Genomic DNA, 230,686 nt, shown 5'->3' with positions numbered 1-230,686 from the left:
ATACAAATTTCTGTAAAAGGTATTGACACTTTGTCAATTGTGTGCTAATATTGGAAGTGATTGATTGACTCGGAAGAGAGAAATCAAGTACCTTATACCCCCTATTCTAATAACAGAATTCGCCATTATGGTGGATTCTCTGTTAGGTAGCGCATAAAGTGCGGCCATTAGTAACCTACCCTCCACTATGACCGCCGCTATAGACAGCTTTGTGCGTTTACTAACCCCTTTGTCCAGCGGATCACCAGTATGTGTGAGGTGGATCACGTATACCCAAGACGGGTGGGACGAAGGGCAGTATGGCGCCAGGTGATGCCCACCCTTACCTGGCGCTTTTTTGTTGGCTTGATTTTTTGGCAATTGCAACATAAATTGCAACAAATTTGCAGTAATTGTACAGACAGTGCATACTGGCTGCGTATGGATACAGTAATTAAACAAGTGATGGGATTACCGCAGTTAGCGCCATCGCCAGAAGTTAATCAAGCATTCTCAAAGCTCGTTGAAGCGGTTATTATGCATCCGCAGTGGCACGTTGACGATGCGGCATTGCTGCATGATTTGCAGTGCCGCTGTTCGGAGGCTGAGGGAAAACTGGAGCGGTTTTGGGCGCAAAAAATCATTCAAGCGGACGATTCATCGGCGGCAGTAAACGAATTCCCTTATCAAGATAACTATCGCGCATTGACGTCGCGCGAGATTCAATTGATTGAACGGTCTGGTGCGCATCTCGGTAAACAATCCCGTGTTGCAATTATCGGCAGCGGTTCGTTACCGTTGACGGCATGGTGGCTATACCGGATAACAGGTGCTAAGATTACCCACATTGATTCATGCAAGGTAGCGGTAGATCTAGCAAAACAGCTAGCGCAGGCGCTCCAGTGGCCGTGCAGCTTCGTATGCGGTGATGGGCGGTCGGTTGATCTACCGGTTGACTTCTATGATGTGGTGTATATAGCTGGTCTAGCCGGACAGTCGGTTGCTGATAAGCAGCGTATTGTTGATCATATTTTACCAAGTCTTACGCCTAATGGTCGGGTGGTAGTGCGGAGCGCGCGCGGTTCGCGGGAGCTGCTTTATCCGGCGTTTGCCGCAAGTGAAATTACGCATGTTGTATTGCAGGAAGAATACCATCCAACAGACGAAGTCATTAATTCGGTGTTCGTGTACAGAAAGGAATGCGATGAAGAATAGCAGAGCGCTGTATTTAGTTAATGGCTCGCTCGGTGCAGGTAAGACAACATTATTGCAATACTTGCTGCAACAAGAGCAATATTCTGGCGCGCGCGTGATTGAAAATGAGTTTGCCGCTGAAAGCGTTGATTCGGCGCTTGTTGCAAGGCATGCTGACGAGGTGGCAACAATTGCAGGTTCATGTATTTGCTGCAGTAGCAGCGATGAACTTATTTCTTTGCTGCGCGCATTCTCCTCTTCAACTGCGCCGGTGATCATTGAGTCGACGGGTGTAGCGAATTCGTTAAAGCTTATTGAACAGCTCATTGTAGCAGACATGATTAAGCATTATGAGCTTAAGCAGTCGTTTTATGTGCTTGATGCGCTTGAGTGTGATGTTGAGCGTGTGCCTGAGGCAATGCTGCGAGAAGCGCAGGCGGCAGATATCGTACTATTGAGTAAGATTGATAGATTACCTAGCGAGGTAGCACGCGACCTGCAGACACTGCTGCGTAACCGTGGTCTTACGAATGTTGCTCCTATGCATTTTGGCAAGTTTGATATGACGAAGCTGCGATCGCCGTCGCGTGCGCTAGAGCGTGCTATGCTATATGGCGAAGACGCGCAAAGAGCGGATACTTCAACATATAGCGTTATCGACGTGGCGGCGGCTGACATAACGCCGAATTTGCTTGAGGATGTATGGCGAAAACTGCAATGCGCGTATGGCCTACGACGGCTTAAGGGCGATATTCATAACAAGATACAGTCCTGGCATATTGAGGCAACGCCGCACCAATTCCGCAGCAATGAAACTGATGATCAGCAAAACAAGATTGTTATTATTGGCGAACGAGCGCATGAGATTACACATGATATATTTTTTGCGGAGATGCAACAATGACGGCGCGACAGGCAGTTGATGTATTGCTAGAGCAATACGATGCTTATAAAGAATATAGCGACAAGATTCGCGCGTGCAGCCATCAGCTTGCGAAGCAAAAGCTGCAAGGGATGCCAGTAGACAAATTGACGCGCCGGTTAAGCGAGCTTACAAAGGCGCAAGCTGAATTGTCGGATGCAATGACGTTTGCAACGCCGCTGATATGGTTAATGTATAAATTTGAGGCGTATGCAGACGAACCGCAGCCAATTCGAACGCTACATGACCTGCGGATGCACTGTGCGCGGCCGGGTTATATCTGCACGAAGCGCTTTCGATTTCTTAACGACTATTTGCGAGACAAAGGCGAGCCAACCCTTGATGACCGCACTCAGTATCCTGACGGTATGCTTATTAGCCAAGTCTTCTCTCAAATTGGAGCGATTGAAGACGATTCGGCATTCATGCAGGAATGGCGGCAGCATGAGTACTGCTGCGAGAATGGCATCGTAAAAAAGTGGCACGACGTTGACTGAATTATTCCCGTTTTTTCTAGGGTATAATGAGGTTCATGGCAAAACGCGACAACGACCTGGAATTTAGTATCAACGCGGCGTTTGATGACGAGCGTGCGGCTAACGATACATTGCCGCTTTATCTAGTGAATGGTTCGCTGGGCGCGGGCAAGACGAGCGTCTTAGAGTTTTTGCTGCGATTGGATGAGTTTGCAGGTTCGCGCGTAATTGAAAATGAGTTTGCGAACGAAAACATCGATGGCTACCGGCTGGAAGGCTTAGCAGACATTGTTACGACGCTGGCGGGCGACTGCGTCTGTTGTTCGTCGGCGCATGCGCTCACGCGGATGCTGTATGATTTTAGCCGCTCCTCGCCTGCCCCGGTGTTTATTGAGGCAACAGGCGTAGCGCGGACGATGAATCTAGTCGAGCGATTGGTAAGTGCTGGTGTGTTTAAGCGGTATGAGCTGGCGCATAGTTTTTATATTATTGACGCGCATGAGATTTTGCGTGGTGTTAGCGCGGCGCAGGCACTTGAGATGCAGGCTGCCGATACCGTGCTAGTGACAAAGGAAGATCTACTGACAGAAGCGGAGGCACGAGATTATTGCAAAGAGCGTGCTGCCCTGCCCTACGCGCGCGTCCTCAGTGCGCCGCACGGACGATTTGACGCGAAAGGTTTATCGACGCCGTCTGGGTTATTGACGTTTTTTGATGAGTATGACGGCGAGCTGGCTATTCCAGACAATCCAACCTATAGCGTTATTTATACGTCATGCCTGCAAGCGGACGGTAAGGCATACGAAACGCTGTGGCCTGAGCTGGTTCAAGCGTATGGACTGCGCCGACTTAAAGGCGCGTTTGCCGATCGCCGCGGTGCGCGTCGGCATATTGAGGCAACGCCAACCCATGTAGAGCTGCGCACGGCGCACGCTGATGAACCGTTAAAAATCGTACTCATTGGCGATCGCGCCGAAGAAATGACGTACGACGTATTTGCGTCGCAGTTGATGATGTTTGGCGAGTAATGATAGATTTCTTCTTGTATTACTTACGGTAGCCGGTAGCTTGTTGCGCTGATTGCGCCTGCGATAAACTGGTCAATGATACGAGCGACAGTTGGCGCGGTCCACTCTGCTAGTATCTGCGCTTCGTTGCGGTTAAATTCACTCAAAACAAAATCAATATCGCCAATTTGCCGCCGGCGCGGGTTGTCAGCGCCAATACGAATGTGCCAAAACGCTTGCCCAATATACCGATGGAGAGACTTTAAGCCGTTGTTGCCAGCGTCTTGTCCGCCCCGCCGAATGCGCACTTTGCCGAAGTCAAGTACGATGTCATCGTGAATAACCAGCAGATCGTCGTGCGATAGCTTGTAGAAATCTATTAGTGCGCGTGCGGCGATACCGCAATCATTGTAGTATGTTGTCGGCTTAGCAAGTATGATTGTTTCATTGCCGATTATCGTATGAGCAGTGATAGCGTGAAATTTCACTTGCTCGCGCCATGTAATTTTCTGTGCCGCTATGTATTGATCAAGCATTGCGAACCCAACATTGTGACGCGTGTTGTCGTAGCGCGACTCAGGATTGCCTAAACCGACGATTAGTTTCATAAATTTTACTATAACAGAACTGTGTGATTGGCGTAAGGTATATGACTATAATATTGACTTTTAGTCACTAAAATAGTATAGTGTAAGCATGATGCAGCACGAAGATGAGTACAACCAGTTCCGCCGCCAAGAATGTAAAGGAATTACGACAGAAATGTTTCATGTTGACTTGCCGGTTGATGAGTTTTTGTGCGACGATGTTGAGACAGGGACTGGATCGTATGCGACGCTTTTTCGCAGCGGCAAAGAGGTGTATGCATTGCTTGTGGCACAGCCGAGCGCGATGCAGACGATGGCTGACGTGCAGCGGATTCTGAAAGGCATGGGTCTAACAGTTGATAAATATATGCCGCCGTACGCCGATCCGACGTATTTTTATCGCCAGGCGGCGGCGTTGATTAAACGGCGCTACCCGGCTAGACGGCGCTGGACAGTTGAAGATTTGCGGTACTATAGCCGCCAAACGGCGTACAGCCCGGCGCTTGTCCGCGTGGTTGCGATTGACGGTGCCGTTCGCCGTTACAATGCGGCTGGTAAATCGTGGCAGGATGTGATGGAGTGCTCATTCCGAAAGGTGCGGGTCGCGTATGCCTGAGTTCTGTGATGTGTATGCGGTACAGCTGCGCGAGCTTGATAAGCGCGCCGAAGTGCGTCCATTTTTGTTTCGGGCTGAGGCGCGCCGGGCGTATGCAAATTATGCGCGGCAGCAGCGCCGAATTGCTAAGCGGCTTAAAACGCCCGAAGCGACGGCGCTTGATTTTTATACAGCGTGGCGCGACCAGTATATGGCGCGTATGCAGCGCATAGTAGCGGCAGTTCAGACGGGTAAGCTTGATAAGATGCTGACGCGCGTGTTGCTCTTGCCGGATGATGCAAGCGTAAAGCAGCTCACGCAGGCGCTGATTGAAATTCGCACGGTATGCGAACGCCAGGCGCTAGTTAACGCGGTATATAATAGCCGCCGCAAACGCGCGCGCCGGACAGCGCAAGCGTTGGTTGACACGGGCGATCAAGCGGTGGCGCATACGATTGATAAGTTTGTGAGTTATTATTTATACCGTACGGTAGCGCGGCAGCGGAATATCGCCGTAGTGGATCGGCATGCAAATGTATTTGTTCGTGTAGCTCAGTATATATGTGCGCACTGGCAAATCCGTCAACTGGCGCGTGCGGCACGGCGGCGGCTGGCGAGCATTGATACTGAATTGTTTGCAACTGAGCAGCTGCACGACGGCCTAGTGGCACGCTTGTTTAGTCTTGGGATTGATTTGATTGAGGTGTTGGCGGCGCGGCATGAATACGAGAAAGCGCTCGAAAAGATGAGCGCAGCAGCACGTAGGAGCCCGACGAAGAAGCTGGAACTATATGAGAAAAAAACAGCCAGTATTCGCAGTGCTTATCTTGATTCTGTGCCGGGATTAGCGGGGCTAAAAGATGTGCAGAAGGCAGCAAAAGAGATCGACGACGCGCTTTTGAAAGTATTTGATTTTGATATGCAGCAATGCAATGATTTGATGCGTGCTCTGAAGCGCTACCGCGCGCTAACGCGCGAGCGCAAAGAGCTAGAGCTGCGATTGTCGCGCGATTAAGTTACGGATAAGCTGAGTACAGGTGTAATAAGATTGGGCTCATGTCTTATGGTATCTATCTTTTGGTAATGAGCAAATAGTGATAGCGACGATATTCTCTACTCTATGAAAGAGTTTTTTGTGGTGTGGTATTGCGTTAGAAACCGTGTTACAATACGAGTGTTCTAAATCATTAAAACGCAGTCGCACTTCGGTCGGCAACGCATTTTATTATGCTTTTGCGCGATTAAACCTAAAAGTTAGGGCATCGCGCGAAACATCAGGGCTTAATCGCCCGAAGTGCGGACAAACGATTTAGAACACCGTCGCGGTGTCCTATTTTATTTTGGGACACTTGCAGAAGAGTGTTCTATGAATAGCAGTAACCTATCGATAAATAATTACATAAAACCGTATAACACCATTGCTATTGGTGATAACTTAAGTTATTTAAGATATTTATCGACCAATTTTGTGACCTTTGACGTAGTTTATATTGATCCACCGTACAATACAGGTAAAAACTTTTCTTATAATGATAAGCGTAGTTCGGGCGAATGGATTAGCTTCATGAAAAAACGGCTAGAATTAACAAAACAGATTCTGAAAGATGATGGAGTTATTTTTATTTCGATAGATGATAGTTCGCTCTGCGAGCTGAAGATGGTGTGTGATGATATATTTGGTAAAGATAATTTTATTGGTATTTTTATAACGAAACAAGCCGTACGAAGTAATTCTAAGCATATAAATACAATTCATGAGTATGTTGTGTCTTACGCTAGGAACAAGAAACATCTCGGCAAATTTCAAATTAAAAGAGCTGACAGTCCGAATGAAGCACCTATGATCGAGTATATCTCAAAAAGAGTTCGCAAAGAGTTTATGACTTCGGGGAAAAAGGCTGCCGAAAAATTACTTGCAAAGCTTAATTCTAATTATATGGCGAAGAAAGATATAACTTGGCTTCGTAACTATTCGCAAGTTGATGATAAGGGAGATATATTCTTTCCAAAAGACCTATCCGTGCCAGGCACGCCTGCTGATCTGTTTATTGACGAGATAGATTTAAGGCTGCCGGCTTTAGAGACGAGAAAGTGGTCTTCTAAAAAGAAAATTATCCGGCTTCATGAAGAAAATAAACTTTATTTTAAAGGCGATCGTCCATACGAAATGCATTATTTAAAAGATGCTTGCGATAATGTGTTGTCCATTCTTGATTTTTACTCGCGACAAGGAACGAACGACCTGAAGAAACTTGGTTTATATAATCTATTTGATACGCCAAAACCTGTTGAGTTAATAAAATATCTTATTCGTATAGCCACCTATGAGAAAGATAATGCTTTGATTTTAGATTATTTTGCCGGTTCTGGCACTACAGGTCAGGCTGTCATGGAAATTAATACCGAGGACAAGAAAAACCATATATTTCACCTAGTTCAATTAGACGAGAAGGTTGCAAGAGGCACGGCTCAGTATAAGTTCGCTATCTCAAATAATATTACACCAAGTGTTGACCAACTTATGATACACCGCTTAAACACAGTGAAATACAGGTTGGGATATTCCTCGGACTTTAATGTTGAAAGAATCCACTAATATGAACATGCTATTGAACAGGGGAAACTTTCAGCCGATAGACGAAACATTCTTGACAAAAAGCTTAGATGTTTTTCAGAGAGTTAGTAATATTCAAGAAGAATACGACAGAGGTGACACGGATACTTTTATGAATGAAGTTCGTGATAGTATGGCTGCTAAGTACTTGCATTTTACACACATAAATGTTGATAAACACGGTTTTGATGCGCGACGAACGTTAGTGAATGGTTCTTTTGAGTTTTTAGAGGTTAAGACCGCAAGTTTCGATGCAAGTACCTGGGGAGCTACTTTTAATGACACTAATCAAGAAAAAGCAAACGCTTTTAAGGAGCAGAACGTATACCTTTGTCTGTCTTTATGGCGATATGCGTCTGATCCGTTATTTTTTGCTTTTGGAAAAAATCCTGCTATTGGAAGTTTTCTTGAAGATAAAATGAAAAATCGTCCAGCAGGTTCAAGAAGTACCCAGTCGATTTCACTGCAGAATCTTATAAATCAATACGGCTTTACTATATACTCAGTAGGTAAGACGCCGTTACAATTATTTAATATCTTGCAAATGAAGAGGGGCTGTAAAAATATACCACTTTCAGCTATAAAGATGGTAAACGAGGTCTGACCATTAGATCCCTACTAAGGTTATTTTAGCAACTATGCCTTTTTGTTTCTTTCGTTCGCTTATATGCCTTGGTGACTGGCTCTAAGCCTTTGGCAACACGTTCGCGATTAGATTTGATCTGCTTTTCGTCGCGGAAGCTGAGTTTGATTGGTGTACCGGTGTAGTTGTAGGTGTCGCGGAGCTGTCGCTCTAGATAGCGTTTGTAGCTCCAGTGGACAAATTTTAGGTTGCTGCCGTAAACGACAAACCACGGCGGATTGGTATCAGTATGAACAATGTAACGTAGCTTCGGATGTGAATTTTTAAGCCCGGCAGGCGGGTGTGCTTGAATAGCGCGCTGCAGCATATCGTTGAGAACGCGCGTTTTGGTGGATTGCTGGCGGCGCGCTTGAATATCAAGTGCGAGGTCGAATAATTTCGTGACATTCTGCCCTGTCGCGCTGCTTGTGAAAATCAATGGCGCCCATGGTACGAAATCGAAAGTGTTGGCAATTCGTGGCGCAAGCGCGTCGCGCGTGTAGGCATCCTTACCCATTGCGGCGTCCCACTTACTTACGACGAGCACTAGCCCCTTGCCGGCATCGTTAATAAGTCCGGCAAGGCGTTGGTCAAGCTGGGTGTTGAGTTCGTTAACGTCCATTAATAGGAAGCAGATGTCGGCTTCTTCAATGGCTTGTAAACTGCGTAAAACGCTGAACTTTTCGATGCCGACCGCTTGTTTACCCTGGCGGCGGATGCCTGCCGTATCAATCAGTTCAATTTTATGTCCGTGATAACCGAGCGTAACACGCCCAAGGTCGCGCGTCGTACCAGCGACATTAGCGACGATAGCCTGCTGTTTGCCGGCGAGTGTGTTAAATAAACTGGACTTGCCGACGTTCGGGCGACCAATGAGTGCAACTTTTATGCTATCGCTTGCGGACTTGTCATGAACGATTGGGATTTCAGTACAAACGGCGTCAAGTAATTCGTGGATACCGGTGTTATGTTCGGCGCTGGTGCGGATGATTGTTTTGATACCGAGACGGCGGAATTCGTTGTCCGGCAGGCTGCCGCGCAGGTCGGTTTTATTTAGTAATAATATGACGGGTTTGCGGCTTTTAAGGGCAGTTTTGGCGACGCGGCGGTCTTCGTCGTTCGGATATTCAGTACTATCGGTGGCGACGAGGATGACGTCGGCAGCATCGGCGGCTTCGGCGATTTGTTCTTGGATTGTGGCTTCAAACTCGTCTTCAGCAGGCTTAAGCCCGGCGGTATCAACTAGCCAGAATGTGTGTTGTCCGTGGCGCGCTTTACCAATGACGTTATCGCGCGTTGTTCCTGCTTCGCGTGCAACAATTGCCTGCTGCGCGCGCATAATGCGGTTAAATAGCGAGCTTTTACCAGCATTCGCCCGTCCGATGATTGCAACTGTTGGAAGTTTCGTTGCCATAGTACGGTATATTATAACAGAGGCAACAAGAACGTGCGAATGTAAGTATGGAGGTTATAGCAGTTAGTCTCTTGGGGAGATCAGTGAATTGTAGAAATTTTATGGTGAGCAATGTTGGAGCTAGACTGTTATAAACAAAGTGTAAGCTTATCGTTATCAGGATTGTCTATTTTCCCTTACCGTCTACGGATTATATGAGATAAGTTAATACCAGTTTTTTCGTAGAATATTTCGATAGAACCTTAGTAGTAATCGCTCAGCAAGCGATCGCCATACGCTATATTTTCGTGCATTAATAACGAGATCAAACGCTCCAACGTAATCAGTGACCTTTTTTGAAAAGCTCGTTTTGAATTGACCAACACCATGCAGGAAGTGCGTTTTGTCGTGGATACGGTCGCTTGGCGGCGCTCCGCATAGGTCATGCGTTGTGACTCCTCTCTTACGCGCCCACTGAATAACACGCCACTGTAAAAGGTGTGATGCGCCATAAGCTTTGCGGACACGGACGCTAGCACCGTCTTTGTAAGTTGATTTTTTCTCAAGACAGAGTGCAAAGGCGCCTGCGACAATCTGACCTTGAAACTTGGCGAAGAATAGCTGTCCCATATTGTTTTCGCAAAAAGTCTTCCAGAATTCATAGTGATACGTAAAATCATGGATATAAAAGCCGGCGCTCTGTGCCGTTTCGACCCATAAGTCGTAAAAGGCATGCGCATTTTGGCTGGTGCAAGGGACTTCTTCTACGGTGACGCCATCGCGGAGAGCGCGGTTGATAGCGTACTTTGCTCCCTTCTTTGGCATGGCGCGTAAGAGCTCTTCTTCGCTTTTTGTCGGTGAAATATCAAGCACAACCGTTGAATAATTCGGCTGAATTGGGCGAACAATTTCAAGTCCGAGCTGTTTCATCTCTGCGATAGTCTCCGGCGACTTAAGGATTTCACTTTCCATCTTGACTGCAAAGACGCCATGACGGCTTGCAAAAGCCTGTAAGGGTTTGACAATCTTCTCTAATTGCGCCACGTTAGTAATCCCGGGACCTTTACACGCATACCAAAGCGTGCCGAGACCAAAGATTCGTTTCTCCTGGATCGCGATTGCAAGTGACTTGTTTTTATCAAAATTCTCAATGATAAGGAAACGCGGCGTCCAGCCGGATCGCTGTTTAAATTCTGTTAGCTCTTTGGACTGAAATATATTTCCGCCATCTGGATTTCTGCTGAGTAACGCGTCCCAATTATTTCGCTCTTTATCGGTTGCAAATCTTACGTTCATAGCTATAGTTTATCATTTTTTAGCGGAAGGACGTAGAATTGACTATTCGTGGTATAGTATTAAGAAATAGGTAAAGTGGCGAGTAAGGAGTCAGCTATGAGTGGACGATTAGATATAACGAGAAGAGTTGCTTGTGGTGCTGTGTATGCGGTTATAGCGGCGGTTGCAGGCGCAGTGTTTACGTCAACAATATCGCATGCATACGGACCTGAGCGTGCAACGTTTACTCGCCAGAATGCTGCACCGTATGTTACGCTGAATGCTATTACAGACAGCGATCCTTATGGATATGAGCCGCGCTTCGTACGGGTGCGAGATGTATCGGATAATGCGCCATTTAGTGCAGATTCAGTGAAAATTACAAGCGGTCATACGTATGAAGTATTTCTCTACTACCATAACAACGCAAAATCCAGTCTTAATCTAACTGCTGAAAATACCTATGCGCGCGTCAATATACCTGCCGAAATTCGCAAAGGCGAAAAAGCGCACGTTATTGGGTATGTCGGTGCTTCAAACGCAAACCCAAAAGAGGTTTGGGATGAAGTTGAAATTATTGGTGAAGACGATGTAACGATCAGGGCGATAGGCGATAGTGGAAAAATTGTCGGTTCTAAAGATAATCCGATCAATGGTATGGCAATAGATATCGGCAAGCTTTTATCAAAAGAAGGTCATCCGCTTGGGTATTATGCGCTTGACGGCAAGCTGCCTGGCTGTTCTGAGTATTCGGGCCATCTGTTGATGCGATTTACAGCTGTTCGTGCGGACTTTGATCTAAAGAATAGGGTTTCTGAAGCCGGTAAAAATAATTGGCAAAAGTCGATAAACGTTAAACATGGCGACACTGTTGATATTGCTCTGTCTTATAGGAATACAGGTTCGGTTATCCAGCAAAATGTTAGTTTTCATGACATTTTGCCAAAAGGACTTTCAATCGTTCCTGGGTCTGTAGAGTGGTATAGTGGGCACACTAACGGCAAATGGAAGAAGATTGATACTGAGGATCATCTTACGACTGCTCCCGGTCTCAACGTTGGCGATTATGCGCCACAAGGTAATGCTTACGTTCAATTTAAAGCGACGGTAGATGTAGCGTCATGCGGTTCGCACGTATTAGAGAATAAGCTGAAAATTTATACGGAAAATGGTACGCGTGGAGACACGGCGACTATACGCGTGGAGAATGCGGCGTGTCATGGTGAAACTAACAGTAAGGTCGTCGTTGCTGTGGCCGGTGGTGGTGCGCTGATTGTCGTTATGGGCGTTGTGTGGTTTGTAGTGCGGCGAAAGTCTCATAAGCCTCGTGCGACCGGCAGGCGCAAGAAATAAGCAGCGAGAGGCAGCGCGTGGATGCTGCATGATTTAGTCTTCTATTCTTACGGTATCCGTATTATACTAAGACACGTACATTAGTGAGTATAAGAGAGGTTACATGTCAATACGCATTACGTTTACGCTAACACAAATTACACCTATTGCTCATTTTGATTATGACAATGAATGCGTTACTCCGACGATAAGAGTGACTGAGGTGAAGCCTAAGCTAGACCGATTCCTTAAGAAGATGTATAGCCGTAGTCATACGGATGAATCAATGCCGGAAGACTGGTTTATTATTGATAGCTCGGGAGAGCGTACTGAGGCGCTGGACTATAAAATGCAGATCACGCCGCAAGCTAACAGTTCTCAGCAATTTGAAATCAGAAAGAATGATTATTCAAACAAATATAATTTTTTGGCAAACATGGGCGGTGATGAGGCGCGGAGAGACGGTACACGTGGAGGTGCGGCAAAATTTGTCATGGAAAATCATCCGCTTTCGGGGCAGATTGTATCGTTTCACGAGAGCTTGCTTGCGTTCATGAATAAGCCTATCGTAGAAAACTTGACTCCAATTGACATGTTCTTCGCCTGTACAAATTTTGGTATGCGCCAAGATAAGGGATTCGGTGAGTTCGTGACCGACCCGTTCCTAGATGACTCCGCGAACGGTCTGTTTAAGGAAGTTCTTCGCTACGTGTATGGCGACTATTATGTGTACAGTACCAAACTGAAAGAAGGGAGAAAAGGAGTGCTCCGAAAGGAGTATAATAATGATTTGGAGTCTGCCTGTAGAACTATAGGGGAGGTATATGGGTGTCTCAAGTCTGGCGAAGAGAATTTTGTTCATATGTATTTTTCTCAGAATAGTAATAGCAGGGTGAAGGGCTATACCGTATCAAATCTTTATAAAAGAAGCTTCGAAAACGAGAAGGATGTCTGTAAGCGTGGTGGGGCGAATGCTGATGGCGCAGTGTATGGAAAGGCGCTATTTGGATTGGCAAATGAAATAAAAATCAAAGAAGGTGCGTGGACGATTGGATCTCGCGACGAGCAGAATGCAATTTCGCGTATCAAGTCCCCTATTACATTTCGTGTGCTATACGATACGGTGTATGTGTTTTTAGACTTTGACTATTGTGACGAGCAGCGCATGGCAAGCTACGCTATGTTAGCTGGTAAACCTATCACGTTTACTGCTAAAAATGGACAAAAGGAGTTCTCTATCCCGCTACCGCCGAATCCTCCGGAAGGCACACTAATTGATGTCTATCATGACATCTTTAAGAAGTTTATTCATTTTTTTGAAAAAAGAAATAATGTCAAGAGAGGGAGAAAGTAATAACTATGAGCTGCTATCGCGTAGGGTTCACTATAGGACCAATCTATAAAGTTTTTCAACAGGCTACGGCGCCGGTGTCTAGTTGGGCTGCCAGCTATATTTTCTCGTATACAATGAAGCAGTTGGCGACCCATGTTATGCAGACATACGGCGAGGGAGATGGAGACCTTCTTATACTTCCCTATCTCGGCTTTGATGAGACAGGCAGAAGTATCGCGAAAGAGAGCTCAAATCTTGCCGGTATTGGGCGTTATCCTGATCGCGCATTCTTTCAGATTACAACCGATTTAACTGCAAATGAGCTTAAAACAGAGATAGCGCATTGTATTCATGAGACCAAAGAGGATATTCGCCAGGCATTGCCTGGCGAATATCTGGGGCGTGATGAGTTTGTAGACAACGAGCTATATATAGAGTTTGTCATTCAGCCTTCCGTTATAAGAGGAGAACCAACTGTAAAAAGGTTGAACCGTTTGCTTGATGTTGCTGAAGAAAATGCTGGTACTCAGTTGGAGTTTGCGCATGATTATATCAATGAGATCTTCAATGAGCGTCGTAACGAGCCGTTCCAGGAGAGGTTCATGGATGTCGAGCAGCGTCATAACCCGCTTGCGCTTAGTAAAGACGAAAATCGGGGATATGCTGATATTAGCAGTATTGCACGGCGCATCAATCACTGCGACCGCAAAGCGAGCCGTTATTATGCTGTTGTTTCATTTGATGGCGACAGTACGGGTAAAGCGGTTGAGGGCAAAGAAGAAAGTGAGGTAATGGAGTTCTCTGAACGGATTTACACTTTTGTTGGGGATGCAGTAGATTTGATAACCTCCTTCGGCGGCGTTGTACTGTTTGCTGGCGGCGAGGATTTTAAGTGCTTGATGCCGCTCGCAAACGCAGGTCATGATAGAACGTTTATTGATGTATGCAGGGACATTAATAAGAAGTTTAATGAAGTGGTTGGCGCTGGTAGTGATACCAAGCTATCGGTTTCATTTGGCGTAGCGATTGCCTATTACAAGTACCCGTTAGCAGAAGCATTCCAGCGGTCGCTCGACTTGCTTGATGGTGTCGCGAAGCGGCAAAAGGGTAAAAACACAATGGCAATTCACCTGGAAAAAGCAAGCGGGCAGTCGCTGACGATTGGCTTTAAGAACGACAGTCCCCTCCTAGGGAAAATTAGCAAGGAAATCTGTTCCCTGTTGCGCGATGACGAGAAGGCGGCGGAAGGCAGCGAAAAACTATTGCATTCATTTGTATACCGTTTTAACGAGTTAAAGCATCTGTTTGCGATTGAGCATGCATCTGAGGAGCACGCATGTAACTTAATTCAAAATACTTTTGACACGTCAGAGCATCACGGAAACAAGGTAGAAGACCACTTAGAGCTTGTGAAAGATCTGTATCGTCATAGAACAGAGATTCGTGATATATTAACTAATGAAGGGGCGGTTGATAGCGCGGCGAGTACCAATGGCTCTTCCGCAGTTACTATGCGCCAGGAGCGTGAACGTTACGTTGATCGCATCAGTCATGTATTGAGATTCATTAAATTCTTCGCAGAAAAAGGAGTTAATTCATGAAAACATGCGTCGTTACTTTGGTGCCGCTAGAACCTTACTTTTTTGGGAGTGACAAAACATTCTCATTCAATAAGAGCGATCGTACGCGCAATAATTATTATATTCGCTCTCTTGAGTCGCCTTCGCCAACGACTATTCTTGGTATGGTTCGTCATGAATTGCTGAAGCAGGCTGGGCACTACAGCCCGTCGTTTCAATACACGGAGTCGCAGCTAGCTGATAATGCCAGACTGATCGGCAAAGAGTCTTTTTCGCTTGCTCAGAGCGATATGCAGTCGTTCGGCGTAATTCAATCAATTAGTGCTGTTCATCTCATGCATGATGGCAGTATATACTGGCCAATTCCGGGCGACCATAACAAATCGGATGATTCGTATGCGCCTATAAAGCTTACGAATGATAATTCGGTGACATTTAGCAGCGCGGCCTGTCTCGTACCGGATGACGTTAATGCCGTTGATCACAAGAAATATAGCGGCAAAGCGCTATTGTGCGTCGATAATAACAGCACATCGCTTGTCCCTGCTCCGTTTCGTCGTTCGGTGAAGATTGGGATTGGAAAGAATACGTACGCTAATGGCCGCGCATCGGTTGATATAGAGCGCAAGGAAATGTTCTTTAAGAAAGAATATTGCACCCTTAGAGAAGGTTGGAAATTTATCTTTATGCTTACGCTTAACGACGACGCGATTGAGCTGCAAGACTCAATCGTCACGATGGGACAAGGTAAATCAGCGTTCGCCTTTTGCGTTAATGAAATATCACCGCAGGTCTACGAGGAGCAAACCACAGCGCTGGCGACGACGCTTACTGATATTGTGCGAAGTAATTTACCGGATGGCTACGAATGGTATTATGTGCATTCAGATACACTGGCAGATCAGCGAGTCTTTTCGGAGGCTGTTTACACTGCCGCCTATACGATGCCGATTAATCAGCTCGTGACCGACTATCGTGCATCGGATTATCGACATAGGCTTAGTAAAAACCACCGCGGACGACGTAATGTCGTTTGTGCAGGCGGCTGTTTTTACACTACATCGTCTAATTGCTCTTTTGCGCAATACCTTTCTAATGCTAATGCACAGCATATCGGATTTAATGCTTATATAACCACCAGGGAGGATTAAGTATGAAGGCATATCTTTATAATATTCACTGTATTACCAACCTGCACGTCGGCAGCGGCGAGTCTCAATCGGGTTTGATTGATAAAGAGGTTCAGCGCGACCCCGTTCTTGGCATGCCCTGTATACCGGGGTCGGCAATAAAAGGAGCTCTGCGGGAATACCTGACGAATCGTTCGGCTGACCGTCTAGATGATCGGGCTTTGCTGCGTGCGTTTGGCGCGTCGCCGCAGGACGATGATATGAATGCCGGCGAGCTGAAATTTATAGGCGCTACCCTATTGGCGTATCCGGTGCAGCGCAAAGGAGCCCATGGAGATAAAACAGGTTCGTATATTATGAGAGCGAGCCGTGCGTGCGTTGATCATATCAATCAGATTGCGGCTTCTTTTGGCCTGCAGCCGGTAGATTCGCATGCTGATGATAGTAAAAATCTTGATTCGGTTCAGCTGCCTGTTGTTGCACGCAATTCAATTGGCGGTCCGGATAAAACCGGCAGCAACTTGTGGTATGAGGAGTTTGTCCCCCATCAAGCAGAGTTTGTTTGTGCGATTGCTGGCGATGACGCTATGCTGCTTGACGAGATTGATAAGCATCTTGATGGCCACGTTGTTCAGTTCGGTGCTAATTCATCTGTCGGCTATGGATTATGCCGGCTAACCAACCTTACTAAGGAGGCGCAGTAATGAATGGAGCGGTAGATCAGCGGTATTTTGACGCTGCATACGATCTATTGTCTAAGAATGGCAAAGATAGCGCTTTTTTTGAACGGTTACGCGGATATGCATCGTCGATGGCTGTTATGATGCGACATACATCATTACCGGCGGCAGTCTTAGTGTATGGTTCTGATGGCGATACGAAAGACCGCAAAGCGACCCTTGAAACTGTCAGGGCTATATTAGAGCAGCTTGGCGAGTCGTCTATATCTAAAAATGACTTGCGCGGGTATTACGATGAGGATAAAGCTAAGCAAGCCGTGATTTGCAGCAATGTCCTGTCGAGTTTATTGGCGATACGACAAGTTTGTCTTATGTTGATTGGCAAGGAGGCGTACTATTATGGCGAAAACTAAGAAGCGTAACAAGCAACACAAGTTTGTGCAAAAAGATCAGCAGCATAACCAGAGCCAGGCGCGCAGCGAGTCGTTTGATATTTGTAACTTCGCCTACTTCTTTTACGATCAGTACCCTGATAGTATTGCCCGGATGGTGGCTGCAGGTAAGACCGTTGATATGCATGTCCCAAAAGGCTTAAATGATGCAATAAAAGCATATCGACCAACGTCAGATGGCAGGTCTCAAACGGTACATTCGTTATATCAGCGCGGGTTACTTAGTCGGATTGGCTCTCATGAGGTTCGTCATATTGCGCTGCAGGTAGCTCATCCGGGGCTTATTGCCGGTACGGGAACTGCACGCGCAATCCCTGATATTGAGGGTTGTATTCAAAACGGAATTAGCCTTGACTATACAACAGGGCTGCCATATATCCCGGGCTCTTCTATTAAGGGGTCGCTGCGAAGCGCTCTTGAGCCGTCGCGAAATGGTGAGTCTGAGTCTGCCTGCGCTCATCTTGAATTATTCCGCGAATTGTTTGGTGACGATAGCCTTGACATGGAGACGCTGCGCGACATCATTGTTGCACTCTTTGATAATGAGACGGAATTTGGTCAGGCGAGCCAACCGATATTCTTTGATGCCCTAGCCGAACCGAACGACAAGTCGCTGTTTACGTTTGATTTTATTACGCCGCACCGTGCTGATGAGGATCCGTTTAAAGATCCGGTGCCACTACAGATTCTTAAGGTGACTCCAGGTACGTTATTCAATTTTTATATTGCGTTGCCGAGCGAATTTCGAGTTAACGATAGGTTAACGCTTACGTGTGCGCAGGTACAGGACGTATTTAAGCAGCTACTGATGACGTTTGGCGTCGGGGCGAAGACGAATCTGGGCTACGGTCTCTTTTGCGAGGTCTAAGCATGGCTGATACTGGCGGACACTCGCTAACAATAACGTTTGCAGTGCGAGCCTGTTTCTCTGTTAAACTGGCATATTCATATAGTTTAATGAGTTTCATCTACCGCTTGATTGAGATCGGCAATCCGATATTGAGCGATCAGATTCACAACTACCAGCGGCACCATCGTCGCGATTATGATGCGCCGCCGCCATTTAAATTTTTCACGTTTGGGCGTTTGAATGGTCGAGCAATTATTAACCGTGGTCAGATTCGTTTTATTAAGCAGGCAGCATTTGAGGTACGCTCGCCAGATAAAGCGATTATTGATGCAATTATTGCCGGTCTCGTTAAGCGGCAGCGCTTTACGTTTATGGATAATACCGTTGATGTTATCGGGTTTTCCTACCAAAAAACTGATCTGCAGCATGTGCACCGCTTGGTGACGAGAACGTTATCGCCGATTACTGTTTATCGGACAGAGTCTGCCGGTAAAACAATCTATTTTCACCCGCAGCAGCCAGAGTTTATTGAGCTTATTGTGCGCAATATGACGTTGAAATATCGGTCGTTCTATGGATTCTCTCCAAAGCCCGCCCTTGATGTTCATCTCGTTCCTGATGGGATTATTAAAAAAACGGTGACAACATTTAAGCGCGTTCTCGTAACGGCTTATGACTGCGAACTTGAGCTAGTTGGTGCGCCAGATCTTTTGCAATTCGCATACGATACAGGGCTTGGTGCAAAAAACTCTAATGGATTTGGTATGTTTAAGATTATTCATAGCGTATGAAGTTTGAGGATATATTTACGCCGGAGCGTGAGAAGTACATTCTGGCAGAGATGAAAGAAAAGCAGAATAACGAAAGCGGATATGGCTCTGACTTTATGCGCTTTGATGAATTTGAAGTATTTTTACCGCAGAATCGGAAGACGCTGCTAAATAACTTAGCAGCAGGACGCTACTCCCCTCACCCTGTTCTGCTTTTCGAAAGATTAAAATCAACGGGTAAGTTACGAGTTCTCGCAAAATACACTAACATTGATATTTTTATCTTAAAGAATATCGCAGATGCATTATATGATTTTGTGTCGCCTCAATTTTCTGAAGCATGTCACGCTTATCGTAGGGATCACGGTACACTGACCGCTATCGATCGCATACGTTATTTTGCTGAGCAAGGATGTGAGTTTTTAGTTGAGTGTGATGTGCGTAATTATTTCGATTCAATTAATCACGGGATACTTATTAAACAGCTAAATGCGCTTATTCCCGATCGTCGGATTGTTAACATAATTAAAAAATACCTTGTTGCACCACGTGAGTATGATGATCGTATAGAGAAACCGAATAAAGGCATTGTACAGGGGTCGCCGTTATCGCCGCTCCTTAGCAATATCTACCTTTCGGGGTTAGATAATTTCTGTACTGAGAAGTCGTGGCAATATGTCCGGTACGCTGATAATATGTATTTCGTGACGAATAACCGTGCTGATGCCGAGGTGATCCTACGGACGGTTCGCGATCGCCTGCGTACTGAGTATAAGCTGCAGCTTAATTACCAGAAGAGCGGAATTTACGACATAACGAAGCGAAAGATGCTCGGTTATTGCTTGAAGAGGCTTCCAAACGGACAGATAGATTGCATTCGCCAGCAACGCCAAGTTGCGAAAGCATATCCTAGCTGGCAGCATCACGCTATCGGTAAGAAAAACGACGTATACTATTTGTTTGAGGATGGTATCCTGACGAAACGCGACTATACTTTATTCTTTGAAAATGATACGTTTGTCTCGCCGATTCCTTTGCATACAGTAGAATCACTGAATGTATTTGCTAATATTACATTTAATAGCCGATTCTTTGAGAATATCCTCAAATGCAACATTCCCCTACACTTTCATAATAAATTTGGAGATTGCCTCGGGCATCTTGTACCGACACAGCATGTCGCTCGGAGCGAAACGATGTTGCGCCAGACGAGCATCTATGAAAACTTACCTGAACGCCGGCGCTATGCGCTTGCTATAGAGAAAGCTTCGTTGCATAATATGACGTCAGTATTGCTCTACTATCTTTATCGTAAACATGACACTCGTCTTGATACTGCTGTTACGCGAATGAGGGCGTATACAAAACGGCTCAGTGCATGCAAGACTCCTGCTGACATGCTGCTCATAGAAGCGCGTGCTCGTAAGTTATATTATAATACGCTTAATTTTGTTATCGGTCAGCCTGGTTTTTGCTTTATCCAGCGTAGTCGCCGTCCTCCCGAAGACCCGATAAACGCATTAATTAGTTTTGGCAATACAGTTTTGTATAATCGGTGTAGCGACCTTATTCATAAGACAAGTTTAGATTGTCGTATAGCATTTGTGCATGCGTCAAATCATCGCGATGAGAGTCTGAACCTAGATATCGCAGATATATTTAAGCCAATTATCGTTGATCGTGTTATTCTGTCGTTAATTAATAGGCAGCAAATCAATGCGAACGATCATTTCGAGGAGATGCCGGAAGGTGGAATTTACTTATCGAAAGAAGGTAAAAAGATTTTTATTCAGGAGTTTCAATACAAATTAAATAGCCTCATTTCCTACAAAGGCAATCGTATTAGCTACGAGTATCTCATCACACTTGAAATTCGTAGTTTGTTGCGCTCAATTATCGGTAAGAAATTTAGTTATAAACCATATAAAGGGCGCTGACGATGTATATTATCTGTTGCTATGATGTTGCCTCAAGGCGTAATAAGCCGGTAAATAAATTGTGTGCTGCCTACTTGCAGCCGTTGCAGCGATCTGTTTTTGCCGGACATATTACCGAGCGCCAGTTAATGAAGTTTCAGATCGCTCTCGCCGAAGTTATTGATACCGAAGAAGACACGATTACGATTTTTGTCGCTGCCAATGCTATACATCTGGCGCGGTGGCAGATCGGCGTCGTTGCCAGAGGCGGCACGATTATATAAATTGAGCGAACGTTTTCATATTCAACACAAAATCACCCTACGCGTAAGAGAGGGTGATTTTAGTAGGGCGCGACAAGAAATGGTCTTTCAGGTGTCTGTTTAGGCGTAACGAAAAGTATCTATTAGGTAAGGTATCTACAAGGAAAACAAAAATGTTAAACATTCCGTCAAAAAATGTATCAATATCTATTAGGTAAGGTATCTACTGGTAAGGTCGCGTAATCTCCCAAAAACCAATAAGTATCAATATCTATTAGGTAAGGTATCTACGCCTTTTGGTGCTGAACAGGCAGGTTTTCTCGTACGTATCAATATCTATTAGGTAAGGTATCTACTATAAACAAATGAATTTACTAGCACAATTAGCTTATACAACAACGTATCAATATCTATTAGGTAAGGTATCTACAGACAAATAAAAAACGTGCTAAAAGGCGAGTGTATCGCCCGTATCAATATCTATTAGGTAAGGTATCTACGAAAGTTGCTAAAAAAGAGATCATTAAAATTAAAGTATCAATATCTATTAGGTAAGGTATCTACGCCTTTTGGTGCTGAACAGGCAGGTTTTCTCGTACGTATCAATATCTATTAGGTAAGGTATCTACTTGCCGGTAGTAGAGACAAGTTATCTCTAAGATGGTATCAATATCTATTAGGTAAGGTATCTACTAGGCAATTGGGATATTCGAGACAGTAAGAAGAAGTATCAATATCTATTAGGTAAGGTATCTACTAAAAATTATCGTAGACATCTTGGAGAGAAACAACGTATCAATATCTATTAGGTAAGGTATCTACTGTATTGTAAGGAAGGAGGAGCACTAGAAGCGTATGTATCAATATCTATTAGGTAAGGTATCTACGAGAAAACGTTGCATGGGATATTAAAGTCCTTTGGTATCAATATCTATTAGGTAAGGTATCTACATCTAGATTTGTCGTCCGTTATACTGTTAGCTTTGAGAGGTATCAATATCTATTAGGTAAGGTATCTACAATTACCTAAAACAAAATTAAAAAAAATAAATCAGTTAGGTATCAATATCTATTAGGTAAGGTATCTACAATTTCTTCGGGTGTCAGAAAGTTATTAAGAAACGTATCAATATCTATTAGGTAAGGTATCTACAATTGTTAGCTTGGTGAGAGGAGGAGCGGAAGAGAGGTATCAATATCTATTAGGTAAGGTATCTACCTGGATGTATTAAAAAGAAACAATAAACAATATGCAGCATGTATCAATATCTATTAGGTAAGGTATCTACACGGCCGCAAGGCTAAAACATAAAGGAATTGTGTGCGTATCAATATCTATTAGGTAAGGTATCTACCGATAGTTCGCTACCTTCATACCCGCATCCGTTAGGGTGCGTATCAATATCTATTAGGTAAGGTATCTACAGTACTATACTTGGTCAGTAATGATGGATTATCTAGTATCAATATCTATTAGGTAAGGTATCTACAATGCTATCGTCAATAATTATTAAACTAGTAAGAGGGTATCAATATCTATTAGGTAAGGTATCTACGATAGTCTTGTTTGACGATGACGATCAATTTTCTCGTATCAATATCTATTAGGTAAGGTATCTACCAAAATAAAAAAGAGATAGGAAAATTAACAGTGATCATATCAATATCTATTAGGTAAGGTATCTACCTTAAAGTATCGCTATTGCTATAACGATACGTGGACGGTATCAATATCTATTAGGTAAGGTATCTACCTAAAAATTGAAACATCGTCGGAAACGGCGATAGAGTATCAATATCTATTAGGTAAGGTATCTACTAGCGGTAAAAAATAAAAAAGTTCTCAACTTATACGTATCAATATCTATTAGGTAAGGTATCTACATTAGAACAAAAAGAAAAAGACAACCTAAAAGAAAAAGTTGAGCTGTATCAATATCTATTAGGTAAGGTATCTACCCACGGGGGCGACGTGAAAGTCGCCTCCCCGTGGAACGGGTATCAATATCTATTAGGTAAGGTATCTACGTGGAGCTACAAGGAAAAGCCCCGGAAGGGGCGGTGGTATCAATATCTATTAGGTAAGGTATCTACGTTGCACCTATTGCAGACCTGATGGAGGGTGATGTGTGTGTATCAATATCTATTAGGTAAGGTATCTACAGGAGGCAAAATGCGGAGACCAATTCTCCTGATCACCGTTGTATCAATATCTATTAGGTAAGGTATCTACAAATATCTCTCTTCGGAGGGTCAAGAGGCTCTCCGAGTATCAATATCTATTAGGTAAGGTATCTACTAGAACGTTTTACCGCGACTAGCAGAGGCGCTGATTGTCACGTGCAACTGATTCTTATCTGTTGCAGACCAGCTTCGCGCGCTTCTGTAAGGTTGAAGCAACTAGTGTTAGTATAGCAGCTCACGATTGATTTGTATATAAAATTGCCAAAAAATGTCTATTTTATGCGTCGACCTATAAATTTTTTGTAACAGATGAGAAACAGATTAGATGATATCCTGTCGTATCGTTCATTCGTTGGTCGACGCGGATTTTGCAGCCATGGTGCTATAATACTTGAATGAAACCTTATATTTCCGTTGTAATATTTACGTTTTCCCTCTATAAACTACGAAATATGGGTCGACGCAGTTTTTTCTTCAAAATATAAGCTGACAACACAAGAAATAGCTTCGTGTAGCATTTTTTCGGATGCTATTATGATCGGCGTAACGGTGAAAAGCTGATGACCGCTTGAACTATTCGCGGGTTGTCATAGATGAGTGATACGGCTGTATCCTTTTTGATATGGAAACTATCCACTAAGTGGCAATGGTGCAATTTGCATTTTCTAGCAAGACTTGGGTCGTCGGCTAGCTCCACGAGGACAGGGACGCAATCAAGCGGAGTAAGAATTTGGCTCACGGCGACAACCTCAAGCATGTCGGCGACGCAGGTTTGCCGCAACCCTGACTTACATGATATGAAATAGAATGTGAAGCCGCGTCGAGCAATAACATCAATTTCATGAAAAGCTCGCAATGCTGTTTTTGTATGCGTTGCATTGTTTGGGTTGTGCTCAAGTAGTATCGCTGAGTGGACGACCTCATCAAATTCACCGGACTGCAGGAGCGTTTTGTACATAAAATACTCAAGCGCTAGTCCTACATTATGCAGAAAAGGAGTAATATATTGATGCTGCGGGCTGACTCCCCAGTGTCCGCCGCCAGTCATTGTGACGAGTCCTTGGCTATGCAGCCAGTTAATAAACCTTACATAAGGCTTTTTGCCTATTGCAACCGACTGATTTATTGAGGCTGCTTCAATGATGCGCGGCCACGTGTAGCGGTGTGTCAGAAAATACCGAACCAGTTGTTCTAGAGTAGCCTCTTCGTCAAATGAATAGGCGGCAGTTGTCTCGTTGTATTTGAATTTACGCCCGCAAAGCTCAAATGCTTGCTGGATAGATAATTCGCCTGTATTTCCTTCTAACGTTTTTTTAGTAGAGATGTTACTGCTCGTTTGGTAAACAGTTTTCAATGTCGGGTCAATAGTTTGGCAACGGATGTTTGGCGTTTGCTTTGATGCCATCGTTGCTGCAAGTACAAGGAATGCTTCCCCGCCTGATATATCAATAGTGACATCGCCGGTCTTTGCAAGGTAAAGAAAATATGCAACCGCTTTGTTTGACTCGTCCTGTGAGAATTGCTTCCGAATGAGCGATTTTGGATGAGCGGTTGTGCGTATATAGGTTTCAAGCCGATTGAGCGGTCCAACAAGATTGTGCGCTTCGCTTGATACGAGGATAACTTTATCGTACTCATCAGCAACGGCTGCGATGACATTGTCTGCCGTGCGTGAGATTTCGTATATATCGACGAGGAGTTTAGGTTTCATGATTGTGGTTAGTATTTCTTTTTAGTGGTGATATATCGTGATATGAGATAAACTATTAGTATGACTAGTATGATGGATACTTTAATAGTTTCATTAGGCCAAAGCTTGTCTATATCTATTTCTATGATGAGCGCATCGACAGCAACAATAAGCGCAGCTGCGTTATATACCGATGATCGAATTGCTTGTGCAGCATCGCTGAGTTCTTCCACTTGCTCTTTCACATTGTGCGATAGCGTGTTGACGCCAAGATTTTCGCGTATTTTTGTATAGGTTTCGTCGCCTTGCTCTTGTTCGGTTATATCCAGTAGATTAATATTCGCAGTAAATATGGCAATGTCCTGTCTGATTTTAGCTACCCTACTTGTTGCCTGCAGCTCAGGAAAGTGAACGCTTTTGATATTGCGGGAAGCCTCAGACGTATTGTGTAGAATGTTGAGCAAGGCAGTGCGCTGTGCAACAACTAAGCTAACCATTTCGGCGTATAGATCTAAGAAGTTGTCAAAAAGAAAGGCATTGTCATCGCGCGGTGGTTTTATCATCACGAACGCGTGGTGGCTCACGCCTGTGTATGATTTGTATTCATTCCAGCGGTCAAGCGAGAACTTTTGCATAAGTTTCTGAAGCATACTGGCATCGCGTACAGTATAATCGTTATGAGAGTCGCACGATATGATACCGTAAAGTTGACGAGCATCTTTATATGCGGTCATATCATTAGGACATGGTGCTTTGTCGGGTTCCGTTTCATAGATTGATATCCGGGAAAGCGTTTTCTCGTCGAGGCTCTTAAATTCGGTGTAGCTAGGAATAAGGTTTGCCGCTTCATCAGAAGAGATAATGCTCGCAAGTATCATGCGGTCGTCATAAGCAGGTATTATCGTTTCATGGTATTTGTCTTCTTTGATAGTGCTATTGAATATAATGCCAACTGCATGTTTTGCGATGGTGTGGTGAGCATTCTCTTGATATGTATGTGCTGTAGAGCCGGCTGGAACTATACTTTTTGCCATCTGATCAAAATCGGTTTTATACGAAGTAGTGTTATGAGACGATTCAGTATTTATTGATATGCTAATCTCTGCTGCAACCGCAGTCGCAGTAAGCTGATCGGCGTAGCTGCCCTGTTTCGGTTGTGGCACAAAAGGCAGAGATACGCGACGTCCACAGCTGTTGATATCTTCAACAGCGTTAAGATAGCTATAGTTCTCTACTGTTTTTCGTTCTTTATCTTTTTGAAAAAGAACTTCGTTATAGTAAGTTGTGTATATTATCTGTCCAATGTTGTGGCTGTATAGTTTGACGCGCACCGATTGTAGCTGTAAGCGGGCAGAAAAATGATTGAGATCAAGACGATAATAACTCCGGGTTGGATCAAGGTCTTTTAACTCAAACTCTTCCAAAAATTCGTCGTCTTTATGTTGTCTACGCCAAGATTTGTGTAGTGGCTTTGTTGTCTGGTGAAGCGCCTCAAAAGCTGCTTTATTAAAGTATTTGCTTGCATTGTAGGCTTTTCTTGCCTCCTCTTCATCCGACAATACTTTGTCGCATACATGAATCCATTTGGTGGTATCATAAACGCTTAGCCGTTCTTCAAGGTGCTTAGGACTTACATCTTCTTTGACGATGAAAGGCAGCATGAAAACATGGTACGATTGCTCCATGCGAGGGTTTGGTGCTATTTGAGACGTAACTCGTGTTGTATTAGCGGTTTTGGACTGTTTCATAGTTATGTATTGTTAAATGTTTCGCTGCTCGCAAGCTGCCCGAGCTTAAAAAAAGCGTGCGCTGTTGCCTTGCAGTCTTCAATATGATTGTGTTGAACAGAAGTAGCCTGTTCGCGGTAATATTCTTGTGTGAGCTCCCCCAGAAGCTCGCTTTGTGCCATTGAAGCGAGGTCGTAGAGCGGGTATGGCCCCTGGAATCGACGCTCTTCAAGGTTTTTCTCAACGCACCGCTGAAATAGCCGACATTCAACCGGGTAAATTGTGTAGCCAATCGTGCGGCACGTTTCGCGGTGTTGACTGTAGAAATCCCAGAAGGCATCCATGAGGTCTTTTTCATTGTTGTAGGTGGTAAGACTATCTTTAGCGTCGAGCAGAATAGGTTTCACATGCTCGTCCGCCCAAGAGTCGCTGAAGGTCTCTTTCATCCAAACGCCATTAAACATAGTAGTAACGAGTTGATCATCATATACGACGGCACCAATGCTTACAAAATCGCCATACAGACCGTCTGTTTCGGCATCAACGACCATAATTTTTTCATTTGATGATATAGGCAGTTCCATGGACTTTATTGTAGCACACCAAACAGGTTTACGGCGTAACCAGTAATCATATGATTTCTCTTCTCGCGGCATAGGTATCAACCAGCAAATATTTATAATATCTCATAGTATTCTACTTATTCGCTCTAAGCCTTAGCCTTTAGCACGTTCAGTGCGCGCCCGTTCCATCGCTTCAATCGACTCTCTTGCTACTTTGCTTAAATCGTCCATATGATTTAGGAAGAATGCTCGCGTTAGTTCGTATACATACCACAGCTCCGCTTGTTTCTCTGGCGTATCGGCGGCTGGCAGACAATGTTTTGCGAGATGCTCAGCACTAAGCGATACATCGTGCAGCTGCTCGGCTGTTAATATCGAATCGTCATGCTCTAGGTGATGTCTCATTTCATCAAGCATTGTCGGCATTACGTCGTCGTGCCACTCGGCGATCCAGTCGGTCATTGGCGGGTCGTCAAGCATGAGGGCGAGGTATTCACCGAGGTTTGTATTATATTCCGCCTCTTTTCGCGCATCATGATGCCATATACTTGTGGATGCAAACATCAATGGTCGACCACGATAGTCATATAATTCGCGCGGTTCGCCATAATAATATTTATCGGTTAAGTACTGTAATGAATCAACAAAAGGTACGAGTTCGTGTGATTTGATCATAATACTATAATACCTATTTTCAAACGAGGAAAGTAAGGCAGTTTATAGACGTGCCTCAGGTCTTTAAGAGGGTTACTTCACGCGGTCAGAGACCGGTGTACCAGCCGCGCTCCGTACCGTTGTTTATACTAAATCACACGTGTTACACGAATGAAACACTTCTTGCTTTATTCTCTCTAAAAATAGCGGGGCAAATTACTCCGCCCCGTTCTTCTGTTTTCGCTTCCTACGTTGCTTCTTACGCAAAGCTTTCTTCGCCGTAAGCGTAATAAAAAAGACAGTTAAACTTTACTTTATCTGTCTTTAAGCTCTGCGTGCTGCAGCTTAATGCCTTAATGCTACTTCTCTATTCACTTTCTTCTTCTACAATTTCTGCATACTCTTTTAGCTTTCTCTGTAGCAGACTCTTATCTATAAGTTTTAAAGTATATTCAGACACCATCGCAGGAGACAAACTTCTGCTTAGTGTATATTCTACAACTTTATCATCTTTTGAAGTACAAAGAATAACACCAACACTTGGATTTTCAGCTTTCTTTTTCACTTCTCTATCCAGTGCTTCTAAATATAAGTTCATTTTTCCGATATATTCCGGCTTAAATTCTCCTAACTTTAGTTCAAATGCGGCTAAGCAAGACAATCCCCTATGATAAAACAACAAATCTATATAGTAATCATGATTGCCAACCTGCACTCTGTACTCGTTTCCTATAAACGTGAAGTCTTTTCCTATCTCTAAAATGAAATTCTTTAGATTTTCAAGAATTGATTTTTGAAAATCTCTATCACTTCCAATCTTTGGTGTATCAAGGAATTCCAACATGTAACTGTCCATGAACAAATTATATGTTTCTTGCTTTGTCTTTTGCGTAGCAGGCAGCCCTTCGCCGTTAGAGAGTGTGAATCTCTCATAATAGCCGCTATCCATCTGTCTCATTAACTCACGATGTGTTAAATTTTCTTTTATCGCTAAGTTAAGATAAAATTCTCTTTCTTCCTTGCTTTTTGAGCCGGATATTATTTTTAAATGATTAGACCAGCTCAATTGTGTCAACAGTGTTGACACTTTTTCATCGTCTTTATATAGTTCATAGAATTGTTTCATTCTATAAAGTCCTCTGCGGGTAAATCCTTTTAAGTCAGGGTAGTTTTCGGAGAAAAAATCAGCAACATTTTCCACAAAATTCGATCCGTAACTTGCTTCTTTGCTTTTCTCACTTATGTACTTTCCTACTTCCTGATGCATCAAAATCAGCTCTTCATTGACTTTCCTGTAAGCACGATACTTTGCGCTTTCGACAATCTTAACAATATCATCAAACTGGTGAGGATCTTTTCCCGTATCCGTGTTCTGCAATGCTATCTCACCTTTGTTCATTATTTTTTTCCTACATCTAAATATACAGTTGTTATTTACTAGCATTTTCTTTGATAAAAGCCTTAGAATTTTGAATTTGCACTTTATCTTTGTCGACTACAAAAATAACATGATCTCCATTTTGTAGATTTAAAAGCTTTCTTATCCTCTTCGGAATAGTAACTTGCCCCTTTGACATAACTTTTGCAATATCCATAAATGTATCTTCCATGTTCGGCTCCTTTCGCCCTACTTTTCATACAAAAGATTATGGCATTTTCTGTCTTGAAATTAGCGCTATCGTACTCGCTATAAGCTTAAACTGCTTCTTTTGCCTCATTTTCAATCACTTCTAAAAAATTCTTTGAAGATCCCCCGTGCAATATCCGATAGCTCCATTTCCCACTTTGCTGTTGTTTTTTTGCTGATTTAAAGCCGCCGGCCGCAGTCAATGCAAGACCGATTCTGTTATGCGCGGCAATAAGGCTTCTCTCATATAAGACCCGTAGTTCGGCTAAACTGTTTCATTAGAATAACCTTTTTCTTCTAACATTAGACTTTGTCTGTGTATTGCTTGCCTAGTCTAGTCTAAAGAGACTGTTATCTTGTTCCATTGAGCCGGTTATGGGGTTTGTGATGGAGCCGATCTAGACGATTATTAAGATATGTGATATGGTTAGATACCGAAAAATAATTAACAAAGGCTATAGGATTTCTGTGAAAAAATCTATCGATACAGAGGGTGGTTTATTAACAAAGAAGATGCCGAAGAAATGGTTGGAATCTTGGCATAGCACAAGTGGAGGCGAGAAAATTGCGCGCGTTATGGGCGGAACTGCGGCTGCAAGTCTTGCGGCGTCGGCATTCGGCCTGCACATGCCGTGGACGGTTACGGTAGGAGAAAGAGATTATACAGCAAAGGCAGTAACCGCTGCGGAAGCCCCTAGACAACAAGAAGAAGTTGAGGTTCATTCTACGACCATCCCCGAGACAAGTGAGGATGTTCAAAGCCAATTGCTGCAGATGCCGTGGTCGCCAGAATTTAATTTGGAAGATGCGCCTGCTTATACGCGAGAAATTATAAGCGGCTATACGGTAGACCACCTAGCTAATGAATTGCGCGAAAAGGTAGACAGCGGTTATGAGATACGCGATATTGCTATTCTTTCATTTTCTTCGGATGAGGCGCGTATAGCGCCAGAATATGATGGCTTAGGAGAAAGCAACCAAGGTAATATTGATTTAGCCTACGATCGTGGAGAGGTTGTTCTTGAACGCTTACAGCAAGCCGGCATAGATACAACCGGTGCGACGGTTACTGCCGCGGAGAACGTACTAAGCGCTGATGATGTGACCGCTGTGAAAAATATTGCGGCAGTGCATGATGTAACGACCGCAGAACTGCTTGATGCGTACAATATGGGCGGAGATGTGTCATTATCGCCAGAGGAATTAGAGACGATGAATACTGTGCTCGGGCGTAGGCGCGGAGCGATTGTGTCGTACCGCGCTGTGAAGCCGGAGGAAACGATTGACGAAAAGACGGTTAAGCCAGTTTGCGTGTATAAGCGTACATTGACTGAGCGGCAAGGACATATAAACGGTCTGCCAATAACAATAATTCCTGCGGTCATTCCTCGTTTTACCCGCAAGAATAAGTCGCGGCAAGAAGATGATAAAGAACAGGAAGATGATAGCAAGGGTGATAGCGATGTAGTTGATGTTGCTAATAATGCTAATAATGCTAATAATGCTAATAATGCTAATAATGCTAATAATGCTAATAATGCTAATAATGCTAATAATGCTAATAATGCTAATGCCTTTTCTTATGAGACAGAAAAGCCTGCTAGGCATGATGTTTCCGGTGTATCGGCAATATTGAAAGATAAAGAAGCAGCAGTAGAAGAGGCGCTTGCGGCGTATCGGGCTGCACATTCTGCGTGGCTTGCTTTACAATCTGACCAATCGTGTCCAATCGAGGAAGTTTCAAAAGCACGTTATGAATACGACAAAGCGGGCGAAGCACATTATCTGGCATGCCGTGACCTTGATAGGTATATAGAAGAAACTCAAGAAAAAGCACGGCGAAGCGAGTCCTTGCGATTGCTTGGTAGAACGGGCTTGAGAATTGCTGCTATAGTTGCTATCATTGCGATCCCGCGGCTGCATTTTGGGTACTGCCCAGATCGACACGACACAACGCTTAATCCATTTCGCGCTGAATTTCCTGACCGTGTAGCTGTTTCTTTCAGCATACCGTTTACGGATCTTAGCACCGGCGAATTGACAGTGCTCGATTCTGGCGGTTGTCCGAAAAATACGTCTGGAGATGATAGTAAACCTTGCGACCCTGATCGTATTGATACGACAATCGTTCACGCTGATGGTAGCACAGAAGAAGTATCTCAAGCTGTCCGTAAGCGCTAAATAAGTAAGATTGATTCTGCTGGTGCCGATATCGCCCCTGCCCTCTTTTTGGTAGAGATATTGGGTGTCTGCTGGCTTGTACTAAAGTGCTGTGCTATGTAAGTATCGTTTGCCACTTCCCCTGCCGTATGCCGTTTAGCGTATAGTTCCCGAAGTTCGTGCGGTGCAACCGGGTAACAGTGTAACCGAGCGCTGCAAATGTGCGGCGGATTTGCCGATTGCGTCCCTCGCTCATAGTGATGTGCCATTCGCGGCGATTGTCGTCGAGACGTGCGAGTATAAGCTGGCTGCGCCCGTCGTCAAGCTCTATGCCGAAGTCGCTGATCATTTGTTGATGGAGCGGTTCAAGGTCGCGGTCAAGGCGGACGCGATATTGTTTCGTCTTAGCGAATTTAGGGTGCGTCATACGATGCGCGAAGTCGCCGTCATTGGTGAGAAGCAATAATCCGGAACTGTCTTTGTCAAGGCGTCCGACAGGCTTAAGCATATGAAGCTCAGGCGGCAGCAATGAGTAAATTGTTGGCGCATTGCCTTGCATGCGGCGCGAACAAACGTAGCCGATGGGTTTATTGAGCGCGATATAGCGTAGCGCGGCGGGTCTACGGGCAACTGGTGTTCCTGCGACGTCAATGCTGTCGCTTGGCGTAATGCGCGTACCAAGCGTAGCGAGCGTATGATTAACCATGACGGTTTCGTTTTCAATTAAAACATCAGCCTCGCGGCGCGAGATACCGAGCTGCCGCGCGAGGAACTTATTGAGCCGTTCCGGCGACTTGCCGGTATCGTGCGGAGTGTTCATAGTAGTAAGCCCGCGTTTCTTGAGGGTTATAGCGTAGTTCTTTGTGATGCTGGCACGTCTGTTCGCAGGGTTTCTTCAAACTGCATGCCAGATAGTGTATTGTCTGCTGGTGCTGGTGCGGACGCTGCTGGCGAAGAAATGCTGGCGGACGTTGCCGGCTGTGCGGACGGAACTGCTGGCTGCTGCGATAGCGTGGACGGTGATGAGGCGGCTGGGGTTGGCGGCGTTCCGGTTGGCGGGATTGGCTGAACTGGAATGCTCAGCGCTTGAGCTGTGGCTGCTGCGGTCGTTTGTGCTGCTGGTACCGGCTGTGCGGGTGCGACTGGGCGGACGCTAGGCGCTGGCTGCGGCGCCTGAGGTATTTGAGGCGCTGACGGCGGCTGTTCTTGCGCTAACGGATGCGGAGGCTGTACTGGCGCTGAAACAACAGTTGGCTGCATTGGTGCCACTGAAGGGCTGGACGATATGGCTGGCGGCGTTGGCGGAAGCTTTGGCTCTGAGTTGGGGGCGCTCGCCGGCGCTGCAGTTGGTGCTGGCGCTGGCTGCGGCGGCTCAGGAGCAGCTGTGGCTACCGGTTGTGCGGCGGCGTGTGGTTGAGGCGCCGGAATGTTGCTGATCGCTTGCACGCCTGCGAGTTCCTGGCTCATGCGTGCGGTAATATCGGCGATAGCTTGTGAATCGTCGTGTTCAATTGGCTGGATGATGCGACCAGATGAACCTGGACGCGGCGTTGAAAACGGTGCGATAGGCTGTGGCAGCGCTGATGGCTGCAATGACGGTGCAGTTGGCGCGGGCGCAGGCGCGGTTGCGAGCATTGGGTTTGCAGGGGCGCTCGCCGGCGCTGCAGTTGGTGCTGGCGCTGGCTGCGGCGGCTCAGGAGCAGCTGTGGCTACCGGTTGTGCGGCGGCGTGTGGTTGAGGCACTTGGAGCGTGGCCGAGCGTGGTGGCGGTAATGGTATTGATGATGCCGGATTTGGGCGGGGTGCAACCGTGGGTGCGGCAACGGGGCTAGATTCGGGCGATACGGGTGCTGCAGGAGCAGTATCTATTTCCTGGCCGCTCGTGTCGGTAGGTGTCTCGCTTAAAGAATCTGATGATACAAGTGGCGCTGGTCCGGTCGCAACCGATGAATCGTCCTCAAGTACTTCGTGCACGGTACGGACGACGTCTTCAATGCCAACCTGCGATTTGACGAGGTAGCGGTCGGCACCAAGTGCTAGTCCGCGCTGGCGTTGTTCTTCGTTTGACAGGGCGGTCATCATAATCACTTTGACATTTTTGGTTTCGGTGGTGCTGCGTAGAATGTCAAGCATATCAAAACCGCTGATTTTTGGCATCATCACATCGCTAACGATGAGATCGGGGCGTTCTTTGATTGCTAATGCAAGCGCCTCTTCACCGTCGCCGGCAGACACAATGTCATATCCTTCGGCGCCGAGCCGAACGTTATAGATTTCGCGCAGGCTCTTGTCGTCTTCTACTAATAATATTTTTGTCATCTTACCCCCTATTGTACCGATATTGTTGTGAAAAAGCCATAGCCCTTACGGTTATTTTGGCGGATCGCGCGGCGGAACTGATAGCGAAACCTGTTGGCGCAATTGTTTGATGTACTGTTCGGGATTAGCTTCAATTGACGATAACGGTGTGTTGGCGTAGGGGGTTTGTGCGTCTGGCGTGGCGGGCGGTGTGTCGATTGGCTGTGGTTCTGGATTGGGCGAGGACTGTACTGCCGGTGCTGCTTGCGCTGTGTTTTGGGCTAGCGGCTGGTTTTGTTGCTGTGCTTTTGTAGCAGCAATTGATGCTTTAAAGGCGGATTCTTTAATTAAGCGCTGCGCGGTTACATTATCGGCGCGCGGAATTGATACGAAAAATGTACTTCCCTTTTTATATTCGCTTTCAACCCACAAGCGCCCGCCGATCGTTTCGGTGAGGCGGCGGCACAGGTATAGTCCAAGACCGGTGCCGTTGATTTCGCGCGTGTCGCTGTTGTCGACGCGGTAGAACTTTTGGAATAGGTGCGCTTGGTCTTCGCGCGGAATACCGATACCGGTGTCGGATACACTGATAGTGATACGCTTCTCGTCGCCAGTGACGTCGACGGCGACCGATCCGGCAGGCGTATACTTGATAGCGTTTTCGATCAGATTTTGGACGATTTCGCGCAAATGATCGTTATCGACATTAGCATAAAAAATTGGACTGACTTGTTTAGCGCCGTCTTCGTTCTCTTCATTGTGCGTTGGGCGATATATGAAAGTTAACCCTTTTTCGTCAGCGCGCGGCTTAAGTCCTTCAACGATGTCGCCGACGAACGATATAACGTCAACAATGTGCGGGTCGTTCTTTAGGCGGTGGTCGTCGGCCTTACTGATGTCAAGTAGATCGGAGAATAGCCGCCCCAAGTGCTGTGCTGACTCATGCGCCTTAGCGATATAGTTGCGTGCGCGATCATCAACCGAGGCTGTTTGCGGGTTAAGCGCTAATCCTAAATAGCCCTCAATGCTTGCGACAGGTGTGCGCATTTCATGGCTGGCGGTGCTAATAAACTCGGCGCGTTGGCGTTCGTCGTGGCGCTCAGCAGTGATATCGCGAAATACGACAATGACGCCGTCGTGCGTGTCATCTGTACTGATCGGACTGACAGAAATGTATGCCAAGAACGATTTGTCAGATTGCGTCTGTATGCTCAGTGTATCGTCTTTTACCGGCTTATTGCTGCTGAGCGCAATCATGACCGGATCGGTGCTGTCTGAAATATCCGTGCCGGTTGATGTTTGCAGCTTGAGCACAGTCTTGTAATTAAGTCCGGCGGCGTCTTGCTCGCCCCAGCCAATCATTTGTTGTGCGGCAGGATTGATGAGCCTTACTGCACCATTGTTGTCGAGTGCAAGCACGCCGTCGCCGATTGCGTTGATAACAACCTCTGACGTGCTTGCTGCTTTGTCAAGCTTAGTAGCGAGCTCTTGGTATGAGCGGTCTTTTGCGGTGTCGTGTGCCGCAGCGGACTGGCGCAGCCAAAATGGTAAGCCGGCGCAGAAGCCAATAGTAAGTATAGCGATGATTGGCAGCGATTGCGCGACAGGCGTGCTTTCCATAATAATTTGCTGTGCGGCAAATGCAACGGCGAGCACGCCGAAGAGCGCGACCATTTGCCTGCCAAGCACGCCGGCAATCGGCGCAAGCATGACGAGCAAACTCATAAACGGCGAATGAACGCCGCCTGTTGCGACGACGAGCACAGCTGTCGTTACGCAGCAGAGCGCGTAATTTAGCCAGCACGACATAGCGAGCTTATGGTATGGCGCTATGGCGTAGGATACTGCAGCAGCAATAAATGTTGCTGCTGCGAAAATACCTGGTATTATTGGTACAAATAACCGCTCGTTTGTAGCGTCTGCCCCGGTAATATAAGACCACGCGCATAGCCCGGCGATAGCGGCACTTACAATCATAATCGCTTCGCTCAGCCGACGATGCCAGAACCGGTTAATGGATTGAGTCGTAGCGCCCCCTCGTTTTGTTAGTGCTTATGTCTTTATTAGCAGTATATCGGGTTGCTGTAGAGGATTCAAGGTTGGGCAGTTGTTGTGCTGGCATTGGCTGGTCGCTGGGAGTGCCTAGTCTATAGGTTTATATAGATGAATAAATAGGTTCAATCAACAAACACAAACAACCCTACTCATAATCGCCATAACCATCATCGCCATCGTACCCATCATCGCCACAGCCATCATCATCGTCATCACCATAGCCACTATAGTTATTGCAGCCACTATTATCGCTATCACTACTACTACCCTCCCCGCCAAGGAATGATGAATCAACCACTGAAACTGCCGTATTGCCTTTATCCTCAAATACTGCAATAACAACATCGCCATTTCTACTAACGCCAACTGCTTCGCTGCCTGTATCATCAGGGAGCCTACGGTACTCTGTCCATGATACTGCGAGGCTCCCTAAGGCACCTGCAATCTTTGATAGCATAGCTTCTTTATCCAATAGTTCTATAGGCTCTATAAGATCTGACGGTGTATCTTCTTTAGCTACTAGCTCTATAGACTCTATAGAGCCTATAGAATCAATAGAATCTGATAGTATAGCCTTTCTACCTGATAACTCTATAGAATCGAATACCTTTGTATACTTTCCCGTACCAATACTATCAACAACCCCCATGAGGATACTAAAGCTTTCAGAGTTGGGTATTGATATGGTACTAGGGTTAAGGTATTTCTCGTTTGGCATAATCCAGCTATCCTACCACACCAAGGATTAGCTCGTCTAGATTACGCCGCTATTTCTTAGAGATTGTTCAACCCGAAGCGCAACTGCTTCTGGATCCTGCAGTATGAGCATTGTCTTACCTGTTTTTGGATCAACGAAGTCCTCTGGCCTAATGTCTGGACAGACGGCTACTTTGCTGCGACCATAGAGATTATTATAGTACTGGGCTTCTTGGGCGCTGGAGTAGGATCGCTTCAGATCTATCGGCACCCCATTAACAATGTAATCAACACCTTTGGCATCCTGTATAGGTGTCGCGGAGTACCAACTTATGTCAGTCCTGTCGATGGCAAGCTCAAAACCCATCTCAATTTTTACGCCTTCAATATCCGCCTTCGTAGTTTCTAGCCATTCACGTCTTGCAGTTGGATTTTTCTGCAGCAAGGCGCGCCGAGGATGGTAACTGAACATGTACTGTATTAGTTCATCTTGAGTAAGCTTGCTTCCCCAGTCGTTAATGAACTCTCGAAGTGCATGGTTGTACCTGGCATACCTCTCACGTGTCGCGAGAGACTTTCTGCCTTTTACTCCCCTCTTTTTACGATCTCTTTCTTTAATATCCTCTACCATCTTATACTCATAGGTACTGATGAATTCCGCAATGCGAGCGCGCCTATCGTCCAAGCTGGATCCACTGGTTTCAGCACGCTGTTCATAGATCTGGGCAATTTCAAGCGCGGCTTTTCCTAATATGCACATAGAATCTTTTGTAATGGTTTCCTGCGTTTTCTGCGGTGCACGCGCTCTAAGATCATTAACGTCTTTGATATAGCCTTTTGAGTTTCCGATATCATGCCCGACTTGAGCTGCTACGGTACTAAAACTAAATCTACCCAATTTTTGTCTCGTCGCAGATGAGGGTTTCGAGGGTTGATCTGTTTTTTTCAGGGTTCCTTACAAGCGTCTGTGTCATGAGTAATAATAGTAGCATATTATGTTGGTAATGTCAATACTTTGTACGCGTCAGTACAGTCAACTAACCTGGAGCAAGACCACATAGATCCCCAGATTCAACCAACCGCCATAAACTGAGAAGATTAAGATTAAGGCTAAAGATAAAGATAAAGATAAAAAAGTTAAGGCTAAGATTAAAGCTTAGCCAACCCTAACTCCAGTAATCATGTTTAGTCTTAGTCTTACGCCGCCACCTCTCGCAAGTCCACGCCTGTCTGTTTGGCAATGTACTCAATTTGGCGTGTTTGGCGGTTGTCGGAAGATGTAAGGGCAGCGTTTTCAGCTGTCAAATCCTCAAGCATAGCAGTGTGCTGGTCAAGGATATCATATACTTTTGATATATCGTCTTTTGTTGCCATGGTGTCAAACTTTTCATTCATTTCAGCACGCATCTCCTGAACGTACTTAAACAATTTTGTAAATTGATCATCCTTCATGCTTTTTAGTATACTAAACAATGGTTTAGCGACCTAAAATAAAACAACCCTAAGTAGATATGTTAACGTATCTTTAAACAGCTCTGAATGGTTGGCTCTAGCCATCCATTCTTTGCATATATCCTGTAATTAATGTGTTAGTATACGTTGTCCATAGAGCTTTCTCATGGTGTCGTTTTAGGTTGCTGAGCCCAAAGACCAATTAATGTGGTTGTGTTTTGGCTGAGGAGCTGAACCGACAGTGCGCATTTTTAGTTATTTTTAAGGTTGTCGGATATAATAAGAGATATGCGACAGATTTTCAAAACAACTCTTTTGATGACAGTGCTGACGGTCTTATTTATGGCGGTCGGCTATATGATCGGCGGGCGATCCGGTATGCTGCTGGCGCTTGGGTTCGCAGCGGTTTCTAACGTTGTGACGTATTTCTTCAGCGACTCAATTGTACTGAAGATGCAAGGCGCCCAGCCGCTTGGCGATCGGTATCCGCAGGTTGAGCGGATTGTGCAGCGCCTCACTGCTCTTGATAACCTGCCAATGCCGAAACTATATTATGTCGACACACCGATTCCAAATGCCTTCGCAACAGGACGCTCGCCGAAGCATGCGGCAGTGGCGGTAACGTCGGGTATTATGGAGATTCTAGAAGACGACGAGCTTGAGGCGGTGTTAGCGCATGAACTGGGACATGTAAAGAACCGCGATATGCTCGTGTCGACAGTTGTCGCAACAGTAGCGGGTGCAATTAGTTACTTGGCGCAATTTGCATTTTTCTTTGGCGGCTCGGACGATGAGGACGCAAACCCGCTTGCGATGATTTTAATGGCGATACTGGCGCCGATTGCCGCGATGATGATTCAGATGGCGGTATCGCGCAGCCGCGAGTATCTGGCGGATGAGCATAGCCACGACGTACTTGGCACGGGCGAGCCGCTTGCACGAGCGCTCCGCAAGCTTGAAGATTGGAAATATTCGCAGCCGCCTATTGGTGCGTCGCCTGCGCAGGAAACATCGGCACACCTCATGTTTGCGAATATATTCTCAATGCAAGGACTGGCGGCACTCTTTTCGACGCATCCGTCGACTGAAGATCGCGTTGAACGGCTGAAAGAACTTGACGAAGGTAACTAGTGGCGTGTAACGGCTGGCGGGATAGGATTGTTCACCGGTGGCTGCGTATTCCCTATCGCCTATCGGTGCGATACAAGCGATTGCGGCGTCCGTTTACGACAACGTACGTATTGATCCACGGGCTAGCGGATACGGGCGCGCTGTGGCAGCCGTTACTTGCGCAATTGCCGAAACAGAGTAACTATATTGTGGTAGATCTGCTCGGGCATGGTGAATCACCGCAGCCGCATGACGAATCAATTTATCGCGCATCGGAACAGGCGCGGCATGTGCTTGCAACTTGTGTAGCAACGGGATTGTCTGGCCCGGTCGTACTGATTGGGCATTCGTTTGGCGCATTGGTAGCAACAGAGTTTTCGCATATGTACCGCGGGATTGTGCGCCGAGCAGTGCTTGTGTCGCCGCCGATTTACCGTGATGAAACGGGTAATCGGCGCGATTGGCTGCGTCAAGATAAATTATTGCGTAGCGTTTACCGCCAAGTATTGAAAACGCCCGACTTGGTAGTAGCAGGCTATGAGCTGGGCGACAGATTAGGCGCACTCGGTTTTTCGCGCACGCAGTTATCGAAGAGTACGTTTACAGGATTTGAGAATACGCTGCGTGCAGGTATTATTAGCCAACGGACGGGACAACTGTTGCGGCGCACAACGATTCCGACAACAATCATCTACGGACGACTTGACCCGCTATTAGTGGCGCGCAATTTTACTGCTCTTGCGCGGGTGAACTCGTGTATTAACGTGTGTCCGCTCTCAACTGGACACGCGATCCGCGGGCGCACGCTGCGCGAGATTATGACGGTAATACAATCTTGCTAGCATATGTATGCTTAGAAGCAGTTCTTTTAACTGCTGCGGTGTTTGTATTTGGCTGTTACGCTCTGTTGCAGGTAAGGGCTGTTAACTTTAATACCGCGGTGGCAGTTCAACTGTGTAATCTGTTGTGATGTTACCCGTCGTGTTGGAGATATAGTTTGCCGCCCATAAGTATGCGTCGGCGCGCATATTGATAATTTCAGCAGGGTCATTGAAACCGTCAATGTCACCTGCGCCGCGCCTGTCGCTACCGAACGTCCGACGCAATTGAAGCTCGCGCGCAAGGACGGAGCCGTTAATGCGCAGCTGCCGATTACATGTGTTGGCATTGAGCCCGTTTGCGTAATTAACGCCGCGTGCGCGAATTGCCGTGAGGTTTGGTGTTTCGTCGATTTCGCATGTCGAGACAATGCCGTCTTGCGTGTTGTCTTTGTTTGGCGTCGCCGCGAGCCACGCATCTACCTGGGTAACGTTATCTCGTATGATAATATTGCTTGCAACGATGACGAGCTGCGTGATGTCGCTTGACGTATGGTAGCGCGACGGCGCGTAGGTGATGTTGCCGTCAATAATAACGGTTCCTGCACTTTTAATGATAATTGATTTGCCTGCACCAACTTCGCCGCTGATTTTTACAACGTGTGCTGTTGCGTTATAAACGCCGGGCGCCATGCTGCTAAGCGATACATTACCGGCGTGATTGCGCACGTTTGACGTAAACTGCCCGCCAATGTTTGGTTGTGCTGAGATTGTTCCCCATTTTCCGTAACCGCCGCCTGGTATATTGGCGTTTGCAAATGATAAATTGTTGCGGGTTGCTTCAGCTGACGTACTCGCGTTTGCTGCGCCCACGCCAACGCCCGATAGTCCACCGGCTGACGCCGATCGGATGACGCCATTCTGTGGCGTCGTCATGCCGTATTCGCCCCAGCTGCCGAAGAGTTGTCCGCTATCGGCGAGAGAACTCATTGCAGTAATAATGGACGACCGTGTGTACTGCGTGGCGGGTAGTCCGGCGACAACACCGGAGTTTGATCCGACGCGAACACCATTACCCCAGACGTGTACGGATGGTTTTTTCGCAATACGGTAACACTTTGGATATGCAACTCGGCGGTGCGTATCGCCGCCTGCACGCGTGTCCCAGTTGTAGTGGCGGATAGTCATGGTGCGGCATACGAGATCGCCGACTTGCGCGCCCGCTGTTTTTAGCTTTTCATTGTTTACTTGGTTGCTGCCGCTGTTTAGGGCAGAGATGACGGCGCTTGCGAGAGTGTTGCAATCTGATGCATAATTATGCAAGCTTGGATTATCTTTCATCCACTCGCAGGCGTGAGCGGTTGAGCTAAAGTCAGCTTCAGCATAGCGCAATGATCCGGAACTTGTTTTATTAAATATTTGATTAAAGACAGTTGTTACAGCGCTCTCTCCGCCGGCTGATTGGATAACCGAGTTCGGTATTCTAAAGTCATATGTCCCCCAATCTACGCCGATATTGCGCAAGATGCCTCCTTCGTTTTGGATGATACTCGGCAGATCAACCTGTGTGTCTTGATTAGTAGCGCCAATTGATGTGCTGCCGTCGCCGATTTTTGGAATGAGGTTAAAAGTTGATTTGACGACGAAGCAAGCCGGTGTTGTGTTTGTCCATGCAATATTGATTGAATTAGCGTAGTACCACCAAGTCTTTTGGCAGACGTACCAGCCAATTTTACTGCCGTCGCTTGGTACGCGCGCTGCGGTGCAATCATCGGTGTGGCTGAACTGATGAGTACTGTCCGGGGCTAGGATGATGCCTCGGGCTTCCCGATGTCCGGAATCCATACACTGCGTGTTCGCAAGCGGTCGATTTCGTGAGATGACGGTTGTTGTGTCATGTCCAAAACTATTCCAGCTTGCTGCTGCGTAGTGCGCGACGTCTTGATATGTTGGAAAATATGAATTCTGAACTTCAACCCACATGTCTGCATTTTCTCGGCCATAGCCGGCGAGCGGAACGTTCTTGAGCGTGCTTGAAAAACGCGCAAGTTCGCCAGGCTTGACGGTTGGGCTTTCTGAGTCGTGGTTAATTGCGCCATTGAGACCGTTTGGCTGAGAGTTATTGTAGTTTTTGTATGTTGTATAGCCGCTTCCTGCCGATCCGGCAACGGCGTACGACTGACCGTCTATATCGTGGCCTTTTGGTACAGACAAATCTAACACCAAATCTTCGGAGAACGTGTCGCATATGCTAAAGTTATCGAAACCGTGAGGATCGATAGCTCGGTCGTCCATCGTAAAGCAGCGGTTGGTATTATGCCTGTATTGATTGATCGCCTTATAATACAGCCTCACGGTAAGTCGCGTTGATTCCGTGATAGGATTTGTTGCAGTGTAGGTGATCCTTAGATTATTCGCAAACCAGTAGCGTGAATAATCATCCCTCACCTTTTTTAGCGGTACGCCGTACTGTCCTGCATCTACTGTGACGCTCCCGGCCGGGCCGTTTACTATCGACATACCAACGATTTGCGTGTTGATCCCGGTTAACGCTGGACTCATGTCGTGCCCTGTTGTCGGGTTTGGGTAACGATCTCTAGCGTCGGTTGGCGTTACCCATCGGCTAGAGTCGTTGAGGATCTGAGAGTATAGACTGTCCTTGCCGCCGTAAAATTTAGGAGATACTAATGGCGCACAAACGAATGTTACTGAGTTAAGCTGCAGGGGTATAGATGTAGTGGCTGATGCGATTGTGATTGGATTAGATATATTCGGACGTCCGCGTGGCGAGATCCAGGTAGTATGCGCATAGGATGCTCTCTTGTTGATTCCAGGACGGATGCCAAGCCCTGCGTTCCAGTTTTCTCGCAGGCTTTCTTTACAAAAATTATCCCACTGAGCTGCACCGGCGACGCCGTTTGGTGTAAGCCAATTTATTTGATCTGTTGAATATGCATTTGCCGGTTGTGCAATGATTATGAAAGCAGTTTGTACCGTAAGCACTCCCAGTAATATCGCCCCAATGATATGTTTTTTCATCATTTGGGCTCCGCTGGAATGTCATATTTTGTGACGCTATTTTTCTGTAAGGAGTCAACCCATGCGGACAGCTCTTTTATGGTTACCGGGGAAGGTGAGAATGACTTATCATACGTTGCCCCGGCTTCAGATAACTTCTTCATGGTAGCTAACGTTGCCTCTGCTTTGTTTTTATCTCCGGTAGCTAGGTAATACCGAATTAACATATAGCTGCAGCTTAAATCGTCATTGTAACCATTACGGCTTGTAATCTTAGACGCGATGACCGGATATTTATTTAGGTCGTTGCTTGATATTGTTGCGGAAGCTTCTTGTATGAGGTTTTTGCATACTTCTGTCTTTACTGCTACAGGAGCCTTTTGCTGTTTGACGGTATTCTTTTGCAGCGAAAAAATAACGATCGTTACTATACAAATTACGGCAGCGATAGCAATGCTTGATAGTATGCATAGATTCTTTTTACTCATTGTCACTCTTCATAGTATACATGAGCAAATAACCGTAAGCAACTATTTGTTTCGTAGGAGTTCTAACCCTTAAAATACAAACGCCTTCTTAGCGACGTGAAAGCTTATAGCAATCATAAATAACTTGCATAAGAAAGCTATTGATTTGACTGAATTCTACCCAACCCCCCCACCCCATTGACAATTAACGTAATGCGTTATAGTATAATAGTATATCCATCCACCATACAGGCATCATAGCCTTTCGGATCGATATGCAAGTTAACAACTTTTGTAGTAGTGAATTAATTAGAGAAACCTTGTAACAAACATACATGTCAATGTATGTTTGTTCTTCTTTTTGCCATGAGCAATAACCATAACCTCTTATACTCAAGCTCTCTCAAAGCTGCGTTAAATAAAATAGTAAGACTCTGGCTATAACCCTATAGCTCCTAATCTTTAGGAAACAGCCTATCTTCAATTCTTTAACGCATCATGAGAGAGCTTGATAAAGGATATCAAGCTCCACTACCGTGGCGCACTGCCACAGAGAGGAGCCTATCATGGCTCAGAAGATTATTATCAATAGGCTCGCCGACGACATCCGCGCCGGCGTCCCTCTCGCTTGCCTTATGGGTAAGGAGGTTGCCAAAATTGTCAAGGTTAGGGAGGCCAATAAGACCTTCCTGATTATGCTTGACCCCAGTATCTATCTCTGGCTCTCGGGGGTAAATTACTATAACCACTCGGCCTATTGTCCTCTCAAGGGAGTAAAGGGTGGGCTCCTTAGGGAGTCTCCTGAGTCTCTTGAGAGAGCGAGTATCAGGTCTCTCATCCTCACTATTGAGTGGTTTAGACGATGTGATATGCGAGAAAAGATTATTGCAACTACCCCAGACGGTAACGCTGTCCTCTTAGAGCGTTACCTCTATGAATACAGGCACGGAGAAAACGAACTCCAGCTCGCCTCCTTCGTACCGGCTCCCGATACTACCGAAGATGACATCCTCTCCGCTCTCCAGGAGATCCTGGATAGCGGCGATAGCAGGTCTTCCCTCTTTGTTGAGAGCGACGCCTAGTCGCTCTCAACATCACCCCATGCACTCGGGTCTTCACTATTACAATCCTGATTGCAAGGCCAGTGCAGCCTTGCAATCACCCGGCAAATCTTGTGCGCCGGGTTACAATCAAGAACTCAAGACCGGGCAATGAGATGATTGCCCGAGTAAGCGGCAATGATGCCGTAAGAACATCTCGCTACCCCGCACCCCAGAGCGGAGCGCTTCGTCCAACGATGGACTCTTCTAGCGCTTCGCTCTGGGGTCGGGAACACTCACTATAGTTATGATCTATGTATTAATCTAATCTATTCGTTCCGCTTTTTCTTAGAGCGGATATTTTTGTTTTGCGCTACCGTATCACCGCAGCAACTGCCGGTACCACGCGTTCATCGAATGGCGATGGAATAACTTCATCGGCAGTTGGGCTGCCGACAAGCGCTGCAAGCGCTTCGGCGGCAGCAACCTTGTGCTGGTCGGTAATCTGTGCAACCTTGCGGTCAAGGGCGCCGCGGAAGATGCCGGGGAATGCCAGGGCATTGTTGATTTGGTTTGGGAAGTCGCTGCGCCCCGTTGCGATGACGGCTACGCCGGCACGCTTTGCCTGATCTGGCATAATCTCAGGAATTGGATTTGCAAGAGCAAAGACAATAGGGCTAGCTGCCATGCTCTGTATGTGCTCCCGTGTGAGCAGTCCGCCTTTTGATACGCCGATAAAGATATCGGCACCGGCGATTGCATCTTCCATTGTTCCAGCTTTGCTCCGGTCTACGAACTCAAGGAGAGCTTTCTTCTCATCGTTGAGGTCGGTACGGCTATCGCCGATAATGCCGCGGCTATCGACAGCGATAATCTCACGAACGCCGTATAAGCGCAATAGCTTTATGATAGCCGTACCGGCTGCTCCTGCTCCAACAGTGACTATCCTGCAGCCTGCTAGCGCCTTATGAACAACCTTCATCGCATTGATAAGCCCTGCTAATACAACAATAGCCGTACCATGCTGATCATCGTGAAAGACGGGAATAGATAACTCGGCCTTTAAGCGCTCTTCAATCTCAAAGCACTTTGGTGCCGCGATGTCTTCAAGGTTAATGGCGCCAAAGCTTGGCGCAATCGCCTTTACTGCTGCTACGATCTCATCTGGCGTATGGACGTCAAGGACGATCGGTACGCTATCGACACCGGCAAAGTGCTTGAACAATAATGCCTTGCCTTCCATTACCGGCATAGCAGCCTTTGAACCAAGATCGCCGAGTCCAAGGATTGCTGAACCATCGGAGACAACAGCTACAAGATTATTCGTCCACGTATACCGTGATAGGTTTGCTGGGTTATCGGCAATAGCCCGGCTAACTGCTGCAACGCCTGGGCTGTAGTAGGCGCTGAGTTCATCGCGTCCGAGCTCCCTTTTGTCTCTTAGCGCTATTGTTATCTTGCCGTTATACTTTTCGTGTAGAGTGAGTGCTAATTTATCGTAGTCCATATACTGATCTATTATACGCTTGTTTAGTATACTAAAAAGCATGAAGGATGATCAATTTACAAAATTGTTTAAGTACGTTCAGGAGATGCGTGCTGAAATGAATGAAAAGTTTGACACCATGGCAACAAAAGACGATATATCAAAAGTATATGATATCCTTGACCAGCACACTGCTATGCTTGAGGATTTGACAGCTGAAAACGCTGCCCTTACATCTTCCGACAACCGCCAAACACGCCAAATTGAGTACATTGCCAAACAGACAGGCGTGGACTTGCGAGAGGTGGCGGCGTAAGACTAAGACTAAACATGATTACTGGAGTTAGGGTTGGCTAAGCTTTAATCTTAGCCTTAACTTTTTTATCTTTATCTTTATCTTTAGCCTTAATCTTAATCTTCTCAGTTTATGGCGGTTGGTTGAATCTGGGGATCTATGTGGTCTTGCTCCAGGTTAAGCTCAATAGTACGGACTTTATACTTGCTAGTGTCAATGACATGGACATTGCTGCGGTACTCGAGGTGTTATTGCTGTCTGCTTTGTCGTTTCTTACCTTCTCTCTCATGTTCTTGATGACCTCGTTAATTAGGTTTCGGCTATAGAGTTTTGTAATACTTAGGTATAATGCCGTGGCAGTACGCTACTAGATGTCTAACCGATGTTCTTAGGGGGGGAGAAATTAGGATATCTGTCTTAGTTAAGTTTGATGTTATCTGCTTGGTTGGGGTTAGGCTATCTATCATAGAATAGCTCCTAATACATTTCCAGAGCGTAGCCCCAACCAGCTAAGGTATGGTTTTTGTGCTATATAACTATGAGTAAAACAATACCATCAGTGATAGAGTATGAAAATACTCTAGATTATGTCGCACACGGAACGGGTGCTCTAGTTAGTCTATGTAGCTTGTCCTCGCTATCAGAGAAAAGAGAGGAATAGGCTCTTCAAAAAGAAGGTACCTCAACAAATTCCTCGTCCTGATAGTTGCGTCTACATTGATGATAGATTTATGACTGATGAGGAAGCTCGTAGAGAAAGGCTCGTTAGCTCTTGCTATGCTGCGTCTATGATTTAGAAGCGCGACGATAAGGTTTATGATACGCAAATATACCTGTTTGTTGATGTTTAATAAAAGACTTGCTCGGTTCCTAGCTGGAAAAATTGCAGGTGCTGTAATTTTAATACAGTAGTATGAGTGCTTTCATAACGGTTCATTCTTGAGCTAGTTTTCTGCTCCTGCGATGCGTTGCTAGAGCTGTTTTCGTACCAGAGTGTCGTTTCACACGCAGGCTATAAGATGGGCATAGACTATAACGATAACTTCTCTCTTACGCCATGGCCTATCTTAAACGAGGAGACACTATGGCTTGTGGTTGTGCGAGAGATTTTTGCGGAGTGTCCTAACTCACCACATCGCGTACAAAGTAGTCTCTTTGTAAAACAGTTATGCCAATTGTATCACAGTATTCAGCTGGGGTTAGGCAGTTAAGTGCCTGGTGAGGTCTGTAGAAATGCCAGTCGCTTAGCCATTTGTCGGCTTCTAGCTGGCGTTCTTTGACGCTGTATTGCCTATTGTCGGATTCATTAAGGCATTCTTTCTGGTATTTGCCAATGAAGTTTTCAATGTGAGGCTTATCCTTTGGCGTATTAGGCCTAGCGAATAGTTGGCGGACATTGCTGCGAGCCAGCAAATCAAAGGTTGCGCCAAAGTTTTCGCTGCCGTTATCGCAGACTATGGTGATGTTGGCGCCGAAGCGATCAAGTACTTTCTGCATGGCAATGCTGGCTTGCCGCGCCGTGCAAGAGGAGCTGATGTGAATAAGCGCTTCTTTGGTGTAAGTATCTATAGCGCAAAGAGCATACTGGTTAACGCCGCCGTTCTTGATGTGTTTCATATCGAATTCAATGATGTGCCGGGGACGATCCGGTTTGAGATAATGCCGCAAGCGCTCTTTCGCTTTACGCGTCTGCCAGCCTTTGGCGGCGGCTTTAGATAAGTTTCTATGCAGCGCCATAGTTTTAGAGAAGAACAGGTTAAACCTCCGAATAATTCTGCCCACCGTAGCCGAGGAAAGCTTTATGGCATAGTCTCTCAGCAAAATAACAGATACTTTCACTGCAGAGAAGCTGGGATATTCCCGCCTAATCTTCCGGATGGTATTCACCGCATGCGTATCGTACTGAACCGTACGTACGCGTTTTGGTCTTCGGCTTCTGCTTTCTAGCGCGGCTAAATCCCATCGGTTATACCTTTTTATCCATTTATATACATACGTTCGAGACACGCCAAAATATCTAGCGGTTACGCTTACCTTTTTATGAGCTTTGTTATAGAAATAATCCAGTACCCTAAGCCTTTGCTTTGCCTCTCTCGAAAGCTTCTTAGGATAAATCCTGTATAGCTCTTTAAAGTTTGGTATGATTGAATTACAGGTCGTGAACGTGCCGATTTTACCGCGCATCATCTCTTCCTTTCTAATAGTTACGTTGGTTTATATAACTATTCTACAAAAGGCTAGAGTGTTCACGATCTGTTTGAGGGGGGACATTTCTTACGTGAATTGCTTGCAGTCTCTGATGTATCCACTCTCGGGTATAGCCTTTTTTCAAATAAGTTTCCAGGGCTCTATCAATGGTAAGCTCTGGATCAATGGTTTCGTCAATTCGTTCTTTTCCTACCTGAGCTAACCATTGTTTAAATGGTTCCGCTTTGGGGGGATGGGATGGATTGGATAATACGAAGGATATCCTTCGTATTCCCTGCTAATATTTTTCTTTTTTTACCATTTGAGGATTTCATTGCTACCTGGGGACAATTTGTCCCTATGTATAAAGCTAGTTGCTCGTCACGTTTTCTCATCTTCTTGAGATAATCCGTAGGATTTTTACTCTCTGAGAGCACACCTACTACGTCCACTACTGAAAAATACCACTCCTCTTGCTCTTCATCCCAAATAGAACGTACTTCTTTGTTTTCGTATAATCTTATTTCATCCATTATAGCGCTCGCCCCTTACGCATCATTTTATTAAAGACCTCTTTACCTTAGTATAACCTAGATCGTTAAAAGTTAAGCTGTAAGCACAATAGGGCATTAAGATCTTTTGCAGCTGCTTATCAAAGAGCGTACTCCCTCCTCTAATACTTGCTCAACGCCGACCGTGTGCTCTATCGTATAGATTGCATAGCGTGTGTAAATATTATTACTGATTATTATGTAACGATTCGTGTATGCATGGTTGTTCACGCCGTTGTTTTTTTATATTGTTATTCATTATGTTCGGGTTGAGCGGCTTTCTCTTGTTTTGCAGCGAATGCCGCTCGGGAGTTGTTAATAACCGCTTTTGCTACCGCGTCGCTTCCTTCATCTTCCAGCAGTATTGTTTGCCCGGACAGCGGTTCTTGTGCATGAACAGCTGATAATTTAGCGTAAAAATTAAAGGCTGGTAAGTTACTTATTTCGCCTTGCTCTATGAATGGACTAAATAGCGGCAGTAATATACGTTCATCTTGCGGACTGCCTGTTCTGAAGCAGATAACTGTACCGACGTTCGCCATGATAATATTAATCATCTGCTGACTATCTTGCTGGCTGGTGGATTGTTCGGCGATCGTAAGGAATAAGCGATATTTACGCGCTTCGCTTAGGAGCTGTACGAACGATGGCGTTGCGAAGTTCTGAAACTCATCAACATAGAGGTAGAACGGCCGGCGCTCTAACTGATTCAGCCGGGCGCGCCGCAGGCTTGCAAGCTGAAGCTTCGCGAGAATGGCGATACCGAACAGCTCAGATACGTCTTCGCCAAGTAGACCTTTCGAGAAGTTGCAGATTAATATTTTGCTATTATTCATGATGGCTTCGAAATCTATCGTAGACGTTATTTGACCCAAAACGAGTCGCGCTGAAGCGTTAGCTCTGAAGCGCCCAATCTTTGCCGTGATACCGGCTGCCATTTTAACTCGCTGCATATCGCCTGCCTTACCAAGCTCATTTTTCCAGAAGTCTATTAAGTCTTCATCGTCGAGTTTCTTGATAACTTCCTTGCAGAATTTATTATTTTGTAAAAGTTTAAGAATAGTAAATAACGTTGCACCTTCAACGGTTAACGCAGTGTGAACGGCATTTCTTAGCACATACTCAACACGATGTCCGCCCGAATTGTCCTCTGAGAATATCTTACGGAATATTGACACGATGCTCTCAGTGATGATATCTTTTTCGCGCAGCAGTTCATTTCCTTCAAGACCGGGCGTAAGCTCAAGGAGGTTTAGTCCGATTGGATATTCGAGGTCATCGGGGTTGAAGTAGATAACATCTTTAATACGTTCTGGCGGTACGTAACGCAATAACGTTTCCGCCATATCGCCATGAGGATCAATAACCGCGACACCCTTGTCATTCTTCATGTCTTGCACGATTTGATATTGCAGCATGGTTGTTTTACCGTTGCCTGTGCCGCCAATAATATACTGATGCCGCTCCCGCTCTAATGCAGTTAAGCCTATAGGAATTTTGGTATTGTGATGCACGTTCATACCGATGGTAACGTCAAATGTATCAGTTTGCTTGAGCGATACCGGCGCCGGCAGCGTGCGGCTCAGCGAAGTTATTAGATTGTCGGTTCTGCTATAGTGGCTTGAGGGAACATGATAGAGGCTGGCAAGTTCCGAGGCGGCTAGAATGATTGCTGAACGTCGTAGCAGAGATGGCATACGACGAATAGCCGCCTTTTGGCGCGCGGCGCTAATGACCGGTACGGTTATTTTAGCCTTCAGCGCTTGATATGGCGGCACGCTATAGCCGTCGAGGGCTGACTTTATTGCTGTAATATGGCTGTTAGCTTGGCGGCTTTTTATTAGTATGCGTAGATTAACCTGAAAGAGCGGTTGCGTTACTTTTCGATGCATTGTTTCCATGAGCTCGCGTTCAAATGAGCTCAGTACGCGCGATGGACGATCGTGTGCTGTGCTATGTGCCTGTTGTGCAGCTCTCTCAGATGGCTCCCTGTGCCGCCGGGCGCTCATATAGACATCGCCGGCAGCATCAATGATATTTGCGGCGATTGAGTTTGTCATGCTTGTAAACATGCCAAGTAGCGAGAATCGTTTATTGCTAACCTGCTGCAAAATATTCTCATTGCTAAGAATTTTATGCGAAAGTATATGGGCTTCATGAAGTTTTATCGGCGTTACTATGAGCTGCAGAGTTAGTTCTTCGTTATCTGCTAGCTGCGTCATCGCGCCGGTTATATAGCTTAGCGGATCGTGCTGTTTGAACATTGAAGCGAGCATAAGGGGCAGTATGTAATGGTTGGTTTCCCGGAACTCTATTGCCTTGTCGATGCCCATATCCTGATGTGTAATTTTTGTGACTTTTGACTCTGGAATATACGAAGTTATAGCTTTCTGTACAGTTTTTGAGTATTTTTTCTCAACTTGAATGATATATCGAATACCATCTTTGCGGGTTGATGTAATTTCAAAACTCATTGTTGGCGAGTACCCAAGGAGTTTCTCTCTCAAACTTCGCGCCGCATGCATGCCATGAAGCACTGAGAACAACTGCTCGGTCGCCTGTGGCGTTTTGGCGACATTAGACGGCGGTGTAATTTCTAGCCATACCATATCACGGTGTAATAAATGATGGCGGTTGAATGCGAGTTTTATTATCAGTAACAGCCCTATTATACTAGCGGTAGCGATGATAAATATTACAGCCGCAGGCCAGTATTGTATGGCGGTAGCGAAGTAATTGGGTTGGGTGTCCATGGCTGTTCTCCTATTTTGTTATGGATAAACGTATACGATTTAGCCGCTGCTTTAGAAAATGTACGCTGCGATACGACATTTAGCGTCGGTGCATTCATTTCTGAAATTGTCCATTCACCGGTTAGATTATTAACAGCAATAACGTAGGCGACGTGTCCATAGTCACCGGCATCGGTTTGGTAAATAGCGCCAATGGCTGGCGTGTGGTTAACGATATAGCCTTGCCTGCGGGAGTTATCGTCCCAGGTATTAGCATTACCCCAGTTGTTTGGAATTGGGCTGCCAGCCCATTTTCGCATAGCATATGCCCACCATGTGCAATTACCCCACGCGTAGGTATTGTCGGGCATGATTGGCCCGGAATAGAATCCGTGCGTTTCGGCGGTTTTTGCATCAGGCTTTTTAGCGAGCCAATCTAACGTTGGTGTTCCGATCGATAGCATGACAGCAATAGGCATAAGTAGCAGGGCGAATAGTAGAATAGCCAATAGCGCCATTAGTTTCTTAATGCTGCACCTGGGGATACTTAGAAAGAGTATTGCCGGACTCATGGCGCGTATATCTCTGCCGGGTTTGTCGTAATAAGTGGATGCTCTTTGTCGCTTGCAACGATGCTCGCTGCTACGTGATTTTGATCGGCAATTAGCAGCGCATCACCGCGTCCACAGGTTAATAGGAAGGTGCGTTCATACTCAGACAAGCCAAACTCAGCCGCTACTTGTTTGACAGTTGTCGTATCCTGCTTGAGAAGAATGCGCAGTGCGCTTTGCGATGCGATAACACGGCCATATTCGCTTTTGAGAAAGTCATCGACATCCTGTGAAATGATTGATACGCCGAGATAGTACTTCCGTGCTCGGCGTACTAGGCTAGTGACGAAACGCGCTGATTCGTCATGTTGGAGCAGTAGCCATGCTTCGTCAATTACCAGCAGGCGTTTTTGCGGATCAACCATGACCTGATTCTTGACGAAATTAGAAATAATCATCATCATGATGGGTCGTAGAGACTTTGCCATATCTCTAATGTCAAATACAACAAGTCGGCTATCAAGTTTGATGTTTGTATATGAATTAAAGACGCCAGCCAGTGATCCGGAGATGTATTTTTCAAGTCGTTCGCAAAGCTGCAGCTGCCCAAGTTTGTGCAGCTCGGCATATAAATCTTGCAACCGCGGCTGCATGCTTTCTTTAGTTTCTTTGTATATCTGGAGAATGGCGCGGTCTACTGCTGCCTCTTCGGATTTATCAAGATCTTTTGCCATAAGCCTGATGACGTCAGTGAGGTCTTGGACGTGTTCTGATAGCGTGTCGTTGTCGTGCAAAGTTGCGGCGAGATCAAAAGGATTTATTTTATCGCGGCTATTTGTAGATAATTTAATGTACGTGCCATCAACTGACTGCGCAAGATTCTTGTACTCGCGTTCCGGGTCAATAACAATCACTTTCGTGCCCTGCATAAGCTGGCGTAGTATCTCAACCTTTGTCGTATAGCTTTTACCGGCACCTGACTGCGCAAATGTGATTGAGTTAGCATTATGCAGACTGAAGCGATCAAGAATAACGAGTGAGTTATTTGATTTATTGACGCCGTATAGAATGCCGGATTCTTGCACAAGCTCAGATGACACGAACGGAAATGTTAGCGCCGCCGAGGAGCTGTCCAGGTTGCGCATTTGTTTTAACTGGTCTTTGCCGCGAGGTAAAATAGATTGCAGTGCTTCTAGTTGTTGGTAGCGTGCGACTTTTGTGTAAAACAAACGCGCTGAAAAAGAAGCCTCCAATAACTTCGTTATTTTGTTAAGCCCCTCAAGGCTCGTGGCGCGAACGCAAACGTAAATTGAAACTTGGAACAGTTTTTCCTGACCGCGTTGGATCTTATCGCGTAGCTCAATTGCCGATTCAAGCGGGTCGGTAATCTCTGAGCTGACGATTTTACCCTCGCTGATCATCGCACGCTTAGTGCTTTCAAGTTCGGTAATCTTGCGGTTAAGTTTTGGCAGTGCCGACAGCGCGCTCATTTCATGGAGATGTATGCTAATGTCGTTATTGTAATTAAAGTTGATAAGATTATCTAGCCATCCAGAATGAGCAACGAATGGGTAACCGGATACATGAAGTGTGCGGATGTACTCACCGTCAATACAGAGGTAGTCGGCATTCTCCTCTAACCCGGCATATGACAAAGTATCGATTGCGTCTTGCTCGCCAAACAAAATCTCTAATTCGTTCGCTTGTTCAACGCGCATTTGTTGCCGTTTGCGAATCGGAGCGACTATCTTTTCGGTAAATTTATGCTTTGCGCGTATAACCTTTTGCAACTGGTTTTTCATGCTCTCTTCCTTTCTGTACGAGCGTTGTGTGAACTTTCTGCAGGACATGCTCAGTTAACGGCTGTATCTTAGCTTGCGCTGGACTGTAAAAACTATAAAATAGATCAAGTATTTTAAGGTTATCGAGCCGAAAGGCGTGCATGCCGAGTCTTGCTATGCCTTTTGAAACAATATCTACGCGTAATCTTAACTGCTCTATAATAAACTCAAAATCGCCCCGCCCCTCCCTGTCGGTTGGATGGTATGGCACAACAATATAGAAATGTCTCGTTAGGATTTTGTTATCTGTGATAAGAGAGCGGATGAACGTATCGTAATCTTTGAGCTGTTTCCGATAAGCTTCATTGTTTTCTCCTTTTGATCGTTGCTGTATATCGTTAAGGTACTTATTCATGTCAATTTCGCGTGTTCGTATTAAGATTTGCAATGGTATGCCGATTGAATTTAGGACACTCTCGTAGGTGTCGATAATTGCGTCTTGCTCTTCGTCGCTTCGCAGCTCAAAGTTGAGCGCTGTTACCTCTAAAATGGCGCGATATTCATCATGCGGCAGTATGAGGATATCGCTATGTACGCCTCTTATAGCAATTTGGTTGCGTGCGCTACTTTTATTTTTTAATTTCAATGAACCGAACACGAAAACCTCCTTTCTTTCTGGTTTCAAAACGGAATTTGGCCTCAGGGTTTTCTATTATTGCCAGAACTTTGACGGCAGCAGGAACACTTAAAGGCTGTTCGGGGATTTTTACCTCTTCTTTCTGCTCTGAATGTATCACTCTCTTGACTATGTGCGTGTTTCGTAGTGTTGTTACATTTTTGTCGTATACATAATATTTTGGTCGCAAACTATACGTCATAATGACCGCTAACCATAATCCGATAATCGTACCTTTTACTCGGATTGCCAGAATACCGCAAATTGCCCCGATAATTGCTATGATGCTGTATTTATAGAATGCGCCCTCCATTGCTGGCTCGGCAAATAAAAACACGCCGCCAGATACGAAAATGACGATAAATAAAAGGATAACTTGCGACAGAGAGAGGTTGGCAAAGATTCGGTCTTCGACGGTTGTAACTTGAGCTGGTACAATGGTTGTTCTCATCTCTTTCTGTCCTTACTTGGTGCGCGGCTTGGCGTACGAATTATTTGTATCGTTGGTTCCTTGCTCTTTGGAGCTGTCTTTCTCTTGTTGTCATAGGTGGTATTTTGTATTTTGCTAGCGCGAACGGCTTGTGTCCTCGTGTTTGTTGGCATGTGAGTTTTCTTAATAGCATCGGTTCTTGAGCGGATAGTGTTTACAGCGCTGCGTGTGTTTGCCGTAAGGTGGCTGACGCCGTTAATGAATGTGCCGCTGAGCTTCTTAATGTTGCGAGATCCAATGCTGACATAGCTAAACTGCATCATCGTGCTTTGCGCTTTGAGGATCATAACAATCGTTGCGATACCTGTTACCATCGCCATGAGTGTGTCTGGTTTATTGCCGCCGGAAACAACTGCCATGCCGGCAAATAACGATGCCGATAATTGAAGTATGACAACATGAACGAATAACACGAAAATCGTCGTTAAATAGGTTTTGAACGATGTCTCGGCAAAATCGCGAAAACCGGGCAGTAGCCATAATAATATAACGACCGGCGATAGCACTGCGCCAAGATAAAGCGTAACAAGGCGCATAACGTAATATACGAGCAATACTACCGCGAAGAAAACAAACGTGATCATAATAACAAGCGCGGCCAGTCCTAACCCGGAGGTATTCTCAACCACACCGGTTAGTGTCATCCAAACAGAATCAGTTCCGGATATTTGCCCAACAGCCTTAACGAGTACGTTAGAAAGTGCGATAATACCGTCGATTAAAAATATCGACGAGTTCATAAGGGCGAATATTAGGAGAAGGCGTGGTGATATAGTTTTAAGATTGATTTCGGCAAATCCAAGTGCTGATGCGCTCATGATATGAAAACCAATCAGTGCAAGTATGAGAATAAATAACACATCAGCGATGCCTATAATTGCTAACCAGAAATTGAAAACACTTTTGTTGTTTGCCATGGTTGGTGTCGACCTTGTAAAGAAATCAAGTGCGCCGAGAAATGGCGACGCTAAGTCATTAACGATCTTCAGCAAAAATCCCGTAACTGTCGTTATTACTATTTCGATCAAACCGTTATTCGCATTCTTTTGTTTGATAGCCTGCAATTTCGGCATTGCCGCATCGGCCGGGTTCTGTGGTGCGCTGTAGGCATTTGAAATGAGAGAAGCGAGCGTTATCGCAGAAAGTATAATTACGAGTCCAATCGCTGCCTTTTTTGCAATATTCTTAGCTAATTCAATACGTTTAGGGTTTCCAGTGCTCGTCATGTAAATATAGCCTGCGTAGGTAAGTATCAAGACAGCAGCGATAGATGCAAGGCTCGCAATACTCTGTACGGTTGGAATGACCCACTCCCGCACTGTTTTGATTGCGTCGGATATGTCTGCGAATATCATTAAATTTGCGCCTAGAGCGCCTAGTGTATCTCTCATGCTAGTGCCATTTAACTTCCGAATGATTGCTTGGAGATTGATACGATGATATTAGCGAGTGCGATTGCGCCAATGACGATCACCATACCGAATGCCGCCCATTTCATAGTGTTCTTTGCTTTGTCAAGTTTTTCGGGGCTGCCTGAAGCTGTCATATACATATAACCGCCGATGATTAAAATGATAACGCCGACTGATCCGACGAAGCTGGCGAGCGTTCCGGATACGTTTTTAAAAAAGTTTTCAACTTGCGCAATTCCGGAAGATGCTGCGAATGCTGTTTCAGGCAACAAGAAGGGCAACTCAATTGCGATAAGTCCTGTCGCAAAATAGTATATCTTTTTCATGCTATGCTATTCTCCCAGAATTATTAAAAAGTGTTATATTTGCATGTGGTGGTAGAAATGATGTACCGAGCAACATCTCCACATTCACTTACTACAAACTATTTACGATACATAAAGAAAATACAAGAACCGAAAATTGATATACTTATGACACTCTTTGTAGGTAACTATACAAAAGTACCGTGCTGTTACTAGAGGTCAGTGCTGCATGAATGCTTAGCATACGCGTATATTTTGAAACTTAAAAAATAAAAAATAAGTGCCTGAAAAGATGCCTTTGCTATCAAGCGGTATATCGCTCATTGTGATCCGTGCCGCTTCCCTGTACTATTCGCTCAACTAGTGTCGACTATTCAAGAGGTTCCATGTTTCCTATAAGCAGAACGAATGCACGTCCTGCCTATAGTCCTGGGGCGATACGCATAGTGCTAGTGCTAAGTCACTTGCGTACGGTTTTAGTGTAGTTTCCGTGATTTCGTGATAGACATTTAGCAATTTGGAATACGATATTCCAACGATATATAACTGGATGTTAAAAAAACTTTGAGGTAAGTTTTTTGAGAGGAATAGTGCCAACGAGTGCAACGGCATAGTATCATAAGGAGCGACAGGTTGTCCTTGCCTTGCTGGAGATATTCTAGAAGATTGCCGGTTATCTTATTTTGCGATTGACCTTATTGCGACGATCGTACAATCTTTGTGCGCGTTTAATTTCTTGCTTATGCGTATCTGCCCATTCTAATATAGCCGCTGATAATTCTAAAAGATCAAGTCCAAGCGGAGTCAGCTTATATTCTACTTGTGGCGGTATAACTGGGTGGACATGGCGGTAGATAAAGCCATCTCGCTCAAGCCTTCTCAATGTTAACGTCAATGCTCTTTGTGTGATGGAAGGTAATGCTTTTTCAATTGCGCTATAGCGTAGTATGTTGTTTTGAAGCGCATTCACAACCGGCAACGTCCACTTATGAGCCAAAAGGCTTACTATGTCGCTTTCCAAGCTTAGTCTTATATATTCGGGTGTGCGCATAAGGCTTTCTCTTCAGAAAGATAGCTTAGGCTATTATGCTCGTAGTGATTAATTGCCTACTATCGAAAACACTCCAAGGATTACCCTCGGAGTGTCTGTAGCTGACTCTAAACAGCTCCCTCTGGGCGGAATAATAGCATGAATTACATGGATAGTCAATGTTATGTATGTTTCCATAACATTCTGACTTATTTATCAAGACGTATCGCTCCTAGTTGTCGTGATGAAACAGCGAGATGAATACAACTATAATTGCATAAGGTAGTGCACTGCTTATCGCCGATGCGCTACCCATGTGGTATGGTATGCCGAAGGGTGCGGATAGGTATATACACGTAACGTGTTCTCCAAAGAAAGTACCCCGTACTGGTTGTGCGGGGTTGTAGGGCAAGAATATTTAATCCTTGCCAGAGGAGGCCTCCTCCCTTTCTTTCTGCCTTAGTGCCTCCATTTCCTCATGCAGGTTTGAAGCGGCTCGTAGCGTAACGATGATGTACACTACGACTACAAGAATACTGAGGATATCCAAGTCCTCCTCCTTCTTTTGAGCCTCAAGACGCCAACTCTTGACGTCTTGATCTCTCGGGAGCATCTGACACTCAACCGAAAGAAGTCTTATGCGGGTAGCTGAACTACTTCTCAGACTGTTTGTATATTACCATACCTGTCTAAAGGAGCAAATGGGATCATATTTACGGTTCAGTCACCCAACCTAAAACAGTCCTAACCCGTAGATATGTTAATAAATCTTTAAATAACTCTGAATGGATGGCTGGGAGCCAACCATTCTGAACTATTCAAAGGCCCGCTAACATACCTAAAGTTTACGCTCGTTCCATTTTAGCTGACTGTACCGAATGTCGTTTGTCATTGCGATTAAAGTCAACATATGCTAACGCTGATAGATTTAGATACTCTATGTCCTTCATCAGTCTTACCCCCCTACCTGTCTGTTAAGTCTTTATTCTTTATACACACATATATATCATCAATATTCGTCATCTTTATCTCCGTAGAGCTGCAATATCCACCCCACTTTGACCCATCCTTTCTTACTTCTGCGTAATAGATCATCATATCCCCCATCCCTCTCTCACGCGCTAACGTAACAAGATGAAAGGCTTCTTCTGCTACTGCTCTCATGTCTTTCTGTTCGCCATCGTAGGAGATGTAGATATAGTACTTTAGGTCTTGCGGGCGATTGTTGTAGAAATCAAGGTAGCTATCCGGGGTTGGCTGTGCAGTGGAATATGCTTTATCGTCGGGAGTGGCTCTGACATGTACTGCTCCAACGGAATGGTTCTGAATCATTGGCTGGATCTGCCTGGTTGCAGCTTTAGACCAGACAATAGTAATGTAGTTATCGTACGGCTTTGAGTCTTCAGAGTCACCTTTCTCTACGGTGATGACGTATTCCTTGTTTTTCGTAGGGTAAGCAGTAGCTTCCCATACGCCACGCGTATCTATGCTTGCTCCTTTTAGTTTCGGTTTCTCGACAATGAACTCTTCATGATAACGTTCCTGCAGAGACTGTACCATTTGTTCTTGTACGCCTTTTGATTGGCTTTGTTCGGTTATATTAAAGATGACGCTCAGGGTTAATGGTATTCCTACCCAGGGTATAATGATTATTAATAAGCCTATAAGGATAACTTTAACAAGAGCAGCGATGAATGGATGCTTTGTTGTTGTCTTTTTCTGCTGTGATTGCTTGGCGGGTGATTTCTTGGCGTTGCTTTGTTTTGCTCTGCTTGCAGATTGTTTAGATACCATCTGCCTATCCCCCCCGCTTATGGTTGTTAGGGTTAGTTTACTGTATTTGGCGTATGATAGCAACCCCCCAAATAATACCAGCAATTCTTAGGTGTTAGCTTAACAAACATATGAGAATGTCTCGTATAAAATGAATAGACGTAAAAATGTCCCCTGTATAGTTAAAGTTGTAAAACCAATTAACAAAAGGGGGCATTTTTTTGAGTATAACTCTAGGAAATGCGTTATCGCTTGTCGGCGGTTAGATACGCCGAGCGTTTTGGCGTGCAAAGAGCGGCAGCTAATTGCCATGTTTCTCCTTCTAGCATCTATCGTTAGCGGAAAGCATATATAGAAAGTAATGGAGATATTAGAGCTTTAGGCAGTAAAGCTAGACGTCCTAAATCCCATCCAAACTCTCATATGCAAGAAGAGATAAAGCTAATAAGAGATATGAGAAGAAGAAACCCTAATTCTAGAGTCTACAGGACCTCTGGATTAGACTCTGAGAGTCGAGGCTATACTCGTACTCAACCAACCCTCCTCAAGGTTCTAAAGGCCTTAAAGCATAAAAGATACCTACAAATCCAAGTTCAATTCAAACCCAAACCCTAAAGCTTCTCCGATGTTTGTAAGAGAAATTAAGCCGTATGAAAAAGTATGAGAGTATGGACTATCCAGGCTGAGCAGGTTCGAGATAGACGTCAAGTATGTACCAAAGGAATACTTATCTCCAGAGTCTATAGTAAAGTATCAAAGAACCGAGTTACCGAGTTGTATCAATATTACAGTTGTGTATGCAGCCATAATATATACAGCCATAGATGAATACTCACGGTACCGCATATTATGCGGTTACCGTGAGCATAATACCTATACATCAAGCTTATTCTTATGCCAGGTAGTCTCCCGGGTTTAAAGCGCTGGGAATAGAGATAAAATGCGTCCAAACCGACAACGGTACAGAATTTACTAAAGGATTTATTGCCGGCAAGAAAGATAACCACAGCATGTTCGAAATAACTGCTCGGCGCCTAAACGTAAAGCTAAAACGCATCAAGCCGCACACCCCAAAACACAACGGCAAAGCCGAAAGATCACACCGCGAAGACCAGAAACTCTTCTACTCTGAAATCATCAGACTAAACCGCCTCATAACAGATGAAGAAAGCCTCAGAAAGCGACTCAAAAGACACCAGGACAAAACCAACAACCGAGCTATGAGACCACTTAATTATCTATCTCCTAAGCAATACTTGAAGCAATATCTAAAGCAATACAGTATTAAGAATATGGTTCAAGACTACTTTAACCCCATCATCTATACTAAATAACAGATGAGGAATAGGTATCTAAAACGTTCACATATTTCAGAGGCTAAAACCAGGCAGATTGTTAGGCTATTTTGTGAAGATATCACGGCTACTCAAATAGCCTCTTTAACCGGCGTGAACCGCAATACAATCAATCGCATTCTGACGCATATTCGAACCGTTATCGCCAAGCGCTGCGAGGCCACCTCGCCACTCTCTGGCGAAGTTGAGATTGATGAAAGTTATTTTGGACCACGTAGAGTACGTAGCGCACATGATATACATAGTCTCCGTAGAGCTAGTAACAAAGACTAAGATTATTGTCTTTGGTCTATTAAAGCGTCATGGTAAGGTATATACCCAAATAGTACTTAGTACCTATACCTCATGTTAGCCTAAGAGACTCTAAAGCAGATTGTACGAATGAAAGTACAGCTAGAATAGTACTATCTACAGTGATGGTTGGCGTAGTTATGACGGGTTAGTTGACTGGGGATATAAGCGTCACTACCCGTGTAAATCATGGTAATAATGAATTCGTTAATAAAAACAATCCTAAAAGAACCATATCAATGGCATAGAGAACTTTTGGGGCTTAGCAAAGGTGCGTCTAACCAAGCTACGAGGCTTAAGAAAAGACTATTTCAACTTACATCTCAAAGAGTGTGAATTTAGGTATAATATGAGACATAAAGATATGTACCATGAGCTACTTAAGATGCTACGAAAGGAAGCGAGTGACTAGGCTAAAGTAGGCTTGAACCATTTCTTATTTTCCTCGTCGACTCGGTTAAACGCATACCCGAGCAGGAGGTTAACTGTCATATTGAGACTTAAGCCTTGCTCTTGTGTCCAATTTACAATTCTTTAGTCTGCGATTTGTTCTTCCTTGGTTTGTTGGTTTTGGCGGTATTTCTTGGAGCAACTCCACTGGAACCTTCTCGTATAGAAGCCTCTTTTCTCTTCCGGGCAACCTCTTTCGTGAATGTTTAACAATATCATTTTGCACCGTTCAACAACAGAGTCTGCTCAGATAGTGGCTCATACAGGTGCCCTAATCTAGCCCAGAACACCCTAGTAAATTAGATATAGCACTAACTAATCAACTCGCTCCACCCACCACCTCACTCACCTCCAATCCCCTCCAAAGAAAGAAGCTCGCCAGAACCGCCAGAACCGCCAGAACCATCAGGCTCGCTAGTCTCATCAATACTCAACCAAATAGCAGTATCTCCATTTAGTAAATCCTCAGCCATTGCAATGTATATCTCTATTTCATCATCTAGGTCAAACCGGCTCCGTATAGCGCGGGCAATACGCTCTAGGCGCCTCTTCATGGCTGTATCTTCAAGTAGCAATAGAAGCTTTGGCATATCGCTGTTTGCTTCATTCCAGCCTCCGCTATCAAAAAAGCTCATATACCCTACTATACGGCGGTTGATAGTGCTAGGTAGCATATCTTTAGATACAACATCAAAGAAAAACTGCCGTATCCCATCATTTACTCTAAGCAACAAGAAAGCATCAGGCGGATTAGCTGGAACATAGCTATAGAGCATCATTTCGCGCCGTAACAATACTTCTAATAGCGGATACCTATGCTGCAATTGATTGATATATGCGCATACTCTAACCGTATGATTAACAAACGCCTGGCTAACAACCCTATCCCGGTAGCCCGCTTTAACGATAGCGTCGGTAACGCGTTCTCTGCCATGAATTAGCTGCAGCTGTCTAAGCCCTTTTGGCGTTACATAATACGCTGCTGGCATACCCCGCAATCTAAAGCTCTTATCATACCGCCTATCTACAAACCCATGCTTCATTAGTACATTCAACTTTTCATGCAAACTTGAGCCCGACGTAATACCAAGCCTATCTGCCAATAACCTGCAACTGCAAAACCTACACTCATACAACGCCTCAAGTATAGCTATCTGCCCTTTCTTAAGTACTAAACGTTTATTGTTCGTCTGCTTATGTGCCTGTTTACCCATTTACTTACTCACCTGCTCGCTCATTCGCTTACATTCACGTACTCACGTACGGTATGTACTTACTCATTCATCCATCTGCTTATCTACTAACTAGCCTGCTATCTATCTATCTATCTATCTATCTATCTATCTATCTATCTATCTATCTATCTATCTATCTATCTATCTATCTATCTATCTATCTATCTATCTATCTATCTATCTATCTATCTATCTATCTTACTAGCTTACTAGCTTACCAACTTACCTTTCGCTCACTTATTCGCGTACGTATGTATGTATATATACTTACTAACTTTCACATTCCTATCATATCTAAACTTCTTATCTAAACTCTTCTTTTTTATAATTCTTAGTTATTTAATAATTTAGTTATTCTTCTTATTTATTCTTTAATTAATAATTTAATTCTTCACTTACTTCATACTTATTCTTTTATTTCTTTATTTATTTACTCACTTCATATTTATTCTTTACTCTTTACTCTTTATTTTTTTATTTTTTCTTTACTTACTTACTCCATACTTATTCATTATTCCTTTCTTATATATTATATATAAGAAAGGAGAGAAAAAGTAACAACACACAACAGAGATAAAATAGACAAACTATACCGGATATCGATATACGGTGTTTTTAGGCTAAGAGAATAGCCAGATTCAGTAAGTTAAAACGGGGCGTTCAGTAAAATTTAGGTATGTAAATATCCGTTTGATGGTATATAATTTAGCTATATGACAACAACTATTCGTACGCGATTTGCACCGAGCCCGACGGGCTATATCCATGTCGGCAATGTCCGCGCAGCATTGTTTCCGTGGCTTTTGGCACGGAAACAGGGCGGTAAGTTTATTTTGCGCATTGAGGATACTGACCGTGCGCGTTTCGTGCCGGGTGCGGAAGATCTAATTTTAGATACACTTGAGTGGCTAGGGCTTGACTGGGACGAAGGGCCGCGGCGCGGCGGCGAGTACGGTCCCTATCACCAGTCCGAGCGACTCGAAATCTATCGTACGTGGGCGCAAACGTTAATCGACAAGGGGCTGGCATATGCAGATCCATACACCCCGGAGCAAGTGCAGGCTTTCCGCGACAAAGCGCGTGCCGCCAAAAAAGCGTTTTTATATCGCGATTACCGCCCTGAAAATCCGCCAGCATGGGACGGTACACAGCCACTACGATTCAAGGTCACACATCCTAAGCGCTACGTTTGGCACGATCCGGTAATGGGTGAATTATCTGCTGGATCAGAAGCACTTGATGATTTCATTCTTATCAAAGCCGACGGCTACCCAACGTACAATTTTGCACACATCGTAGATGACGCTGAAATGCGCATCACACACGTCATTCGCGGTTTGGAGTATATATCGTCGATTCCACGCTATTTAAGCTTATATGAAGCGTTTGAGTTGACGCCGCCGGTTTTAGCGTGTCTACCGCACATCATGGCTCCCGACGGCAAAAAAAAGCTCGGTAAACGCGACGGTGCAAAAAGCGTCACCGACTATCGCACTGATGGGATTTTGCCCGAAGCGATGCTGAATTTTCTCGCAAGCATGGGCTGGAATGATGGCACTGAGCAAGAAATCTTCAGTCGCGACGAGCTAATTGAAAAATTCAGCCTCAGCCGCGTGCAAAAATCCGGCGCGCGCTTCGACGAAAAGCGGTTGCTTTGGGTGAACGGACAGTGGATCCGGCGCTTGAGTTTGGATGATTTGTATACGCGAGTGAGCAATCCTGTCGGTAACGAATCGTCAAAACAACCTGCGGCTGCTCTCGCCTACTGGCCACCCGCTGCAGCGCAGGCTAGTGAAGATTATAAAAAGCGCGTCCTTGCTCTGGCGCAAGACCGCTTAAAAACGCTTACCGACTTGCCTCGGCTCACCAGCTACTTTTTTGAAGAACCTGCGCGTGACGACTCGCTCATCGAGACAAATAAGCAACTTAAAAAACTTTCGTCTGGCGAGCGCCAAACCCTCGTACGCGCTGCCTATGACGCACTCATTGCACTCGCCGATTGGACACCGGAATCAATCCAGCAGTGTCTCAATGATTTACTAGAAAAAACTGGTCAAAAACCTGGTATCTTGTTTAGTCTCGTCCGTATTGCTACTACATGGGCGCCATTCAGCCCGCAGCTAAACGACACCCTCGCGCTACTCGGTAAAGAGACAACGCTCAGGAGACTAGCGTCATTCTAACGTGAATGATATATGTATATCTGTCTTTGTTGATGGGCATTCGGGCGGATAGTGGTAAGGAAGTTCTCTTTTGTTAACGAAACAATAAAACCGTCTCCAACGCAAATATTTAAATTCCAGTTAATTGCCGTTTTGGCAAAATAGTCTTTGCCAGTCTCTGAATTAAACGTGACGCGTGGGTGGGCTTAAGCGTTCAATATGACCACTATCATCCGATAGCGCGTTTAGCTTTTAACGCTATATAGATCGGTGCTCAGTTGCGTTTTTTATCAGTTATATGAAATTAGCAATAGTTTTGTTATCTTTTTCCGACCTAAAGATATCAAGCCGCAAGTATTACAATTAAAACACCACGGTACTGTACGCAATCTGTTATAATAACCATAAGCATGGACGCAAAAAAATCAACCGAACTCAGCCGCAAGCTGCTTGCTAAGCAACAGCCAGGCAAGATCAAACGGTTTCGTGCGTTTATTGAACGCCACCGCTTGGTGACGATATTGATTTGCGGTGTGCTTCTAATTTTTATTGGCAGTGCGACGGCATTTTATTTAACCTATCAGCCGCCTGTCGTACAAGCCGACCACACGCCAATTATACGTAAAAAGAAAACTAAGCCGACAAAATTTTACTCGCAGCTCAATGGAATAGAGGTTGCCGACGAAGCCGCTGCCGCCAAACCGGTCACTGCGGTGATGATTGAAAATTCACCGGACTCACGTCCGCAATCCGGGCTAAAGCAGGCAGAGGTCGTATATGAAGCGATCGCCGAAGGGGGTATCACGCGATTTTTATGTTTATACCAACAGCACAAACCGGGTTTAGTTGGACCGGTTCGCAGCCTGCGCATGTATTATGTTGATTGGCTTGCACCATACCAAGCGAGCGTCGCCCATGTCGGCGGCAGCGCAGCGGCACTCGCAGAAATTCGCAACGGCAGCTACCGCGATATCGACCAGTTCTTCAACGGTGGCAGTTATTGGCGTGCTCGCGATCGCTATGCACCGCATAACGTCTACACGAACTTTGAAAAACTTGATGCACTCAACACCGCAAAAGGCTACAAAAACTCGCAGTTTTCCGGCCAAATGCGCGCCGACGGTACGGCTAGCGAACAACCAAATGCCGCAAGTATTGATATCAACTTCAGCGGCCCGCTTTACAACACGCACTACGATTACGATAAAGCAAGCAATTCCTACCTGCGTAGCATTGGCGGCGCGGTTAGCAACGACCGTGAAGAAGGTCGCATTGCGCCGAGCGTTGTCATTGCTATGCGCGTCAATGAGACCACTGTGTATGAAGACGGTTGGCGGCAAAGTATCGTCACGATCGGGAGCGGCGTAGCGCATGTTTTCCAAAATGGAACAGTCGCTGAAGCAACATGGCGCAAAGGCAGCCGCGCTGAACCACTCCGCTTTTTTGACGCCAGCGGCAAAGAGATTGCGCTTAACCGCGGGCAAACCTGGATAGGCGCGGTGGCAAATAGTGGAGGAGGCGTCGCGTGGCATTAGAAAAAAATGTACATCATGCGCCGAAACGTGTCGCCGAGATGCGCGATTATTGGGGAATCTACCGCCGGAATGCAATTTTGCTTTCGATCCTCGCACAGTTACTCGTCGTGCTAGTAGTCGGCGGAGCGCTTGTTGTGGCGGGTGCGCACATTGACACGCTACCGTTTGCCATCACGATGGGCGCGACAATTATAACGTCAGTGGCCCTGAACATTTATTTAGTATTGTTTTTGCTGACACCCTTGCGCGACTTAGCGACTGCAATTGCGCGCGCCGCCGGACAGACCGTTAACCAGCCGCTCGGTAATCCAAACTTGCCGCGTTACGCTAAAGACGGCTTTCATGATATGCTCCTTTATATTTACGAGAACAACTCTGCCGACAACGCTAATGCTGACAATTCACGCATGTCGCAGCGCTATAAAATGTTACTTACTGCACTTAACCAAATAAACGCCGGCATCGTCGTTATGAATACTGCCGGCGAGATTTCGTTCGCTAATCGCGCAGCGCCCGTTAAGCAAACAAAAGAGGGCGCTCTCAGATTAGAATTATTATTTGACGAACCAGATGATTTCACAAACTGGCTTACCGCTTGCGAGACTAATACAGTACATGCCCAGCAAACTTGGCTGCGCGTACCAAATAAAATCATTGGTGACGAAGCCCGGCGAATCTTCAATGTAACTGCCAACTTTGAGCAAGGGAGTGCTGCTGAAGTTGTCCTAGTGGCATACGACGAATCGGACATTTACCAGCCGGAAGACGACGGGCTAGATTTTATCTCGTTTGCAGCGCATGAATTACGCGGTCCAATTACAGTCATCCGCGGCTATTTAGACGTACTATCGCTCGAACTTGAAGATACGCTTACCGCTGAACAGAAAGAGCTATTCCAGCGCCTCATTGTTAGCGGCAACCGCCTATCCGGCTACATCAACAATATTCTGAACACAAGTAAATACGACCGACGGCACCTAAAGATCCACCTTAACGAAGAATCGCTCGCGCGCATTTACCAAACAATTCGCGACGACATGAACTTACGCGCTTCATCACAACGCCGTCAACTTGTTGTTGATATCCCCGAAGATTTACCGACTGTCGCTGCTGACCCGTCAAGTATTAGCGAAGTTTTATCAAATCTAATTGATAATGGTATAAAATATTCAAATAACGGTGGTATCGTGCGTGTTAACGCTGCTGTTGAGGGTATGTTCGTAAAAGTTTCAGTCGTAGATAACGGTATCGGCATGCCAGCAAACGTTGTTAATAATCTATTTCACAAGTTCTATCGTTCACACCGTTCGCGTGAAACCGTTGCAGGCACAGGGATTGGATTGTACATTTGTAAAGCAATTATCGAAAGCCATGGCGGTACGATTGGCGTATCAAGCACCGAAGGTGTTGGTTCAACGTTCTCGTTTACGTTACCGATTTATGCCAGCGTTGCCGAGACTTTGCGGGCAAACGGACAAGTTAATACGGCACTCGTTATGCGACATGGCGAATCAATTACTAATCATGCAACCTATTCGGGGTAAAAGGAGCTACGATATGGCGATCAAAACAATTTTAATGATTGAAGATGACAGATTCATCGGCGAGATGTATGTGCGCAGTCTGCGTCAAGCGGGTTACGACGTCGAGTGGGCAATTGACGGGCGTGACGGGCTAGTGATGGCAACCAACAAGGCGTACGACTTAATACTACTTGACATCATGTTACCAGAACTACGCGGACAGGAAATCTTGCGCGAGGTTAAGAAGCACCCGGTTGCAAAGCATTCGCATGTCGCCGTCATGACAAACTTTGACCAAGATGAAGAAACGCGCCAAGAAATAGAACATAATGTTGACGCATATTTTGTAAAGGCAGAAATTACACCGCGACGTTTGCTTGAGATCGTCCAGCAAATTGGCAATTCATTGGTAGACACAAGCGAGTAGTTTTGGTATAGTAGGTAGCGCTAGGTCGTATCGTCTAACGGTTAGGACATCAGGTTCTCATCCTGACAATCCGGGTTCGATTCCCGGTACGATCACCAATTCAGAGTAGAAATCTAAATCGTCGCCCAAATGAGCGATTTTTTTGATTGGTTTTTAATTCCTGCCAAAGGCAAAAACCACTTCCCTTTTTTGGAAAATGGTTTTTTGAGCCCGCGCTAGTGGGTGTTTGGATGGGGTTTTGTTATACAAAAATAGGTTCAAGCTGAATATTTCTTGCAAGATTGCTTTTTGTCCAGTAAAAAAGTACATATAACTTTTTGTTGCCCCGCTGCTGTAGCCGCCCAACAGAAAGTAGTTCTTACCCTCCTCTTGTGCGATGATAGTTCGGTAGCTACACCAACTGCTGTGTCCGTATTTTTTGCCGCAGATTACAATAACTAAGTCCGAGTGACGAATGCGCGTTCGCACCTCATCGCGCCAAGTTGAGCTTTTACTAATCTGCAATCTCAAATGGTGAACCCTCATACTTTGCCTGACCGATTAAAAGGTTTTTAAGTGTAGCATCGTTATCGTAATCAAGGCTTACAAAACATCTTATTTTCCCATATTTATCTCCTCTGCAGCTATTATAGAGACTAGAGCTGCTTAACTTAACACCCTAACCACAACAATTTGCCTTAAAGACTTCAAGCGGGGTTAAGTAGCCTAGACGCTTTCTGGGTCTGTTGTTCAATAGATTTTCTAAGTCTAATATACATTAGAGCCGTAAGCTTTTTGAAGTCAGTGCCTTTAGGATAAAAATCTCTAATTAGCCCATTAAAGTTTTCATTCCTGCCGCGCTGGCTGGATTTATACGGGTTAGCAAAGTAAATATCTGCAGCCAGTGTTTTCTCAAGTGGCACGGCCAGCTGCTAAACTCAGCCCCCATTGCCGTAAGTAATGGTGGCAACATTACTTTTGCTAAAGACTCTTTCAATATCCACCTTGGTTTGTTTGGTAATACTGGCGGCATTGCAGCCAATAGCTAAACTAATAGAGCCTAATCCGGACTTGCGCTCGGTATGGGTTAATAGCTATACATCTTGCTATGTAGCCTCTGCCGTGCCTTTTAACGCCCTCTTTAGCCTTACGAATGGTACTAACCATAACTTGGGCCCGCGGTACTTGCGGGCTATCTAGGCTGGCAATGGCCGGTATAGTAACGCGGCTGTCTATTCTTATTCCGTTTTCGACCCGGGCAGCCTTTGTATTTGCTCCTCAATAAAGCTATTAACCTCACGGAGAGATAGTACTGGTTGAGCGTCCAAGCGGCTTGGCAATGGCAGCGTATGATTCGCCATTCTTTAACCTATTCTCGATAACTATACGTTCATCGTAGCAAAGTTGCATATGCTTGTTGTTAGACGCGTTTCTAACGCCCTTTCCGGTTATATTAGACTTTCCAAAAATCCATTAAACCACGGGGCTAAAATTGAAACGTGTCTTTATTGAGCTTATCCTTTGCGGTTGAGGGGTTAATGGAGGATAATCATTGACAGTATTAACAATATAGTGTATAATGTTGTTACTAATGAGTGAGCGACGTCCTGATGGTATGACGCCCTCGCGGCGCGCCCCCTTCTCCATCTTGTCCTCGCTGCCATAAGGGTCTTCATGAAAACTATTGCAACAAATATCTGTGGTGTAAACTGTGCCGCAAGAAATACCGGCCTACCAGCTACCAGCTAACAGCTACCAGCTAACAGCTACCAGGCTAGTTGGTTATACGGCATGAAGCTAAGTCCCCGGCAGCTCTGTTCATCCTGCTCTACTGCTAGCAAACAAAACGCTCAACGGAAACGTCATACCTATTAGCTAGCGTAAGCTATACTACTGTTCGGCGCTAGTTTACCCGATTCCGCAAGCAACTGCCTGGCAGCAGCAAGCTCACCACCATGCTGGAGAGTGTGGTACAAGTAGATGAAAGCTACTTTGGCAAGAGGCGATCCAAACAGCCTCAGCACATCGTAGTTGGCGCTAAAGATACTACGACTGGGCGCATTGCCCTACGCATTACCGGCAGCCGGGGATAGACAATCGCTTGAACAATTTGTTCAGGATTACATCGTAGCAGGCAGCCTAGTGGCGAGTGACAAATGGTGGGGCGTATGACGAGCTAAGAACTACTTGGCTACGCTCATGAGAGTTGGAATCATAGCAAAGGGTGCTTTGCCAGTACCAACCAAGGAGAGAATGTCTGGAGCGTGACAAAGCGGTATGCTCGGGAAGCTGTTCGGCGGAAGAATCCTGACGAGACAGCTAGACTCTCTTTGCCAAGAATGGATGGCAAGAGCTAACCAGCCAGAACTGCTCGCCAGCCCAATAGCATTCCTACGGTTTACTATGGCTTTACGGGTTGGTTGGGTGAACCCTGGTTCAACACTCCGTGGTATAACTAGAAAAAAAGATTTGAGTGTAAGCTGACCTTCGCTTAAACGTCTGCTGAACTCACCGCACAATAGGATTGGCCGAGACAGATTGTTGACTTGTTTTAGACACTCTGCTACCATTCATAACGTACTATAAAGCGTCTGAGTTCCAGTCACGCCGGAACGAGCTGGGTGTCAAAATACACCACGGGAGTGAAGCCGTAAAGTTACACAACCGAAATCGCGATCCATTCGTAGAGCCGGTACTGAGCGCTATAATTCAGTAATGAATCATAGAATAAGGATGGGACCGCGGGAGGTCTCTTTTTTGATCTCTCGTTCCTTGGGTAAATAATATAGATTTATTGTGCCTGAGGAGGTTTTTATCATGGATAAGAAATTAAACAAAGAAAACTTAAAAATTGCTATCCAAAAAGATGGACGGCTTACCGAAGATTCTCTGAGAACGCTAAGGATGATGGGTCTTGAGTTCGAGGTGTATGGCCGTAGACTTTTTGCTGCATGCCGCAATTATCCAGTTGAAATCTTGTTTTGCCGCGACGATGATATACCTGGCTATATAGAGCGCGGCGTTGTAGACATTGGCATTGTTGGCCAAAATGTTTTGCGTGAAGCTGGAGCTACTGCTACGCGTGAAGTTCTGTGTCCGGGATTTGGCTATTGTAAGCTTGTTGCCGCTGTTCCTAAAGAATCAAATATTACTACGATTAAAGATTTGCAAGGAAAAATAATTGCTACAACTTTCCCAAACACGACTAGAAAATATTTTGCGAAATGCGGTATTGACATTAAAACTACTGTGATAGCTGGATCGGTTGAAATTACACCTGCACTTGGGGTGGCAGATGCGATTGTTGATATAATGGCTAGCGGTAGCACTCTTTTATTAAATGACCTACGCCCCATAGAAACAATTCTAGAAACCGAAGCCGTTCTTATTAGAAACGAAAAGACGCTTTCAAAAGACAAGGAAGATCTAATTGCTCAGATGCTAGTTCGTCTTGAGTCGGCACTTGCTGCAAAGAATTTGAAGTATATTATGATGAACGCACCCAAAGAGAATATCGATAAAATTAAAAATATCGCCCCTGGACTTGATGCTCCAACCGTAGTGGAATTAACGAAGCCTGGTTGGCTGGCAGTACACGCAGTCATGAATGAAGATGATTTTTGGAAGGTGGCTAACAAATTGAAAAGTCTTGGCGCGCGCGGGATTCTCGTGTCATCGATTGAAAAAATCATAGCATAAGGAGGATGTATGACAATTAGAGAATTATACAAAATCATAGAGAGCAGGCGTAATAGCGATGAAAGCACGTCCTGCACAAAACAATTACTCGACAGAGGTCTAGATAGGGTTATCCAAAAAGTTGGCGAAGAATCAGTTGAAGTTGTAATCGCTGCAAAGAATGATGAAAACGATGAATTTATTGGCGAGGTTGCCGATTTGGTTTATCATCTCTTAGTTTTGTTAGTTGCAAAAGACATTAAGATTACCGATATAGAGAGGCGTCTTCAAGAACGTCACGATAATAAGTTAATAAAGTAAAGGAGATAAGGAAACATGGCAAGAAAATTTCAAATCGGTGTAATGGGTTCGGCGGCCGATCTAAAATATAGCAAAGAAGTTGAAAGAGTGGCATACGAAGCCGGCAGGTTAATAGCCGAAGAAGGCGGGATCTTGTTTTTTGGAGCCGAAAAAGATAGCGATTCCCTGTCAACGGCGGCATGTCGCGGTGCAAAAGATGCTGGCGGATTAACGGTTGGCATCACATATGGCAAAGGAAAAGACGTTTGGGAGAAAGATGCTGACATTATCATCCCCTGCGGACTGGAACGCGGCGGCGGTCGAGAAACCGTACTGGTAACTGGTTGCGATGCGGTGATCGCGATAAGCGGTGGTTCAGGCACACTCACCGAATTAGCTATCGCCTATCAGGCCGATATCCCGATGGTAGCACTAGCAGGCTACGGGGGCTGGGCCGATAAACTTGCTGATGAATACCTCGACACTCGTAATCGAATATTAACAATCGGTGCAGCGTCGCCAGAAGAAGCGGTCAAAAAAGCCTTTGAGGCAGCTGCTGAATATAGGAGGCGATATGCGTAAAATTCTATTTATCGCTGCTACTCATGGTAATGAACGAGATAGCGTTAAGGTGATGCGGCAACTTGAGAAAGAATTACCTAAGGAAAAATACGACTATGATTGGATTATAGGAAACGAAAAGGCTTTTGCGGCCAACACGCGTTTCGTCGAACAGGATCTTAATCGCAGTGCTCCAGGCGATATTAATAGTCCCGTATATGAAGCTTGCCGCGCAGCAGAGCTAATTGAATACAGTAAAAAGTTTGATGTCGTGATTGATCTTCACGGGACAAAAACAGACAGCGGCATCGTTACAATCATACCTTACCCTACAGAAGAAAATATTAGATTAGCAAAATCGGCGGGATTGAGCCGTAATGTTGTGTGGTATTCGGAAAAGTCAAAAATTGCCGGACCGTTAGCTCAGCACATGCCTGTGCCGGCTATAGAATTTGAATGCGGGCCGAAAGGTACTAAAAGGACATTTGATCTAACATACGCTGCGGTGCGTCGATTTATAGAAGCGAATCGGAACGGTCAGGAAGTTTGCGGCGATAAAAATGTTGAGTTCTACAATGTCTATGGCAAATTGTATGGCGAACACGACCCAGCTCTTAGAGATTTTGTGCTAACAGAAAAAGGCGGCGAATCGTTTTATCCGTTCCTGTCTAACGAATATAGCGGTATTGTTTGCTATAAGATGGAGAAAACCGAGAACGATAAAATGTCTATATAACGCAGAGACGTACCGAAAAGTCTTCGTTGTATATCCTTAATCTGTTGCTAAACACTCTTGCAGTATAGTATCCTTATTTTCGTTAAGGATTGCAAGAGAATAGTCTAAGTAGTCAGCCAAAGACACATCATAAGTTGGCATACACATGGTATCATTGAGACATCTTAGAGTTGTGTATGGTATTCCTGTATTTTTGTCTATAAGGTCTCCTATGCGAAGAACGGCTTCAGAATATTCTTCAATTGTATTCACAATTACCTTGCTAAATTCAAGTAACTTTTGCGAAGCCTCAATCTGATACTCGGGCCGAATGATGCTCGGCATAGGTTTAGAGAATGGTAACATGTAAGGGTGGATTAACTGAAGTCCACCTTTTAGGTTTGTTACACGTCCGCCAAATAAGGTTAGATCTCGTGATACAGGTAGTGCCATACCTAAGGATTTTCCAGGTATTTCGGGACTTGCATTAACTTTTGTAAGATATCCTACTTCAATTCCTGTTTTCTCGTAGGTCTTTTCAATACCTTCCCATACTCCTCCACTAGCTGCTATACCAACTGCTGCGCGTAATTTTATATCTTTAGGGCGAGACTCACCCGACAAGTTGGTATATTGAGCGAGATATGCTTGGTCGTTTGACGCTTGCTGCGATTGCTTGGTCTGGTACGCTAGAAGAAATAGCTAATGAGCGTTATAGTGACAACTCTGCAATGCTTCATTGGCTCAATAATAGTCGGCCTCAGCTACAAGCATCAGGTCTCGTTTGGCTGGACGACATATTTGCAAATCGTACTAATTTACCAAAAGGTAATCTGTCGAATTTTGGATCAATGGTAAGCGGAATAGCACTTAGGCTTCATGAAAAAAACGTAGCGTATCGTACTATAGCGACAGCTATGACCCATGTTGCGCTTAGGGATTTTGGACGATCAGCTGTAATTGGCAGGGCGAGAATTGAAGTTCCAGATCGTCGTGGAGGAATTGATTCTTATGTTGATATTGCAATTCAACGTATCAAAAAAGGGAAATGATTCCTTATATATTTTGGCGTTTTTTGAGAACTTACTTGTTTAGGTATAGGCGATATTAGGAGTGCTGTGAAAATTTGCGGAAACTCAAGCATTATTGTAATGTAGGTAATACGCCACGTAATTTTAGCTATAGACTCGCTGCCAGCCGTTCTATTTGATCTGGTGCGAGCTGTGCGCTACCCTGCACAGTGTATAATATGCCGCCATTTACCCATGCGGCGTTGCTGTTGTAAGTATAAATCGTTAAGCCGTTGATAGTGGCGGTGCTGTACTTGCGACCAGCGGTCGGTTTGACGTAATTTTCGAGTACAGCACTTGAGTCCCAGTTTGATTTAGTCTGTGCGAGCGTAAATGTCTCACTGCTACCGTTTGACGCAAACTTCATTGTAACGCTGCCTTTGTCATATGCAACTGGTCCGTTTAACGTATAGCCTGCTGGTTGATAACCTGGGTATGTTGCGTTAATCCCTGCTTGCGCAGCAGCAACGCGCGTGCTAAGCGCTGGCATATTCAAGTACGTAAAATACGCGCCAAGCAACATGACGGCGAATGCGACGCTTGCCGTGCTAACAAATTGGCGAAATTTTGAATATTTTTTTGGCTGCTTGATTTCTTTGCGTTCTGAGCGCGGTTTCATCTGCTTAGTGGCAGACTCAATCGCTTGCTGCTTGATTACGTGGGACGGCAGTACGATACGCGCTTGTTCGGCGGCGTTCATTTGGCGTTTTTGCTCGACTGCTTGTATCATCGCGTGCCGCATCGGTGCAACGTCTGGTGTAGTTTGCTGTGTCAACGCTTGAACCTGTGCGTGTGCGGGTGTCGCTTTCGCGAAGTGTGTAACGTGTGGGTGTGTGATCGCTTGCGGTGTGCGTTTCACGGTGCGATGTTTCTGGATTGTTGGGTGTGATTGAGCTCGCGGCTGTGCTGTTATACGTGGCGCAGTTTCTTGTACTGTCGGGAACGTAGTACGTGCGGCGGGTTTAGCGCACGCTTTTATACCGTTGATCGATTTAGCCTTACTAACATAGCGGCGTTGTAACGTTTGCGAGCGCTGAGGGCGAACATGAATATCAATCGCACGGCGTGACGTTATACTCTGTACGTTTGTGTTGCGTTCAACGTGCAGAATTTTGCCAGTTTCGGCGTCGTAGATTGTTCCATTAATACTTACTTTTTTGTTCATACCCTATCCTCTATCGCTATATGCTTATACTTATCATACCACGCGGTGCGCTATACACAAATGGCGAAAGTAATAATGATATAATAAATGAAAGCTATGTATGAATACGATTCTAAGCGTAAATTGCGTCTGAGGCTAACATTCACTTACGCAGTGATGATATTGACGACGCTTGGACTTGTTGTAGTAGCGTTGTTTATCGCGCTTGGATATCGTTACAATCAGTTTGACGGACGGTTTGAACAAGGCGGTATGATTCAGTTTAATTCGCGTCCGAGCGGTGCCGAAATCCAGTTGGACACAGCTAAGCTGTCGAACCGCACGGCGACACGGATCACTGCGACAGCTGGTAATCACGCTGTTACGGTATCGCGCGACGGCTATAAGCCCTGGCAAAAGCAAGCTACAGTTAAGCCGGGCGCGGTTCTGTGGCTTAACTACGTACGGCTCGTGCCGACCGACCCGAAGATCGAAACTGCGGCGACATATGGCAGTATTGCGAGCGCCATGGCGAGCTTCGACCGCTCGCGTTTCGCGGTGATTGAAAACGATACGCAGCCGACAGTCACTTTCTCGCGCGTACATGATACCGGTGTTGAGCACAGCTCAGTAGCGGTGCCGGCTGATAAAATTACTGTATCGAGCACTGCCGGTTCAGATCGCTTCTCGCTTGCCGGCTGGGACTATGTAAACAAGCGAGTGCTCGTGCTGCATACGTACGATGCTGACAAGGCTGAATACCTGCTTGTATCAAAAGATAGCGGCGATCCTGCGCGTAACTTATCTACCGAATTTGGCATTTCTATCGCTGAGTTTCAATACGACCCGACCGACAGTGACGTCGCTTACGTTCTCACGATGAATCACGATATTCGCCGCTTGAACTTATCGACATCTACGTTGTCTGGCCCGCTCGTTACAAATGCAAGCTCGCTTGTCGTGGCGTACAATGGTTGGATTGGCTATGCTACGTACGCCGACTCTAGTGGCATACGCACTGTTGGCTATGTGTCGAAAGATAAACTCACTGCTAAAACAGTGCAAACATTTACAAATATGTCCGGTCGCAGTCTTAGCTATACGATTGCGAGCTATTATAATGAACTTTATCAGCTGGTTGTGGCGGGTGATAGCGCGACCGTATATCGCGCTGAATTGCCAAGCAGCGATTCTATGGATACTGTCAAGAGTAAGATGATTGCAAAACTGTCACTTGCAAAAGATGTCGCGTTCGCTGGCTTCTCGCCGCGTGAACAGCGTTTTGTCTACATTCAAAACGGACGCGACATTGTGACGTACGATCTAGAACTATCGTCGATTGCTACTGTAGCTCCGTCCGCGGCGCTAAATGCTAAAATTGGTTGGCTTGACGATTTTCATTTGCTGAGTACGGCGGATGGTACGGTTGAATTTATGGATTACGACGGTACGAACATGCAGACGCTTGCCCGCAACGCAAGCTATGCCGCGACATTGCTTGCCGGCAATGATAAATTTTTCTACTATTTCACGCGCGACGAAGCTGCCGGTACGGTGCGTTTGATGCGATTGTCCCTGACGACGGAATAGTAGTTTAGCTTACGCGTTAGCCGTACGGTATCTTAGACGTGTACTGTGTGATTTTTCGCTAGCGACAGATCATCTGTGTTTGCTATCGACATCAAGCATGGCTGCGTCACTAACAAATACATTATTGCGCGTAACTAACTTTTGTAAAGCCTGTTTGCTTCATGGTCTTTCTTTATTTCGTCGCCTACCGCGCGCCAATGCCAAATAGCCGTTCAATGAATGTTGGCGAATTCGCGGGCATCTTCTTAGCGGAGTTAGTATTATTAGCCGCAGGTTTGTTTGTCGCCGTGGACGTTGCTGTCTCGTCTGGATTTGGACTAATTTGCTCGCCAAATACTAGCAACCGATTGAGTGCCGTGCCAAGCGGTACGCATGTGATGAGTGTGATATACGGCTTGTCGCTACCGATTTGGAGCGCACTCACGTCAGTTGGTTTGACGACCTGCGTGCGTGTGATCTTGTATGTGTAGCGTTTGCTGTTGTAATTAACGTAGACAACATCGCCGGCCGCCATTCTCTCAAGCCGCGCAAAGACAAACTTGTGATTACCGCTATCAAGCCAGTCGTTTGAAGAGTGACCTGATACGACGAAATTGCCTCGTTCGCCTGGGCGAGCGTTTGCACCTTGTATATTAAACCACACTACACCACGCGCCATAGCGGCATTGAGGGAGCTTTGGCTGGATGCATCGGCATCCCAGACAATTGGTTCATCTACGGCAATTTTTGGGATAATAAGCTTTGGATCGGCGGATACAGGCGTCTCTGCGTTTGATGACACAATAATTGATTCTGGATCCATCGCCCCTGGCGCAACATACGCTTCAACATATGCAAATAAGACACGGTTGTATTGCAAAAACAAAAATACGAGCAGCACGCCGAGGGCTGCCATAATTGGTACGAAATTACGACTCTTGCGCACTTTTGCCGCACGTTTTCTGATTTTGTGTCGTAATGAATCACGCAAGTCATTGATTGCTTCATGTGGTGTAAGTGCTTCCGTGTTTTCAATCGCGCGAAGCTCCTCGGCAGCGGTGCGATGGATTTTTGCTTGGTCGTTAAGTGATTTTTTAGCGGCTGCTACTTGCGAGATGTAGTACCGTTCATAGTATTGCTGATAATACGATTGCCAGGCGGTGTGATATTTTTGCCATGAGTTGTCCTGGGTCTTGAGTGGTGAATCGTGGCTGAGTGTTCGGCTGTATGGATTATCCTCGTGCGTGTTGACTGCGCCTGGCCCTGGCATGACGCGTTGCTGTGAAAGTGCTTGCGTTTGCGCGACGGTGCCGGTTGGCTGGGCATAGCCATGTGTAGATTGGTTTGTTGATTTTGATGTTGCCGGAGCGGTCTTACTCGGTATTGTGCCGGTTGCGTACGGATCATTTTGATAGATTGCATTGATTTGTTCGCGAACAATGTCTGCTGCTTGTTTTTGCGCAGGATTATCAGAAATATCGGCGTCTGTAGACTGCCGTGACGGCACCGATAACGAGGATCGATCATCGTTCATATATGTGTCATAGTATAGCGTATTTGGGGCATGAACACAAAAGTGATTGGTTGCTAACGATACACCATTGAATACACGTACAGCACGGGCTAGACCGCTTATTCTTAGGTAAAAATAAAAACTTCGCCTTAGGTAAAATTTATCGCTACGTTCGCGGTATTTTACATTGACCTGTCGTGGAGCTGTTCGGTAAGAGCGCCCTTTTCAGTCAGGGCACGTTTTAATGGCATTCTATGTGCAGCTTGATGAATAGTAAGAATGAAGAGCGATTATTGAAAGATCTTTTATCACTGAAAAGAGGATGAAAATACTTCTATCCGTTTTTTGCCAAACTACACTATCACGGCGTGGAAGTTGTCATAAATACCCGAAACCCTAATGAATATGACAGTAATTACTACAATCAAGTATTAGATGCAATTGGCAATATGCAAAATTCGGTAATCACGTAGCGGCATTAAGCGCAGTTCACACAAAATCAACGCTCATACTATCGTAATTGCCTCCAGCTCTTTGTTTTGTTGGATAGTTTTTTGTTTCTCTGTATTTTTAGTAACTCTAGGCTACTTGAGTTGGTTAATAAGTAGGCCTTTTAGTTTTTGTTCGGACTGGGTTGTCTCTATGCGAGATTTTAATTGTTCGCCTATAGCTTTAGAAAACTTCCTTGGTTATAAAGCAATAATCAAGGAAGTTATAGGCTATCCGGCATCGCTGATTTTGATTGTCTTGATAACTCTCCGCTGATATGGGTTTTCGCCAGGAAACATATCGATGATAGTTAGCGCGTTAAATATCACTTCATCACCTTTATTTAAGCGGGTGTGTTTTTGTACGGTTGAGTGTGGCAAGAATCCTTCTTTCGCAAACTGCGGGTCATTTGGTTTCCAGCCACCCCGTTCAAGTACCTTGATGACATCTTGGTGAAGTTTTACTAAATCGTCAGTTTTCTTGAGTAAGGCTACCCGCACCTGTCTTTGATCGCCAAAGAATCTATCATTTTCAACGACTGAGGTTGCTGATGTACGAGAGCTTAATAATTGGGTAAGCTTTTCTACCATGGTTGGCACATCCCAATCAATCGCAAAGGTATCCGCTATGGTTACATGGAGTGGCCAATTGCTTGCTGAAAATTGCGTACCTTCAGGTATATCTTTAAAGAGTTGAATGATGGTATATTTTTGGGTGAATTGCTGCATTAGTTAGACACTTTTGTTAACTTCATTCATTTCTTATTGTACTTTATCTATCTCTGTTAAGCAGCCTCAAATTCTATTTTTTTAGAGAAAATAAGCAATTTTTGCTTACGATTCCACGCTAAATCTTGATCAACCGCAAAAAACTCAGTAAGGTTAGTCAGCATCGCATTGAGCGATACTAAAAGATTGTGGATCTACTTCCTGTTACTGCGCTAATTCAATATCCTGTTAAGTGTTCGCGGTAATCAGCCGGACGCCACGGTGCATAGCGTTAGGAACGAAGGGATTGCAGCTTGCGCAAGGTTGCAAGGTTACGCTCGGTGTACGGGTGCCCTTTCTCTTGGAAGAAGCACTCTAGCTTTTGAATACGCATGGAGGGTGATTCATTGAAGTTGGAGCAACAAACTAAATTTATATACTCGTAAAAACGACCAAAAACGAAAGGAAGCGTTGATATGCTAATAATCTTGAAATACATAGTATAGAATATTTTGTGAAATATGTAAAAATGAAAAAATTCCAGAGGTCAACGAGCTTTTAAGATCGTACTGTCTGGAACATCTTCATTGGTACCGCGGGCCGGACTTGAACCGGCACGTCCATACGGACATCAGATTTTGAGTCTAACGTGTCTACCAATTCCACCACCGCGGCGTAGAAATTGTCTACGTAAGTATAGCATATGCCATCTTTTTTGGCGAATTTTTACCGAAAGTCTTGCCTAAAGTTGCCTAAGAAAGCTAAAAGTTATTGAATTCCGCTTATTTTTATGTATTATTATTGACAATAAATAAAGATTGTGCTATTATGGAACCATAAGCTAATGTGAGGTACAGAGGCGTAAAAGGAGGAAGTAATGATAAGCCTAAAGAAAATTGTTATCGGAGCGGTCGCGAGCGTCGCGGTTGCTGCCGGTATCTGGTATGCGTTGCCGGCACATGCTGTCTGTGATGGATACATTAACGTTGTAGAGTGTGGTACGCCAACGCATCAGTCGTTGAAAGACACGTACTATGGCAGTAGCCACATGAAGACGCTTTACAACCGATACTATATCAATGATTCTATGATAAACGGTACCGGTATGAAAACAGGTACGGTCTATAGGGATGGCCGTGTCGTCGTTGACGGTCAAACGGTTGCAACAGGCGCTCGTACAATCCAGCGTAATACGCGTTACCCAGGTGCATCGCGTGGTCCAGACACGGTTGACGGCCATACGTACTATATGTTTGAGGTTGGCAACAGCTTCCTCTATGATCACTTTGAAGCATTCGTCTGGTTTGACAGCTATGGCAAGTTTATCGCTGCGGTGATTAAGGACTGTGGTAATCCGGTCTGGGGTTTTGCAACCTATCAGTACAAGAACATCCAAGTCTGTGACCTAACAACAAATAAAATTGTTACGATTAAAGAGAACGAGTTTGACAGTAACCGCTACTCGAAAGACATAAACGACTGTAAACAAATCCAAGTCTGTGACCTAACGAGCTACAAAATCGTTACGATCAAAGAAAAAGAGTTTGATAGCAAGAAATACTCGAAAGACGTAAACGACTGTAAACAAATCCAAGTCTGCGAGCTTGAAAGCAGCACGATTGTCACGATCCGCGAAAGCGAATTCGACAGCAAAAAGCATTCAAAGAACTTGTCGGACTGTGAAAAGATGCAAGTCTGTGAACTGAAAACTGGTAACATCGTTACTATCAAACAAAGCGAGTTTAACCAAGAGAAGCATTCAAAGAACTTGTCGGACTGTGAAAATGTGAAGGTTTGCCGCATCAAGGATAAGTCAATCGTGACAGTCAAGAAGAGTGATCTGAACGACGAGTACACAACTGACATGTCGAAGTGCGAAACACCAACAACTCCGCCGAATGAATTGCCGCACACTGGTCTGGGCAGCATGGTCGCTCCGCTGGTTGGCCTAGGCAGCTTAGCCGCCGTCGCTACCGCATACGTCATGAGTCGCCGCCAACTACAATAAACAAATCTGTACCAAACGAAATACCCGGGGATATATCTCCCCGGGTATTTTTGTTGGAATGATGCGTGAAGTAAGTGTAACTACTTTCTCCCTTTACGGTCGGTGCTTATCGTTTTAGTCTGCTCTGTTTGGAGATACTATAATACGGATTGTGCGGCGACACTTGTTGTGATAGCTTCAAGTGGCTGACTCGGCGTCCACAATAGATAGGTCGCAGCGCGCGCAGCGGTTTCGCCCCGCCATACGCGCATCGGGTCGTGCCAATCGGTCGTTACAACTTCGCCGCCATGCGCAATGATGAGCGTATCGCGGTGCAATGTTACGATCGTCAGTGGGTATGTGATGGTAAATTTATGCAGCGTTTCAACCAGTTGCAGCAGAGGCATGCTAAATGTCAGAATTTTAGGATAATACAATTCGCGGAATAATTTTTGTAGCTGCGCAAAGCTTAGTACGAGCACTGTACGCGGGCGGGTGGCGATTGCCTCAGCATCGTTGCGTACTAGGTCAACTGCGTCGCGCGTGACAACAAGCGAACCATCGTATTTACTAAGCAGATCGCTATAGACGATGGCGGTTTCACTATTGCGCCCAGCATCGCCTGCGAGTAGTAATCCTGTGCTCCAGCTGCCAAGCGCGCGTAGTTCGTTGATAGCGCCGCGAGCCAAACTGCCGCTTGGATTGCTTGGCGCAAAGATAACATTAGCCATGGTGGAAGGAATTGAACGTTTCAGCGCGTCTGGCAGTACGACATGAACCTCTCCCGCTCCGGTGTTCAGCGCAGTTTGATATGCCTCGGCGACGCCTGCGAAACCGAGTTTATTGCCGCCAACAAGCCCTAGGCGTCCGCGTTGCGCTCGCTGCTCTGGTTTCGCCCATTCAATATCGGGAAATAACGGTTTAGTTTTTTCCTGTTTGCGCCAATACGATACAGTAGTTTTCTGATTTGTCATATGATAATTATCGCACGCTGCCGTACAGATAGGCAACGTGCCACACTCCTTAATAGAATAATTCTTACGACATTAATCTCGCTAAGCTTGGCCTACGCAGCATTAAACATTATGAAGGATAAGTAACAGCACTGATTGAATTGCTAGGTGAGGCAGTCGTTTATAGCGGTTAGCTCTATCGGGTTTTGAGGAGATTGTGTGATTCTTCCTATTTTCTATCTAATACGACGAGATGCTCGATATGCGGCGTGCGTGGAAAAAAGTTGTAACCCTGGTGGGTGTGGATGCTATATTCCTTAGCAAGAAGGGCGATGTCGCGAGCTTGAGTGATAGGGTTGCAGCTAAGATAGATAATACGCGGTGGTGTAGCTTCAAGCAATTTGGCGACAACGTCAGCGTGTAATCCGGCGCGCGGTGGGTCGACGATGACAATGTGGTTAGGGGTGATGAAGTCGAGAGCTTTTTCGCTGGGGGCGAGGATGGCGCGGGCATTGGCGCGCCCGAGGGCGGCGATGTTGCGTTGCATTTCAGCGACAGCGAACTCGTTGATTTCAATGAGCGTGACGTTATCGCCGCCAACGGTCAGTCCGATTGTGCCGACGCCGGCGTAGAGGTCAATCACCGAGGGGCTCTTTCTGTTGAAATTATTGCCAGCAAGTGTTGTATATTTTGGATAGGAAACCCACTCTTGTATATCACGCAAAGCTTGCTCGTATGTAGGTATATTTACCTGAAAAAATCCCTCGCAAGCATAGCGAAATGGCGTGCCAAGAATTGTATCGGTGAGTGTGGTAACGCCAAATTTTGCGAGGCGTGCGGTGATGCGGCTAGCTGGACTGCGTGGGTCAGAATAGATGATTTCCCCGCCCTGCGCGGATAGTGCCTCTGCCTCTTCGTGCGTAATGGCGTCTGCTAGTCTATCTTTTATGTACAGCTGCCAAACGCAGCTTCCCTGTTGATTGCTACGAATGAGTAATGTTTTTAATTGGCGAGCAGATATATGTTTGCGGCGTAGTATATCGCGGACACTATGCGCGAGCGCTATGACTTCGGGCGGCAATAAACTACATTCATTGACGATGATTTTGCCTTTGCTGCCACGACGGAAGAATGCGAGGTCAAGCGTATCGGGGTACGATTCGCCTGCTCTCTCGCTAAACCAGCTAAATTCTACCTTATTGCGGTATTGAAATTCGCGTCCATCAGTATACACGTTGATTTTGTGCGGCAATACAATAGTATGCAGCTTAAAGGCTTCTTCAATCAGCGCTGCCTTGTAGCGCTGTTCGGCGCTAAACGTCATGATTTGCCACGGGCTTGTACTCAGGTAGCTATCGGCGTCGCGCGGTGCGATGCGCTCGGGCGAGGCGTGTAGGACTTCGGTGACGCTACCTTCAACAAAATGCGCTTTCTTTTTTGTTACGCGAAATGTCACGGTCTCGTCTGGCAATCCACCCCACACGAAGCATTTGCGTCCATCGCTTAGCGTTCCGAGTGCTTGCCCGCCGCCGACAATCTTTTCGAGCGTCACTGTTTCGTATCGTGGCTGTTTCACTATCCTATCTTACCGGTTTTGCAGAGGCTTGAAAAGCTTGATTATTAGAGTTTGTGCTACAATGGGAAAAATAATGATTTGGAGTGAAAGGTAGGGCGCTACGCAGAGAATGAGGCAACGAATTTTGATATATGGCGATTCAAATGTATGGGGTGCACGTTTTGGAGGAAGCCGCATACCGTATAGTCGCCGCTGGGCGAATCAAGTGCGCCGTATGCTGCGCAGGCGGGTGGATATTGTTGTTGACGGTGTATGTGGACGTGTTGCAGGCAGTTTTCGTACTGATAAGCCGCATAAAAATGGACACGATTATTTTGTTGAATGTTTACATGCAGCACTTCCCGTCGACTTGGTGATTATTGCACTCGGTACGAATGATTTGCAGCAACGATTTCACCGAGCGGCCGATGATATCATAGCTGATTTAACATGGTATGCTGAATGCGCTAGTGGTGTGCGCGTCGTATATATTTTGCCGCCACCGTTTGCGGTTGACGATACATCTGGGCCGGAATTTACATCGAAGTCGCTTGCGGTACAGCAGCAGCTAATAACGCGTCGTACCGAGCTGGGCGATACGATTGTGCTGGGTAGGCTTCCGCTGTCTGACGGATTACATTTTTCGCCACGCGGGCACGACAGAGTTGCAAAAATAGTCAGAAATTACATTCAAGAAAGGTTGTAATGGAAAAGAAGCCTCTATTGCAAGATATTGGTCGAAAGATGAGAATTAAGGCTAAAGGTGATGCACATATCGAAAATCCATCTCTGATTGTCGCAAACCACACGAGCCTGCTTGATATATTTGCCGTCCCGTACGTTTTGTCTGAAGCCTGCCAGGTAGTGATGAGCTCACGGCTTATGTGGAAGCGTGACACAGAGGAGCACAAAGCGCGTCGGCGGCTTATTGAGCAGACTCTGTATGGCATTCCGCTTGAAGTTCATGGCGGGCGCGATAGAGTTGAAGTCGGGCTTGATATGGCGGTGCGAGCAATCCAAGATGGCTGGTCTGTGCTGGTTTTTCCGGAGGGTGCATACACTGGCGAGCACCGCGTTACAAAAGGGAGAACAGGCGCGTCTCGGGTGCTCTTAGCGGCGCGTGATTGTGGTGTCGACGTAGATCTACTGCCGGTTGGCATTAGCCGGGACGTGGCAATGGATGACTTGGATTCTCTTACGCCAAACGATAAGCCAATTGATGTTACGATTGGTGCACCAATCGAATACGAGACAGACTATGAAGTGTTTAAGAATACTAATGATAGCACGCAGAAACGCCGCGTCCTACAGCACGTTGTTGATATAGCAATGCGCGAAACAGCAAATCTCGCTGGGTTGCCATACGTTGACGAGCGTATTTCATTGAGGCCAAGACATACAATCGTGCTTGAAAACGGTGAAGAAATACCTGTTTAGTTCGTTTGCCCGTGCCACGCTTCTTCAGCGGTTTGCGCTTCGCCGCGCGCTGCTGGCCACACCCAGGCGTCAATCTCTGGTAAATCAACGCCGTTTGTTTTGATATAAGCGGTGTTTTCATCGATTTTCGCTTGGTAGATTGCAGCGCGGTGTTCAGCCTCTTCAAACGGCATGATACCGCACCGTCCGAGTTGCCGCAGCGCAGCGATCGCGAGATCGTAACGACTAGTCTCATTGCGTACGTGCATGTCAAATGGTGTCGTTGTGCTGCCGATCTCCTTGTAACCGCGAATGTCAAAGCGGTGCGAATGCACGTCATAGTTGAATAGAATCGACTTAAGTGTTTGCGGATAGCCGTGGAAATTGAAAATGACTGGTTTATCGTGCGTAAAGATCTCGTCGAATTTCTTTTGCGTTGCAACATTGCGTAGCGTACCAAGTCCCATGGTTGTTAGGCTGGACACATTAACGCAGCGGATTTTTGCCGCCGGACATTCGGTTTTGATGATATCAATTGCTGCCATCGTTTCCTTTGTCGGGTAGTCGCCGCAAGCTGCCATTACGATATCTGGGTTTTCATCGCTAGCGAAATCCCAAATCATCAAACCTTCGCTGACCTGCTGGCGTGCTAATTCGGTTGATAGCCAGCGTGGCTCAAGCGTTTTACCGGCAACGAGCGCGTTGATTTGACGTACGCTTGATAACATTTCTTCAAGGCATACGAGCGTGACATTGCCGTCTGATGGAAAATAAACGTTCGAAAAGTTGCTTTGGCGGCGCAGAATGTCATCAATAAAGCCAGGGTTTTGATGGCTGAAGCCGTTGTGATCTTGCCGCCAGCCGCTTGATGTGAGAATATAATTCAGGCTCGGAATCGTGCCGCGCCAAGCAACGCTACGGCTTTGTGTGAGGAATTTAGCATATTGATCAACCATGCTTGAGACAACTTGCAAGAATGCCTCGTAGCTTGCGAACATTGCGTGGCGACCAGTTAAGACGTAGCCCTGCATTAGACCTTGCATATTGTGCTCGCTGAGCATCTCCATGACGCGCCCGTCTTGCGAGAGATCCTTATCCCAGCTCATGATCGGCCACTGCCAGCTGCGGCTGGTAGCTTGGAAGATTTCATCAAGTTTATTTGAGTATGTTTCGTCTGGACTCATGAAACGAAAATTTTTGTTGTCAGCATTTTGGCGGAAGACCTCTGCTAAATAGGCACCGGCGCGTCGCATACTGCTTGAGCCGATTGTACCGGGCGTTTCGGCATCTTCGGCGAAGTCGTTGACATTCGGTAATATGAGCGGTTTATAAACACCATCGCCGCCGTGCGCGTGTTTACTCATACCGAGGCGTTTTTCAGGCGTGCTTGGCAAAATATCGCCTACGAAGTCTCCAAATCCGGTGAGCTCGCTAAACAGTTCGTTAAACTTATAGCTCTTTAGCCAGTGGTTTAATATCTTCAGTTGTTCAGGGTCGGACTTTGCCTCGCTGAGTACGGTCTGATGTGCTAGGCAATTTCCTTCAATTTTATTGCCCTCAACTTCTTTTGGTCCTGTCCATCCCTTGAGCGTGCGCATAACAATCATCGGCATGCGTGGTGCAATTTTGTCGCTGCTAGCGCGAATTTCCGCAACGAGCGCATGCGCCCATTCAAGCGCTGCCGCCATCTCGTCGTGCGGGTCAACACCTTCTTTTGTCGCGTCGACAATACGAGGTTCGTAACCGTAGCCGCTGAATAATGTCATTAGTTCGTAATTGCTCATACGCCCGAATACAGTTGGCGCGGAAATTTTGTAGCCGTTGAGATGAAGAATCGGCAGTACGACACCGTCCTTGCGCGGATTGAATAGCTTGTTCAAATGCCATGCGCCAGCGGTTGGACCGGTTTCCGCTTCACCGTCTCCTATTAAGCATGCTACTAGTAGGTTGGGATTATCCATCGCGGCACCATAGCTCGTGCTAAGTGCGTAGCCAAGCTCCCCACCCTCTAGAATGACGCCGGGTGTTTCAGGGTTTGAATGGCTAGGAAATCCGTAAGGCCAGCTAAATTCACGGCACAGTTTGCGGATGCCGGCGAGATTCGGTTGCATGCTTTGATCAAAATGCCCGAGTGTGCCTTCAAGGAACAAGTTGGCTTGTAGCGCCGGGAACCCATGTCCTGGACCAAGCACAAACATAGCATCTTGATCGTGTTGTTTTGCGAAGTAGCTGAGGTGCGCGTATGCGAAATTAATCCCCGGTCCACTGCCCCAGTGTCCTAAAATGCGCGATTTTACGTCGTCAAATGTAACGTCGCGGCTGAGTAGATGGTTTTCTGCTAGAAAGATTTGCGCCACAGTCAGGTAATCAACCGCACGCAAATATTGTTTGATAGATTGTTTATCGTGTGTCTTCATATTGACTGTATTATAAAGCTTATGGTTAGTTTTGGCTAGATGGGCTGTAGCTTGTAGCGATAATAATAGTATAATGGCGCTATGAAACGGCGTGTAGCAACTCATGGGCAGCATTTCTTGCGCGGTTCGCGACTAATCGGCGAGTTAGTTGGGCACAGCAATATCCGCCGGCGCGACACAGTGATTGACATTGGCGCAGGCAGTGGCGCGATTTCAGCGGTATTGGCGCGTCGGGCGGCGTGTGTGATAGCATATGAAAACGAGTCACAAGCGCTTATACTTTTGCGGCGTAATATGGCGCGTTATGGCAACGTGAAAATCGTAGCACAGGATTTTTTGCGCGCTGAGTTACCGCGTGAGCCATATAAGGTTTTTGCGAATATTCCTTTTTCTTTGAGTTCAAAGATCGTCGCAAAGCTAGCATTTGCTGATACCCCACCCCGCGCGATATACTTGATTGTGCAAAAGCAGTTTGCTCAGAAGTTAGTGCTGGACTCAGCGCATTTTCATAGTGCACTCGGACAAGCATTGGCGCCATGGTGGGCGGTGCGGATTCGCCGTCCGCTGCGTCGCAGTGATTTCACGCCGCCGCCTGCGGTTGATACGGTGCTATTGGAGCTGAAGCTACGTGCTGAACCATTGCTTGATCCTGCTCTAGCGCGCAATTTTAGTGCGTTTGTTTACAATTGCTACCATGATTCGCGAGCGTTTCGGCGGTTGTATCATGGTGATTTGAAGCCTTCGCAGCTAGATACTCAGCAGTGGCTAGCGTGTTTTTCGAAATCCGTAGAGGCAGGCATGATCGACTAATCCAAAGGCTGAATGTCGCGATAGGACAATTGGGTTTAGCCAACTAGCATAGAACAAGCGTAGAATGTAGGCAGGCTAATTGATCATTAAATAGTTTATTGGTGCTCTGGGCTAGATAATTGCACCCATCCCGCATTAGTCATTTCCAATTAAAAATAGCATGTGGTATAATTACTCTACCTGCAGTCGGTGATAGTGGGTCGTCGCCAAGTGGTAAGGCACTGGGTTTTGGTCCCAGCATTCGCAGGTTCGAATCCTGCCGACCCAGCCATTTTAGAGAGTAGATCCAAATTGTCGCTCAAATGGGCGATTTTTTGATTGAGATTTTTAATTCTTGCCAAAGGCAGAAAACTGCTTTCTGCTCCCGCCCTAGAAGCAGTTTTTGAGCCAACTCTAATAGAGTTATAAGCTTTCGTGTTTTTATCGGTCGATAAAACGAATCGCTCGTATGACTATTTTGCTAGCACAAGCTTTCGCTTTTGCGAGCATGTATCAAAATCTATATCTTCTGGCAACAATTTCGGCAAGTGTACCCCTATTCGTTCTGGAATATCAAGATATGTTAGTATTGCGTCGTTCACCATGTATACTAGGTCTTCCGGTGTCTTACCCTCGGTGACGATAAGCTCACTGATCTTTTTTGCCATCAATCTTCACCACGCGAGCGGTGTAGCGCTTGATTGCGTATCGTAGCCAGTTTTAACCTGAATGCCTCGCGGCTGCTTGTGCTGGTACGCGGCGAGCTCTTTTATTCCACGCGATTAAATAGATTTTGTATGGTTGTAAGAATTGATGTCATAGCGACATTATACCGCGAAAAAGTATACGACCATCGCCCGCCTATCTCCGAATTGTTCAAGTCGTGATTTTTGCTGCCGTTATTTACCGTTCTTGTGCGGTTGGGCGGTCTCTTCTACCTGTCCTAGAATAAGCTCCTGCGAGTTCTATATTAGATTAGTGATTAGTCTTTTCTCTTGGTTGCAGATTCTTCTGTAACATCATTAATTAATTTGCCAAAATCAATTGCATTTTTAGGAGTGATAACAGGTTGCCCGGTTTCTTTTTCAAGAGTTTCTTTAGCAACTTTTGCTACATCGCCACCACGCTTGGCAACTCTCTTATTCTCTTCAAGCCCCTGAGGATTAGATGTGTTGGCAATATCTTTTGTGGCTGTTTCTGCAAGCATGTTTAAAATAAGCTCTGTTGTCGACATATTGTCTCTTAAGTTTTGTTTTTTCAATCCCTTGAAGTCTTTGTACTGTCTTGTTGTCAGTCCGCTCCAGGCTTTAGAGATTTCGTTGGTTAGAATAGCGTATTCTTTGCCTTCTTTTACGCCGTGATCGTGCCAAGCGTCTGTTAATTCCTTTCTCACTTGAATAGCTTGTAGTCTCTGATTAATCCATTCTCTTGAGTAGCCTTTTCTTACGTAAGTCTCCAAAGCTCTATCAATAGTAAGCTCTGGGTCAATGATCTCATCTATTCTTTCTTTACCAACTTCTGCTAACCACATTTTAAATGGTTCTGCCTTTGGCGATGGTATAGATTGAATAATGCGGAATATACCTTGCATATCAGCTGTGTCTGTATTGTACTTTTTGCCGTCTGAAGATTCTAATTTCAGTTGTACGATTTTTCCGTACAACTGGATCGCGCCCTCCTCGTCTTTCATTTTTCTCTTTAAGTCACTCCAGTATCTTCTTGGGTTCTTGCTTTCTGTTAATACTCCAATAATATCTACAATACTGAAATACCACTCTTCTTTTTCATTGTCCCAGACTGAGCGAATTTGGTTTCCCTCAAATAATTTAATTTCATTATTCATAAAGCTTCTCCTATCTGCTGGCGTACTGCTTGCAGCCTTATTCTTGCAATAACTACTCTAAATAGTACATCGACGATTAGCTTTCTTAGTTTTAAATTTTGGCAGAATATCTAGATTCTAATATTATAGATCACTGCTGTTATTATTATGACACAAAACTTCGTAGGACAATTAAGGGTGACAGAGTAAATATAGCTCAAGATATCTTGTTTTTTTACCTTTATGATCATATGCGGATTCTTAATGCTAGACGATCTGTTCTTTGACCGCTCAGCCAAAATCGGGTTTATTTAATTTGCCTGGGTTTGCCCGCTAAAACCCATAGCTTGGAAGTATTCCGCGCACTCTATCGGTTTTGCTGCTAGTCTTGTTGGATGCGTATAGCGGAGTTGTGTTATGTCTTTCTCAATCTTCTTAGGTTGCTCGCTTTGTTACTCCTGCCAAGCTGAGTAGTTGTATTATTAAAAACACCTTGTCTTTATTCTACGTGCAGAAATACATACTTTTGATTGCAGCATATTTTATGCACAAATTAAATTTGTTAGGAGAGGTGTCGCAATAATTATTGCAATTCAACATATCAAAAAGAGTAGATTCGTATTACGTGATACTAAACGCCTAGATGTTACAAATGCAACGATACTGGCAACATGTAGAGATGATTATATTATTAAACAATAACAGATATCTTATATTGTACAACATTAGCACTTGCACTGCCTGCTTGATCTAAGCGGACTGATTTTGTATAGATTTTGACTCATCCATGATCATTTGTATGAGTCGTCTTACGAAGCCGGGATCTATTCGTTTTGACTCTGCATAACTTGCTCTATCGTCAAGAACTTCTGATTCTCGGAGTTTATCTAATACATGTATGCCATTAAGCTGTTTTTGCATACCTATTATCCTCGCAGCGTCAAATCTTTCAGATAATAAATCGATCAATAGCTTGTCGACTTCGTCTATGCGGTTTCGTTGTTGATCTATTATTTCATTCATCTACAATTTCCTTCACAATTCTTTGATAATTATTTGGCTGCTTAAAGTCTCTAGATGGACAGCAGCTGATACATTGCGGCTCAGTTGAGAGAGTCTGCGGGCAATTCCCATCTATGCCGATTGGCGAACGTGACCACTTTCGGCAGCCGAGAATACGGTATCAAGCTCCTGCGAAGAATATCCAGCGATAATTTTTCCAGATTTTAGATCACATTCTTTTATTGGACCGTATTTTGCTGTGTATGGAGGCTTTTTTGAATTGACGACAGCTGCCGTTGTGTCTCCATAACATAGGTGCCAATTCTCATACGGATACATAGATAGTCCACTTTTTCGTGCTAAGTATTCAAGAACTTTACGATTTTGCCATTGATGCTGCGTTACGAATTCTGTATTTAGGCGAACAATTTCACCTCCGCCAGGATAACCTTGTCCTATATCAAGAAATTCGCGGGAGGTGCCGTCATACATACTGACATCAACAGCAGCTCCTGCTTTATGAGCGGCAAAACGCGGAGTAAATGCTGTTTTTGATTTTGCTTCTAATAGTATCTCTTGGTCAATCCATTCTGGATGAGATTGTCTAGCCATATCTATGCGTCGCAGAAATAAGCCTTCCTGTACGCCAGTTGGACGGAACCCATCTTGAAAATGGAGCTTGATATTAAATGCTAATAAGTTATGAGCTAGCTCGGTAAGCTTCTCTGCTACAGAACCGCGCACAAGAAACAATTTTTTCTTGCCAGCCCATTCGCCGCAGGCTTCATGATATCCTTGATTGGTAAATGTCCATATTCCGGTAGTGGCTTCGGGCAATTCTCTAAGGTCTACCAATGGCTCCCGGCACTCATTTATTTGAACTGATGCTACTTTTTGGCGGAAATACTCAGCATTTTTAGCTGATCGCATAGTCTCTTTAGCGTTTATCTTGGCTAGACTGTCGCTTGATAGCTTATGTGCTAAAAACCTTCGTGCGGCACCCTCTTCAATAATAGATATCGCTATGTTTCGAAATTGATTACTCTTCAGCTTCTTGCCCCATTCAATTTCAAATTGCGCTAAATTAAAGTCGGTAGATAACAATCCGTAGCTATCGTATATATGGTTTCTTGTCTTCATATAGAGTATCCCCATCCATGCGTTGGCTTAAATATGACGCTATAATCATCGTTAAGGTGTAATTGCTGGGTGGTGATGTCGGAAATGAGGCGCTCCTGAGGAAGGGACACGTCGCCAGGAATCTTAAAGTTTAATGTAAGGCAGTAGGCGGCGAGAGATAATGTCATCATTCTCCCTGGTGTCGCTTCAAACATTCCTCCGACCATCACTTCTTTTCCTATTGACTTCGCATAGTTAGCGATCTCAACGCACTTTACAAAAGATCCTATCCTACCAGGCTTAAGATTGATGATATCCGCTAGTCCTTCGCTTAGAGTTGTCTTAGCGTCTTTTAGCGATTTTATAGCGTCGTCTACCGTAATAGGTGTCTGTAGCTTGAGTTTTTGCGCTAATGATCGATGTGCGTCTAGTCCGAACACTCTTCCGGCACGAGATACAGGTTCCTCAATCGTTAATAGATTGAGTTCATCTATGAGATGTAACATATGAATGTGCGTTTCATTCTCGGGGTCAAACATGCCGTTGGCATCTACCGCACAATCTATATTAGGATACATTTTCTGAATTTGCCGTAAAGATGATAGCAGTGTATAGCAGTTCTCTGGCGATACTTTAAATTTTAGTCGTTTTGCCCCGTCCTTTACTGCATTATTTGCTGCAGATATGATGCTATTTCTATCTTTTTCTGTGATACTTTTACCATACGGTATATACCTCACAGCACTGGACGGCTTATTGTCTAGGTAGCTAACGACGCTTCTTTTATGCGAGCGAGCGACAGCATCTAAAATAGCCGCTTCGACGGTCATGCGAGCAGTTGCGAAATTTCCGCCAAGATCAACTGAGTTTATGCGATTTATCGTCTCTGAAACCGTTAGCTTGTTATTTGTGAGACTAGTTAATATGCGGCTTATGTTTTGCTGTAGATTACCCGAATAGTCGTCATACATCGGAATCTGTATAGGTAGAGATGTCCCTTCCGCTGCGCCGCGGACTACTTTGTTGTCAACCTCAGCTTCAATTGTAAGCCAGGCTGATGGTCTTGTCGTTATAGTGCCGAAGGGTAGATGCACGGGATTTGTAAAAGGTATTTCAATAAGCTCTACGAAATAGTGCTTTATTCGTATATTACTTTTTAGGATATTTTCCATTTATTTGTCTATCACCTCGTGTACAATCAGCTCAATTGGATCAAGGATGTAGTTAAGCTTTAAATGACTCCCAACTACTGACAGTTCGGTGCAGCCGAGAACGATAACTTCGGCGCCGCGGGCGTGGAGTTTTTGTACTTCACGCTCAAGTACTGGTGTAAGCTTATTGCTTGGCGTGCCAGAGATCACGCTGCGAATAATTTCTTCTATCGCCTTTATGCTAGCGCTATCGGGCGTTAATACGTCGTCGCCATATAAGCGTTGTCTAATAGTTGTCGGTGATGCGACAAGACCAACATGTCTACCCCTAAACTGTTTTTGTGCAAGACTAATGAGCGAAATGAGCTTGCCTCTGGTGGCCGCTTGGATGTCGTCATACAATATATGAGCAGTGTTACAGGCGATAAAACCTACATCAACCGATGACATGTCAATCTCTTTCAGGCATGTCAAAATATAGTTTTTTGCAGCTTCCTTTTTTGTTTCATCGGATATAAAGTCCTCCACGTTAAGTGATAAATGGGTGATGCGTGGATAGTCACTGTTACCGGTATTTTGATAATGCTCTTGATAGGTTTCAATCAAGCGCTTATGGGCATGGATGCTTGCTTGCGGACCCATGCCGCCAATGATAAGGATGTGCTTTTGCATATCTCCTCCTGGATTATTTGATCATTTGCCAAGATACTATGTTGGCATCACCACGGTCATAGTCCAGGTTGTCATATGATATAGTTTTTGTTTGTGGTCTTTCGTCTGTAAGCATGCCATCATATACGGCTCTTACTACATAGCGACCTAGAGTAAACTTTCGTATTCGGTTTTGTTCTTGCATGCGCTCAAGCGCAGATGTTATCCCCCTCTCGACTTTTGGGTTCTGCGTTCTTGTATATATATTCAACAGACCTGATTTTTCAGTAAACGCTAAACGTCTATCATTTAAACTAGAGTATAATCCTAAGCCTTGGTATGCTTTGGCGATCGCTGCTGCGGCAAAATAAGCACATGGATACACGAGCGACGTGTGTTCAATCCCTTTATTGTCAGCAGTCTCAACTGCTAGCGCGCTAAACCCGGCGACATTATTGTCACTGTCAAGTCCGATGAGTAATTGATCGCCCTGCATATGAGAGAGAGCGTCCTCGGGGCTAATGCCCCCCCCCGAATGCACTTCCTACACATTCAGCAATCCCATCTATGTACTGCTGCGAAAGATCGTTGCTTGATGCTATATCGCGCAATTCTATTATCTGAAAATGTTGCTTTCTCATATTACGTAAATCCTGTAAAGTATTTTATTAAAAGGCTAACTATAATTTTAGACTATCATAGTGATATTTTGATGTCAAAAATGTGTGATTCTTGCGGGTATTTTGAATAATGGAGTCATAGCAATTTAAGTAGTCTGGCACTTCTTACTGCTAAATGTTGGTATGGTAGGCATAACGAATACTCTTTAGCGGGTTAGTTGTTGGTTTGTATATTTTATGTATGCTTCTTATGCATACTTTAATTTTACCGACTATTTTAGGGCAATTTATTCACCTTATAGCTCTTTTGCAGTAATAGTGAGCTTCTTTCTTATTAAACATAGATGATGCCTCGTATTGCTTAGGTTTGGAATACAAATATTGATTTAAGTCAATAACGATGTTGAAGTCGCTAATAGCTGTTGGGTATGTGCTCATACTATAATTAATAGTAGCATGCAGGGAGTGATATCGTAAAGTCTCGAATGCCTTTGTCGCATCCGTTATGCGTTGACGCTTGGACTGCGAATTGTTATTGTGAAGACAGTTAAAAGTAAGGAAAAGTATGGAGACGAACAAAAAACTTATCACCGCAGCGGGAGGCAATGGCACAGTAATTGAGATTCTTGATCATACGCTTCTTCGGCGAGATTACGAGTCGCGTGGCAAGATTCTTGAGCGCGATTTTACCGCGCGCGGCGTTGAGCAGGCCGGTTTCCTCATTCCGAGTGAACGACACTTTGAAATGGCTGGTGGCGAATTTTGCGGTAATGCGACACGCGCTGCAGCTGTCTTGCTTAGTCAAGTGCAGGATGAAAATAATGTATCTTTTTCAGTTTCTGGATTTAATGGCGTTGTTAGCGCTTCTGTTGAACGGCGAAGTAATACTACCTTTTTCGTTAAGGCTTCGTTTCCAGGCATGAAAATTGGGATAAAAACTGTACCGCTTGAAAACGGTACAGTTGTCTCAATTGTTGATTTGGGCGGTATTGTGCATGTGATCATTGAAGGGGTTCTTCCTGCTGATTATATTCCGCAACACCGTCAAATTGTTAAGTATCTTGGACTGCGCAATCGTGATGCTGTTGGTGTTGTTTGGTATCAAAAAGCGACGTCGGATACGATTACGATTCATCCTGTTGTATGGGTGCGAGCGGTAGACACCTGCTACTATGAATCATCATGCGGATCGGGAACTATTGCGGTTGGTAAAGTTACGGGCAGTCAGTTGATCACTCAGCCAACCGGTAAGACTATTTCGGTCGAGTTCTTTGAAGACCGTGTAGTGTTGGCTAGTGAAATGGAAATTGTTTATTGAGGCGTACAGCATCTCTTTAGAGTAATTACTGATTTGCCTTAATCCTAAAATCTACTGGACCGTATAAAGCTGTCCTACCGTAAAATGCCGCCCATTCGCGGTCGCCATACGAAAAGTGCCACCATTCGCCGTAGAATGGCGCGAAACCTTCGGCGATCATCGCATCATGGAGGCGCCGACGGTTGGCAATTTGGTTAGCGGATAGTCCTGCTGCGTATGTTTTGATGATATCCAGATTAGAGTAATTGGCTATAGAGCTTCCCATATCAAGAGGTTTATCATTCTTGTCTACGATCGTTAAGTCGACCGCTGCGCCCATTGGATGTCCGGCAACGTCTGGTACGGCGATGAAATCGTGAGTTAAGCGTATTAAATCGTACTCAGGCATTTCCGGATTATCTTTTCGTAAGGCTGCTTTGCGTTTGCGAAAGTATGCCTGCTGAACGTTTGGGTGGCGATAGCCATATACGATACGCAGCCGCAAATCATCTTCTTGCAGGGTGTTATTGACCCTGGCTAATCTTTGAGCGACAGTATCGCGTACGATAATCAGGCTGCCGGTATAGGCGTGCATATCAGATTGTTCGTATTCTGCAATTATCGTCGGACTATATGTTCGTACATCAACCAATGGCTCTTGGCTATTGCCTGGCTGAACAGCTGCCATATCATCGTATGTCAAGATTCGTTTGTTCTGTATATTGATGTTTTTTGATGTGATCTTTGACATAAAAACCTCCCTAGATAAAATTAATAAGTTATTATATCTAAGGAACGAGAGGTAATTAAAAAAGGAACCTCCCGCGGTCCCATCCTTATTCTATGATTCATTACTGAATTATAGCGCTCAGTACCGGCTCTACGAATGGATCGCGATTTCGGTTGTGTAACTTTACGGCTTCACTCCCGTGGTGTATTTTGACACCCAGCTCGTTCCGGCGTGACTGGAACTCAGACGCTTTATAGTACATAGTGTATATGAAGATGCTGTACCGCGCAAGACTTACAGTATGACTTTCCTGATAACATTTGCGGTAACATGGGCTGTTAAGTAAATCAGCGTAAACTTTTTAGGTAATTTTGTTTAGCGAATTTTGGTCATAAATCCCTTAATTGAGATCGTTCCTCTTCGGTTAGTTCTCTTCGGTTGAAGTATTCTTTTATCTCGTCTTCTATAAAACAGAGTACCCAAGCGAGGATGATGAATATAATCGGAAAAGCAACTAAATGTAAAGCGTAAAATAATCCAATGGGCAGACTTATAAGTAGAACTGCCAAAATAGGTATAAATGATTTTATGCTCGTTTTGCGAATAGTGTACCATTCTGTAAAGAATAACGTAATTGATATAAATAGAATTAACGTTTTCATAATGTTATCTCCGCTCTTTTCTATGGAAATTAATTAGTTTTTTAGCTGCTTCGTAGGACACTTCACCATCAAGAGCCAGTTGTTTAACTAAGCTGGTAAACGTATCGTTGTCCAGCGGGCTGCTAGAAGCTTTTTGAATCAACTTGTCTAGGCGTAACCGAATAGTTGGATAAGAGACATTGTAATATTTAGCCATTTCTTTTAGAGAGCCCGAATTAATAATAAATTGCCTTGTGAATTCAAGATCTTCTTCGGTTAATAAGGTCAGCCACTGAGGAAGTTTGTTCGTAGATATCTTTGCTATCTCCTTTCTATCCTCAGATTAAACCTAAATAATATTAAAGTCAAGTTTAATATTATTTAGGTTTTATTGTTTTAGCCAATTTCTTCAAACGATTTCTAATAGCCCGTTTATTGAAAAAAGGAATGCGCCGCCGATAGCAGCACATTCCTAGCTGTATTGCTTTTATGAGCTACCTTTTCTCCCCGTAGCCTTTCGTCAACTTTTTATTGCGCAACTTTAATACTACATCCGCCGCTTTTGCCAACTGCTTGCTGTGGGTGACGACGATGACGCATTTGCCGTTGTCATGAGCGGCTGAGCGTAGAGTAGCGATAATATCGCTGGCGGTGGCTTCGTCTAGGTTGCCGGTCGGTTCGTCGGCGAGAATAATTGGCGCGTCGGAAACAAGGGCGCGCGCAATTGCGACGCGTTGCTGCTGTCCGCCGGATAGTTTGAGAACGCTGCGGCGGATATGGTCGTCATCCAAGCCCATGCTGCGCAAGGTTTCGGCGGTGGCTTTTGGATTGACGAGTTTCAGGTTCTCTAATGGTGTTAGGTAGTCGATCAGATTGTAGTTTTGAAAAACCAGCGAGATGGTATGCTTGCGGTGATATGAATAGCCCTGATCGGCAATATTTTGGTCGTTGAAGAGGATTTGCCCGCCGGTCGGTTCGTCTAGACCAGCGAGCAACCCGAGCAATGTTGATTTACCGGCGCCGGATTGCCCGACGATAGCGTAGAAGTTTCCTGGCTGGAAATCGTAGCTAATGCCATTGAGCACATTGCTCGTACCGTCGGCGTATGAGTAGATAATGTTGTCGAGAGTTAATGTTGACATAAAGTCTCCTATCGTAATGTGGTTAAAATTTGTTTCGGGGTGCGGCGCAGAATAGGCGCGAGAGCTACTATACCGGAGGCGACGACTACAGCAAGACCAAGGCTGGCTGCGAGAAGGTAGCTAGCGAGTGGCGCAGCTTGCGGCTGAACGGCCAGCGTGCCGGCAACATGGCTGGAGTTATTCAATAGATTGGATGTGAGATGGTGCGATAGTGCCTGGCTACTAAGCATAGCGCCTAGCAGCGCGACGATGGCGATAAGCAATAGTTCAATCATTATTTGCTCGGCGATTTGCCGTTTGCTTGTGCCGATGGCGAGCAATGTGCCAATCTCGTGGATGCGGCTGCGTACCCAGAAAACCAACACGAGCGACAGTGTTGCTATTCCAGCGAGACTAATGCCAAGCGTACCGATGGCTAGAATGTGCTCAATGCTAGCGATGCTATTGATAACGTTGGCAAATGACGCAGCATTATCGGTTAATTCTAGTTTGCTCCACTCAAGCGGCAAAGTTTTGACGCGCCTGACGAGGTCTGGCAAAGCACGCGGGTTGGAGGAAAAGTATGTGGCGCGGGTAAGCTGCTTAGAACCAGATAGTTGCTGCGCCGCCGCTAAAGAAGTAATGATTTGGTTTTCTGCCTGATCGGACGGTAGCGGACCAGGTTTGTCGGTTTTGCCGCTGAATATGCCGGTGATAGTAAGATCAACCTGACGGTCGCCTTGCTGTAGCTGTATGCGGTTGCCTAGTTTTAACCCGTTCTTTTGTGCAAAGGCCGTGTGGACTAGTGCTGCCTGCCGGGTATTTTCGCTAATATGTTTACCCTGCTCCAGCTGGTATAGCCGCCCGGTAAATTGGCTGAGCGATTGGCTGTCGGTTGTGCCAGTGACGCCGGCTGCGGCATCGGCTTCGTTGCTGAGCTGAATACCACCGTCAATCAACGTTAATCCATTTGGTCGAGCGGTTGTTTGCACTTGGTAGTTGCGCGCTCCTATCTCAGCGAGGCGCCGCACCGTATCGGCGTCTTTTATTGGTAAGCCTTCGCCTTTAGTACCGCTCAGGCTAAAACCGGCGCGGATGTTGCGCTCAACATTCAAGCGTAAGTTTGTCATTGTCTGTCGCACTGCCACTGTGCTCATGAGCAATGTAAAGATGAGTGCTATCACTGCCAGGATGATGAGACTGCGCGTGAGCCGGCGTACCACGGCCGTCCACGCACGCGTTAGCATAGCCATCGGTTACTCCACCTCCGTCAGTAGTTCTTTTGGCGTTGATTGGGTGACTGGTCGGCTCGCGAGCAGTACCGCAGCAATGATAATGATTAATCCGACACTCCACACTGCGACGAGGTCGCTTGGCGCTACTTGCACAGAAACTTTTTCGAGCGTGCGCGACGAGATGACCGAGTCGGCATTAGCACCAAGTGATGCGCCTTTGAGCTGTGCCTCGCCTGCTTGCTTGGCGTTGTGCGCCGCTTGATTGACGATATGGTCGCCTACATGTTGTGCTACTAATCCGGCTGTGAAGAACGAAGCGCCAAAAGCGATAACCGCAATCATGACTATCTCTGCGATGTATTGCAAAACGATGTTTGATTTTGAGATGCCAGTTGCGAGTAATACGCCTGCTTCGCGTTTACGTTCGTTCATCCAGAGGAATAACACGAGGCTGATGATAACAACACTGAAGAAGCCGGTTGCGACCAACATGCCGTCAATGAGGCTGTATACGCCCTTGACTGCACCCGTTACGCCTGCTAACTCTTGGCTATTTTTAGTTAATTGATACATGCGCCAGTTAATTGGTAATTTTTCCGCTTGCTTCAGTAGTTCGTCAAGCTGTGCAGCACCTTTAGTGAAGAATGTAGCATCCTGGTAAATTTCTGTTTGCTCGGTATCTTTACTGAGCGTGCGTGTGGTAGCAATGTCGGTAAAGAACAAATTCTCAAACAGCTCGACTTGGTAAGTAGCCTGGCGTGGGTTGGTACCGCTAAACATTCCGACGATTTGTACGGTGGCTTTTTCTGTTGAGTTATGCCGGTTGTCGGTGTCGTGCGGGTTAGCTTTAAGCGTAAAGGTGTCGCCAAGCTTGCGTCCGTTTTTCTGCGCCCATTTTTCGTGTACGAGGATTTTGTGCGTATCGTTTGGCTTGATATGCCGCCCGGAGGTTAATTTAATTGAACCGGCGCGGAATTTATTTTCCAGCTCTGAAGTATTAACGCCTAATACATCAGCAGCGTTGCCGAATTGTGCCGCTTTGCTCGTATCGTAACCGCTCGTGCCGTCCGGTAGTGACACTAACTTGGTATCGGGAAAATCGCTTAAGACTTGCTGGCGTGCTACGTAATTTGTTACTCCTGGCAGGTGTTTGATTGCATTGATATCTTTGCTGGATACAGTGCCAGATCCGCGGTTCGTCCCGGGGTTTGTCCGCTGATTATTACCTAAGGTAGCGCCCGTCATGAGTGTTTTATCTAACTCTTTAGCTGCATGGTCGGTTGAATGCTTGATGGCAAACCCGCTCAGCATGATGGTTGCCATCACGAGCAAAATTGCCAGTACGATGAGGCTTTTTAGTTTTTTCCTGGCGACGTACAGCCAGGCTCGGTGCATAAATGACATAAATCTCCTTTCGTTACTTTCACATCGGAGTGTAGCACGCTAATATGAAAGTAATGTGAAATGGAGATTATGGTTTGCTGGTGTGAGTGGTACGGTGGTTGGCTATGGTAGTCTGGCGTTCAGTACTAAAGTCGATTATAAAGCGCACGCCATCTTTGACTGGTGTAAATTGATACGACCAGCCGCGTGCGTCAAGGAGTAACTTTACAGTGTAAAGACCAATGCCGCTGCCAATTTTATTCGTTTTTCCCCTGCTTTGTCGTAAGCGGTAGAATGGTTCAAATACGCGGGTGCACTCGCGCGTACTGAGCGGTTTGCACTGATTTGTAACAGAGAGTACGTTATGATGAATGCGCACGCTAATCGTGCTGCCGCGATTACTGTAGCGCACGGCGTTTGAGATTACGTTTGACAAGACGCGCTGAAGCATGTCAGGATTAGCGCGGACTTTAAGCGGCGTAAGATCTGCTGCAAAGACCAGCTTCCGTGTTGACGCTAGCAATTGGTAGTCGTTGATAACATACTCTACGAGCTGGTCAACTCTCAACGTTTTTTGGCGCGCGACTGCTTGCTCGGCGGTTTGGCTAGTACGTAGCGTATCTTGTACCATAGCGGCCAGTCGGTCGACTGTTGCGAGCGATTCAGCTAATTGCTGCTCTCGCTCTGCCGCTGGTGTAACGCCGAGCTGTATATTTTCGAGCATAATTCGCAGGCTCGCAAGCGGCGTCTTGAGCTCGTGCGAAGCGGCGTGCAAAAAGGCTATTTTTTCTTTTTCGAGGCGCGTAATATGCGCGTTTTCACGTTCCAGCGACTGAATAGTGCGGCGCAAATTATCATATAGCCGGTTGACGTTGTTTCCTAGTACGGCGATTTCGTCTTGACCCTTACCTGTGTAATGCGCGTCGGGCTGCAGCTGCTGCATTGCTGTGGTAACCTTTGCTATGCGGCGGATAGGGCGCGTAATAAACTGGCTGTAGCAGTAAGAGAAGATAAGCGCCACGAGCAGAGATGCTGTCATCGTATATGGCAAAATCCGCAGCGTTGTTGCTTTTGCTTGGTTAACAGACTCGACATCGGCGAGGAGCTTGACGCTCACTATGCCCGCCGATCCGCGCACTGTCGTCGTTCTAATGATGATTGACGCCGGATCAATATGCTCGCCAGCAATTGTCACGAGGCTTGTGTCAACTGGCTGCTCAGCGATGATATTAACTGCTTGAAACCCCTGAAATGTCTCGTCTCGTCCGTCGATCGTTAGTGTGATGGTGACGTTATGACGTAGCGCAAAGCTACGGGCAGTTTGTCGCATAGTATCAGCTGATTGTCCGCGTAATTGGCGGCTTAAATCGACTATCTGGGATTCAGCCGTCTGCTGTTTTTGCTGTAAATAGACTGCTGGCATTAATAAATAAATTAACCCGTGTGCTATGATAATCATCGCTGCGAGCATGCTGATTGACGCTAGGAATGTTTTAGGAAATAACGTTAGGCGCTTCATAGCGGTAGCCGACTCCCTTCACAGTGACGATGCAATCAAGATGTAGTCGTTTGCGTAGATTTTTGACGTATACGTCAATGACGCGGTCAAATGGCAATTCCTCGTGTGTCCATAGCGCATCCAGTATTGCTTGCCGGCTCCAGACGCGTCCAGGGTGACTAACGAATAATTTCAGTAGCTGGATCTCTTTTGGTGTTAAGGCAGCGTCGCGCCCTGCGTATTGGCTAGTATAAGCTGCGAAATCTACCTCTGCTTTGCCATAATGCCAGCGTTTCGGTAGCGGCGGATGGCGGCGTAATAGCGCTTGCAGGCGTTTGTCTAAAACAGTGAGCGAAAACGGTTTGGTTACATAATCGTCCGCTAATCGATTAAAACTGCTGATTTGGGTAGCTTCGTCGCCAAGTGCGGTTACGATGAGCACCGGGACATCGCTTACCTGTCGTAATTGTTCAAGCACTTCAAGTCCCGTCATGTCTGGCAGCATAATATCAAGTATGATGATATCAGCCTGCTGGATCTGAGCGAGTGCCGATTGTCCGTCCTCTGCTGTCAGTACTCGGTAACCGCGCGTACGCAGAAATCGCCCCGTGCCTTCGCGTAGTGCCGGTTCGTCCTCAACCAGTAGAATTGTGGGGTGCGTCGTTTCCAGATCGCCGTGTGTCATATTGGCAATTATAGCATGAGGCAGAGGTCATTTATTTGCTACTTGATTTTTAACTGGTGGCACGAGAGGACTCGCTCTTCTGATTGACAACCGTTATCTTTGGTCGGTATCATAAAACCATATGCGTAACAGGTTACCGAGCGTGTTCCGGTATAAGCTGCAGTACTTGCCGTACGATATGGTTGCAGCGCTTGTAGTGACAGCGGTGACTGTGCCGAGCGCGTTAGCGCTTGCTGTAATCGTCGGTGTGCCGCCAGTGATGGGTCTGTATGCGGCGATGATCGCGCCGATTGTATTTGGATTGTTGGCGCATACGCGGCGGTTAGTAGTCGGTCCGAACTCGCCGACAGCGATTTTAGTGGCGTCCGGTGCGGCGTTGGTTGCGGCAGCGGGTACGGCTGAGTATATGAACGCGGTATTTGTACTCGGGCTGATCGCCGGCGCGATACTGATACTACTCGGCGTGGCGCGGTTCGGGTTTTTGTCGGATTTAATTTCGCGCCCGGTAATGATTGGTTTTTTGGCAGGCGTAGGCGTGCAGATTGTCGTATTGCAATTGGCGGCATTATTGGGCGTGAAAGTTGCGGGGCACGGTGAAATATGGCATTACATCGGCTCAATTATGGCGCAAATGCCGTCAATCAACGGCATGACGGTGACAGTATCAATCCTTGTCATTGGTACGATGATAGTGTTTCACCGCACGCGCGTGCCCGGCGAATTGGTTGGATTAGTTGTAGCAGCGTTATTTGCAATAATATTTCATGTACAGGACTTCGGCGTGGCGTTTGCGGGAGAATTACCGCGCGGACTGCCGCGATTTATGTTGCCGCATGTTGATTTTGATTTGGTAACGGTATTGCTGCCGACAGCGTTGTCGATCGTTGTGGTATCGCTAGTGCAGTCTACGACGATGATTCGTAATTTAGCGAGCGACCACGATGAGGACGTGGCGCTGAACCGTGATTTTGTGGCGCTTGGCGTATCGTCGATTGCGACGTCGCTGTTCCAAGGATTCTTGGCGAACGCGACGCCATCGCGTACGCAGGTGGCAAGCAATGCGGGTATGCGTTCGCAGATGACGACAATTCTGTCCGGTATCATGGTCGGCGGGCTACTGCTGTGGGGCGGATCGTTGTTTCGCTACGTGCCGCAAGCAGCGTTAGCGGCGATTGTGTGCGTTATTGGGTTTCAACTGATTCGATTTCGTGAATTGCGTAATTTGTGGATGGTGCGCTACGAAGAGTTTGTTGTTGCGATGATTGCGTTAGTATGCACGGTGCTGTTCGGTGTACAGCTCGGCGTGCTGATTGCGGTAACAGTGTCGCTGATGGAGCGCTTGCGCCGGCAATATCGCCCGCACGATACGATTTTGCTGCGCGACGGTGTACTATCGGATTGGGCGAAAGAGCGTCTTGGCCGCGAGCAAAAAATACCGCACGACGTGTTGGTGTACGGATTCGACGAATCGCTGTTTTTTGAGAATGTGAATTATTTTGTAGCGCGGCTTAAGCGAGCGATTATGCGGGCGCGCCATGCGGTGCGCTACGTGGTGATTGACGCCGGTGCGATTGACGACATTGACTACACGGCGATTGAAGAGTTGAAACGGTTGTACCGCGAGCTGAGCGAAGATGGAATTGCTATTGCTTTTGCGCATATGTCGCCGAGCCTGCGCGCGCAGTTTGATATTTACGGCATGACAGATATCATCGGCGAGCGGAATTTATACGCAACGCTAACGAAAGCGCTGGCTCATCCGGCGAGCCCGCCGGCGCGCGATATGATTTTAGACCTGAACCTTGACCCAGCGCAGTATGTTGTGGTCGGCGGCGCGGTGCTTGATATGCTGCATTTGCGCGATACGCATGACGTTGATATTGTCGTATCAAACGAGATTTACGAACAATTCCGCGCGCAAAAAACCTGGCACGAAGCCACTTGGACAAGCGGTAAGCGCGTGCTCGTACGCGGGCAGTATACGCTTATGAAAACGTGGATGGGCTGGCCGCTGCGGCAATTGCAGCGCGACGCCGAGCGTATTGAGCAAATTCCTTGCGTATCCACCGAGCGGCTTATTGACGCTAAGCGGCGCATCGGGCGGCGCAAAGATGTTTCTGATATAACGCTATTGCGCTCGCGGCGGTCAAAGCGGCGTTTGCAATAGATAATTCCTTTGACTTGCCCTTCGTGTAGCACGGAGAAGAAAATAGCCCCCAATGACTCAAGCTGATTTTTTTGGACGAAAAACGATTTAGTAAACTAAAACAAAATATCCGGAGAAGCGGAATCGGTATGCATAAATGTACTGTGTGATTGAGAAATTTATTCGGGGACTTGGTAGTCTTCTAGCGGCTTATGTATCACAGACGGATGGAATAGCTACGATAAGCTACTACTTCTCGGTTATATTCACGATAGCTATAATCACGGCAAAAGAGGTTATGCTAACACTAATAAAAGTTGAGTTGATATAGGTGGGGTTAGGTGGCTGAGCCTGAGAGTAGGATGCTCTTTTACTTTATTCTCAGATTTGCTATTATAGGCTGTAAAGGCAATGACATAGCAGACACTATCGAGCCGAGAGAAGAAAGTAAGAGCTTAGTGCTTGCAACTAGAACTCTCCGGGAGCGCCCGTGATAGCGTGCAATGAGGCTATTGTAGCGAAGCAAGGTGGCACCACGTTTGATAACGTCCTTGCAACTAGCGTATATGTTAGTTGCAAGGATTTTTAATTTTAACAGGAGAAAGGACAAGATGAAACATCTAACCGCGCAAGAATTAATTGAAAAAGGCGAACACACTACCGCTACACTAGAGGGATGGGTGGATACAATACGTAATCAAGGAAAGATTTTATTTATCGTGCTACGAAATGAGCATGGATTATTTCAGGGAGTAGTGTTAAAAAAGAATGAGAAAATATTCAGTACCAGCAAGGGTTTAACCGACGAGTCCGTTATTCGTATGTCTGGCAGTATTCAAATTCAAGACGCCGCTCCGCAAGGAGTAGAGTTGCTAGTGGAATCTATAGACATATTGTCAAAAGCCAATTCACAACTTCCTATACCAGTTGCCGAACACGCAGAAAATGAAGCAGATCTGCAGAATAGGCTTGATTGGAGATGGATAGATTTACGCCAAAATAGCAAAAAGCTTATTTTTGAGATATGGACAACAATGGAACAAGCTGCGAGAAACTATTGGGTTTCAAACGGCTATATAGAAATTCACTCGCCTAAATTGCTCGGGACGCCAAGTGAGGGTGCAGCAGAACTATTTGAGCTAGATTACTTTGGCAAGAAGGCTTACCTTGCCCAGTCGCCACAATTCTATAAGCAAATGGCGATGGCATCTGGCTTTGATAAAGTGTTTGAGGTTGGTCCGGTTTTCCGGGCAAATCCATCGTTTACATCGCGCCATGATACTGAATTTACCGGTTATGACATGGAGCTTTCGTATATTGATTCACATTACGATATTATGGATGAGGAAGAACGTTGGCTTGAAGCGATGATTCGTACTGTTAAGGAGGTGCATGGTAAGAAAATTTACGATAGCTACAGCAGAGATGTCATCGTTCCGACGCTTCCCTTTCCTCGTATACCGCTTCGTGATGCAAAAGAAATGTTAGCGAAGAAAGGAGTCAACTCAGAAAAATCTGATGACTTAAGTCCGGAGGAAGAGCGAGCTCTCTCTGAGATTATAAAAGAAAAGTACGGGCATGAATTTGTATTTGTAACAGAATACCCTGTGTCAGCTCGCCCTTTCTATCACATGAGGCCTGAAGGAGATCAAACGCTTACAAAAAGCTTTGACTTATTATGGAACGGCATAGAGATAACAACCGGCGCTCAGCGTGAGCATCGCTATGAGCAACTAATGAAGCAGGCAGAAGAAAAAAGCTTGCACAAAGAACCACTTGAATTTTATTTCAACTTCTTTAAGTACGGTTGCCCGCCTCATGGAGGTATTGGTCTCAGCCCAAGCCGGCTCTTGATGAAACTGCTAAACGTCTCTAACGTACGTGAAGTAACCTATCTTTATAGAGGACCGAAGCGGTTGACGCCATAAAATAAACATCACACCAAATACTCCATTAGCTACAGTTATAACTGTTATAACGTAACTCAAAAAGGATTTGGTGTGATCGGGCGGGTACTGGCATGCTTATGGTTTAAGCCGCCAGTATCCGCCCGTGGAGTATAAAAATATACTCCATACTCACGATCATGGTGTGAGACGGTTGATCCCGCGATAAAGGAAGGTGGCCTCCCTCACATTGCTGAGTCCCGTGATGCACATGAGCAGTCGGGTCAGACCGATGCCAAACCCGCCATGCGGCGGGCAGCCGTACCGGAAGAAATTAAAGTAGTCCTCCAGAGGAGCGAGGGTATAGCCCTTCTCCTTAGCCTGCTTAACCAGCTGCTCATAGCGATGCTCACGCTGAGCACCTGTCGTGACCTCAAGCCCCTTCCACAGAAGGTCAAAGCTTTTGGTCACGCTAGTGTCAGGGTGGCGCATGTGGTAGAACGCGCGTACCTCGGCCGGATAGTCGGTTACAAAAACGAACTCGTGACCGTACTTCTCGGCGATCAGACGATAGAGCAGACGCTCTCCCTCAGGGTCGAGGTCCGCCTTCTCTGTGATTTCGTGACCCAGCCTTGCGAGCCACTTACGTGCTTCGCTCAGCGTGATCCGCGGGAACGGAGTTGTTGGCGCTTCAAGTGTCGTTCCGAAGATCGCCTCAAGTTCGGTGCCGTGCCTTTCGGCAACGACACCCAGAATGAAAGCGAGGAACTGCTCCTCAAACTTCATCACTGTCTCGTGCGACTCTACCCACGCGAACTCCGTGTCTACTGATGTAAACTCAGTGTCATGACGGGAAGTGTGCGACGGGTTAGCTCGGAATACCGGACCGATTTCGAAGACGCCTTCAAAGCCACCAGCAATCGCCAGCTGCTTGTAGAACTGCGGTGACTGGGCCAGGTAGGCCGTTCGACCGAAGTACGGTAGAGAGAACAACTCTGCCCCGGACTCGCTAGCTGTACTAAGAAGCTTCGGTGAATGGATCTCGACGAATCCGCGCTCCGCCCAAAATTGGCGCATGGCTCGCTCGAGCGTCGTCTGAACCTGCAAGATCAACTGGCTCTCGGGAGAGCGCAAGCTAACCTGACGGTGATCCATGCGTACCTCAAGTGATGCTCCTGCCTGGATAGGCAGAGGCTCGGCGAAGTTTGCAACTTCAATCGCTGTCGGGGTAATCTCGATGCCGCCCAGTTTGACCTGAGGCGCCTTGATTACCTTACCCGTGACGATGACTGCAGACTCGGGAGTGAGCTGTTCGATCAGTTGAGCAAGCAGCTCACTCTTAGACTTCAGATGTGTAACCTGAACCTTGCCAGTGGAGCCGCGGATAATGACGAACTGTACACTCTTGTGCACCCTAACTGCTTCCACGAATCCTTTAACGGCTACTACGTGACCGACCTCCCGTATGATCTCCCCAGCCATAATCCTTACGGACATGACGCCCCTTTCTCTAGTGGTTGATGCTCCGTCAACCACATTGGTGAAAAGTGACTATTACGGGTGGCTCATTTCTGTAGAAGCATCTCGAATACTATTTTTATCGACGCCTAGCGATAGCCCGAAACCCTAGCCCCCTAATGTCTCTCGATGTCGTTAATGATAATACTTTGTCTACTGAATTTGCGACTGCCAAATGTACGTCTCCTAGATGTGCATCATACCACTACTTTAGTTATATTGTCTCACTTCCCATATACTTAATTTAACTCCGGGCGCTTGCCGAGGAATGTGCGCCCGAACCATTTGTGCAGCTCTAATACGATAATCGGCAGGACGAATGCGACTGTTGTTGCGGCGGCGAAGTCGGTAGCAGCAATCGGTGCAACGTGCAAGTAGGGAGCAAATGGACTTGCGATTGCGATGAGCTGCAGCCCGACCGCGACGAGCAACCCGACGAGGAACGGCGTATTGCGCTTTTTAATGCGCCGGAAGAGCGACTCGTAATCGCTGCGAGCCTCAAACGCGCCTGCCCACTGCACTGTTGCAAGCGCGCAAAATGCGACTGTGCGCGCATAGCCAGCACCATGCCAATGGTCAAACAGCGCGTAGAGTGTCAGCACAAGCACTGCCATTAGGAGCGCCATGATGATGATTCGCGAAATCATAAACGTACTGAGCAACGGCGCGTTGGCGGGTTTAGGCGGTTGCTTCATATTGCGTGCTTCGCCTGGCTCCATACCGATCGGAATAACCATTGCGCTATCAGTGACAATGTTGATCCACAAGATCTGTACTGGCGTGAGCGGCAGCGGCAACCCAACGATGAGCGATCCGAGCGACACGAGCACCTCGCCTAGATTTGTCGACAGTAAATACGTTACCATGCGTTTGATATTAGCGTATACGGTACGCCCTTCATGAATTGCTGACACGATCGACTGGAAATTATTGTCAAGCAGAATGATGTCGCCTGCATCTTTGGCAATTTGTGCGCCCGAGCCCATTGCGACGCCGACATGTGCGTTCGTGAGTGCAGGGATGTCGTTGACGCCATCGCCTGTCATAGCGGTAATATCATGTTGCTTGAGAATTTCTAAGATGCGGTGCTTATACTCTGGCAGTACGCGCGCGCAGACGCGAATGGTTTTTAGGCGTTCAGCAAGGTCATCGTCGGACATCATACTCATTTGGCGGCTATCAAACACCTCGCTGCGATGATGTACGAGCCCTAGCTCCCTGCCAATATGATATGCTGTTTCAAAATGGTCACCGGTAATCATGCGCACGGTAATGCCGGCGGCCTGCGCGGTGGCAATAGCACTTTTTGCTTCCGCACGGAGCGTGTCGGCGATAGCGACGAATCCGTCAAACGTGATACGCTGGCGCGGCGATATTTCCTCAAGTGATTCCAGCGGCTTCTTAAGCGTTGCGTGCCCGAGCGCAATCACGCGAAATCCAAGCCCCGTTAGATGGTGCAGTTCAATAGTGGCGCGTTCGCGCTCGCCTTCAGTTAAGTTACAGCGTTCAATTAGCTGCTCAGGCGCGCCCTTGAGTGCTAGTGCGTACTGTGCGCCGTTATGATACAGCGCACCGCTCAGCGCTAAAGCATGTTCGAATTGATACGCCTTTACTGGTTTACGAACGTTTGCCGGCGGATTTTTTGCGATAAACGAGCGAAATGCTGTATCAAGCGGATCGGCGACGCTGTGCCGCGTGTGTGGTACGATTGCATCCGCCAAAGTCTGTAATGTGCATTTACGTTGGTTGCGCGGATGCCATAATTCTTGTACTGACAGTTTATTGTGCGTAAGCGTACCAGTTTTATCGGTAGCAATAGTTGTAATTGCGCCAATTGATTCAATTGATCCCATTGTGCGTACCAATGCTTTACGTCGTGCCATTCGCTGCATAGCGAGAACCAGGATAATTGAAATTGCAATTGGTAAGTTCTCAGGCACAGCGCTCACGCTCAGCGCGATCACGAATCGTAGCGCTTCATCCCATGCGATTCCGCGCCACAGCGCTAGCCCCATTGTGACGAGTGCAACGAGACTAATGACGATAACGATCTGTGTGATAAGCGTATCGATTTTCCTTTCGACTGGATTAACTTCTTCGCTCGTCGCCGACAAGTCGCTCAGCCGCCCAAATTCAGTGTTGTTGCCTGTCGCTACGACGACGGCACGCGCTTCGCCGCCGATAACGAATGACCCCTGGAAGACCATGTTTGATTGTTCGTAGATTTGCCGGTCGGTGCCAAGCGTTTCAACTTGTTTTGAAATTGGCAGCGATTCGCCCGTTAGCTGCGACTCGTCGACGCGAAACGACCGCGCTTCAATAATGCGGGCATCGGCAGGAATCTTGTCTCCTTCGTCCAGTACAATGACATCACCCGGTACAATGTTGACAGCGTCGACTGTGACGCTTTTATCTTTGCGCAGCACCTCAACTTTCACTGTGGATCGCTTTTGCAACGAACGTAAAATCCGCTCGGTTGAAAACCGCTGCACGTAATAAATCAGAGCATTCATTAATATGATTGCGCCGATAATGGCTGCGTCAAAATACGACCGATGCCACAGGCTGATGCCAATTGCTACGACAAGCACCGCCATAAAGACTGATAAGAACGGTTCAAGCAGTTTGCGCCAGAGCGGCTCGGTGCGTAATTTTATTGAATTTGGCCCGTATTGCCGTAGCCGCTGTTTTGATTCAATTGCCGACAATCCGCCGCTTGTTGTTTGGAGATCGTCGAGTGTTTGTTTTACTGATTTTGTGTAGAAAGCCATAAGCATAGTATACTAGATCGGGTGCGCAATCTGAATGATTGCGCTATACTAATAGGCATGAAGGTACAGATTGAAATTGACACAAAAACGTTTATTCGTTTTTGGCTTGTGGTGATTGGTTTTGGCCTAGCGGGGCTAACAATTTATTTAGCGCAGACAGCGCTGGTTATTTTGGGCACGGCGCTGTTTTTGGCGCTTGCGCTCAATCGTCCAGTGGCGCGGCTGGCAAAGCTCATTCCCGGCAAAAGCCGGTTGGGCGGTACAGCGCTCGCATTTACGCTGCTCGTCGTGTTTTTATTTTGTGTCGTGTGGTTTGTGGTGCCGCCAATCGTGCAGCAGACGGCGAAGTTTGCCGAGTCGGTGCCCGGGATTATCGATCAGGCGAGCACGCAGTGGCACGGTGTCAATCGGTTTATTGACGAGCATAGCATGCGCGAGCAAGTAAACTCAGTTTTGGAGTCAATCAGAACGCAAGCATCCCACTGGGCGACTGATCTAAGCGGTAGCATTATTGGCAGTGTTGGCTCGCTGGCGTCGTTTGTGACCTCATTATTCTTGGTTATTGTCTTGTCGTTTTTGATGCTGCTCGAGGGGCCGGAGTGGATGCGGCGCGTTTGGGGTCTGTATGATAATCAAGCGCGCATGGAGCATCATAAACGGCTTGTTGGACGCATCTACAATGTTATTACCGGCTATGTTGCCGGGCAGTTGATAGTTTCCGGTATTGGTTCATTAGTAGCAGGTGCATTTGTATTCGGTATTAGTCTATTTGTGCCGGCGATTGACGCAAATTTGGTTATGCCGACAATTTTAATCGTGTTTGTACTGTCTCTGATTCCAATGTTTGGCGCGACGATTGCCGGCGTGCTTGTCACGCTGCTTTTGGCGTTTAACAATGTGCCGGCGGGTATCGCCTACGCGGTATTTTTCGTTGTGTACCAGCAGATTGAGAATAACTTCATCTCGCCGGCGATTCAGTCTAAGAAAGTCGAGCTATCAGCTCTGATGGTTCTGACAGCGGTGACGGTTGGTCTGTATGTTGCGGGTGTCGCTGGCGGTTTCATTGCTATCCCAATTGCCGGTACAATCAAAGTGTTCCTTGACGACTACCTTGAGCGCGCCAAAGCTAAGCGTGAAGAAAGTAAACACGACAAGCCGGTGCTCGGTAAGCTAGCGAGCAAGCTCAAAAAAGCTGCGTCATCAGAATAATATCGTTTTCATGCGTACGTCCAAATTGTATCGTGCGCCGTGTCGCGCACGATGATTCCCTGTGCTTTGAGCTGGTCGCGTAACTTATCAGAGTGCGCCCAATTTTTATTGTCGCGTGCGCGTCGGCGTTCTACCAGTAGCTGCTTAGCATCGTCGTTGATATCTGGCGTTGAATCAAGCAGCTGGAGCCCGAGCACATCGTCAATTGTTTGCAATAGTTCTACTAATCCCGTGCGGTAAATTGTGTCAAGTGGCCGTTGGCTAATGCTCGAAAACGACTCGTCGATAATACTAAGCGCTTCTGGTGTGTTCAGATTATTGTTGAGCGCTTCGCGCATTGCGCCGATCGCAGCCTGTGGCGATAAATACTGCGGCGCGTCATTGCGCTCTGTGTCGTCGTTTAGGCGGTCGTGAATTTGATGGCGCAGGCAGGCGACATCGCGCCAATTCTTCAAACGGTTGCGCGCAGCCGCTAGAATGTCAAATGAGAAATTTCCTTCGCTTTGGTAATGGCTTTGCAGAATAAACATGCGTAAATCCATTGCCGTGAAGCCGCGTTCTTTTAGGTGAGTCATTGTATAGCCGTTACCGAGCGACTTACTGATTTTGCCGCCGTCAATTTTCAGGTGATTGCAGTGCAGCCAATACCGCGCAAATTGTACGCCGCTAGCCGCCTCACTCTGGGCGATCTCGTTGGTGTGGTGCACGGGAATGTGGTCAATACCGCCGGTGTGGATGTCAATCGTTTGTCCAAGCAGCTCCATCGCCATGGTGCTGCACTCCAAATGCCAACCCGGGAAGCCCATAACTGTGCCTGCCACTCTACTTGCCACCCCGGGCGTTTCGCGCCCGTGTGAATCAAGTAAATCTTCTGGAGTTTCCCACTCCATATCGCGGCGTTTGCCCGGCTCGGTAAATTTCCACAGCGCAAAATCCCACGGCTGGCGTTTTCCGCTATTAGCCTCAACGCGCGCGCCGGCTTTTTGCGCCGCTAAATCTAATTGTGCGAAATCTGCGTAGCGCGGGAACTTGCTCGTGTCAAAATAAATCCCGTCGCTGGTTTGATACGTATAGCCCTTCTCTTTTAGCGTGCGGACGAGTGCTAATTGCTGCGGAATGAAATCCGTTGCGCGCACCATATGCTCTGGCGGAGTAAGTCCGAACTCGTGCATGCCGCGCACAAATGCCTCGGTGTAATGCTCGGCAATTTCCCAAGCGGTTTTGCCGTCGCGCCGCGCCCCCTTCTCTAGTTTGTCTTCACCGTCGTCGGCGTCGCTTACTAAATGCCCGACGTCGGTGATATTCATCACGCGCTCAACCTCGTATCCGTTAAATTTCAGCACGCGCACCAGCGTATCCCAATAAACGTAGGCTGCCCAGTTGCCGACGTGAAGATAATCGTATACCGTTGGCCCGCAGGTGTAGAGCGTTACTCGGTCTGGCGACATTGGCGTAAATTCGTCAAGGCTGCGCGTGAGGGTATTATATAGTTTCATTTCTTTCATTGTACCATGATGCGCTATTTGCCTGTGATTTTGATCAATATTTCTATCAAGCGGTTGAATGAGGGTGCAGGATCTGGCGTACTTCATCGGTTGAGACTGTGTGCATTAGCTGATCTCGCAGTTCTTTTGCGCCGTCGAAGCCTTTGATATAGATTTTGAAGAAGCGTTTGAGAGTTTCGAATGGACGTCCGGTTTGCGGCTGGTAGCGATCAAAGAGATCAAGATGGTAGCTGAGGAGGCTAAATAATTCTGCGCACCAAATTACTGCGCTATCGTTATTGGTCGAAATAGTTTCGTTTTGCTCCAGATTGTTCTGAGAATGCAAACACCCGGCGTCGTTTGCAGCGAAGCAAAACGGGTTCGCAAACACGCCCCGTCCGATCATAATGCCGTTGACGCCGGGGTGCTCAGATACGAGCGCTAGTCCATGCTCTCGGTCGCGTATGTCGCCATTAATTGTCAGTAATGTATGCGGCGCTACCGCGTTACGCAGCGCGACAATATCGTCAATCAGTTCATAATGCGCTGGCACCTTACTCATTTCTTTTTTCGTCCGCAGGTGAATAGTTAGATTAACGATGTTCTGCTCTAATAATATTTGCAACCACTCGCGCCATTCATTGACGTGTGTGTAGCCGAGCCGCGTCTTGACGCTGACGGGTAATCCAGCGGCCTTAGCGGCATGAATAGCGGCAACTGCGACGTCTGGGCGGCGAATCAGTGCTGCTCCACCGGATTTGATAGCACTTTTTGCCGGGCAACCCATGTTAATATCGATACCGTCGAAGCCAAGCCGCGCGCAATGCGCCGCGAATTGTTCCATGTCACCCGGCTCCCCTCCCCAGATTTGCGCTACTAGCGGGTGTTCGTCGCCAGTTTTAAGTAGCCGTCCGGCGATTGCTTTATCGCCGGCATGTACCCAGCCTGTCGCATTAGCAAATTCGGTGAAAAATACGTCAGGTGCGCCTGCCCGCTGCACGACATGGCGGAATACGACGTCTGTCACCGCTTCCATCGGCGCAAGCGCAAAAAATGGTTGCGGCAGCTTATCCCAAAATGATTTCATCTTTGTCATTGTACCACGGAAATAAATAAGCCCCTATCTCGTTCTTGAGATAGGGGGAGGCTCAAAACGGCAGTGATGCCGGAGCTACGAGGAAGGGCGGAGTGAAAGAAGGGAAGATCTTCCACTCCGGGTGGGAGCATATGCTCGGGGAGCGTAGCATCGTTGCTATGCTCCCGCTAACCACCGTCGTCCGTCACCCCGATAAGACGAACGACCCCAGTGGGCGCGGCGGGAATCGAATCCGCCACAGCTTACATAAGGAGTAATGCCCTATGTAAGTCGGTTGCCATACGCGCCCGGTGATTTCTTTTGCCGCCCTGCACATTGTTGCGCAGAAGCGACCGGGAAGAAATCACAAACCCGACCCGTTTTACGTCTGGGTAGACGAGCGGACGGAGTTTGGCGCTCCGTGTTCTCAAGTGCTGTACGAGGCACTCGACCACCAATTGAGAAGAAGTACTGCTACTTCTTGTACTTCCCCAGCTTGCCTCGCTGCGCGGCGCGAGCCTTTTCGCCCCAAGAACCCGCGACCTTAGCGCGTCGCTCGTTGAGGCGGCGCTGTTCCGGGGTAGGGTTACCCCGGTTTACAGCTTCGTCGGCGTTATCATACGCCTCCCTGGAGGTGTCCTCCCAGAAGAAGCCCATGAGCCATGCACCTCCTTCCCGCCGAAGTGTCGGCAAGATTGTCGGCGAATCCCGTACAAAACACTCCCGTACCAGAGCGTTTCGGGTGCGCCCATTGGGGCGCTACCAGGATTCGCTCGGTTGGAGCATTTGTATCGTACCATGCTCTGCAGAGTTGGTCAAGTTTATTGCTATAATTCGAGCTAATTAGGATATTTTTAATAATTGCTGCGCGCTGGGTCGGGGCATATCTTAGGCTCGTTTCGTGCGGGTGGATCGGCGTAATTCGTACGGTAGTTAGTCCTGTGCGCTTACTTCGTTTCCTGCGATTAAATCTTTCTCAAATTGCAGCATACCCTTATAATCAGCGGAGTAATCGCTCGCGTCTGGCAGCTCAAGCGTGATGATGCAGCGCCAGACTGCGGCGATGAGTATAGCGAATTGTGCGAGCTCCTCAGCACTGAACGTTTGGTCGAGGCTGTGAATATTGCCATGCGAGTCCGGCTCAACGAACTGCAGAATCGCGCCGTCAAACTTGTAGCCGGCGTAATCGCGCGAGTGCTGGCAGAGCAATTGATAGAACATAAGCTGTTGGCGGTATTTGTGCAGCTTGATTTTTTCGTAATCGCCCCGCCCTGTCCAGCTTGTGCTTGGCTTGCCGGTTTTGTAGTCTGTCACGAAGATATGGTTGTCGTTGATATCAACGAGGTCAAGCGAGCCGGTCAAGCGGGCGCCGTCCAGCGTGACCCCTTGCGATGCGAAGTTAAGCTCAGCTTTTTGCGCAGGCGTGAAGCTGTCGTATTCAGTATGTAAAAATTTGCTAAGTGCGTCGGTGCCGCGCTTAGCGTAGTGGTTGAATTCGTCTATGCTGAGGCGCTGGTCGTGTAATTCGCGGACAAAGTCACCAATGACGTCTTCGGCGGGGCGGCGTTCGCCGGTGGCACTCAAGTGAGTGTGGGCGCGTTGCAATGCGGCGTGAATAGCAGTACCGAAGCTGGCGCTTACCGTTTTTGCGCGCGGAAAGCGCAGCAAATTATTCATTAGAAATCCTTGCGGTCCGCCGTGCGAGATATCAATGAAATTATTGAGATGTGTGGCAGAAAGCTTGTATTGTTCCAGTATTGGTGCGAGTAATGCCTTCATGCTAGTGGTCGGCTTATGAACGATACGGTCATGCCACGCAGTTTGTGCTTGTGCGGTTAATTGCGCGACTGTCTCCGGCGTGTGGTGTACGATTGGCTGTAAGTCCACGCCAGTCAGGAAGCTGGCGACGAGCGTATCCTTGCCGTTTAGATCGGCGCGTGCGTACGTTAAAAACAGCTGGCGTTTAGCGCGCGTCATGGCGACGAAGTAGAGGCGCAGGCGCTCATCATAGGTATCGGCGTTCGGCGCGATAGTAATATTTTCCGGGTAGCTGATAGTGCGGCTGCGCCCGCGGACGCGTTCGCCCCACTGTGCATCAATGGAATTAATGACGTAAACAGTGTCGAACTCAAGTCCTTTAGACTTATGGGCGGTCATCAGGTTGATAGCGTCGTCGATTGTATCGCTGCGGCTGCGTACGCTGGTAATCGGCGTATCAAGCTGTCGGTAGCCGTCAATAAAGTCGACAAAATCGGCGATAGTGAGATGATCGCCGCGATAGTCGCGCAGTTTGCTGCGGATTGTGCGCAGAGCTTCAAGCGCTTCAAGGTATGCTTCGGGATTTTTTGCGAGTACGCTTGCACCGAAATAATGATCGTAGAGCGGCGATGTAAATTGCCGTTTCTTATTGTTTGGCACGCCGATGAGCTCGTCGATAAACTCTTCAACCGATTCGTGCGCGACTGCCCTTGCTCGCTCCAGCAACCACGCTGCAAATGGGGCGAGCGCGGGCGTTGCAAGCATGGTATTAATCCATGATGTGTGGTTGCGGTAGGCGTTAACACTTAGTTTCCAGATTGTTTCAGGCGAAAAATCGTACATTGGATGCGACACAAGCTCGGGCAGTAAGCTGTCGGCTTCGCTGTGTTGTCCGTCGGCAATAGCGACAACAGCGCGTGCAAGCAGCTCGATTGCCATGATACGCTCGTCATCTAGCACGTTATCTCGCCGTTCGTAATTGACCGCAATGCCTCGCTCATGGAGATATGGCAGTAGCTCGACCAAATCGCGGTGCCGTCGGCTAATTACAGCGATGTCGCTTGGGCGAGTGCCACGCGCAATCTGTTCGGCGATATGTTTTGCGATCCAGGCACGTTCGTCTGCGGGCGTAGTATGTTCGTGCAACTCAACCATCTTGCTTTCTGCTGTATGTGACGTCAATTGCTTGTTAATCTCCATCGTTGTCTCTAAGCGTCCGTTTGCTTGCGTGATAACGGCGCGTGCGTCATCAAGGATCGTTTGCGCTGAGCGGTAGTTTTCGGTGAGTACGACATGGCGGTAATTTGGATAGCGTTCGCGGAACCGGTGAATATTGCCAACGTCCGCACCTTGAAAGCTGTAAATTGCCTGGTCGTCATCGCCAACCGCCATAATATTTGGCGCGTCGCCTGTTGGACTGTCGGTGAGGTTAAACAGAATACGCAGCTGTGCTAAATTCGTGTCCTGAAATTCATCGACGAGAATATAATGATAGCGTTCTTGTAGATTGAATTTGAGTTCAGACGATCGCTCAATTGCTTGCACGACACTTAGGATCATGTCATCGTAATCGTATAACGCCGCTTTCTGCATCAGTTCGCGGTAGCGGTTATATACTGGCGCCATAGCACGCAGCTTAGCATGGCGCTTACGATCCTTAAACACAAACGCGCCGGTTGAATCTTTCTCCATCCAGGCGTTGCGCCAGGCGGTGATTGGCGTGGTTTTGCCTGATTCAACCGCGGCATCGAAGGCATGCGCTAAGCTAAGTGCCAAATTGTTTGCAAGCGGCGTAATTGCGGGCGGTAATTTCGGCAGCGGCAGCTCGGCGACCGCCTTTGCGATGGGTGCGATGAGCGTGATTGTTGTTTTGCTGATTTTGTTTGCGAAAATTGATGCTACATTCGCTTCAACTGCGTCAAGCGTCTCATCGTTGCTTGCAATAATCTGCAGCAATTCATTGCCTGTCAGGCCTGCCTGCTTTAGTTCGCTAATCACTTGCATAGCGTCGCGCAGGTGCGTGTATTCGCCATTCATTTTGCTTGCGAGCGGATTATCATAGTGCAGCTCATCGAAAATCTGCGTCATGAATGCGTGCATTGTTAAATCGTCAGCCGGTTTGAATGCCGCGCCATGGTAAAAATATTCGCTGTTGTGGTTGATCGTTTCTGTGCCAAAACTATGAAATGTTTGAATTGCTACTTTGTAGGCATCAGGCCCGATAATACGCGCCAGGCGCGCTCGCATTGCTGTTGCGCCACTGTCGGTAAACGTGAGGCACAAAATGTTTTCCGGCAGCGTGTCGGTTTTATATAGAATATTTGCGACGCGCATACTCAGCAGCTCAGTTTTACCTGTACCTGGCCCTGCCACTACGAGCAAGGGTCCTTCAATTGTATCGACCGCCTCGCGCTGGGCGGCATTAAGTTTGTTGTAGCGCGCATGAAAAGCTGTCATTGCATTTTATTGTACCGCATGTTGAGTGCTGCAGGCTACCCGCTATGAGAGCTTTACGATGCCTATAGCTCTCGCTCTTGAAAAAAGATACGTGTGCTCCGAATTTACACCCCGGCGATTATGCTATAATTACCCTATGGAATCCGACCAGTTGGTTGATAGTTTGGCGCTGGAGCGGGCGGCAAACGAGTTGTTTGGTATGCCGATTGAAGTTGACGCGATTGTCGTGCAGCGCCTTAATTGCGGACAGAATGCACAGGCGACGTTTTTTGTGTCAAAAAAACGCCAATTATATTGCTATATTGAAGGCCCGGCGCATTTAACGCTTGGTGATATCAAAAAGATGGCGACGCGCATGGGTGTGCGGGTGGAGATGTTTGTGCCGCCGCGGGGTCGTCCAATGTACTTTGACGATGTTGCACGGCGTAAATTCGTCGCTATTTATCCAGGTCGCCGCGATATTCAGCCGGATGACTTGCGGTATTATCGTACGCTTGCACCGTATTGCCCGGCACTTCTCATTATCAACGAGGTGAAAAATGATATGATTTATTGCGCCGACCACGATGCGCGTACCGGTTGGCGTCCGGCGGTGAAGCTAGCGTACCGGAGGATCTTGACCAACTGATGCGCGATTATCTGGAAATTATAAAACGGAATGTGCTTTCGCCCGTCGTACTGGCGGTTTTTGTATTGGCGGGCGCGCTGCTCTACGTGCGCGAGTATCGCGATGCATGGTTTATGTCGGTAGTGATTTCTATTAATACGGTAATTGGTGTCGTGCAGGAAATTCGCGCCAAACGCGTACTGAAAAAGCTGGAATTAATGAATGCGCCGATTGCGCGCGTGGAGCGTAAGGGCAAAATCGTTGAGATTTCGTATGATAAATTGCGGTTAGGAGACATACTACACATTCGCGCGGGCGATGAACTGCCGGCAGACGGCGACGTGGTACGGTCGCACGGGCTAGAATTAGACGAGAGTATGCTGACCGGTGAATCGGCGGCCGTTGAGAAATCAGCGCATGACCGCGTATACGCTGCAACTGTCGTAACGGCGGGCGATGGTGTCGTTACTGTGCGGGCGCTTGGGGCAGATACGCGTGCTGGCGCGATCAGTGCGGTATTGAAGCGTTACACGCCGGCGCTTACGCCATTGCAGCGCGCAATCCAAACAGCGATTACTTTTTTGACATACGGTGCAATTGTGCTATCGCTGTTAATTTTTGTGAGTTATTATTTTTCTGGATTTGATTCGATACAGATTTTAAAAACAATTACCGTTGCATCGGTGACAGTGATCCCTGAGGGGCTATTGCTCGCGAGTTCCCTGCTGCTAGCGTTTGGGTCGCTGCATTTGGCGCAGGCAAAGGTGTTGCCGCAAAAGTTATCGGCAATTGAGGCGATGGCGCTCCTTGGCGTGCTCTGTGTCGATAAAACTGGCACGCTAACGAGTGATGAAGTAACATTAGAGTCGTGCGAATCGTTTAACGCGCATACTGATGTTGCTCGCCTAGCAGCACTGGTGGCGCGTGAAACAGGCGGCGGTAATATTACGGCGGCAGCAATTCTGGCGGCGGCTAATCCGCCGCTTGATGCGAATATTACCGGCGTACTCGCCTTCTCATCGGCGCGCAAACTAGCAGGCGTCCGCGCGGTAATAAGCGGCAAGACGCGTACGCTTGTTATGGGGGCGCCGGAATTTGTAGCGAAACTTGCGCCATTGAATGAGACACAGTCTAAGCAAATTGACTCGTGGGTGTTGCGCGGCATGCGCGTATTGCTGCTTGCTGGATTTTCCGACGCAAAAACGCCGCTTAAAAACCTTGCGCGCGGTTCGGGCAAACCGCTTGGAATCGTTATACTGCGCAATAGCTTGCGCGACGGCGTACAGGATACCGTACGTTTTTTGCAAGGGCATGGCGTGTCGATTCGTGTGATTAGCGGCGATAATCCGCGCACGGTGCAGTATATTGCGCGGGCGGCGGGCATTCATAACCCCGAAAAATCAATCACCGGCGCCGAACTAGCGAAATTAAGCAGAGAAGCCTTTATGCGTGCTGCCGACGAGCATACGATCTTTGCGCGCGTCTTACCGGAGCAGAAAGAGCGTCTGATTGCCCATTTTCGCAACCAGGGTAAATTCACTGGTATGGTTGGCGACGGCGTAAATGATGCGCTTGCGCTTAAGCAAGCCGATCTTGGTGTCGCTATGCGTGCTGGTGCGCCTGCTAGCCGCCGCGTTGCCGACCTGATCCTACTGAACAACTCGTTTACGTCGCTGCCGGCTGGCATGCAGCTAGGCAATCGGATCATTCAGGCGATTGAAATCATCGCGATTCTCTTCTTCCATAAGATTATCTACGGCGTCGTGCTGCTATTTTCGACGATCGTGCTTGGCGTTGTCTATCCATATGCGCCGCGCCACGTGACATTCTTAAACATCTTTCTCGTGACGATGCCAACAATTATGTGGACGCTGTTTCCGCCTTCGCCCGCACATCGTGTGGATCCGCGTGGTTTTTGGCGCGATACACTACGGGCGGTTGCGCCGATCGCTATCCTCACAGGCTTAACAATTGCGGCTGTATACTGGATTATGCTAAAAACGCCTGGTGTCCAGCCGCCGCAGGCTGCCACAATGACAGTGCTCATCGCAACATTTTTTGGTGTATATTTGGTGTTTTTAGCGGGAATTATGCTTGGTGTTACGCTTGATAACCGCGCGAAATTGGCGCGTGCGCTGTACTTGGCTGCAGTCGCGGTGGTGGCGATTGCTGGGTTTGTGATTGTTCCACTGCGACGCTTCTTTGACTTCACTGCGCCAAATGCGGCGCTACTGTGGCCTGGCGTAGCGATCGTAGCAGCTGCGGCGGTTGTGCAGTATATTATTGCTGGGCGCGCTGGTTTAAAGATTGAGCGCGGTATGGATGACGTATCATGCACGTCAGACGCTACATCCAATCCTGACTCCAAAAAGAAATAACCCCGCACGAGTAACCCGTGCGGGGACGCCTGGATCTCAGACGATTTTGCTGGTTTGTTTTATTTTGCACCCACCAGCTGGGCGCGAAGGCACCTAGTCTTTCTTCTCATCCTCCTCTATCATGAATGGCATCATAACAAAGAATGCCACTCCGGGGAACAGCACTGCGGTGTCTATTACTATCGCCATAGTTTGGGATACGAAATCCCAGTCGTTTGCCCTCCAGACACACGCTTGGAAGGTAAACACCACCGTCAAGGCGGCAATTACAGCGATACAGGTAGCGACGTCTCGCCACCTATCACTCTCAAAGGCCTTGTTGACCGTGGCTCCGAGAAGCCACGGTGCAAAAACAATGAAGATGGAGATAGTGTCAAGAAAAGAGCTCACGGCTCTTCCTTTCTTGTTGTATGAGGTGCCAGCCTTTGGCACCTCAAGCCTTCAAGTGTCTGACTTGAAGACGAAGCGCCTATGATAGCTGGTGCTATCAAAAAGGCTAATATACATATATATCATATAAGGATGTTAAAGTCAATACTTTTTACTAAAATTATGTCATAATATTAAAATTTATAATTATAACTATTACACTTACCGGAAACTAACTTCCCTAGTATCACAGTAAGATATACGTTACAGTGTGAGTAATGAAATATGATGAAGATGGAGGAGAGTGATGAGGTGCGGAGAAGGACTTCACTCAGCGCAGATCAAGATTCTGCGGGAGCTGCTATTTATGCCAGCAGCACGCTTCGCGGAGCTGCAAAAAGCCAGTGGACTAGAAAGTGATCATGTAAAATTTCACATCAAACAACTAGTCAAACTAGGCTATATCAACAAAATTGGTAATGCATACCAACTCAGCGTAATAGGCAAAGAATACGCTAACAAACTTGATACCGATGCCGGCGTGATTGAACGGCAGCCGAAAGTTGCCGTACTGCTTGTAGTTGAACAGTATAATCCCAAAACGCATATGGTAGAATATCTATTACAGAAACGACTGAAACACCCCTACTTCGGCTTTTGGGGCGCGCCAACCGGCAAGGTACGTTGGGGCGAAACACTGCTAGACGCTGCTACGCGCGAGCTAAAAGAAGAAACTGGACTAACTGGTACATTTGAATATCGCGGTATATACCATGAACGCGTACGCCATCAAGAGACAGGCGAAATCATTGAAGATAAATTATTCCAGCTAATGTTCTGCGATCGGTTTAGCGGTAAATTGCAAGTTGAATTTGATGGCGGACATAACGCATGGCGTACGCTTGAAGATATGATGTTAGAACCGAAAAAGTATAAAGGTTTTGAAACCGAAATAGCAGCATGCTTAAACAGCATACCGCTTACCGAGCGTATATATAACTATAGCGACAGCGAATTCTAATCCATAAAAGCCTACAAAGGAAATACCCCGCACTGGCTGTGCGGGGTGGTGCGACAAAAATCTCAGAGAAGATTATTTGTCGCGGGGGGCTACCCGCTCAAGAACGAGCGGGTAACCCCGTTCCCCGAAGAGTGGTAAAGACTACCACTCCTCGGGAACAGTGTCCCTCCTTTCTGCCTCCCGGAGGCGCGTATGCGTCTCCCTTTCTTCCCTGGTGGGAGAGGTAATCCTATCCCACATAAAGAGAAGAGCGGAAATAACAACGAGGACGATAAGGATATCCATCGGACATCCCCTTTCTTTTTGAGATACCAACTTTTGGTACCTCAGGCTCTCGGGAGCATCTGGCTCAACCGAGAGTGTGCTTAAATGATGGTTGTGCCATCACTTAAGGCTAGTTCATATAATAGCACGTTTACGAATAAAAGTCAATACTTTCGTAAAGGCTCACTACCTTCGCAACATCCTCTGCCTAAAAAAGCAGACTATCCTACACTAGATTAGTACCACCTAATCAGAAAGGAGTAGTCTGCTATGGCTTATTCTAACAATCCTTACGCTCCAAAGGCTAGACGAGCGGCAGTAGATCTGGTCATACGCCAAGGCATGAGTGTCGCTGAAGCTGCCCGCCGGAGCGGCGTACACCGGACGACGCTGTATCGATGGATAGAAAAAGCTAAGACCCTAGACTTAGCATGGAATGCTCATATACCGACCTTGTCTTCAGCGCCGCGGCATCATCCTCATACATTGCCAGACGAGATAGTTGCGGCTATTGTAACAGAAAGACAGCGGAGCGGCCGCGGTGCGTATTTTATTCATCTTGAGCTGCAAGAGCGCGGCGTAGCGGTATCACTCAGTAGCGTTAAGCGTACCTTGCGGCGCCAAGGTCTCACAAAAACCTATAAGCAAGTGGAAACGGCATCGGCCTTATATACCGCGCCCGCTAGCTAATAAACCAGGAGACTTAGTGCAGGCGGATACTATTCATTTCGTGCAAAGAGATGGCGGGCGCTTTTATGTCTATACACTCATAGATCTCTTTTCGCGTGCTGCCTATGCTGAGTATTCTCCCAAATGCAATCAGCGGGCGAGCTTTCATTTTGTTATGCGCGGACAAGATTATCTCGGTATCTCGCTGGCGATGCTACAAACCGACAACGGGCCAGAGTTTGGTAAATGGTTTCACGATCAACTGAATTCTAAAGGGATTGCCTTGCGCCATTCCAGAGTGCGCAAGAGTAATGACAATGCCCATATTGAGAGATTCAATCGTACTATCCAAGAGGAATGCTTATCTCCAAACATACGTGCATCAATTGTGCCGGAAAGGATTTATTGGTATCTCGCATACTACAACCAGTTCAGGCGGCACTCAAGCATTAATGGAAATTATCCGCTTGATCTATTGGATTGGCATAGCTGCTAATAAATGTGTCGCAAAGGTAGTGAGCCTGGTACGTACTTCTTGTGCTTTTATTGCTCCTGAATTACCAAATAAAGGTTTATTTCTTAGAAAAGGATAATATTTAAGGGGATAAGTTTATATAAATTCAATGCTCACCGGGCAGTGATCGCTACCCATTTGTTTGGCGTGAATTGCTGGGTTTTGTACATGCGGTGCGATTGCGGCAGATGCCAGCCAGTAGTCGATCCGCCAGCCAACGTTGCGCGCCCGGGCATTCGCCCAATGCGTCCACCAAGTGTAAGCGTTCGCTTCGTGCGGGTGGGCGGCGCGGAAGACATCAATAAACCCAGTATCAAGATATGCCTGAAAACCAGCGCGCTCTTCATTAGTAAAACCATGTTTGCCGGCGTTTGATTTCGGGTTTGCAAGGTCAATATCGGCGTATGCTACATTCATATCGCCGCAGTATAAGATCGGTTTAGCGACACCGTATCGCCCCGTCTCTAATTCTTGCAGGTATGCGAGACATGCGGCGTCCCAGCGCTGGCGTAGGCTCAGTCGGCTTAAATCGCCTTTGGAATTTGGCGTGTAGCACGTTACAAGCCAAAAATCGTCAAATTCTGCGGCGATAATGCGCCCCTCGTTGTTCGGATCACCATAGCGGTCGTCTGTTAGCTGGAATCGCTGGACGATATCGTTCGGAAAGCCGTCGCGGTAGCAGTGTGCTGGCGTTTTTGAGAAAATCGCTGTTCCTGAATAGCCTTTTTTTGTTGCCGAGTAGAAATGCTCAGTGTATTCAGGTAAGTCAATCTCTACTTGGCTGCGTGATGCTTTCGTCTCTTGTAAACAGATGATGTCAGGGCTGTATGTGCTAATGAATCGTGCAAACTCGCCTTTACTAATGACGGCGCGGATGCCATTAACGTTCCAGGAGAAAAGCTTCATGAGCTTAGTATAGCGCATGGGCGTGCTATTTATGTAATGCCCGGCAAGTATTAGGTTCAGTCAACTAACCCGGAACATCCAAAGTAAAGCGCAGGTAAGTCATCGGGTCCTCGAATAGCTTGGGGCGGTTGGCTCTTGCCATCCATTCTTTGCAGAGTTCTTCTAGTTGGTGGGTTAGGATGCGTTGTCCGTAGAGTTTGCGCATGTGGCGCTTGGCTACGCTCCAAATTAGCTCAGCTTTGTTGGTATTAGCAAAGTCGCCTCTGCTGTGGTTGTGGCTTTCATGCTCGTAGCCTAGGAGCGGTAATTCGTCGTAACCGTACCATTTGTCGGTAATAATTAGGCTGCCTGGTTTTACGCTGTCTTGGATGAACTGTTCAAGCACATCTTGGCTTCGTCCGTCATGGAAGCCGCCGGTTATACGCAAGGCTAAGCGCCCGGTATCCTGCTCAATGGCGCCAGTAACTATGTAGGTAGCTTGTTTACTCTTGAGCTTTGAGAAGTAGCTTTCGTCGGCTTGGATTAAGCCTTCTAGCATTGTTGCAGCGTCTGGCAGGTTCTCTCGAAAGCGGGAGAACCATCTAGCTACAGTTGGATAACTAACGCCAGCAAACAGTATAGCCGCCTCAACACTTTTACGATTCTGCCAGCACCAGATTAGCTTGAATAGTTGTTTGGACGACAGCTTCATGCCATACAGCCAGGAACCATGCCAGGCAGTGGCTCTGAGCTTTTTGCGGCATATTTTGCACCAGAGATATCTTGAGAGGTAGTTTTCTTGCAGCTCGCACCCGCAGAGCGGGCACGACACCTCCTCCCCAAAGACAAGCTTGTTGATAAGCCTCCAGCACTTCTTATTGCTGGCAAAGTTTGGTATGTTAGACATACGGAGCGTCCTTTCTGTACTTAGTTGCTTTACATCTCTAAGTATATGGGATGTTCCGTTTTAGTTTAGAGTATCCAAGTATTACCCCTCCAAAAAAATCATATGCTATCATATACCCTAATGACCAACCCACTTCCTAAGCTGGTAACGTTCGATGGCGATGCGCGCAGCGGCAAAGGTACGATCGTAAGCTTGGTAAAAGACTATATACGCGATGAGCTATCATTGCCCGTCATGCTGATCGATGCAGGGCAAGTCTTTCGCGTGCTCGTAGTGATGATGCAGGAATACGGCATAGACTTGGATGATCCAATAGCAATAGATACATTCCTCGCCGACAAGCATAACGAAGACGCCTGCGTACGCCGCGTGAAATTTGTATACCATCTGCCGCGGGCAGACCGCGATACGTTACTCTACACGCCAAAAATCAGCGCAAACAGCGTGAAGATTGGCGCTCGCCCGCGCAGCCAAGCATTCAAAGATGCACTATTGCGTAAATGGCTGCGCGATGCGCGCGAAGAAGGCGTAGAGATTGTACTGCTAGACGGGCGCGCACTCGGCGAAGTCGGCGAAGAGCTTGCCCGCGCCGGATTGTGCGAACATGTGCTTGATTTGTTTTTCGTGTGCGATCCGGTAGTAAGCGCCCAGCGTACGCTTGGTATGATGCCGCGTCCGTACGCCGAGTTAAATGCCGATGAACGCGCCCGCGTTGACGACCAGGTTGCACAGATTACTGCGCGCAACCATGCTGATCGTACGCGCTCAGTACAGCCTGTCGTACCGCCTGCTGGCGCGCTCACCTACTCTGTAGGCGAGCTGCCAACCATACTGCCGCTACGCTACCCTTGCCCTGCTGCTATTATTGATCGCAGTATAGAGCTGCCGCGCGAAACTATGGCGTTACCGGTTATTAGGCTAGTAGAAACATACTGCCAACCATCTGCATCTTAATTTAATTCCAAATGAAAAGCCCCCAGACAGAAGCACGAACCCCGGGCAATGATGCCCTAGAGCGGCTTCTGTCTGGGGGTGAGAGGCTAGGAGGGACTAGCCGGCGGTGTCGGCGTCGGGGGCGGTGTCGGCGTCGGGGGCGGTGTCGGCGTCGGGGGCGGTGTCGGCGTCGGAATCGGGATCGGCGTCGAAGCCTTCGACAATATCGTTAAAAACGATATTGTTAAGAAGCCTCTTATCAACTTTTGCGGTCTCAACGACCGCAAGCTCTTCAAGGAATTCCTTTATGCGTTCTAGTATGCTAGCGCTCCCTGACAGCAATGCTCCCGCGAACATCTGGATAAAGATGTTCAGAGTATCGTCTGCCTCATTAATAAAGAAGTTGTAGATCACCTCCGGAAGCTCAGACCTAATGAGCCTGAGCTCATTCCGCACCTCCTTCCCGAGGATGACGCTATAGGACACGATATTAGGAATCGTGTCCTCGAAGACAAAGAACTCGTCGAACTCGTCGAACGTGTCGTCCATGTTTTGCCTCTCTTAAAGACCTGATCTCATGCGGGATTGCGATGAGATCCTGAAGTAATATACTATGTTTGTTTGGGTTGGCCAAGGGGTTTCCTTGACATTATTTAAATAAAGATGGTACAACGACTGTAACCGATCGCACACATCATATATTCTTTGTGTGATGATCGTCTATAAATTTATGTTACAGACAAGGCTTAGTCTCTATTTGAGTAATTGCCGATATAGCTTGATATATGCGCGTGCAGTTGTCTCTGGTGACAACTCACGGAAGACGGACTTCGTGCCAATGCTTAGGCGATGGCGGGTTGACTTATCAGATAATTGGCGCATACCGGCGGCGAGCGTCTTGCAAGACGGCTTAACGAGCAGGCTGTTGTTTGGGTGTAGCCCGACGTCAAGCCGGTCGTCGCAGTACAATACGGGTAATCCGGCAGCGAGTGCTTCTGTAATGACGATAGGCTGGTTGTCGAAGCGGTATGACGCGAGAATGAATATATCGGCATCGCGCAGATGCTGTACGATCTCTTGCTGGCTGCCGACGTGCCCGGTGAACGTAATGCGTGTATCGCCCCGGGCGTGGGCGCGCAGAGCAGCAAGCTCTGCGCCGTCCCCGATAATGACGAGTTCGCTGTCTGGAATATCTGCTTGGCGAAATGCGTCAATAACGACCGCGAGGCGTTTTTCCTTGACGATGCGGCTGACGCTTACGAACCGCAATGCATGTGATGTCCGCTTGCGCCTTGTCTTCGCGATAATCGCCTCAAACGAGCGGCTATAGCCGGTAGGAATACTAGCATTTGGAATATGCATACTAGCGCCGGCAGCCTGAATGTAGCGCAGCATGTAGCGTGATGGCGTAGTAATAGCATCAACGCTTGTCGCCATAAGCGCTTGCGATCGCCAGTCAAACAACCCGAGCGGCGACTCTTCGTGCAGTATAGCGCGATTGATTGTAGCTAGGGCTTGCGTACTGCCACGGATGCGCCGTAGTTTGTATGCGCCTAGCCGGTAGCCGATGCTGCCGAGGAATGCGACAATCGGTGCTGTACTGTGTGCGCCCGCCATGTTGGTGTGAAAGGTATGTATGTGCGGAATGTGCTGTATGCGTGCGATATGTGCTGCTAACCGCACGGCACCAGTGTCGGTTTGACTATGGATAACATCGAATTTATGCTTGCGTGAAATCTGTTTAGCGAGGGCATGGGTGCTGACAATAATTCGCGTGTGCTTTGGCAGACCCGGGAGGCGATATGACGGCAGGCGAATCGTTTCAGCGTTTACGGGTGGCACTAGCTGTACGGCAGGTGCGAGCAGCGTGACGCGGTGCCCTAAACGCACCAGCTCTTCAATTTGCATTTGTACGGAACGACTAACGCCGCTGGAATCAGGAAACATATCCTCAAGCACGAGCGCAATATGAAGCGTTTGCATACTTGCATTATACAATATGCAGTAGCTTTTTTGCCGCATGCGCTCTATAATACGATGGCATGAAACGATCAACACGACCGCCAAGCTTGAGGCAGATCGCTAAGACGCTCGGCTGCGAAGAACGTCAGCGAAACGGAATCTGCTGGTTGGAGTGCAACACGAGAGCCAGCAAAGTTGCGGTTGTAGTTCATGGCGTGACGGGTGGCAAAATTGACATGATGCCGCTTGCTAGGCAGTATGTACGCGCCGGTTACGCTGTATACGCCGTTGATTTGCCGGGGCATGGCGGCTCGGAGCTGCCGGAACTGCGGTCATACGACGATTTAGCGGCATGGTTAGCACGTGCAGTTGACACGATTGGGCGAACACCGGATTTACTGAGCAGTAATTCGTATGGCTCGTCTGTAGTGTATCGTTATATGGTTAACGGTTTGTTGCCGCAAAAAACGCGCGTTGTGCTTGCTTGCCCGACACCTCATACGTCGCATGTTGCGAATGCGCTACAAACTGTTTCGGTGCACGTGCCAAAAAAAGCGAGCTGGGCTGTATACAATATCTACCTTGGTCGGCTGATTCGCGGCGCGGTTGTTATGAGTTCGCATGATCGCACTGCATGGTCGTGGTTTCTTGAGTCTGAAAAATACAAAAAAGCAACAACGACGTCGCAAGTATCAAACGTATTGTCAACGTTGCTCTATAACGATAACCCATTTACGGCTTCCCCTTCCCTAGAAGTTCAGCGGCGCGTTACGGTCGTGATGGGGGCAAGAGATAGGGTCGTCTCCGAGAAGGCGCGCAGTGCGATGCGCCAGCTTTTACCTGAGGCGAAGATCCGTATCGTACCAAGTGCCGGTCATATTCTGCACTTTGAAGCTTGGCGCGATTTGCTGCCTGACGAGCCGGGCGCGCGCAATATGATATACTAAGGGATAGTTATGAGAATTGGACTGTTTATCGACGATTATTTACCGTCGGTGCACGGCGTGGCAACGTCGACAGCAACATACAAGCAAGCACTAGAGGGTTTAGGGCACGAGGTGTTTGTTGTTGCTCCGAAAGTCGAAGATTATGACGATTATGAAGACCACGTAATTCGTATGCCATCGTCAAAGAATTATGTGTTTGAAAAGCGCGAAATGGCATATATTTACCCAGGGCTTGCAAAACGCCTTGACGAATATGACTTTGATGTCGTACATAGCCAGACGCAGTTTTATTTAGGCGTGTTAGCGCATAGCGTTGCGAAGCGCCAGAATATTCCGCATGTCACGACAATCCATACGCTCTACACCGAGCTCATCGACGATTATCCGTTTATGGTGACGGCGGGGTTGATCGCAGCAACGGTAGCGTTTCCCGTAGTGTTGAGAACGAAGCCGATTATGCCGAAAATGTCGCGCGAGCAGATTCGCGAGCTTGATCGCAGTAAGATCAAAGATATGCTATCGCGTCAAGGCTGGCGTCTGACGGCAGCGTTCGCGAATAAATGCGATGCGTGTTTATCACCGTCGAAACATTTAGCGAAGATTCTAGTCGACGAAGGCGGCTTGACGACGCCGTATTATATTTTCCCGAATAGTATTGATACAAAAAAATATCGTTATGCGCGTGCTATAGACTCACCAATTACAAAAAAGCGCGGTGAAAAATTTATCATTTGCGTGGCGCGGCTTAGCCCAGAGAAGCGGCAAATGGCGCTTGTTGAGGCGATGCCTCACATTACCGATAAGACGATTAAACTCGTACTTGTCGGCGGCGGCCCATACGAACGCGAATTGCGTAAGCGCGTGGCGGAATTAGAGCTAGAAGACCGCGTGATATTTACGGGGATGTGCTCAAGCGCGCAGGTAGCATCGTTGCTTAAGCAGGCAGACGTGTTTGCGCTTGCGTCGTATCATTTCGATAATCAGCCGATGACGTTTTTGGAAGCGGCAGCAGCAGGCTTGCCGATTGTATACTGTGATGAGCGTTTGACCGAAGCGCTTACGCCGAAGAATTCAATTTTGACCGACGGAATTGAAGGTGAAGATTTTGCGCGCGTCTTTACTGACATGCTTAACGACCGCGAAAGGCTTAAGCGCTTGTCAGCAGGCGCGTTGCGTGTCGCTAAAGCGTTTGACTCTGAAACGATGGCGAAAAAACTTGTTGAATTGTATCAGCGCCTGATTGATGCGCGGCGGGAACTTGGGGAATAACTTAAAGTTTCATAAAACCTGAACGCTTGAGTCTTAAGCGTGTTTTGTTGCCTGCTGCGCTCTTGCCATGTGAATATGGTGCATCTGATCGCGATAACTTATTGACGCATTCTTAGCGCATCAGCCGCTTTGCCTCGCGGTCTTGGTCGCGGCGTTTGATAGTTTCGCGTTTATCGTAGCGCTTTTTGCCTTTACCGAGCGCGATAACGAGCTTGATAAATCGTCCCTGTGTCAATAATTTTGTCGGCACGATTGTCATGCCTTGCGTACGGCTTGCGGCGAGCTGATCAATTTGCTTGCGGTTTGCAAGCAACTTGCGCGGGCTTGTATCAACCGTGCGCGCTTCGGGCTTGCCGCGCTCGTTATGACGCAGACTGAAACTAGCGTTATTTAGCCATAATTCCCCATTTTTTACTGTAACGAATGCACCTTTTAGTTGTACATGCCCGTCACGGGCGGCGCGCACCTCAAGACCAGTCAGCGCTAGTCCTGCAATAATCTCGTCGCCCAACGTATAATCAAATCGTGCCCGTCTGTTAACGATCGCGGACGAACCAGTGTGTTTTTTGCCGTGTGGACGCTTCTTGCTCATGCTGTAACTAATTATATCAGAGATATGTGGTGGTAATTTAGTCTATAGAGTTATCGCCGTTATGTTTCCTGATAATCTGTTCAAGCCGTGCCAGCCATCCTTCCAAAGATGAAAAATCGCAAGATTGTCGAGCGCGCGAAATAATGCCAAGCACCTCTTGTCTCGTTATCGTATTCGCTACTTCTTTCGGGCTTGCTGACTCTAGATATTCGATGAGCGCCGTGAAGCCATCGAATGCTCTGATTGATTCGTAACCATGGCATTGTTTACTAATCTCTGACCGCAACCCTTTTTTATCAAATGGCCTGCATAAATTACCATATTGTGAATCGTGGCTGTCATCGTCGGGGTCTTCCGCCGGACTTAATGTAATAATTTCTCCCATAACGTCGTATTATCGTAATTTTTGTGATTTGTGTCAAGACTGTCTCGTGATACACTATTCCGTATGATTGCCGACGTCCATATTACTGAGAAATCGTTTGGCCCTACGGTGTTGATGGCCGGAGTGAAGTTTAGTGTGGATGACGGCGAGAAAGTCGGGCTCATCGGACGCAATGGCGCAGGAAAAACGACGCTATTTGGCATATTGACAGGCGCGGATAAAGATTTCACGGGTAGCGTGATTTTTCGTCGCGGCAGCGTGGTTGTAGCAACGGCGCAAGAGCATCACGATATTGGTGACATAACAATGTTGGAGTACATCTTGAGCGGGCTGCCGGAGTACGCACGATTGCGGCATATTCTGCATACCTATCCCGAGACGATGGGTAGTGACATGGCGAAGATTGAAAAATATACGCAAGCGCTTGATCGGTTTGGGCAAAAAGGGTTCTATCAAATTGAGGAGCTTGTGACCGAAGAGTTGAGAAATTTTCAAATGGACGGTATGGCGGAATGTCCCCTCGCCTCGCTAAGTGGTGGCCAGAAGCGGCTGGTTGAGGTCGTGAAAATTATGCACGCGCAAGCGGATTTGGCACTGATTGACGAACCGACCAATCACATGGATTACCTAGCAAAGAAGCAGTTTATCGATTGGATGAAAACATCAAAACAGGCGATGCTGGTGATTACGCATGACCGCGACGTACTGAAAGAAGTTGATCGAATTATTGAGCTGAAGGACGGTGCGACGGTAAGCTTTGAAGGAAACTATGACGCGTATTTGAAACATAATGCATTCGCGACGGGCAACGCGATGAATGAATATGAGACGGTGGCGCGGCGGATCGCGAATCTAAAAGATAAAGTACTGCAGTTTCGGCGCATGAAAGAACGGGCGCGCGACCCCGATACGATTAAACAATTCAAGCGACGCGAGAATCAAGCATCGATAGAGCTAGCGGAGTTAGAAAAAATCGAAAAGCCAACCTTTTGGATTGACCGTGAGCATGTAGCGCAGTTGGATTACAAGGTGGCGGATCGTTACCAAAAATTCAAGGCGCGTAACATCCATTTGCGTATGAAGGATGGTGCGATGCGCTCGCGGCGCAAACTTGTTGAGGCGCGCGATGTGGCACTTGGATATGGCGATGTACTGTTGTTTGAGGGCGTGAATATTGATTTGCGCGAAGGCGAAGCAGTAGAGCTGCGCGGGCGCAACGGAACAGGCAAGACAACGTTGATTCGGGCATTGCTAGCAAGCCCTGCTCAGGGCTCAAACGTAGCGCCTGTACTTTATGGCGGTACACTTAATCTTGACCCGCATGTGCGCGTGGGCGTATACGAGCAGGAAATCACGTCGACGTATCTGAATATGCCGTTACACGATGCGATTGAGCAAATGTATATTGACCGCAAGCTGGCAATTGGCGAGACAAAAATCCGCCAGCTAATGGGCGATTATCTGTTTACTGATGCTGACGGTATGACGCCGCTTGTTCGGTTGAGCGGCGGACAGAAAGCACGGTTCCAGATCATTAGTATGCTGGCAAATGATCCGCAGCTGCTAATCCTAGATGAACCAACGAACCATTTGGACTTGCCGAGTATTGAAGAGCTAGAGATGGCGCTTGAGCGCTATTCAGGCGCAATACTTTACGTTAGCCACGACGATTATTTCCGCCGAAAGATCGGTGGCACGGTTGTACAAATTAGCGCGGTGTAGGCTAATAGACTTCTCTCCTTTAGGCTATAGATAGCGTTGGCTGAATCCCCTGCTGATTATTGCAAATAGCACAAAAAGAAAATAGCCCCCGAAACAGCTCAAGCCGAACTTCGGACAAAAAGCCCGAGAGCGTTTACAAGAAAGCGCTCAATCAGGTCTAATGCTGAGTCGGCGAGCTATTTCGGGGGCGAGAACTAGTAGTCTCTGGTTGCCACATGCAGCAACCAGAAGACTACCATAGCTAGAGATACGAGCAAAAATGCTCGGAAGAAAGAAATTGCTGGAACGTTCTCCAACCCGGATGCATGCAGCGCACCCAGAATGATCATAATAAACCACGCCTGAATGGTAACGATAATCGCCAGGCAGGCGACAATCGCAATAATGAACAAAGTAACAATGAGGGCAGTTCCCATTGCTCTACTCCTCTCTCTAGCTTAAAGAGCGACCTCTCCGCGCGAGATTGCGCGAAAAGTTATTCCATATATACGATATATGATTATACTTAGTCAAGCATAAGCTGGGTAAGAAGGTACCTTACCCCAACCCAAAACACCAACACCCTCCAAACCTGCACCCATACAACGCCTCAAGTATAGCTATCTGCCCTTTCTTAAGTACGAAACGTTTATTATTCGTCTGCTTACCTATTTGCTTATCTATCTGTTTACTCATCTGTTTGCTCATCCATTCGTCTATCCATCGTTCATTCATCCATTCATTCGTCTATCCATTTACTAACTAACTTAATTTACCTTAAAACTTAACTTAACTTACTTCGTCTGCCTACCTGTTTGCTTACTTCAATTATTATTTATACTAATCTTCCTAAACTATTTACTTAATTCTCTCTACCTCTCTCTACCTCTCTCTACCTCTCTCTACCTCTCTCTACCTCTCTCTACCTCTCTCTACCTCTCTCTACCTCTCTCTACCTCTCTCTACCTCTCTCTACCTCTCTCTACCTCTCTCTACCTCTCTCTACCTCTCTCTACCTCTCTCTACCTCTCTCTACCTCTCTCTACCTCTCTATAAGTAGTTCTTTAACAACTCCTATGCTCCTATACTCCTAACTCTCTATAGCTCTTTAATGATATTCTCTATAGTTCTATAGTTCTATAGTTCTATAGTTCTATAGTTCTATAACTCTATAACTCTATAACTCTATAACTCTATAACTCTATAACTCTATAACTCTATAACTCTATAACTCTATAACTCCCATAGTTTCATAGTTCCATAATCCCATATAATTCTTCCTCATAATTCTTACCATAATTCTCCTCTATATATTTATATATAAAAGAAGAGAAAAAAGAATAAAAGATAACAGAGGTAAAATAGATAAAAAATACCGGATATCGATATCCGGTATTTTTAGGCTAAGAGAATAGCTAAAATTATTGGATGTTTATGGGTAAGAGTAAGGATAAAAGTAAGGGCAAGAGTGATAATGATTGGATATTTGTGAGTAAGAGCAATAGTGAGGGTGATAACGATGATAGTGATAGTACTACTCTAACGTCAGTGAAGATAATCTAAGGCTGGCCTTATGTTTTGTTAACAGTACATAGGGTATTAGCTGTTTACACCGAGCTTAGCTCGTCGGTATACCCTGCTAAACGAGACATGCTGGGATATCTCTTTCTTTGATTAGTTGTTTACTATATAGCTAGAACTAATTTTACTAGAGGTGTTTTGGGTTAGGTTAATGTACCCTAGGCAAGCAACCCTTTATCGTGCAGTGCTGCGTCAATCTTAGCGCGATCAAAACCGCGGACAATAATACCGTCAATGTCGGTAACGGGGACGCTACTAGTACTGCTGTCGACTTTGGTGAGCAGCTCGTCCATCGCACCTTCGTCAGTTTCAATATCGCGTACGGTAAATGGTACGCCGAGGTGTTCTAGATATTGTTTTTCGGTCTTGCAAAATGCGCACCAGGCGGCACTATAAATAATAACGTGTGATTGTGTAGTTTTTGACATTATGACCCCTTTTCGTTAACCGTAATCATTATACACACAATATGTAGCGTACGCAAGAGCTTATTGAACGCTAGATGTGTCGCTTGTCAAGTACCAACCGCCGTCAACAGGTGACTGATAGCAAGTAAGCCTCAAGTCTAAATGGTACTTTTGTAGTTCGCGAATAGCACGCAGGGCATCGCTGCGGCTAGCGAAGCGCTTTTTCTCAGGCGCTCGGGCGGAATTATTGCGGTAGCGCTGGTGCTTAGGAGTGCGATTACGGCGTGGCATGTTTGTAGTATACGAGCTTCGGGCTTTACAGACAATCTGGTTGCCTGATACAATTAACTGCGTATGAGTAAACCCTTTGGCGATAGCGGCAGCCGTGCGGCGGGCGCCACATCCTCTGCAAGCGTGCCGGTGCCGGCGATTATGGCGACGATGGCAGGCACGACGTGGCGTATGTTTACGCCGAGCGTCGGCCTGACGCTGGCTGGCGTGTGGCTAGATATGCAGTTTGGTACGAAACCATGGCTAATGTTTGGCGGTATCGCGCTAGGGTTTGCTGGCGCGTTTGTGCTCGTAAGGCGGCAAATCATTGGTGGTGCGCGACGAAAGGCGGTACGGGCATAATGATATCTAACAGTACAACATTGGTATCTAGTGCAAGTGCGACGGTGACTGACACTGTTATGGCGACATTTGCGGCGGCTAGTCCGCATATCTCGGTAAAAGCTGATACAGTCGCAACGATTGGCGGATTTACAGTAACGAATTCGCAGGTGCTCGGCGCGTTTGGACTAATCGTGCTCGTGTGGCTGATGTTTCGGATGCGCTTGGCGGTACTGGGGCGTAAAAAACATACATTTGCAACGCGCTTGATGCAGTGGACGTTTGAAGGGCTGTACGGCACAGTTAAGCAGGTGATCCAAGATGAGGTGTGGGCGCGACGAGTTGCACCGTTAACGATTACGATATTCTTTTTTGTGGTGGCACAATATTGGTTAGGCTTGTTGCCTGTTGTTGGCCCGATCACAGTTGGCGAGCACGGCACTCCCCTATTGCGTGGTGGCGTAGCGGACTTAAACATGACGTTTGGATTGGCGATCGTGACTATTGTCGCGGCGCAGGTGTATGCGTTTAAGTATATGGGCTTTCGTGGTAATATGGGGCGTTACTTTGTAAACCCGCTGCGTGATCCGATTATGTCGTTTGTCGGTATCTTGGAACTGGTAGCAGAGTTCTCGCGCATGTTGGGTCTGAGTTTCCGCTTATTCGGCAATGTATTAGCCGGTGAGATTCTACTGATAGTAATTTCATATATGGCACAGTTTGCTTCTCCGGTAGCGCTTCAGCCGTTCTATTTCTTTGAACTGTTCATTGGCGGTATTCAAGCGTATATTTTCTTTATGTTGTCAACAGTGTTTATTTCCCTGGGTCTTGTGCCGCATGGCGACCATGATGAGTCTCATAATACACCCGATCATTCTCTTACTGATAATTCAAAATTAGCAGCAGAGGGTGAAGTATAAAACGATAACAGCATAATTTATAAGGAGAATATCAATTATGGAAGCACTAGCATTTACTCTTACCTACATAGTTCCAGCGGCATTTGCAGCAACTGGTGCAGCAATTGTCGCCGCGTCAGCGCTGAAGGCGGCTGGGCGTAATCCAGAAAAGATTAACGATTTGCGCACAATGATGGTGCTCGGTATTTCGTTTATTGATGCGATCGCAATTATCGGTTTCGTTGCAGCGATTGTCGGAAAGGTTATGTAGTAGCAGGGGTACATCGTGATAGAAAGTGTGACACAGTTTGCGGCGGTGCACGCGGAAAAAGCGGATATGTTCACGTCGCTCGGACTTGACTGGAAGGCGCTTGGCTCGCAAACGGTTGCGTTTCTAGTATTGCTCGTTTTACTCCGCAAGTTTGTGTATCCGCCGCTTGTTGAGACGCTGGATAAACGGGATGCCGAAGTTAGAGCGGGCGCCAAAGCAGCACGGCAGGCACAGAAAGCGGCCGACGAAAGCGAAGCGCGCACCGCAGCAATGCTTAAAGATGTACAGCGTAAGTCGCGGGCGATTGTGTCGTCGGCAAAGCAAGAAGCGGCAGATATGATAGCCGATGCTGAGGCAAAAGCGTCATCACAAGCGAAGCAGATTATTGAGAATGGGCGGCGTGATGTGGCGGCAGAATTAGCAGCAGCAAAGAAAAATTTGCGCAGCGAAATGATTGACTTAGTGGTTGAGGCGACTGCGAGCGTAACGCGCCACACTGTTGATGCGCGCAAAGATAAGCAGCTGATTGAGGAAAACCTCAGGGAGCTGCAATAAATGGCGCAGGTGATTTCGCGGCGACGAATTGCGAGCTACGCGGCTGATGTATTGACGGCGGGTGGCGATTGCGGTTTATTGCTGCGCGAAATTGCGGCGTATTTGATCGAAACAAAAGCGACGCGTACGGCGAATTTGGTTGTCGCAGCGATTGAAGAGGAGTTGCAAGCGCGCGGCGTCGTCGTCATTGAAACAATTTCGGCGCACCAGCTAAGCAATGAGCTGCGCGCGCGTATACGTACACTCGCTGGAGGGCACGAGACGCATTTTCGCGAGCGCATCAATCCGGATGTTATTGGCGGCGTGAAAATTACCTTGCCCGATAGCGAGTTTGACGACACGATTCAACGTAAATTAATCGCCCTCAAGGGCGCGAAGTAAAGGAGCAATATGGCTGATAACGCAGTGGCGGAATTGTCTGAGAGCCTGCGGCGGGCGATCGCGGGACTTGAGGCGAAAGAAGGATTAGAAAAAGTCGGTATCGTGACACGCGTCGGCGACGGCGTAGTTTGGGTATATGGGCTGCGCCAGGCGGGCTATTCGGAAGTGCTGGAAGTGCAAACAGCTAACGGTATTGTCGAAGCGTTCGTGCTGAACCTGATGGAAGACGAAATCGGCGCAGTGCTGCTAGGCAGCGACCAGGGTGTAGCGGCTGGCGATAGAGTCAAGCTGAAGGGCGAAGTGCTTAGCGTGCCGGTTGGCGAAGAATTGCTTGGACGAGTGGTCAATCCGCTTGGACAACCGCTTGATGGTGGCTCGGAGATTAAAGCAAAACATCGTTTGCCGGTAGAGCGCGAAGCTATTGGCGTGATGGGTCGAAAGAGCGTGCACGAGCCGCTGATGACTGGTATTATGTCGATTGATGCTATGTTCCCGATTGGGCGTGGACAGCGCGAGTTAATTATCGGCGACCGTCAGACGGGCAAGACCGCTATTGCGCTTGATACGATGATTAATCAAGCGCGCCAAAAAACCGGCGTTGTTAACGTGTATGTAGCGATTGGTCAGAAATTATCAAAAATTGCCCGACTGGTCGAACGCCTGAAGTCCGAAGGCGTGATGAATCAAACAATTGTTGTGGCAACGAGTCCGAGCGACTCAGCTTCCCTGCTATATTTGGCGCCATACGCCGGCACGTCAATGGGCGAATACTTCCGCGATAGTGGTAAGCATGCACTAATGATCTACGATGACTTAACGAAGCACGCCGTGGCATACCGCCAGATGTCGCTACTGTTACGCCGCCCGCCGGGTCGCGAAGCGTTTCCGGGCGATGTATTCTACCTGCACTCGCGTTTGTTGGAGCGTTCTGCAAAATTATCAGATGAATTAGGCGCCGGGTCGTTAACTGCCCTTCCAATTATCGAAACGCAGGCAGGTGACATCTCTGCTTACATTCCGACCAATGTGATCTCTATTACAGACGGCCAGATTTTTATGGAGACAGATCTGTTTTATCAAGGCATTCGCCCGGCAATTTCTGCAGGCTTGAGCGTGTCGCGTGTCGGTGGTGCTGCACAAACAAAGGCGGTAAAGTCGGTCAGCGGCAACCTAAAGCTTGGCCTCAGCCAGTTCCGCGAGCTTGCGAGTTTTGCGCAGTTTGGTTCGGATTTGGACGACGCGACGAAATCGCAAATTGAGCGCGGCCAGCGCTTAACAGAGCTGCTCAAACAGCCGCAGTATCAGCCAATGAGCGTTTGGGAGCAAGTTGCATCAATCGCGGCAGTGAGCGAAGGGTTATTCGATGATGTGCCGGCAGCAAAGATTAAAGAGGCGCAGCAAGCACTATTGGAGCGCTTGTGGGCTGAACACAAAGATGATATGCGCGCGCTTGCAAAGGGTGATAAAAAATTTGGCGAAGATGAAAAAATTGCAAAAATCGTGAGAGACGCTGCTAAAGCAATTGCGAAAGGGTACGAGGAGTAAATGGCGTCTACCCAGCAACTAAAATCGCGCATTCGCTCGGTGAAAAGCACGAAGCAAATCACTAAGGCGATGCAGATGGTAGCGGCGAGCAAGATGCGCCGAGCGCAAGAGGCGACAAAGAGCTCGCAGGCATATACAGTAGCGGCACGCGAACTGCTGACTTATCTAGCGGCACAAGGTGCGACGAACGGACATAAATGGTTCACGGTGCGTCCAGTGAAGTCTCGCTTGCTTATCGTCGTCGCGAGCGATAAGGGTTTGGCGGGCGCGTATAATGCAAATATTCTGAAGTCTTACGTGCACGAGCTGAAGTCCGACGATGCGGCAAATATTGCAAATAAAACGATTGCAGTAGGGCGTAAAATTGCTCAGGCGGCAACGCGCATCAAAGACACGGAAATAGTCGGTACCTATGAGGATCTGCCGGATCATTTTTCGGGTGCTGAGTTTCACGCGATTCTGAACACTGCGAAAGATATGTTTGAAGCGAATCAAGTTGATGCTGTGGACGTCATTTTTACGCGGTTTGTTAGTAGTCTAACGCAGCGAGCAGACGTAGTACGCCTGTTCCCTGCTGGCTTCACGCCAACTGATAATGTGCAGCCTGATATTGCCGAAGCAAGATTTGAACCGAGCCCGAAGCAGATTATCGACGATATTGCCTATCGGTTAATTAGTGCGCGCCTGTTCCAGGCATTGATGGATTCGCGCGCCAGCGAGCATAGTATGCGCATGCTCGCTATGAAAAACGCTACCGATAACGCGACTGATCTTGTTGATGCGCTGACACTTGAAATGAATAAGGCGCGACAAGCGGCAATTACGCAAGAGTTGACAGAGATTAGCGCTGGCGTGGAGGCAATGCGATGACGAGAATAGCACAACTGGTGAACCAGTATAATCCAGATTTGGTTGATGTTACGATTTGCGGGTCAATGGCGCATCAAGAGAAATTCGCGGCAGTCGCTCGAACGCTTGAAGCAGCCGGGCTGCGTGTTCGTGTTCCCGCTATTGAGGAAAATGTCGACTGGTCATCGCTCACTGAGGATCAGGTGCTTGCAAAGAAAAAAGATTATATGGATCGGCATTTTGCGAATATTGCGCGCTCGCGTGCGATATTAGTGTGTAATTATGAAAAGAATAACAAACCTGGCTATATTGGCGTAAATACGCTGATGGAGATGACAGTGGCGTATATAAGCGGCGTACCAACGTATTTACTTGAAGAGCCTGATGGCGGTGTGAGTACGAAAGCGCCTGAAATTGCGGCACTTGGCGGAATTGTGTTGCCTAATGGTGATGTTGCAGAATTGATTGACGTATTGAAACAAGGAGAAGGTCATGAGTAAAAAAGTAGGAAAAATTATCCAAATCATGGGCGTAGTAGTTGACGTCGAGTTTAACGACACAGAATTGCCGGCGATTTACGACGCGCTAACGGTTACCCGTGGCGAGCAAATAGTCACGTTAGAGGTGGCGCAGCATCTAGACAGGCATACGGTGCGAACCATTAGCCTACAAAGCACTGACGGCTTGCGGCGCGGGCAGGACGTAACGGCAACGGGTGCGCCGATTAGCGTGCCGGTTGGTGAAGCGACTCAGGGGCGAATGTTCAATGTGGTTGGTGAACCGATTGACGGTGAAAAAATCGCAAAGGATGTACGTCGCGCGCCGATTCACCGCCAACCGCCTGAGCTGACTGAACAGTCAAACAAGACGGAGATTTTAGAAACAGGCATCAAGGTGATTGATCTTATTGCGCCGCTTACCAAGGGCGGTAAGGCTGGTTTGTTCGCGGGTGCAGGTGTCGGCAAGACGGTGCTGATTCAGGAGCTGATTAATAATATTGCAAAGTTCCATGACGGCAACTCAGTATTTGCCGGTGTCGGCGAGCGTACGCGCGAGGGTAATGACCTCTACTACGAGATGAAAGACGCCGGCGTGCTCGACAAAACATCGCTTGTCTTTGGGCAGATGAATGAACCGCCAGGAGCGCGTCTACGCGTGGCGTTGAGCGGACTGGCGATTGCTGAAGCGTTTCGTGATGAAGGTAAGGACGTGCTATTGTTTGTTGACAATATTTTTCGCTTTACGCAGGCGGGAGCCGAAGTGTCTGCCCTGCTTGGTCGTTTGCCGAGTGCTGTGGGTTATCAGCCGAACTTGCAGCAAGAAATGGGTGCACTGCAGGAGCGTATTACTAGCACGAAAAAAGGCTCAATTACTTCAGTGCAGGCAGTGTACGTGCCGGCTGATGACCTAACCGACCCGGCGCCAGCGACGACATTCGCCCACCTGGATGCGACGATTGTGATGAACCGCGCATTGACGGAAATTGGTATTTACCCGGCAGTAGACGTGCTTGATTCTAGTTCAAATTCGCTTGACCCGGAGATTGTTGGCGACGAGCACTATGCTGTGGCGCGCGAAGTGCAGCGTGTGTTGCAGCAGTACAAAGAGCTGCAGGATATCATTGCTATTCTCGGTATGGAAGAGTTGTCGGACGATCAAAAACAGACCGTGGCGCGCGCCCGTCGTTTGCAGCGCTTCTTAGCGCAGCCATTCCATGTTGCCGAGCAGTTTACTGGAAACCCGGGTAGCTATTTCAAACTTGAAGATACAATTCGCGACGCTAAAGACATCTTGTCTGGTAAATATGATGACAAACCAGAGAACTGGTTCTACATGTCGCCTGTACCGCTAAGCGAGAAAAAGGACTAGCCAAATGCAGTTTCAGTTGGTGACATTGGCTGGCGTCAAACTTGACGAAGCAGTCTATGAAGTAATTCTGCCGACTACCGAGGGTGTGATTTCGGTCTTTCCAAGCCACGAGGCGCTCGTGACGGTGGCAATACCCGGCGTAGTAACAGTGCGCCGCCGTAAAGAAGATCGCGATGATGAGCTGGAATATTTTGCGATTTCGGGGGGCGTGGTTGAGATTAATCAAGAGCGCGTGCGTATTCTGGTTGACGAAGCGGAACATGGCGACGATATTATCGAGGCGGAAAGCCAGGCGGCGCTAGAACGCGCACTGAAGTTGCAAGAAGAATCAAGCGACCAGGTTGAGCTAGAAAAAGCCCATCAGCTGGTTGATCGTCATGCGGTACGGTTGAAGGTTGCCGAGCTGCATCGGCGCCGGCGCCGGCGTTAGTAGCCAAGGATTTTTTCGCTTTCTCGTAAGCCTCTTTTAGTAATGCGCGCATCCCTTCGGGGCGCTATAATAACTTTGATGGCGACTCGCAAGAACCAAACCGTGCCGTTGTCTGGCAATATACAAGCATTCTCGGATGCAAAGAGATTTTTATTTGACGACTTGCCGTCACTTGGCAATGCGGTGTTTCGTGGCGCAGTGGGGCTTGAGCGAGCGAGAGCATGGCTTGCACTGCTAGGTGATCCGCAGGAATCGTTCCCGATTATTCACATCGCCGGCACGAGCGGTAAAGGTTCGACGAGCTATTTTATTGCCAATCTTTTGAAAGCACATGGCAAAACGAACGGATTACACGTTTCGCCGCACGTATTTGACGTTCGCGAACGTGCGCAGATAAATATAGAGTTGCCAAGTGAAGCTAAGTTTACCAAAGCTACCGCTGACCTCATTCCTTATGTGCGGTCAATGCAATATACGCCATATGGTCGCCCGACATATTTTGAAGTAACGAATGCGCTAGCACTGAGGTTATTTGAAGCTCATCATGTTGACTATGGCGTGATTGAGACGGGACTGGGCGGTCGTTATGATTCTACAAACACGGTGCGTCGGTCAGACAAATTAGCGGTTATTACGCGCCTCGGACTTGATCATACCGAGATTTTAGGCAACACGCTTGAAGAAATCGCTTGGCAAAAGGCTGGTATCATCCCCTACGGCGGCACGGTTGTTGCATTGAGACCGGAACAAGATTCAGTGCGGGCAGTGCTTGAAGAAGTTGCATACGGACGCCAGTCGCAAATTATTTGGAGTGAGCCATTGAAGTATGTATCGTTGCAATCTCGAACAGAGACGGGTGTTGAATTTTTGTATCGCGGCGAACCGATGGAGACACAGACACCGGGTGATTACCAGATGGAAAATGCGGCGGTTGCGCTGGATACGGTACGATTTTTGGCAACGCGCGATGGCTGGGATTTTTCGTTTGATATGGCGCGCCAAGCGCTCTTAGAAGCGGAGTTGCCAGGTCGTGCAAATGTGTGGCATCTTGATGGGCGCAACGTAATGGTGGATAGCGCGCATAATCCGCAGAAGATTGCAGCATTTTTAAGTGAACTTGCACATCGTCCAGAATGGCATCGCCCGTTGGTTATTTTTGCAGCAAAGCATGGCAAGGACTGGAGGGGGTCGCTTGAGACAATCGGTTATTTGGCAGACAGGGTGTATATTACACAGTTCTTCCGTGACATGCCATCACCTCATTTACAGAATTATAGCGTGAAACCGGAAGAGTTCGCGGCGGTTATTAGCGTATGCAACATGAAGAATGTCAGACAATTTGACACCCCGATCGACGCGTTCAACGCTGCGCTCCAGCATGATCGTCCTATTGTTGTTGTCGGGTCAATGTATATGCTCGGTGAGCTGTATGAGCAGCTGTGCGCAGCGGGGCGGTTGGGTGAAACATGCTAGCACACAGAAACTGCCATAAAAACTAATACTTAACCCCCACAAAAAACCGCCAACAACATACCTGTAGTTGGCGGTTTAGTTAGTTAGTTAGTTAGTTAACGTTTCGTTAATTGATTAGTTATTCACTTACTTGATTGATTAGTTGCTTGGTTAGCTAATTGTTTGCCTGATTGCTTCCTTAGCTTGATTAATCGCTAATTCTCTTTAGCCTATTAAGCTTATTGGTTACTGGTCGCTTTCTTTAGGATAGCTTTCTAATGAATTAACTCTAGCGTATAAATTATATAAGGCATTATCATCTCGGCATACTGTTACTTCAACACGAGCATCCTCATCGACAGACATACCGTTTGTTTCGCGGTATCTCATATTCTCCGTTGGACGATCATATATCATGACAGGCCAGCTGTATTCTTTACCATCTTTTGCAACACGCTCTGTGAGCTCGTTAGTCGTATCGTGGATTCCAGCAAACGTGGTCTCCTCTGAAACGCAAGCAAGTTCTTGCTGCGGAGCATTATCGGTATTGCCTTCGTGAGACAAACTGCTAACGCCGAATGCTGCTGCTACTGCTAGCATTCCTGCAGCAATTCTGGTACGCAGACGATTCCTTAATGGTACCTCATGCGTATCATTATGGTTGTTATTTGAATATTTCCTCTCTAAACTACTCATGGTTTTCATTGTAACACAGGATGGATATTTTGTCAAGTATATGTCTGCGTTGCGTAATGTCGGTACGATCAACCAGTATGGAAGCGGGCGCAAACCACGATACATTAATAGGATGGGTCTTTGCTGTACCTAATTAATTTAACCTATTAGGGCCAACTCGCTTTCGTCCTTTTGGACTCATCAGCATAGGCACGCACCTATGGAGCGAATATGACAAGCAGATCAGAGAGAAAGGCGGGAATAAACAAACCCGGGCAAAGTCTAAGGCTGCAGGGTCATATTCGCCCCCCCTCCTGGATAACGTGGTTAGGCTTGCGCCACCACGTTATCCAGGTAGTAATCCAACGCCTCCTCAGGCGCTGGGGTGACGAGGAGAGAGCCTCCTCGCCACGAGGGCTGGTGGTTGGAGAGAACCTCCAACCACCAAAAAGCGACGGCATCTACGACGCCAGAATACGTCTCCATCTTACTGACGTGCATATACATGGTGATGACGTTACAGAAATAAGACAGAAGATGTCTCTTAAGGTCTTCTACCTCCCTTCTCGTCTCGCGCGAAGAGGGGGTAAGTCCCCTAAGAACGCAGCACACTGCGTCCTGAGAGAAGAACCGAGCGTCGATGTTGTTGGTGGCCATGGTGGCCACCCCCTCTCTTCAGATTGCTTGTCAATGAACACTTTTGGAGAGTCCTTCGTAATGCAGGATGCATTGAACTCTCAACAAAAGCTGATATATTATATACCATACTTGCCGCCTAAAGTCAATACTTTCGTACCAACCCACCACCTTTGCAACCAAAAAGCAGGCCTCGTAAACTGTAGTTACAACAACTAATTACAGAAAGGAAGACCTGCTATGGCATATAATACCAATTCTAGTGCTCCTAAAGCTAGAGGCGATGCTATGAAGCTGCTCATTCAGGAGCAGCTGCCAGTTGGAGTAGTTGCACTGCGCTTGGGGGTTAACCGCAGTACTATTTGGCGCTGGCTTAAGAAATGGCAACAGCAAAACAGTAACCTCTGTTTCGTTAACAACAACCGCATTAGCCGCCAGATTAAGCCTGCCGGCTACATCCCCGGGATAGGCGCCCGTATCCAAGTTTAAGCTGCAGGCTTGCACCTGGAACATCCCAACCCTCTCCTCGCGTCCGCACAGCAACTCTCGGGCTATACCAAAGCATATAGTTAAAGCAGTCCTAGAAGCTAGAGAAAAACTAAAGCGCTGCGGCTGAAGCTGTCTGGCACTACGTAAACAATAGACTGGGGATTAAGGTTAGCCTCAGCAGCGTACGGCGCATCCTCCAGCGCCACCACTGCTTCGATGGCGCTAGAAAACCTAGGGTAAAGAAAAGTAATCCCAAGCGCCCGCCAGCCGCTGCTCCAGGCGAACTAGTCCAAACCGATACTATTCACTACGTTGACCCATACAGCGGCAAACGGTTGTATTACTATACTGTTATTGACCTCTACACCAGAATGACTCACGCTGTTCTAGCTACTAAGCTGCGCCCAGGGCTAGCCGCCCAGGCGGTGCTTGAAGCCCGGGAACGGTGGGGTTTTACCATCTCTATGGTGCAGAGCGACAATGAACCAGAATATGGCCGTTACTTTGAGCAGACCCTGAAGAAAGCGGGCATACCTACCAGACACAGCCGCCTCGGCAGACCCAACGACAACGCCCACATCGAACGCTTTAACCGCACCCTGCAAGATGAATGCACCGGCAGAACCATAACAGCCAAAGACAGCATACAAAAAGTCCAGGCACAGCTAACGTCATACCTAGACTACTACAACAACCATCGTGTACGCTTAGGTATACAGTTACGCACGCCTAGGGAGATGTTGCAGAGGTTTTGAGTTGGATACGTAGCCATGCGGAAAAATAGTAAATAATTATGAACTTAGAATCTAGATAGACCATTGCTATGCTTGGTCGGCGGTTGTTTTGAAGTTTTTAAGAGCTTTATCCGCCGCGTCAACGAGTTCGCGCACCGTTGCTTCATACGCCCCGTAAATGCGAAATCCTGCGGCGTATGGGTGGCCGCCGCCGCCAAAGTAGCCGGCGATTTGCTCGCCAACGGGGGTGTTGCAGCGCAATTTGCCAGTGAGTTTGCCGTCCGGGTAGGTTTTGATCGCGCACGCAACTTCGACGCCTTCTACGAGCCGCATTTCGTCGAGAACGAGCATGCTCGGATTGTACTGGTCGCTGTACGCTTGGATTTCTTCCCACGGAATATGCACGAGCGCTAGTTTTCCGTCCAGTAGATATTCGATCCGCTCAATCAGCCGCCCCTTATACGCCAAAATTTCCGGCGACTTTTTCATAAAATCGCGGCGGCGCTCTTCAATTGCCGCGTTGCTTGCACCGAGCCGCGTCAGTTCGCCTGCGACCGTGAATGAATCGGCGTGCGTACTTTGCGTGGTTAGTCCTAGGCTGTCGCTCATAATAGCGATCAGTAAATCCTCGGCAGCTTGCGGGTTGATTGCCCAACCGGCGTCCTGTGCCAAATTGTAGATTAGCTCGCCTGTTGCGACAACGTCTTGGCTGATCATCGTGTGGTCAAAACTGAGCGTGCTGCCAGTCGTATGATGATCAAGTACGAGCACGGGGTGCGTCTCTAAAAAATGCCGCACACCAGGAGTACCAAGCACTTTGCTGAGCAAGATATCGGCGCTTGTATCGACGATAATTGCTGCATCGGCTTTTGTATCAAACTCTGCGCAGATACGATCCCAACCGCGAATATAGCGCAGGTACTTTGGGATAGCGACCGGACAATACAAACTAACACTTTTACCAATATCGCTGAGAATCTCCTCAAGCGCTAACGCTGAACCAACACTATCTCCATCAGGGTTTTCCGCTTGAATGATGACGATATTTGTTGCGTTGTCGATTATTTTTTTTGCTTCAGTGAACATTATTACTTGTCTCCGTTTGGTGTGTGCGCTTCAAAAATATAAAAACCTTAACTTTATCTAGAGCGCCTCTTCATTATATCATTGAGCGCGTCACTATTCGTCACGCATATCTTTCATCGGATTGCGGCGCGTGTTGCGCACAAGCGGTAATATGCTACCGATGAGCGCTGCCGCAACGATACTTACGGCAGCGAGCGCAATAATAAGCGGATCAAATGTGAACAGCTGAAATGTTGTATTCAAATCGCGCGGCATGATGATGTAGTGTGCTGCGGTCGAAAAGTCGGCTGAATAGAGTACATCAATGACACCTGCGCCGATCAGCCCAGCGACAATTGCAAATAGCGCAATTAGCCCGGCGAGCAGTAGCGTGTACATGACGTAAATTTGCGCAATGTCTAGGCGCGTTGCGCCAAGCGCGCGAAATATGGCAGATTCTTTACGGCTATCGGCGACTGTACGCGAAATCGTTAACATTAAAATAAACGCTGCTACGCCGATAACGCCAAGTAGGCTATACCACAATATCGGTGTAAGCTGTTGCTGCAATTCTTCAATAACAAGCGAGTTACTTCCGAATGGTTGTGTAAAGTTTGATACGCCGTCTACGCATAGATCCTTGTCTTTCGGCTGGACATTACACATGGTAGCGTGATAAAATGCGCGGGCATGTTCAGCATCTATGAATTCGTAAATAGTCGTATCTGATAGTCCACCCGAAAGCTCTTGACGCTCCGTGGTAAGAATATTCGGTAAATATATTTTTGCAGCGCCTGCCTCAAATGTCTGTTTCGGTATAATCCAGTGTGATGGCATGTTAGCGTTGAGTGCGCCAGCCAGCTTACTTTTTAGGTCGTCACCGTATGCCGTATCTGGCAGCAGCCCAACAACACGGTAGGTTAATTTCGCTTGTTGTGGCGTTATGTTTTCTGTTGAAAATTGCTGGTTGAATTTCTGCAACTTTTCGTCAGCTATCTTTTCACTAGCGCTGCGATTATCTTTTTTCACAATAGCGCCGCCGCAGCTATCTGTCGCCGGCAAGGCATATTCAATGCTCGGCTTAACGTCGAACTCGTTTTTAGATTTGTTGGCAGCTGTGCGTTGCTGGTCAAGTGCTTGCTGGATTAAATGAGACGACGCATTATTACGATAGCACACCTGAATTGTTATGTTACCCGCCTCGTTTCTCAGCTCCCGAATACGTTCAATATGCTGCTGCGGCTGCGCGGTCGTTGGTAGAGGCTTTTTGCCGAGCAGCACCGCCGCGTCATTGTAGCTGATAAAGACGGGAATTTCATTGCTAGCTGCATGTGCGCGATGCGGCAAGAAATAATAATTGAGCAGTGATTCATCAAGAATTTCTTGATAGCCCGCCGCACTTACAAACTCGTTTAGCTGTTCCGGCACAGCTTCTTTGTTACGCTGGAAATCCTCGCGCCCGCCAATCATTACATCAAGCGATCCGTTGCGCCCGCCGACATTCTGTATACGGTATGTCACGCTTGAGCCAAATCGCTTGGCGGCTGCATCAATGCGCTCTGGTTTGAGCGGATTCTTCTCGTTGGTGTATTGCCTCAAAAACGTTTTTACCGCCCAACTATTGCGATTGAGCGAACCTGAATCGTCCTGATTTATTTTCATAATCGGCTCTTCTTCAGATTTTTCGTCGTATTCGACACCGAGCGCTTTCGCTGCCGCTTTTTTATCGGCGATATGCTGTTTATGTAATGCTAGTATGCGGTCTTTAGCATCTTGCGGCGTGTTATAAAACAGCTCGGATTGATCTTTATTGTGATTGCTATACGCTAATAGATATCGCGTCGACATCGTATCGCGGCTGAATCGTCCAATGCTTGCCATACTGGCGCGCAATACCGTCAAACCGAACACTACAACACCAAATAGCAATCCTGCTACGATAATTGTTACCGCGAGCCGAATCTTACGCGTGCGTAGTTTTGTAAGTGCAAGTTTGCTGGCGTCAAGTATCCGCAGCATCTAGAGCACCCTCCCGTCGTGCAGCGTAATCTCGCGGTCAGTTTGCCGAGCGATATCGTGGTCGTGCGTAACGATTAAAATCGTTGTACCAAGCTGGCGGCGAATTTGCTCGAAAATGTCAATGACACGCTGTGAGTTAACACTATCAAGATTACCTGTCGGCTCGTCGGCGAGCAGGACTTTTGGCTGATTTAATAACGCCCGCGCAATAGCGGCGCGTTGCATCTGTCCGCCAGATAGCTCTTTCGGCAGATGCTTCATGCGCTCTGCAACATTAACCATCCTAGCGAGTTCAACGGCGCGTTGTCTACGCTCGCGTGGATTAGTGCGCGCAAACATGCCGGGGATTTCTAGGTTGGTCGCTAGATTCAAAAATGGCTGCAAATAAAATGACTGAAATACGAATCCAATTGTTCGCCCGCGGAATTGTGATAATTTTCGGTCTGATAATGCGCTAAGCGCTTGTCCGTTGACGGTAATGGGCCCACTGGTCGGTTTGTCGAGTCCGCCGATTAGCTGTAACAACGTTGATTTCCCTGAGCCACTTGCGCCAGTGAGCGCTACAAATTCCCGCTGGCGTACACTCAAGCTGACACCGCGCAGTACCTCAATTTTTTGCCGTCCGACTTTGTATGTTTTTACGACATCTTTGGCTGAGATAATTTCACTGCCGAGCGGTACAGCAGTTTTTTTCCGCGCGTCACTATTGCGCGTCGTGTATTGTCGAATTGCTGCAACCGCTCGCTCCGGATCATCATTAAAATACCGCAAAAACGCAGCAATCACCCTCCCCTTTTCGTCGCTCATGGAATCATTATAGCGATTAGCATACGTAAATACTAGTGGCTGCGCTCAAGCGTGTTCAGCAATCTAAAACAAAACACTCAGTAAAATAAGAGTATGTATAAACAATTGCATAAGCATAGTACCTAATGCCAGACTATAAGGTCAGCTTTTTGAGAGTTCATTACGCACTTACGGTTTATACTAATAGGTTGGCCGGGCGTTGGATAAATTAAGAGACAATAATTCATGCTATAGTATGCTTACAGCTATGGTTCAGCTACATAACGTGTCTTATGAGACGCCAAACCGCCATTTATTTCATGACGTTTCATTTTCAATCAACCCCGGTGATAGAATTGGACTTGTCGGGTTAAATGGTGTCGGCAAGACGACGCTGCTTAGTATTGTGAATGGTGATATTGAGCAGACTTCTGGAAGTATTCTTTCCTCCGGAGAGACAATTGGCATTGTACCACAGGATATGAGCGCTTGGCTTGATAGAACGGTTTACGATTTTCTTGAAGAAGCGACTGGCGTCAAGCAAGTGCGCGAGCAACTTGAAGAGCGATGCCGTAATCTCGCAATAGATTCAAGCGAGAAAAGCTTGCTTCTTTATGCTGAAGTCCTGGAAAAATATAATAAATTTGAAACTTCGTCTTTTGATACGAATATAGAACGGGCATTGACGCAAGCTGGGCTAGCAAGAATAAACGGAGACTATAAGATTGGGGATCTTTCAGGCGGCCAGAGGGCGCGTATTGCGCTTGCTGCCATATTTGCCGCAAAGTATGATGTGATTTTACTTGACGAGCCAACGAATAATCTCGACCAGAGCGGTGTCGCTATGTTGGAAGAATTCATCAAGAGTTCACCGGCGTCATTTCTCATCGTATCGCACGATCGCCGATTCTTGCGTAACGTAACGACACAAATTATTGAACTTACTTATGGAGACAAAGGTATTCGCCAGTATAGTCTTGGATACGATGAGTATGTTGAGGCAAGGAAGCGAGAAAAAGAATCAATCGTACACGCATACGAACAATATGAGCGAGAAAAAAGGCGTTTGCGGCGAGTTGCTCGGGACGCGCGGATCCGCGCTAACTCAGCTAGCAGCAGTAGACATGCTACCGACAGAGATCGTCTCACGAATCATTTTCGCAAAGAACGCGCTGCTTCGCATCTTGCGGGTGCATCAATAGCAATTGGCAGTCGCCTTGATCGACTTGAAGAGCCTGAAAGGCCGGAAGAGGATATCGTTATTACCGCCAAGTTTAGTGAGCATAAAAGGAAAAGATCGTCGCTGCTTTCGGTGCGTGATCTTGTTGTCTCGCATGACGGTATACATACGATTGGCTCGTTCTCATGTCATATTCGCGCGGGTGATAAAATTCTACTAAGCGGCATGAATGGTTCAGGTAAAACGTCGCTCATGAAAGCTATTGTTAATCGTGAAAAGAGACAAAGCGGGGATGTATGGTTTGCGGATGAAGTAGGCGTCATATATATTGACCAAGACCAGACACTGCCATTGCCTGATGCGACGGCAATCGAAAATCTTCAAAAACTTGCGCCAAGCATAGATCTCCATGATGCAATAAATCTGTTAATGCGCTTCAATTTGCGTAAAGATACGATTCGTACAACATTAGGGAGAAATCTTAGCGGCGGCGAACGTGCAAAAGTACTGCTCTCAGCGATGACGACAAATGACGGCGGTCTGCTTATTCTTGACGAGCCAACAAATAACCTTGATATTCCAACAATTGAAGCGTTTGAGCGGGTAATCCGTAATTATCGGGGAGGCGTTATTCTTACGTCGCACGATCGTGATTTTATTGAAAACATTGGCGTAACAGAACAGATTGAGCTACGCCTCTAAAATTTCTCTAATGTATTCGCATGTAGCGAGGCTTTTCCTACTATCTAGCTCCTTGGCATCAGGCTAATCTTCAGGGTCAATAACCTCTTCTGCTCCCTTATAAATTTCTGCCGCTATCTGCCAGTTTGATTAATATTTTAAGAATGCTACTACTTCTGTAACTGTTCCATTTCTCAAAAAATTAATTCATCTGAGTTTCGAAGTTGCTCAAGCATAAAATCTTTACCAATGCCAGAGACTCCTGAAACGATAGACTTCTCGCTATTTCTCATATTTATCCTGTAAAATCAATGTAAACCAATCACCGACCTCGCCCCAATTAATACGATCATTGAGAGTTTGTATGTTTTCAAGTTCGTAACCAATGACGCTTCCACCTACGTCTTTTTTGAAGTCTCCAACTTTTTCAAGAGTGGCAAAAACTCTCAACTGGTAATACTTCTTGCCATTAGACGCAACGTTAATTTGATAACCTATTGGTTCAAAATCTAAGACACGCATATTTAGCTCTTCCAAAAGCTCGCGTCGTAACGTCTCCTCGTAGCTCTCGCCGGATTCGGTTCCGCCGCCTGGTAGATTGAATGATATAAAACCTTTTTTATTATATTTCACAATGGGAACTTGATTATTAATTCTTCCTACTGCGTAGACTTGCCCCCCAGTTTTTATTTGGAATCCTTTTGTTAATTAAGCTTTTAAAAACTACCGAGTAACAAACGCCCTTATAGGTAAAACTTGAATTTCTAAGCAAGATATTTTGAATCTCATGGTCGTTCTTTAGAATTGATTCAATAGTGTCTTGATTTTTTGCGATAATGATTCGCTTTGGCCTGGTGTTTGACGTTATACGATTAAGCTCGTTGTTGTTTGATAAGTTCTTGCGCAGAAGCTTTATGAAGTCATTGTTATTACCTCTATCTTTTGTGTGCTTTAATGTCTCGGGCGCCATGTTTTTCTCAGGGTAAATGACAGAGTACAAGACTCCTAAATTATCTAAAATCCGCATAATCTCAGGTGAAAGCGCAATAAAGATAATCGCTTTTTTACCATAATTTTTACCGATTGCACACAAATAGTTCTGCGGAAAATGAGGATTTACATCTTGCTCTAACGTTGGTTCTAAGCCTTCAATGTCTTCGCTGCTTTTAAAGAGACAGCGGAAATTTGAGATCTCTAAATCTCGTGAGAGATGCGGATACTTTTTTGAAAAATTAGTTTTGCCCAAACAGGCAAATGCAGCAAATATCTTACTTTTTTCTTCCAAGAAATGACATTCCTGGTTCATTTTTCGAAGAATTGCAAATTGCTGAAAGCTTAAATCGAAAAATTTTTCGAAAAAGTCGTCCTGACTTGTTAATTTCGTGATAGTATTATGCCATTTATTAAGAAAATTTTTTGTTGTTTTTGCTAGTTTCTCTTTACGATTTAGGTCGTGCTCTGTGATTGATCTGTGGCGAAAATGATAGACAAGTGTTTGGTTTGATATTTTTAGGAAATAACCACGGCACAGAATTTCCCACGATAAGTCTACATCGTCGCAACCGTATGTTTTGTAAATTGGATCAGCAATGAATCCTATCTCTTCAATAATTTTATTTCGCACTAGAAGGCAGTGGCTTGGCAGAAAACTCGGAATCTCTGTAAAAATTTGCGAAGTGTTTGATTGGCAAAATTTCTTCATGTTTCTATCAAGGTCACCTTCAAAAAAGTCTATGAGTTCATCCTGGGGAGATAAATCCTTGTTCAACTCTTCAAAAACTTTGCGCGAATTTCGCATCCCGTCAAAATAATTTGAATATTGCGAAACCCCTATTGGAGCCACTGCGCCAATTTTCGGTGCCTCCATTTCTGTTAAAAGTGCTTCAAGCCATCCTCTAGAGAAGTACAAATCGTTATTGATTAGACACGTAAACTCAATATCCTCTTCTCGCGAAATTTGCCAGCCTTGATTAAATGCACGACCCGACCCGAGATTTTTTTGATTAAAAATTTTGTTTATTTTAATACAACTTCCTTGTGATTTAATCTTTTTAAGAAAATCAATCGTTTCTTTCCTCGACGCATTATCAATAATTGTTAAGGTAAAAGGTACCTTGGTACTTTCAAAGAGCCTGCTGAGAGTTATCTTGGTATATTCAAGCGCATTCCAGGTTGGCATTACTATATTAACTTTTGGCTTCACCATCTTCTCCTAGACTTATAATTATCATATCAAACTCTTTAATCTTTGGTGCATTTTCGCTATGTTCCGAAAAAGCATAGAGCGTCGGCTTGAGTGAGCTTACAGAAACAGAGCCGTATCTATCGCGTAGAATTTTGAGCGCGCGCTTGGTAGTCTTGTCCTAGATAATTTCTTCATACGGTTTCATCCCCTGCTACGGTAATTACCTGTAGACATTGGATGAATCTCACGTAGCTTTGAAACCGCAATAATCGCAAAGTAGACAAACTAATATTGAAATATACCTCAAATAAGCCACACGGACAGCGTAAAATGTCGCCTAGTGCCTGTCTAGACCTATATGGCGGCGGAAATGTTTTGGTATGTCGATTTTAATTTCAAAATCAGAGCCAGCTAGTTGATTTTCTTGAGATATTTTAATTTTCAAGCTTTTGCCTATCGTTATAGCAGGCGTTTTGTTATTTCTACTTTCTACTTCACCGGGTGTGTATATCTTAGCAATTTCGTATAATACACCTGTGAACTACAAAAAATACCTTGCGCTTCAAACCAGACTTGAATGGTTCTATGATTTTCATCCAGGTTTCTTTGATGATATTCCGGCTAGTCAAAAAGAATTGTTGCAGCGGACGTTTTTGTACGACGCGCCAGACGATGGATATCCTGAATCGATCCGAAAATTTTATGATGACACGATTGCAGGATATCCAAAATTACAGCATGATATGCGTGTAGCAGTCGATGCATTATACCGAGTAGCTGGTGCAGGTAAGCTGACCGATTATATTGATGATTAGAATTTATACAGTGCGCGATATACTAAGTTGCCGTCTAAGCGAAATTGCTTGACAAAATAAATACTTTGGTGTAGAATAAAACTAGTATTGTTACTGTACACCCATTGACCGCTCGCTTTTAGCAAAAAAACTACAATCCGTCCACTAGCTATAGAGCTCGTCGCCCCTCAAGCGCATGACTGAGGGTGATTTGATCGGCATATTCTAGGTCGACACCCACGGGAATGCCGCGCGCCAGGCGCGACACCTTGACATTGAGGCGTGCTTCTTGAATGTGGCGCTGAATAAATAACGCTGTCGACTCGCCTTCAACGCTCGCGTTTGTTGCAATAATAATTTCTTCGGCGGCATCATTGCGGATACGCTTTAGTAATTCTGGAATGTGCAGCTGTTCTGGTCCAATGCCGTCTATCGGTGAAATCGTACCGCCAAGCACATGGTACGTTCCCTTGAACTGTCCGGTACGCTCTAACGCAACGATATCAAGCGGCTCCTCAACCACTGCAATCATACGCTTGTCGCGCGCGGCATCGCTATAAAGCGGTGAAATGTCTTCATCGGCATTGATGAGCGCGAATGTAACAGGGCACGTCTTAACGTCGCTATGCAATGCTGTTAAAGCACGCGCCATAGACTGCGCAGTACGTTCGTCGGCACGCAACAAAAAATATGCATATCTCTCAGCGGTACGCGGACCGACGCCTGGCAATCGCCCGAGTTCATTAATTGCACGCTCTAGCGCGTTTGGCAACAGCTGTGCCATTATGCCTTACAATCCTAAATTGCCCAAGCCACCCATGAGTGGTTTCATCTTTTCGGCGGCAATTTCCTGAGCCTTTGCCATACCGTCGCGAATAGCAATCTCAATCCAGTGCTCCAGCTGATGGATATCATCCAAATCAACGTACGCCGGATCAATTTTAATTGATTTAATTTTTAGCTCGCCAGTGATTTGCACGATCACCGCGCCATCACCTGCCTCAACCTCAACAATTTCTTTTGCGAGCGCCTTCTGCGCCTTACGTAAATCGTTCAACATCTTCATTTGGTTCAACGCCATGTGGTCAGTCCCTCCATATAACAACTAATCGGTAATGGTGATATTATATCGCATTATTGTAAGATTTTGTAGACATATAATCGGTCGCTCTGCTCGGCGCGCCCATTCGTGATAATGCACTCAAGCTGCCATGATTCTGGCGCGGCGGGCATAGCACGGCGGGCATCTCGTGTGAGCACGATAGTACCGGGCGACTGGTCGGCTTGATCGCGTAGCGTGATTTTAGGCGAGCGCTCTGCTACGATATGGTAGAATTCGCGTTCTTGCTCGGTTGCGACGAGTGCCATCTGATCGTGCTTACTAGCGTAAGCGTGTATAAGGTTTAAATCGCTTGAATAATGCGCGAGCACATTTGGCGCGTAACGGTAACCATCCATATAATGCGTGACATTTGTAGCAATAATGCCGATTACCAGCACAGCAAGCGGCAACAGCCCTGCCAGCCGCGCGTACGGATTGCGCGGAAATAACCGGTACCAGTAACGTATCAAGAAGTCAAATCCAGTCGCGATGAGAATCGTCATGACGAAGAAAAGAGCGCTTATATGTGCCGGCGTAAGTAGAATAAGCGGTACAAGCAGGACGCTCAAAATAATTGTTACATAGCTACGCGCCGTATAGCGCGTCATAACGAGACGATACAGCCCGATAAGTGCTACGAGCGCAAGCGTTAATGAATACGCCGGTCGCAGTAACGCGCCCGAGCTGTCTGCACTGAATCCAACTAAATCAAGAACCGCTTGTAGCGCTGTAGTGCGGATACGAGTAAACGATATATTGCTTGGCACCCCAGCAAGCTCAAGCGCAGTCGACGGCTGGATGATAATTGCGTAGACAAGCGGCACCGTACTCGCTAGCCCTAATATTGCCGCCATCAGCAACTTTGTTTTGCCAAGGCGTTTCATGATATAGCGAATGTGCGGATGCAGCACCGAGGTAATAAGCAGCGACACGACGACGTAAATTCCAAGCGGCACATACAATGCCACCGCCATTAGAACGCCGCCTAAAATCTTCCAAAAAGTATGAAAATATTTACCGCGGGTCACGCGTAATCCTGCTACGAGTAGCCAGACGGCGATTGCGTTAAATGTAATCGCTGGCGTACCGTCTTGCGCCATGAACAAAAATTGCGTTGTTGTAGCGAGCGCCATCGTCGTGATCATCGCGACGTTACGCTTTAGCCACGATTGCGTTAGTACAAGTATACCAAGAATGGTAAATGTCGCTAGCACAAGAGATGGCAGCTTAATTGCAAATGTCGTCGCGCCGAACGCATAAATACTTAGCCGCTGCAGCAAATGATACGGGAAATTAACGATCATCGCTGGGTCAAGCGAGTTTTTTGAGAGCGAGCTGCTTATTGATACCGATTTGATTTCTTCAGGGCGCAATTCGCCTGGCGTTTGTAGTGCACCGCCCCATACGATCACGCCGATAATCACTGCAATTACCAACAACCCCAGTCCAAAGCGCCAACGATAAAGAACGTAATCTGTGACGTGCGATTTCATACTTCTTGATTATACCAGATATTTACTCGTGACGGCGGTCAAGTGACATGAAACGCAAGCGTTCCGGATGGAAGTATAATTGCACTTTGCCTGTCGGACCATTGCGGTGCTTGGCGATAATCAAATCAGTGATATTTTGCACTTCAGGATTATCCGGCTCATAGTAGCCGGGACGGTAAATGAACGATACGAGGTCGGCGTCCTGCTCAATACTTCCCGATTCGCGCAGATCGGCAAGCTGCGGGATTGGCGGCGTGCGGCTTTCAACCGAGCGGCTCAGCTGGCTGAGGGCAATGAGCGGTACATCGAGCTCGCGCGCAATAAGCTTAAGTCCTCGCGAAATTTCGCTCACTTCCTGCACGCGATTGCCATTGTGATTGTTTGCTGCTTGCATGAGCTGGAGGTAGTCCACGACGATTAGTCCGAGCGGCTGGTCATGCATAGCGCGGCGAGCTTTAGTGCGCATCTCCAACACGCTAAGTCCTGGCGTATCATCAATGAAGATTGGCGCTTCTGCCATTTCTCCCATCGCTTCACTGATTTTACTGAAATCGTCGTCACTCAAATTACCGGTGCGGATATTCCAGCTGTCAACACCAGAGGCATCAGCAAGCATGCGGTCGATCAGTTGCTCTTTACTCATCTCTAGACTGAAAAATAGAACGGGCAATTTCGCGATTGTTGCAATATTATAGGCGAGGTTTGTCACGAGCGTCGTTTTACCCATCGCTGGACGTGCTGCGAGAATGATTAAGTCGCTGCGCTGTAATCCAGCTGTCATATTATCAAGGTCTTGATAGCCAGTACGAATGCCGCGTAATTGTCCTTTGTTGCGGTGCAATTCTTCAATACGGCTGAAACTTTCGTCGAGAATATTTTCAATACTCACCAAGTCCTGTTTAAGCGACTGATCAGACACATTAAATAATTCCGCTTCAGCTTTTTCGAGCAGCTCGGCAGTAGATGTTTCCTCGTTAAATCCCATTTCGCCAATATCAGCACTTGCTTTAATGAGACGGCGGCGAACAGCTTTTTGTGCAACAATGTCGGCATAGCTGCTAGCATGCGCGGCGGTTGGTACGTAATTTGTCAGCTCAGTGAGGTAGCTGCTGCCGCCAACAAGCTCCAATTTATCTTTCTTTTTTAGTTCATCAGTTAACGTTAGCAAATCCACCGGCTTGTGGCGTTCGTACAAACGCATCATGGCAGCAAAAACAGTTTGATGGCGCTGATCGTAAAAATCCGCCGGTTTGACAATTTCCGACGCGTCAGCGAGCACATCGTCGTCAATGAGGATTGCACCAAGTAAGCTCATTTCGGCATCAATATTTTGTGGCGGGATCTTGGCATCAACTTGTTTTGTAGGCATTATAAACTAACCTCCTCTCCACCGCCCATCATAGCAATAATTGCGGCAGTTTGACTATCTTCTGGCGGTTTCGGCGTAGCAAGTACGGTGATTTCGATGTCGGGCAAACCGATCATTTGCAACGATTCGGCGAGTGCCGGTAACACTTTATCGATTTGAGTTTTGGCGAATTTTTTACCAGCGTAGATAGTAAGAGTCGCACCGTCGTAGCAATACTTACATTTAGCAAGAATACTGTGCGCGCCCGCAGCAGATTCCTTGAGCGGCGCGAGAAAATCATCCCAAGCAAAGGATTTTTCTTCCTTATTTTTCTTATTGTGCGCCGGCGCTGCGGTTGATGCGGACGATGTAGCATTGCTCTTGTCATCTTTTATTGATACTGAGGGCTTTTGTATAGAGGTTACACCTGAGTTTGTTGCCGCACTCGTATGTGCCCGCGGAGACGCGGCAGGTGTTTCTGGCGATTTTTTGGATACCTGCGGTGCTTCGTGTAACGCAGGCTCTTTTGCCTGCGCCGGAGAATTGGCTGGCTTTACCGCGCTATTTCCACTAAGTACAGCAGCCGTAGCAACTGGCTGCGCTGCTATATTCGCCTGCGATGTTAGCGCAACCAATAACAATGTATACGGCCACGGGCTGCGTGTTACTTTCGCGAGCGGGTCAAGTAACATTAAACGTTCCGGGTGTGTGATCGCATGGCATCGAATATATCGTGCAATTTGCTCGGTAACAATTGGTGCCGGTACGCCACTATGCTCCATAGTGTCAAGCTGTTGTACAATTGCCGCTATGTCACCTGTCTTTGCTGCCGTGAGCAGCATATCAATATCGTGCGCGCTTGCGAGCCCGAGCGACTCTTCTATTAGCTGCGCGGTAATCGCGCCATCTGCGACATGCTGTAATTGATCGAGCAGACTGATGCTGTCGCGAAAACTTCCCTGTCCTTGCTCAGCAATAAGCCGCAAGGCATCGTCATCAATCTTGATGCGCTCGGCTTCGGCAATTGTGCGCAGGTGTGCTACCACATCCGCTTCGCTGATTAGCCGAAAATTAAATCGCTGCACGCGACTCAAAATTGTTGCCGGTAGTTTATCGGCGTCAGTGGTTGCGAGAATAAAAACAACGTGCTCCGGCGGCTCCTCAAGCGTCTTGAGGAGCGCATTGAACGCCGACTTGCTGAGCATATGTACTTCGTCAATGATATACACTTTTTTCGGAGCGCTGACTGGTGCAATCTGTACTTTATCGCGTAAATCGCGAATATCCTCAACGGAGTTGTTGCTCGCTGCATCAATTTCGATAATATCCAGGTGCGTCGATTCGTCAGTATACGGTAAGTTATTAATTTCATGCGCTAGGATCCGCGCAATTGATGTCTTGCCAACACCGCGCGGTCCAGTCAGTAAGTATGCATGCGCTACCGTGCCACGCTTTAGCGCGCGCTCCAATAGCCGTGTAATGTGTGTCTGACCAACAATTTCGCTCAATTTTTTCGAGCGGTATTTTCGGTATAACGCTTGGCTCATATAGTTGTATTATACAATATCTCTGCTCGCACGGTACATCAATCTAACCCAAAACACCCCAATAAAATTAGCTCTAGCTATATAGTAAAACAACTAATCAGAGAAGAGATAACTCTGTATATCTTGCTAATGTATGATTTGCATTATTAGCGATAGTGCTATTACTAATAGATGGCCATTAAAGCCTCAGAGCGGTTAGTATTGTATTACTATTTACCCATAAACATCCAATAATTTTAGCTATTCTCTTAGCCTAAAAATACCGTATATCGATATCCGGTATAGTTTGTCTATTTTACCTCTGTTGTGTGTTGTTCCTTTTTCTTTCCTTTCTTATATATAATATATAAGAAAGGAATAATGAATAAGTATGAAGTAAGTAAGTAAAGAAATAAATAAAAGAATAAGTATGAAGTAAGTGAAGAATTAAATTATTAATTAAAGAATAAATAAGAAGAATAACTAAATTATTAAATAACTAAGAATTATAAAAAGAGTTTAGATAAGAAGTTTAGATATGATAGGAATGTGAAAGTTAGTAAGTATATATACATACATACCGTGAATAAGTGAGCGAATAGGTTAATTGGTAAGTAAGTTAGTTAGTAGGTTAGTAGGTTAGCTAGTTAGTAGATAAGTGGATTGATGAATGAGTAAGTACATACGTACGTGAGTACGTATGTACGTGAATATAAACGAACGAGCGAGCAGGTGAGTAAGTAAATGGGTAAACAGGCGCATAAGCAGACGAACAATAAACGTTTAGTACTTAAGAAAGGGCAGATAGCTATACTTGAGGCGTTGTATGGGTGCAGGTTTGGGGGATGTTGGTGTTGTGGGTTGGGTTAGGGTACCATCGTCCGTACCTCGCAGGGATACATGCTTGCCACGAATCAATCATAATGTTAGTATATATCATATGAAAAATCTAGAATCTCAACCATCAGACAATAATTCTGATTCCGAAATGGGGGTAAATCACCGTCCCCACCGTCCCAGCCTCCTTTGGTCGCAGCGATTAGATGACATGGATGAGCCAGAGAGGGATCAGTTCCTGTTCGATGAAGCAAGGCGCGACCTTCAAGGAGTTTTTGATGGACTAGACATTGAGCGTTCTCCTTTTAGACTCCAAGGCGATTTGATCCGTAGATACGGGGCAACCTACGGCGGCACGGCGGTAAGCGCAGCATTCTATGAATATTGGTATAACCACCCGTTAATTGTCAAACGCAGAAACGATCGTAAAAACCGCATCAACCGCAGAAACCGCGCAGAAAGTGGGAGTTAGCCATGCATGAGGAGGGTTACTCCAGCTGCTTGTGCGAAATATAATGGGCGAGCCATGTCTTTAGAGGCAGATTCAGGCGACTTGAGGGATCCTTTCTAGACGAAGTCTACGACTCCAGACCTCTTAGATCTTGATAAGGATAAGAGTGTATTGCTTACTTTACGTTTGAGATTATGTAGCAGGTTAGCGCTATAGGCGTTATGGTACTTATATAAATTGTCTTAATCTACAAGCCTTGCGCCGTATCGCCTGTCCGTGATTAAATAAAATCATGACAAAGATAGGTACGCTAAAGTACTGTAAAAGTAAAATACATAGTTTATTTAAGGATACGGACGTAGAGAAGATTCGCATCATCCCCGCATATGACAGGACAAAAACTATCTCCGATGCCGAAGAGACCGATAAACTCTTCAACTACAAACGTCCGACGGCGGAAATTATTGATGGTGTTGGTTACTTGTACGTCTTTCCCGGCAAAGACTACGTACGCCATTACAAGAAAATCTATGAGACATGCGGTTATAAAGTCACGGCAAAAACGCCAACTCAAGCACAAACGACCAGAGCTGTTAAGAACGCGCTTCCAGACGATATGCCGGCGTGCGACGTAGCGCTACTAGGGTATGTTGAGGCACTTGCTCCCGGTGGTCAAGAATGGCGCGGCAATGACGATGTAAAATGGAAAACGGAAACAATCAACGGGCAGAAAGTTGCGTTTATTGGCGTGGCGTTTAGTTATTGGGGTAATATTATTTACTCTGTTATTGAAGCGCTCTCGAGATATTGCTCAACAGTCATTTATGCCGGTAGGCTCGGCTCGCTTACGCCATCAGACACGCCAAATGCGACGATTGCTACTGGCAACTCTTCATACGTTGACGGTTCGTTGGTAACATGGAACAATCTTTTCAAAAACTCTCCGTTGGCGGTTGAAGGTACACACTACACACTTCCGTCCGTATTAGATGAAACCGCTGAATGGTACAGCGAAGTAAAAGATACGTATCGGTTTGTCGATCCTGAGATCGGCTGGGCGGCAAAGGCGGCGAAAGATTTTGGCTTATCGTTTAGCTACCTTCATCTAGTGACCGATAATTTGTCTGGGTCGTTTAGCGAGAATCTAACGGCCGAGCACGAGGCTGCCGCGCTTAAAAAGCGGTTGCAGTATGTAGGCATTATACGCGCGATTTTATATCATCGCATTGGCGTTGAGCAGACGGTATCGCTCTTTTCTGAGGTGCTTAAAGCGCAGCAAGCCCGCGTCGACAAGGGCTATATGGAGCCGCTTGAACGCAACTGGAAAGCCTGCTTAGCGTTTGCTTACCATACGCAGGAAGAGGCGTGGGAAGTTGTCCGGGAATTACCGCGACGCCAATGGAAAGAGCAGAAAGTAAACCCCGAGACGCTATTATCTGAGATCGTTGATACGCAGATTCAATTGCTCACGACTCTAGCGTACGCCGGTTTTGACGAGCAGGACTTGATTAATGGCGTAATTACAAAGTTGAATGCACATCGCCCAGACTGGAAACCGTAGAATTTTGTTGCCGAAAGATATGCTCCGCCCATCGTAAGCTCGCTAGCTCTCGTGCTCTTTCAAAAATATGAACATACTCTTGCGACGTTGCGTTTTGAACTTTATTAATAGCTTGTGCGATATCTTTACACCAGACAATTGAGCAGCCGTGCAGCTCTTCTTCGTCGATCCAGGCGCTCTTACCAATTTCACCGTCTATCTTAGCGGTAAAATAGTGCTGGCTGCAATCCTCGTTGTACCTTGCTAGGTGGGACTCCACGACTCCTATATATCTAATACTCCTTATTGTTGCCCCGACCTCTTCTGCAATTTCTCGGCGTAATGCCTGTTCAAGCGTCTCGCCCGGCTCGACACATCCACCAGGCAATTTATAATGATCGTACGCCGTTTCATATACCAGCGCAACTTCATTGTCGTCATCAAATAAAATCGCCCGCGCACCCGTGCGTACTGATTTCTCATGAGAAGTTTGTACTGTGGGTAGCCCTACGTCACCATCTGCTATCGTCGCTATAACTTGGTTAGAAATCATATTATCCTTTGTCCTTCTTGTTCTCAGATGTATCACGCTAAATATTGTAAAGCCTCTACTTCAAAGAGCAGAGGCTTTACAATCTTTATAGCAACCAGCAAAGTAGTAAGCTTAATAAACTTTTAGCAACACCTCTCCACCAAGTTTCGCCTTAGCAGCTTCAGCGCCAGTCATTACACCTTTGCTCGTACTGACAAGCACGATGCCGCGGCCTTGCTTAACCTTTGGGATATCGCTTGCAGCAGTATAAACACGACGACCAGGTTTGGAAACACGTGTAATTTCCGTGATCGGACAGTTCTCACCATCTTTTGCAAGTTTTACGACGAGCGTACCGCGCGGCTTGCCGTCCTCAACTTTTACACCAGCCAAGTAGTGGTTCTTCACCAACTGCTCAGCAACAACTTTTTTCAGTTTACTGGTCGGTACGCGAATCTCCGTTTTGCCGACTAGCGCAGCGTTACGAATGCGGGTCAGGAGATCCGCGATCGGGTCAGTTGATTGTAGTGACATATCTTCGTTCTCCTTTCCTTACCAACTACTCTTTGTGACACCAGGAATGTTGCCTTTGCTTGCTTCTTCGCGGAATCGGATGCGGTTCATACCGAACCGGCGCATGTAGCCGCGCGGACGGCCATCAAGCATATCGCGATTTTTGCGGCGCGACGGACTTGAGTTGCGCGGTAATTTCTGCAAAGCGTCGAGATCGCCTTCCGCCTTTAGCGTAGCACGCTTTTCGCTAAATTTCTCAATCAGAGCCAGGCGTTTTTTATCGCGTGCGATCATTGATTTCTTCGCCATTATTTCGCCTCCTTTTCAAATGGTACGCCAAACTTTTCGAGTAGAGCGCGGCTTGCTTCTTTGCTACCGTTCTTGATAGCAAAAGTAACTTGCATGCCGTGTACAAGCTGCGTTTCCTCAAACGTTAATTCCGGGAAGATACTTTGGTCAGTGACGCCAAGGTTGTAGTTGCCCCCCTTGTCAAATTTACTACCGACGCCGTGAAAATCGCGTACGCGCGGCAAGCTTACGTTCACTAAGCGGTCAAGGAACTCGTACATGCGAGCACCGCGCAATGTGACCATTACGCCAATTGGCGCGCCCATGCCTTTGCGAATTTTGAATGTTGCGATTGATTTTTTCGCAAGTCGTTCGACCGGCGCTTGTCCTGTTACGCGCGTCAATGTGTTCTTGACGGCGGCAAACATACGCTTATCGTCTTTACTTTTGCCTGTTCCCACACTCACAACAATTTTCTCGAGCCGCGGAACTTGATTCACGTTGTCGAGCTTCAGTTCGGTCTGCAGTTCCTTCGTGTACGTATCATCATACAAGGCTTTCAGACGAGGAGTGTAAACGGCGGTTTGTTTCGTCTCTGCCATTAGTTAATCTCCTTATTCTTTAATTGGCGCGCCACGCGCGTCTTAGCGCCGTCGTTCACGACGTAGCCGACGCGGCTAGTTTTGCCAGATTTCTCATCAACAACCAGCGCAAGCTTGGATAGATTCACTGGCTTATGGATATCCTTCTTGCCGCCACGCGGATTCAATTGATTCGGTTTGACATAGCGGTGCCCCAAGCCGACGCCTTCAACGAGTGCCGTACCGTCCTTCGGGTTGACAGCGAGCACCTTGCCAGTCGTGCCTTTGTGTGCGCCAGAGATGATTTTGACCGTGTCATCTTTACGAATACGCTGAGCCATTATAGTACCTCCGGTGCTAAGCTGATAATCTTACCGTATCCCATGTCGCGTAGCTCGCGTGGCACAGGGCCGAATACGCGTGTTGCTTTTGGCGTTTTGTCGTCGTTAATGATAACAGCAGCATTATCATCGAAACAGATCGTGCTGCCATCTTTGCGACGGATTTGATCGCGCGTGCGTACGACGACTGCTTTCACGACAGATTTCTTCTTAACGTTACCGGTCGAGCTGGCGTCTTTCACGCTTGCGACGATGATATCGCCGACACGTGCGTAACGGCGGCGCGTTCCGCCCAAGACCTTAATGCACAAAATTGATTTCGCCCCGCTGTTATCAGCAACATGCAGACGAGTTTCTTGCTGGATCATTCTTTATCCTCCTCGCTGTCGTGATCGTGGTCAACTTTGTCGCTAACTTCAGCGTTTACTTCTTCTTTCAACTCAACGCTTCCAACTGAGCGCTTCTCAATACGATCAAGTGTGAAGCTCTTACGCTTCGAGATGGGTCGAGTTTCGACAATCCGCACCGTGTCACCCTTACGAGCATCGTTATTCTCGTCGTGCGCCGCATATTTACGAGTCACAGTATACTGCTTCTTGTAAATCGGATGCGTCTCACGCGAAATAACGGCGACGGTGATGGTTTTGTCGGCGACGTCGGATATCACGACCCCAGTCAGTGTCTTCGCCATTACTGTTCCTCCTTTAATTCTGCGGCATGAATCGCGGTATGTAAGCGCGCGATTTCTTTGCGAATTTGTCCAAGTACGCGCGGGTTGACTAATTCGCCAGCTTTATGCGAGCGGCGAGAATCGTTTAAATCCTGCTGCTTAGTTGCGAGCTCAGCACGCAGCTCGTCAATCGTTTTCACGACATCGGCTTTTTTAGCAGTTTTTTTCGTATCTGCCATGCTACACCTCCTCCCGCTTTACGAATCGGACACGGACAGGCAATTTGTGGCCGGCGAGGCGCATCGCTTCGCGGGCTACATCTTCGCTAACGCCCTTCATCTCAAACATAACTGTGCCGGTTTTTACCTTGGCAACGTAATATTCCGGGTTACCCTTGCCGCCACCCATTTTTAGCCCAAGAGCCTTTTTAGTAACTGGCGTATGCGGGAAAATACGAATCCAAATCTTACCGCCGCGCTTGACGTGGCGTGTCATCGCCTGGCGAGCGGCCTCAATCTGCCGGCTGGTGATGCGCTCGTTATCAAGGCTCTGCAGACCGTAGTCGCCAAATGCGACATAGTTGCCGCGCGTTGCGTTACCACGATTTTTACCAATTCGGACTTTACGATGAGCAACTTTTTTCGGTAATAACATTACTTCGTGCTCCTTTCACCCTTGTAAATCCAAACTTTGATGCCAATGATCCCCGTACCGTTTGGACCAAGCGCGCGCGCAGCGTAAAAATCAACATCGGCGCGTAGCGTGTGCAACGGCACTGAACCTTCAATAAATTTCTCGCGGCGGCTCATCTCGGCGCCGTTCAAGCGACCGGCCACCTCAACGCGGATACCCTTCGCACCAGCATTACGGCTGCCTTGAATTGCCATCTTAACTGCGCGGCGGAAATTCGCACGGCGTTCTAACTGATGCGCGATATTTTCAGCAACGAGCTTGGCGTTCAATTCCGGACGGCGAACTTCTTCAACATTGATACGAACCGGCAGGCTCACGACCTTTTCAATTACCTTTTTCAGCTCGTTAATGCCCGCACCGCCGCGGCCTATTACCACACCGGCTTTCGCTGTATGAATTGTGACTGTAACGAGATTAGCGCTGCGCTCAATTTCGACGTTCGCAATTGTCGGGCGCGATGCAAAACGCTTCTCAATTAGGTCGCGGATTTTACCGTCCTCCGCCAGCCAAACCGCAAAGTCTTTCTTACTGGCGAACCAGCGCGAATTCCAGTTTTTGCTGGTTTGAAGGCGGAAGCTGATCGGGTTAACTTTCTGACCCATTATTTCTTCTCCTCTTTTGCTGCTTTTGATTCAGCTTTCTTTGCTGGTTTTTTAATAACTTTCTCAACGCCTGAGACCTCAACGAGAATGTGGCTTGATTTTTTAGCGAACGGCAATGCGCGGCCGCGGCTTGCCGGCTTGTAGCGGCGCAAACGCGAACCAGCAGTAACACTGAGCGTGCTAATCGTTAAACTCTTGGCGTCTAAATTATGATTGTTCGTCGCGTTAGCGGCAGCCGATTGGATCGCTTTCTTCACCGCAAGCGCAGCACGTTTCGGCGTGTGATCCAAAATCACCACTGCGTCGGCAACGGTACGACCGCGTACGAGCGCAGCCACGAGACTGACTTTGCGCGGCGTTTGGTCAACACCGCGAATTTCAGCGCGAACAGTATAAACTTCTGCTTCAGCCATGGCTACTTCTCCTTGCCCCCGTGCTTACGGAACTTGCGTGTCGGCGAGAATTCGCCAAGCTTGTGACCGACCATGTTTTCGCTAATCAGCACTGGCACATGCACGCGCCCATTGTGTACTGCAAAAGTAAAACCAACCATTTCAGGCGTAATTGTACTGCTGCGTGCCCATGTTTTGATAACGGTGCGATCGCCAATCTTCAGCGCCTTCACTTTTTTGGCAAGCTTCCAGTCGACGAATGGACCTTTTTTGAGTGATCGACTCATAGATTACCTCTTCCTCTTAGCTTCGTGACGACTGCGGACAATCATCTTGTTAGTTGATTTACGGCGGCGAGTCTTGAATCCAATCGCCGGTTTACCCCATGGCGTTTTCGGAATGCGGCCCGGACCAGTCTTGCCTTCACCGCCGCCCATCGGGTGATCGGCTGGGTTCATCGCCTTACCATGCACGCTCGGACGCCAACCCATACGGCGGCGGCGGCCGGCGCTGCCTAGCTTGACATTCTGGTGCTGCACGTTGCCGACGACGCCAAGCGACGCCTCGCATTCCAAACGAAAGCGCCGAACTTCACCCGACGGCATGCGTACCATCGCATAGTTTCCTTCTTTCGCCATAAGCTGTGCTTTTGTACCAGCTGAACGAACCATCTGTGCGCCTTTGCCCGGGTTAATTTCGATCGCGTAGATCTGTGAACCTACCGGAATATTTACAAGTGGTAAGCGGTTACTTGCTTCAACTGGTGCTTCGGCGCCAGTTTTAACTACTGCGCCTTTTGTCATCTGCGTGTCGGCAAGAATGTAGTGGTACAAACCGTGCTGATCTTTCACGCGAGCAATGCGCGCACTGCGGCCTGGATCGTATTCAATTTCCTCAACTGTTAGCACCATGCCAGCTGGCATGCGGTGATTTACTAAACGGTAGTGCCGCTTCACGCCGCCACCGCGGTGGCGCACCGTAATCTTACCAGTATTGTTACGTCCCGCACGCTGCTTGCCGGCTTTCACCAGGCTTTTCAGCGGCTTGCGGGTTGTGATGTCGCTCAGATCCTGCGAAGTCATGCCGCGACGAGCCGGAGTGGTTGGGTTGTATGCTTTAATCGCCATTACTTCTCCTCCTTGACTTCTTCTTGTTCAAATACTTTGATTTTGCCTTCGCTGAGTGTAACGTAGGCTTTTTTGCTGTCCTGGCGCGAGGTTGTGCCCGGGTAGCGATTTTTGCCGCGGCTGTAGCGTATTGACTTACCGTTTTGGACAAGCGTCGTTACTTTTGCAACTTTCGTGCCGTCGAATTGCGATTCAACTGCTGCTTTGATGTCGTTTTTGTTTGCACTCATCGGCACATCAAATATGTAGGTATTCTGGTTAGCGACCAAGCGATACGCTTTTTCACTCACACGCGGAGTAACGAGTACTAATTTCATATTACTTGTCCTCCTTCGGGTTTAGCCATGCGTCAATCACCTTCACGGCAGCTGGCGTCATGATGATTTGATCGGCGTTTAGCACGTAATACACGCTCAAATACTGCGCACGAATCAAGAGGGCACTCTGTAGGTTATTCGTCGCACGTATCAATTCCGGCGTTTTCTCGTCAACAACGAGCAGAACGCGGCGGTCGCGTTTGAATTTCTTGTCAGCAATAAACTTTGCGATTTCGGCAGTTTTGCCGGTTGTTTTAATATCGCTGACAGTAATTTTCTTCGCTTCATTCGCCAACGTCAACGCTTGACGTATTGCTACGCGTTTGCTAGTTTTCGATAGCTTTAGCTTGTAGTTTTCGTTACCGCGTGGTCCGAAAACGATGCCGCCGTGGCGCCAAATCGGGTTACGCGTGCTACCAAATCGGGCGCGCCCGGTACCTTTTTGCTTCCACGGTTTTTTACCACCACCACGTACTTCACCGCGTGTTTTAGTGGTCGCACTTGCCTGGCGGCTGTTCGCAAGGAACGCGTCATACGCGAGCTTCAATAGCTCGTGGTTCGGCACATCAACCCCGAACACTTCCTTCGGCAAGGCTGCTTTTGCTGGCTTGGTTGATTCAGCCATTACTTAGCACCTCCTAACTTAATCTTGATTAAGCCCTTTTTCGGGCCTGGCACCGCGCCTTTGACGCCAATCAAATTGTCGTCCGCCGAGATATAGGCGACCTTCAGATTTCTTACTGTCACCTGTTCTGCGCCCATATGGCCCGGCATGCGCTTGCCCTTAAAAATTTTCTGCGGATACATGCTGCCGATTGAACCGACTTTGCGCGTGTTGCCCTTGCCGCCGTGCGTTTTACGATGGCGTTTAAAGTTGTGGCGCTTGATTGTTCCAGCGAAACCTTTACCTTTGCTGGTACCAGTTGCATCCACTATGTCACCGAGTTCAAACTCTGTAACATCCCACGTATCGCCGACTTTTACCTCGCCCAGGTCGTCGACACGAAATTCCCGAATCTCTTTCGGGGTTACACTAGCTGGCTTTACGTGACCAGCCACGGCCTTGCTCAGGTTCTTACCCTCACCATAGGCAACCTGGACTGCGTTATAGCCGTCGCGTTCGACAGACTTGACCTGAGTTACAGTCACAGGTCCGGCTTGAATCAGTGTCACTGGAGTCGTAACGCCGTCCTCGCCGATGATTTGGGTCATACCAATCTTGGTACCGAGAAGTGCTTTCATTGCCCTCTTGCTCCCATTTAAAAGCCTCGGCGGCTGGCAGTATCCGGAAAGGACTTACCAATTCGCGCGAGTCAAGTTATTATTACGTAATAAATTACATTTACTAGCGTAGCATGTTATAGGGGGTTACGTCAAGAGGTTTTCTCTACAAGCAGCGCGCTAAAAAGCAAGCTAAATGACGATTCCCGCCGGCAAAAAATAACTCACAATTGCGATAATCAGCAGCGTTGCGTACCAAATCTTGCGGTTCATCGGCGATGTTTCCAGCCAATGCACGAGCAGCACGCCTACCGCCAACCCGACCGGCAATGCATTGACCACTACCGCGCCCGCGCTGGCTGGTGTACGGAACTTCAGCCACAACGTGCCTAGTATCGCTACGATTACCAACTTTAAAAGATACGAACTGTCTGGCTCTTGCAGTTTTTCGTTGCCGCGGCGGCTAAATATACGATTACGTGCGTAGGTACGCTGTTTGTGTTTGCGCGACATATCATCAGTATAGCATATGCAGCATAGTTATTGATTGATTTGCCGCCGGCTCAGGCAAAAATTATGATAAATATATCATGGAGTGCATATTTTACCTACAAAAATAACCCCGCGTCTAGCAGGGTTATTTATGAAGCGGAAAGTCCGAAATTACATGCGGATCTCTGCGTCGACGCCGGCTGGCAGCGACAAGTTCTGCAAGTTGTCAATAGTCTTTGGGCTAGCGTTTGAGATGTCAATTAGGCGCTTATGCACGCGCATCTCAAATGCTTCGCCGCCCGTCTTGTACACGTGCGGGCTCTTTACCACCGTGTAGGTGCTGCGGCGCGTTGGCAGCGGCACAGGACCGGCAACAGTCGCACCGGTGCGGATCGCTGTATCAACGATTTGCTTCGCCGACTGGTCAATAAGTTTGTGGTCGTATGCCTTGAGGCGGATGCGGATCTTCAGACCCTGGTTATTGGCGTCTGCCATAATTACTCCTTTGCTCCCGCGTAACCTCGGTTCGAATCGGTTTTGTTAGCGTCTGACCGAGTTATCGCAGAGCGATTTATGATATTTACTGGTCAATCATACCACAAAATATATCACAGTGCAATCAGCTAAAAATATCAGCTTCAATCCTCTTATGGTCTGAAAGTCCTTTGTGATTGTAGTGACGCACGTCCGATGTTATAACGCCACGCGTCAGTACACGGTCAAGCTGAAGCACAGGCATGTTTTGCGGCATCGTCCCGCGATGCTCATGGTCAACATCGCAAAATCCAAATGCTTCTAGCTGCGTAATTGCTGCACTGTCTGCCATTTCATTTAATCGTGTCAGCATATCATTTTCCAGGTGGATTAATCGGGCAACCGCCTTAAACAGCGATGATTGCATACTGCGGGCTAGCCGCGATTTTCTGTACAGTTCATTCATGTCGCCGATAAGTACAGTCGGGCTGTTGTTGCCTGATAAATTAATCAAGTCGTTAACTTGACGGAGACGCATTTTTGAGGATTGATCACTCAGATATACGCCAATGGCTGAAATGCTTTTATTGCCCAAGCGGCAATCAAACTTAAATCCAGGTCGATGCCCCAATAAAACTGGATTTGCTCTAATTGATTTTCCTCGTTTTACCAACGCTACTAAAGCATAGTTTGCGTAGTTATCGTCCGGACGGGTGTCATCGTCGTACACTGTTGCATAAAAATTATAGCCGACTTCATAAAATTCCTGAGGCGACACTAGTAGCCTGCGCTCCTCGCCTAAGTACCGGGAAAATTCAGAATCTTCATGCCATGCATCAGGCAATAGTATAATATCGCAATCAGCATCCACCACCGCTTCGGTGATTTTCCGGGCACGCTGCGGATCACTCAGTCCACCTTTTATATTCCATGACGAAAGCGTTAGTTTGTCTTTTTGATTACACATTATTAAATAATATGCCACAAGACAGCAATTGCGTCAACCAAAATACCCCGCTTACACAAGCGGGGTATTGTTGCAAAAGCAGCGATCAGCTACTTGATGATGTTGGTAACGACACCAGCACCGACGGTGCGGCCGCCTTCGCGGATCGCGAAGTCTTGACCTTTGTCCATCGCAATCGGTGCGAGCAGTTTGACCTTAAATGTCACCTGGTCGCCAGGCATGACCATTTCTTTGTCGGCCGGCAGCTCGACTTCGCCCGTTACGTCTGTTGTACGGAAGTAGAACTGCGGTTTGTAGCCCTTGCTAAACGGCGTGTGGCGTCCGCCCTCTTCTTTCTTCAAGATATACACCTCAGCTTCGAATTCGGTGTGTGGCGTCAACGTGCCTGGTTTCACGATCACCTGGCCGCGCTCAATTTGCTCGCGCTCAATACCGCGCAGCAGCAGTCCAGCATTGTCGCCAGCCTGGCCTTGGTCAAGCGTCTTTTTGAACGCCTCGATACCAGTGACGACCGAGCTTTGCGTCGGCTTCAAACCAACGATCTCTACTGGGTCGTTAATCTTTACGACACCCTGCTCAATACGCCCTGTCGCGACTGTACCGCGACCCTTGATTGAGAAGACGTCTTCAATCGGCATCAAGAACGGCTTATCCAGATCGCGCTTCGGCAACTCAAAGTAGTCGTCCATCGCTTTGACCAATTCCATGATTGCGTCTTCAGCCTCTTTATCGCCCTCAAGCGCTTTAGTTGCTGAGCCCTTGATGATCGGTGCGTTGTCGCCATCGTAGCCGTTCTTGGTGAGTAGCTCGCGAACGTCCATTTCGACCAACTCGACTAATTCCGGGTCTGCCAAGTCCATCTTGTTCAAGAAGACGACAATCTTCGGCACGCCCACCTGGTGAGCTAGCAGTACGTGCTCGCGCGTTTGCGGCAGCGGACCGTCGTTGGCGGCGACCACAAGGATCGCACCGTCGATCTGCGCGGCACCGGTGATCATGTTCTTGACGTAGTCGGCGTGGCCCGGCATGTCGACGTGGGCGTAGTGGCGCTTCTCGCTCTCGTACTCTTGGTGCGAAGTCGCGATAGTGATACCGCGCGCTTTTTCTTCAGGCGCGTTGTCGATGTCAGCGTAATCGCGCGCTTTGTTCACGTCGCTGGGAAGACGCTTCGCGAGCACATGAGTGATCGCAGCGGTCAAAGTCGTTTTACCGTGGTCGACGTGACCCATGGTACCGACATTGATGTGAGGCTTTGAACGGTCAAAGTCTGCCATAGAGGTATTTCTCCTAACTTAATATTGATGATATTCACGACGCGAGCTGCCGCCGAGGCACTGAAGCACCTCAGACAAAACACGTCGCGCGTTACCTATAATTATAGTGGAAGACGTCGATTATGTAAACACTGCTAGTTTGTCTTATTGCGCTCTGCAATTCTGCAATAACTTAAATATTCTGCGATAGTTCCCGCAAAACTTGAGCTGTATGTATAGCATCTTTTAGTAGAACTAGTAAATAAAATCTAGAGATTGGCAGTAGAGCTATTTCTGTTCATGAAATCTCTCACCGCCGCCTCTAGCCTCGTCCATGATATCTCGCTATATTTGCGCTCCTCCTCATTTAACTCAAAGAAATTTTTACCATCAAATTGAGGATAGCGTGTAACAGTGCACTGCCAAATCCCAGGCTGATACTGTTCTGGGTTGTACGTCTCTTGAATCTCTCCTTGATCACCTTCAACTTGCACCGAGAATAGCAGCACACCATCATTCGCCAGGGCAATGGCCTCGTTCCATAGTATTGCCCGTTCAGTTCCTTTTTTATCTTTCATAAGTTCAAGCAAAGCTTCAATTCTATCAAAATCTGTCGCATCAGCTTGACCGATAAACCGTTTTGTAAGCAAACCATTCCAATCATTGCCTAGTGCGGGTATGAGCACGCCGCCGTCAGTGGCGACCGCATGGCAGTGGTAAATCTTGGAGACTTCGATAGCCTTCTTCTCGGCATTTTCGCAGAAAGTTTTGCCATCTTCTTCTATGTCAACTTTCTTACTCTGCGGGGATATATCGTTAAAATATTGACTAAAGATTTGTCTCAGCTTTACTATTTTATGAGGATTTGTTGTTGCTAGGATTAATTTCAAAACTGCCTCCTTATGATATTGTACATACGTAAATAGTTTTCGGCGTCGTTCCTGGAACTCCATGTGGGGTAGAATAAGCCGTCGAACTTTCGACTGGATAGTATCTCGTCTTGCAATGTTAGTTCCGCACGCAAATCTCTACTTGGTCGCAGAGGTTGTGTAATTGAAAGCCAGGAACCCCTTAGCTCATCTCCTATTATAATTGGTGCGACAGAGATTTTACAATCATTTGTCATAGCGTAGGAGTAGTCTTCAATGACCTCGTCTAATACACTGAATGATACAGGTAAGACCTTTGTTGTGATCGTATCGTTTGGTAAGGTCTCAGTGTCGTTCGCGTAATAATAATGTTCACCAATTTGGCTGTACCGCCAACCAAGTTCACCTAATTTTGAGTGTAGATGAGTAATATTTCGGAAATGATAATCTACACCGTCTTCCTCGTTAGCTCTAGCTGGTCGCGTAGTGTAGCCGACGACCATGTCGGCGTATTCTAGTTTGCGTGCCATATATTTAGCCACTGTGGTTTTACCGCAGCCTGAGACGCCTGGGATGAGGTGTAGGTTTCTGATTACTTTACTCACGCACTGTCTTTCCTAGCCCAAATTTTATAGAGTGCTGCTTTTCGATCTTTAGAGATTCACACCATTTTTCATAGAGACTATCTAAAGAGTCGGTTAAGCTTTGGTCTTTCTTGAAGCATAATATTTTTGCTGTCTTTAGTACATGATCTGCGTCTCCAGATATCTTTAGAAACGAACCAAAAGGGCATATGTCAATAGACAGGAACACTTTGCTAGTAGCATAGGTCATTCTGATTCTTTCAAAATCTTTGACATTGTGATATTTCTTGTCTTTAATTTTTATGGCAGAAAGAGCGTTGTCGTAACTATCGCCACGATACAAGATGTCATTAATAGTTGTTCTTATATGCTTTTCTTTTGATATCCGATACTTTGTAGAAACTTCGTAGGTGATTTGTGTTTTTGCAATCATCTGTCGGAGTCTTATTTTGTTGCTGGAATTATTTTTTTGCCAAAAAGAATCATTGAGACAACAAGTCTGCACATAATTTGCTTCTATGTTTTGCATTTCACTTAACAACTTTGATAAATTCTCTATAAGAAATCGCATTTCAGCGACCTTTTCGCTGCGTCGATAATGAGTATTAATGAATATTGTTTTATCTCTTAGGGCAGGAAGAGGTACTAATTCTTTATTTTTATTTAATCGTAGGAAAGTTTCAACTGTTAGCAAGGTTGGGAATTTAGAACTTGTCTTCAATGCAATTTGTTTATTGTTGGCATTTACGCTATGTTGATACACTGTTTTGTTTCCTAGATTTGATTTAGTAAACTTGTGAGACAACTCTTTTACTAACAGTACGCTGCGCATTCCCCCTGATGTAGTTGCTCCTTTGGTCTTAGCGTACATTGGCATGGTTGTTGTGTACATTGCTTCCATGCCTTTTTCTCGATAGTATTTGGCAACTAAACCATCTAATATGCTTATAGCATTTTTTGGACTGCCGGGCAGTAAGTATAACCGAGTTACCTCTACAGCCTTGCTCGGATCAATTCCATGAGCCAGCAGTGCATCTTGCTTATATTTTTTAATGTTCAATCCCCATTCTATCGTCTCAACACCCCAAGGAATATCATCTCCAGTAAAGTAGAAGCCAAATGTATCGCCGGTTGCGCGTGCATGATGGATATAGTGCAACTTTTCCGTAAAAAGCCTAATGGTGGCATCGTCAGTTATTTTACGAAACTCAACTTCAATAGTTCGACCAAATCCTGTTGCGTATAGTCTATTTTTATCGTGCTTCAGCTCAAGCCTGTCTCGCGTATTCAAATCCTTACTGCGATGGTTAAAACCGCGAAATAAGTACTCACGATCACTTACGCTACTCAGCCTATTTTCGATAATTGCATGTTGTTCGCGAATAACCTCATCAATTGTTTCGTCGGTAATATCATTTGGGTCATATGTAGTCAAGCGAAACAATGTTTGATGTTCAAGGTCCTGCGGATCAAATAATCCGCTCGGTAGCTTAGGATATACGCGTTTGCGAAGTTCTCCAATAAGCCTGCTAGATTGTCATTCTTCCTCAAGCGAATATTCAATGAGATTTAAGCTTAGTTGATTTTGTTCTCTCTGTAATCTACTTAATGATAAATATGTCATAATCTAATATATTTAATTGGTTCAAGACTACTTTAACCCCATCATCTATACTAAATAACAGATGAGGAATAGGTATCTAAAACGTTCACATATTTCAGAGGCTAAAACCAGGCAGATTGTTAGGCTATTTTGTGAAGATATCACGGCTACTCAAATAGCCTCTTTAACCGGCGTGAACCGCAATACAATCAATCGCATTCTGACGCATATTCGAACCGTTATCGCCAAGCGCTGCGAGGCCACCTCGCCACTCTCTGGCGAAGTTGAGATTGATGAAAGTTATTTTGGACCATGTAGAGTACGTAGCGCACATGATATACATAGTCTCCGTAGAGCTAGTAACAAAGACTAAGATTATTGTCTTTGGTCTATTAAAGCGTCATGGTAAGGTATATACCCAAATAGTACTTAGTACCTATACCTCATGTTAGCCTAAGAGACTCTAAAGCAGATTGTACGAATGAAAGTACAGCTAGAATAGTACTATCTACAGTGATGGTTGGCGTAGTTATGACGGGTTAGTTGACTGGGGATATAAGCGTCACTACCCGTGTAAATCATGGTAATAATGAATTCGTTAATAAAAACAATCCTAAAAGAACCATATCAATGGCATAGAGAACTTTTGGGGCTTAGCAAAGGTGCGTCTAACCAAGCTACGAGGCTTAAGAAAAGACTATTTCAACTTACATCTCAAAGAGTGTGAATTTAGGTATAATATGAGACATAAAGATATGTACCATGAGCTACTTAAGATGCTACGAAAGGAAGCGAGTGACTAGGCTAAAGTAGGCTTGAACCTTATTTATTATCGTGTCGGCGCCGTCCACGACCATGCGCCTGCGCCAAAAATCGTATCAGCGATATGCGCCGCCGCTTTGCTGCCGAGAATGCGCGCCGTGGCGGCAACCTTTTCGTTTGCTGCTTTGCTTTCGTCTTCGGCATTTGGGCGGAACTCGACGGAAAGGCGGTACGGCATGCCGGTATGCCCCCAATCAATCGCCGCAATGTCGAGGCGTTCCGGAGCGACGCTGTAGCTGCCGTCTTCGTCACGCGGCGTTTTCGTGCCGCCGTAGCCGTACGGCACGCAGATTCGGCTGTCATCTTGCTTGATCGCAAGCGCGCCGTCTTCGCTCCGTGCAACGTGGTATCTCGCAAGCAGCGCGCCGAGCCGCTTGCTCGTCAGCTCGCACGCTGGAATTACGCGCCGCGCCGTCCTGCCAGCCAATTCGGTGCTGCCAGCAACCTGCCCGCACGCTGAGGCTATTTGTTCTGCCATAATTTGTTACCTATCGCTACGCCAAGTCCCTGTGTAAGAAGTAATGCCTATCTTTTTATTACAGCAATTAGCATGATGATTGTCAATAGCACAGGAAGCGGAGGTTCACCCAACGAATCCAGAAAAGAACAGCCTCTTTAGTCTAAGATAAGTAGTGTAAACAAACCTAGTTTTAGAGAGGAGACTGTTCTAATGAATAGTTTAGCAGATATTCCATCAGAATATCATTGCCACCGTAAGTTTTATCGCTGCGTCTGGGGAGAGGTTTCTTGCAAATATTGCGGTAGCCAAGCAATTAAAGTTGCGGAAGAACTATGAGTACTGTCCAGATTGCAAAAAGAAATACTCTGTTAAAGCAGATACCAAGGTATTCTCTTATTGCAATCTAACCCTTAGGCAAATCATTATCCTAATTTGGTGTTGGCAGCAGAAATGCAGCATAGGAGAAACGATCAAGATTGCTGGCGTTAGCTACCCAACTGTACGGAAGGTGGCTAGCGCGCTTTCGAGCTTCCCTGAAGCCTTCTGAAGCTATTTTAGAGGGTGCTTGCGAGGTAGACGGGCAGCTTCTTTGGCAAGAAGAAGTTCGGGCCAAGCAGCGATTAGTAATCGGCGCTATAGATCCTAAAAGGCAGCGCATTAGATTAAGAATTATTCACCGCAGAGATAGAGAGAATGCCCGAGCGCTTCCGTGCAACAAACCATCCGGGCAGGCAGCCTAGTCTTAACAGATGGATTTAGCGGCTATAATGAATTGCCCGCTCTAGGTTATGAATGGCTAGCCTGCAATCACTCTACTGGCTTCTTTGGATCCACTAACCATATAGAAAATCTCTTGGAGTGTAATTAAGCGAGCGCTGCGCTATATCTACCGAGACCTAACCTTTAATCTAAACGACCTAGGACTTATCCTAAGAGAATACGAAAACCGCTACAACAACCCCGATTTGTTCTATAATGTAGACAGCTACTTAAAGGCTAGGGCTTGTTATGGATTCGTTTGGTGAACCCGGCACCAGTTTGGTATTGATAAAATCAACCGTGGCGTTCTGACGCTTGACATAGTCCGTCGCACCCTCTAGGTTCTTCACCGCGTCGATATCTTTGTTTGACACCGTTCCTGAGCCGCGGGCGGTTCCTGGATTGGTGCGCGGATTATTGCCCAGCGTGAAGCCGGCCTTGAGCGTTTTGTCTAGCGACTGCGCCGCCGCGTCGGTCGAATGCTTGATGGCAAATCCACTCAGCATAATCGTCGACATACACAGCAAAATCGCCAGCAAAATCAGCGTTTTGAGTTTTTTCCTGGTGATATACAACCAGGCACGTTGTACAAATGGCATAGATCTCCTTTCTTGGTTCTATGTCAGTGCAGCAGGCTCGTGTGAAGGGAATGTGAAATGGACGGGAGTTATCTATCCAGCCTTGGCTAGCTTCTGCTGTCGCCTAATGGCACCTTGAGCAGCAGCACGAATTTTCTTCGGATCTTCAAGGGCTTTCTTCATTTTGTTTTGGCGAGTTATCGCTGCTTGCTTTTTGATTCTATTTCTTAGAGAGTTCATTTCTGCCGTCTTTCTAAGTTTATCCATGTGGTTTATTTTATCATTTTTCATATAAAGCATCAATGTTAGGCCACGTACTTCTCTTGTAGCTAACCGTACCTTCTTGCCAGCGCTTCTCGATAAATTCAACTACAACCGGCAATCCTTTCTCGACAAACTCGCTTTGAATAATTTTAAGATTCTTCCTTATCCCTATTATCGTCTTGTCAAATGCTTCATCCTTAATCTCTCTTTTGGTTTTTTTCTCTGCGAATGCGCGTATATTCTTTAGCCTGTTCAATATCCTCAACTAACACAACGATATATACAAGATAGCCATGGCGAACAGCGCGCCGCACATTATTAATTGCTTTAGCACCAGCGAATGTACCATCTAGAATAAAATTGTACCCGTTCCTAAAAGCACGATCCAAAATATTCTCAACAATTCTATTACCAATACTACGAAATCTGCCATCTTCTTCTGGCGTATACTCTTCAAAAACAGTGATAATCTCATCCAGATCAATTCGTAGAGCATCGTGCTTGAATATCTCATTTTCTTCGATGAACGAGCTGATATATTCCGTTTTACCAGCACCCGGCACGCCAGCCATAATGAGAGCCAGCGAGAAATCAACGCCTTCTTCGCGCGGTTTTGCCTTTGTTTTATCAAAAAACGCCTGTGTTGCTTGGCGTTTTATTGTAGTGTTAGGCTGAGTCAAGGAGATTTTCATACTACTCTTCAGTATATCAGACAGAGCGAAGTGCTGTTAGTGAACTAGGGTCGCCCACACATTACAACCTCATACCTAGATCTCCTATCTTGAGAAAAAGATTCACGATGCAAGAGGCAAGATTAGAGGCGAGATTATCTACTTACTTCTTCTCCAGCGCTGCGACTCGTTTCTTCAAATCATCCAGTTCGGCGCGGAGTTCGCTGGTGCTTGCTACGGGGCTGTTTGGTTCTGTATTTTCAGTTTTAGCGTCTTTCTCTTGCTGAGCTTTTTGTTTCTTGCTTGCTTTTACGGCAATATATGTAGAGATAGCGCTACTTGATACTACGATAATAATACCTATCATAGATACTATGTCTAGAGGTTTGATATTCATATGTATTCCTTTGTTTATGATTTATTAGATAGGCTTATTATACACCCTGCTGATAGCATACGGCTAGTAAGTTGACATTCGGGTACTCTAAACTAAAACGGAACATCCCATATACTTAGAGATGTAAAGCAACTAAGTACAGAAAGGACGCTCCGTATGTCTAACATACCAAACTTTGCCAGCAATAAGAAGTGCTGGAGGCTTATCAACAAGCTTGTCTTTGGGGAGGAGGTGTCGTGCCCGCTCTGCGGGTGCGAGCTGCAAGAAAACTACCTCTCAAGATATCTCTGGTGCAAAATATGCCGCAAAAAGCTCAGAGCCACTGCCTGGCATGGTTCCTGGCTGTATGGCATGAAGCTGTCGTCCAAACAACTATTCAAGCTAATCTGGTGCTGGCAGAATCGTAAAAGTGTTGAGGCAGCTATACTGTTTGCTGGCGTTAGTTATCCAACTGTAGCTAGATGGTTCTCCCGCTTTCGAGAGAACCTGCCAGACGCTGCAACAATGCTAGAAGGCTTAATCCAAGCCGACGAAAGCTACTTCTCAAAGCTCAAGAGTAAACAAGCTACCTACATAGTTACTGGCGCCATTGAGCAGGATACCGGGCGCTTAGCCTTGCGTATAACCGGCGGCTTCCATGACGGACGAAGCCAAGATGTGCTTGAACAGTTCATCCAAGACAGCGTAAAACCAGGCAGCCTAATTATTACCGACAAATGGTACGGTTACGACGAATTACCGCTCCTAGGCTACGAGCATGAAAGCCACAACCACAGCAGAGGCGACTTTGCTAATACCAACAAAGCTGAGCTAATTTGGAGCGTAGCCAAGCGCCACATGCGCAAACTCTACGGACAACGCATCCTAACCCACCAACTAGAAGAACTCTGCAAAGAATGGATGGCAAGAGCCAACCAGCCAGAACTGCTCGCCAGCCCAATAGCATTCCTACGGTTTACTATGGCTTTACGGGTTAGTTGGGTGAACCCTAATAGGTTCACCACCTTAGCTATATATTACAAATACTCCTTAACTATCTTATCCGCTAATTCTATAGCCGATTTTATCGTATTCTCAAGGTCATAGTACCTATATTCGCCCAACCTACCACCAAAAAGCACTCTTTTGTCTTTGTATTCTTTTTCCGCTAAAAGTTTATACTTCCTATACAGTTTTTTATTCTTTTCATCCTCAATTGGATATATCCGCTCCAGTCCCCTGGTGTATTCAACCGGAAATTCGTAACCAACAATCGTCTTACTACTCTTCGCCTCAGGATGAAAATGTTTATATTCTGTAACTCGCGTATATTTGTATTTCTTTTGCGGGTAATTAACGACGGCAACAGGCTGAAATTCATCCATATTCTTCTTGATAACTTCGAATTTTAACGATCTATAAGCTAGCTCTCCGAGCGAAAACTTAAAGTATTCATCAATAGCTCCAGTGAATATTTTTAAACTACTGTATCCGTTCTGTCGCTCAATTTTTTCAGATTCAACAAGAAAATCTGCATTATAAATAATATCGATGCTTCCGCTGTATGTCTCATTGGCATGGCTCACAATACTCTTAAAGAGGTCATCGTAGCTTGTTTCTGGAATTCCCTGGAATTGACCAGCAAACGCCTCATTATTATCATCCCATCTGATTTGATACCGGCTGAATAAATCAGGAGGCAGAGTTTCAGCCAATCGTCCCCACTGTTTTTCGGTATAGTTTTTAAAAAATGATTCAAACAATTCTTTCCCAAAAACGGCGTAGCCAGCTTCTTTTGCATTTTTTGCCTGAGATACTTCAATGCCGCCAGTACGCTTAGATATAAACTCTTGAGCGGCTTTTGGTGTTAATTTTTTATGATAATAATCATTAATCGAGTTCAAGTTTAACGGCATATCATAATAACTGATCTCGCCTGTCTCGTCTTGGACCAGCGCCGCTTTTATTTTGTGCACATAATTATTGAGGGGTTTAAACTTAGATACATATTTATGTATTTTCTCATCCTTGATATGAAAGATATGCGGACCAAAACGATGCACTTCGATGCCAGTCTCTTCATCAATATACGATGAGCTGGTACCGCCGATGTAGCTCTCTTTCTCTAAAATTAGCACGTTTTTTCCTGCACTAGCTAGCCTCTCCGCACAAACTAGACCAAAAGGACCAGCGCCGCCAATTATTACATCGTAGTGTTTCGTATTCTTTGACACAAAATTATTGAGCTTAAAAACCTCTCTTCGTATATGACCTAGCAAAGGTCGTTTTATTTCATGCGTACGAAATTCACCGTTGGCAATTCTAGGACGATGTTCACTGCTATTTAAAATCGCGTTCTCCATCGCGCGTATCGGACCGGCATGAGAAAAAACGACTACGTGGACATTGGCATTATTGATGTACTTTTCACACAATTCATTCAAAAACCGGTAATTTCTCATCAAAAATTCGTAATTATTCTCGCCGGTTTTACCCACCCTAAACAAATTGTCGCCATCTTTTTTAAATTTCGAATACGCCTCGTCAATCTTTTCTTGGATATGACCCACATTCTCTTTGCCAGAAAATTTTCCGTAATCAAGTTCTCTAATTCTGGGGTCAATGGCAAGTTCGTCATTAGATTTACCGATCGCCTTCATATAAACTTGAGCGCTGTGGACAGTACGTTTCAGCGGCGAGCTGATGAAGATAACGTTTTCGACCGCAGAAGGTCGGAACTCTAGAGCAGCCTTTTTTATCTCCGCCACGCCCTTGTCGGTTAGGTAAAACTCATCGTCCGCGCTGCTGGATAAAATATTCAATTCGTTACTTTGACTGTGCCCGTGTCGGATAAATGTTATTTTCATGGTTCCAAAACCTTATTTAAATCTATTATAAATCTTATAAAAATCAACAAAATAGCTCATCAGCAGGACTCGTTTTGTACTAAATCGAATATTCCCATCAAAAAGCATCGACACCCTACTGCGCAGAATAATGTCCTTGCACTTCTTGTAGATGTCAGGGGCTTTTTCAACATCTAGTTGTCGTAATATAACTATCGCTTCAATTGCTATTCTATTTTTAGCAGCTTTAATTAGTTTAGGATATTTATTCGAAATGTAAATCAAATTATCTTCGGCATATTTTATCGAAAGCAGCCTTTCAGTTGTAAAAATCTTTCTTTTAGTAACTGAGTTCTGGTTCTGCAGGTAAAAATAGCCCACATAGTCCAAGAAAACAATTTTGCTAGCCATAATAAATCCATGCCAAGCCGAGTAATAGTCATTGCTGTAATTGCTTTTAGGAAAAATGTAGTTTTTGAATAAATGTTTTTTGAATAATTTACAGGCTAAGCCGGTGGATGTTCGGCGCATATAAATCAGCTCTTTCAAGCCACCTTCTTGATCCGTTTCAAAATACTCGTGATTAACGACCCCTGTTTTAGGCGCCTCTTCATGCTTCTTTATTTGCTTTATTTTACAGGCGGCAATATCCGATCCAGTTCTAGATATCGCCTCGTTAAGGTTCTTTATATAATCAGCAGCGATAATGTCATCACTATCAATAAATGCTAAATATTCACCGCGCGCCTTGGACAGCGCAGCCTGACATGCCGCTCCATAACCCTGATTTTTTTGTTTATAATACTCGATTCGTTTATCATTTCTTGCATAACGCAATATGATATCTTCAGTGCCATCTTCAGACCCATCATTTACAACTATGATCTGCAGATTACGATATGTTTGCTTAACCACGCTTTGTAAGCATTTGTCTATAAACTCCTCGGTGTTATAGGCTGGTATTATGACGCTTATCAACTTATTGTTCATTAAATACAATCTCCTGGAGGTGATATCGGACATAAGTCCTCAATGCACCTCTTAATGTTTATTATTCTCTTCTTAAAATCAGGATAGTTTCTGTAATTAAGCAATAGATAACTCATTGAAGAAAGAGCCTTCCAACCAACCATTCCTTGGTATAGGGCAGCATCCCACTTCTCATCACCTTTCATAACATCGATCACCGACTGTACATCAACGCGCACATCATCACCGCTCAGATATCTCAGGTGCCAAGCGGCTACATCATAAAGCGGCGGCCCGGAAGATGCCGAATCTAAATCTATTAACTTCAGCTCTCCCTCATACCTAACAATATTATTTGAATGTAAGTCGCCGTGAACAAAACCCGTCTCGCAATCACCGATGCGTTCGGCATACATATCAACGTGTGCCTGATAATAGTATTTTAACCAGTTTCGCAGACGAGCAACCTCATCGTCAGTTGATAATTCAAGACGATCATTGACGTAATCATAGACCTTAAGCTCACGTATTTTTGTCAAAGAATTTATAGCAATATTTGCCGCCTCGTTCAATAAGTTCGCAAATTCTTGAGTACTAGCTCTACTTATCTCTGTGTCTGCAAGTGGATACTGAGACACAACAACGCCGTCATATATAATAGGCTCGGGGGTTAGCGGCGATAGTACGATGTTCGAATTTTGCGCAATTTGCCAGCTAAGCCTGTGTGAATATGCAATGTCTTGCGGCGTATCGTCTAAAACATTCTCTGCAGATACTCGATAGACAGTACCTCGACTGCTGGATTTCATAATCGTATTACGTCTATCGTGAATTACTTCACTGTCATCAGGAATTATGCCTGCTCCGCGCAGTCTCTCTATATTATGCATGCTCATCCCTTATTTTTGTTGATGATATGTCTTTAGTAAATCTCCTCTCTGCAACTGTCAGGTTTGGATGCTTCATAGTAATTTTTTTATAGCCTGGTCGATTTACGCAAATAACCCTATTCTTATCGATGTATTTGCTAATATTAGATGCATTATCTGACCCCATAATTAAGATCTCTTGTGTGGGTTTTATTTTCAGTAGTTCAGACACGTCTTTTATGATTTCAAGTGTCATTTCTTTCACATCGTCTTTTCTACACGTTAAGTCATTAACTATGAACGGGGTGTCGGACTTGTGCGCACGCATCTTATGCGTCAGGTGACTTAGTCTTCTACCTATACCCCAAGCATCATTACCTATTTTTGATTTGACACTACTGTCGTTGTGCAAACAAAAAATTAAACAGTTAACCTGCACTCCCATTTTCTCAATCCTGTCTAAGGCGCTGAGAGAAACATCTAGATGGCCATCATGAAAGGGGGCGAACGACCCCAGGAATATCAATACGCATTGGTTTGGACAGACTTTTATACTGCCAACCACTTCAGATAGACTTTGCATCTCAAAATCTCCAGATTGTTTTCTTAGTCTTACAGCACTATTATATAAAAATCAATCATACATGAGCAAGATCCATTAACCTAAACCAGAACATCCCGTAAACTTAGGAGTGAATAGCAACTAAGTGAAAGGAGATGTTCCTAATGCCTACCATACCAAAAGTTTGCCAGTAACAAGAAATACTGGCAGATCCTTAACAAACTAGTCTTTGGCGATGAGGTGTCTTATCCTCGCTGCCATAAGGGTCTTCATGAAAACTATTGCAACAAATATCTGTGGTGTAAACTGTGCCGCAAGAAATACTGACCTACCAGCTACCAGGCTAGTTGGTTATACGGCATGAAGCTAAGTCCCCGGCAGCTCTGTTCATCCTGCTCTACTGCTAGCAAACAAAACGCTCAACGGAAACGTCATACCTATTAGCTAGCGTAAGCTATACTACTGTTCGGCGCTAGTTTACCCGATTCCGCAAGCAACTGCCTGGCAGCAGCAAGCTCACCACCATGCTGGAGAGTGTGGTACAAGTAGATGAAAGCTACTTTGGCAAGAGGCGATCCAAACAGCCTCAGCACATCGTAGTTGGCGCTAAAGATACTACGACTGGGCGCATTGCCCTACGCATTACCGGCAGCCGGGGATAGACAATCGCTTGAACAATTTGTTCAGGATTACATCGTAGCAGGCAGCCTAGTGGCGAGTGACAAATGGTGGGGCGTATGACGAGCTAAGAACTACTTTGGCTACGCTCATGAGAGTTGGAATCATAGCAAAGGGTGCTTTGCCAGTACCAACCAAGGAGAGAATGTCTGGAGCGTGACAAAGCGGTATGCTCGGGAAGCTGTTCGGCGGAAGAATCCTGACGAGACAGCTAGACTCTCTTTGCCAAGAATGGATGGCAAGAGCTAACCAGCCAGAACTGCTCGCCAGCCCAATAGCATTCCTACGGTTTACTATGGCTTTACGGGTTGGTTGGGTGAACCCTAAGGATTTTCTTTACTATTTTTACGCTAATTCGTCAGCGCCTCGAAAAACGAGCGGACTTTGGCGTGGCGCGAGTGCTTGATGACTTTTTCGGGCGTGCCGTCTTCGATGATCTTGCCGCCGTCCAGAAAGATAATGCGCGAAGCGACATCGCGCGCAAACGACATTTCGTGCGTGACGATCACCATAGTAATACCGGTACTGGCGAGCTTGCGAATAACCGCTAGCACTTCATCGACCATTTCCGGGTCGAGGGCGCTAGTTGGCTCATCAAAGAGCAAGACCTTTGGCTGCATCGCCATGGCGCGCGCGATCGCAACGCGCTGCTTTTGCCCGCCCGATAAATGGCTGGGAAATTCGTTGGCCTTTTCGCGTAAACCGACTTTTTCGAGCGCTTCAAGCGCGGTTTGGCGCGCTTTGCGACGCGACAGCTTACGCACTTTCGTAAGCGCTAGCATGATGTTATCAATGACATTCATATTCGGGAACAAGTTGAACTGCTGAAACACCATACCGATGTCGGCGCGTACTTGGTTGAGATTTGTATGCGGGTCGGTCATATCGATGCCGTTCACCCACACGCGCCCGCTAGTCGGTGTTTCGGTCATGTTAATACAGCGCAGCAAAGTGCTTTTGCCACCGCCGCTTGAACCAAGAATTACAACAACTTCGCCTTGATCGATTTGCAAATCAATCCCTTTCAGCACGTGGTTTTTACCGTATTTTTTGTGCAAGTTTTCGATACTAATCACTTTCTTTTAGTCTCCTTTCGACGCGTCGCATCAGGCGCGTGAATATAGTCGTGAGCCCCAAGTATAGTAGTGCAGCAGCAAAGAGCGACTCAAATGCCGTGGCAGTTTGGAAGCGAATATTATCAGCACCGCGCATGAGGTCGTTCATACCGATCCAGCCGACGATTGAGGTTTCTTTTAGCAAGGTGATAAATTCGCTAATGAGCGCCGGCAATGAAGTTTTCAGCGCTTGCGGCAGGACGACGTAGCGCATCGTTTGCCAGCGGCTGAGCCCCAGCGACCGCGCCGCTTCGACTTGCCCGCTGTCGACGCCCTCAATGCCGCCGCGGATAATCTCTGCGATATACGCGCCGCTGTTGATACCAAAGGCTAGGCTCGCGATCCATAGCTTCGACACGCTGCGGTACGAGCCGAACACGACGTAGTACATGATCAGCAGCTGTACGAGCGACGGCGTGCCGCGGATAATGACGGTGTAGATATTTGCCAGCCACGCCACTGGGCGCCAGCGCTGCAAGCGCGATGGTTTATAGCGTTTGAACGGCTGCCACTGCGATTGCTGCATAAGCGCGATTATTAGCCCGATAGCGATACCAATGATCGTTGAAAATACCGTAAGGAGCAGCGTAACCTCTAGTCCGCGCGTCAGATATAAATAGCGCTCGTCGCCAAAGAGGATTTCAAACGTATTCATGATGCGCTTACTCCAAAATGCTTTTTAACGAGCGCGTCGTAGCGTCCATCTTTCTTCATAGCTTTGATACTATCGTTCACTTGCTTGAGCAACTCAGCATTACCCTTCTTAATAGCGATAGCATAGTCCTCTTTCGTTAAGTCGCGCGCCAGCATGGTGAGGTTCGGGTTCGTCGCTAAATATTGCGTCGCTGGACCGTTGTCCATGATTGCTGCGTCGATACGCCGCGCATTCAGCTCTTGCATAACATTTGATGTCGCGGGCAATTGCACGACCGACGCACCTGTAATCTTATGCGCGAGCGTATCGCCCGTTGTGCCAAGCTGCACGCCGATACGTTTACCCTTCAAGTCATCAACCGACTCAACCGTCGAGCCAGTTTTCGGCACGACAACCTTTTGCGCCGCCGAATAGTAGGTAGTAGAAAAGGCAGCGTTTTTGGCGCGCTCCGGCGTGACAGTCATACCGGCGGCAATTAAATCAATCCGCCCTGCCTGGAGCGCCGGCAGTAAACCGTCAAACGATATTTCCTCAATCTGTAGCGAGCGGTTCGTGTCTTTAGCGATTTCACGCACCAAATCGACATCGAATCCAACAACATTTTGTCCGTTTTTGTACTCAAACGGCTTGAAGCCGGGATCAGTGCCCATGATTAGCGTTTTCTCAAGTCCGCTACCCGACGAACTGGTGTGCTGGGCACTGCCTGGATTGATTTCAGTGTCCCAGTACATATAGCCGATTGCTATAGTTACAAGCGCGCCAAGCGTCAGCCACTTTATCCGCGCAATTGCCTTCTTCTGTTTTGCTGCCCACCGCATATAGTTTTAGTATAAGCGGATAGACAGATTAGCGCAAGAGCGTGCTTGCGTATCGTCTTTTGTTGACCGACACAAAATGAAAACCGAGGGTGTATGATAACCCCTCGGTTCTGCGAACTGCTGCAGAAAAACAAGCGACTATTTTGAGCGCTTCTCAATAATTTCCTGCGCTACGTTCGGTGGAACTTCTTCGTAGTGCGCTAGCTCCATCGTGCTGGCAGCACGACCCTGGCTCATGCTGCGAATGTCGCTGGTGTAGCCAAACATATTAGCGAGTGGCACAATCGCTTTGATAAGTTTTGCACCGCCCATCAAGTCTTCCATCGCCTCAATACGACCGCGACGCGAGTTCAGGTCACCGATGATGTCGCCCATAAACTCTTCTGGCGTCGTCACCTCAACATGCATAACCGGCTCAAGCAGTACCGGATTGGCCTGCTTGATGCCAGCGCGTGCTGCTAGACTACCCGCCAAGCTAAACGCCAGCTCGCTGGAGTCAACATCATGGTAGCTACCGTCGTAGAGCGTGGCTTTGACATCAACCACCGGATAACCCGCAATAACACCGCCGTTTAATGTTTCAACGATACCTTTTTGCACCGCCGGGCGGTATTCCTGCGGCACCACGCCGCCTTTAATCTCGTCGATAAACTCAAAGCCCTTTCCGGTTTCGTTCGGCTCAAAGCGTACCCATACGTCACCGTACTGGCCGCGGCCACCGGACTGCTTAGCATGCTTACCCTGCACCTCCGCTGTACCCTTAATGGTTTCGCGGTAGGCAACTTGCGGCTCGCCGACATTTGCTTCAACATTAAACTCGCGCTTCATACGGTCAATGAGGATTTCGAGATGGAGCTCGCCCATACCGGACATAATTGTCTGACCAGTGTCTTCGTCGGTATGAATGCGGAATGTTGGATCTTCTTCTGCAAGGCGCTGCAGGGCAATACCCATTTTTTCTTGATCGGCTTTCGTTTTCGGTTCAACAGCGATTGATACCGGCGGGTCAGGAAACTCAATTGACTCAAGTGCGATCGGGTGCGCCGCATCTGCTAATGTGTTACCGGTGTACGTATTTTTTAAACCAACGACCGCAGCGATGTCGCCTGCGCCAACTGAATCAATATCCTCGCGCTTATCGGCATGCATACGTACAATACGCCCGATACGTTCTTTCTCGCCCGTTGTCGTGTTAAGCACGTAACTACCAGCTTTAAGTACGCCCGAATACACACGGACAAAGATCAGTTTACCAACAAACGGATCAGCAGCAATCTTAAACGCCAGTGCCGCCATCGGTTCTTTGTTGTCCGGCTTACGACCGACTTCATCACCCGTCTTTGGGTTTTTACCCCAAATCTCATCGACATCCAGCGGGCTTGGCAAGTAATCTGTCATGATATCAAGTAGTTTTTCGACGATCACACCGCGACCATCGCCGCCCGTCACTAGGAAGAAATCGCCTGCCAGTACGCGCTTACGTAGCGCCATCTTTAGCTCGTCTTTCGTAATTGACGTCTCGCCTTCATCAAGGAACTTCATCATCAAGTCATCGTCGGCTTCAACGGCATTTTCAACAAGCAAGCTGCGCGCGTTCTGTGCTTTTTCCAGCATATCTGCCGGGATTTCGCCTTCAATCAGCTCATGATCAGTGTAATCTTTGTAGGTGTACGCTTTCATTTCAACCAAATCGACCACGCCGCAAACGTCCTTTTCAAATCCAATCGGCAAATGAATCGGGAATGCTTGCTTACTAAGGCGCGTATGGATGCTTTCTAGCGATTTGTAAAAATCGCCGCCCGTTTGGTTAATCTTATTGATGAAGCAGAGGCGTGGCACGCCGTATTTATTCGCCTGGCGCCAAACTGTCTCAGACTGGGCTTCAACACCCATTTTGCCGTCGAATACTGTCACCGCGCCATCAAGCACACGGAGCGAACGCTCTACTTCGGCCGTAAAGTCAATATGTCCCGGCGTATCAATAATATTTATCTTATGACCCTTCCAGAAGCATGTTACGGCCGCCGATGTAATCGTGATGCCGCGTTCTTTTTCCTGTGCCATCCAGTCGGTCGTCGCACCGTCACCATCGCCTTTCACCTCACCGATTTTATGGTTGATACCAGTGCGGTACAAAATACCCTCAGTCGTCGTCGTCTTGCCTGCATCAATATGCGCAATAATGCCAACATTTCTAAAGTTTTTTAGTGGAACGTTCGTTGCCATGGGGTTTCCTTTAATTTAAATAATATTATCCGAGTTTTTGGCTATTTTTTGCCACCAAAAAACTACTCTTAGCGGTTATTATACCAGATTTATTCTTGCAAATACAGTATTTAACACCTGTTAATGCAGGATGGCTAATATCGCGGCGGCCAATTCTGCGGCGGAAATGGCGGCTGTGGCGGCAGCTGCCTCGGGACTATAGCTGGCTTTCGGCGCACCGCAAAGTAGATAATCAAACAAATCCCTGCAGTAAACATTATTCCCGTGATAGACCCGATGACGATTACCGCGATGATAACAGGCTTGTTAGTTTTTTTGCCGAGCGCACTTTCCGCTTCTTTCTTAATGTACGCACGGTAGGCATCAACATCATTAGGGTCGCCCTTGTATTCTTCGCTTGGTACAGATTCTGTCGAAGGCTCTTCAACATAGTTGTCTGCCGTGTTTTGGGATATCTGCAACATACGCGAAACTAGGTAGTTGTTTGGATATTTACTATTAAGCTTTTCGAAATACGTTGCTGCCCGAGAATACTGCCCATGCGAGAACTCTTCAAGACCATCTTTCCATAGCTTAGTCAATTCTCCGTCGCTTGATAATCGTATGTTATTTTTGCGAGCCATAGCTTTAAGGTCTTTTATATCGCGTGCAAGCCCTGACCCAAAACAGTTATTTTTAGAACCTGAGTCTTCGCAGTTGTCTCCGCCCGACCCATACGTATTAATTCCTACTTGCCTGCCGCTATCGTCAAATGCCGGTCCGCCGCTGTTGCCCGATGCAATTTTCGCCGACATGGAAAATAGCGTATGTCCGCCCGCATCAGATTCTATGCCGTCTACCCGGCCTTGTGTCGCTGTCGGTACGGTGGTCGCGTTGGTCGTATCTAGCCCCTTATCAACGATCCATGGAAACCCGAGCGCCGTTATTTGAGATCCTTCATGCAGGCTGTTTATGTCGCCCAATTCCACTGCCGGAAATTCTCCGTCTGCTTTCAAAATTGCTACATCAGTCTTCTTGCTATTCCGGTTAAAGGCTCTGTCGTTCGTTTCGACTTCGGAATCAATCTTTTTTGCCATCAGGTTAGTTTTTGTCGCCACCCAGCCATTAGCGTCCCAGCGAATCGGATCGTTTGAAGTCTGGATGATGTACGACGATTGATCGTTACTGATGGTAATATTACTGTTTGGTACGCGGTTAATAAAACTCATTAGCGTTGACGCTGCTTCACCGTCACCAGATTCTGCGCGCGCCAATAGCTGATTTGCCTCGGACTGGGTCAGATAGCCTGCTCGGACGAGAAAACTCAGATACCCGTCTACCATACTGTCTTGGATGCCGTTGTCAAATAGGCCAGCAGTCCTTATATCGGTAACGTGACCATTGGTTGCAATGTATCCGTCACTCGACACAATAGAGCCGCTGCCTATCCCGCGCACACACAAGCCAGTTAAATTTAGCTGCGCTCCATTTTCTGCGGTATATCGTACATCTGCGCAGCGGTATGCTCCAACTCGAACCGTCGCTATCTGATTTCTTGCGACAACGTTTATAAGAGAACTATCGTCGATTTCGTATGGAATATTCGTTATGTCTTTATCGTCTACGCCTTTGCTGGATGAGCTTGACGATGATTGAGCGGCAAGCTTAATTGCGGGCGCACTATCGGCGTCGTCTGCGCGCGTCAATAAACTCTCGTCCGGCTTCTGGAACGAAACGCTTGCGATAAGAGATTCAATCTCTGCCTTGTCATTCTCTGGCACCGCTGAGTACACTGTCATTTCCAGCCAGTACGGCCGGCCATTTTGCACGGTCATATAGGAGTAACGATGTCCAATGATTTGCTCTGTTTGACTAAATCTCGATTTGCGAGTACTGTCAACCAACTTAAACTTTTTGCCCGAGATTGTTATGTCGCTCACTTTACATTCGTCGTTTGGGTCGTTTTCTTGAAATTGCTTCACCTTCACCGAAGCCATTAATTCAAGATCTGAATATTTGCTTGTATCTTTGTATTGCTCGGGCATCGTGCTGCGATCAAAATAATCTCTTTTACGAGATGTGTGAACTGACAAATACGGCCTAATAACGCTATTTGCGAGCTTCGACTTACCGGACAATCCTGGATCGCTTTTCTTAAATCCAACCTCTACAAGGTTATAGCCGCGGGATACTTTTAGCTCGTCGTCTTTATAGGTATTAGCGTTGTATGTATCGCTGTTTGATTTCGCGGTAGCTTCATGCGCCGAAGCGCTGAATAACGCGTTATCGTAATGCACAGTGAAGCCGAGCTTGGAAACGACACTACGCTTGGTCGTTTGCTGAGCGCTTAGCATAACCCCTCTAAGCTTGTTGCGAGCCGTTTCCGCGACGTTGTTCTGCTGGTTCTGGCGGATAATCATATATCCAGCTATGATAATCGCCACCAGCATGACGCCCGATACTATAGTAGCGGTAATTAATACCTTAAAAGATTTCTTATTACGCATGCGCTTATTGTAGCATACACGCAGTAAAACAAAACGCTCTCCATAAGGAGAGCGTTTCATGCGAAGAATAGATCGCAGCTGATTATTGTTTACTTTTGCCCCTGTCGTTGCGGATAAACCAACGAACGATCCAGATAGCAGCAGCTACGTAAGCAGCTATAATTATAAACGGCAAAATCATAGTTAAGCAATTCAAGATTTGAATATTCATAATTTAAACTCCTTCTATCTCCTTGCAGCACTCACTAGAGCCGCTCTTGATCAATTTGTACGCAAAGCTCACCTTAGCGCGGGCGGTGTTTTACGAAACCGTAAACCGACTAGCTGCGTGCAAAATGCGCGAAAGCGCGGTTGGCTTCTGCCATTTTATGCGTGTCTTCTTTTTTCTTAAACGCGATACCAGTTTCGTTGACGGCATCAACAATTTCGGTCGCAAGGCGCTTACTATATGGCATGCCGCTTTTGCTACGCGCCGCCTGCACTAACCACATAAACGCGAAGTGTTGCTGACGATGACCCTGAATCGGAAACGGAATCTGATAGTTCGCACCACCAACACGACGAGATTTCACCTCAAATGCTGGGCTAATATTTTTGATACAGGCTTCAAAAACTTCTAGCGGCTCTTCGCTCTTGAGTGTTTTCGCCGCCTGCTCAAGTGCGCTGTAAACGGCGCGTTCAGCAACTTGTTTTTTACCGTTGAGCATCGATTTATTTATCAAGCGCTGCACGAGAACACTTTGATACTTGCGATCCGGCTTGATGGTGCGCTGCAATTTCTTAGTAACTTTACGAGGCATGATTACTTATCCTCCTTTTTCGTACCATACTTTGAACGACCTTGTTTGCGCTTGGAAACGCCCTGTAGGTCAAGCGCGCCGCGCACGATATGGTAGCGCACACCCGGCAGGTCTGGCACACGACCGCCGCGCACAAGTACGACTGCGTGCTCTTGTAAGTTATGTCCTTCGCCGCCAATATATGCCCAAACTTCGTATCCGTTCGTCAGACGCACACGCGCAACTTTACGGAGTGCAGAGTTAGGTTTTTTTGGCGTTTTGGTTGTTACTTTCACGCACACGCCGCGCTTGAGTGGTGCGTTTTGATCGTAGTACCGAACTTTCAGCGCGTTATGAATGCGCCCAAGCGCTGGAGACTTCGACTTTTTTGCCGCCGTCTTACGCGACTTGCGTACCAGCTGATTGATGGTTGGCATAAATCACCTATTCCTTTATTTATACTTATCCTCTTAGTAGAGCTTGCTAAAGGCTCTTGTATGCGTAAGTATAGCAGCAATCCATCTCACGCGTCTGATTGGTGCCTAGACATTCCTGCGACAACGAACCAGAGAAACTCATCGGCATTATAACACGGATGACAGTATTTTGTCTAGACATCGCGGTACGGCACTTTAACTAAATCACTCAAACCAACTGTCTAAACCATGTAAAGGATAAGTTAGAGCTAACTAACCATTAGGTTACTTATGCACGATTTAGCAATAAATACGCATGCAACGTTACTTATTTATTTACTTTCATATTCTCTTATCATATCTAAACTTCTTATCTAAACTCTTCTTTTTTATAATTCTTAGTTATTTAATAATTTAGTTATTCTTCTTATTTATTCTTTAATTAATAATTTAATTCTTCACTTACTTCATACTTATTCTTTTATTTCTTTATTTATTTACTTACTCACTTCATATTTATTTATTCTTTATTCTTTATTCTTTATTCTTTACTCTTTCTTTACTTACTTACTCCATACTTATTCATTATTCCTTTCTTATATATTATATATAAGAAAGGAGAGAAAAAGGAACAACACACAACAGAGGTAAAATAGACAAACTATACCGGATATCGATATACGGTGTTTTTAGGCTAAGAGGATAGCTAAAATTATTGGATGTTTATGGGTAAATAGTAAAAGACAACAACGAAAAAGGTCACTTCATTGGAAGGGCTGATATTAGGGATTGGGGCTTTATGGTGAACGGTTATGTGAATGTTGGTTGCGGACTGTAAAGATTCGTGATTCAGTCACCTAGCGACAGTTGAGAGCATTATCACATGACGTTTAGACATGCTCTGTTCCAGAGTGCTGGATGTTTTGGGTTGCTGAATCTGGCATACAAACTACGTATCCAACTCAAAACCTCTGCAACATCTCCCTAGGCGTGCGTAACTGTATACCTAAGCGTACACGATGGTTGTTGTAGTAGTCTAGGTATGACGTTAGCTGTGCCTGGACTTTTTGTATGCTGTCTTTGGCTGTTATGGTTCTGCCGGTGCATTCATCTTGCAGGGTGCGGTTAAAGCGTTCGATGTGGGCGTTGTCGTTGGGTCTGCCGAGGCGGCTGTGTCTGGTAGGTATGCCCGCTTTCTTCAGGGTCTGCTCAAAGTAACGGCCATATTCTGGTTCATTGTCGCTCTGCACCATAGAGATGGTAAAACCCCACCGTTCCCGGGCTTCAAGCACCGCCTGGGCGGCTAGCCCTGGGCGCAGCTTAGTAGCTAGAACAGCGTGAGTCATTCTGGTGTAGAGGTCAATAACAGTATAGTAATACAACCGTTTGCCGCTGTATGGGTCAACGTAGTGAATAGTATCGGTTTGGACTAGTTCGCCTGGAGCAGCGGCTGGCGGGCGCTTGGGATTACTTTTCTTTACCCTAGGTTTTCTAGCGCCATCGAAGCAGTGGTGGCGCTGGAGGATGCGCCGTACGCTGCTGAGGCTAACCTTAATCCCCAGTCTATTGTTTACGTAGTGCCAGACAGCTTCAGCCGCAGCGCTTTAGTTTTTCTCTAGCTTCTAGGACTGCTTTAACTATATGCTTTGGTATAGCCCGAGAGTTGCTGTGCGGACGCGAGGAGAGGGTTGGGATGTTCCAGGTGCAAGCCTGCAGCTTAAACTTGGATACGGGCGCCTATCCCGGGGATGTAGCCGGCAGGCTTAATCTGGCGGCTAATGCGGTTGTTGTTAACGAAACAGAGGTTACTGTTTTGCTGTTGCCATTTCTTAAGCCAGCGCCAAATAGTACTGCGGTTAACCCCCAAGCGCAGTGCAACTACTCCAACTGGCAGCTGCTCCTGAATGAGCAGCTTCATAGCATCGCCTCTAGCTTTAGGAGCACTAGAATTGGTATTATATGCCATAGCAGGTCTTCCTTTCTGTAATTAGTTGTTGTAACTACAGTTTACGAGGCCTGCTTTTTGGTTGCAAAGGTGGTGGGTTGGTACGAAAGTATTGACTTTAGGCGGCAAGTATGGTATATATGTATCAGCTTTTCGCACAATCCCGTGCGAGAAGTAGAACTTGGAAAAAAGAAAGGAGGTAGAGCTATGCTCTACCTGCCTAACAACAACCTTCTTACCGAGCAGGAGAGGGAGGCCGTTGAGGCAACCCTCTCCCAGCTCGGACTGCAAGTGAGGGAGGTCATTGTGATCTCCCTCCCCGACCACCTTCGCCGCCCCTGGTGGCGGAGGTGCATCGATAGGATCCGCCGCCTGTTTAGGCGGTAGATCCTAGGTGATGCTGTCACCCCCCCCATGCTTTGGTTTATCTGAAGTGTGGGGGGGGTGACACATCCCTATTGTTATGATGAGAACTCTATTTCTGTTTAGAGTTCTTGGTATGGCTTATTGGCTTAAGCTGTATGGCGAGTTTTATTGCTTTGCCTATGGCTCGCTTCCTTTCTTTTTCTTTACTTTATTTATAGCTTACTGCTTTGAGCTATCCTTTATAGATTTCCTATGTGGATTTTGCTTGGCGGTTTAGCTGTATTGTTATAGACAAAGAGCTGTTTGTTTGTTTGATTAATTCTTTCTTATGGCTCTTTGTTTCTGCCCAAGCGTACATGTTTTATATTATTAGGTATAGAGTGTGTAGGACTTGGGCTTTTTACTTGGGAAGAGATGAATAAAGATAAATTCTAATATTATTTGCGTACGTCATCGTCAAATCTCAACTCCGCAACTGTTCTCAGGTCGGCGCCGATTTCTTTATACAGTTCATCGGTATTCTTGTATACTGCATCGTTCGGCGAATACCCGAGTTTCATAATCATATCCATAACTTGATCGCTACTATCCCCCTCAATTTCTGCATAATCATCAAGAAGCGGCCATGAATCCACAGTGATTTGTACGCCGTCTAGTATATACTCTTCGCGCCGATTTTCTTGGCAGCCGCGCGGTTTCAACCCAAGCGCCACTAATACATCAAGTGCTTGATCAAAATCGTCAACAACAACCTCTTTTTCAATCGTTCCATCAATTGCATTATTTACGATTTCTTTACACGTAATCGTCGTATGGCTACCGTCCGTGCGTAAGCGTACCCATTTATTTGCCTGTGCTGGAATCGTGTCAAACACGTAGCGACGAAAATGATAGCTACCGGTTTTCCTCGCGCCAAGCGATTCAACCCGCTGCGCAAATTGCGCCGTGTTGATATGTAAAATCTTTGCTTCGTACTCTATACTCATCATGCGTCTCCTGCTTTCGCCTATTATGACAGGTTGTATGTGCGCAGTAAAGCGGTCGCCCGCACGCTAACTTTTGCATTCAAATCATAAGAATTATAGTATAATATGAACATGAATCCACAACGGAATTTAAATGATAGCGATATTGAGAATGCTGGACGCCCGGGGTATGTATCACCATCGATAAACGCGGCGCCAAGGCCGCTTTCGGATGGCAAATATGCGCAACTCGCACCGCACCAAAAGGGTGTTCGTTCATTTCGTACGCTTAAGGTGATATTGATTAGTGGATTGCTGTTCGCAGCGGCGATCGGTGTACTTGCAGTTATACTGTTGCTCGCACGATCGTCAACCAAGCGTATTACAAGTGAGCAGAAGAAGACAAGCGAGACCAAATTAGATCCGCTCACTGCGCAACAAACTATTGAACATACAGCGGTGTATTTTAAGGGACAAGAGAAAGCTAAGACGTCGTTAACGATTCCGGTCAAAGTGAAGGGCAAGAGCTTTTACACCATCATACCGGATATTGATATCCTACAGAGTCTTGCTGGCTACGTACCGAAAGAAATGAGCAAACAGCAGCGCGAATCAATTGAGAAGAACTTGGACTACGATAAATTTGTCAAGAAAGTTTTTTCCGAGGGTGATGAAAAAACAGCGTATTTAGCTGATTTTACACGCGACGACGTTGTATGCCAGCTGAGCGTTGACCCAGCAGAGCACGACACCAAAGGAGACTGGACGGAATTGCGCTGCCTAGATGTATCTGCATACACGCCATACGCCGACGCTCAGCAGCCGCTTGCCAAAGCGTACAGTGCTGTCACATCAACTGCAGTACATTATGGGTTTATCGGTAAGCCGGTCGCGAAAAATGGCGCTATCAGCGGATATAAACTAGTCGAGATTCCAGTCGGTGCGGTTACTAATCAACGCATGACAACACCCGACAATTTGGGCATGTTCTATCAGACACCTGATGGCTTATGGTATTATTTCCGCGACCGTAACCGCGATGTGTATGTTGAGTGCGAGAATTACGTTGGCGAAAATCAGAAGCGCGCCTATGCCGACCAGCCATGCCGCCGCCGCTCAACCGGCACAATTGAGACCGTGAAGTATAGCGGAAAACGTTGATTCCGGTCATCTCTTAGCTAAATTAGCAAAAATGTTTTTGATTTAACTCAATTGCAGTCTTTAATGTAGCGCCAAAATCCGTTGTTCAAACGTCAAAGATAAAAGAAAGCGCTCAACGAATTAATAGAAATGCGAAGAATCACATAATAAAACACCCTTCCTGCGCAACAGGAAGGGTGTTCTTCTGGCGCTATTTCAATTAGCGTAGACTTTTTTCGGCTGATTACGACTCCGAATCAACGTCTGGCGTAATGTCATTCGCTTCAGATTCAACATCTTCCGCGTATTCATCAGCTGGCGAAGTATTATCATCCTCACCGAGGGCAATTGCACCCGTACCGACAGGGATCTTGCGACCGATGATAACGTTCTCTTTCAAGCCATGCAATCGATCAGCGCGACCAGAAGTAGCAGCACTAATAAGCACGCGTGTCGTGTCTTGGAACGATGCCGCCGATAGCCATGAATCGCTCCAGATACTCACCTTAGTAATACCAAGCAGCAGCTGCGTATATTGCGCCGGTTCTTTGCCCGTGGCAACCAATTCTTTGTTTGCACGCACGACACGAGCTTTGCTGACGATATCGCCCATTACAAACTCGCTATCGCCCGGATCCTCAATTTGAACGCGGCTGAACATCTGGCGCACAATAATCTCCAGATGTTTATCGGCAACATCCTGACCCTGAGCGGCGTAAATACGCAGCACCTCGTTGATGATGTAACGTTGTGTCGCTTCTGTTCCTTTCAGGCGCATCAAATCGTGCAAATTAAGCGAACCAATCGTTAGCCGATCGCCCGGCTCAACATGATCACCCGCCGAAACAACTAGCTGCGTTGTGCCTGGAATCTCATATTTTACCGGTGAGGCTGCTGTTGACGCAATCACAATAGTGTCCTCCGCCGTTTCGACAATACCATCAAACGGCGCAATTAACGGCTTTGTACTATCGGTCGCTTCAGCAAGCACGTCGCCCACTTTTACTTCCGAGCCATCTTGCAATAATGGCGTACGGTCTTCAAGCGGCAATCGCTCAACGCGACCTGTTTCTGGCGTCACTTGCACAATATACTTATGGCCATCCTCCCAGACGTCAACTGTACCGGCAATCTCGGTGATGTATGCTTGTCCTTTCGGATTACGCGCCTCAAACAGCTCTTCAACACGCGGCAAACCTTGCGTGATATCACTTCCCGCTACACCGGAGTTATGGAAGGTACGGAGCGTCAACTGCGTGCCTGGCTCGCCGACCGACTGCGCAGCAATCACGCCAACCGGCTCAGCGGGATCAACTAGACGATTGGTTGACATATCAATGCCGTAGCTGCGACGTGGTACACCCTCTAGGTTATTCGTTGACAGAATCGACTGAATCTTTACCTCTGTGATTGCTTTGTCGGCATCAATTGCATTTGCAATTTCACGCGTGATTAGCTCGTTCTCACCGATATGTCCTGGCACTGCGTCGCGCGTATAGCGACCGTACAGGCGATTGCCAAATTCAATCATCGTCTCTTCGGTTTCTGAACGATAGATCATATAGCCTTCGTCGTCGCCTTCTTCATCTTCTACCGTAAACACGTCCTGAGACACGTCAACCAAACGGCGTGTCAAGTATCCGGAATCCGCCGTCTTAAGCGCTGTGTCGATTAGACCCTTGCGCGAACCACGCGTCGCTACAAACGATTCCAAGCTTGATAAACCATGCGTGTAGTACGAACGGATCGGCAGCTCAATTTCGCGGTTAGCAGCGTCCACCTGAATACCAATCATCGCACTTGCAAGCTTTACGTTTGAAATATCACCACGCGCGCCTGAGTTGACCATCACGGAAATACTCGTGTCCATGCTGCCGAGTTTTTCTTTCAGCAATTTCGTCACGTTATTATCAACTGTGCGCCACGCGCCAACCGTTAGGTTGTAGCGCTCCGACTCAGTAATTAACCCCTGATCATACTGATCAGCAATCACTGCCGCACGCTTGTCTCCATCAGCAATAAGATTTTCCGTCTCGCTGAAATGCACGTAGTCGTCCTTACCAGTTGATACTGCCGCCACTGTCGCAAATCGGAATGCCAAACCTTTCATACGGTCTGCTGTTTTAGCAGTCTCTTCAGCGCCATATTTGTCGAAGATCTGCGCCAGCACGCGCTTCAATTCTTTCTTCGTTTGCACGTTATTGTTATACGGAAAATCGTCTGGCAAAATCTCATTAAAGAATACACGCCCGAGCGTCGTATTGCGGATTTCGCCCTTGGCACGAATGCGGATCGGGCTCTGCAGATGCAATTTACCCATATCATACGCCAACTCGGCATCACGGCTGTCAGCAAACACCGCAACCGTATCAGTTTGCACACTTGGTTTTTCATACGTCAAGTAGTAATTACCAAGCACGATGTCCTGTCCGATGTTTAATACCGGGCTGCCATCTGCTGGTTTCAGCAAGTTGTTAACGGCACTCATCAGTTCGCGCGCTTCAGCTTGCGCCTCTTTACTAAGCGGCAAGTGTACCGCCATCTGGTCGCCATCGTAATCGGCATTAAAACCACTTGCTACGAGCGGATGCAGCTGGATCGCTTTCCCCTCAACCAATTTTGGCTGAAATGCCTGAATGCTCAAACGGTGCAGCGATGGCGCACGATTTAGAAGAACATATTTACCCTCAATTACAGCATCAAGCGCATCCCACACGACCGCCTCGCCTGCGTCAATCAAGCGCGTCGCTGAACGAATATTGTGCGCATATTCGCGTTCAATCAGCCAACTGATAACAAATGGCTTAAATAGCTCAATTGCCATTTGCTTCGGCAGACCACACTGATTGATCTTCAATTTCGGACCAACCACGATCACTGAACGGCCCGAATAGTCTACGCGTTTACCGAGCAAGTTCTGGCGAAAACGCCCTTGCTTGCCCTTTAGCATATCGCTCAGGCTCTTCAGACGTCGGCGATTTCCCGAAGCGTTCACGGCGCGTCCGCCGCGCGCCGCTGAATTATCAATGAGGCTATCAACTGCTTCTTGCAGCATGCGCATCTCGTTGCGACGAATTACTTCTGGCGCATTCAAGTCAATTAACTTCTTCAAACGATTGTTGCGGTTAATGACACGACGATATAGATCGTTTAGGTCACTCGTTGCAAACCGCCCGCCCGCGAGCGAAACCATCGGGCGCAAGTCTGGTGGAATAACCGGTAGTACCGTCAAGCACAAACTTGACGGCTTAATGCCTGCCGATTGCATACCTTCAAGCACTTTCAAACGCTTCAGCAATTTCTTTTCACGCTGACCTTTTGCGCCATCCGCCTCTTCTTGCAATTTAGCAATCAGCTCGCTCAGGTTGATTTCATCAAGCAACGCTTTCAACGCCGTGCCGCCCATACCAACTTCAATCAGCTCTTCATATTCTTCCGGCAAATTGCGGTAGTCGGTTTCGTTAATCAATGCACGCCGTACCAAGCTCTCAAGCTGTGATTTCTTCACGTTGAACTGATCTTCCAAATCCTGCAACTCGCGTGTTTGTTCTTCCGCCAATTGCTTGATATCCGCGCCATCCGCACCTGCTTCGCGCTCATAGCGAATTTTGATTGCAGCACGACCAGCTTCAGTCTCCGCCTCCAAGTCAGCCAGCATTTGATCACGCTTTTCTTCGTCGACCTTTAAAATCACATAGGTTGCGAAGTAAGCGATACGCTCCAGATTACGCACTGTGATGCCAGTCAATAAGCTCATCGCGCTCGGCGTACCACGCATAAACCAAATATGTGCGACCGGCGCCGCTAGGTTAATATGCCCCATGCGTTCACGGCGTACGATTGACTTCGTGACCAATTCACCGTTTTTATCAACCGCCGCTTCGCGCGAACGCACGCCTTTGAGTTTGCTGTCATGCGGATTGATGTCTTTAACTGGACCAAAAATCCGTTCACAGAACAGTCCATCGCGTTCTGGTTTTTGCGTACGATAATTGATCGTTTCCGGCTTTGTTACCTCGCCGTAGCTCCACTTCAGAATATCTTCCGGGCTCGCCACCGCCAGGCGAACTGCGTCGAAATCAGCGATACCATGCGTGTTAACTGGATACGCCATCTTACGCCTCCTCCCTATCTGCTTGCGTTGTTATTTCGTCGTACATTTCGTCTTCCTCTTCGCTTATATCCGAAATCTGACCTTCATCGTCAATAGCGCGCACGCTCATACCATCATCGTCGCCGACATCACCGATTCCATCAGATTCATCAAGATAGGTTTCTGCCTCATCGTCATCATCGTCGCCGTCATTCGTAGTCGACGTAGCTTTACCGGTAGATCCGCTTGATTCAATCAAATGCTCAGCGTCGATATTTTCATTTTCGTCGACCAGATCAACGCGTAAACCTAATCCCTGTAGTTCTTTCACTAACACGTTGAATGACTCTGGCAATTTTGGACCGGTGATCACGTCATTTTTGATAATTGATTCATATGCTTTCGCGCGACCATACACGTCGTCAGACTTAATCGTTAGCATCTCCTGCAATGTTGTTGCAGCGCCATATGCTTCAAGTGCCCACACCTCCATTTCACCAAAGCGCTGACCGCCATTTTGCGCCTTACCGCCAAGCGGCTGCTGCGTCACCATCGTATACGGACCAGTGCTGCGCGCATGGATCTTGTCGCTAACCATGTGGTGCAATTTAATCATATGCATCACGCCGACGGTTGTGCGCTCCTCAAACGCTTCACCGCTACGACCATCAAAGAGCTGACTCTTGCCGTCTCTCGCTAAGCCTGCTTTCTCAAGCTCGCGCTCAATCACATCGTTTGGCACTCCGTTAAATGGCGGGGTTGCAACTTTGTAGCCAAGCGCCCGCGCTGCCATGCCCAGATGCGTTTCAAACAACTGCCCCAGGTTCATACGGCTTGGCACACCAAGCGGGTTTAGAACAACATCAACCGGCGTTCCGTCTGCCAAATATGGCATATCCTCAACCGGCAAAATGCGCGCCACTACACCTTTGTTACCGTGGCGTCCTGCCATTTTGTCGCCAACACTGATTTTGCGCAATTGCGCCACAAAAATCTGGATCTGCATCAGTACGCCAGCTTTTAGTTCATGACCGTTTTCACGGCTGAAAATCTTTACACCAACAACTTTACCGCCACCCGCATTATTCATGCGCTGCGACGTATCGCGTACGTCTTTTGCCTTTTCACCAAAAATCGCACGCAACAACCGCTCTTCCGAACTAAGCTCCTGTTCACCTTTCGGCGTAATTTTCCCGACAAGTACATCACCTGCCTTTACTTCCGAACCAATTTGCACAATACCGCCTTCATCCAAATGGCGCAAACTGTCTTCGCTCACATTTGGAATATCGCGCGTCACGATTTCCGGGCCAAGCTTCGTTTCTCGTACTTCCACCGAATAGTCTTTAATATTTACGCTGGTAAGCGTGTCGTCCTCAACCAGCCGGCGGCTGATCACAATCGCGTCGTCCATATTGTAGCCGCCCCACGGCATGAATGCTACCAATAAGTCTTTGCCTAGCGCTAACTCGCCCTCAGCAATCGACATACCCTCAATGAGGATGTCGCCTTTTGTAACCGTTTCACCACGCGATACACGAACTTTCTGGTTAACACAACGATCATCATTGCTCTTCGCGAAGTGAATGAGATCATAGCGTTTCACGCCATCCTTATATTGCACCTCAACGGCATCACCGTCAGCGCGAACTACTTCGCCGTCGGCTTCTGCGACAATCAATTGACTAGAATCGCGCGCAACGTTTGCTTCAATTCCCGTTCCAACCGTTGGCGCTTGCGGCTGCAATAGCGGCACTGCTTGGCGCTGCATGTTTGAGCCAGTCAACGCACGGTCGACGCGATTCTTTTCGATGAACGGCACAAGGCTGGCTGTTGATCCTAGAATCTGCTTGTGCGACGCGTCCATCAGCGTCACCTCGCTCGCATCTACGCGGCTCGGCTGCAAGAATTTGCGCGCCGACACGCGCTCGTTCACGAAGTTGCCATTATCATCAAGCTTTGCGCCAGCGTCAGCAATTACCTCATTCACCTCTTGCGATGCATCCAAATAAACAATCTCATCTGTCACGCGGCCATTCTCAACTTTGCGGTACGGCGTTTCGATAAATCCGTATTCGTTAATCCGCGCGTATGTAGCCAAATTCAATACTAGCCCAATGTTAGCGCCCTCCGGCGTTTCCACGCTACAAATACGCCCGTAGTGTGTCGGGTGGGCATCGCGCACCTCAAATCCAGCGCGCTCGCGGCTGAGTCCACCCGGTCCCATTGAGCTCAATCGGCGCTTGTGGCTTAACTCCGAAATCGGGTTCACTTCGTCAAGTAGCTGGCTCAATTGGCTACTCGCAAAGAATTCGCGCACCGCCGCAACCACTGGGCGGGCGTTAATCAGCTGACTTGGTGTCACCGTTTCGATATCGCTCATACTCATGCGATCCATCGCATTGCGCTGCATGCGGAGCATACCTACGCGGAACTGACGCGCTACCAACTCGCCTACAAGCTTAATGCGGCGGTTATCAAGCGCATCAATGTCATCACCCGGCTCCTGCGTGTTGTTCATGCGAATTAGCTCACGAATAATCGCTACTAGATCGTCAAGTCTCAATACACGATTCTCTGCGGTATTCGGTACATCCAAATTCAATCGTTTATTCATCTTATAGCGACCAACACGACTGTAGTCAAATCTCTTAAAGTCAAAGAACATACGCTCAATCATCTGGCGCGCGTTATCGACCGTCGCTAAGTCTCCTGGGCGCAAGCGGCGATACACCTCAATCAGCGCCTCGTTCACACCATGTGCAGGATCTTTTTCTAATGTCGCCTCAATGTATTTCGTTTCACCGGTATCAATGTCGGCAAATAGCTCACGAATTTCCGACACCTTACTATAACCAAGCGCTCGCAAAAATGTCGTCACGGCAATTTTGCGCCGACGATCAATTTTTACGTAAATCGCACCGCTCGCACTTGTCTCAAACTCTAGCCACGCCCCACGACCCGGGATTAATTTTGCGCTGTACAAATTTTTACCCGTGCCTTTTTCCGGCGTATAAAACACGCCTGCTGAACGAATCAGCTGGCTCACCACCACGCGCTCCGTACCGTTGATGATAAACGTTGCGCGATCTGTCATCCACGGATAGTCGCCTAAGTAAATTTCCTGCTCTTTGACTTCACCTGTCACTTTATTTGTTAGTTCGGTGGTCACCAGCAGCGGCGCGTCAAACGTCAAATTATTTTCTTTGGCAAATTTTTCATCGTTTTTTGGCGCTTCAAATTTATAATCCTTAAAACGCAGTTCCAATTTCTGGCCAGTATAGTCTTCAATTGGATTAATTTCTGCGAAAATCTCGCTCAGACCCGTCTCGACGAAATCTTTCCACGATTCCTTTTGGTGGGTCAGGAGGTTTGGTACCGCCACCGCCGTGTCATCATTCGTGAAAAACACGCGCTGTGCCGGAGTGTGATTTGCCGTGGTTGCTTTTGGCATGTGTACTCCCGTTTTGGTTAAATTTGAATAATCTCCGCGCTGATTGACAAGAGGTGGGTTGGCTCTATCATTCCCGCACGAGTTGGCGCCGAAGCTTTACTAACCATGGATTACCGCATACTAAAACGCCACGCCACAGGCGCAGTACACTATCAACCCACGTTACACAATCTTCATTGTCTTTCATTGTAAATGGTTTAGGCGACTATGTCAATGGGGTTCGTATGACTTTATTGGAGAATCCAGGCGATGTTAACTCCCGCCGTGAAGCCAAAAGAAAGAGCCTCGTTCCCCACGCGGTTTACGCGGGGGAACGAGGCTGAGCGGGAGCGAGTCAGCGGACAGATGCCGACTCCTCAAGAAGCTCCCGTCGTCGAGCGTTACGCGCCCGTTTGTCGTAATAGACAACGACACCCACGCCTATGATGGCAAGAGAGTCACCGATTAGGATGACAACCATCCCAGAGGTGACAAGCGCAGAACGATTAGTCATCCTGCCGACAGAGCCAAGGCATACTCCTATGCAACTTGCCATGCTCAGGAGAATAATAGTTCTCCAATACCACTTGTTCGCCTCAACGCGAAAACGCTGAGAAGCAAAGTAGATGGTGCTGATCCGCCTAAATCGAAACGGCGCAAAAACTTGCCACCCACTGTAAAGCATACAGATAAAATTACCTGTAAAAAGAACAATGGCAACGACGAGCCAACCGGCATCAGACATTCTGTCCCTCCTAAAACAACTAGAAGTGCCTGCGTAACCTCTATGATATTACATCGCTATAAAAACTGCAACTGTATGTATACGTCCAAAACCTCCTGGACTCCTCTGGGTTTAATTTTAGCATGTTGGTGTAGGCTCTAAGCGGCGGGATTTGGATGTTTGGCTGGATTGGGTCGCGGTGGTTGAAGTGGGGGCGCTTAGTGTTGTAGTAAAGTAGCCAATTGGTTAGTTAATTAATAAGCTAATCTTTAGTGAGTAGGTATAGGTATAGGTATGTCTTTTCCAATTTACAAATAATTTGGTGAACCTCGTTTTGTAGGTATAGGCATGTCCACAGTGTAGTAATACACTGCACGAGAACTATCTTCTTAGGTATCTATGGTGTAAGGTATCTATGGTGTAAGGTATGCCGTAAGAGAGTATAAGAGTTACGGCCTGGAAAGGTTCATGGCTATACGGTATGAAGATAAGCTCTAGATAGCATTAATCATCTGTATACTCTCTCTTCTTCTTTTTCTTTATCTTTCTTTATCTTACCCTTCTATAGTGCTGGCAAACAAAGAAGAGCCTAGGAGCTTAGAACAGTAATCATTGTAGAGTAGTCTAGAAGCTAACCCGTATACACTGCTAAACCCTAAGCTATAAGCTACTAGGGCTTTGTCTGCTATAAAAGACGGTATTAGCTAAAGTAAGCTACCCTACAGTCTCTAGATGGTTTTCTAGGTCTAGAGATAAGCTACCATATACAGTGCGTATACTAGATACTCTACCAAACACTCTATACTCTACTCCTACTACCAGGTACTAGTAGTACTTCACTCCTAGAAGGCTTAGGGTTTAGCTCTAAGCAGATGAAAGCTACTTTGCTAAGCTAAAGAGTAAACAGTCTACCTGCGTAGTAACAGGCGCTATAGAACCATATACTGGACGTAAGGTTAAGTAAGCCTAACCTAACCTAACCTAACCTAACCTAACCCTTACGTATTACAGGAAGCTTCTATAATGGCAGAGATAGGGGTACCCTTGAATCATTCATTCAGGATACAGTTAAACCTGGCAGCTTAGTTATTACAGACAAGTGGTATGGTTATGGTGAAATATCACTATTTATCCTCTACTCTCTACTTCTAGGCTACTGCCATGAGAGTCATAACCATAGCAAGGGAGATTATGGTAATACTAATACTAAACACTAAACAAAGCTGAATTAATGTGGAGTGTAGCTAAACGTCATATGCGTAAGCTCTACGGACAACGTATACTAACACATCAGTTACAGGATTTGTGCAAAGAATGGATGGTATAAGAGCTAATCATTCTGAGTTATTTAAAGACCCATTAGCATATCTACGATTTAGGGTTATTCCAGGTTAGTTGACTGTACCTCATCGCCCGCGCCGGATTATTGCGTCTGCCAGCCCATACTTCACCGCTTCATCTGCGCTCATCCAGTAGTCGCGCTCCATATCGGCTTTGACTTTTTCGAGTTTTTGTCCGGTATTTTTCGCGATCGCTTTCGCAAGCAGCTCTTTCATGCGCACCGATTCGCGCAGACTAATCTCCTGGTCGGTCACCATACCCTGCGTACCGCTGGACGGCTGGTGAATCATCACGCGCGCATTCGGCAGAACAAACCGCTTACCCTTAGCGCCGCTGCTTAGTAAAAACGCACCCATGCTCGCCTGCAGCCCGATGCCAATCGTCTGGACGTCCGGCTTGATATATTGCATCGTATCGTAAATTGCTAGCCCATCATACACGCTGCCGCCTGGGCTATTGATGTATAGCTGGATATCTTTGTCGGGATCTTCGTTTGCTAAGTGTAGCAGCTGCGCCACGATCGTATTTGCCGAGCCCTCTGTCACTTCTTCACCTAAAAAGATAATCCGATCTTCAAGTAGTCGAGAATAAATATCGTATCCGCGTTCGCCATCACGCGTGCGTACGATTACATTTGGCACTAAATAATTTCGCATATCATTCATAGCCCCATTGTACGCGGAATATTAGCACTCGTCAAGGGAGAGTGCTAATTTGACCAACCGCTCCTGTTCCTATTGCGCTCTGCTTGTCAAGTTGCTTATCGTAGTTATCAACGATTAATTTATTACGCTCGGCAGTCTTCTCGCGATCCTCATTTAGCAGTATTTGTGCTTCATCGGTATTAAGCTCAAGAATCTTTGCATATACGCCGCTGTCATTCTTACCAGAAAGCACAAGTATGTTTAGCTGCTCATCGGCGTAAACGACATACTCATCTCCGTTCTCTAGGTTACTCATACCAAAACATGCAGTATTAATTTCAGCTGTTCTGCGACCATCTTTCGAGACAGCGTAAACACCAATTGAATCCGTCACGAACAGTCCTTCTAGTGTTGTCTTGTCGTTTGCAACAAAACCATCCACGTTCGGCCCGATAAACAAGCTGTCGGCATACGGTATCGCTTTACGTAATGCGTGATTGCTTGGTAATTCTGTTGTCAGGCCAAACGTTTTGTCTTTTTCATACGAAAGAAAATGCACGCCAAGCTGTTTGGTAGCGTCCGTTGTCTTGCGCCACGGCTGCAAAAAGTGTATTTCCGGCGGCGAATAAATCGGGCGATTGATATGCGAATCTTTACGCAGCTCATCTTTCTCATTTATTGAATAGCTTGAGTCCAGATGACCCGATCCCATCACTGTGTGATGTGACGCATACTCATTTGTTTCAAGCGCACAGCCTTGCTTAAGCAGATTCTGGATCGTATCAATTGCATATAATTGCACTAGCTTTCCACTCTCTTCATTTTTAACCCGAGCACTAAACGTCCCCTCGTGCTGCATACCTTCGCCAATAGTCTCCGGATTGAGCAAATGACCAATTTCGTGCGCCGGCGCACAGCCTTTCCAAGCACCGTATGTTGATATATGAGTTCTCGGATTATCTGGATCTTGGTAGGCAATGCCAATAGCTTTTTCGCTCAATTCAGAATAGTGGCTATCGAAAATCACCATCGTGATAACCGGCTTGCCGTTATAATCATCACTCTCCGTGATTTGCTCGCGCGCTTCTTTTGCATATCGCTCAAACTGATCGATCGTATACATTGGCACTTCATCACTATCATCTCTGCGCGGACGCACACCCTCTGGCTCAACGACTTTTTCGATATGCTTAATATCTATCTGGTATTGCCCGCCAAGCGTTTGTTCAATTTGGCTAACGTTATCTTGTACCGTGTTCGCTATATGCTCGCGTCCCCATCGGCGCCGATTGTCAGCTCCATCGCCATCACAGCTATCAGGATCAATCGCTAAACCATAAATAGCAACAACTCCCAGCGTCATCTCCACTGAATCGTTTGGATCTATCTGCTCAAAGCGATCGTATAAATACTCAATTGCATGACGTGCTTTATCATTAATACCAGCTGCCTCAGTGACCACACTAAACGAAAGACCCGCCATAGCGCCAATCGCAAGCTCTCGTAAGAGTAATCGCCGCGAAATTCTTTTAGAATCCTGACGGCTGTCTGGTCTATCGGAATAGCACGGTTCATCAAAGCCTTCCTGGACACGTGAGTGCGCAAAGTTCTCTTCTGCCCCACACGAACTAACAACCGATTCCTTACAGTACTCACACATATTTTTCTGTTATATACCAAATCAAAGTTATCGTCAAAGCAAACCACTCTCGTTATATTTCTCAACGGCTAAGCAAAAATATAAGCAACACACCCAACCACACCTAGAATGCCTATTTGGCGCCTCAATCTACTACGAGTTTAGCTCAACCAGCTTGTCGACCGTCTTTTCAGTAATCAGTCGATTTGCAACTTCGCGCTGCGCCTCGGGCTTATCAAAATGCTTTGCCATCTCAGAATTGTTTGCATATTGCTGCTTATAGGTGTTAATATGTGCCGCCAACTCATCTGCCGTCGCTTCAATTTTCAGCTCTTTACTCAACTGCGCCAACACTAGACCTGCCTTAATGCGCGCGTCAGCGACATCGTTCGCTTCAGCTTTTACCCAGGCGTCACGATCGGCATAGCCCTTTTCTTTAAAATATTGTTCTAAAGTACGACCCCGATACATCAAATTCTGACGTAAATCCTGTTCCAGCGAACGAATTTGATCATCGCGCAATACCGATGGTACGCTCACTACACTCTTTGCAACCAGCTGTTTTACTAGCTCATCTTTCAAATCGTCTTTTGCCCTACGCTCTGCTTGCGCTGCAATCTCCGCTTTTATGTCGCTGCGCAAATCTTCCATTGACGTAAATGAACCGGCTTTTGCAGCAAATTTATCATCAAGCGCAGGCAACTTTACGCTATTTACTTTTTTCACTGTCACTTCAAACACAACGTCTTGTCCCGCTAGGTCTTTTACATGATAGTCCTTCGGGAATGCTAATTTAACGTCTTTTGTATCGCCTGCTTTCAAACCAACAAGCGCATCTTCAAATCCCGGGATAAAAGAATTTGAACCAAGCACTAGCGGATAATCCTTGCCCGTACCACCATGAAACGCCTCGCCATCTTTTTTACCGACGAAATCAATCACTGTCTCATCACCTATTTTTGCAGCGCGTTTGACTTCTTTCTTTTCCGACAACCCTTTTTGAATTCGTTCAATTACTTCGTCAATTTCTTTTTTATCAACGTTAACCGCCGCTTTTTTCACTTTTAGCTTTTTATAATTACCAAGTTTTACTTCAGGCAACACATCTGCTTCAGCGGTAAATTCTAACAGCTCGCCCGGTACGTATTTTTTAATTTCGACCTCAGGGCGAGCTAGCACCTGCAAATCGTTACTCAAAAAAGCCTCAGCAACCGCGCGATTTAGCGCCGCATCCAACGTCTCCTGAGCCAGCGCATTCGCATCGGCATGTTTTTTCACAATTTCAAGCGGCACATGCCCCGTACGAAATCCATTAACTTTAGCTGTTTTTGCCAAGCGCTTTAGCGCCACCTGTTCAGCTGCTGCCAGTTCAGCATGATCCGCCGCAATCATTACTTTTACGCGCGTATCTGATTCGTGTGTTACTGTCGTCTTCATAACAGCGTATTATAACAGAGATACGGATATCTGTCAGGTGTCAAAGTCATCCAAAAACTCCGACAAGTCAAAATCATCATCTTCACGGGCGCGCACTCGGCGGTCGCTCACGGCTGTTACGATTCGTTCAAACCCAACCGTCTTGTCTGTGCCGTCACGCAAATTTTTCAGCGTATATATTTGCCGTTCCACGCTCGCCTCGTCGATAAGCATAACGTACGTAATGTCTTTCTCTACCGCCGTAACAAGTTGTTCCGCCAATGTTCGACCAGTATAGTCAACTTCTGTGCAGATTCGCTCACTGCGTAGTTTTTCGGCAATTCGCTCCGCCGTATCAAATACGCGCCCAACTGCCGCCACATACACTTCAGTTGCACTCGGCAATACCGCATGCCCACTTTCTTCTAGAGTCTCAACAATATGCGCCATATCACCCAACGACGCAACAAGCGTTTCCAGCGACGGAGCAATCATTCGCCCACCACGATACAACATTTTTTCATCATTCGTAACAATATCAAACAATACTCCAGCTGTGCAATCAGCGTAAGACAATGTTAAATCAAGTACGACACCAGCGATGCCAAGTGCCTCAAGTCGCGCATACAACGCTGCTAGGTCTTGGTACGCGTCATGCTCGCGCACCGCTTCTGGCAATTCCTCGGCATTTTTCGCTGCCAATACTTTGGCAAGCTGCTGCAAAATCGTGCCCGCCTGCATGCGCCCAACGATATCAATCGCACGGTCACGGAACTCTACAGGTGTAAGCATGCGCTTTTCTGCAAGCAAGCGCGTCATAAGTTCAGTTTGTATTGCATCTAGCTCTAAATAATCCTCTAAGATTGCCTGCACGATTCGTGCGTCGTTCAATCGTATACGATAGCTCGCACGTGACAGCCCGATCGCATCTAGACTGCGCTTTGCAATAGCGATTGCCTCAACATCGGCACGCGGAGACTCGCAGCCAACATTATCGTAATGAAAGATCCGCCCCGACCATGGATACGCCGGTTGTCCAAGCGAGCCGTTCGAGATCTTAAAACGCCGCGCATAATGCGCCGACGCTGACATGTCGTCGCCAACTTCTTCGTAGCCGTATAATTTTGCCGTTCGACGCCACGCCGACTCAATGTGATGGCGCATACGAACAGATTGCGGGTAGTACAGCTCCTGGCCGCCCACCAAATTGGCTAACGAAGCTTTCATGAGGGCTATTATAGCATACTTGACTATATTTTGCAAGCATTTCCTACACCAACCCCTCAACCGCAACACTCCCCATACAAAAAGAGGCATCTTGGTTCGTCCTTTGTTAAAATTGGATCTACGAAAACAACCTAATTTTAGCAGAAAGGTATTCCAAAATGCCTCAAAGAGAGTATACACAACTTTCAAGCGAAGAGCGAATTGTTATTGAAGCGCTGCTTAGAAGCTCAGCCAGGGTGCGCGAGATAGCTCGCATGCTAAACCGCAGTCCCTCAACCATCTCTCGGGAGCTCAGGCGAAACCAAAATTTTGCCAAAAAGACCAGAGTTAATAAACCTAAGGAGCTGGGACTAGACTCGAGACACTTTCGCGGTACCGCCAAAGTGCCAGTGATTCGCGAAAAGAAAGCTCGGCATAGAAGACGCCTGTGCCAATTCGAGAGAATAAACTACTTGGCTAAATCCGCCCAGCATAAGATGCTGGCTAGATGCAAGAAACAATCCCTGCTGCTCGGAGCTTTCTGGATACCAGCAAACCAGAGAGTTCGTTGAATCGCGCCTCAGGCTGCGTTGGTCTCCCGAGCAGATTGCTGGCAGGCTGCAGATAGAGATTAACAAAAGAGACAAATCTGCTAGCTTGTCTTACGTCTCGCCTAAAGCAATCTGCAAATACGCCAAGAAATACAACCTCCATAAACACCTGCGGCGCCGCGGCAAGAAATACAGATGCAGCCGTATACCTGCCGTACCTGCCGGCTGGATGTCTGCCGGCAAACGCAATATTGCAGCTAGACCCGGCGTAGTGGATGAACTCGGGCGCTTAGGCGACCTAGAGGGCGATACCATCTTCGGCAAAGATAGCCGAGACAGATTGCTAACTCACGTGGAGCGAAAGACGGGGTTAGTCTCAATTAGCCTAGTGTGCGGCTATGATGTACATAAGATACAAAAACAGACCATGCTTGATCTAGAAAGGCTCAGCAGGCACACCGGAGCCTTGCCAAAGACCATAACCTACGACAACGGCGTAGAATTTGCCGGTTGGAGACAAACCGAGAAAGACCTAGGAGCGGATATTTACTTCGCCAATCCCTACCATTCCTGGGAACGAGGCAGAAACGAAAACGCCAACGGGCTCATCCGCGACTTCTTCCCCAAAGGCACTGACTTCAAAAAACTAACTAACCGGGATATATTAAAAGTAGAATCCATGCTTAACAACCGACCAAGAAAACGATTCCAGTGGCTAACGCCACTGGAATACGCCGCGTCTTTGGGTGTTGCGGTTGAGGGGTGGGTTTAAGTCTTATTTTTAGAATAGGTCCAATCCTACTTTACCCCCACCACCCATACTAAATAACAGATGAGAAATAAGTACTTGAAACGTTCACATATTTCTGAAGCTAAAACTAGACAAATTGTTAGACTATTTTGTGAGGACATGACTGCTACGTGGAATAGCTTCCATAGCTAATCTAAACCGTAATACAGTCAATCGTATATTTACTCACATTCGCATAGTAATAACTAAATACTACAGAATCTACCTCACCATTGTCTGGTGAAGTAGAAATAGATGAAAGTTACTTTGGACTATGCCGAGTACGTGATGTACGTAGCGCACATGATATACATAGTCTCTGTAGAGCCAGTAACAAAGACTAAGATTTATCGTCTTTGAGCCTGCCTTTTTACTACTAAAGCGCCATAGTAAGGTATATACCCAAATAGCACCTAGTACCTAATCCTAATCCTAGTACTTAATACTTAGCACCTAACCTCATGCTAGCCGGAAACGCTCTAAAACAGATCACACAGATGAATCATACGGATGAAAGTATAGCTAGAATAGCACTATGCATAGTGAACTATATACGAGTAACGGTTAGTATAGTTACGGCTGGCGTAGTTACACAACGGACTAGTTGACTAGGTGATATAAGCGTCACTACCCGTGTAAACTATAGCCATAATAAATTTGTTAATAGAAGCAAAAGCAATCCTAAAAGAACCACATCAACAGCATAGAGAACTTTTGGGGAGTATTGCTAAAGTCCGCTTAGCTAAAAGCTACGCGGACTTAGAAAAGATCACTTTAATCTCCATCTCAAAGAATGTGAATTTAGATATAAAGTATAAAGGTATAAGGCATAGCATGAGATATGAAGATGTGTATCATGAGTTACTTAAATTGCTACGGGAGGAAGCAATTAGATAGGCTAAACTAGTCTTGAACCTTAGAATATTATGGATACGCTTAATTTTTGTTTTAGAAAACACCCTCTAGCATAGAGCATCATTGTAGCATATGCTGTTGCACCCATACATACATTGCAATTCCAGCCGCTACGCCAACATTAAGACTGCGCGTACTGCCAAATTGCTCAATCGCGACAATCTGAGCGGCACGCTGTAATAACTCTTGGCGAATTCCTGAACGTTCCGCACCGAATAGCAGTACGGTATTTCTTGGTAATTTTGCGCGACTCAAAGGCTGCGAGCCATCAATATTATCGACCGCAATCAATTCTTTCCCCGCGATCGCATGTATAAAACCATCCGTCGCCACATAATAGTACACATGCAAGTATTTGTCAGTCATCATTGCACCGCGCTTATTCCATTGCCGCCGCCCGATAACATGCACATGACGCACGCCGAACGCATTCGCGCTACGTACAATCGTGCCCATATTGAAATCTCTCTCGATATTATCAATCGCAATCTCTAGTGTCGAACCGTGCGTATCTAGATCGGTGATAATTTGTTCTATCGGTACGCCTTTGTAACGATTGATAACGTTGCGTTGGTCATTAAGCGTTGAAGTCATTCTCTATTATCGCCTATCGCACCTATATAAGCACCGATAATGGCAATATGAGCAATCGCAACCTCGCCAGCTTGAGGCGACTGCAGCTCCTCTGGCCATTTACTAATAGCACTATGAAATGCTCTATTAACCATTTCAGTGTCTATATCCGACAAGGCACTGTGCTCTAGCGCTCTCAGCGTTTCAAGAATAAGTTGTGCCGCATCGTGAGGCAGTATGTCTTGCGGCAACTCACTAAATCTACCGTTAGCTCTAATGCCATCTTCGTTCTCCAAGCAGACAGATGTGTTTGCCATCTCCTTCGCAAGCGATGGATTCTGTAAGTTGCTAAAACTCTCCAACATCCTCTGGACATGTGTCATCGAATCAATCACACGAACCCTTTCTCGCTTGTGCTATGGCGTACGAACAGCAAACGCTTGATTATTATAATTGACAACCAATCCATTGTATCACATTATATGATTGACATGAATCTGTACCACTATTTACTTTGCACCGAAATACCAGTATAATCAAATTGTAAAGTCCGGAATGACTAAGAAACTACGATGCACTTTATATACCCATTATGCATGCGGATGTGGCGGAATTGGTAGACGCGCTAGCTTCAGGTGCTAGTGCCAGCGATGGCGTGAAGGTTCAAGTCCTTTCATCCGCACCAAATCGGGACAAAACTCGTAAATTGGGCGCAAAAGTGCTCTTTTTTCTTTGGTTTTGCTATGCAAAACCCAAATGTTTTCAAAAGCAAATTGGAGTGTTGAGCGCGGCGAGAGCCGTGCTTGTTTTTTTGGATAAATACAGGCTAAATTGTTCTTCTGGTAACTTCTTTTCAGGCATCAACTCAGCTTATTTCGTTTGATATGCGAACTGATCGACATCTTGGTCTAAGTAACCGTCAAGAAATCGCTGTAACTGGTACTTTAACCCAACCCCTCCCCTAGTAAAATTAAGTCTAGCTATATAACAACACCTAATCAAAGAAAGGATGTTCCGCATGCCTATTACATACAAAACTTTGCTAGAGTGTTTTTGTTTTGGGTCAATGCGCCCCATCCATGCTATCATATACCCTAATGACCAACCCACTTCCTAAGCTGGTAACGTTCGATGGCGATGCGCGCAGCGGCAAAGGTACGATCGTAAGCTTGGTAAAAGACTATATACGCGATGAGCTATCATTGCCCGTCATGCTGATCGATGCAGGGCAAGTCTTTCGCGTGCTCGTAGTGATGATGCAGGAATACGGCATAGACTTGGATGATCCAATAGCAATAGATACATTCCTCGCCGACAAGCATAACGAAGACGCCTGCGTACGCCGCGTGAAATTTGTATACCATCTGCCGCGGGCAGACCGCGATACGTTACTCTACACGCCAAAAATCAGCGCAAACAGCGTGAAGATTGGCGCTCGCCCGCGCAGCCAAGCATTCAAAGATGCACTATTGCGTAAATGGCTGCGCGATGCGCGCGAAGAAGGCGTAGAGATTGTACTGCTAGACGGGCGCGCACTCGGCGAAGTCGGCGAAGAGCTTGCCCGCGCCGGATTGTGCGAACATGTGCTTGATTTGTTTTTCGTGTGCGATCCGGTAGTAAGCGCCCAGCGTACGCTTGGTATGATGCCGCGTCCGTACGCCGAGTTAAATGCCGATGAACGCGCCCGCGTTGACGACCAGGTTGCACAGATTACTGCGCGCAACCATGCTGATCGTACGCGCTCAGTACAGCCTGTCGTACCGCCTGCTGGCGCGCTCACCTACTCTGTAGGCGAGCTGCCAACCATACTGCCGCTACGCTACCCTTGCCCTGCTGCTATTATTGATCGCAGTATAGAGCTGCCGCGCGAAACTATGGCGTTACCGGTTATTAGGCTAGTAGAAACATACTGCCAACCATCTGCATCTTAATTTAATTCCAAATGAAAAGCCCCCAGACAGAAGCACGAACCCCGGGCAATGATGCCCTAGAGCGGCTTCTGTCTGGGGGTGAGAGGCTAGGAGGGACTAGCCGGCGGTGTCGGCGTCGGGGGCGGTGTCGGCGTCGGGGGCGGTGTCGGCGTCGGGGGCGGTGTCGGCGTCGGAATCGGGATCGGCGTCGAAGCCTTCGACAATATCGTTAAAAACGATATTGTTAAGAAGCCTCTTATCAACTTTTGCGGTCTCAACGACCGCAAGCTCTTCAAGGAATTCCTTTATGCGTTCTAGTATGCTAGCGCTCCCTGACAGCAATGCTCCCGCGAACATCTGGATAAAGATGTTCAGAGTATCGTCTGCCTCATTAATAAAGAAGTTGTAGATCACCTCCGGAAGCTCAGACCTAATGAGCCTGAGCTCATTCCGCACCTCCTTCCCGAGGATGACGCTATAGGACACGATATTAGGAATCGTGTCCTCGAAGACAAAGAACTCGTCGAACTCGTCGAACGTGTCGTCCATGTTTTGCCTCTCTTAAAGACCTGATCTCATGCGGGATTGCGATGAGATCCTGAAGTAATATACTATGTTTGTTTGGGTTGGTCAAGGGGTTTCCTACTCTAACCCCTTAATTGCAACATCTCACATATAAAAAGAGACATCAGTTTCTCTAGGCTTTGTGAAAATTAGGTTTGAAACAACAACTTAAAACAAGGAGAAAAGATCCCTCTAGGATAGAGCATATATACAACGCGTTCACGGGGATGCATGGTCATCGTCAGCTCATGTCGTGAGATGCTGGATAGAATAGAGCAGAGTATATACGAATACGTTTACTAGGAAGAAGCGAATAGTTATTGAATCATTATTAAAGAAATCATTTTACCACAACCATTTAGCTTTCTGTACATATGAATTTTGAGTAAATTAAGAGATTTTCTTTCAAACGCCGAAAATCCGTGTCAGATTTAGCTGTACTATATTGATTTTGTGCTATATATAGCAGTTTACACCTTTGTTTGAGCTTGAATCAGCCATCTTTTTTATTGCATATGCAAAGGATGATGCTTCCACGAAAACGTACGGCAGTTATATAACCGCGGACGAAAGATCTGGAACCACTCTAAAGAGATTGGATTCATTCCTGAGCCGACTTATCCGATCTAAGAGGGTGACACTAAATCCGTTCATATGTGCAGAAACATCATGATTGTGCCTAGTTTTATATCTAAAGCCTAAGTCTAAATCTAAATTATCTACTTTGCCAATCCTCACCATATCCTAGAGAACGTGGACGTGACCAGAGAATATTGATGAATTAATTCAAAAGACTCCTTACTAAAAGGCACCGACTTCAAGAAGCTAACCAAGCAAGGGTATAGGATTATATACCACTCGTCCAAGAAGACCCGGTGAAAGCGACAATGAATATTTTTTCGTTAATGATGATGAATTCAAGCAGAAGAGATCGACAATTTTACCCGAGCACTGGGAAGAATCGGAAACGTATGGTAGAAGATACGGTCAAGACACGCACTTCTACAATCAACAAATGGAGCTTGGGAGGTTTGTCATAGGGTGCTGTCGCCCGTCACTGACAGAGGTAGAGTCTCTTTACCTCTATTACGACACGAATCGTATAAGGGTAATATTTATGGATATTGACGAGCGAGCGCGTCGTGAGCGTATGCTGCAAACTCGCGACTTGGAAGTAGTCAAACGGTTGAGCTATGACACAGATTGGAGCGTATCGGCAGATTTTCTTGCACGAGCCGATTACATCATAGCACCACATAATCATCTCGAGCAGGATCTTACTACAGTTGATTATATTGTCAAACAAATTATACGTCGTGAATAAAGGCTTCAATATGGCGTACGATACTGGCGAGGTCGGTATAAGCATGGTCGGCAGCTATTACCTCCATCATCTCAAGGAGCGGTTGGCTTGAGCATAGTTTGCTAACTTCACGGTAGCCACCCATAGGATCCTCACTTGCCTGAATGCATAATGTCGGAACTGAAATGCTCTCAATGAGCTGGGCTGTATCAATGTGCCTCTCCTCCATATAAGCAATCGGCAAGCCAATCATAACCATCCTGTTAATAATGGCGCCATCAAGCACTGCGTTCATTCCTATAATTGCACCTGCTGATTTTGCGATCACTATCGTTGACTTATGCGATTTAATGTATTCTCCAAGCCGATACACTTCCTTTTTGATGTCTATTTCAGATTTACTATCCCAATGAAGATACGGAAAGATTTCTGAGTCGATACTATGGTTTTTGAGACACTCGGAAAGTTTGCATAGCCATTGGCGATTACGTGGATTTGCACCTGCGAGAAGGAGGATATTAGGGTTATTTCTTGTCATATAGTAACTTTAGTTTTGATATAGCACTACAACACAGCCGTCTTATTCGGCACGAGAAGGCAGCGCAGATCGTTCACACAACTATGTAATCTCCCTTAATTCTACTAGAATTGTATCATACTTAATTAATGCATACATACCACCTTTAATCCTTGAGAAACGTGATGTTTTCGCAAACAGTAATATTACTGAGCAAACGCAACAAGTGTCACCATCAGGAACAACCCTTTACAGCTACAAAAAGAATTCGGCGGGGGAAATATTAAAAAATAAACCAAAGGATTCCTGGTGGAGCGGAGCGTGTGCTATATGCCTGCAGGCGTTGGGACTGAGCTGCGCATTTTGCTAGAAATGAATTCTAGCTTAGGTGTAAAAGCTCACCAAAATTAAGACTTAACTTTGTTGCAGGTGGATCTGAAAACAGACACAACAATGCCCACGCACTTCTTACAGACAGAGTTGCCAAACGATAATGTTTCCGTTGGGCTAAAACCGAAGCGTACCATCAATCATGCCGGCAAGCTGACGCACGTCATTCAGTTGCTTAACACCAGGGTTAAGCGTACCAAGTGGATCAAATAGCTTGCGGATCGCACGATACATGTCAACGCGCCGCGCACCAATGCATTCGTATGCGAATCGACTCAGCAACCGCCCTTCACCATGCTGACCAACGACTGCGCCACCATACTGGTGAACAAGCCGCGTCGTTTCATCAAGCAAGCGCATAAGTTTTTGCCGATCGCTTGCCTGCGCTATTGGCACAAGCGGATACACCGACACAAGTTCGGCCAAACCGTCTACCGCAAGCGGTAGCTCCACGCGCAACTTATTGCCAAGCACCGTCAACGCTTTCGTGAAATCCTCAAACCGTTCTGACGGCACAAACCAATTGGACAACAATGGCGGTATGCCAACGCCTGCACGATCTGGAAGCGTAAAATAACGCGTAATGTCAAGGAGCGATAATAGCGAAGTGCGCGTGCTACCATCGTCCAATGTCAGCGAAACATCAGCTACGCTATTGCATAATTTTTCGAGCTTTTTCTTTCCTTTCATACGAGCACGCACGTTAAAATCATCAAACCCGACAAGAATAGCCGCCTGCGGTACTTTACCACCAACCTCTTGAAACCATGGCGCCTTAAAACCAACTTGTACTGCTCGCCGTACGAGTGCTGCATCAAAGTACTTCACGAATGCCGGTGCAAACCGGCGTAGCTCATCAAGCATGTCGTGCGCTGTTTCTGCCGAAGCGAATACAAGCACCGCCAGATCTAAATGCTGGCTACGAAAATCGACACGCAAAATCATCTCGCTAATAACGCCAAGTGTGCCCTGACTACCTACAAAGAGCGGCGTCAAGTCAATGCTACCATCGCGATTGCATATACGTGCAATACTATTATAGCCAGTCTGATCGCGCTCGTGGATAGTACTGATTTCATCAGCATAATCTTCCAAGATTGCTTCTACGCCACGGTAAATATCACCCTCTAAATTCTGCTGCCCTTTCTTGCGATTCAGCTCGCGTCTGCTGATTTTGCCGGTTTGCAATATGTCACCGTTTGCTAGTACAACCTCTAATTGACTCACATTCGCCGCAAGCGAACCATACTTACCCGCTAGATACCCCGCAGCATTGTCAGCAATCGCGCCGCCAATCGTACCACGCGAGTCAAGCCCATTAAGCGACAAAACCCCCGCACCCTGCAATGCAAGCGCCGATTGAAGTGCCTGAATTGTCACGCCAGGCTGCAAGCGCACCAACCGCTGCTTGCTATCGTATTCAAAAATCGTGTTCATATGAGTTGCAAGGGAAACCTGTGCGCCGCGACCAACTGCGCCACCATTAATACCATAACCAGCACCGCGCACCACTAGCGGCAGTGTATGCCCGCGCTCAGACAGCTGCCACGAAAATCGCGCTGTTTTGCGAATGTCACTCGTATTTCGCGGCGACACGATCATTTCCGGAGCAATCGCCAAGATTCCTGCGTCTTTGGCACGCGCCGCACGCAAATCCGTGCGAAAATCAACTTCGCCTGCCAAATGTCCGCGCAAATAGGTTGCAACCTTGCTCATTACTACCCCTTATCCCTGATCATTTACGTCTGAATTTATTTTAACACAAGCATAGTTGGATAAAAAATAATATTAGTACAAAACCGATATTATTAATTACAAAATTACGCAATTGATCCATCAACCTAAACCAGAACCTCCCATAAACTTAGGAGTGAATAGCAACTAAGTGAAAGGAGATGTTCCTAATGCCTACCATACCAAAAGTTTGCCAGTAACAAGAAATACTGGCAGATCCTTAACAAACTAGTCTTTGGCGATGAGGTGTCTTGTCCTCGCTGCCATAAGGGTCTTCATGAAAACTATTGCAACAAATATCTGTGGTGTAAACTGTGCCGCAAGAAATACCGGCCTACCAGCTACCAGCTAACAGCTACCAGCTAACAGCTACCAGGCTAGTTGGTTATACGGCATGAAGCTAAGTCCCCGGCAGCTCTGTTCATCCTGCTCTACTGCTAGCAAACAAAACGCTCAACGGAAACGTCATACCTATTAGCTGGCGTAAGCTATACTACTGTCCGGCGCTAGTTTACCCGATTCCGCAAGCAACTGCCTGGCAGCAGCAAGCTCACCACCATGCTGGAGAGTGTGGTACAAGTAGATGAAAGCTACTTTGGCAAGAGGCGATCCAAACAGCCTCAGCACATCGTAGTTGGCGCTAAAGATACTACGACTGGGCGCATTGCCCTACGCATTACCGGCAGCCGGGGATAGACAATCGCTTGAACAATTTGTTCAGGATTACATCGTAGCAGGCAGCCTAGTGGCGAGTGACAAATGGTGGGGCGTATGACGAGCTAAGAACTACTTGGCTACGCTCATGAGAGTTGGAATCATAGCAAAGGGTGCTTTGCCAGTACCAACCAAGGAGAGAATGTCTGGAGCGTGACAAAGCGGTATGCTCGGGAAGCTGTTCGGCGGAAGAATCCTGACGAGACAGCTAGACTCTCTTTGCCAAGAATGGATGGCAAGAGCTAACCAGCCAGAACTGCTCGCCAGCCCAATAGCATTCCTACGGTTTACTAGGGCTTTACGGATTAGTTGGGTGAACCTCTTTATGGTAATTATTGCCAAAATACCTTATTGGGTTTCGGCGGGTCGGGTCGGGGGCGACCCGCCGAACAGAGCTTTGCTCTGATTACTCAGATTTGCTGGGTTTATTGTATAATTTAAGTAATATGCATTATGGTCGATCAAAGAACTATCTATTTCACGCAATCGGATGGCACGAATGGTCAGAGAGTATTATTGTCGACGCTCGTCAAAAAGCCAGTAATATTGAAAAGAGTGTTTTTGAGGCAAACAGTCAGGAGCAAATAGTTGATCACATCGTGTCTGGCTATAACTTAGCCCCGCTGGTGCTGTTGGCGGACAACAAAACCCAGGACATAGTGGAGACCAAGGTAGATGTCATCGGCAACAATATGTATGTACAAGTATTTGACAATAGTCCAATCAGCGTGCCCGGCTATAAGGTCGTTATTACGATACCGTTCACTGGTTCCGCAGACCTATTCAAAGTCATTCCTACTAGAATGCGAATGACGTATGATGATGCCGTGATTACTGGCAACGAATTAACTTTTGCGTTGGAGTTTACTGAATCAAACACCACTGCGGAGCGGATAAAGGATGCAGTAGACGGAAAGATAGCATCAATACAACAAAACATAGATTACATAAACAACGACTTATCTGGGTTTGAAGAGCGTGTTAAAGGCGTGGTAGTCGAAGCAGTCGCCAAACGTTTTGAGCAAATAAACAAACTCGACTCGATAAAGACTGCGCTGAGTATACCACTTGAAAAATCAGACAATCCTAGCCCATTAAATCAAGTTAGGATTTCAGTGCAAAAGCTGACTCCACTCTCAACCAAAAAAGATGAACCTGGTGGAACAATATCAAGCGAAGATTACGAAACGATACTTGAAACCATACGAAGCATGGGTGCATCTATGGAAACCAACCGAGCGTCAGAATCAAAGGACGAAGAAGCGCTCCGGGACATGCTGCTGGTCGGCTTGTCTGCGAGCATAAAGAGTGGCGTGGTTGGCGGCGAGCTATTCCATAAGAGCGGCAAAACAGACATCTCAATACCCTTCGACAGCAAAGCGACTTTTGTTGCTGAATGTAAGCTATGGAAAGGTCAGAAATACATAGACAAGGGCATAGACCAGCTCTTAGGCTATTTGACTTGGCGTGACGCCAAAACCGCACTCGTTATATTCAACAAAGACAACGCTAACTTCTCTGATATACAAAGTAAAGTCGAGGCTATATTTACTGAACGAAGCGACTACGTGCGCACAATCAAGCAACGCGATGGTGAGTGGCGCTTTATTATGACCAAACCTGACGATAACGGCCGACAAATTGAGATTCACGTCATGTTGTTTGATGTATATGAGACAAAGTCATGATGTGCCACGGAGGATGTACAGATGACCAATAAAATCACGAAGATAACCAGGTATGCCATCCTAGAAGTTTTGGACACTTACATGGCCACCGACTTTTATGGCAGGTTAAACGAAGTAGAGTTCTGGGAGCGCATATTCAACCTAGAAAAACTACCATCTACCGACAGCCGTTACCCTGACATGAAAGGCGACCTGTGGCAGCACCGCGTGAATAACAATGATTGGGATGACAACTGGTACATTGATAAGTTTGACCTGCTGGAAACAGAAGACGCCAAGTTCCTGAAATTCCTGGTCGAGTTCTTCCATCCGGAAGTTAGAGATATAAATTGGAACACCAAAAGAGCCTTGGCTACCATCAACAAAAACTTGGCACTTGATGGCGTAGAGTTATATGCCAAGTCAAAAGTATCAGGCCGCGACATACTGGGTGCTAGAAATATCACGCCCGCCACACAGATAGATGAAACGCCGCTCGCAATTATAGACAACGACTTTATATCGCTACAGATCAACAAAAATGTTTACGACCACATCAAACGGTACTTAATCAACGAGGACTACTTCCACGCGGTGGACGAAGCATATAAATTGGTACGCAACAAACTGCAAGAGATAACTGGCAACGAAAAAGCCACCGAAGTGTTCAATATGAATGCCGAGAGCAAAAAATACTACACGCAACTGTTTGGTAAATCAGACGGCACAACCCATGCCGAAAAAGACTTCTTCCGCGGTGTCGGTTACCTGAACCTGACCATACAATTTTTACGCAATGAAAAAGCGCACACACTGGCAGCAGCTCTTGAGCGTAACCTGGCTATTCACTACATATCGCTTTCTAGTTTGGCCTATGATTTGATTACTCGCAATGAGACAGAATAAGATGACAAGGTCTGATAAAACCCCGATGAGCCAGTAGCGACAGTCAAAGAAGATAGGTTGGTCGCACTGATTTTGCTAAAGGTCTAGCTGAAGCGCTCGTCAAAGTACCAAACTCTGAGTCATTCACGGTCGGGCTATATGGCGCTTGAGGTAGTGGCAAAACATCCGTGGATAAAATAACCGAAGAATGTCTGACTCAAAAAACATCCAAACGATATCGAGATTATGAACTTCAGTCCGTGGCTATTTACTAGCATAGAAAACCTGCACATAATGTCCTTTGGCGCACCAGCACAGGAACTCAGTAAGAAATCAGTTACGCCGAGCTAACTGGCACAGCCGGCGCCACCTATTTGCTCGCATAGCATCTGGAGGTCTATCAGCCTTGAGTGGTATAAGGTCGTAAGTGCCGAAGCGCAATGCGCCTCAAAGTACTCAAAGTATATGATAGATTGTAAAATTAAATGCGACACCTCTAGCAAGTAAAAAATTCATACTAACTTCGTGTAAAATGTTAGTAACAACAAAAACACACGGAGGTTAATATGAGTCATAGTTATCTTACCTTAAACGATAGAAATAAGATAGAGGTAAGGAATTTACTTGTTATGAAAAAGTAAAAAATGAATTAAACGTAGACTTTTATTTCGCAGATCCATATAGCGCTTGGCAAAGAGGAACTAACGAAAATAGTAATGAC

Annotated in this window: 209 protein-coding genes, 4 tRNA genes, 5 pseudogenes and 1 CRISPR repeat array (1 of these 219 running past the window's edge); of the genes and pseudogenes, 84 read left to right on the top strand and 134 right to left on the bottom strand. The window is 46.7% G+C overall.

Features of this window, described 5'->3' with window-relative positions; genetic code table 11:
• The first annotated feature begins 420 nt into the window (after window positions 1-420).
• From J5A52_03845 to J5A52_03830, 4 genes are read left to right on the top strand one after another with little or no spacing between them, the layout of a single operon-like run.
• Window positions 421-1,194 carry a methyltransferase domain-containing protein gene (locus J5A52_03845; GenBank protein ID QUB37253.1) on the top strand — a complete coding sequence of 258 codons (774 nt, stop codon included), beginning with the start codon at window positions 421-423 and terminating at the stop codon, window positions 1,192-1,194.
• A complete protein-coding gene (locus J5A52_03840) occupies window positions 1,184-2,077 on the top strand; it encodes a hypothetical protein (protein QUB37252.1) in 894 nt (297 codons plus the stop codon). Before J5A52_03845 ends, J5A52_03840 begins: the two co-directional genes overlap by 11 nt.
• A complete protein-coding gene (locus tag J5A52_03835; GenBank protein QUB37251.1) occupies window positions 2,074-2,592 on the top strand; it encodes a hypothetical protein in 519 nt (172 codons plus the stop codon). Before J5A52_03840 ends, J5A52_03835 begins: the two co-directional genes overlap by 4 nt.
• A gap of 35 nt (window positions 2,593-2,627) precedes the next feature.
• Window positions 2,628-3,599, top strand: a complete 972-nt coding sequence (locus J5A52_03830; protein QUB37250.1) for a hypothetical protein — start codon at window positions 2,628-2,630, stop codon at window positions 3,597-3,599.
• A gap of 23 nt (window positions 3,600-3,622) precedes the next feature.
• Here the strand turns inward: J5A52_03830 and J5A52_03825 are convergent, their stop codons facing one another.
• Window positions 3,623-4,186: an aminoacyl-tRNA hydrolase gene (locus tag J5A52_03825; protein ID QUB37249.1), complete on the bottom strand. Its 564-nt coding sequence runs from the start codon at window positions 4,184-4,186 to the stop codon at window positions 3,623-3,625.
• Between the two features lie 88 nt (window positions 4,187-4,274).
• Between J5A52_03825 and J5A52_03820 the strand changes: the two genes are divergently transcribed.
• The 4 genes from J5A52_03820 to J5A52_03805 all read left to right on the top strand — a co-directional run bounded on the left by J5A52_03820 (window position 4,275) and on the right by J5A52_03805 (window position 7,978).
• Window positions 4,275-4,781 (top strand): hypothetical protein, encoded by a 507-nt coding sequence (locus J5A52_03820; GenBank protein QUB37248.1) that lies wholly within the window; start codon window positions 4,275-4,277, stop codon window positions 4,779-4,781.
• Window positions 4,774-5,775: a hypothetical protein gene (locus tag J5A52_03815; protein ID QUB37247.1), complete on the top strand. Its 1,002-nt coding sequence runs from the start codon at window positions 4,774-4,776 to the stop codon at window positions 5,773-5,775. The genes J5A52_03820 and J5A52_03815 overlap by 8 nt, the downstream gene beginning before the upstream one ends.
• A gap of 351 nt (window positions 5,776-6,126) precedes the next feature.
• On the top strand, window positions 6,127-7,356 hold the full coding sequence (locus tag J5A52_03810; GenBank protein ID QUB37246.1) for a site-specific DNA-methyltransferase: 1,230 nt from the start codon (window positions 6,127-6,129) through the stop codon (window positions 7,354-7,356).
• Window position 7,357: 1 nt separating this feature from the next.
• Window positions 7,358-7,978, top strand: a complete 621-nt coding sequence (locus J5A52_03805) for a hypothetical protein (protein ID QUB37245.1) — start codon at window positions 7,358-7,360, stop codon at window positions 7,976-7,978.
• A gap of 25 nt (window positions 7,979-8,003) precedes the next feature.
• On the opposite strand, the gene der is transcribed toward J5A52_03805, so the two are convergent.
• Entirely contained in the window at window positions 8,004-9,410 is a 1,407-nt protein-coding gene (gene der / locus J5A52_03800) for a ribosome biogenesis GTPase Der (protein QUB37244.1), read from the bottom strand.
• 204 nt (window positions 9,411-9,614) lie between these two features.
• Entirely contained in the window at window positions 9,615-10,685 is a 1,071-nt protein-coding gene (locus tag J5A52_03795) for a peptidoglycan bridge formation glycyltransferase FemA/FemB family protein (GenBank protein QUB37243.1), read from the bottom strand.
• 96 nt (window positions 10,686-10,781) lie between these two features.
• Between J5A52_03795 and J5A52_03790 the strand changes: the two genes are divergently transcribed.
• The 10 genes from J5A52_03790 to cas2 all read left to right on the top strand — a co-directional run bounded on the left by J5A52_03790 (window position 10,782) and on the right by cas2 (window position 20,991).
• On the top strand, window positions 10,782-12,017 hold the full coding sequence (locus J5A52_03790; protein QUB37242.1) for a hypothetical protein: 1,236 nt from the start codon (window positions 10,782-10,784) through the stop codon (window positions 12,015-12,017).
• A 103-nt stretch (window positions 12,018-12,120) separates the two neighbouring features.
• Window positions 12,121-13,350, top strand: coding sequence for a hypothetical protein (locus tag J5A52_03785; protein QUB37241.1), 1,230 nt, complete (start codon window positions 12,121-12,123; stop codon window positions 13,348-13,350).
• A gap of 5 nt (window positions 13,351-13,355) precedes the next feature.
• Window positions 13,356-14,930, top strand: coding sequence for a hypothetical protein (locus J5A52_03780; GenBank protein ID QUB37240.1), 1,575 nt, complete (start codon window positions 13,356-13,358; stop codon window positions 14,928-14,930).
• Entirely contained in the window at window positions 14,927-16,060 is a 1,134-nt protein-coding gene (locus J5A52_03775) for a hypothetical protein (protein QUB37239.1), read from the top strand. The genes J5A52_03780 and J5A52_03775 overlap by 4 nt, the downstream gene beginning before the upstream one ends.
• Before the next feature lie 2 nt (window positions 16,061-16,062).
• Window positions 16,063-16,743, top strand: a complete 681-nt coding sequence (gene cmr4, locus J5A52_03770; protein QUB37238.1) for a type III-B CRISPR module RAMP protein Cmr4 — start codon at window positions 16,063-16,065, stop codon at window positions 16,741-16,743.
• Complete coding sequence (locus tag J5A52_03765) at window positions 16,743-17,132, top strand: hypothetical protein (GenBank protein QUB37237.1); 390 nt, start codon at window positions 16,743-16,745, stop codon at window positions 17,130-17,132. The genes cmr4 and J5A52_03765 overlap by 1 nt, the downstream gene beginning before the upstream one ends.
• Complete coding sequence (gene cmr6 / locus J5A52_03760; GenBank protein ID QUB37236.1) at window positions 17,119-18,039, top strand: type III-B CRISPR module RAMP protein Cmr6; 921 nt, start codon at window positions 17,119-17,121, stop codon at window positions 18,037-18,039. Before J5A52_03765 ends, cmr6 begins: the two co-directional genes overlap by 14 nt.
• Before the next feature lie 89 nt (window positions 18,040-18,128).
• Window positions 18,129-18,812 carry a CRISPR-associated endoribonuclease Cas6 gene (gene cas6 / locus J5A52_03755; GenBank protein ID QUB37235.1) on the top strand — a complete coding sequence of 228 codons (684 nt, stop codon included), beginning with the start codon at window positions 18,129-18,131 and terminating at the stop codon, window positions 18,810-18,812.
• Window positions 18,809-20,728 carry a CRISPR-associated endonuclease Cas1 gene (gene cas1 / locus J5A52_03750; GenBank protein ID QUB37234.1) on the top strand — a complete coding sequence of 640 codons (1,920 nt, stop codon included), beginning with the start codon at window positions 18,809-18,811 and terminating at the stop codon, window positions 20,726-20,728. Before cas6 ends, cas1 begins: the two co-directional genes overlap by 4 nt.
• A gap of 2 nt (window positions 20,729-20,730) precedes the next feature.
• Window positions 20,731-20,991 (top strand): CRISPR-associated endonuclease Cas2, encoded by a 261-nt coding sequence (gene cas2, locus J5A52_03745; GenBank protein QUB37233.1) that lies wholly within the window; start codon window positions 20,731-20,733, stop codon window positions 20,989-20,991.
• Window positions 20,992-21,100: 109 nt separating this feature from the next.
• Window positions 21,101-23,269: direct repeats of the CRISPR family, unit length 30 nt; unit sequence GTATCAATATCTATTAGGTAAGGTATCTAC.
• A 417-nt stretch (window positions 23,270-23,686) separates the two neighbouring features.
• Here the strand turns inward: cas2 and J5A52_03740 are convergent.
• From J5A52_03740 to J5A52_03715, 6 genes are all read right to left on the bottom strand, one after another.
• Window positions 23,687-24,865 (bottom strand): hypothetical protein, encoded by a 1,179-nt coding sequence (locus tag J5A52_03740; GenBank protein QUB37232.1) that lies wholly within the window; start codon window positions 24,863-24,865, stop codon window positions 23,687-23,689.
• A gap of 8 nt (window positions 24,866-24,873) precedes the next feature.
• The gene (locus J5A52_03735) at window positions 24,874-26,592 is read right to left on the bottom strand and encodes a hypothetical protein (GenBank protein ID QUB37231.1); all 1,719 of its coding nucleotides are present in this window, start codon (window positions 26,590-26,592) and stop codon (window positions 24,874-24,876) included.
• Window positions 26,593-26,594: 2 nt separating this feature from the next.
• Window positions 26,595-27,155: a hypothetical protein gene (locus J5A52_03730; GenBank protein QUB37230.1), complete on the bottom strand. Its 561-nt coding sequence runs from the start codon at window positions 27,153-27,155 to the stop codon at window positions 26,595-26,597.
• A gap of 132 nt (window positions 27,156-27,287) precedes the next feature.
• Window positions 27,288-27,809: a hypothetical protein gene (locus tag J5A52_03725; protein QUB37229.1), complete on the bottom strand. Its 522-nt coding sequence runs from the start codon at window positions 27,807-27,809 to the stop codon at window positions 27,288-27,290.
• Between the two features lie 346 nt (window positions 27,810-28,155).
• Window positions 28,156-29,187, bottom strand: a complete 1,032-nt coding sequence (locus J5A52_03720) for a DUF1016 family protein (protein QUB37228.1) — start codon at window positions 29,185-29,187, stop codon at window positions 28,156-28,158.
• 31 nt (window positions 29,188-29,218) lie between these two features.
• Entirely contained in the window at window positions 29,219-29,398 is a 180-nt protein-coding gene (locus J5A52_03715) for an AbrB/MazE/SpoVT family DNA-binding domain-containing protein (protein QUB37227.1), read from the bottom strand.
• A gap of 485 nt (window positions 29,399-29,883) precedes the next feature.
• Here J5A52_03715 and J5A52_03710 point away from each other — a divergent pair, with 485 nt between their 5' ends.
• Window positions 29,884-31,596: a hypothetical protein gene (locus J5A52_03710; GenBank protein ID QUB37226.1), complete on the top strand. Its 1,713-nt coding sequence runs from the start codon at window positions 29,884-29,886 to the stop codon at window positions 31,594-31,596.
• Window positions 31,597-31,690: 94 nt separating this feature from the next.
• Here J5A52_03710 and J5A52_03705 read toward each other — a convergent pair whose 3' ends face one another.
• The 6 genes from J5A52_03705 to J5A52_03680 all read right to left on the bottom strand — a co-directional run bounded on the left by J5A52_03705 (window position 31,691) and on the right by J5A52_03680 (window position 38,076).
• Window positions 31,691-32,395 (bottom strand): rRNA pseudouridine synthase, encoded by a 705-nt coding sequence (locus tag J5A52_03705; GenBank protein QUB37225.1) that lies wholly within the window; start codon window positions 32,393-32,395, stop codon window positions 31,691-31,693.
• Between the two features lie 26 nt (window positions 32,396-32,421).
• The gene (locus tag J5A52_03700) at window positions 32,422-33,894 is read right to left on the bottom strand and encodes a response regulator (GenBank protein QUB37224.1); all 1,473 of its coding nucleotides are present in this window, start codon (window positions 33,892-33,894) and stop codon (window positions 32,422-32,424) included.
• 51 nt (window positions 33,895-33,945) lie between these two features.
• The gene (locus J5A52_03695; protein ID QUB37223.1) at window positions 33,946-35,850 is read right to left on the bottom strand and encodes a PAS domain-containing protein; all 1,905 of its coding nucleotides are present in this window, start codon (window positions 35,848-35,850) and stop codon (window positions 33,946-33,948) included.
• Window positions 35,851-36,073: 223 nt separating this feature from the next.
• A complete protein-coding gene (locus tag J5A52_03690) occupies window positions 36,074-36,646 on the bottom strand; it encodes a hypothetical protein (GenBank protein QUB37222.1) in 573 nt (190 codons plus the stop codon).
• Between the two features lie 36 nt (window positions 36,647-36,682).
• Complete coding sequence (locus tag J5A52_03685) at window positions 36,683-37,522, bottom strand: hypothetical protein (GenBank protein ID QUB37221.1); 840 nt, start codon at window positions 37,520-37,522, stop codon at window positions 36,683-36,685.
• A 299-nt stretch (window positions 37,523-37,821) separates the two neighbouring features.
• A complete protein-coding gene (locus J5A52_03680) occupies window positions 37,822-38,076 on the bottom strand; it encodes a hypothetical protein (GenBank protein ID QUB37220.1) in 255 nt (84 codons plus the stop codon).
• A gap of 288 nt (window positions 38,077-38,364) precedes the next feature.
• On the opposite strand from J5A52_03680, the gene J5A52_03675 reads away from it, so the two are divergent.
• Both J5A52_03675 and J5A52_03670 read left to right on the top strand, forming a co-directional pair.
• Window positions 38,365-39,207, top strand: a complete 843-nt coding sequence (locus J5A52_03675; protein QUB37219.1) for a zinc metalloprotease HtpX — start codon at window positions 38,365-38,367, stop codon at window positions 39,205-39,207.
• Window positions 39,207-40,028, top strand: coding sequence for an alpha/beta fold hydrolase (locus J5A52_03670; protein ID QUB37218.1), 822 nt, complete (start codon window positions 39,207-39,209; stop codon window positions 40,026-40,028). Before J5A52_03675 ends, J5A52_03670 begins: the two co-directional genes overlap by 1 nt.
• 87 nt (window positions 40,029-40,115) lie before the next feature.
• Here the strand turns inward: J5A52_03670 and J5A52_03665 are convergent, their stop codons facing one another.
• Window positions 40,116-43,046, bottom strand: coding sequence for a hypothetical protein (locus tag J5A52_03665; protein ID QUB37217.1), 2,931 nt, complete (start codon window positions 43,044-43,046; stop codon window positions 40,116-40,118).
• Window positions 43,043-43,510 carry a hypothetical protein gene (locus J5A52_03660; protein QUB37216.1) on the bottom strand — a complete coding sequence of 156 codons (468 nt, stop codon included), beginning with the start codon at window positions 43,508-43,510 and terminating at the stop codon, window positions 43,043-43,045. The genes J5A52_03665 and J5A52_03660 overlap by 4 nt, the downstream gene beginning before the upstream one ends.
• Window positions 43,511-44,055: 545 nt before the next feature.
• Here J5A52_03660 and J5A52_03655 point away from each other — a divergent pair.
• Window positions 44,056-44,571, top strand: coding sequence for a hypothetical protein (locus tag J5A52_03655; protein ID QUB37215.1), 516 nt, complete (start codon window positions 44,056-44,058; stop codon window positions 44,569-44,571).
• A 331-nt stretch (window positions 44,572-44,902) separates the two neighbouring features.
• On the opposite strand, the gene J5A52_03650 is transcribed toward J5A52_03655, so the two are convergent.
• Window positions 44,903-46,036: an NADP-dependent malic enzyme gene (locus tag J5A52_03650; GenBank protein QUB37214.1), complete on the bottom strand. Its 1,134-nt coding sequence runs from the start codon at window positions 46,034-46,036 to the stop codon at window positions 44,903-44,905.
• A gap of 40 nt (window positions 46,037-46,076) precedes the next feature.
• On the opposite strand from J5A52_03650, the gene J5A52_03645 reads away from it, so the two are divergent.
• Window positions 46,077-46,331 (top strand): hypothetical protein, encoded by a 255-nt coding sequence (locus J5A52_03645; protein ID QUB37213.1) that lies wholly within the window; start codon window positions 46,077-46,079, stop codon window positions 46,329-46,331.
• Window positions 46,332-47,432: 1,101 nt separating this feature from the next.
• On the opposite strand, the gene J5A52_03640 is transcribed toward J5A52_03645, so the two are convergent.
• The 11 genes and pseudogenes from J5A52_03640 to J5A52_03590 all read right to left on the bottom strand — a co-directional run bounded on the left by J5A52_03640 (window position 47,433) and on the right by J5A52_03590 (window position 59,819).
• Window positions 47,433-48,497, bottom strand: a complete 1,065-nt coding sequence (locus tag J5A52_03640; GenBank protein ID QUB37212.1) for a transposase — start codon at window positions 48,495-48,497, stop codon at window positions 47,433-47,435.
• Between the two features lie 85 nt (window positions 48,498-48,582).
• A pseudogene (locus J5A52_03635) lies at window positions 48,583-49,030 on the bottom strand (Bro-N domain-containing protein).
• A gap of 269 nt (window positions 49,031-49,299) precedes the next feature.
• Complete coding sequence (locus J5A52_03630; GenBank protein ID QUB37211.1) at window positions 49,300-51,657, bottom strand: type IV secretion system DNA-binding domain-containing protein; 2,358 nt, start codon at window positions 51,655-51,657, stop codon at window positions 49,300-49,302.
• An 86-nt stretch (window positions 51,658-51,743) separates the two neighbouring features.
• A complete protein-coding gene (locus J5A52_03625) occupies window positions 51,744-52,259 on the bottom strand; it encodes a CHAP domain-containing protein (GenBank protein ID QUB37210.1) in 516 nt (171 codons plus the stop codon).
• A gap of 89 nt (window positions 52,260-52,348) precedes the next feature.
• Window positions 52,349-54,133, bottom strand: a complete 1,785-nt coding sequence (locus J5A52_03620; protein QUB37209.1) for an ATP-binding protein — start codon at window positions 54,131-54,133, stop codon at window positions 52,349-52,351.
• Complete coding sequence (locus J5A52_03615) at window positions 54,093-54,770, bottom strand: hypothetical protein (GenBank protein QUB37208.1); 678 nt, start codon at window positions 54,768-54,770, stop codon at window positions 54,093-54,095. The genes J5A52_03620 and J5A52_03615 overlap by 41 nt, the downstream gene beginning before the upstream one ends.
• Window positions 54,742-55,239 carry a PrgI family protein gene (locus J5A52_03610; protein ID QUB37207.1) on the bottom strand — a complete coding sequence of 166 codons (498 nt, stop codon included), beginning with the start codon at window positions 55,237-55,239 and terminating at the stop codon, window positions 54,742-54,744. Before J5A52_03610 ends, J5A52_03615 begins: the two co-directional genes overlap by 29 nt.
• Window positions 55,236-56,633, bottom strand: a complete 1,398-nt coding sequence (locus J5A52_03605) for a type IV secretion system protein (GenBank protein ID QUB37206.1) — start codon at window positions 56,631-56,633, stop codon at window positions 55,236-55,238. Before J5A52_03605 ends, J5A52_03610 begins: the two co-directional genes overlap by 4 nt.
• Before the next feature lie 47 nt (window positions 56,634-56,680).
• Window positions 56,681-57,016, bottom strand: a complete 336-nt coding sequence (locus J5A52_03600; GenBank protein QUB37205.1) for a TrbC/VirB2 family protein — start codon at window positions 57,014-57,016, stop codon at window positions 56,681-56,683.
• 652 nt (window positions 57,017-57,668) lie between these two features.
• Entirely contained in the window at window positions 57,669-58,046 is a 378-nt protein-coding gene (locus tag J5A52_03595; GenBank protein QUB37204.1) for a helix-turn-helix transcriptional regulator, read from the bottom strand.
• 942 nt (window positions 58,047-58,988) lie between these two features.
• Window positions 58,989-59,819, bottom strand: a complete 831-nt coding sequence (locus J5A52_03590; GenBank protein ID QUB37203.1) for a hypothetical protein — start codon at window positions 59,817-59,819, stop codon at window positions 58,989-58,991.
• A gap of 1,316 nt (window positions 59,820-61,135) precedes the next feature.
• Here J5A52_03590 and J5A52_03585 point away from each other — a divergent pair.
• Window positions 61,136-61,856: pseudogene (locus tag J5A52_03585) on the top strand (IS1595 family transposase).
• Between the two features lie 379 nt (window positions 61,857-62,235).
• On the opposite strand, the gene J5A52_03580 reads toward J5A52_03585, so the two are convergent.
• On the bottom strand, window positions 62,236-63,108 hold the full coding sequence (locus J5A52_03580; protein ID QUB37202.1) for a replication-relaxation family protein: 873 nt from the start codon (window positions 63,106-63,108) through the stop codon (window positions 62,236-62,238).
• A 734-nt stretch (window positions 63,109-63,842) separates the two neighbouring features.
• Between J5A52_03580 and J5A52_03575 the strand changes: the two genes are divergently transcribed.
• The 5 genes from J5A52_03575 (at window position 63,843) to J5A52_03555 (ending at window position 68,874) form a co-directional block, all read left to right on the top strand.
• On the top strand, window positions 63,843-65,312 hold the full coding sequence (locus J5A52_03575; protein QUB37201.1) for a glutamate--tRNA ligase: 1,470 nt from the start codon (window positions 63,843-63,845) through the stop codon (window positions 65,310-65,312).
• 389 nt (window positions 65,313-65,701) lie between these two features.
• The gene (locus J5A52_03570) at window positions 65,702-66,826 is read left to right on the top strand and encodes a DUF3048 domain-containing protein (protein QUB37200.1); all 1,125 of its coding nucleotides are present in this window, start codon (window positions 65,702-65,704) and stop codon (window positions 66,824-66,826) included.
• Window positions 66,817-68,370, top strand: coding sequence for a HAMP domain-containing histidine kinase (locus tag J5A52_03565; protein ID QUB37199.1), 1,554 nt, complete (start codon window positions 66,817-66,819; stop codon window positions 68,368-68,370). The genes J5A52_03570 and J5A52_03565 overlap by 10 nt, the downstream gene beginning before the upstream one ends.
• Window positions 68,371-68,383: 13 nt before the next feature.
• A complete protein-coding gene (locus J5A52_03560) occupies window positions 68,384-68,776 on the top strand; it encodes a response regulator (GenBank protein ID QUB37198.1) in 393 nt (130 codons plus the stop codon).
• A 23-nt stretch (window positions 68,777-68,799) separates the two neighbouring features.
• Window positions 68,800-68,874 (top strand) — tRNA-Glu (locus J5A52_03555).
• A gap of 1,177 nt (window positions 68,875-70,051) precedes the next feature.
• On the opposite strand, the gene J5A52_03550 is transcribed toward J5A52_03555, so the two are convergent.
• Window positions 70,052-70,165, bottom strand: coding sequence for a helix-turn-helix domain-containing protein (locus J5A52_03550; GenBank protein QUB37197.1), 114 nt, complete (start codon window positions 70,163-70,165; stop codon window positions 70,052-70,054).
• A gap of 621 nt (window positions 70,166-70,786) precedes the next feature.
• On the opposite strand from J5A52_03550, the gene J5A52_03545 reads away from it, so the two are divergent.
• The 5 genes from J5A52_03545 to J5A52_03525 all read left to right on the top strand — a co-directional run bounded on the left by J5A52_03545 (window position 70,787) and on the right by J5A52_03525 (window position 74,030).
• Window positions 70,787-70,927, top strand: a complete 141-nt coding sequence (locus J5A52_03545; GenBank protein QUB37196.1) for a hypothetical protein — start codon at window positions 70,787-70,789, stop codon at window positions 70,925-70,927.
• Between the two features lie 645 nt (window positions 70,928-71,572).
• On the top strand, window positions 71,573-72,454 hold the full coding sequence (locus tag J5A52_03540) for an ATP phosphoribosyltransferase (protein ID QUB37195.1): 882 nt from the start codon (window positions 71,573-71,575) through the stop codon (window positions 72,452-72,454).
• Window positions 72,455-72,463: 9 nt separating this feature from the next.
• Window positions 72,464-72,754, top strand: a complete 291-nt coding sequence (hisE, locus tag J5A52_03535; GenBank protein QUB37194.1) for a phosphoribosyl-ATP diphosphatase — start codon at window positions 72,464-72,466, stop codon at window positions 72,752-72,754.
• A gap of 15 nt (window positions 72,755-72,769) precedes the next feature.
• Complete coding sequence (locus J5A52_03530) at window positions 72,770-73,315, top strand: TIGR00725 family protein (GenBank protein ID QUB37193.1); 546 nt, start codon at window positions 72,770-72,772, stop codon at window positions 73,313-73,315.
• Window positions 73,308-74,030 (top strand): succinylglutamate desuccinylase/aspartoacylase family protein, encoded by a 723-nt coding sequence (locus J5A52_03525; protein QUB37192.1) that lies wholly within the window; start codon window positions 73,308-73,310, stop codon window positions 74,028-74,030. The genes J5A52_03530 and J5A52_03525 overlap by 8 nt, the downstream gene beginning before the upstream one ends.
• Window positions 74,031-74,066: 36 nt before the next feature.
• Here J5A52_03525 and J5A52_03520 read toward each other — a convergent pair whose 3' ends face one another.
• Window positions 74,067-74,633 carry a hypothetical protein gene (locus tag J5A52_03520; protein ID QUB37191.1) on the bottom strand — a complete coding sequence of 189 codons (567 nt, stop codon included), beginning with the start codon at window positions 74,631-74,633 and terminating at the stop codon, window positions 74,067-74,069.
• 32 nt (window positions 74,634-74,665) lie between these two features.
• Between J5A52_03520 and J5A52_03515 the strand changes: the two genes are divergently transcribed.
• Window positions 74,666-75,061: a hypothetical protein gene (locus J5A52_03515; GenBank protein QUB37190.1), complete on the top strand. Its 396-nt coding sequence runs from the start codon at window positions 74,666-74,668 to the stop codon at window positions 75,059-75,061.
• Window positions 75,062-75,188: 127 nt separating this feature from the next.
• Here the strand turns inward: J5A52_03515 and J5A52_03510 are convergent, their stop codons facing one another.
• On the bottom strand, window positions 75,189-76,244 hold the full coding sequence (locus tag J5A52_03510; GenBank protein ID QUB37189.1) for a hypothetical protein: 1,056 nt from the start codon (window positions 76,242-76,244) through the stop codon (window positions 75,189-75,191).
• A 96-nt stretch (window positions 76,245-76,340) separates the two neighbouring features.
• Here J5A52_03510 and J5A52_03505 point away from each other — a divergent pair, with 96 nt between their 5' ends.
• A complete protein-coding gene (locus J5A52_03505) occupies window positions 76,341-77,813 on the top strand; it encodes a PEGA domain-containing protein (GenBank protein ID QUB37188.1) in 1,473 nt (490 codons plus the stop codon).
• A gap of 184 nt (window positions 77,814-77,997) precedes the next feature.
• Here the strand turns inward: J5A52_03505 and J5A52_03500 are convergent, their stop codons facing one another.
• The 3 genes from J5A52_03500 to J5A52_03490 all read right to left on the bottom strand — a co-directional run bounded on the left by J5A52_03500 (window position 77,998) and on the right by J5A52_03490 (window position 81,176).
• Window positions 77,998-79,326: a sortase gene (locus tag J5A52_03500; GenBank protein ID QUB37187.1), complete on the bottom strand. Its 1,329-nt coding sequence runs from the start codon at window positions 79,324-79,326 to the stop codon at window positions 77,998-78,000.
• Window positions 79,327-80,024: 698 nt separating this feature from the next.
• Window positions 80,025-80,522: a 2'-5' RNA ligase family protein gene (locus J5A52_03495; GenBank protein QUB37186.1), complete on the bottom strand. Its 498-nt coding sequence runs from the start codon at window positions 80,520-80,522 to the stop codon at window positions 80,025-80,027.
• Window positions 80,523-81,089: 567 nt separating this feature from the next.
• Window positions 81,090-81,176: transfer RNA gene (locus tag J5A52_03490), tRNA-Leu, on the bottom strand.
• Window positions 81,177-81,378: 202 nt separating this feature from the next.
• On the opposite strand from J5A52_03490, the gene J5A52_03485 reads away from it, so the two are divergent.
• On the top strand, window positions 81,379-82,509 hold the full coding sequence (locus J5A52_03485; protein ID QUB37185.1) for a hypothetical protein: 1,131 nt from the start codon (window positions 81,379-81,381) through the stop codon (window positions 82,507-82,509).
• A gap of 137 nt (window positions 82,510-82,646) precedes the next feature.
• Here J5A52_03485 and J5A52_03480 read toward each other — a convergent pair whose 3' ends face one another.
• Together J5A52_03480 and J5A52_03475 are read right to left on the bottom strand one after the other, a co-directional pair.
• The gene (locus tag J5A52_03480; protein ID QUB37184.1) at window positions 82,647-83,462 is read right to left on the bottom strand and encodes a hypothetical protein; all 816 of its coding nucleotides are present in this window, start codon (window positions 83,460-83,462) and stop codon (window positions 82,647-82,649) included.
• A 208-nt stretch (window positions 83,463-83,670) separates the two neighbouring features.
• Window positions 83,671-85,017 carry a class I SAM-dependent RNA methyltransferase gene (locus J5A52_03475; GenBank protein ID QUB37183.1) on the bottom strand — a complete coding sequence of 449 codons (1,347 nt, stop codon included), beginning with the start codon at window positions 85,015-85,017 and terminating at the stop codon, window positions 83,671-83,673.
• A gap of 109 nt (window positions 85,018-85,126) precedes the next feature.
• Between J5A52_03475 and J5A52_03470 the strand changes: the two genes are divergently transcribed.
• Entirely contained in the window at window positions 85,127-85,702 is a 576-nt protein-coding gene (locus J5A52_03470) for a hypothetical protein (protein QUB37182.1), read from the top strand.
• Complete coding sequence (locus J5A52_03465; GenBank protein ID QUB37181.1) at window positions 85,702-86,433, top strand: 1-acyl-sn-glycerol-3-phosphate acyltransferase; 732 nt, start codon at window positions 85,702-85,704, stop codon at window positions 86,431-86,433. The genes J5A52_03470 and J5A52_03465 overlap by 1 nt, the downstream gene beginning before the upstream one ends.
• Here the strand turns inward: J5A52_03465 and J5A52_03460 are convergent.
• Window positions 86,430-88,829: a phosphoketolase family protein gene (locus J5A52_03460; protein QUB37180.1), complete on the bottom strand. Its 2,400-nt coding sequence runs from the start codon at window positions 88,827-88,829 to the stop codon at window positions 86,430-86,432. The genes J5A52_03465 and J5A52_03460 overlap by 4 nt on opposite strands.
• A gap of 81 nt (window positions 88,830-88,910) precedes the next feature.
• On the opposite strand from J5A52_03460, the gene J5A52_03455 reads away from it, so the two are divergent.
• Window positions 88,911-89,639, top strand: a complete 729-nt coding sequence (locus J5A52_03455; protein ID QUB37179.1) for an rRNA adenine N(6)-methyltransferase family protein — start codon at window positions 88,911-88,913, stop codon at window positions 89,637-89,639.
• Window positions 89,640-89,835: 196 nt separating this feature from the next.
• Window positions 89,836-89,910 (top strand) — tRNA-Gln (locus tag J5A52_03450).
• 181 nt (window positions 89,911-90,091) lie between these two features.
• Here the strand turns inward: J5A52_03450 and J5A52_03445 are convergent.
• The 7 genes from J5A52_03445 to J5A52_03415 all read right to left on the bottom strand — a co-directional run bounded on the left by J5A52_03445 (window position 90,092) and on the right by J5A52_03415 (window position 95,859).
• The gene (locus tag J5A52_03445) at window positions 90,092-90,286 is read right to left on the bottom strand and encodes a hypothetical protein (protein ID QUB37178.1); all 195 of its coding nucleotides are present in this window, start codon (window positions 90,284-90,286) and stop codon (window positions 90,092-90,094) included.
• A 314-nt stretch (window positions 90,287-90,600) separates the two neighbouring features.
• Window positions 90,601-91,461 (bottom strand): phage antirepressor protein, encoded by an 861-nt coding sequence (locus J5A52_03440; GenBank protein QUB37177.1) that lies wholly within the window; start codon window positions 91,459-91,461, stop codon window positions 90,601-90,603.
• A gap of 729 nt (window positions 91,462-92,190) precedes the next feature.
• Window positions 92,191-92,463 (bottom strand): chorismate mutase, encoded by a 273-nt coding sequence (locus J5A52_03435; protein QUB37176.1) that lies wholly within the window; start codon window positions 92,461-92,463, stop codon window positions 92,191-92,193.
• Window positions 92,464-92,574: 111 nt separating this feature from the next.
• A complete protein-coding gene (locus J5A52_03430) occupies window positions 92,575-93,582 on the bottom strand; it encodes a D-alanyl-D-alanine carboxypeptidase family protein (GenBank protein QUB37175.1) in 1,008 nt (335 codons plus the stop codon).
• Entirely contained in the window at window positions 93,579-94,733 is a 1,155-nt protein-coding gene (locus tag J5A52_03425) for a hypothetical protein (protein QUB37174.1), read from the bottom strand. The genes J5A52_03430 and J5A52_03425 overlap by 4 nt, the downstream gene beginning before the upstream one ends.
• On the bottom strand, window positions 94,734-95,384 hold the full coding sequence (locus tag J5A52_03420; protein QUB37173.1) for an aspartate/glutamate racemase family protein: 651 nt from the start codon (window positions 95,382-95,384) through the stop codon (window positions 94,734-94,736).
• Window positions 95,385-95,397: 13 nt separating this feature from the next.
• On the bottom strand, window positions 95,398-95,859 hold the full coding sequence (locus J5A52_03415; GenBank protein QUB37172.1) for a hypothetical protein: 462 nt from the start codon (window positions 95,857-95,859) through the stop codon (window positions 95,398-95,400).
• A 689-nt stretch (window positions 95,860-96,548) separates the two neighbouring features.
• On the opposite strand from J5A52_03415, the gene J5A52_03410 reads away from it, so the two are divergent.
• Entirely contained in the window at window positions 96,549-97,301 is a 753-nt protein-coding gene (locus tag J5A52_03410) for a hypothetical protein (GenBank protein QUB37171.1), read from the top strand.
• 25 nt (window positions 97,302-97,326) lie between these two features.
• Here the strand turns inward: J5A52_03410 and J5A52_03405 are convergent, their stop codons facing one another.
• The 7 genes from J5A52_03405 to J5A52_03375 form a co-directional block, all read right to left on the bottom strand.
• On the bottom strand, window positions 97,327-98,031 hold the full coding sequence (locus tag J5A52_03405; GenBank protein ID QUB37170.1) for a D-alanyl-D-alanine carboxypeptidase family protein: 705 nt from the start codon (window positions 98,029-98,031) through the stop codon (window positions 97,327-97,329).
• Window positions 98,032-98,676: 645 nt separating this feature from the next.
• Window positions 98,677-98,967 carry a DUF2089 family protein gene (locus J5A52_03400; GenBank protein ID QUB38007.1) on the bottom strand — a complete coding sequence of 97 codons (291 nt, stop codon included), beginning with the start codon at window positions 98,965-98,967 and terminating at the stop codon, window positions 98,677-98,679.
• A 178-nt stretch (window positions 98,968-99,145) separates the two neighbouring features.
• A complete protein-coding gene (locus J5A52_03395; GenBank protein QUB37169.1) occupies window positions 99,146-99,793 on the bottom strand; it encodes an ABC transporter ATP-binding protein in 648 nt (215 codons plus the stop codon).
• An 8-nt stretch (window positions 99,794-99,801) separates the two neighbouring features.
• Window positions 99,802-101,025, bottom strand: a complete 1,224-nt coding sequence (locus J5A52_03390; protein QUB37168.1) for an ABC transporter permease — start codon at window positions 101,023-101,025, stop codon at window positions 99,802-99,804.
• Between the two features lie 3 nt (window positions 101,026-101,028).
• Window positions 101,029-102,411 carry an ABC transporter permease gene (locus J5A52_03385; protein QUB37167.1) on the bottom strand — a complete coding sequence of 461 codons (1,383 nt, stop codon included), beginning with the start codon at window positions 102,409-102,411 and terminating at the stop codon, window positions 101,029-101,031.
• A gap of 67 nt (window positions 102,412-102,478) precedes the next feature.
• Window positions 102,479-103,909 (bottom strand): HAMP domain-containing histidine kinase, encoded by a 1,431-nt coding sequence (locus tag J5A52_03380; GenBank protein QUB37166.1) that lies wholly within the window; start codon window positions 103,907-103,909, stop codon window positions 102,479-102,481.
• Complete coding sequence (locus tag J5A52_03375; protein ID QUB37165.1) at window positions 103,884-104,573, bottom strand: response regulator transcription factor; 690 nt, start codon at window positions 104,571-104,573, stop codon at window positions 103,884-103,886. The genes J5A52_03380 and J5A52_03375 overlap by 26 nt, the downstream gene beginning before the upstream one ends.
• 121 nt (window positions 104,574-104,694) lie before the next feature.
• Between J5A52_03375 and J5A52_03370 the strand changes: the two genes are divergently transcribed.
• Window positions 104,695-106,740, top strand: coding sequence for an STAS domain-containing protein (locus J5A52_03370; GenBank protein ID QUB37164.1), 2,046 nt, complete (start codon window positions 104,695-104,697; stop codon window positions 106,738-106,740).
• Between the two features lie 590 nt (window positions 106,741-107,330).
• Window positions 107,331-108,647: an aspartate--tRNA(Asn) ligase gene (gene aspS, locus J5A52_03365; GenBank protein ID QUB37163.1), complete on the top strand. Its 1,317-nt coding sequence runs from the start codon at window positions 107,331-107,333 to the stop codon at window positions 108,645-108,647.
• 156 nt (window positions 108,648-108,803) lie between these two features.
• On the opposite strand, the gene aspS (J5A52_03360) is transcribed toward aspS (J5A52_03365), so the two are convergent.
• Together aspS (J5A52_03360) and J5A52_03355 are read right to left on the bottom strand one after the other, a co-directional pair.
• Complete coding sequence (gene aspS, locus J5A52_03360; protein ID QUB38006.1) at window positions 108,804-110,102, bottom strand: aspartate--tRNA(Asn) ligase; 1,299 nt, start codon at window positions 110,100-110,102, stop codon at window positions 108,804-108,806.
• 260 nt (window positions 110,103-110,362) lie between these two features.
• Window positions 110,363-112,894 carry a cation-transporting P-type ATPase gene (locus J5A52_03355; GenBank protein QUB37162.1) on the bottom strand — a complete coding sequence of 844 codons (2,532 nt, stop codon included), beginning with the start codon at window positions 112,892-112,894 and terminating at the stop codon, window positions 110,363-110,365.
• Window positions 112,895-112,951: 57 nt separating this feature from the next.
• Here J5A52_03355 and J5A52_03350 point away from each other — a divergent pair, with 57 nt between their 5' ends.
• Window positions 112,952-114,103 carry an AI-2E family transporter gene (locus tag J5A52_03350; protein ID QUB37161.1) on the top strand — a complete coding sequence of 384 codons (1,152 nt, stop codon included), beginning with the start codon at window positions 112,952-112,954 and terminating at the stop codon, window positions 114,101-114,103.
• An 8-nt stretch (window positions 114,104-114,111) separates the two neighbouring features.
• Here J5A52_03350 and J5A52_03345 read toward each other — a convergent pair whose 3' ends face one another.
• The 3 genes from J5A52_03345 to J5A52_03335 form a co-directional block, all read right to left on the bottom strand.
• Window positions 114,112-115,599: a cysteine--tRNA ligase gene (locus J5A52_03345; protein QUB37160.1), complete on the bottom strand. Its 1,488-nt coding sequence runs from the start codon at window positions 115,597-115,599 to the stop codon at window positions 114,112-114,114.
• Window positions 115,600-115,654: 55 nt separating this feature from the next.
• The gene (locus J5A52_03340) at window positions 115,655-116,674 is read right to left on the bottom strand and encodes a tRNA-dihydrouridine synthase (GenBank protein QUB37159.1); all 1,020 of its coding nucleotides are present in this window, start codon (window positions 116,672-116,674) and stop codon (window positions 115,655-115,657) included.
• A gap of 921 nt (window positions 116,675-117,595) precedes the next feature.
• The gene (locus J5A52_03335) at window positions 117,596-120,877 is read right to left on the bottom strand and encodes an ATP-dependent helicase (GenBank protein QUB37158.1); all 3,282 of its coding nucleotides are present in this window, start codon (window positions 120,875-120,877) and stop codon (window positions 117,596-117,598) included.
• A 136-nt stretch (window positions 120,878-121,013) separates the two neighbouring features.
• Between J5A52_03335 and J5A52_03330 the strand changes: the two genes are divergently transcribed.
• Both J5A52_03330 and J5A52_03325 read left to right on the top strand, forming a co-directional pair.
• Window positions 121,014-121,505 carry a hypothetical protein gene (locus J5A52_03330; GenBank protein QUB37157.1) on the top strand — a complete coding sequence of 164 codons (492 nt, stop codon included), beginning with the start codon at window positions 121,014-121,016 and terminating at the stop codon, window positions 121,503-121,505.
• The gene (locus tag J5A52_03325) at window positions 121,505-123,862 is read left to right on the top strand and encodes an HAD-IC family P-type ATPase (protein QUB38005.1); all 2,358 of its coding nucleotides are present in this window, start codon (window positions 121,505-121,507) and stop codon (window positions 123,860-123,862) included. Before J5A52_03330 ends, J5A52_03325 begins: the two co-directional genes overlap by 1 nt.
• 93 nt (window positions 123,863-123,955) lie before the next feature.
• Here the strand turns inward: J5A52_03325 and J5A52_03320 are convergent, their stop codons facing one another.
• Window positions 123,956-124,294, bottom strand: coding sequence for a hypothetical protein (locus J5A52_03320; GenBank protein QUB37156.1), 339 nt, complete (start codon window positions 124,292-124,294; stop codon window positions 123,956-123,958).
• A gap of 304 nt (window positions 124,295-124,598) precedes the next feature.
• Between J5A52_03320 and J5A52_03315 the strand changes: the two genes are divergently transcribed.
• From J5A52_03315 to J5A52_03305, 3 genes are all read left to right on the top strand, one after another.
• A complete protein-coding gene (locus J5A52_03315; GenBank protein QUB38004.1) occupies window positions 124,599-125,252 on the top strand; it encodes an NUDIX domain-containing protein in 654 nt (217 codons plus the stop codon).
• Between the two features lie 534 nt (window positions 125,253-125,786).
• A complete protein-coding gene (locus J5A52_03310; GenBank protein ID QUB37155.1) occupies window positions 125,787-126,206 on the top strand; it encodes a helix-turn-helix domain-containing protein in 420 nt (139 codons plus the stop codon).
• A gap of 16 nt (window positions 126,207-126,222) precedes the next feature.
• Window positions 126,223-126,681 (top strand): transposase, encoded by a 459-nt coding sequence (locus J5A52_03305; protein QUB37154.1) that lies wholly within the window; start codon window positions 126,223-126,225, stop codon window positions 126,679-126,681.
• A gap of 114 nt (window positions 126,682-126,795) precedes the next feature.
• Here the strand turns inward: J5A52_03305 and xth are convergent, their stop codons facing one another.
• On the bottom strand, window positions 126,796-127,605 hold the full coding sequence (xth, locus tag J5A52_03300; GenBank protein ID QUB37153.1) for an exodeoxyribonuclease III: 810 nt from the start codon (window positions 127,603-127,605) through the stop codon (window positions 126,796-126,798).
• 64 nt (window positions 127,606-127,669) lie between these two features.
• Window positions 127,670-128,491, bottom strand: coding sequence for an IS1595 family transposase (locus J5A52_03295; protein ID QUB37152.1), 822 nt, complete (start codon window positions 128,489-128,491; stop codon window positions 127,670-127,672).
• 120 nt (window positions 128,492-128,611) lie between these two features.
• Here J5A52_03295 and J5A52_03290 point away from each other — a divergent pair, with 120 nt between their 5' ends.
• Complete coding sequence (locus J5A52_03290) at window positions 128,612-129,445, top strand: (d)CMP kinase (protein QUB37151.1); 834 nt, start codon at window positions 128,612-128,614, stop codon at window positions 129,443-129,445.
• Window positions 129,446-129,541: 96 nt separating this feature from the next.
• Here J5A52_03290 and J5A52_03285 read toward each other — a convergent pair whose 3' ends face one another.
• Entirely contained in the window at window positions 129,542-129,973 is a 432-nt protein-coding gene (locus J5A52_03285; GenBank protein ID QUB37150.1) for a hypothetical protein, read from the bottom strand.
• A gap of 204 nt (window positions 129,974-130,177) precedes the next feature.
• Window positions 130,178-131,407, bottom strand: a complete 1,230-nt coding sequence (locus J5A52_03280; GenBank protein ID QUB37149.1) for a glycosyltransferase — start codon at window positions 131,405-131,407, stop codon at window positions 130,178-130,180.
• A gap of 59 nt (window positions 131,408-131,466) precedes the next feature.
• On the opposite strand from J5A52_03280, the gene J5A52_03275 reads away from it, so the two are divergent.
• Together J5A52_03275 and J5A52_03270 are read left to right on the top strand one after the other, a co-directional pair.
• Entirely contained in the window at window positions 131,467-132,333 is an 867-nt protein-coding gene (locus tag J5A52_03275) for an alpha/beta hydrolase (GenBank protein ID QUB37148.1), read from the top strand.
• A 9-nt stretch (window positions 132,334-132,342) separates the two neighbouring features.
• Entirely contained in the window at window positions 132,343-133,602 is a 1,260-nt protein-coding gene (locus J5A52_03270; protein QUB37147.1) for a glycosyltransferase, read from the top strand.
• A gap of 112 nt (window positions 133,603-133,714) precedes the next feature.
• Here J5A52_03270 and smpB read toward each other — a convergent pair whose 3' ends face one another.
• Both smpB and J5A52_03260 read right to left on the bottom strand, forming a co-directional pair.
• A complete protein-coding gene (smpB, locus tag J5A52_03265) occupies window positions 133,715-134,194 on the bottom strand; it encodes an SsrA-binding protein SmpB (protein ID QUB37146.1) in 480 nt (159 codons plus the stop codon).
• 37 nt (window positions 134,195-134,231) lie between these two features.
• On the bottom strand, window positions 134,232-134,579 hold the full coding sequence (locus J5A52_03260) for a hypothetical protein (GenBank protein QUB37145.1): 348 nt from the start codon (window positions 134,577-134,579) through the stop codon (window positions 134,232-134,234).
• A gap of 63 nt (window positions 134,580-134,642) precedes the next feature.
• Between J5A52_03260 and J5A52_03255 the strand changes: the two genes are divergently transcribed.
• Window positions 134,643-136,301 (top strand): ABC-F family ATP-binding cassette domain-containing protein, encoded by a 1,659-nt coding sequence (locus J5A52_03255; protein QUB37144.1) that lies wholly within the window; start codon window positions 134,643-134,645, stop codon window positions 136,299-136,301.
• Between the two features lie 194 nt (window positions 136,302-136,495).
• On the opposite strand, the gene J5A52_03250 is transcribed toward J5A52_03255, so the two are convergent.
• From J5A52_03250 to J5A52_03240, 3 genes are all read right to left on the bottom strand, one after another.
• A complete protein-coding gene (locus tag J5A52_03250; GenBank protein ID QUB37143.1) occupies window positions 136,496-136,717 on the bottom strand; it encodes a hypothetical protein in 222 nt (73 codons plus the stop codon).
• Between the two features lie 1,302 nt (window positions 136,718-138,019).
• Complete coding sequence (locus tag J5A52_03245) at window positions 138,020-138,292, bottom strand: NrdH-redoxin (GenBank protein QUB38003.1); 273 nt, start codon at window positions 138,290-138,292, stop codon at window positions 138,020-138,022.
• A 57-nt stretch (window positions 138,293-138,349) separates the two neighbouring features.
• The gene (locus tag J5A52_03240) at window positions 138,350-138,559 is read right to left on the bottom strand and encodes a hypothetical protein (GenBank protein QUB37142.1); all 210 of its coding nucleotides are present in this window, start codon (window positions 138,557-138,559) and stop codon (window positions 138,350-138,352) included.
• A gap of 63 nt (window positions 138,560-138,622) precedes the next feature.
• On the opposite strand from J5A52_03240, the gene J5A52_03235 reads away from it, so the two are divergent.
• The 11 genes from J5A52_03235 (at window position 138,623) to J5A52_03185 (ending at window position 147,152) form a co-directional block, all read left to right on the top strand.
• Entirely contained in the window at window positions 138,623-138,901 is a 279-nt protein-coding gene (locus J5A52_03235; GenBank protein ID QUB37141.1) for an AtpZ/AtpI family protein, read from the top strand.
• Window positions 138,902-138,960: 59 nt separating this feature from the next.
• On the top strand, window positions 138,961-139,800 hold the full coding sequence (locus J5A52_03230; GenBank protein ID QUB38002.1) for a F0F1 ATP synthase subunit A: 840 nt from the start codon (window positions 138,961-138,963) through the stop codon (window positions 139,798-139,800).
• Window positions 139,801-139,837: 37 nt separating this feature from the next.
• A complete protein-coding gene (locus J5A52_03225; GenBank protein QUB37140.1) occupies window positions 139,838-140,050 on the top strand; it encodes a H(+)-transporting ATPase in 213 nt (70 codons plus the stop codon).
• A 15-nt stretch (window positions 140,051-140,065) separates the two neighbouring features.
• Window positions 140,066-140,605, top strand: a complete 540-nt coding sequence (atpF, locus tag J5A52_03220) for a F0F1 ATP synthase subunit B (GenBank protein ID QUB37139.1) — start codon at window positions 140,066-140,068, stop codon at window positions 140,603-140,605.
• A complete protein-coding gene (locus J5A52_03215; protein ID QUB37138.1) occupies window positions 140,606-140,986 on the top strand; it encodes a F0F1 ATP synthase subunit delta in 381 nt (126 codons plus the stop codon). It begins immediately after the preceding gene.
• Between the two features lie 9 nt (window positions 140,987-140,995).
• Window positions 140,996-142,531 carry a F0F1 ATP synthase subunit alpha gene (locus J5A52_03210; protein ID QUB37137.1) on the top strand — a complete coding sequence of 512 codons (1,536 nt, stop codon included), beginning with the start codon at window positions 140,996-140,998 and terminating at the stop codon, window positions 142,529-142,531.
• On the top strand, window positions 142,532-143,401 hold the full coding sequence (gene atpG / locus J5A52_03205) for an ATP synthase F1 subunit gamma (protein ID QUB37136.1): 870 nt from the start codon (window positions 142,532-142,534) through the stop codon (window positions 143,399-143,401).
• Complete coding sequence (locus J5A52_03200; protein QUB37135.1) at window positions 143,398-143,880, top strand: hypothetical protein; 483 nt, start codon at window positions 143,398-143,400, stop codon at window positions 143,878-143,880. Before atpG ends, J5A52_03200 begins: the two co-directional genes overlap by 4 nt.
• On the top strand, window positions 143,873-145,249 hold the full coding sequence (gene atpD / locus J5A52_03195; GenBank protein ID QUB37134.1) for a F0F1 ATP synthase subunit beta: 1,377 nt from the start codon (window positions 143,873-143,875) through the stop codon (window positions 145,247-145,249). Before J5A52_03200 ends, atpD begins: the two co-directional genes overlap by 8 nt.
• A gap of 4 nt (window positions 145,250-145,253) precedes the next feature.
• On the top strand, window positions 145,254-145,679 hold the full coding sequence (atpC, locus tag J5A52_03190) for an ATP synthase F1 subunit epsilon (GenBank protein ID QUB37133.1): 426 nt from the start codon (window positions 145,254-145,256) through the stop codon (window positions 145,677-145,679).
• A 78-nt stretch (window positions 145,680-145,757) separates the two neighbouring features.
• Window positions 145,758-147,152 carry a hypothetical protein gene (locus tag J5A52_03185; GenBank protein ID QUB37132.1) on the top strand — a complete coding sequence of 465 codons (1,395 nt, stop codon included), beginning with the start codon at window positions 145,758-145,760 and terminating at the stop codon, window positions 147,150-147,152.
• 225 nt (window positions 147,153-147,377) lie between these two features.
• Here J5A52_03185 and J5A52_03180 read toward each other — a convergent pair whose 3' ends face one another.
• Together J5A52_03180 and J5A52_03175 are read right to left on the bottom strand one after the other, a co-directional pair.
• On the bottom strand, window positions 147,378-147,827 hold the full coding sequence (locus J5A52_03180) for a hypothetical protein (GenBank protein ID QUB37131.1): 450 nt from the start codon (window positions 147,825-147,827) through the stop codon (window positions 147,378-147,380).
• A 306-nt stretch (window positions 147,828-148,133) separates the two neighbouring features.
• On the bottom strand, window positions 148,134-148,463 hold the full coding sequence (locus J5A52_03175; GenBank protein ID QUB37130.1) for a hypothetical protein: 330 nt from the start codon (window positions 148,461-148,463) through the stop codon (window positions 148,134-148,136).
• Between the two features lie 219 nt (window positions 148,464-148,682).
• Here J5A52_03175 and J5A52_03170 point away from each other — a divergent pair, with 219 nt between their 5' ends.
• Complete coding sequence (locus J5A52_03170) at window positions 148,683-148,931, top strand: helix-turn-helix domain-containing protein (GenBank protein QUB37129.1); 249 nt, start codon at window positions 148,683-148,685, stop codon at window positions 148,929-148,931.
• A gap of 155 nt (window positions 148,932-149,086) precedes the next feature.
• Window positions 149,087-149,686 carry a transposase gene (locus J5A52_03165; protein QUB38001.1) on the top strand — a complete coding sequence of 200 codons (600 nt, stop codon included), beginning with the start codon at window positions 149,087-149,089 and terminating at the stop codon, window positions 149,684-149,686.
• Window positions 149,687-149,752: 66 nt separating this feature from the next.
• Here J5A52_03165 and J5A52_03160 read toward each other — a convergent pair whose 3' ends face one another.
• The 3 genes from J5A52_03160 to J5A52_03150 form a co-directional block, all read right to left on the bottom strand.
• Window positions 149,753-150,751: a DHH family phosphoesterase gene (locus J5A52_03160; protein QUB37128.1), complete on the bottom strand. Its 999-nt coding sequence runs from the start codon at window positions 150,749-150,751 to the stop codon at window positions 149,753-149,755.
• Between the two features lie 93 nt (window positions 150,752-150,844).
• Window positions 150,845-152,749: an ABC transporter permease gene (locus tag J5A52_03155; protein QUB37127.1), complete on the bottom strand. Its 1,905-nt coding sequence runs from the start codon at window positions 152,747-152,749 to the stop codon at window positions 150,845-150,847.
• Window positions 152,750-153,556, bottom strand: a complete 807-nt coding sequence (locus J5A52_03150) for an ABC transporter ATP-binding protein (protein QUB37126.1) — start codon at window positions 153,554-153,556, stop codon at window positions 152,750-152,752.
• Between the two features lie 247 nt (window positions 153,557-153,803).
• On the opposite strand from J5A52_03150, the gene J5A52_03145 reads away from it, so the two are divergent.
• Window positions 153,804-155,417 (top strand): ABC-F family ATP-binding cassette domain-containing protein, encoded by a 1,614-nt coding sequence (locus J5A52_03145; protein ID QUB37125.1) that lies wholly within the window; start codon window positions 153,804-153,806, stop codon window positions 155,415-155,417.
• Between the two features lie 261 nt (window positions 155,418-155,678).
• On the opposite strand, the gene J5A52_03140 is transcribed toward J5A52_03145, so the two are convergent.
• Both J5A52_03140 and J5A52_03135 read right to left on the bottom strand, forming a co-directional pair.
• Window positions 155,679-156,029 carry an NUDIX hydrolase gene (locus tag J5A52_03140; protein QUB37124.1) on the bottom strand — a complete coding sequence of 117 codons (351 nt, stop codon included), beginning with the start codon at window positions 156,027-156,029 and terminating at the stop codon, window positions 155,679-155,681.
• A gap of 16 nt (window positions 156,030-156,045) precedes the next feature.
• Window positions 156,046-157,602 (bottom strand): glycosyltransferase, encoded by a 1,557-nt coding sequence (locus J5A52_03135; GenBank protein ID QUB37123.1) that lies wholly within the window; start codon window positions 157,600-157,602, stop codon window positions 156,046-156,048.
• Between the two features lie 515 nt (window positions 157,603-158,117).
• On the opposite strand from J5A52_03135, the gene J5A52_03130 reads away from it, so the two are divergent.
• A complete protein-coding gene (locus J5A52_03130; GenBank protein QUB37122.1) occupies window positions 158,118-158,396 on the top strand; it encodes a hypothetical protein in 279 nt (92 codons plus the stop codon).
• Window positions 158,397-158,544: 148 nt separating this feature from the next.
• Here the strand turns inward: J5A52_03130 and recR are convergent, their stop codons facing one another.
• From recR to dnaX, 5 genes are read right to left on the bottom strand one after another with little or no spacing between them, the layout of a single operon-like run.
• Entirely contained in the window at window positions 158,545-159,159 is a 615-nt protein-coding gene (gene recR, locus J5A52_03125) for a recombination protein RecR (GenBank protein QUB37121.1), read from the bottom strand.
• 6 nt (window positions 159,160-159,165) lie between these two features.
• Window positions 159,166-159,456 carry a YbaB/EbfC family nucleoid-associated protein gene (locus J5A52_03120; GenBank protein ID QUB37120.1) on the bottom strand — a complete coding sequence of 97 codons (291 nt, stop codon included), beginning with the start codon at window positions 159,454-159,456 and terminating at the stop codon, window positions 159,166-159,168.
• A 53-nt stretch (window positions 159,457-159,509) separates the two neighbouring features.
• Window positions 159,510-160,970, bottom strand: a complete 1,461-nt coding sequence (locus J5A52_03115; GenBank protein QUB37119.1) for a glycosyltransferase family 39 protein — start codon at window positions 160,968-160,970, stop codon at window positions 159,510-159,512.
• Window positions 160,971-160,992: 22 nt separating this feature from the next.
• Entirely contained in the window at window positions 160,993-162,339 is a 1,347-nt protein-coding gene (gene dnaB / locus J5A52_03110; protein ID QUB37118.1) for a replicative DNA helicase, read from the bottom strand.
• Window positions 162,339-163,865, bottom strand: a complete 1,527-nt coding sequence (gene dnaX, locus J5A52_03105) for a DNA polymerase III subunit gamma/tau (protein QUB37117.1) — start codon at window positions 163,863-163,865, stop codon at window positions 162,339-162,341. The genes dnaB and dnaX overlap by 1 nt, the downstream gene beginning before the upstream one ends.
• Window positions 163,866-164,784: 919 nt before the next feature.
• Here dnaX and J5A52_03100 point away from each other — a divergent pair.
• Together J5A52_03100 and J5A52_03095 are read left to right on the top strand one after the other, a co-directional pair.
• Window positions 164,785-165,153, top strand: a complete 369-nt coding sequence (locus J5A52_03100; GenBank protein QUB37116.1) for a hypothetical protein — start codon at window positions 164,785-164,787, stop codon at window positions 165,151-165,153.
• A 271-nt stretch (window positions 165,154-165,424) separates the two neighbouring features.
• Window positions 165,425-166,693: a hypothetical protein gene (locus J5A52_03095; GenBank protein ID QUB37115.1), complete on the top strand. Its 1,269-nt coding sequence runs from the start codon at window positions 165,425-165,427 to the stop codon at window positions 166,691-166,693.
• Here J5A52_03095 and J5A52_03090 read toward each other — a convergent pair.
• The 23 genes from J5A52_03090 to J5A52_02980 form a co-directional block, all read right to left on the bottom strand.
• Window positions 166,653-167,225, bottom strand: a complete 573-nt coding sequence (locus J5A52_03090) for an NUDIX hydrolase (GenBank protein QUB37114.1) — start codon at window positions 167,223-167,225, stop codon at window positions 166,653-166,655. The genes J5A52_03095 and J5A52_03090 overlap by 41 nt on opposite strands.
• Window positions 167,226-167,336: 111 nt before the next feature.
• Window positions 167,337-167,738, bottom strand: a complete 402-nt coding sequence (gene rpsH / locus J5A52_03085) for a 30S ribosomal protein S8 (GenBank protein ID QUB37113.1) — start codon at window positions 167,736-167,738, stop codon at window positions 167,337-167,339.
• Window positions 167,739-167,756: 18 nt separating this feature from the next.
• Complete coding sequence (rpsN, locus tag J5A52_03080) at window positions 167,757-168,026, bottom strand: 30S ribosomal protein S14 (protein QUB37112.1); 270 nt, start codon at window positions 168,024-168,026, stop codon at window positions 167,757-167,759.
• Window positions 168,026-168,607 (bottom strand): 50S ribosomal protein L5, encoded by a 582-nt coding sequence (gene rplE, locus J5A52_03075; protein ID QUB37111.1) that lies wholly within the window; start codon window positions 168,605-168,607, stop codon window positions 168,026-168,028. Before rplE ends, rpsN begins: the two co-directional genes overlap by 1 nt.
• Window positions 168,607-168,927 (bottom strand): 50S ribosomal protein L24, encoded by a 321-nt coding sequence (gene rplX / locus J5A52_03070; protein QUB37110.1) that lies wholly within the window; start codon window positions 168,925-168,927, stop codon window positions 168,607-168,609. Before rplX ends, rplE begins: the two co-directional genes overlap by 1 nt.
• Window positions 168,927-169,295: a 50S ribosomal protein L14 gene (rplN, locus tag J5A52_03065; protein ID QUB37109.1), complete on the bottom strand. Its 369-nt coding sequence runs from the start codon at window positions 169,293-169,295 to the stop codon at window positions 168,927-168,929. Before rplN ends, rplX begins: the two co-directional genes overlap by 1 nt.
• On the bottom strand, window positions 169,292-169,618 hold the full coding sequence (rpsQ, locus tag J5A52_03060; protein ID QUB37108.1) for a 30S ribosomal protein S17: 327 nt from the start codon (window positions 169,616-169,618) through the stop codon (window positions 169,292-169,294). Before rpsQ ends, rplN begins: the two co-directional genes overlap by 4 nt.
• On the bottom strand, window positions 169,618-169,836 hold the full coding sequence (gene rpmC / locus J5A52_03055) for a 50S ribosomal protein L29 (protein QUB37107.1): 219 nt from the start codon (window positions 169,834-169,836) through the stop codon (window positions 169,618-169,620). The genes rpsQ and rpmC overlap by 1 nt, the downstream gene beginning before the upstream one ends.
• A gap of 1 nt (window position 169,837) precedes the next feature.
• Entirely contained in the window at window positions 169,838-170,251 is a 414-nt protein-coding gene (gene rplP / locus J5A52_03050; protein ID QUB37106.1) for a 50S ribosomal protein L16, read from the bottom strand.
• Window positions 170,251-170,892, bottom strand: a complete 642-nt coding sequence (rpsC, locus tag J5A52_03045) for a 30S ribosomal protein S3 (GenBank protein ID QUB37105.1) — start codon at window positions 170,890-170,892, stop codon at window positions 170,251-170,253. Before rpsC ends, rplP begins: the two co-directional genes overlap by 1 nt.
• The gene (gene rplV / locus J5A52_03040; protein QUB37104.1) at window positions 170,892-171,305 is read right to left on the bottom strand and encodes a 50S ribosomal protein L22; all 414 of its coding nucleotides are present in this window, start codon (window positions 171,303-171,305) and stop codon (window positions 170,892-170,894) included. Before rplV ends, rpsC begins: the two co-directional genes overlap by 1 nt.
• Window positions 171,306-171,307: 2 nt before the next feature.
• Window positions 171,308-171,571 (bottom strand): 30S ribosomal protein S19, encoded by a 264-nt coding sequence (gene rpsS, locus J5A52_03035; protein ID QUB37103.1) that lies wholly within the window; start codon window positions 171,569-171,571, stop codon window positions 171,308-171,310.
• A 3-nt stretch (window positions 171,572-171,574) separates the two neighbouring features.
• Entirely contained in the window at window positions 171,575-172,411 is an 837-nt protein-coding gene (gene rplB, locus J5A52_03030; GenBank protein QUB37102.1) for a 50S ribosomal protein L2, read from the bottom strand.
• Window positions 172,411-172,728: a 50S ribosomal protein L23 gene (locus J5A52_03025; protein QUB37101.1), complete on the bottom strand. Its 318-nt coding sequence runs from the start codon at window positions 172,726-172,728 to the stop codon at window positions 172,411-172,413. Before J5A52_03025 ends, rplB begins: the two co-directional genes overlap by 1 nt.
• 1 nt (window position 172,729) lies before the next feature.
• The gene (gene rplD, locus J5A52_03020) at window positions 172,730-173,353 is read right to left on the bottom strand and encodes a 50S ribosomal protein L4 (protein QUB37100.1); all 624 of its coding nucleotides are present in this window, start codon (window positions 173,351-173,353) and stop codon (window positions 172,730-172,732) included.
• Window positions 173,353-173,970: a 50S ribosomal protein L3 gene (rplC, locus tag J5A52_03015; GenBank protein ID QUB37099.1), complete on the bottom strand. Its 618-nt coding sequence runs from the start codon at window positions 173,968-173,970 to the stop codon at window positions 173,353-173,355. The genes rplD and rplC overlap by 1 nt, the downstream gene beginning before the upstream one ends.
• A 171-nt stretch (window positions 173,971-174,141) precedes the next feature.
• The gene (locus J5A52_03010) at window positions 174,142-174,462 is read right to left on the bottom strand and encodes a hypothetical protein (GenBank protein QUB37098.1); all 321 of its coding nucleotides are present in this window, start codon (window positions 174,460-174,462) and stop codon (window positions 174,142-174,144) included.
• 150 nt (window positions 174,463-174,612) lie between these two features.
• Entirely contained in the window at window positions 174,613-174,936 is a 324-nt protein-coding gene (gene rpsJ, locus J5A52_03005; protein QUB37097.1) for a 30S ribosomal protein S10, read from the bottom strand.
• Window positions 174,937-175,060: 124 nt separating this feature from the next.
• Entirely contained in the window at window positions 175,061-175,882 is an 822-nt protein-coding gene (locus J5A52_03000) for an endonuclease/exonuclease/phosphatase family protein (GenBank protein QUB37096.1), read from the bottom strand.
• 89 nt (window positions 175,883-175,971) lie between these two features.
• A complete protein-coding gene (tuf, locus tag J5A52_02995; protein ID QUB37095.1) occupies window positions 175,972-177,156 on the bottom strand; it encodes an elongation factor Tu in 1,185 nt (394 codons plus the stop codon).
• 248 nt (window positions 177,157-177,404) lie between these two features.
• Entirely contained in the window at window positions 177,405-178,025 is a 621-nt protein-coding gene (locus J5A52_02990; GenBank protein QUB37094.1) for a hypothetical protein, read from the bottom strand.
• Window positions 178,022-178,609, bottom strand: a complete 588-nt coding sequence (locus tag J5A52_02985) for a hypothetical protein (GenBank protein ID QUB37093.1) — start codon at window positions 178,607-178,609, stop codon at window positions 178,022-178,024. The genes J5A52_02990 and J5A52_02985 overlap by 4 nt, the downstream gene beginning before the upstream one ends.
• Window positions 178,602-180,023: a hypothetical protein gene (locus J5A52_02980; GenBank protein QUB37092.1), complete on the bottom strand. Its 1,422-nt coding sequence runs from the start codon at window positions 180,021-180,023 to the stop codon at window positions 178,602-178,604. Before J5A52_02980 ends, J5A52_02985 begins: the two co-directional genes overlap by 8 nt.
• A 250-nt stretch (window positions 180,024-180,273) precedes the next feature.
• Between J5A52_02980 and J5A52_02975 the strand changes: the two are divergent.
• A pseudogene (locus J5A52_02975) lies at window positions 180,274-180,994 on the top strand (IS1595 family transposase).
• 26 nt (window positions 180,995-181,020) lie between these two features.
• Here the strand turns inward: J5A52_02975 and J5A52_02970 are convergent.
• From J5A52_02970 to J5A52_02950, 5 genes are all read right to left on the bottom strand, one after another.
• Window positions 181,021-181,491 (bottom strand): hypothetical protein, encoded by a 471-nt coding sequence (locus tag J5A52_02970; GenBank protein QUB37091.1) that lies wholly within the window; start codon window positions 181,489-181,491, stop codon window positions 181,021-181,023.
• Window positions 181,492-182,462: 971 nt separating this feature from the next.
• Complete coding sequence (locus J5A52_02965) at window positions 182,463-182,831, bottom strand: hypothetical protein (protein QUB37090.1); 369 nt, start codon at window positions 182,829-182,831, stop codon at window positions 182,463-182,465.
• Window positions 182,832-182,903: 72 nt separating this feature from the next.
• A complete protein-coding gene (locus J5A52_02960; GenBank protein ID QUB37089.1) occupies window positions 182,904-183,101 on the bottom strand; it encodes a hypothetical protein in 198 nt (65 codons plus the stop codon).
• Between the two features lie 170 nt (window positions 183,102-183,271).
• A complete protein-coding gene (locus J5A52_02955) occupies window positions 183,272-183,766 on the bottom strand; it encodes an ATP-binding protein (GenBank protein QUB37088.1) in 495 nt (164 codons plus the stop codon).
• Window positions 183,767-183,908: 142 nt separating this feature from the next.
• Window positions 183,909-184,142: a hypothetical protein gene (locus J5A52_02950; GenBank protein QUB37087.1), complete on the bottom strand. Its 234-nt coding sequence runs from the start codon at window positions 184,140-184,142 to the stop codon at window positions 183,909-183,911.
• A 156-nt stretch (window positions 184,143-184,298) separates the two neighbouring features.
• Between J5A52_02950 and J5A52_02945 the strand changes: the two genes are divergently transcribed.
• Entirely contained in the window at window positions 184,299-185,228 is a 930-nt protein-coding gene (locus J5A52_02945) for an IS1595 family transposase (protein ID QUB37086.1), read from the top strand.
• Here the strand turns inward: J5A52_02945 and J5A52_02940 are convergent.
• Genes J5A52_02940 through J5A52_02925 form a run of 4 tightly spaced genes read right to left on the bottom strand, consistent with a single transcriptional unit; the run spans window position 185,159 to window position 189,388 of the window.
• Complete coding sequence (locus J5A52_02940) at window positions 185,159-186,988, bottom strand: histidine phosphatase family protein (protein QUB37085.1); 1,830 nt, start codon at window positions 186,986-186,988, stop codon at window positions 185,159-185,161. The genes J5A52_02945 and J5A52_02940 overlap by 70 nt on opposite strands.
• Before the next feature lie 12 nt (window positions 186,989-187,000).
• Window positions 187,001-187,957, bottom strand: a complete 957-nt coding sequence (locus tag J5A52_02935) for a glycosyltransferase family 2 protein (protein ID QUB37084.1) — start codon at window positions 187,955-187,957, stop codon at window positions 187,001-187,003.
• On the bottom strand, window positions 187,957-188,826 hold the full coding sequence (locus tag J5A52_02930) for an aminoglycoside phosphotransferase family protein (GenBank protein ID QUB37083.1): 870 nt from the start codon (window positions 188,824-188,826) through the stop codon (window positions 187,957-187,959). Before J5A52_02930 ends, J5A52_02935 begins: the two co-directional genes overlap by 1 nt.
• A complete protein-coding gene (locus J5A52_02925) occupies window positions 188,819-189,388 on the bottom strand; it encodes a hypothetical protein (GenBank protein QUB37082.1) in 570 nt (189 codons plus the stop codon). Before J5A52_02925 ends, J5A52_02930 begins: the two co-directional genes overlap by 8 nt.
• Window positions 189,389-189,967: 579 nt before the next feature.
• Here J5A52_02925 and J5A52_02920 point away from each other — a divergent pair.
• Window positions 189,968-190,108, top strand: a complete 141-nt coding sequence (locus tag J5A52_02920; GenBank protein QUB37081.1) for a hypothetical protein — start codon at window positions 189,968-189,970, stop codon at window positions 190,106-190,108.
• A gap of 287 nt (window positions 190,109-190,395) precedes the next feature.
• On the opposite strand, the gene J5A52_02915 is transcribed toward J5A52_02920, so the two are convergent.
• The 10 genes from J5A52_02915 to J5A52_02870 form a co-directional block, all read right to left on the bottom strand.
• A complete protein-coding gene (locus J5A52_02915) occupies window positions 190,396-191,121 on the bottom strand; it encodes an amino acid ABC transporter ATP-binding protein (protein ID QUB37080.1) in 726 nt (241 codons plus the stop codon).
• Window positions 191,114-191,815, bottom strand: coding sequence for an amino acid ABC transporter permease (locus tag J5A52_02910; protein ID QUB37079.1), 702 nt, complete (start codon window positions 191,813-191,815; stop codon window positions 191,114-191,116). The genes J5A52_02915 and J5A52_02910 overlap by 8 nt, the downstream gene beginning before the upstream one ends.
• The gene (locus tag J5A52_02905; protein QUB37078.1) at window positions 191,812-192,633 is read right to left on the bottom strand and encodes a basic amino acid ABC transporter substrate-binding protein; all 822 of its coding nucleotides are present in this window, start codon (window positions 192,631-192,633) and stop codon (window positions 191,812-191,814) included. Before J5A52_02905 ends, J5A52_02910 begins: the two co-directional genes overlap by 4 nt.
• A 138-nt stretch (window positions 192,634-192,771) precedes the next feature.
• Window positions 192,772-194,859 carry an elongation factor G gene (fusA, locus tag J5A52_02900; GenBank protein QUB37077.1) on the bottom strand — a complete coding sequence of 696 codons (2,088 nt, stop codon included), beginning with the start codon at window positions 194,857-194,859 and terminating at the stop codon, window positions 192,772-192,774.
• Window positions 194,860-194,993: 134 nt separating this feature from the next.
• Window positions 194,994-197,345 (bottom strand): trypsin-like peptidase domain-containing protein, encoded by a 2,352-nt coding sequence (locus J5A52_02895; protein ID QUB37076.1) that lies wholly within the window; start codon window positions 197,343-197,345, stop codon window positions 194,994-194,996.
• Window positions 197,346-197,665: 320 nt separating this feature from the next.
• Window positions 197,666-198,145: a 30S ribosomal protein S7 gene (gene rpsG / locus J5A52_02890; GenBank protein QUB37075.1), complete on the bottom strand. Its 480-nt coding sequence runs from the start codon at window positions 198,143-198,145 to the stop codon at window positions 197,666-197,668.
• Between the two features lie 2 nt (window positions 198,146-198,147).
• Window positions 198,148-198,561 (bottom strand): 30S ribosomal protein S12, encoded by a 414-nt coding sequence (rpsL, locus tag J5A52_02885; GenBank protein QUB37074.1) that lies wholly within the window; start codon window positions 198,559-198,561, stop codon window positions 198,148-198,150.
• Window positions 198,562-199,502: 941 nt separating this feature from the next.
• Window positions 199,503-200,102, bottom strand: a complete 600-nt coding sequence (locus J5A52_02880) for a transposase (protein QUB38000.1) — start codon at window positions 200,100-200,102, stop codon at window positions 199,503-199,505.
• A 155-nt stretch (window positions 200,103-200,257) separates the two neighbouring features.
• Window positions 200,258-200,506, bottom strand: a complete 249-nt coding sequence (locus J5A52_02875) for a helix-turn-helix domain-containing protein (protein QUB37073.1) — start codon at window positions 200,504-200,506, stop codon at window positions 200,258-200,260.
• Between the two features lie 782 nt (window positions 200,507-201,288).
• A complete protein-coding gene (locus J5A52_02870; protein QUB37072.1) occupies window positions 201,289-201,840 on the bottom strand; it encodes a CYTH domain-containing protein in 552 nt (183 codons plus the stop codon).
• Between the two features lie 108 nt (window positions 201,841-201,948).
• Between J5A52_02870 and J5A52_02865 the strand changes: the two genes are divergently transcribed.
• Window positions 201,949-202,977: a hypothetical protein gene (locus tag J5A52_02865; protein ID QUB37071.1), complete on the top strand. Its 1,029-nt coding sequence runs from the start codon at window positions 201,949-201,951 to the stop codon at window positions 202,975-202,977.
• Between the two features lie 223 nt (window positions 202,978-203,200).
• Here the strand turns inward: J5A52_02865 and rpoC are convergent, their stop codons facing one another.
• The 7 genes from rpoC to J5A52_02830 all read right to left on the bottom strand — a co-directional run bounded on the left by rpoC (window position 203,201) and on the right by J5A52_02830 (window position 217,473).
• Window positions 203,201-207,070, bottom strand: coding sequence for a DNA-directed RNA polymerase subunit beta' (gene rpoC, locus J5A52_02860; GenBank protein QUB37070.1), 3,870 nt, complete (start codon window positions 207,068-207,070; stop codon window positions 203,201-203,203).
• Between the two features lies 1 nt (window position 207,071).
• Window positions 207,072-210,503, bottom strand: a complete 3,432-nt coding sequence (locus J5A52_02855; GenBank protein QUB37069.1) for a DNA-directed RNA polymerase subunit beta — start codon at window positions 210,501-210,503, stop codon at window positions 207,072-207,074.
• 334 nt (window positions 210,504-210,837) lie between these two features.
• Window positions 210,838-211,038 carry a hypothetical protein gene (locus J5A52_02850; GenBank protein QUB37068.1) on the bottom strand — a complete coding sequence of 67 codons (201 nt, stop codon included), beginning with the start codon at window positions 211,036-211,038 and terminating at the stop codon, window positions 210,838-210,840.
• Between the two features lie 1,574 nt (window positions 211,039-212,612).
• Window positions 212,613-213,203: an ATP-dependent Clp protease proteolytic subunit gene (locus J5A52_02845; protein QUB37999.1), complete on the bottom strand. Its 591-nt coding sequence runs from the start codon at window positions 213,201-213,203 to the stop codon at window positions 212,613-212,615.
• A gap of 40 nt (window positions 213,204-213,243) precedes the next feature.
• The gene (locus J5A52_02840) at window positions 213,244-214,851 is read right to left on the bottom strand and encodes a hypothetical protein (GenBank protein QUB37067.1); all 1,608 of its coding nucleotides are present in this window, start codon (window positions 214,849-214,851) and stop codon (window positions 213,244-213,246) included.
• A gap of 132 nt (window positions 214,852-214,983) precedes the next feature.
• Complete coding sequence (gene tig / locus J5A52_02835; GenBank protein ID QUB37066.1) at window positions 214,984-216,267, bottom strand: trigger factor; 1,284 nt, start codon at window positions 216,265-216,267, stop codon at window positions 214,984-214,986.
• Window positions 216,268-216,300: 33 nt separating this feature from the next.
• On the bottom strand, window positions 216,301-217,473 hold the full coding sequence (locus J5A52_02830) for an ATP phosphoribosyltransferase regulatory subunit (protein QUB37065.1): 1,173 nt from the start codon (window positions 217,471-217,473) through the stop codon (window positions 216,301-216,303).
• A 158-nt stretch (window positions 217,474-217,631) separates the two neighbouring features.
• On the opposite strand from J5A52_02830, the pseudogene J5A52_02825 reads away from it, so the two are divergent.
• Both J5A52_02825 and J5A52_02820 read left to right on the top strand, forming a co-directional pair.
• Window positions 217,632-217,799 (top strand): annotated as a pseudogene (locus tag J5A52_02825) (helix-turn-helix domain-containing protein).
• 145 nt (window positions 217,800-217,944) lie between these two features.
• On the top strand, window positions 217,945-218,775 hold the full coding sequence (locus J5A52_02820) for an IS30 family transposase (GenBank protein QUB37998.1): 831 nt from the start codon (window positions 217,945-217,947) through the stop codon (window positions 218,773-218,775).
• 993 nt (window positions 218,776-219,768) lie between these two features.
• Here the strand turns inward: J5A52_02820 and J5A52_02815 are convergent.
• Both J5A52_02815 and J5A52_02810 read right to left on the bottom strand, forming a co-directional pair.
• Window positions 219,769-220,302 carry a TrmH family RNA methyltransferase gene (locus J5A52_02815; protein ID QUB37064.1) on the bottom strand — a complete coding sequence of 178 codons (534 nt, stop codon included), beginning with the start codon at window positions 220,300-220,302 and terminating at the stop codon, window positions 219,769-219,771.
• The gene (locus J5A52_02810; protein QUB37063.1) at window positions 220,299-220,676 is read right to left on the bottom strand and encodes a hypothetical protein; all 378 of its coding nucleotides are present in this window, start codon (window positions 220,674-220,676) and stop codon (window positions 220,299-220,301) included. The genes J5A52_02815 and J5A52_02810 overlap by 4 nt, the downstream gene beginning before the upstream one ends.
• Window positions 220,677-220,879: 203 nt before the next feature.
• On the opposite strand from J5A52_02810, the gene J5A52_02805 reads away from it, so the two are divergent.
• A tRNA-Leu gene (locus J5A52_02805) sits at window positions 220,880-220,966 on the top strand.
• Window positions 220,967-221,378: 412 nt separating this feature from the next.
• Window positions 221,379-222,212, top strand: a complete 834-nt coding sequence (locus J5A52_02800) for a (d)CMP kinase (protein ID QUB37062.1) — start codon at window positions 221,379-221,381, stop codon at window positions 222,210-222,212.
• A gap of 96 nt (window positions 222,213-222,308) precedes the next feature.
• Here the strand turns inward: J5A52_02800 and J5A52_02795 are convergent, their stop codons facing one another.
• A complete protein-coding gene (locus J5A52_02795) occupies window positions 222,309-222,740 on the bottom strand; it encodes a hypothetical protein (GenBank protein QUB37061.1) in 432 nt (143 codons plus the stop codon).
• Between the two features lie 1,132 nt (window positions 222,741-223,872).
• Here J5A52_02795 and J5A52_02790 point away from each other — a divergent pair.
• A complete protein-coding gene (locus tag J5A52_02790; GenBank protein ID QUB37060.1) occupies window positions 223,873-224,079 on the top strand; it encodes a hypothetical protein in 207 nt (68 codons plus the stop codon).
• Here the strand turns inward: J5A52_02790 and J5A52_02785 are convergent.
• Together J5A52_02785 and J5A52_02780 are read right to left on the bottom strand one after the other, a co-directional pair.
• Window positions 224,063-224,596 (bottom strand): hypothetical protein, encoded by a 534-nt coding sequence (locus J5A52_02785; GenBank protein QUB37059.1) that lies wholly within the window; start codon window positions 224,594-224,596, stop codon window positions 224,063-224,065. The two genes, J5A52_02790 and J5A52_02785, sit on opposite strands and share 17 nt — an antisense overlap.
• 486 nt (window positions 224,597-225,082) lie before the next feature.
• A complete protein-coding gene (locus J5A52_02780; protein ID QUB37058.1) occupies window positions 225,083-226,681 on the bottom strand; it encodes an FAD-binding oxidoreductase in 1,599 nt (532 codons plus the stop codon).
• Between the two features lie 652 nt (window positions 226,682-227,333).
• Here J5A52_02780 and J5A52_02775 point away from each other — a divergent pair.
• From J5A52_02775 to J5A52_02760, 4 genes and pseudogenes are all read left to right on the top strand, one after another.
• The gene (locus J5A52_02775) at window positions 227,334-227,474 is read left to right on the top strand and encodes a hypothetical protein (protein ID QUB37057.1); all 141 of its coding nucleotides are present in this window, start codon (window positions 227,334-227,336) and stop codon (window positions 227,472-227,474) included.
• A 385-nt stretch (window positions 227,475-227,859) separates the two neighbouring features.
• Window positions 227,860-229,101, top strand: a complete 1,242-nt coding sequence (locus J5A52_02770; protein ID QUB37056.1) for a hypothetical protein — start codon at window positions 227,860-227,862, stop codon at window positions 229,099-229,101.
• Between the two features lie 21 nt (window positions 229,102-229,122).
• On the top strand, window positions 229,123-229,986 hold the full coding sequence (locus J5A52_02765; protein ID QUB37055.1) for a TIGR02391 family protein: 864 nt from the start codon (window positions 229,123-229,125) through the stop codon (window positions 229,984-229,986).
• 586 nt (window positions 229,987-230,572) lie between these two features.
• A pseudogene (locus J5A52_02760) lies at window positions 230,573-230,686 on the top strand (IS30 family transposase) (it continues 171 nt past the right edge of the window).

It is taken from the genome of TM7 phylum sp. oral taxon 349 (assembly GCA_018127705.1).
GTDB lineage: Bacteria > Patescibacteriota > Saccharimonadia > Saccharimonadales > Saccharimonadaceae > Saccharimonas.
This window is presented reverse-complemented; position numbering and strand designations above follow the sequence as displayed.

Bases quoted from the DNA above. Each gene is read 5' to 3' on its own strand.
- J5A52_03845 (QUB37253.1), top strand. From the start codon at position 421: ATGGATACAGTAATTAAACAAGTGATGGGATTACCGCAGTTAGCGCCA.
- J5A52_03840 (QUB37252.1), top strand. From the start codon at position 1,184: ATGAAGAATAGCAGAGCGCTGTATTTAGTTAATGGCTCGCTCGGTGCA.
- J5A52_03835 (QUB37251.1), top strand. From the start codon at position 2,074: ATGACGGCGCGACAGGCAGTTGATGTATTGCTAGAGCAATACGATGCT.
- J5A52_03830 (QUB37250.1), top strand. From the start codon at position 2,628: ATGGCAAAACGCGACAACGACCTGGAATTTAGTATCAACGCGGCGTTT.
- J5A52_03825 (QUB37249.1), bottom strand. From the start codon at position 4,186: ATGAAACTAATCGTCGGTTTAGGCAATCCTGAGTCGCGCTACGACAAC.
- J5A52_03820 (QUB37248.1), top strand. From the start codon at position 4,275: ATGATGCAGCACGAAGATGAGTACAACCAGTTCCGCCGCCAAGAATGT.
- J5A52_03815 (QUB37247.1), top strand. From the start codon at position 4,774: ATGCCTGAGTTCTGTGATGTGTATGCGGTACAGCTGCGCGAGCTTGAT.
- J5A52_03810 (QUB37246.1), top strand. From the start codon at position 6,127: ATGAATAGCAGTAACCTATCGATAAATAATTACATAAAACCGTATAAC.
- J5A52_03805 (QUB37245.1), top strand. From the start codon at position 7,358: ATGAACATGCTATTGAACAGGGGAAACTTTCAGCCGATAGACGAAACA.
- der (QUB37244.1), bottom strand. From the start codon at position 9,410: ATGGCAACGAAACTTCCAACAGTTGCAATCATCGGACGGGCGAATGCT.
- J5A52_03795 (QUB37243.1), bottom strand. From the start codon at position 10,685: ATGAACGTAAGATTTGCAACCGATAAAGAGCGAAATAATTGGGACGCG.
- J5A52_03790 (QUB37242.1), top strand. From the start codon at position 10,782: ATGAGTGGACGATTAGATATAACGAGAAGAGTTGCTTGTGGTGCTGTG.
- J5A52_03785 (QUB37241.1), top strand. From the start codon at position 12,121: ATGTCAATACGCATTACGTTTACGCTAACACAAATTACACCTATTGCT.
- J5A52_03780 (QUB37240.1), top strand. From the start codon at position 13,356: ATGAGCTGCTATCGCGTAGGGTTCACTATAGGACCAATCTATAAAGTT.
- J5A52_03775 (QUB37239.1), top strand. From the start codon at position 14,927: ATGAAAACATGCGTCGTTACTTTGGTGCCGCTAGAACCTTACTTTTTT.
- cmr4 (QUB37238.1), top strand. From the start codon at position 16,063: ATGAAGGCATATCTTTATAATATTCACTGTATTACCAACCTGCACGTC.
- J5A52_03765 (QUB37237.1), top strand. From the start codon at position 16,743: ATGAATGGAGCGGTAGATCAGCGGTATTTTGACGCTGCATACGATCTA.
- cmr6 (QUB37236.1), top strand. From the start codon at position 17,119: ATGGCGAAAACTAAGAAGCGTAACAAGCAACACAAGTTTGTGCAAAAA.
- cas6 (QUB37235.1), top strand. From the start codon at position 18,129: ATGAGTTTCATCTACCGCTTGATTGAGATCGGCAATCCGATATTGAGC.
- cas1 (QUB37234.1), top strand. From the start codon at position 18,809: ATGAAGTTTGAGGATATATTTACGCCGGAGCGTGAGAAGTACATTCTG.
- cas2 (QUB37233.1), top strand. From the start codon at position 20,731: ATGTATATTATCTGTTGCTATGATGTTGCCTCAAGGCGTAATAAGCCG.
- J5A52_03740 (QUB37232.1), bottom strand. From the start codon at position 24,865: ATGAAACCTAAACTCCTCGTCGATATATACGAAATCTCACGCACGGCA.
- J5A52_03735 (QUB37231.1), bottom strand. From the start codon at position 26,592: ATGAAACAGTCCAAAACCGCTAATACAACACGAGTTACGTCTCAAATA.
- J5A52_03730 (QUB37230.1), bottom strand. From the start codon at position 27,155: ATGGAACTGCCTATATCATCAAATGAAAAAATTATGGTCGTTGATGCC.
- J5A52_03725 (QUB37229.1), bottom strand. From the start codon at position 27,809: ATGATCAAATCACACGAACTCGTACCTTTTGTTGATTCATTACAGTAC.
- J5A52_03720 (QUB37228.1), bottom strand. From the start codon at position 29,187: ATGAACAAAGGTGAGATAGCATTGCAGAACACGGATACGGGAAAAGAT.
- J5A52_03715 (QUB37227.1), bottom strand. From the start codon at position 29,398: ATGGAAGATACATTTATGGATATTGCAAAAGTTATGTCAAAGGGGCAA.
- J5A52_03705 (QUB37225.1), bottom strand. From the start codon at position 32,395: ATGAACACTCCGCACGATACCGGCAAGTCGCCGGAACGGCTCAATAAG.
- J5A52_03700 (QUB37224.1), bottom strand. From the start codon at position 33,894: ATGACAAAAATATTATTAGTAGAAGACGACAAGAGCCTGCGCGAAATC.
- J5A52_03695 (QUB37223.1), bottom strand. From the start codon at position 35,850: ATGATTGTAAGTGCCGCTATCGCCGGGCTATGCGCGTGGTCTTATATT.
- J5A52_03690 (QUB37222.1), bottom strand. From the start codon at position 36,646: ATGCCAAACGAGAAATACCTTAACCCTAGTACCATATCAATACCCAAC.
- J5A52_03680 (QUB37220.1), bottom strand. From the start codon at position 38,076: ATGAAGGATGATCAATTTACAAAATTGTTTAAGTACGTTCAGGAGATG.
- J5A52_03675 (QUB37219.1), top strand. From the start codon at position 38,365: ATGCGACAGATTTTCAAAACAACTCTTTTGATGACAGTGCTGACGGTC.
- J5A52_03665 (QUB37217.1), bottom strand. From the start codon at position 43,046: ATGATGAAAAAACATATCATTGGGGCGATATTACTGGGAGTGCTTACG.
- J5A52_03660 (QUB37216.1), bottom strand. From the start codon at position 43,510: ATGAGTAAAAAGAATCTATGCATACTATCAAGCATTGCTATCGCTGCC.
- J5A52_03655 (QUB37215.1), top strand. From the start codon at position 44,056: ATGGCTCAGAAGATTATTATCAATAGGCTCGCCGACGACATCCGCGCC.
- J5A52_03650 (QUB37214.1), bottom strand. From the start codon at position 46,036: ATGGACTACGATAAATTAGCACTCACTCTACACGAAAAGTATAACGGC.
- J5A52_03645 (QUB37213.1), top strand. From the start codon at position 46,077: ATGAAGGATGATCAATTTACAAAATTGTTTAAGTACGTTCAGGAGATG.
- J5A52_03640 (QUB37212.1), bottom strand. From the start codon at position 48,497: ATGATGCGCGGTAAAATCGGCACGTTCACGACCTGTAATTCAATCATA.
- J5A52_03630 (QUB37211.1), bottom strand. From the start codon at position 51,657: ATGGTATGGCTAGAAATTACACCGCCGTCTAATGTCGCCAAAACGCCA.
- J5A52_03625 (QUB37210.1), bottom strand. From the start codon at position 52,259: ATGCCTATTGCTGTCATGCTATCGATCGGAACACCAACGTTAGATTGG.
- J5A52_03620 (QUB37209.1), bottom strand. From the start codon at position 54,133: ATGAAAAACCAGTTGCAAAAGGTTATACGCGCAAAGCATAAATTTACC.
- J5A52_03610 (QUB37207.1), bottom strand. From the start codon at position 55,239: ATGAGAACAACCATTGTACCAGCTCAAGTTACAACCGTCGAAGACCGA.
- J5A52_03605 (QUB37206.1), bottom strand. From the start codon at position 56,633: ATGATATTCGCAGACATATCCGACGCAATCAAAACAGTGCGGGAGTGG.
- J5A52_03600 (QUB37205.1), bottom strand. From the start codon at position 57,016: ATGAAAAAGATATACTATTTTGCGACAGGACTTATCGCAATTGAGTTG.
- J5A52_03595 (QUB37204.1), bottom strand. From the start codon at position 58,046: ATGCGCACACCCGAATATATAAGACTAAGCTTGGAAAGCGACATAGTA.
- J5A52_03590 (QUB37203.1), bottom strand. From the start codon at position 59,819: ATGGTATCTAAACAATCTGCAAGCAGAGCAAAACAAAGCAACGCCAAG.
- J5A52_03580 (QUB37202.1), bottom strand. From the start codon at position 63,108: ATGGGTAAACAGGCACATAAGCAGACGAACAATAAACGTTTAGTACTT.
- J5A52_03575 (QUB37201.1), top strand. From the start codon at position 63,843: ATGACAACAACTATTCGTACGCGATTTGCACCGAGCCCGACGGGCTAT.
- J5A52_03570 (QUB37200.1), top strand. From the start codon at position 65,702: ATGGACGCAAAAAAATCAACCGAACTCAGCCGCAAGCTGCTTGCTAAG.
- J5A52_03560 (QUB37198.1), top strand. From the start codon at position 68,384: ATGGCGATCAAAACAATTTTAATGATTGAAGATGACAGATTCATCGGC.
- J5A52_03550 (QUB37197.1), bottom strand. From the start codon at position 70,165: ATGCAACTTTGCTACGATGAACGTATAGTTATCGAGAATAGGTTAAAG.
- J5A52_03540 (QUB37195.1), top strand. From the start codon at position 71,573: ATGGATAAGAAATTAAACAAAGAAAACTTAAAAATTGCTATCCAAAAA.
- hisE (QUB37194.1), top strand. From the start codon at position 72,464: ATGACAATTAGAGAATTATACAAAATCATAGAGAGCAGGCGTAATAGC.
- J5A52_03530 (QUB37193.1), top strand. From the start codon at position 72,770: ATGGCAAGAAAATTTCAAATCGGTGTAATGGGTTCGGCGGCCGATCTA.
- J5A52_03525 (QUB37192.1), top strand. From the start codon at position 73,308: ATGCGTAAAATTCTATTTATCGCTGCTACTCATGGTAATGAACGAGAT.
- J5A52_03510 (QUB37189.1), bottom strand. From the start codon at position 76,244: ATGAACAAAAAAGTAAGTATTAATGGAACAATCTACGACGCCGAAACT.
- J5A52_03505 (QUB37188.1), top strand. From the start codon at position 76,341: ATGTATGAATACGATTCTAAGCGTAAATTGCGTCTGAGGCTAACATTC.
- J5A52_03500 (QUB37187.1), bottom strand. From the start codon at position 79,326: ATGAACGATGATCGATCCTCGTTATCGGTGCCGTCACGGCAGTCTACA.
- J5A52_03495 (QUB37186.1), bottom strand. From the start codon at position 80,522: ATGCAGCAATTCACCCAAAAATATACCATCATTCAACTCTTTAAAGAT.
- J5A52_03485 (QUB37185.1), top strand. From the start codon at position 81,379: ATGATAAGCCTAAAGAAAATTGTTATCGGAGCGGTCGCGAGCGTCGCG.
- J5A52_03480 (QUB37184.1), bottom strand. From the start codon at position 83,462: ATGACAAATCAGAAAACTACTGTATCGTATTGGCGCAAACAGGAAAAA.
- J5A52_03470 (QUB37182.1), top strand. From the start codon at position 85,127: ATGAGGCAACGAATTTTGATATATGGCGATTCAAATGTATGGGGTGCA.
- J5A52_03465 (QUB37181.1), top strand. From the start codon at position 85,702: ATGGAAAAGAAGCCTCTATTGCAAGATATTGGTCGAAAGATGAGAATT.
- J5A52_03460 (QUB37180.1), bottom strand. From the start codon at position 88,829: ATGAAGACACACGATAAACAATCTATCAAACAATATTTGCGTGCGGTT.
- J5A52_03455 (QUB37179.1), top strand. From the start codon at position 88,911: ATGAAACGGCGTGTAGCAACTCATGGGCAGCATTTCTTGCGCGGTTCG.
- J5A52_03445 (QUB37178.1), bottom strand. From the start codon at position 90,286: ATGGCAAAAAAGATCAGTGAGCTTATCGTCACCGAGGGTAAGACACCG.
- J5A52_03440 (QUB37177.1), bottom strand. From the start codon at position 91,461: ATGAATAATGAAATTAAATTATTTGAGGGAAACCAAATTCGCTCAGTC.
- J5A52_03435 (QUB37176.1), bottom strand. From the start codon at position 92,463: ATGAATGAAATAATAGATCAACAACGAAACCGCATAGACGAAGTCGAC.
- J5A52_03430 (QUB37175.1), bottom strand. From the start codon at position 93,582: ATGAAGACAAGAAACCATATATACGATAGCTACGGATTGTTATCTACC.
- J5A52_03425 (QUB37174.1), bottom strand. From the start codon at position 94,733: ATGGAAAATATCCTAAAAAGTAATATACGAATAAAGCACTATTTCGTA.
- J5A52_03420 (QUB37173.1), bottom strand. From the start codon at position 95,384: ATGCAAAAGCACATCCTTATCATTGGCGGCATGGGTCCGCAAGCAAGC.
- J5A52_03415 (QUB37172.1), bottom strand. From the start codon at position 95,859: ATGCAGGGCGATCAATTACTCATCGGACTTGACAGTGACAATAATGTC.
- J5A52_03410 (QUB37171.1), top strand. From the start codon at position 96,549: ATGGAGACGAACAAAAAACTTATCACCGCAGCGGGAGGCAATGGCACA.
- J5A52_03405 (QUB37170.1), bottom strand. From the start codon at position 98,031: ATGTCAAAGATCACATCAAAAAACATCAATATACAGAACAAACGAATC.
- J5A52_03395 (QUB37169.1), bottom strand. From the start codon at position 99,793: ATGTCAACATTAACTCTCGACAACATTATCTACTCATACGCCGACGGT.
- J5A52_03390 (QUB37168.1), bottom strand. From the start codon at position 101,025: ATGGCTATGCTAACGCGTGCGTGGACGGCCGTGGTACGCCGGCTCACG.
- J5A52_03385 (QUB37167.1), bottom strand. From the start codon at position 102,411: ATGTCATTTATGCACCGAGCCTGGCTGTACGTCGCCAGGAAAAAACTA.
- J5A52_03380 (QUB37166.1), bottom strand. From the start codon at position 103,909: ATGAAGCGCCTAACGTTATTTCCTAAAACATTCCTAGCGTCAATCAGC.
- J5A52_03375 (QUB37165.1), bottom strand. From the start codon at position 104,573: ATGACACACGGCGATCTGGAAACGACGCACCCCACAATTCTACTGGTT.
- J5A52_03370 (QUB37164.1), top strand. From the start codon at position 104,695: ATGCGTAACAGGTTACCGAGCGTGTTCCGGTATAAGCTGCAGTACTTG.
- aspS (QUB37163.1), top strand. From the start codon at position 107,331: ATGAAACATCTAACCGCGCAAGAATTAATTGAAAAAGGCGAACACACT.
- aspS (QUB38006.1), bottom strand. From the start codon at position 110,102: ATGTCCGTAAGGATTATGGCTGGGGAGATCATACGGGAGGTCGGTCAC.
- J5A52_03355 (QUB37162.1), bottom strand. From the start codon at position 112,894: ATGGCTTTCTACACAAAATCAGTAAAACAAACACTCGACGATCTCCAA.
- J5A52_03350 (QUB37161.1), top strand. From the start codon at position 112,952: ATGAAGGTACAGATTGAAATTGACACAAAAACGTTTATTCGTTTTTGG.
- J5A52_03345 (QUB37160.1), bottom strand. From the start codon at position 115,599: ATGAAACTATATAATACCCTCACGCGCAGCCTTGACGAATTTACGCCA.
- J5A52_03340 (QUB37159.1), bottom strand. From the start codon at position 116,674: ATGAAATCATTTTGGGATAAGCTGCCGCAACCATTTTTTGCGCTTGCG.
- J5A52_03335 (QUB37158.1), bottom strand. From the start codon at position 120,877: ATGACAGCTTTTCATGCGCGCTACAACAAACTTAATGCCGCCCAGCGC.
- J5A52_03330 (QUB37157.1), top strand. From the start codon at position 121,014: ATGGAATCCGACCAGTTGGTTGATAGTTTGGCGCTGGAGCGGGCGGCA.
- J5A52_03325 (QUB38005.1), top strand. From the start codon at position 121,505: ATGCGCGATTATCTGGAAATTATAAAACGGAATGTGCTTTCGCCCGTC.
- J5A52_03315 (QUB38004.1), top strand. From the start codon at position 124,599: ATGCCAGCAGCACGCTTCGCGGAGCTGCAAAAAGCCAGTGGACTAGAA.
- J5A52_03310 (QUB37155.1), top strand. From the start codon at position 125,787: ATGGCTTATTCTAACAATCCTTACGCTCCAAAGGCTAGACGAGCGGCA.
- xth (QUB37153.1), bottom strand. From the start codon at position 127,605: ATGAAGCTTTTCTCCTGGAACGTTAATGGCATCCGCGCCGTCATTAGT.
- J5A52_03295 (QUB37152.1), bottom strand. From the start codon at position 128,491: ATGTCTAACATACCAAACTTTGCCAGCAATAAGAAGTGCTGGAGGCTT.
- J5A52_03290 (QUB37151.1), top strand. From the start codon at position 128,612: ATGACCAACCCACTTCCTAAGCTGGTAACGTTCGATGGCGATGCGCGC.
- J5A52_03285 (QUB37150.1), bottom strand. From the start codon at position 129,973: ATGGACGACACGTTCGACGAGTTCGACGAGTTCTTTGTCTTCGAGGAC.
- J5A52_03280 (QUB37149.1), bottom strand. From the start codon at position 131,407: ATGCAAACGCTTCATATTGCGCTCGTGCTTGAGGATATGTTTCCTGAT.
- J5A52_03275 (QUB37148.1), top strand. From the start codon at position 131,467: ATGAAACGATCAACACGACCGCCAAGCTTGAGGCAGATCGCTAAGACG.
- J5A52_03270 (QUB37147.1), top strand. From the start codon at position 132,343: ATGAGAATTGGACTGTTTATCGACGATTATTTACCGTCGGTGCACGGC.
- smpB (QUB37146.1), bottom strand. From the start codon at position 134,194: ATGAGCAAGAAGCGTCCACACGGCAAAAAACACACTGGTTCGTCCGCG.
- J5A52_03260 (QUB37145.1), bottom strand. From the start codon at position 134,579: ATGGGAGAAATTATTACATTAAGTCCGGCGGAAGACCCCGACGATGAC.
- J5A52_03255 (QUB37144.1), top strand. From the start codon at position 134,643: ATGATTGCCGACGTCCATATTACTGAGAAATCGTTTGGCCCTACGGTG.
- J5A52_03250 (QUB37143.1), bottom strand. From the start codon at position 136,717: ATGGGAACTGCCCTCATTGTTACTTTGTTCATTATTGCGATTGTCGCC.
- J5A52_03240 (QUB37142.1), bottom strand. From the start codon at position 138,559: ATGCCACGCCGTAATCGCACTCCTAAGCACCAGCGCTACCGCAATAAT.
- J5A52_03235 (QUB37141.1), top strand. From the start codon at position 138,623: ATGAGTAAACCCTTTGGCGATAGCGGCAGCCGTGCGGCGGGCGCCACA.
- J5A52_03230 (QUB38002.1), top strand. From the start codon at position 138,961: ATGGCGACATTTGCGGCGGCTAGTCCGCATATCTCGGTAAAAGCTGAT.
- J5A52_03225 (QUB37140.1), top strand. From the start codon at position 139,838: ATGGAAGCACTAGCATTTACTCTTACCTACATAGTTCCAGCGGCATTT.
- J5A52_03215 (QUB37138.1), top strand. From the start codon at position 140,606: ATGGCGCAGGTGATTTCGCGGCGACGAATTGCGAGCTACGCGGCTGAT.
- J5A52_03210 (QUB37137.1), top strand. From the start codon at position 140,996: ATGGCTGATAACGCAGTGGCGGAATTGTCTGAGAGCCTGCGGCGGGCG.
- atpG (QUB37136.1), top strand. From the start codon at position 142,532: ATGGCGTCTACCCAGCAACTAAAATCGCGCATTCGCTCGGTGAAAAGC.
- J5A52_03200 (QUB37135.1), top strand. From the start codon at position 143,398: ATGACGAGAATAGCACAACTGGTGAACCAGTATAATCCAGATTTGGTT.
- atpD (QUB37134.1), top strand. From the start codon at position 143,873: ATGAGTAAAAAAGTAGGAAAAATTATCCAAATCATGGGCGTAGTAGTT.
- atpC (QUB37133.1), top strand. From the start codon at position 145,254: ATGCAGTTTCAGTTGGTGACATTGGCTGGCGTCAAACTTGACGAAGCA.
- J5A52_03185 (QUB37132.1), top strand. From the start codon at position 145,758: ATGGCGACTCGCAAGAACCAAACCGTGCCGTTGTCTGGCAATATACAA.
- J5A52_03180 (QUB37131.1), bottom strand. From the start codon at position 147,827: ATGAGTAGTTTAGAGAGGAAATATTCAAATAACAACCATAATGATACG.
- J5A52_03175 (QUB37130.1), bottom strand. From the start codon at position 148,463: ATGGCCACCAACAACATCGACGCTCGGTTCTTCTCTCAGGACGCAGTG.
- J5A52_03170 (QUB37129.1), top strand. From the start codon at position 148,683: ATGGCATATAATACCAATTCTAGTGCTCCTAAAGCTAGAGGCGATGCT.
- J5A52_03160 (QUB37128.1), bottom strand. From the start codon at position 150,751: ATGTTCACTGAAGCAAAAAAAATAATCGACAACGCAACAAATATCGTC.
- J5A52_03155 (QUB37127.1), bottom strand. From the start codon at position 152,749: ATGCTGCGGATACTTGACGCCAGCAAACTTGCACTTACAAAACTACGC.
- J5A52_03150 (QUB37126.1), bottom strand. From the start codon at position 153,556: ATGAGCGACGAAAAGGGGAGGGTGATTGCTGCGTTTTTGCGGTATTTT.
- J5A52_03145 (QUB37125.1), top strand. From the start codon at position 153,804: ATGGTTCAGCTACATAACGTGTCTTATGAGACGCCAAACCGCCATTTA.
- J5A52_03135 (QUB37123.1), bottom strand. From the start codon at position 157,602: ATGGTGAAGCCAAAAGTTAATATAGTAATGCCAACCTGGAATGCGCTT.
- recR (QUB37121.1), bottom strand. From the start codon at position 159,159: ATGGCACAGCTGTTGCCAAACGCGCTAGAGCGTGCAATTAATGAACTC.
- J5A52_03120 (QUB37120.1), bottom strand. From the start codon at position 159,456: ATGGCGTTGAACCAAATGAAGATGTTGAACGATTTACGTAAGGCGCAG.
- J5A52_03115 (QUB37119.1), bottom strand. From the start codon at position 160,970: ATGAAATCGCACGTCACAGATTACGTTCTTTATCGTTGGCGCTTTGGA.
- dnaB (QUB37118.1), bottom strand. From the start codon at position 162,339: ATGCCTACAAAACAAGTTGATGCCAAGATCCCGCCACAAAATATTGAT.
- dnaX (QUB37117.1), bottom strand. From the start codon at position 163,865: ATGAGCCAAGCGTTATACCGAAAATACCGCTCGAAAAAATTGAGCGAA.
- J5A52_03100 (QUB37116.1), top strand. From the start codon at position 164,785: ATGAAAAATCTAGAATCTCAACCATCAGACAATAATTCTGATTCCGAA.
- J5A52_03095 (QUB37115.1), top strand. From the start codon at position 165,425: ATGACAAAGATAGGTACGCTAAAGTACTGTAAAAGTAAAATACATAGT.
- J5A52_03090 (QUB37114.1), bottom strand. From the start codon at position 167,225: ATGATTTCTAACCAAGTTATAGCGACGATAGCAGATGGTGACGTAGGG.
- rpsH (QUB37113.1), bottom strand. From the start codon at position 167,738: ATGTCACTACAATCAACTGACCCGATCGCGGATCTCCTGACCCGCATT.
- rpsN (QUB37112.1), bottom strand. From the start codon at position 168,026: ATGGCGAAGAAATCAATGATCGCACGCGATAAAAAACGCCTGGCTCTG.
- rplE (QUB37111.1), bottom strand. From the start codon at position 168,607: ATGGCAGAGACGAAACAAACCGCCGTTTACACTCCTCGTCTGAAAGCC.
- rplX (QUB37110.1), bottom strand. From the start codon at position 168,927: ATGGCTCAGCGTATTCGTAAAGATGACACGGTCAAAATCATCTCTGGC.
- rplN (QUB37109.1), bottom strand. From the start codon at position 169,295: ATGATCCAGCAAGAAACTCGTCTGCATGTTGCTGATAACAGCGGGGCG.
- rpsQ (QUB37108.1), bottom strand. From the start codon at position 169,618: ATGGCGAAGACACTGACTGGGGTCGTGATATCCGACGTCGCCGACAAA.
- rpmC (QUB37107.1), bottom strand. From the start codon at position 169,836: ATGGCAGATACGAAAAAAACTGCTAAAAAAGCCGATGTCGTGAAAACG.
- rplP (QUB37106.1), bottom strand. From the start codon at position 170,251: ATGTTATTACCGAAAAAAGTTGCTCATCGTAAAGTCCGAATTGGTAAA.
- rpsC (QUB37105.1), bottom strand. From the start codon at position 170,892: ATGGGTCAGAAAGTTAACCCGATCAGCTTCCGCCTTCAAACCAGCAAA.
- rplV (QUB37104.1), bottom strand. From the start codon at position 171,305: ATGGCTGAAGCAGAAGTTTATACTGTTCGCGCTGAAATTCGCGGTGTT.
- rpsS (QUB37103.1), bottom strand. From the start codon at position 171,571: ATGAGTCGATCACTCAAAAAAGGTCCATTCGTCGACTGGAAGCTTGCC.
- rplB (QUB37102.1), bottom strand. From the start codon at position 172,411: ATGGCGATTAAAGCATACAACCCAACCACTCCGGCTCGTCGCGGCATG.
- J5A52_03025 (QUB37101.1), bottom strand. From the start codon at position 172,728: ATGAAATTAGTACTCGTTACTCCGCGTGTGAGTGAAAAAGCGTATCGC.
- rplD (QUB37100.1), bottom strand. From the start codon at position 173,353: ATGGCTGAATCAACCAAGCCAGCAAAAGCAGCCTTGCCGAAGGAAGTG.
- rplC (QUB37099.1), bottom strand. From the start codon at position 173,970: ATGAAAGCACTTCTCGGTACCAAGATTGGTATGACCCAAATCATCGGC.
- J5A52_03010 (QUB37098.1), bottom strand. From the start codon at position 174,462: ATGTCGCGCAAACACAAACAGCGTACCTACGCACGTAATCGTATATTT.
- rpsJ (QUB37097.1), bottom strand. From the start codon at position 174,936: ATGGCAGACGCCAATAACCAGGGTCTGAAGATCCGCATCCGCCTCAAG.
- J5A52_03000 (QUB37096.1), bottom strand. From the start codon at position 175,882: ATGTGTAATCAAAAAGACAAACTAACGCTTTCGTCATGGAATATAAAA.
- tuf (QUB37095.1), bottom strand. From the start codon at position 177,156: ATGGCAGACTTTGACCGTTCAAAGCCTCACATCAATGTCGGTACCATG.
- J5A52_02970 (QUB37091.1), bottom strand. From the start codon at position 181,491: ATGGCAGAACAAATAGCCTCAGCGTGCGGGCAGGTTGCTGGCAGCACC.
- J5A52_02965 (QUB37090.1), bottom strand. From the start codon at position 182,831: ATGCCATTTGTACAACGTGCCTGGTTGTATATCACCAGGAAAAAACTC.
- J5A52_02960 (QUB37089.1), bottom strand. From the start codon at position 183,101: ATGAAAAATGATAAAATAAACCACATGGATAAACTTAGAAAGACGGCA.
- J5A52_02955 (QUB37088.1), bottom strand. From the start codon at position 183,766: ATGAAAATCTCCTTGACTCAGCCTAACACTACAATAAAACGCCAAGCA.
- J5A52_02950 (QUB37087.1), bottom strand. From the start codon at position 184,142: ATGAATATCAAACCTCTAGACATAGTATCTATGATAGGTATTATTATC.
- J5A52_02945 (QUB37086.1), top strand. From the start codon at position 184,299: ATGTCTAACATACCAAACTTTGCCAGCAATAAGAAGTGCTGGAGGCTT.
- J5A52_02940 (QUB37085.1), bottom strand. From the start codon at position 186,988: ATGAAAATAACATTTATCCGACACGGGCACAGTCAAAGTAACGAATTG.
- J5A52_02935 (QUB37084.1), bottom strand. From the start codon at position 187,957: ATGAACAATAAGTTGATAAGCGTCATAATACCAGCCTATAACACCGAG.
- J5A52_02930 (QUB37083.1), bottom strand. From the start codon at position 188,826: ATGCATAATATAGAGAGACTGCGCGGAGCAGGCATAATTCCTGATGAC.
- J5A52_02925 (QUB37082.1), bottom strand. From the start codon at position 189,388: ATGCAAAGTCTATCTGAAGTGGTTGGCAGTATAAAAGTCTGTCCAAAC.
- J5A52_02910 (QUB37079.1), bottom strand. From the start codon at position 191,815: ATGAATACGTTTGAAATCCTCTTTGGCGACGAGCGCTATTTATATCTG.
- J5A52_02905 (QUB37078.1), bottom strand. From the start codon at position 192,633: ATGCGGTGGGCAGCAAAACAGAAGAAGGCAATTGCGCGGATAAAGTGG.
- fusA (QUB37077.1), bottom strand. From the start codon at position 194,859: ATGGCAACGAACGTTCCACTAAAAAACTTTAGAAATGTTGGCATTATT.
- J5A52_02895 (QUB37076.1), bottom strand. From the start codon at position 197,345: ATGCGTAATAAGAAATCTTTTAAGGTATTAATTACCGCTACTATAGTA.
- rpsG (QUB37075.1), bottom strand. From the start codon at position 198,145: ATGCCTCGTAAAGTTACTAAGAAATTGCAGCGCACCATCAAGCCGGAT.
- rpsL (QUB37074.1), bottom strand. From the start codon at position 198,561: ATGCCAACCATCAATCAGCTGGTACGCAAGTCGCGTAAGACGGCGGCA.
- J5A52_02875 (QUB37073.1), bottom strand. From the start codon at position 200,506: ATGGCATATAATACCAATTCTAGTGCTCCTAAAGCTAGAGGCGATGCT.
- J5A52_02870 (QUB37072.1), bottom strand. From the start codon at position 201,840: ATGATGAGTATAGAGTACGAAGCAAAGATTTTACATATCAACACGGCG.
- J5A52_02865 (QUB37071.1), top strand. From the start codon at position 201,949: ATGAATCCACAACGGAATTTAAATGATAGCGATATTGAGAATGCTGGA.
- rpoC (QUB37070.1), bottom strand. From the start codon at position 207,070: ATGGCGTATCCAGTTAACACGCATGGTATCGCTGATTTCGACGCAGTT.
- J5A52_02855 (QUB37069.1), bottom strand. From the start codon at position 210,503: ATGCCAAAAGCAACCACGGCAAATCACACTCCGGCACAGCGCGTGTTT.
- J5A52_02850 (QUB37068.1), bottom strand. From the start codon at position 211,038: ATGGCAAGTTGCATAGGAGTATGCCTTGGCTCTGTCGGCAGGATGACT.
- J5A52_02845 (QUB37999.1), bottom strand. From the start codon at position 213,203: ATGCGAAATTATTTAGTGCCAAATGTAATCGTACGCACGCGTGATGGC.
- J5A52_02840 (QUB37067.1), bottom strand. From the start codon at position 214,851: ATGTGTGAGTACTGTAAGGAATCGGTTGTTAGTTCGTGTGGGGCAGAA.
- tig (QUB37066.1), bottom strand. From the start codon at position 216,267: ATGAAGACGACAGTAACACACGAATCAGATACGCGCGTAAAAGTAATG.
- J5A52_02830 (QUB37065.1), bottom strand. From the start codon at position 217,473: ATGAAAGCTTCGTTAGCCAATTTGGTGGGCGGCCAGGAGCTGTACTAC.
- J5A52_02815 (QUB37064.1), bottom strand. From the start codon at position 220,302: ATGACTTCAACGCTTAATGACCAACGCAACGTTATCAATCGTTACAAA.
- J5A52_02800 (QUB37062.1), top strand. From the start codon at position 221,379: ATGACCAACCCACTTCCTAAGCTGGTAACGTTCGATGGCGATGCGCGC.
- J5A52_02795 (QUB37061.1), bottom strand. From the start codon at position 222,740: ATGGACGACACGTTCGACGAGTTCGACGAGTTCTTTGTCTTCGAGGAC.
- J5A52_02790 (QUB37060.1), top strand. From the start codon at position 223,873: ATGGATATTGACGAGCGAGCGCGTCGTGAGCGTATGCTGCAAACTCGC.
- J5A52_02785 (QUB37059.1), bottom strand. From the start codon at position 224,596: ATGACAAGAAATAACCCTAATATCCTCCTTCTCGCAGGTGCAAATCCA.
- J5A52_02780 (QUB37058.1), bottom strand. From the start codon at position 226,681: ATGAGCAAGGTTGCAACCTATTTGCGCGGACATTTGGCAGGCGAAGTT.
- J5A52_02770 (QUB37056.1), top strand. From the start codon at position 227,860: ATGCATTATGGTCGATCAAAGAACTATCTATTTCACGCAATCGGATGG.
- J5A52_02765 (QUB37055.1), top strand. From the start codon at position 229,123: ATGACCAATAAAATCACGAAGATAACCAGGTATGCCATCCTAGAAGTT.